At 66.1% G+C, this 228,590-nt stretch carries 203 protein-coding genes, 6 tRNA genes and 1 pseudogene (2 of these 210 cut by a window edge); 89 read left to right on the top strand and 121 right to left on the bottom strand.

The annotated features are described in order from the left end of the window. Nucleotides 1–1,025, bottom strand: partial view of an acyltransferase family protein gene (locus ACQR10_RS12090; RefSeq protein WP_316216014.1) — the 5' portion only. 874 nt of this gene lie to the left of the window's left edge; 1,025 of the gene's 1,899 nt are visible here — the first part of the coding sequence; the start codon lies at nt 1,023–1,025; the stop codon falls past the left edge of the window. 234 nt (nt 1,026–1,259) lie between these two features. On the opposite strand from ACQR10_RS12090, the gene ACQR10_RS12085 reads away from it, so the two are divergent. Then, nucleotides 1,260–1,745 (top strand): hypothetical protein, encoded by a 486-nt coding sequence (locus ACQR10_RS12085; protein ID WP_316216120.1) that lies wholly within the window; start codon nt 1,260–1,262, stop codon nt 1,743–1,745. Nucleotides 1,746–1,855: 110 nt separating this feature from the next. Here ACQR10_RS12085 and ACQR10_RS12080 read toward each other — a convergent pair whose 3' ends face one another. The 7 genes from ACQR10_RS12080 to ACQR10_RS12050 all read right to left on the bottom strand — a co-directional run bounded on the left by ACQR10_RS12080 (nt 1,856) and on the right by ACQR10_RS12050 (nt 25,000). Then, nucleotides 1,856–16,915 carry a VCBS domain-containing protein gene (locus tag ACQR10_RS12080; protein WP_316216013.1) on the bottom strand — a complete coding sequence of 5,020 codons (15,060 nt, stop codon included), beginning with the start codon at nt 16,913–16,915 and terminating at the stop codon, nt 1,856–1,858. Nucleotides 16,916–17,326: 411 nt separating this feature from the next. After that, complete coding sequence (locus ACQR10_RS12075; protein WP_315801018.1) at nt 17,327–17,677, bottom strand: hypothetical protein; 351 nt, start codon at nt 17,675–17,677, stop codon at nt 17,327–17,329. A gap of 80 nt (nt 17,678–17,757) precedes the next feature. After that, nucleotides 17,758–18,438, bottom strand: a complete 681-nt coding sequence (locus tag ACQR10_RS12070) for a transglutaminase-like cysteine peptidase (protein ID WP_316216012.1) — start codon at nt 18,436–18,438, stop codon at nt 17,758–17,760. A gap of 601 nt (nt 18,439–19,039) precedes the next feature. Next, nucleotides 19,040–20,374: an HlyD family type I secretion periplasmic adaptor subunit gene (locus ACQR10_RS12065; RefSeq protein ID WP_316177046.1), complete on the bottom strand. Its 1,335-nt coding sequence runs from the start codon at nt 20,372–20,374 to the stop codon at nt 19,040–19,042. Between the two features lies 1 nt (nt 20,375). Next, complete coding sequence (locus ACQR10_RS12060) at nt 20,376–22,559, bottom strand: type I secretion system permease/ATPase (protein ID WP_410051411.1); 2,184 nt, start codon at nt 22,557–22,559, stop codon at nt 20,376–20,378. Between the two features lie 252 nt (nt 22,560–22,811). Further along, complete coding sequence (locus ACQR10_RS12055; RefSeq protein ID WP_434911965.1) at nt 22,812–24,341, bottom strand: TolC family outer membrane protein; 1,530 nt, start codon at nt 24,339–24,341, stop codon at nt 22,812–22,814. Between the two features lie 573 nt (nt 24,342–24,914). Further along, nucleotides 24,915–25,000, bottom strand: a tRNA-Tyr gene (locus tag ACQR10_RS12050). 217 nt (nt 25,001–25,217) lie between these two features. Here ACQR10_RS12050 and rlmB point away from each other — a divergent pair. After that, the gene (rlmB, locus tag ACQR10_RS12045; RefSeq protein WP_316177041.1) at nt 25,218–26,048 is read left to right on the top strand and encodes a 23S rRNA (guanosine(2251)-2'-O)-methyltransferase RlmB; all 831 of its coding nucleotides are present in this window, start codon (nt 25,218–25,220) and stop codon (nt 26,046–26,048) included. Between the two features lie 53 nt (nt 26,049–26,101). On the opposite strand, the gene ACQR10_RS12040 is transcribed toward rlmB, so the two are convergent. After that, complete coding sequence (locus ACQR10_RS12040; RefSeq protein WP_316216011.1) at nt 26,102–26,560, bottom strand: hypothetical protein; 459 nt, start codon at nt 26,558–26,560, stop codon at nt 26,102–26,104. 67 nt (nt 26,561–26,627) lie between these two features. Further along, on the bottom strand, nt 26,628–27,089 hold the full coding sequence (locus ACQR10_RS12035; RefSeq protein ID WP_315801025.1) for a hypothetical protein: 462 nt from the start codon (nt 27,087–27,089) through the stop codon (nt 26,628–26,630). A gap of 371 nt (nt 27,090–27,460) precedes the next feature. Between ACQR10_RS12035 and ACQR10_RS12030 the strand changes: the two genes are divergently transcribed. Together ACQR10_RS12030 and ACQR10_RS12025 are read left to right on the top strand one after the other, a co-directional pair. Continuing rightward, nucleotides 27,461–27,922: a hypothetical protein gene (locus ACQR10_RS12030; protein ID WP_316216010.1), complete on the top strand. Its 462-nt coding sequence runs from the start codon at nt 27,461–27,463 to the stop codon at nt 27,920–27,922. Between the two features lie 194 nt (nt 27,923–28,116). Next, a tRNA-Thr gene (locus ACQR10_RS12025) sits at nt 28,117–28,191 on the top strand. Between the two features lie 53 nt (nt 28,192–28,244). Here the strand turns inward: ACQR10_RS12025 and ACQR10_RS12020 are convergent. The 3 genes from ACQR10_RS12020 to ACQR10_RS12010 all read right to left on the bottom strand — a co-directional run bounded on the left by ACQR10_RS12020 (nt 28,245) and on the right by ACQR10_RS12010 (nt 30,397). Next, the gene (locus ACQR10_RS12020) at nt 28,245–28,841 is read right to left on the bottom strand and encodes a DUF2147 domain-containing protein (RefSeq protein WP_434911964.1); all 597 of its coding nucleotides are present in this window, start codon (nt 28,839–28,841) and stop codon (nt 28,245–28,247) included. A gap of 94 nt (nt 28,842–28,935) precedes the next feature. Further along, complete coding sequence (locus ACQR10_RS12015) at nt 28,936–29,598, bottom strand: DUF3313 domain-containing protein (RefSeq protein ID WP_434911963.1); 663 nt, start codon at nt 29,596–29,598, stop codon at nt 28,936–28,938. A gap of 211 nt (nt 29,599–29,809) precedes the next feature. After that, nucleotides 29,810–30,397 carry a TetR/AcrR family transcriptional regulator gene (locus tag ACQR10_RS12010; protein WP_434911962.1) on the bottom strand — a complete coding sequence of 196 codons (588 nt, stop codon included), beginning with the start codon at nt 30,395–30,397 and terminating at the stop codon, nt 29,810–29,812. Nucleotides 30,398–30,716: 319 nt separating this feature from the next. Here ACQR10_RS12010 and ACQR10_RS12005 point away from each other — a divergent pair, with 319 nt between their 5' ends. Further along, nucleotides 30,717–31,229: a hypothetical protein gene (locus tag ACQR10_RS12005; protein ID WP_434884261.1), complete on the top strand. Its 513-nt coding sequence runs from the start codon at nt 30,717–30,719 to the stop codon at nt 31,227–31,229. A 67-nt stretch (nt 31,230–31,296) separates the two neighbouring features. Here ACQR10_RS12005 and ACQR10_RS12000 read toward each other — a convergent pair whose 3' ends face one another. After that, nucleotides 31,297–31,404: a hypothetical protein gene (locus tag ACQR10_RS12000; protein WP_041750859.1), complete on the bottom strand. Its 108-nt coding sequence runs from the start codon at nt 31,402–31,404 to the stop codon at nt 31,297–31,299. Between the two features lie 180 nt (nt 31,405–31,584). On the opposite strand from ACQR10_RS12000, the gene ACQR10_RS11995 reads away from it, so the two are divergent. After that, on the top strand, nt 31,585–31,830 hold the full coding sequence (locus ACQR10_RS11995; protein WP_315714645.1) for a hypothetical protein: 246 nt from the start codon (nt 31,585–31,587) through the stop codon (nt 31,828–31,830). Between the two features lie 226 nt (nt 31,831–32,056). On the opposite strand, the gene ACQR10_RS11990 is transcribed toward ACQR10_RS11995, so the two are convergent. From ACQR10_RS11990 to ACQR10_RS11975, 4 genes are all read right to left on the bottom strand, one after another. Continuing rightward, nucleotides 32,057–32,296 (bottom strand): DUF6719 family protein, encoded by a 240-nt coding sequence (locus ACQR10_RS11990; RefSeq protein WP_315737532.1) that lies wholly within the window; start codon nt 32,294–32,296, stop codon nt 32,057–32,059. Nucleotides 32,297–32,514: 218 nt separating this feature from the next. Beyond that, complete coding sequence (locus ACQR10_RS11985; protein WP_316216006.1) at nt 32,515–33,228, bottom strand: outer membrane protein; 714 nt, start codon at nt 33,226–33,228, stop codon at nt 32,515–32,517. Between the two features lie 283 nt (nt 33,229–33,511). Continuing rightward, on the bottom strand, nt 33,512–33,958 hold the full coding sequence (locus ACQR10_RS11980) for a hypothetical protein (protein ID WP_434911961.1): 447 nt from the start codon (nt 33,956–33,958) through the stop codon (nt 33,512–33,514). A gap of 161 nt (nt 33,959–34,119) precedes the next feature. Continuing rightward, complete coding sequence (locus tag ACQR10_RS11975; protein ID WP_315801034.1) at nt 34,120–34,461, bottom strand: hypothetical protein; 342 nt, start codon at nt 34,459–34,461, stop codon at nt 34,120–34,122. Between the two features lie 290 nt (nt 34,462–34,751). Between ACQR10_RS11975 and ACQR10_RS11970 the strand changes: the two genes are divergently transcribed. Then, complete coding sequence (locus tag ACQR10_RS11970) at nt 34,752–35,297, top strand: tetratricopeptide repeat protein (RefSeq protein ID WP_315801035.1); 546 nt, start codon at nt 34,752–34,754, stop codon at nt 35,295–35,297. Between the two features lie 146 nt (nt 35,298–35,443). Continuing rightward, entirely contained in the window at nt 35,444–36,832 is a 1,389-nt protein-coding gene (locus tag ACQR10_RS11965; protein WP_434838373.1) for a serine hydrolase domain-containing protein, read from the top strand. 107 nt (nt 36,833–36,939) lie between these two features. Here the strand turns inward: ACQR10_RS11965 and ACQR10_RS11960 are convergent, their stop codons facing one another. After that, complete coding sequence (locus ACQR10_RS11960; protein ID WP_434848736.1) at nt 36,940–38,511, bottom strand: S10 family peptidase; 1,572 nt, start codon at nt 38,509–38,511, stop codon at nt 36,940–36,942. Nucleotides 38,512–38,749: 238 nt separating this feature from the next. Between ACQR10_RS11960 and ACQR10_RS11955 the strand changes: the two genes are divergently transcribed. The 5 genes from ACQR10_RS11955 (at nt 38,750) to ACQR10_RS11935 (ending at nt 43,916) form a co-directional block, all read left to right on the top strand. Then, nucleotides 38,750–39,433: a hypothetical protein gene (locus ACQR10_RS11955; RefSeq protein WP_315801038.1), complete on the top strand. Its 684-nt coding sequence runs from the start codon at nt 38,750–38,752 to the stop codon at nt 39,431–39,433. 18 nt (nt 39,434–39,451) lie between these two features. After that, nucleotides 39,452–41,599 carry a CHASE2 domain-containing protein gene (locus tag ACQR10_RS11950; protein WP_434911960.1) on the top strand — a complete coding sequence of 716 codons (2,148 nt, stop codon included), beginning with the start codon at nt 39,452–39,454 and terminating at the stop codon, nt 41,597–41,599. A 159-nt stretch (nt 41,600–41,758) separates the two neighbouring features. After that, nucleotides 41,759–42,538, top strand: coding sequence for an NAD kinase (locus ACQR10_RS11945; RefSeq protein ID WP_434911959.1), 780 nt, complete (start codon nt 41,759–41,761; stop codon nt 42,536–42,538). 123 nt (nt 42,539–42,661) lie between these two features. Then, complete coding sequence (locus ACQR10_RS11940; RefSeq protein WP_172107934.1) at nt 42,662–43,207, top strand: response regulator; 546 nt, start codon at nt 42,662–42,664, stop codon at nt 43,205–43,207. Nucleotides 43,208–43,331: 124 nt separating this feature from the next. Next, a complete protein-coding gene (locus ACQR10_RS11935; protein ID WP_316216002.1) occupies nt 43,332–43,916 on the top strand; it encodes an Hpt domain-containing protein in 585 nt (194 codons plus the stop codon). Nucleotides 43,917–44,086: 170 nt separating this feature from the next. On the opposite strand, the gene ACQR10_RS11930 is transcribed toward ACQR10_RS11935, so the two are convergent. From ACQR10_RS11930 to folE, 4 genes are all read right to left on the bottom strand, one after another. Beyond that, on the bottom strand, nt 44,087–45,262 hold the full coding sequence (locus ACQR10_RS11930) for a DUF2336 domain-containing protein (RefSeq protein ID WP_315801041.1): 1,176 nt from the start codon (nt 45,260–45,262) through the stop codon (nt 44,087–44,089). A gap of 289 nt (nt 45,263–45,551) precedes the next feature. Then, nucleotides 45,552–46,577, bottom strand: a complete 1,026-nt coding sequence (locus tag ACQR10_RS11925) for a lytic transglycosylase domain-containing protein (RefSeq protein ID WP_315801042.1) — start codon at nt 46,575–46,577, stop codon at nt 45,552–45,554. Between the two features lie 149 nt (nt 46,578–46,726). Continuing rightward, nucleotides 46,727–47,152, bottom strand: coding sequence for a phosphoribosyl-AMP cyclohydrolase (hisI, locus tag ACQR10_RS11920; RefSeq protein WP_315801043.1), 426 nt, complete (start codon nt 47,150–47,152; stop codon nt 46,727–46,729). A gap of 27 nt (nt 47,153–47,179) precedes the next feature. Then, entirely contained in the window at nt 47,180–47,887 is a 708-nt protein-coding gene (gene folE, locus ACQR10_RS11915; RefSeq protein WP_315801044.1) for a GTP cyclohydrolase I FolE, read from the bottom strand. Between the two features lie 227 nt (nt 47,888–48,114). On the opposite strand from folE, the gene ACQR10_RS11910 reads away from it, so the two are divergent. Beyond that, entirely contained in the window at nt 48,115–48,576 is a 462-nt protein-coding gene (locus ACQR10_RS11910) for an iron-sulfur cluster assembly scaffold protein (protein ID WP_315801045.1), read from the top strand. 134 nt (nt 48,577–48,710) lie between these two features. On the opposite strand, the gene ACQR10_RS11905 is transcribed toward ACQR10_RS11910, so the two are convergent. Next, on the bottom strand, nt 48,711–49,604 hold the full coding sequence (locus ACQR10_RS11905; protein ID WP_315801046.1) for a hypothetical protein: 894 nt from the start codon (nt 49,602–49,604) through the stop codon (nt 48,711–48,713). A gap of 262 nt (nt 49,605–49,866) precedes the next feature. Here ACQR10_RS11905 and yidD point away from each other — a divergent pair, with 262 nt between their 5' ends. Both yidD and ACQR10_RS11895 read left to right on the top strand, forming a co-directional pair. After that, nucleotides 49,867–50,217 (top strand): membrane protein insertion efficiency factor YidD, encoded by a 351-nt coding sequence (gene yidD, locus ACQR10_RS11900; RefSeq protein ID WP_315801047.1) that lies wholly within the window; start codon nt 49,867–49,869, stop codon nt 50,215–50,217. 163 nt (nt 50,218–50,380) lie between these two features. Continuing rightward, nucleotides 50,381–50,593: a hypothetical protein gene (locus ACQR10_RS11895; RefSeq protein WP_315801048.1), complete on the top strand. Its 213-nt coding sequence runs from the start codon at nt 50,381–50,383 to the stop codon at nt 50,591–50,593. A 9-nt stretch (nt 50,594–50,602) separates the two neighbouring features. On the opposite strand, the gene ACQR10_RS11890 is transcribed toward ACQR10_RS11895, so the two are convergent. Together ACQR10_RS11890 and ACQR10_RS11885 are read right to left on the bottom strand one after the other, a co-directional pair. After that, on the bottom strand, nt 50,603–51,841 hold the full coding sequence (locus ACQR10_RS11890) for a hypothetical protein (protein ID WP_410051407.1): 1,239 nt from the start codon (nt 51,839–51,841) through the stop codon (nt 50,603–50,605). 1 nt (nt 51,842) lies between these two features. Beyond that, complete coding sequence (locus tag ACQR10_RS11885; RefSeq protein WP_316216001.1) at nt 51,843–53,216, bottom strand: APC family permease; 1,374 nt, start codon at nt 53,214–53,216, stop codon at nt 51,843–51,845. A gap of 340 nt (nt 53,217–53,556) precedes the next feature. Between ACQR10_RS11885 and ACQR10_RS11880 the strand changes: the two genes are divergently transcribed. Further along, complete coding sequence (locus ACQR10_RS11880) at nt 53,557–54,768, top strand: alpha/beta hydrolase (protein WP_315801051.1); 1,212 nt, start codon at nt 53,557–53,559, stop codon at nt 54,766–54,768. 21 nt (nt 54,769–54,789) lie between these two features. Here the strand turns inward: ACQR10_RS11880 and ACQR10_RS11875 are convergent, their stop codons facing one another. The 3 genes from ACQR10_RS11875 to ACQR10_RS11865 all read right to left on the bottom strand — a co-directional run bounded on the left by ACQR10_RS11875 (nt 54,790) and on the right by ACQR10_RS11865 (nt 57,992). Then, the gene (locus tag ACQR10_RS11875; RefSeq protein WP_315801052.1) at nt 54,790–55,149 is read right to left on the bottom strand and encodes a hypothetical protein; all 360 of its coding nucleotides are present in this window, start codon (nt 55,147–55,149) and stop codon (nt 54,790–54,792) included. Between the two features lie 138 nt (nt 55,150–55,287). Beyond that, nucleotides 55,288–56,475: an MFS transporter gene (locus ACQR10_RS11870; protein WP_315801053.1), complete on the bottom strand. Its 1,188-nt coding sequence runs from the start codon at nt 56,473–56,475 to the stop codon at nt 55,288–55,290. Between the two features lie 101 nt (nt 56,476–56,576). Beyond that, nucleotides 56,577–57,992: a hypothetical protein gene (locus tag ACQR10_RS11865; RefSeq protein ID WP_409997879.1), complete on the bottom strand. Its 1,416-nt coding sequence runs from the start codon at nt 57,990–57,992 to the stop codon at nt 56,577–56,579. Nucleotides 57,993–58,190: 198 nt separating this feature from the next. On the opposite strand from ACQR10_RS11865, the gene thrS reads away from it, so the two are divergent. Beyond that, nucleotides 58,191–60,263 carry a threonine--tRNA ligase gene (gene thrS, locus ACQR10_RS11860; protein WP_410051406.1) on the top strand — a complete coding sequence of 691 codons (2,073 nt, stop codon included), beginning with the start codon at nt 58,191–58,193 and terminating at the stop codon, nt 60,261–60,263. 214 nt (nt 60,264–60,477) lie between these two features. Here thrS and ACQR10_RS11855 read toward each other — a convergent pair whose 3' ends face one another. Continuing rightward, nucleotides 60,478–61,386 carry a hypothetical protein gene (locus tag ACQR10_RS11855; RefSeq protein ID WP_316216119.1) on the bottom strand — a complete coding sequence of 303 codons (909 nt, stop codon included), beginning with the start codon at nt 61,384–61,386 and terminating at the stop codon, nt 60,478–60,480. 312 nt (nt 61,387–61,698) lie between these two features. Between ACQR10_RS11855 and ACQR10_RS11850 the strand changes: the two genes are divergently transcribed. Beyond that, entirely contained in the window at nt 61,699–62,262 is a 564-nt protein-coding gene (locus ACQR10_RS11850) for a nitroreductase family protein (RefSeq protein WP_315801054.1), read from the top strand. A 196-nt stretch (nt 62,263–62,458) separates the two neighbouring features. Here ACQR10_RS11850 and ACQR10_RS11845 read toward each other — a convergent pair whose 3' ends face one another. Next, complete coding sequence (locus ACQR10_RS11845) at nt 62,459–64,930, bottom strand: putative bifunctional diguanylate cyclase/phosphodiesterase (protein WP_315801055.1); 2,472 nt, start codon at nt 64,928–64,930, stop codon at nt 62,459–62,461. A gap of 866 nt (nt 64,931–65,796) precedes the next feature. Then, on the bottom strand, nt 65,797–66,642 hold the full coding sequence (locus ACQR10_RS11840; RefSeq protein WP_316216000.1) for a class I SAM-dependent methyltransferase: 846 nt from the start codon (nt 66,640–66,642) through the stop codon (nt 65,797–65,799). 99 nt (nt 66,643–66,741) lie between these two features. Between ACQR10_RS11840 and ACQR10_RS11835 the strand changes: the two genes are divergently transcribed. Next, on the top strand, nt 66,742–67,359 hold the full coding sequence (locus tag ACQR10_RS11835; RefSeq protein WP_316215999.1) for a TetR/AcrR family transcriptional regulator: 618 nt from the start codon (nt 66,742–66,744) through the stop codon (nt 67,357–67,359). A 380-nt stretch (nt 67,360–67,739) separates the two neighbouring features. Here ACQR10_RS11835 and ACQR10_RS11830 read toward each other — a convergent pair whose 3' ends face one another. Further along, on the bottom strand, nt 67,740–67,910 hold the full coding sequence (locus tag ACQR10_RS11830; protein WP_316215998.1) for an RNA polymerase sigma factor region1.1 domain-containing protein: 171 nt from the start codon (nt 67,908–67,910) through the stop codon (nt 67,740–67,742). 71 nt (nt 67,911–67,981) lie between these two features. Continuing rightward, the gene (locus ACQR10_RS11825; RefSeq protein WP_316215997.1) at nt 67,982–69,058 is read right to left on the bottom strand and encodes a hypothetical protein; all 1,077 of its coding nucleotides are present in this window, start codon (nt 69,056–69,058) and stop codon (nt 67,982–67,984) included. 273 nt (nt 69,059–69,331) lie between these two features. Here ACQR10_RS11825 and ACQR10_RS11820 point away from each other — a divergent pair, with 273 nt between their 5' ends. Continuing rightward, entirely contained in the window at nt 69,332–70,351 is a 1,020-nt protein-coding gene (locus ACQR10_RS11820; RefSeq protein ID WP_316215996.1) for a patatin-like phospholipase family protein, read from the top strand. On the opposite strand, the gene ACQR10_RS11815 is transcribed toward ACQR10_RS11820, so the two are convergent. Both ACQR10_RS11815 and ACQR10_RS11810 read right to left on the bottom strand, forming a co-directional pair. Further along, nucleotides 70,338–70,766 carry a CBS domain-containing protein gene (locus ACQR10_RS11815; protein WP_315801059.1) on the bottom strand — a complete coding sequence of 143 codons (429 nt, stop codon included), beginning with the start codon at nt 70,764–70,766 and terminating at the stop codon, nt 70,338–70,340. The genes ACQR10_RS11820 and ACQR10_RS11815 overlap by 14 nt on opposite strands. A 304-nt stretch (nt 70,767–71,070) precedes the next feature. Beyond that, complete coding sequence (locus tag ACQR10_RS11810) at nt 71,071–71,868, bottom strand: rhomboid family intramembrane serine protease (RefSeq protein WP_434911958.1); 798 nt, start codon at nt 71,866–71,868, stop codon at nt 71,071–71,073. Between the two features lie 524 nt (nt 71,869–72,392). Here ACQR10_RS11810 and ACQR10_RS11805 point away from each other — a divergent pair. The 3 genes from ACQR10_RS11805 to ACQR10_RS11795 all read left to right on the top strand — a co-directional run bounded on the left by ACQR10_RS11805 (nt 72,393) and on the right by ACQR10_RS11795 (nt 74,709). Further along, nucleotides 72,393–72,950, top strand: coding sequence for a PAS domain-containing protein (locus ACQR10_RS11805; protein ID WP_316176996.1), 558 nt, complete (start codon nt 72,393–72,395; stop codon nt 72,948–72,950). A gap of 190 nt (nt 72,951–73,140) precedes the next feature. Then, nucleotides 73,141–73,755, top strand: coding sequence for a PilZ domain-containing protein (locus ACQR10_RS11800; RefSeq protein WP_315801062.1), 615 nt, complete (start codon nt 73,141–73,143; stop codon nt 73,753–73,755). Between the two features lie 333 nt (nt 73,756–74,088). Beyond that, nucleotides 74,089–74,709 carry a transglutaminase-like cysteine peptidase gene (locus ACQR10_RS11795; RefSeq protein ID WP_316215995.1) on the top strand — a complete coding sequence of 207 codons (621 nt, stop codon included), beginning with the start codon at nt 74,089–74,091 and terminating at the stop codon, nt 74,707–74,709. 370 nt (nt 74,710–75,079) lie between these two features. Here ACQR10_RS11795 and ACQR10_RS11790 read toward each other — a convergent pair whose 3' ends face one another. Continuing rightward, nucleotides 75,080–76,057, bottom strand: coding sequence for a hypothetical protein (locus ACQR10_RS11790; RefSeq protein WP_316215994.1), 978 nt, complete (start codon nt 76,055–76,057; stop codon nt 75,080–75,082). Nucleotides 76,058–76,359: 302 nt separating this feature from the next. Here ACQR10_RS11790 and ACQR10_RS11785 point away from each other — a divergent pair, with 302 nt between their 5' ends. From ACQR10_RS11785 to ACQR10_RS11775, 3 genes are all read left to right on the top strand, one after another. Further along, a complete protein-coding gene (locus ACQR10_RS11785) occupies nt 76,360–76,782 on the top strand; it encodes a hypothetical protein (RefSeq protein WP_315801065.1) in 423 nt (140 codons plus the stop codon). 242 nt (nt 76,783–77,024) lie between these two features. Beyond that, nucleotides 77,025–77,540, top strand: coding sequence for a hypothetical protein (locus ACQR10_RS11780; protein WP_316215993.1), 516 nt, complete (start codon nt 77,025–77,027; stop codon nt 77,538–77,540). Between the two features lie 396 nt (nt 77,541–77,936). Continuing rightward, nucleotides 77,937–78,749 (top strand): dienelactone hydrolase family protein, encoded by an 813-nt coding sequence (locus ACQR10_RS11775; protein ID WP_434911967.1) that lies wholly within the window; start codon nt 77,937–77,939, stop codon nt 78,747–78,749. Between the two features lie 103 nt (nt 78,750–78,852). Here the strand turns inward: ACQR10_RS11775 and ACQR10_RS11770 are convergent, their stop codons facing one another. From ACQR10_RS11770 to ACQR10_RS11760, 3 genes are all read right to left on the bottom strand, one after another. Next, nucleotides 78,853–79,005 carry a hypothetical protein gene (locus ACQR10_RS11770; protein ID WP_315801393.1) on the bottom strand — a complete coding sequence of 51 codons (153 nt, stop codon included), beginning with the start codon at nt 79,003–79,005 and terminating at the stop codon, nt 78,853–78,855. A 130-nt stretch (nt 79,006–79,135) separates the two neighbouring features. Beyond that, the gene (locus ACQR10_RS11765) at nt 79,136–79,435 is read right to left on the bottom strand and encodes a hypothetical protein (RefSeq protein WP_315801068.1); all 300 of its coding nucleotides are present in this window, start codon (nt 79,433–79,435) and stop codon (nt 79,136–79,138) included. 158 nt (nt 79,436–79,593) lie between these two features. Then, a complete protein-coding gene (locus ACQR10_RS11760) occupies nt 79,594–80,031 on the bottom strand; it encodes a hypothetical protein (protein ID WP_316215991.1) in 438 nt (145 codons plus the stop codon). Between the two features lie 75 nt (nt 80,032–80,106). Here ACQR10_RS11760 and ACQR10_RS11755 point away from each other — a divergent pair, with 75 nt between their 5' ends. Then, nucleotides 80,107–80,412 (top strand): hypothetical protein, encoded by a 306-nt coding sequence (locus ACQR10_RS11755; RefSeq protein ID WP_315801070.1) that lies wholly within the window; start codon nt 80,107–80,109, stop codon nt 80,410–80,412. Continuing rightward, nucleotides 80,409–80,576, top strand: coding sequence for a hypothetical protein (locus ACQR10_RS11750; protein ID WP_315801071.1), 168 nt, complete (start codon nt 80,409–80,411; stop codon nt 80,574–80,576). Before ACQR10_RS11755 ends, ACQR10_RS11750 begins: the two co-directional genes overlap by 4 nt. A gap of 31 nt (nt 80,577–80,607) precedes the next feature. Here the strand turns inward: ACQR10_RS11750 and ACQR10_RS11745 are convergent, their stop codons facing one another. Then, nucleotides 80,608–81,138: a gamma carbonic anhydrase family protein gene (locus tag ACQR10_RS11745; protein ID WP_315801072.1), complete on the bottom strand. Its 531-nt coding sequence runs from the start codon at nt 81,136–81,138 to the stop codon at nt 80,608–80,610. An 83-nt stretch (nt 81,139–81,221) separates the two neighbouring features. Next, entirely contained in the window at nt 81,222–81,551 is a 330-nt protein-coding gene (locus ACQR10_RS11740) for a DUF6949 family protein (RefSeq protein ID WP_009027540.1), read from the bottom strand. Nucleotides 81,552–81,747: 196 nt separating this feature from the next. Between ACQR10_RS11740 and ACQR10_RS11735 the strand changes: the two genes are divergently transcribed. Continuing rightward, nucleotides 81,748–82,446 (top strand): hypothetical protein, encoded by a 699-nt coding sequence (locus tag ACQR10_RS11735; RefSeq protein WP_316215990.1) that lies wholly within the window; start codon nt 81,748–81,750, stop codon nt 82,444–82,446. A 102-nt stretch (nt 82,447–82,548) separates the two neighbouring features. Here the strand turns inward: ACQR10_RS11735 and ACQR10_RS11730 are convergent, their stop codons facing one another. Together ACQR10_RS11730 and cysE are read right to left on the bottom strand one after the other, a co-directional pair. Beyond that, a complete protein-coding gene (locus ACQR10_RS11730) occupies nt 82,549–82,761 on the bottom strand; it encodes a DUF3126 family protein (RefSeq protein WP_006611186.1) in 213 nt (70 codons plus the stop codon). Between the two features lie 277 nt (nt 82,762–83,038). Continuing rightward, nucleotides 83,039–83,869 carry a serine O-acetyltransferase gene (cysE, locus tag ACQR10_RS11725; RefSeq protein WP_316176981.1) on the bottom strand — a complete coding sequence of 277 codons (831 nt, stop codon included), beginning with the start codon at nt 83,867–83,869 and terminating at the stop codon, nt 83,039–83,041. 493 nt (nt 83,870–84,362) lie between these two features. Here cysE and ACQR10_RS11720 point away from each other — a divergent pair, with 493 nt between their 5' ends. After that, nucleotides 84,363–85,691, top strand: coding sequence for a hypothetical protein (locus ACQR10_RS11720; protein WP_410051405.1), 1,329 nt, complete (start codon nt 84,363–84,365; stop codon nt 85,689–85,691). A gap of 111 nt (nt 85,692–85,802) precedes the next feature. On the opposite strand, the gene ACQR10_RS11715 is transcribed toward ACQR10_RS11720, so the two are convergent. Together ACQR10_RS11715 and ACQR10_RS11710 are read right to left on the bottom strand one after the other, a co-directional pair. Continuing rightward, nucleotides 85,803–86,552, bottom strand: coding sequence for an alpha/beta fold hydrolase (locus ACQR10_RS11715; RefSeq protein WP_316215989.1), 750 nt, complete (start codon nt 86,550–86,552; stop codon nt 85,803–85,805). A gap of 147 nt (nt 86,553–86,699) precedes the next feature. Further along, entirely contained in the window at nt 86,700–87,851 is a 1,152-nt protein-coding gene (locus ACQR10_RS11710) for a hypothetical protein (RefSeq protein ID WP_410051404.1), read from the bottom strand. 292 nt (nt 87,852–88,143) lie between these two features. Between ACQR10_RS11710 and ACQR10_RS11705 the strand changes: the two genes are divergently transcribed. Continuing rightward, entirely contained in the window at nt 88,144–88,386 is a 243-nt protein-coding gene (locus ACQR10_RS11705) for a zinc-finger domain-containing protein (RefSeq protein ID WP_315714692.1), read from the top strand. A 10-nt stretch (nt 88,387–88,396) separates the two neighbouring features. Continuing rightward, complete coding sequence (locus ACQR10_RS11700) at nt 88,397–89,596, top strand: FAD-dependent monooxygenase (RefSeq protein WP_316215988.1); 1,200 nt, start codon at nt 88,397–88,399, stop codon at nt 89,594–89,596. 15 nt (nt 89,597–89,611) lie between these two features. Here the strand turns inward: ACQR10_RS11700 and ACQR10_RS11695 are convergent, their stop codons facing one another. Beyond that, complete coding sequence (locus ACQR10_RS11695) at nt 89,612–90,067, bottom strand: hypothetical protein (protein WP_315801077.1); 456 nt, start codon at nt 90,065–90,067, stop codon at nt 89,612–89,614. 412 nt (nt 90,068–90,479) lie between these two features. On the opposite strand from ACQR10_RS11695, the gene ACQR10_RS11690 reads away from it, so the two are divergent. Further along, nucleotides 90,480–90,566 (top strand) — tRNA-Leu (locus ACQR10_RS11690). A gap of 36 nt (nt 90,567–90,602) precedes the next feature. Here the strand turns inward: ACQR10_RS11690 and ACQR10_RS11685 are convergent. The 4 genes and pseudogenes from ACQR10_RS11685 to ACQR10_RS11670 all read right to left on the bottom strand — a co-directional run bounded on the left by ACQR10_RS11685 (nt 90,603) and on the right by ACQR10_RS11670 (nt 93,058). Beyond that, complete coding sequence (locus ACQR10_RS11685) at nt 90,603–91,328, bottom strand: Crp/Fnr family transcriptional regulator (RefSeq protein WP_315801078.1); 726 nt, start codon at nt 91,326–91,328, stop codon at nt 90,603–90,605. Between the two features lie 231 nt (nt 91,329–91,559). Next, the gene (locus ACQR10_RS11680; RefSeq protein ID WP_315801079.1) at nt 91,560–92,219 is read right to left on the bottom strand and encodes a glutathione S-transferase family protein; all 660 of its coding nucleotides are present in this window, start codon (nt 92,217–92,219) and stop codon (nt 91,560–91,562) included. A gap of 30 nt (nt 92,220–92,249) precedes the next feature. Then, nucleotides 92,250–92,736: pseudogene (locus ACQR10_RS11675) on the bottom strand (SRPBCC family protein). Then, nucleotides 92,729–93,058 (bottom strand): ArsR/SmtB family transcription factor, encoded by a 330-nt coding sequence (locus tag ACQR10_RS11670; protein ID WP_315801081.1) that lies wholly within the window; start codon nt 93,056–93,058, stop codon nt 92,729–92,731. Before ACQR10_RS11670 ends, ACQR10_RS11675 begins: the two are co-directional and overlap by 8 nt. A gap of 222 nt (nt 93,059–93,280) precedes the next feature. Between ACQR10_RS11670 and ACQR10_RS11665 the strand changes: the two genes are divergently transcribed. Then, nucleotides 93,281–94,684 carry a methyl-accepting chemotaxis protein gene (locus ACQR10_RS11665; protein ID WP_315801082.1) on the top strand — a complete coding sequence of 468 codons (1,404 nt, stop codon included), beginning with the start codon at nt 93,281–93,283 and terminating at the stop codon, nt 94,682–94,684. A gap of 127 nt (nt 94,685–94,811) precedes the next feature. On the opposite strand, the gene ACQR10_RS11660 is transcribed toward ACQR10_RS11665, so the two are convergent. Next, a complete protein-coding gene (locus ACQR10_RS11660) occupies nt 94,812–96,422 on the bottom strand; it encodes an ABC transporter substrate-binding protein (RefSeq protein ID WP_316215987.1) in 1,611 nt (536 codons plus the stop codon). A 264-nt stretch (nt 96,423–96,686) separates the two neighbouring features. Between ACQR10_RS11660 and ACQR10_RS11655 the strand changes: the two genes are divergently transcribed. Next, entirely contained in the window at nt 96,687–96,827 is a 141-nt protein-coding gene (locus ACQR10_RS11655; protein WP_315801084.1) for a hypothetical protein, read from the top strand. A 98-nt stretch (nt 96,828–96,925) separates the two neighbouring features. On the opposite strand, the gene ACQR10_RS11650 is transcribed toward ACQR10_RS11655, so the two are convergent. Beyond that, a complete protein-coding gene (locus ACQR10_RS11650; RefSeq protein WP_315801085.1) occupies nt 96,926–98,539 on the bottom strand; it encodes an ABC transporter substrate-binding protein in 1,614 nt (537 codons plus the stop codon). A gap of 269 nt (nt 98,540–98,808) precedes the next feature. Between ACQR10_RS11650 and ACQR10_RS11645 the strand changes: the two genes are divergently transcribed. The 7 genes from ACQR10_RS11645 (at nt 98,809) to ACQR10_RS11615 (ending at nt 108,376) form a co-directional block, all read left to right on the top strand. Next, complete coding sequence (locus ACQR10_RS11645) at nt 98,809–99,939, top strand: M20/M25/M40 family metallo-hydrolase (protein WP_316215986.1); 1,131 nt, start codon at nt 98,809–98,811, stop codon at nt 99,937–99,939. A 391-nt stretch (nt 99,940–100,330) separates the two neighbouring features. Continuing rightward, nucleotides 100,331–101,272, top strand: coding sequence for an ABC transporter permease (locus tag ACQR10_RS11640; RefSeq protein ID WP_315801087.1), 942 nt, complete (start codon nt 100,331–100,333; stop codon nt 101,270–101,272). Between the two features lie 12 nt (nt 101,273–101,284). After that, on the top strand, nt 101,285–102,175 hold the full coding sequence (locus ACQR10_RS11635) for an ABC transporter permease (protein WP_316215985.1): 891 nt from the start codon (nt 101,285–101,287) through the stop codon (nt 102,173–102,175). Between the two features lie 133 nt (nt 102,176–102,308). Then, nucleotides 102,309–103,955 carry an ABC transporter ATP-binding protein gene (locus ACQR10_RS11630; RefSeq protein WP_316215984.1) on the top strand — a complete coding sequence of 549 codons (1,647 nt, stop codon included), beginning with the start codon at nt 102,309–102,311 and terminating at the stop codon, nt 103,953–103,955. A 248-nt stretch (nt 103,956–104,203) separates the two neighbouring features. Continuing rightward, entirely contained in the window at nt 104,204–105,703 is a 1,500-nt protein-coding gene (locus tag ACQR10_RS11625) for a M81 family metallopeptidase (RefSeq protein ID WP_316215983.1), read from the top strand. A 22-nt stretch (nt 105,704–105,725) separates the two neighbouring features. Next, on the top strand, nt 105,726–106,889 hold the full coding sequence (locus ACQR10_RS11620) for a M20 aminoacylase family protein (RefSeq protein ID WP_316215982.1): 1,164 nt from the start codon (nt 105,726–105,728) through the stop codon (nt 106,887–106,889). A 65-nt stretch (nt 106,890–106,954) separates the two neighbouring features. Continuing rightward, entirely contained in the window at nt 106,955–108,376 is a 1,422-nt protein-coding gene (locus ACQR10_RS11615; RefSeq protein ID WP_316215981.1) for an amidase, read from the top strand. A 72-nt stretch (nt 108,377–108,448) separates the two neighbouring features. Here ACQR10_RS11615 and ACQR10_RS11610 read toward each other — a convergent pair whose 3' ends face one another. Beyond that, the gene (locus ACQR10_RS11610; protein WP_316216558.1) at nt 108,449–109,606 is read right to left on the bottom strand and encodes an IS481 family transposase; all 1,158 of its coding nucleotides are present in this window, start codon (nt 109,604–109,606) and stop codon (nt 108,449–108,451) included. A gap of 496 nt (nt 109,607–110,102) precedes the next feature. On the opposite strand from ACQR10_RS11610, the gene ACQR10_RS11605 reads away from it, so the two are divergent. Further along, entirely contained in the window at nt 110,103–110,993 is an 891-nt protein-coding gene (locus ACQR10_RS11605; protein ID WP_315801093.1) for a crotonase/enoyl-CoA hydratase family protein, read from the top strand. 198 nt (nt 110,994–111,191) lie between these two features. Beyond that, nucleotides 111,192–112,349, top strand: coding sequence for an IS481 family transposase (locus tag ACQR10_RS11600; protein WP_316216558.1), 1,158 nt, complete (start codon nt 111,192–111,194; stop codon nt 112,347–112,349). A gap of 231 nt (nt 112,350–112,580) precedes the next feature. Here the strand turns inward: ACQR10_RS11600 and ACQR10_RS11595 are convergent, their stop codons facing one another. From ACQR10_RS11595 to ACQR10_RS11585, 3 genes are all read right to left on the bottom strand, one after another. Then, nucleotides 112,581–113,558, bottom strand: coding sequence for an NADPH:quinone oxidoreductase family protein (locus tag ACQR10_RS11595; protein ID WP_316215980.1), 978 nt, complete (start codon nt 113,556–113,558; stop codon nt 112,581–112,583). Then, the gene (locus ACQR10_RS11590) at nt 113,558–114,166 is read right to left on the bottom strand and encodes a 2-hydroxychromene-2-carboxylate isomerase (RefSeq protein ID WP_316215979.1); all 609 of its coding nucleotides are present in this window, start codon (nt 114,164–114,166) and stop codon (nt 113,558–113,560) included. The genes ACQR10_RS11595 and ACQR10_RS11590 overlap by 1 nt, the downstream gene beginning before the upstream one ends. Before the next feature lie 131 nt (nt 114,167–114,297). After that, nucleotides 114,298–115,005, bottom strand: coding sequence for a glutathione binding-like protein (locus ACQR10_RS11585; protein WP_316215978.1), 708 nt, complete (start codon nt 115,003–115,005; stop codon nt 114,298–114,300). 139 nt (nt 115,006–115,144) lie between these two features. Here ACQR10_RS11585 and ACQR10_RS11580 point away from each other — a divergent pair, with 139 nt between their 5' ends. Both ACQR10_RS11580 and ACQR10_RS11575 read left to right on the top strand, forming a co-directional pair. Next, a complete protein-coding gene (locus ACQR10_RS11580; protein WP_316215977.1) occupies nt 115,145–116,167 on the top strand; it encodes a methionine synthase in 1,023 nt (340 codons plus the stop codon). Between the two features lie 439 nt (nt 116,168–116,606). Continuing rightward, complete coding sequence (locus ACQR10_RS11575; protein WP_434908807.1) at nt 116,607–119,843, top strand: autotransporter domain-containing protein; 3,237 nt, start codon at nt 116,607–116,609, stop codon at nt 119,841–119,843. A 51-nt stretch (nt 119,844–119,894) separates the two neighbouring features. Here ACQR10_RS11575 and ACQR10_RS11570 read toward each other — a convergent pair whose 3' ends face one another. The 3 genes from ACQR10_RS11570 to ACQR10_RS11560 form a co-directional block, all read right to left on the bottom strand. Continuing rightward, complete coding sequence (locus ACQR10_RS11570) at nt 119,895–120,512, bottom strand: hypothetical protein (protein WP_316215975.1); 618 nt, start codon at nt 120,510–120,512, stop codon at nt 119,895–119,897. A 110-nt stretch (nt 120,513–120,622) separates the two neighbouring features. Then, entirely contained in the window at nt 120,623–121,144 is a 522-nt protein-coding gene (gpt, locus tag ACQR10_RS11565) for a xanthine phosphoribosyltransferase (RefSeq protein ID WP_316215974.1), read from the bottom strand. A 38-nt stretch (nt 121,145–121,182) separates the two neighbouring features. Next, entirely contained in the window at nt 121,183–121,920 is a 738-nt protein-coding gene (locus ACQR10_RS11560) for a competence/damage-inducible protein A (RefSeq protein WP_315759531.1), read from the bottom strand. A gap of 228 nt (nt 121,921–122,148) precedes the next feature. On the opposite strand from ACQR10_RS11560, the gene ACQR10_RS11555 reads away from it, so the two are divergent. From ACQR10_RS11555 to ACQR10_RS11535, 5 genes are all read left to right on the top strand, one after another. Further along, nucleotides 122,149–123,567: a circularly permuted type 2 ATP-grasp protein gene (locus ACQR10_RS11555; protein WP_316215973.1), complete on the top strand. Its 1,419-nt coding sequence runs from the start codon at nt 122,149–122,151 to the stop codon at nt 123,565–123,567. A 236-nt stretch (nt 123,568–123,803) separates the two neighbouring features. Further along, on the top strand, nt 123,804–124,748 hold the full coding sequence (locus ACQR10_RS11550) for an alpha-E domain-containing protein (RefSeq protein ID WP_315801100.1): 945 nt from the start codon (nt 123,804–123,806) through the stop codon (nt 124,746–124,748). 163 nt (nt 124,749–124,911) lie between these two features. Continuing rightward, entirely contained in the window at nt 124,912–125,760 is an 849-nt protein-coding gene (locus ACQR10_RS11545) for a transglutaminase family protein (RefSeq protein WP_315801101.1), read from the top strand. A 205-nt stretch (nt 125,761–125,965) separates the two neighbouring features. Next, nucleotides 125,966–126,724, top strand: a complete 759-nt coding sequence (locus tag ACQR10_RS11540) for a peptidase (RefSeq protein WP_315714729.1) — start codon at nt 125,966–125,968, stop codon at nt 126,722–126,724. A 34-nt stretch (nt 126,725–126,758) separates the two neighbouring features. Further along, entirely contained in the window at nt 126,759–127,514 is a 756-nt protein-coding gene (locus tag ACQR10_RS11535; protein ID WP_315801102.1) for an SDR family oxidoreductase, read from the top strand. A gap of 241 nt (nt 127,515–127,755) precedes the next feature. Here ACQR10_RS11535 and ACQR10_RS11530 read toward each other — a convergent pair whose 3' ends face one another. Beyond that, a complete protein-coding gene (locus ACQR10_RS11530; RefSeq protein WP_315801103.1) occupies nt 127,756–128,982 on the bottom strand; it encodes an MFS transporter in 1,227 nt (408 codons plus the stop codon). A 116-nt stretch (nt 128,983–129,098) separates the two neighbouring features. Here ACQR10_RS11530 and ACQR10_RS11525 point away from each other — a divergent pair, with 116 nt between their 5' ends. Continuing rightward, entirely contained in the window at nt 129,099–130,349 is a 1,251-nt protein-coding gene (locus tag ACQR10_RS11525; protein WP_316215971.1) for a NupC/NupG family nucleoside CNT transporter, read from the top strand. Here the strand turns inward: ACQR10_RS11525 and ACQR10_RS11520 are convergent. The 3 genes from ACQR10_RS11520 to ACQR10_RS11510 form a co-directional block, all read right to left on the bottom strand. Beyond that, nucleotides 130,287–132,308, bottom strand: coding sequence for an acyltransferase family protein (locus tag ACQR10_RS11520; RefSeq protein ID WP_316215970.1), 2,022 nt, complete (start codon nt 132,306–132,308; stop codon nt 130,287–130,289). The two genes, ACQR10_RS11525 and ACQR10_RS11520, sit on opposite strands and share 63 nt — an antisense overlap. Nucleotides 132,309–132,530: 222 nt before the next feature. Beyond that, a complete protein-coding gene (locus tag ACQR10_RS11515) occupies nt 132,531–133,109 on the bottom strand; it encodes a cupin domain-containing protein (RefSeq protein ID WP_316215969.1) in 579 nt (192 codons plus the stop codon). A 208-nt stretch (nt 133,110–133,317) separates the two neighbouring features. Continuing rightward, entirely contained in the window at nt 133,318–133,602 is a 285-nt protein-coding gene (locus ACQR10_RS11510; RefSeq protein WP_315801107.1) for an usg protein, read from the bottom strand. 380 nt (nt 133,603–133,982) lie between these two features. On the opposite strand from ACQR10_RS11510, the gene groES reads away from it, so the two are divergent. Then, a complete protein-coding gene (gene groES, locus ACQR10_RS11505) occupies nt 133,983–134,297 on the top strand; it encodes a co-chaperone GroES (RefSeq protein ID WP_315801108.1) in 315 nt (104 codons plus the stop codon). Nucleotides 134,298–134,444: 147 nt separating this feature from the next. Beyond that, nucleotides 134,445–136,085 carry a chaperonin GroEL gene (groL, locus tag ACQR10_RS11500; protein ID WP_315719441.1) on the top strand — a complete coding sequence of 547 codons (1,641 nt, stop codon included), beginning with the start codon at nt 134,445–134,447 and terminating at the stop codon, nt 136,083–136,085. Nucleotides 136,086–136,250: 165 nt separating this feature from the next. Here groL and lepB read toward each other — a convergent pair whose 3' ends face one another. The 10 genes from lepB to ACQR10_RS11450 all read right to left on the bottom strand — a co-directional run bounded on the left by lepB (nt 136,251) and on the right by ACQR10_RS11450 (nt 144,928). Further along, nucleotides 136,251–137,033 carry a signal peptidase I gene (gene lepB, locus ACQR10_RS11495; protein ID WP_316215968.1) on the bottom strand — a complete coding sequence of 261 codons (783 nt, stop codon included), beginning with the start codon at nt 137,031–137,033 and terminating at the stop codon, nt 136,251–136,253. Nucleotides 137,034–137,191: 158 nt separating this feature from the next. After that, complete coding sequence (locus ACQR10_RS11490; protein WP_316215967.1) at nt 137,192–138,535, bottom strand: RtcB family protein; 1,344 nt, start codon at nt 138,533–138,535, stop codon at nt 137,192–137,194. 159 nt (nt 138,536–138,694) lie between these two features. Continuing rightward, entirely contained in the window at nt 138,695–139,267 is a 573-nt protein-coding gene (locus ACQR10_RS11485; RefSeq protein WP_316215966.1) for a 2OG-Fe(II) oxygenase, read from the bottom strand. A gap of 54 nt (nt 139,268–139,321) precedes the next feature. Next, nucleotides 139,322–140,473: a slipin family protein gene (locus ACQR10_RS11480; RefSeq protein WP_316215965.1), complete on the bottom strand. Its 1,152-nt coding sequence runs from the start codon at nt 140,471–140,473 to the stop codon at nt 139,322–139,324. A 345-nt stretch (nt 140,474–140,818) separates the two neighbouring features. Further along, nucleotides 140,819–140,884 (bottom strand) — tRNA-His (locus ACQR10_RS11475). Nucleotides 140,885–140,886: 2 nt separating this feature from the next. Continuing rightward, nucleotides 140,887–140,959, bottom strand: a tRNA-Phe gene (locus tag ACQR10_RS11470). 438 nt (nt 140,960–141,397) lie between these two features. Next, on the bottom strand, nt 141,398–141,934 hold the full coding sequence (locus ACQR10_RS11465; protein WP_315801113.1) for an HNH endonuclease: 537 nt from the start codon (nt 141,932–141,934) through the stop codon (nt 141,398–141,400). A gap of 42 nt (nt 141,935–141,976) precedes the next feature. Further along, nucleotides 141,977–142,051: transfer RNA gene (locus ACQR10_RS11460), tRNA-Asp, on the bottom strand. Between the two features lie 42 nt (nt 142,052–142,093). Continuing rightward, nucleotides 142,094–142,282, bottom strand: coding sequence for a hypothetical protein (locus ACQR10_RS11455; RefSeq protein WP_315801114.1), 189 nt, complete (start codon nt 142,280–142,282; stop codon nt 142,094–142,096). 1,458 nt (nt 142,283–143,740) lie between these two features. Further along, on the bottom strand, nt 143,741–144,928 hold the full coding sequence (locus tag ACQR10_RS11450; protein WP_316176924.1) for a tlde1 domain-containing protein: 1,188 nt from the start codon (nt 144,926–144,928) through the stop codon (nt 143,741–143,743). 540 nt (nt 144,929–145,468) lie between these two features. Between ACQR10_RS11450 and ACQR10_RS11445 the strand changes: the two genes are divergently transcribed. Continuing rightward, nucleotides 145,469–146,266 (top strand): FkbM family methyltransferase, encoded by a 798-nt coding sequence (locus ACQR10_RS11445; RefSeq protein ID WP_316215964.1) that lies wholly within the window; start codon nt 145,469–145,471, stop codon nt 146,264–146,266. 8 nt (nt 146,267–146,274) lie between these two features. On the opposite strand, the gene ACQR10_RS11440 is transcribed toward ACQR10_RS11445, so the two are convergent. The 3 genes from ACQR10_RS11440 to ACQR10_RS11430 form a co-directional block, all read right to left on the bottom strand. Next, nucleotides 146,275–147,792, bottom strand: a complete 1,518-nt coding sequence (locus ACQR10_RS11440) for a glycosyltransferase family 39 protein (protein ID WP_316215963.1) — start codon at nt 147,790–147,792, stop codon at nt 146,275–146,277. Next, nucleotides 147,789–148,922, bottom strand: a complete 1,134-nt coding sequence (locus tag ACQR10_RS11435) for a glycosyltransferase family 2 protein (protein ID WP_315801118.1) — start codon at nt 148,920–148,922, stop codon at nt 147,789–147,791. Before ACQR10_RS11435 ends, ACQR10_RS11440 begins: the two co-directional genes overlap by 4 nt. 352 nt (nt 148,923–149,274) lie before the next feature. Next, nucleotides 149,275–149,475, bottom strand: coding sequence for a hypothetical protein (locus ACQR10_RS11430; RefSeq protein ID WP_315801119.1), 201 nt, complete (start codon nt 149,473–149,475; stop codon nt 149,275–149,277). A 157-nt stretch (nt 149,476–149,632) separates the two neighbouring features. Between ACQR10_RS11430 and ACQR10_RS11425 the strand changes: the two genes are divergently transcribed. Then, on the top strand, nt 149,633–150,457 hold the full coding sequence (locus ACQR10_RS11425; RefSeq protein WP_316176920.1) for a DUF72 domain-containing protein: 825 nt from the start codon (nt 149,633–149,635) through the stop codon (nt 150,455–150,457). A 16-nt stretch (nt 150,458–150,473) separates the two neighbouring features. Beyond that, complete coding sequence (locus ACQR10_RS11420; protein ID WP_316176918.1) at nt 150,474–150,935, top strand: DUF488 domain-containing protein; 462 nt, start codon at nt 150,474–150,476, stop codon at nt 150,933–150,935. A 4-nt stretch (nt 150,936–150,939) separates the two neighbouring features. Here the strand turns inward: ACQR10_RS11420 and ACQR10_RS11415 are convergent, their stop codons facing one another. From ACQR10_RS11415 to ACQR10_RS11330, 18 genes are all read right to left on the bottom strand, one after another. Next, nucleotides 150,940–152,625: a tannase/feruloyl esterase family alpha/beta hydrolase gene (locus tag ACQR10_RS11415; RefSeq protein ID WP_316215962.1), complete on the bottom strand. Its 1,686-nt coding sequence runs from the start codon at nt 152,623–152,625 to the stop codon at nt 150,940–150,942. 91 nt (nt 152,626–152,716) lie between these two features. Next, nucleotides 152,717–154,027, bottom strand: coding sequence for an adenylate/guanylate cyclase domain-containing protein (locus ACQR10_RS11410; RefSeq protein WP_316176915.1), 1,311 nt, complete (start codon nt 154,025–154,027; stop codon nt 152,717–152,719). Nucleotides 154,028–154,067: 40 nt separating this feature from the next. After that, on the bottom strand, nt 154,068–155,225 hold the full coding sequence (locus ACQR10_RS11405) for an ABC transporter permease (RefSeq protein ID WP_315801124.1): 1,158 nt from the start codon (nt 155,223–155,225) through the stop codon (nt 154,068–154,070). Next, on the bottom strand, nt 155,222–156,160 hold the full coding sequence (locus ACQR10_RS11400; protein WP_316176913.1) for an ABC transporter ATP-binding protein: 939 nt from the start codon (nt 156,158–156,160) through the stop codon (nt 155,222–155,224). The genes ACQR10_RS11405 and ACQR10_RS11400 overlap by 4 nt, the downstream gene beginning before the upstream one ends. Then, nucleotides 156,157–156,948, bottom strand: coding sequence for an HlyD family secretion protein (locus ACQR10_RS11395; RefSeq protein ID WP_315801126.1), 792 nt, complete (start codon nt 156,946–156,948; stop codon nt 156,157–156,159). Before ACQR10_RS11395 ends, ACQR10_RS11400 begins: the two co-directional genes overlap by 4 nt. Next, the gene (locus ACQR10_RS11390; protein WP_315801127.1) at nt 156,945–157,613 is read right to left on the bottom strand and encodes a TetR/AcrR family transcriptional regulator; all 669 of its coding nucleotides are present in this window, start codon (nt 157,611–157,613) and stop codon (nt 156,945–156,947) included. The genes ACQR10_RS11395 and ACQR10_RS11390 overlap by 4 nt, the downstream gene beginning before the upstream one ends. A gap of 121 nt (nt 157,614–157,734) precedes the next feature. Beyond that, a complete protein-coding gene (locus tag ACQR10_RS11385) occupies nt 157,735–159,015 on the bottom strand; it encodes an alpha-glucosidase/alpha-galactosidase (RefSeq protein ID WP_316215961.1) in 1,281 nt (426 codons plus the stop codon). Between the two features lie 96 nt (nt 159,016–159,111). Beyond that, nucleotides 159,112–160,137, bottom strand: a complete 1,026-nt coding sequence (gene adhP, locus ACQR10_RS11380) for an alcohol dehydrogenase AdhP (RefSeq protein ID WP_315801129.1) — start codon at nt 160,135–160,137, stop codon at nt 159,112–159,114. A gap of 122 nt (nt 160,138–160,259) precedes the next feature. After that, nucleotides 160,260–160,673: a DUF2000 family protein gene (locus tag ACQR10_RS11375; RefSeq protein WP_315759242.1), complete on the bottom strand. Its 414-nt coding sequence runs from the start codon at nt 160,671–160,673 to the stop codon at nt 160,260–160,262. Between the two features lie 124 nt (nt 160,674–160,797). Then, nucleotides 160,798–161,202 (bottom strand): DUF4189 domain-containing protein, encoded by a 405-nt coding sequence (locus ACQR10_RS11370; protein WP_315801130.1) that lies wholly within the window; start codon nt 161,200–161,202, stop codon nt 160,798–160,800. 90 nt (nt 161,203–161,292) lie between these two features. Next, complete coding sequence (locus tag ACQR10_RS11365) at nt 161,293–162,897, bottom strand: molybdopterin-binding/glycosyltransferase family 2 protein (protein WP_316215960.1); 1,605 nt, start codon at nt 162,895–162,897, stop codon at nt 161,293–161,295. After that, on the bottom strand, nt 162,894–163,595 hold the full coding sequence (locus tag ACQR10_RS11360) for an XdhC family protein (RefSeq protein WP_316176906.1): 702 nt from the start codon (nt 163,593–163,595) through the stop codon (nt 162,894–162,896). The genes ACQR10_RS11365 and ACQR10_RS11360 overlap by 4 nt, the downstream gene beginning before the upstream one ends. Before the next feature lie 3 nt (nt 163,596–163,598). Then, a complete protein-coding gene (locus ACQR10_RS11355; RefSeq protein ID WP_315750017.1) occupies nt 163,599–163,922 on the bottom strand; it encodes an XdhC family protein in 324 nt (107 codons plus the stop codon). Nucleotides 163,923–163,935: 13 nt separating this feature from the next. Further along, nucleotides 163,936–165,141 (bottom strand): vWA domain-containing protein, encoded by a 1,206-nt coding sequence (locus tag ACQR10_RS11350; protein WP_316215959.1) that lies wholly within the window; start codon nt 165,139–165,141, stop codon nt 163,936–163,938. 169 nt (nt 165,142–165,310) lie between these two features. Then, a complete protein-coding gene (locus ACQR10_RS11345; protein WP_315801134.1) occupies nt 165,311–166,219 on the bottom strand; it encodes an AAA family ATPase in 909 nt (302 codons plus the stop codon). Between the two features lie 31 nt (nt 166,220–166,250). Next, nucleotides 166,251–167,108 (bottom strand): FAD binding domain-containing protein, encoded by an 858-nt coding sequence (locus ACQR10_RS11340; protein ID WP_315801135.1) that lies wholly within the window; start codon nt 167,106–167,108, stop codon nt 166,251–166,253. A 48-nt stretch (nt 167,109–167,156) separates the two neighbouring features. After that, the gene (locus ACQR10_RS11335) at nt 167,157–167,642 is read right to left on the bottom strand and encodes a (2Fe-2S)-binding protein (protein ID WP_006612357.1); all 486 of its coding nucleotides are present in this window, start codon (nt 167,640–167,642) and stop codon (nt 167,157–167,159) included. Nucleotides 167,643–167,773: 131 nt separating this feature from the next. Continuing rightward, on the bottom strand, nt 167,774–168,220 hold the full coding sequence (locus tag ACQR10_RS11330) for an SRPBCC family protein (protein ID WP_315801136.1): 447 nt from the start codon (nt 168,218–168,220) through the stop codon (nt 167,774–167,776). A 232-nt stretch (nt 168,221–168,452) separates the two neighbouring features. Here ACQR10_RS11330 and pcaD point away from each other — a divergent pair, with 232 nt between their 5' ends. Next, nucleotides 168,453–169,235, top strand: a complete 783-nt coding sequence (gene pcaD / locus ACQR10_RS11325) for a 3-oxoadipate enol-lactonase (RefSeq protein ID WP_316215958.1) — start codon at nt 168,453–168,455, stop codon at nt 169,233–169,235. Nucleotides 169,236–169,257: 22 nt separating this feature from the next. On the opposite strand, the gene ACQR10_RS11320 is transcribed toward pcaD, so the two are convergent. Beyond that, on the bottom strand, nt 169,258–169,806 hold the full coding sequence (locus tag ACQR10_RS11320; RefSeq protein WP_316215957.1) for a hypothetical protein: 549 nt from the start codon (nt 169,804–169,806) through the stop codon (nt 169,258–169,260). 536 nt (nt 169,807–170,342) lie between these two features. Between ACQR10_RS11320 and ACQR10_RS11315 the strand changes: the two genes are divergently transcribed. The 8 genes from ACQR10_RS11315 (at nt 170,343) to ACQR10_RS11280 (ending at nt 180,031) form a co-directional block, all read left to right on the top strand. Next, nucleotides 170,343–171,548 carry an HlyD family secretion protein gene (locus ACQR10_RS11315; protein ID WP_316215956.1) on the top strand — a complete coding sequence of 402 codons (1,206 nt, stop codon included), beginning with the start codon at nt 170,343–170,345 and terminating at the stop codon, nt 171,546–171,548. Next, entirely contained in the window at nt 171,548–173,518 is a 1,971-nt protein-coding gene (locus tag ACQR10_RS11310; protein ID WP_316215955.1) for a glycosyltransferase family 2 protein, read from the top strand. Before ACQR10_RS11315 ends, ACQR10_RS11310 begins: the two co-directional genes overlap by 1 nt. A gap of 73 nt (nt 173,519–173,591) precedes the next feature. Next, on the top strand, nt 173,592–174,641 hold the full coding sequence (locus tag ACQR10_RS11305; RefSeq protein WP_434846356.1) for a hypothetical protein: 1,050 nt from the start codon (nt 173,592–173,594) through the stop codon (nt 174,639–174,641). Nucleotides 174,642–174,937: 296 nt separating this feature from the next. Further along, nucleotides 174,938–175,855 (top strand): ABC transporter permease subunit, encoded by a 918-nt coding sequence (locus ACQR10_RS11300; protein WP_315801143.1) that lies wholly within the window; start codon nt 174,938–174,940, stop codon nt 175,853–175,855. A 13-nt stretch (nt 175,856–175,868) separates the two neighbouring features. Continuing rightward, nucleotides 175,869–177,197: a high-affinity branched-chain amino acid ABC transporter permease LivM gene (gene livM / locus ACQR10_RS11295; RefSeq protein WP_315801144.1), complete on the top strand. Its 1,329-nt coding sequence runs from the start codon at nt 175,869–175,871 to the stop codon at nt 177,195–177,197. Continuing rightward, nucleotides 177,194–178,027 (top strand): ABC transporter ATP-binding protein, encoded by an 834-nt coding sequence (locus ACQR10_RS11290; protein ID WP_315801145.1) that lies wholly within the window; start codon nt 177,194–177,196, stop codon nt 178,025–178,027. Before livM ends, ACQR10_RS11290 begins: the two co-directional genes overlap by 4 nt. After that, complete coding sequence (locus tag ACQR10_RS11285) at nt 178,024–178,755, top strand: ABC transporter ATP-binding protein (protein ID WP_315801146.1); 732 nt, start codon at nt 178,024–178,026, stop codon at nt 178,753–178,755. The genes ACQR10_RS11290 and ACQR10_RS11285 overlap by 4 nt, the downstream gene beginning before the upstream one ends. A 157-nt stretch (nt 178,756–178,912) precedes the next feature. Then, nucleotides 178,913–180,031, top strand: a complete 1,119-nt coding sequence (locus ACQR10_RS11280) for a branched-chain amino acid ABC transporter substrate-binding protein (protein WP_315714776.1) — start codon at nt 178,913–178,915, stop codon at nt 180,029–180,031. Between the two features lie 124 nt (nt 180,032–180,155). Here the strand turns inward: ACQR10_RS11280 and ACQR10_RS11275 are convergent, their stop codons facing one another. Beyond that, the gene (locus ACQR10_RS11275) at nt 180,156–180,557 is read right to left on the bottom strand and encodes a response regulator (RefSeq protein WP_315801147.1); all 402 of its coding nucleotides are present in this window, start codon (nt 180,555–180,557) and stop codon (nt 180,156–180,158) included. A gap of 236 nt (nt 180,558–180,793) precedes the next feature. Here ACQR10_RS11275 and ACQR10_RS11270 point away from each other — a divergent pair, with 236 nt between their 5' ends. Both ACQR10_RS11270 and ACQR10_RS11265 read left to right on the top strand, forming a co-directional pair. Then, entirely contained in the window at nt 180,794–183,568 is a 2,775-nt protein-coding gene (locus ACQR10_RS11270; protein ID WP_316215953.1) for a PAS domain S-box protein, read from the top strand. 77 nt (nt 183,569–183,645) lie between these two features. Next, the gene (locus ACQR10_RS11265; protein ID WP_316176890.1) at nt 183,646–184,644 is read left to right on the top strand and encodes a P1 family peptidase; all 999 of its coding nucleotides are present in this window, start codon (nt 183,646–183,648) and stop codon (nt 184,642–184,644) included. A 2-nt stretch (nt 184,645–184,646) separates the two neighbouring features. Here ACQR10_RS11265 and ACQR10_RS11260 read toward each other — a convergent pair whose 3' ends face one another. Further along, nucleotides 184,647–185,420 carry an EF-hand domain-containing protein gene (locus ACQR10_RS11260; RefSeq protein WP_316215952.1) on the bottom strand — a complete coding sequence of 258 codons (774 nt, stop codon included), beginning with the start codon at nt 185,418–185,420 and terminating at the stop codon, nt 184,647–184,649. A 229-nt stretch (nt 185,421–185,649) separates the two neighbouring features. On the opposite strand from ACQR10_RS11260, the gene rpe reads away from it, so the two are divergent. The 3 genes from rpe to ACQR10_RS11245 are packed head-to-tail and all read left to right on the top strand — an operon-like array spanning nt 185,650 to nt 187,726. Beyond that, nucleotides 185,650–186,351, top strand: a complete 702-nt coding sequence (rpe, locus tag ACQR10_RS11255; protein ID WP_315801151.1) for a ribulose-phosphate 3-epimerase — start codon at nt 185,650–185,652, stop codon at nt 186,349–186,351. Nucleotides 186,352–186,366: 15 nt separating this feature from the next. Continuing rightward, a complete protein-coding gene (locus tag ACQR10_RS11250; protein WP_316215951.1) occupies nt 186,367–186,852 on the top strand; it encodes an ureidoglycolate lyase in 486 nt (161 codons plus the stop codon). A 43-nt stretch (nt 186,853–186,895) separates the two neighbouring features. Continuing rightward, complete coding sequence (locus ACQR10_RS11245; protein ID WP_315801153.1) at nt 186,896–187,726, top strand: bifunctional allantoicase/(S)-ureidoglycine aminohydrolase; 831 nt, start codon at nt 186,896–186,898, stop codon at nt 187,724–187,726. 69 nt (nt 187,727–187,795) lie between these two features. On the opposite strand, the gene ACQR10_RS11240 is transcribed toward ACQR10_RS11245, so the two are convergent. Both ACQR10_RS11240 and ACQR10_RS11235 read right to left on the bottom strand, forming a co-directional pair. After that, nucleotides 187,796–189,253: a bifunctional serine/threonine-protein kinase/universal stress protein gene (locus ACQR10_RS11240; protein WP_316215950.1), complete on the bottom strand. Its 1,458-nt coding sequence runs from the start codon at nt 189,251–189,253 to the stop codon at nt 187,796–187,798. A 3-nt stretch (nt 189,254–189,256) separates the two neighbouring features. Continuing rightward, nucleotides 189,257–189,997, bottom strand: coding sequence for a metallophosphoesterase family protein (locus ACQR10_RS11235; protein WP_316215949.1), 741 nt, complete (start codon nt 189,995–189,997; stop codon nt 189,257–189,259). Nucleotides 189,998–190,616: 619 nt separating this feature from the next. On the opposite strand from ACQR10_RS11235, the gene ACQR10_RS11230 reads away from it, so the two are divergent. Next, nucleotides 190,617–190,847, top strand: coding sequence for a hypothetical protein (locus ACQR10_RS11230; RefSeq protein ID WP_315801156.1), 231 nt, complete (start codon nt 190,617–190,619; stop codon nt 190,845–190,847). Nucleotides 190,848–190,958: 111 nt separating this feature from the next. Here the strand turns inward: ACQR10_RS11230 and ACQR10_RS11225 are convergent, their stop codons facing one another. After that, nucleotides 190,959–191,849 carry a LysR family transcriptional regulator gene (locus tag ACQR10_RS11225; RefSeq protein ID WP_316176878.1) on the bottom strand — a complete coding sequence of 297 codons (891 nt, stop codon included), beginning with the start codon at nt 191,847–191,849 and terminating at the stop codon, nt 190,959–190,961. A gap of 99 nt (nt 191,850–191,948) precedes the next feature. Between ACQR10_RS11225 and ACQR10_RS11220 the strand changes: the two genes are divergently transcribed. After that, a complete protein-coding gene (locus tag ACQR10_RS11220) occupies nt 191,949–192,668 on the top strand; it encodes an SDR family oxidoreductase (protein WP_410051403.1) in 720 nt (239 codons plus the stop codon). A gap of 13 nt (nt 192,669–192,681) precedes the next feature. On the opposite strand, the gene ACQR10_RS11215 is transcribed toward ACQR10_RS11220, so the two are convergent. The 4 genes from ACQR10_RS11215 to ACQR10_RS11200 all read right to left on the bottom strand — a co-directional run bounded on the left by ACQR10_RS11215 (nt 192,682) and on the right by ACQR10_RS11200 (nt 195,932). Beyond that, nucleotides 192,682–193,620, bottom strand: a complete 939-nt coding sequence (locus tag ACQR10_RS11215) for a S1/P1 nuclease (RefSeq protein WP_316215948.1) — start codon at nt 193,618–193,620, stop codon at nt 192,682–192,684. A gap of 259 nt (nt 193,621–193,879) precedes the next feature. After that, entirely contained in the window at nt 193,880–194,488 is a 609-nt protein-coding gene (locus ACQR10_RS11210) for a hypothetical protein (RefSeq protein ID WP_316183107.1), read from the bottom strand. Further along, nucleotides 194,485–195,156 (bottom strand): hypothetical protein, encoded by a 672-nt coding sequence (locus tag ACQR10_RS11205; protein WP_316215947.1) that lies wholly within the window; start codon nt 195,154–195,156, stop codon nt 194,485–194,487. The genes ACQR10_RS11210 and ACQR10_RS11205 overlap by 4 nt, the downstream gene beginning before the upstream one ends. Further along, nucleotides 195,153–195,932: a MotA/TolQ/ExbB proton channel family protein gene (locus ACQR10_RS11200; RefSeq protein ID WP_316183105.1), complete on the bottom strand. Its 780-nt coding sequence runs from the start codon at nt 195,930–195,932 to the stop codon at nt 195,153–195,155. Before ACQR10_RS11200 ends, ACQR10_RS11205 begins: the two co-directional genes overlap by 4 nt. Before the next feature lie 195 nt (nt 195,933–196,127). Between ACQR10_RS11200 and ACQR10_RS11195 the strand changes: the two genes are divergently transcribed. Next, on the top strand, nt 196,128–197,486 hold the full coding sequence (locus tag ACQR10_RS11195; protein ID WP_316215946.1) for a sensor histidine kinase: 1,359 nt from the start codon (nt 196,128–196,130) through the stop codon (nt 197,484–197,486). Nucleotides 197,487–197,496: 10 nt separating this feature from the next. Continuing rightward, on the top strand, nt 197,497–198,144 hold the full coding sequence (locus ACQR10_RS11190; RefSeq protein ID WP_316183103.1) for a response regulator transcription factor: 648 nt from the start codon (nt 197,497–197,499) through the stop codon (nt 198,142–198,144). Between the two features lie 182 nt (nt 198,145–198,326). Here ACQR10_RS11190 and ACQR10_RS11185 read toward each other — a convergent pair whose 3' ends face one another. Together ACQR10_RS11185 and ACQR10_RS11180 are read right to left on the bottom strand one after the other, a co-directional pair. Next, entirely contained in the window at nt 198,327–198,914 is a 588-nt protein-coding gene (locus ACQR10_RS11185) for a TetR family transcriptional regulator (RefSeq protein WP_316183102.1), read from the bottom strand. Then, nucleotides 198,911–199,084, bottom strand: a complete 174-nt coding sequence (locus tag ACQR10_RS11180; RefSeq protein WP_315801167.1) for a hypothetical protein — start codon at nt 199,082–199,084, stop codon at nt 198,911–198,913. The genes ACQR10_RS11185 and ACQR10_RS11180 overlap by 4 nt, the downstream gene beginning before the upstream one ends. A 281-nt stretch (nt 199,085–199,365) precedes the next feature. Between ACQR10_RS11180 and purB the strand changes: the two genes are divergently transcribed. Next, entirely contained in the window at nt 199,366–200,673 is a 1,308-nt protein-coding gene (purB, locus tag ACQR10_RS11175) for an adenylosuccinate lyase (protein WP_316215945.1), read from the top strand. A gap of 27 nt (nt 200,674–200,700) precedes the next feature. Here purB and ACQR10_RS11170 read toward each other — a convergent pair whose 3' ends face one another. Continuing rightward, complete coding sequence (locus ACQR10_RS11170) at nt 200,701–201,465, bottom strand: hypothetical protein (RefSeq protein ID WP_316215944.1); 765 nt, start codon at nt 201,463–201,465, stop codon at nt 200,701–200,703. Nucleotides 201,466–201,597: 132 nt separating this feature from the next. After that, the gene (locus tag ACQR10_RS11165; RefSeq protein WP_316215943.1) at nt 201,598–204,030 is read right to left on the bottom strand and encodes a DUF2235 domain-containing protein; all 2,433 of its coding nucleotides are present in this window, start codon (nt 204,028–204,030) and stop codon (nt 201,598–201,600) included. Nucleotides 204,031–204,305: 275 nt separating this feature from the next. On the opposite strand from ACQR10_RS11165, the gene ACQR10_RS11160 reads away from it, so the two are divergent. Continuing rightward, nucleotides 204,306–204,848 (top strand): cytochrome b, encoded by a 543-nt coding sequence (locus ACQR10_RS11160; RefSeq protein ID WP_316183097.1) that lies wholly within the window; start codon nt 204,306–204,308, stop codon nt 204,846–204,848. An 81-nt stretch (nt 204,849–204,929) separates the two neighbouring features. On the opposite strand, the gene ftsH is transcribed toward ACQR10_RS11160, so the two are convergent. Continuing rightward, on the bottom strand, nt 204,930–206,777 hold the full coding sequence (gene ftsH, locus ACQR10_RS11155) for an ATP-dependent zinc metalloprotease FtsH (protein WP_316215942.1): 1,848 nt from the start codon (nt 206,775–206,777) through the stop codon (nt 204,930–204,932). Nucleotides 206,778–206,843: 66 nt separating this feature from the next. Then, a complete protein-coding gene (locus ACQR10_RS11150) occupies nt 206,844–207,797 on the bottom strand; it encodes a lipid kinase (protein ID WP_315801173.1) in 954 nt (317 codons plus the stop codon). A 573-nt stretch (nt 207,798–208,370) separates the two neighbouring features. Here ACQR10_RS11150 and ACQR10_RS11145 point away from each other — a divergent pair. From ACQR10_RS11145 to ACQR10_RS11120, 6 genes are all read left to right on the top strand, one after another. Continuing rightward, the gene (locus tag ACQR10_RS11145; RefSeq protein ID WP_316215941.1) at nt 208,371–209,348 is read left to right on the top strand and encodes a TerC family protein; all 978 of its coding nucleotides are present in this window, start codon (nt 208,371–208,373) and stop codon (nt 209,346–209,348) included. Nucleotides 209,349–209,376: 28 nt separating this feature from the next. Then, nucleotides 209,377–210,330 (top strand): exopolysaccharide biosynthesis protein, encoded by a 954-nt coding sequence (locus ACQR10_RS11140; RefSeq protein ID WP_410051402.1) that lies wholly within the window; start codon nt 209,377–209,379, stop codon nt 210,328–210,330. A 240-nt stretch (nt 210,331–210,570) separates the two neighbouring features. After that, nucleotides 210,571–212,316: a CYTH and CHAD domain-containing protein gene (locus tag ACQR10_RS11135; protein WP_316215940.1), complete on the top strand. Its 1,746-nt coding sequence runs from the start codon at nt 210,571–210,573 to the stop codon at nt 212,314–212,316. A gap of 84 nt (nt 212,317–212,400) precedes the next feature. Continuing rightward, entirely contained in the window at nt 212,401–212,613 is a 213-nt protein-coding gene (locus ACQR10_RS11130) for a hypothetical protein (RefSeq protein ID WP_315801177.1), read from the top strand. A 193-nt stretch (nt 212,614–212,806) separates the two neighbouring features. Beyond that, nucleotides 212,807–213,979, top strand: coding sequence for a M20 aminoacylase family protein (locus ACQR10_RS11125; RefSeq protein ID WP_315801178.1), 1,173 nt, complete (start codon nt 212,807–212,809; stop codon nt 213,977–213,979). Nucleotides 213,980–214,347: 368 nt separating this feature from the next. After that, entirely contained in the window at nt 214,348–215,262 is a 915-nt protein-coding gene (locus tag ACQR10_RS11120; protein WP_316183093.1) for a DMT family transporter, read from the top strand. Between the two features lie 84 nt (nt 215,263–215,346). Here the strand turns inward: ACQR10_RS11120 and ACQR10_RS11115 are convergent, their stop codons facing one another. Both ACQR10_RS11115 and ACQR10_RS11110 read right to left on the bottom strand, forming a co-directional pair. Beyond that, nucleotides 215,347–216,360, bottom strand: a complete 1,014-nt coding sequence (locus ACQR10_RS11115; protein ID WP_315801180.1) for a zinc-dependent alcohol dehydrogenase family protein — start codon at nt 216,358–216,360, stop codon at nt 215,347–215,349. A gap of 327 nt (nt 216,361–216,687) precedes the next feature. Continuing rightward, nucleotides 216,688–217,635, bottom strand: a complete 948-nt coding sequence (locus ACQR10_RS11110) for a sensor histidine kinase (RefSeq protein WP_315801181.1) — start codon at nt 217,633–217,635, stop codon at nt 216,688–216,690. Between the two features lie 409 nt (nt 217,636–218,044). Between ACQR10_RS11110 and ACQR10_RS11105 the strand changes: the two genes are divergently transcribed. The 4 genes from ACQR10_RS11105 (at nt 218,045) to ACQR10_RS11090 (ending at nt 220,692) form a co-directional block, all read left to right on the top strand. After that, nucleotides 218,045–218,458, top strand: coding sequence for a hypothetical protein (locus ACQR10_RS11105; RefSeq protein WP_315801182.1), 414 nt, complete (start codon nt 218,045–218,047; stop codon nt 218,456–218,458). Between the two features lie 165 nt (nt 218,459–218,623). Further along, complete coding sequence (locus ACQR10_RS11100) at nt 218,624–218,806, top strand: hypothetical protein (protein WP_409997892.1); 183 nt, start codon at nt 218,624–218,626, stop codon at nt 218,804–218,806. Between the two features lie 152 nt (nt 218,807–218,958). After that, nucleotides 218,959–219,495, top strand: a complete 537-nt coding sequence (locus ACQR10_RS11095) for a thermonuclease family protein (RefSeq protein ID WP_316216114.1) — start codon at nt 218,959–218,961, stop codon at nt 219,493–219,495. A 99-nt stretch (nt 219,496–219,594) separates the two neighbouring features. Continuing rightward, nucleotides 219,595–220,692, top strand: coding sequence for a D-alanine--D-alanine ligase family protein (locus ACQR10_RS11090; protein WP_316215939.1), 1,098 nt, complete (start codon nt 219,595–219,597; stop codon nt 220,690–220,692). Nucleotides 220,693–220,717: 25 nt separating this feature from the next. On the opposite strand, the gene ACQR10_RS11085 is transcribed toward ACQR10_RS11090, so the two are convergent. The 8 genes from ACQR10_RS11085 to ACQR10_RS11050 all read right to left on the bottom strand — a co-directional run bounded on the left by ACQR10_RS11085 (nt 220,718) and on the right by ACQR10_RS11050 (nt 227,303). Beyond that, on the bottom strand, nt 220,718–221,917 hold the full coding sequence (locus ACQR10_RS11085) for an efflux RND transporter periplasmic adaptor subunit (RefSeq protein ID WP_316215938.1): 1,200 nt from the start codon (nt 221,915–221,917) through the stop codon (nt 220,718–220,720). A 2-nt stretch (nt 221,918–221,919) separates the two neighbouring features. Further along, nucleotides 221,920–224,286, bottom strand: a complete 2,367-nt coding sequence (locus ACQR10_RS11080; RefSeq protein WP_316215937.1) for an ABC transporter permease — start codon at nt 224,284–224,286, stop codon at nt 221,920–221,922. Further along, nucleotides 224,280–225,041, bottom strand: coding sequence for an ABC transporter ATP-binding protein (locus ACQR10_RS11075; protein ID WP_315801187.1), 762 nt, complete (start codon nt 225,039–225,041; stop codon nt 224,280–224,282). Before ACQR10_RS11075 ends, ACQR10_RS11080 begins: the two co-directional genes overlap by 7 nt. Before the next feature lie 164 nt (nt 225,042–225,205). Next, on the bottom strand, nt 225,206–225,484 hold the full coding sequence (locus ACQR10_RS11070; RefSeq protein ID WP_315801380.1) for a hypothetical protein: 279 nt from the start codon (nt 225,482–225,484) through the stop codon (nt 225,206–225,208). Nucleotides 225,485–225,504: 20 nt separating this feature from the next. Next, complete coding sequence (locus ACQR10_RS11065; RefSeq protein ID WP_316215936.1) at nt 225,505–225,909, bottom strand: thiol-disulfide oxidoreductase DCC family protein; 405 nt, start codon at nt 225,907–225,909, stop codon at nt 225,505–225,507. A gap of 164 nt (nt 225,910–226,073) precedes the next feature. Then, entirely contained in the window at nt 226,074–226,487 is a 414-nt protein-coding gene (locus ACQR10_RS11060) for a GFA family protein (protein ID WP_315801189.1), read from the bottom strand. 10 nt (nt 226,488–226,497) lie between these two features. Then, a complete protein-coding gene (locus tag ACQR10_RS11055; protein WP_315801190.1) occupies nt 226,498–226,977 on the bottom strand; it encodes an SRPBCC family protein in 480 nt (159 codons plus the stop codon). Next, nucleotides 226,974–227,303 carry an ArsR/SmtB family transcription factor gene (locus ACQR10_RS11050; RefSeq protein ID WP_315801191.1) on the bottom strand — a complete coding sequence of 110 codons (330 nt, stop codon included), beginning with the start codon at nt 227,301–227,303 and terminating at the stop codon, nt 226,974–226,976. Before ACQR10_RS11050 ends, ACQR10_RS11055 begins: the two co-directional genes overlap by 4 nt. Before the next feature lie 1,014 nt (nt 227,304–228,317). Between ACQR10_RS11050 and murI the strand changes: the two genes are divergently transcribed. Further along, nucleotides 228,318–228,590, top strand: partial view of a glutamate racemase gene (gene murI, locus ACQR10_RS11045; protein ID WP_316215935.1) — the beginning only. The gene runs 525 nt beyond the window's last position; the window shows 273 of its 798 coding nt (coding positions 1–273); the start codon lies at nt 228,318–228,320; the stop codon falls past the right edge of the window.

Below are 228,590 nucleotides of genomic sequence, written 5' to 3'. Positions count from 1 at the left end.
ACCTGCGCGACGCGCGGCCACGGCAACCGCCGCAGCGGCCGCTCGACGATGGCGAACATCAGCGTGGTCAGCACTGCCATCAGCGCGAGCTGCGCTGCCAGTCCCGCCGCGGTCTGCGCCGCATCGCCGAAGATGAAGCGGACGAAGAAGATCACCGGCCAGTGCACGAGATAGAGCGAATAGGACGCGGCGCCGATGGCGCGCACCGGGTGAGCCATCACCAGCGACGTCGGGGCATTGGCCGCAATGATGACGGCCGTGGCGATGCAGGGCAGCAGCGCGGCGACGCCTGCCTGGGACTGATAGTAGCCGATGAGGAGAAGGCTGCCGAACAACAGAACATCACCGCAGGCGGCGGCGAGAGAGCGGGCGCGCGGCGACGCTGCCAGGCGAGCCTCGAGCGGAATGGCGAGCGCGCCGATGGCGAATTCGAACACCCGGAATGGCGTCAGGAAGAACACGGCGTCCGGATCGCGCGATGACCAGAGTGCGGCCGCGGCAAGGGACAACAACCCGATCGCGGCAATGGCGCGGAACACATGTCGGCGCGTGCCGAGCCACATCAGCAGCAGCGGCGCCAGCGCGTAGAATTGGACCTCCGCCGACAGCGACCACAGGTGCAGCAGCGGCAACTCATCCGCGCTCGGCGCGAAATAGGCGCTGGCCTCGCGCCAATACTGGATGTTGGCGATGGAGAGCAGCCCATGCGTCGCCTCCTTGGCGAGCTGGCGCAGGGCTTCCGGCGACAGGAACAGCCAGCCGACCGCGAACGTGGCCGCAATGGTTACAACCAGCGCCGGCAGGATGCGCCGTGCCCGCCGCAGATAGAACTCCGACAGCGAGAAGCGCCGGGCGCCGACATCGCGCAGGATCTGCCCGGTGATGAGATAGCCGGAGATGACGAAGAAGATGTCGACGCCGGCATAGCCGGCCGAGAAGCCGGTGATCTTCAAATGGAAGAGAACGACGATGACGACAGCGATCGCCCGGAGGGCATTGATGTCAGCCCGATGACTGCGTTCCAATGTCGTCCACTCCGCGCATTCCTCGAGGCGGACGAGTTGCGCAGACACGGATGGCAACAGCGGGAAACAGTCATGACGTCATCGGACCCATCCGATGACACCGCGCCGGCGATGCCGTGGCGGACGTGAAGGAAGTTTGCTGGAGTCGGCCGCAAGTTCGGCAATCCGTTGAACGATCAGCTCGAATACGGCAATCTGGCGGCGCTGAGGGACAATGCGGGGCTGAGGGCGGTGATGAACCTGTTGCGAGGAGAATGGCGGTCAGCGTTCGCGGGACTGGCCGTCACGGCGCTGCTGGCGGCGGCCACCGCCTCCTCGGCGCAAGCCCAGACGCCGGCTCCCGGCGCTTCAGCTCCCGCGCCTGCTCCCGCTCAGACCACGGTCGAGCGCAACGCCAAGGGCGTCGCCGGCAAGCCGATCCAGGTCGGCATCTATCTCAACGTCCAGCCCGACTGCTCATCCGGGCCCCTTCCCGCCATCCGCCTGGTGACGCCGCCGGGCAACGGCACCGTCACGATCAAGCGCGGCAAGGTCAGTGCCACCAACTACAAGCAGTGCCTCGCCCTGGAAGTGCCGGGCTTCATCGCCTTCTACCAATCGAAGGCCGATTTCGCCGGCACCGACACGGTGACGCTCGAGGTCAAGTTCCCGCAGGGCCGCACCGAAGTGCAGCGGATCATGATCAACGTCGGCGTCGGGCCGGCGGGGCAGAAGATCTGAGCCGCAACGCATCGACGGCGCGATGACGCCTCCAGCGATGAAGCCGCCTCCAGCCATGAAAAAGGGCCGCCTCATCGGCGGCCCTTTTGCTCGTCCGACGCCGGCCGGGATCAGACGTGGACCTGCGTCTGGGCGTGGCTGTTGTCGAGGATCATCTTGATGACGTCGTCGCCGCCCGTGAGGTTGGTGCCGGTGTCCTTGATGGTCGCCACATTGGTCCAGCCGGAGCCGGTATTGACCTGCAGCGTCAGGTCGCCGTTGTTCAGCACGCCGCTGCCATTGGCCGAGGCGAGGCTGGAGTGCCCGCCGCCGTCGACGAAGCGCACCGCGTCGGCGTGGTTGCCGGACACGCTCGCCAGCAGGCCGGAGAGGTCGATGACGTCGCCGGAGGTGCCCGTCTGGAAGTCCAGGATGGTGTCGAGGCCGCCGCCGGCCAGGTCACCGGCGTTCCACTTGAACGTATCCGAACCGCCGTTGCCGGTGAGCTGGTCGGAGCCGGCGCCGCCGATGAGAACGTCAGCGCTGCCCGACCCATTAATCGTATCATTGTAGTTCGAACCGATCACGCCTTCCATATTCTTGTAGCTGTCCGTGCCGAGACCCGGAATGGACACATTCGTGGCGGTCGAGCTTTGAGTCAGCGTCAACGTAAAGCCGGCCGTCGCGTCGGAGAAATCGAGCAGGTCGATCCCTGCCCCGCCGTCGATGGTGTCGTTGCCGCCACCGCCGCGGATGATGTCGTCGCCGTCGCCGCCATTGATCGTGTTGGCAGCACTGCTGCCGATCAGGATGTCGTCGCCCGAGCCACCGGTCACGCGCTCGATGTTGGCGATCGAGCTGAAGCCGGTGGCGGTGCCGGCTCCGAGATTGACCGTCACGTCCTCGCTGGTGATATAGGTCAGCGTGTCACTGCTGCTGCCGCCGAGATCGGCGGTCACCGCCTCGATATTGCTGAGCTTGGTTCCGTTGACGTCGGTGATGACGCCGCCGGCCAACGTGACGTAGATCAGATCCTGCGACGACGTCCCCTCGATGACGAACGTATCAGTGCCAGTGCCGCCGTCGACGATGTCGACGCCGTCATTGACGCCCCAGTAGAAGGTGTCGTTGCCCGAGCCGCCGATCGTGACGTCGTTGCCGCTGCCGCCCCGGATCGAGTCGTTGCCGGCGCCGCCATTGATGTAGTCGTTCCCGGCGCCGCCGAGCAGCGTGTCGTTGCCGCCGAGGCCGTAGATGCCGTCATCGTCGGCGCCGCCATTGAAGTTGTTGCCGCCGCTCGACCCGATCATCACGTCGTAGCCACTGTTGGCGTTGGCCTCGAGCGGGTTGTCGACCGTGGCGGTGATAGCGTCGCCGTCATTGGCGCTGTAGCCGGACAGCCAAGGTGCCGAGCCGGTCACATAAGACTTGTCCGACAGCGAGTTGATGGTGAGATTGAAGGCGCCATTGTCGAGCGCGTTGAAGGCCAGATAGGTCGACACGGACGACACCGAATCGGTGGCCGTGACCTTGTAGACGTACAGGCCCGCGTCGTTGTTGTTCGGATCTCCGGTGAACTGATTGCCGGTCCGGTGGATCCAGCTGTCGTCGCCGGTCGAGCTGTAGACGAGGCTGTAGGTGTAGGTGACCGTCCCCGTTCCGCCTGAGAACAGCGTCGCCGCATCCAGGCTGATGACGTTCGGCGAGTCGGTGTTCTTCGACAGCGCATAGCGTCCATCGGCACTCGTGGTGTCCACAACCGACAGCGGCGCGGGCTCATTCGTGCCGTTGATGGTCACGTCGATGACCTGGCTGGCCGTGCCGTCGACCGACTTCACCGTCAGCGTGTCGTGCTTGACGTCGCCATTGTTGAGCGCCTGCACGTTGGCCGCCGAGTTGTTCAGCGTATAGCCCCAGGCCCCGGTCGCCGCATTGAAGGTGAAGGTGCCATACGTCCCTGCCAGCGACGCCGGCGTCTGGAACTGGGCTTCGCCGCTGTCGACGTCGGCAACCGTCAGGGTGCCGCCGGCCGTGAGCGTGCCGTCCTCCTTGACCGTCCCGCTTGCCGTGCCGGTGATCGACGCCGCATCGTTGACGCCGTTCACCGTGACGGTGACGGTCTGCGTGGTCGTCCCGCCATGGCCGTCGTCGATCTTCACCGTGTAGGTCTGATCGATATGGTCGCTGGCGCGCAGCGACTGGATGTCGGAATCGTTGACGGTGAACGTCCAGTTCACCTTGTGGCCGGCGTTGTCCACCGTGGCGTTGAACGAGCCGTAATAGTTGCTGCCCGCGGGGGTCGTGGTGGTCACCGTCTGGGCGTCGCCATCCACATCGGTGAAGGCGATCGCACCGGACGCCTTCTCCACGCCGGGCGTCAGGGCCGTGCTCGGTTGCACCGAGATGTCGTCGATGACGGCACCGCCCGCGCTCGCGAACTTGATGGTCGTCGTCGTCGACGTCGCCGTGAACTGGTAGGTCTGCTCCGTCCAGCCGAGGTTCCAGGCGCTCGTCGTCAGAACGGCCGTTCCGTCGACGCCCGACGTCAGGGCCGTACCGTAGGTCATCACGTAGAAGTCGACGGTATAGGTCATGCCGACGACGGTGCTGATGGTCTGGCTCATCGAGCTCGATGCGCCGTAGAAATCGGCCGAGCCGCCATCCGTGCGGCCGCCCACGACGGTGACGGCATGGGCGCCCCCGACCGTCCACGCATCCAGCGTGTAGAAGTTGCCGTTGTAGTAGCCGAACGAGCCGTTCTGGATCAGGTTGCCGGTGGGCGCCGCATACGAGGCGTCCTCGGTGACGCTCGCCGTGGTCGTGCCCGCTCCGAAAGTCGGCGCGTGGTTCGGCGCGGTGACCGAGCCGGTCTGGCCGCTGGTCACGTTCTCGGCAAAGCCCTGGCCGTCGGTGTAGGTGACGTTGGCCGAGATCTTGTGGCCGACGTCGTTGGACCCCAGCGTGTAGGTCGAGCCCGTCGCGCCGTTGATGACGGCGCCGTCCCGCAGCCAGTGATAGACGACGTTCGACGCGGCGCCATCCGGATCGCTGCCGAGATTGGCGGTCAGCGTCTGGCCCTGCGTTGCCGTGCCCGACACCGTCACCGTCGCAGCACCGTCGTTGACCGGCGTGACCGTCAGCGTGAAGGCGTCCGAAACGGCGTATTCGCCGTCCGAAGCGTAGACGGTAACATTGACCGCGCCCGCGAAATTCGCCGGCGGGGTGCCGCTGAAGGTGCCCGTCGTCGCGTCGAAATGCAGCCAGGACGGCAGCGCGTTGCCGTCGCTCAGGACCGCCTCCAGCGTCAGCGGACCGTTGCTGCCGTCGAAGCGGCCGTCGACGTCGGCGAAGGTGTTGGACGGGATGACGAAGCTGAACGGCTGGTCCTCCGCCGAGCTGCGGTCGGCCAGCGCATTCTGCAGGGTCGGCGCGTCATTGTTGCCGAGGATCTGGATCGTCACCGTCTTGGCGGTGCCGTCCTCGGTGTAGACCGTGAAGCTGTCGGTCAGCGTGGTCTCGCCTTCCTTCAGCGCCTGGACGGTCGGATTGTTGTTGTAGAGCCCGTAGGTCCACTTGCCGTCGCTGCCGATGTCGAACCAGCCGTAGCCATTGGCCGTGTTCGAAGAGGCCGCCTGCCACACGTCGTTGTGACCGTCGACATCGGTCGAGTTGAGGTCGCCGCGGGCGATGCCGTAGAGCGGGCTGCTCTGGCTGTTGGCGATGCCGCCCTCCTCGGCGATCGTGCCGGTGGCATCGCCGCTGATCACGGCCGCGTCGTTGACGCCGGTGACCGTGATCTTCAGCGTCGCGGTGTTCGACACGGCGCCCGACGGGTCCTTGTCGGTGTAGGTGAAGGTGTCAATCGCGTTGACGCCTGCGGCCAGCGCATCGGACTTGTCGGCGACATAGGTATAGGAGCCGTCCGAATTCAGCGTCAGATGGCCGTAGGTGCCCTCGATCGAGGTGCCGACGCCCGCCCCTTGCGTCACGCTGCCGGTGCCGGCGACGACGCCCGAGACGACGAGCGAGCTGACGGGGGTGTCGACGTCGCTATCGGCGACCGAGCCGCCGGTCGAGCCGCGGATGACGCCATTCGCCGCTGAGATGTTGAGGCTGCCATCCTCGAGCACCGCGTTGGTGTCGGAGTTCGCCACCGGCGGGTGGTTGGCGGGGATGACCTCGACGCTGACCGTCTGCGTGGCACTCAGATTGCCGCCGCCGACATTGCCGTTGTCGTTGATGGTGATCGTGACCGACCCCGGATGGTCGCTGTTCGGCGTGAAGACGGCGGAGGCCAGATAGGTGTTCAGATCGCTGATCTTGAACCCGCTCATCGTGAGCGTCTGGCTGGCGTCGAAGACGCCGAGCGACGGGATCGAGAACGTCCCGCCGGAGATATCGAACCTCACGGACTCGACGACATCGCCGTCCGCGTCGGAGAAGGTGATCGCGTTGGAGCCGGTGAAAGCGAACCCGGCGCCTTCATTGGCGGTCACGTGCGTCGGGGCGTGGACCTCGGGTGCATCGTTCACCGGCGCCACGTTGATGGTCAGCGTGCCGGTGTCCGTCTGTCCGGCCGCATCACGCACCGTGTAGTCCACGGTATCCGCGCCGTAGAAATCGGCCTTGGGCTTGTAGACATAGGTGCCGTCGGCATTGAAGTGGATGGTGCCGCCCTTGGCCGTCGTGAAGTCGCCCGCCACCACGCTCAGCGTGTCGCCGGTGTCCGGGTCGCGATCGTTGTGCAGAACGCCCTGCACCGGATTGGACACCGTCAGCGTCGTGTCCTCGTTCACGCTGGCTGTGTCATCCACGGCCGTGGGAGCATCTTCGATCGGATTGATGTTGATCGTGATCGTCTGCGTCGCGCTGAGATTGCCGCCGCTGCCGGTATTGCCGTTGTCGTTGATGGTGATCGTGACCGATCCCGTCGTGTCGTTGTCGGCGGTCGGCGTGAACACGGCGGAGGCCAGATAGGTGTTCAGATCGCTGATCTTGAACCCGCTCATCGTGAGCGTCTGGCTGGCGTCGATGACGCCGAGTGACGGAACGGACAGCGTACCGCCGGAGATGTCGAACCGCACGAACTCGACGACGTCGCCGTCCGCATCGGAGAAGGTGAACGCGTTCGCGCCGGTGAAGGCGAATGGCGTATCCTCGTTCGTCGTCACCTGCGCCGGCGCATGGATCTGCGGCGCGTCGTTGACCGGGGTGACCGTGACGTCGATCGTCTGCAGCGCGGTGTTGGCGACATCGGTATGGACGTTGCCGTCCGACAACGTGGCGTGGTCGGTGACCTCGGCGACGACCGACAATGAGAACGTGCCGTTGTAGTTTGCGGGCGGCGTGACCTGCAGCGGATGGCTGTCGAACGCGGCAATCGCTGCAGCGTCGTCGATCACCCATTTGCCGGCGTCGGCGCCGGTTCCCGCATGGCCGACCGAGAAGGTCGCCCCGGCCGGATAGCCCGAAATCAGCAGCCGCACGCTTTCGGAGCCGTCGGTATCGGTGACGGCGGCGCTGATGAGCTTCAGGCTGATCGTCTGATCCTCGGCGCCCGAGGCCGGGCCGAGGTCCATGAAGCTCAGCGTCAGCGAGTCGGCCTTCGGCGCGACGTCGACCGTGACATGCGCGGTCGCGGTGCCGCCATCGCCGTCGCTGACCGTGTAGTCGAAGCCGGCAACGCCGGAGAAGTTCTTGTCCGCCGTGAACACCGGGTTGCCGTTGCTCAGCGACACCGAGCCATGCGTCGCGTTCGACACGCCGGTGACGGTCAAGGTGTTGTTGTCGACGTCGGTGTCGTTGTTGAGAAGGCTGAGCAGCGCGTTGACCGTGAGCGGGCTGTCTTCGCTCGCTTGCACCACATCGTCGTGCGCCACCGGCGGCGTGTTGAAGACGCCGGTCAGCGTGCGCGTACCGTCGGTGAAGGCAAAGCTCTCGTAGTTGGTAAACGTGTCGGTCAGGCCATTGTGGGTGACCTGCACGCCGATCAGCGTCACGCCGTCCGCCGCGAACACCTTGGTGTAGGTCGCGTCGGCAAACTTGAAACCGAACTTGACGGTGTCGCTGTCGGCGCCGCCGTCGGACACGACGCTGGTGTTGCCGGCAAACCGGGCGAGATCCAGCGTGTCGTTGCCGGAGCCGCCGTTGAACACGATGGTCGACGGCGCGATCGCGGTGCCGCTGATATCGGTGATCGTCACCGTGTCGCTGGCGGTGCCGCCGGTGATGGTGATGCGCTCGATCTCGTCGGCGCGGATGGTCGCGCCATTCGGCCCGTCGTAGCGCACCAGAATGTCGGTGGCGTTGCTGGCCGAGGGGTCGTTCAGTGTCGGATTGATCTCGGTGCCGGTCGAGGTCTTGCCGATGGTGAAATTGCGGGCATTGGCATCGCCGGTGATCGCGAGCACGTCGTAGTTCGGATAGGCCGCGCCGGACTCCGAGCCGCCGTCGACGACGTCGCTGCCGTCGCCAACGGTGTACAGGAAGGTGTCGTTGCCGGCGCCGCCGAACAGCCGGTCGTCGCCTGCCCCGCCCTTGATGACATCGTTGCCAGCACCGCCATACAGCGCATCGGCGCCGCTGCCGCCGACCAGGATGTCGTCGCCGCCGGAACCGTGGGCCTCGGTCACGCCGCCCAGCTTGTCGGTGCCGACGACCTTGTCGGTCACCGCGGCACGGTCGGTCACGCTGTGGGCGCCGACCGTCTCGCCGAGGACGGTCGCCGAGCTGTCGCCGAGATTGATGAACACCGGCGAGTTCGGCGCGTCATAGCGCGTCGTCGTCACGGTGCCCGCGGCATCGACCCGGACGGTGAAATTGTTGGTGAAGACGTCGTGGTCGCGATCCTCGACCGCGAACGCGAAGTTGAGGTCGAGATACTGATCGGCCGCGCTCGGGGTCCCGATCGGCGCGGGGTGATCGAGCGGCTGCAGCAGAATGAAGTTGTAGGAGCCGGTGCCGGCCTCCGACAGCGTCACCGTGAACACCGCCGCATCGGCGGCATTGCCCGTCACCTGGCCGTTCTGCCCGATATAGCTGCCACCGCTCATGCGATAGGCGGTCAGCGTCGTATGATCCGCCGACATCACATAGGTCAGGCCGAAGCCGAGCGAGGTCAGCCCGGAGAGCTGGTGATTGGCCGCATCGTAGACGCGGACCGGCGACGAGCCGAAGAAGGTCACCGACGGACCGGAGCTGTCGCCGTCGGCTCCGTAGGTGATGCGCAGATCGACCGCGCCGGTCGAGACATTGCCGGCCGCCTCCGAGACCGCGACAATGTCGACATCCTGCGACTGCGGGGCATCGTCGTTGACGGTGATGATGATCTGGTCGTGCAGCGCGACGGAGTCGCCATCCGAATCGGTGGCGGTCACCGCGGTCGACAGATCGAGCGTGAGCGCGTTGTCATGGCCGGTGCCGACGTGGTCCAGCGCGCCCTTCAGACGGAACGAATACTGGCCGGTGTTGGCGTCGACCTGGAACTCGAAGATCGTGACCCCGCCTGCCTTGGCGATCAGCGTGTTGTCGGCCCCGATGCTGTAGGTCAGCGCCACACCGCCCGACGTCAGCGACAGCAGCTCGGGCGCGAGGTTGGTCTTCTCGACCGTATAGGTGCCGGGCTTGTCGGCGCCGAACGACACCAGCGAGCTCAGATTGCCTGTGAAGTAGGAGTCGTTGCCGTTGCCGTCCCCGTTGAGGTCGCCGCCATGGTTGCCGGTGGCGGCCACCACCGTGCCGTTCGGCAGCTCGCTCTCGTAGACAGCGGCTCTCAGCACCGCCGCGGTCGCGACCGGGCTGTCATCGTTGATCGTGACCGCGAAGGACGAGCTGGCGCTGTCGCCATCGGCATCGGTGGCGGTGAAGCCGAAGCTCAGCTTGACGTCGTTCTCGTTCTGCCCCGCCGGATGATCGACGTGCTTCAGCAGCGTGAAGCTGTAGCTGCCCGCGCCGGAATCATCGAGCGAGACCTTGAACACCTGGTTGGCCGCCGATGGCGGATTGCCGTTGGTCGGATTGCTGCCGGTGTAGCCATAGACCGTATTGCCGACGACCCAGAGCTTGACCTGGACGCCTTCGACCGTCAGCAAGCCCGCGTCCGATGTCGCGTTCTGGCCGTTGGTGATGCCGCTGAAGGCGACCGCGCGGTTCACGCTGCCGCTGTTATTGTCGTCAGCGCCCCAGGAGATCGCCAGCGAGCCGTTGGCCGTGACATTGGCGCCGGCGACGTCGCCGGTCGCCGCTCCGGTGTTGCCGCCGGAAAGACCATCCTCGTCGACGGTCCCGGCGTCAGCCGTGCCGATCGCAGGCCGGCCGTTGTCGTCATTGATGGTGACAGTGAAGTTGCCGCCCGAGGCGGTGTCGCCGTCGGCGTCGGTCGCGGTGAAGCCGAGCTTCAGCGACAGCGCGTTGGTCTGGCCCGAGCCGACGTGATCGACATTGTCCAGGAGCTCGAAGGTATAGCTGCCCGAGCCATCGTCGGACAGCGTGATGTGGAACACCTTGCGGTCGTTCGTGGTGAGCTGGCCGCCATTGTCGTTGGCGACGCCCCAGATCTCGGTGTCCGACACGCGGATGAACTGCACCGCCGTGCCGTTCGAGGTCAGGGTCGGGCTGCCCGCGCCGGTGGTCTTGACCACATCGCCGGTATGGATCGCGCTGTCGAACGCCACGCTGCGATTGGCCGCGCCCGAATTGTTGTCGTCGGCGCCCCAATTGATGTTGAGCGCGACATTGGCCGCGGTCTGGGTCTGGAACACCTCGGCGCCGGCGGATCCCGTGGTGTTCTCGGTCAGCGTCGCGGCGGCCGCCGAACCGAGCACCGGCACGTCGTCCTTGACCGAGACGGTGAAGCTGTTGCTGGAGGTGTCGCCGTCGCCGTCGGTCGCCGTGAAGCTGAAGGACAGCTTGACTAAGTTCTCGCCGCTGCCGGCGGGGTGATCCAGGGTGCCGAGCAGCTTGAAGCTGTAGGAGCCGTCGTTCTGGTCGCTCAACGACACTTCGAACACGCGGGTGCCGTGGGCGAGATCGCTGCCGGTGTAGCCGACCAGCACGCCGTTCTCGAAGCTGTACTTCACCGTCTGGCCGTCCGACGTCAGCGTCAGATTGTGGCCCGCGCTGTCCTCGGCGTCGACATTCGCGCCCGCGCTCGCGTAGCGGAAGGTGACCGATCGGTCGCCGAGCCCGGCGCCCGCGGTCTTGTTGCTGTCGTCGGAGCCCCAGCTGATGTTGAGGTCGCCGCTGACGGAGGTCGACTCCTTGGAGGAATCGGTGCCGCTCGGCAGATCGTCCTCGTCGACGGTCCTGGCATCGCCGGCCGCCGCCACCGGCGCGGTGTCGAGCACGTTGACCTTGAAGCTGCTGCTGACGCTGTCGCCGTCGGAATCCGTGGCCTTGAAGCCGAAGGTCAGCGGCAGGCTGGTGCCGTTCTGGCCGGACGCCGGGTGGTCGATGTTGTCGTACAGCGTGAACTTGTAGCTGCCGTCGCCAGTGTCGGACAGCTGGATGGTGAAGACGGTGCGGTGATCCGCGGTGACCGCCGTCAGCAAGGTGCCGTCGCCGGAGATCGTGTAGCTGATCGCCGAGCCGTCGGAGGTCAGGCCCGTGGCGCCGGCGACGGTGGTAAAGGCCACCGCGCGGTTGTGCCCGACACCCGTATTGTTGTCGTCGGCGCCCCAGGAAATGGCGAGGCTGCCGGTCTGGACCGTCGAGTTCGACGCATCCGGGTGGCTCGTGTCGTAACCGTCGGTCGGCAGATTGGCCTCGCTGACGGTCTCGTCCTCGGCGCAGCCGACGGTCGGCACGTCGTCGGTCACCGCAACCGTGAAGCTGCTGGTGGCGCTGTCGCCGTCGGAATCGGTGGCCTTGAAGCCGAAGCTCAGCGCCAGACTGTCGGCACCCGACTTGCCATGGTCGAGGTTGTCGAGCAGCGTGAACTTGTAGCTGCCGTCGCCGTCGTCGCTCAGCGTGACGGTGAAGACGGTGCGGTGGTCGGTGGTCACCGCGCTCAACGTGGTGCCGTCGGACGAGACCACATAGCTGATCGCATAGCCGTTCGACGTCAGCCCGTCCGGCGCGGTCGTGTTGAAGAACGCCACCGAGCGGTTGTTGGTCGCGCCGGAATCATTGTCGTCGGCGCCCCAGGAAATCGCGAGATGCCCGGTTTGCACCGTCGAGTACGGCGAATCCGGGAACAAGACGTCGTAGAGATCGGTCGGCAGGTTGGATTCGCTGACCGTCTCGCTCTCGGCGTGCCCGATCGTCGGGACGTCGTCGACGACGGTGACCGTAAAGGTGCTGCTGCTCGCATCGCCGTCGGAATCGGTCGCCGTGTAGTCGAAGGTCAGCTTGACGACGTTGCTGCCCTGCCCCGCCGGATGATCGAGATTGCCGAGCAGCTTGAATGTGTAGGTGCCGGTGCCGTCGTCATCGAGCGAGACCTCGAACACGCGCTGACCGGAATTGAGGCTGTTGCCGGTGTAACCGACCAGCACGCCATGATCGAAGGCGTATTTCACCTGCTGACCGTCCGACGTCAGGCCGCTGAGACCGACATCGCTGCCGTTGGTCACATGGACGTCGGCGGCGGCGTTGGACGTGTTGGTGAAGCGGACCGAGCGATCGGCTGCGCCGTTGTCGTTGTTGTCGGCACCCCATTTGATGTTGAGCGCGCCGGTCACCTGGGGATCATGGCTGCCGCCATCATGACCGCCGAAATCGGGGCCGCAATCGCCGCCGCCGGCGTTGAGATCGGCTTCGTTGATGCTCTTGGCCGTCCCGGTATGCGCCTCCGGGCTGTCGTCGTTGACGCTGACCTTGAACGTGCCGCCGATCTGATCGCCGTCGGAATCGGTGGCGACGTATTTCAGAGTCAGCGCAATGCTGTCCTCGGTGTTGGGCACCGGGTGGTCGAGATTGTCGAGCAGCGTGAAGGTGTAGGAGCCCGAATCGAGATCGGACAGCTTCACCGTGAACACGGCGGCATTGGCCTTGTTGCTGGTCCAGTTGCCGTTGCCGTCGATGTAATGCTGTCCGTCGAAGCGGTAGGCCGTGATCAGCGTGCCGCCTTCGCTGACGGCGTAGGACAACGCGACGCCGTTCGACGTCAGGTGCTGCGCGGCGAGCGAGGAGGTGGCGTCGGAGGCGAAGGTGACGGCGCGGTCGCCGTTCACCGGTGACGCACCGGTGATCCCGACATTGCCGAGATTGTTGGCGCTGTCGGCGCCCCAGGAGATGCCGAGAGCACCCGTTGCGACGGTGTTCTGGCCGGGAACGTCGCCAGGCCCGCCCGCGAGCCCGGTGGCAAGCCCGTCCTCATCGACCACGCCAGTCGCAATCTCCCGGTTCAGCACCGGCGCGTCGTCGTTGATCTTGATCTTGAAGGTGTCGGAGACCGCATCGCCATCCGAATCCGTGGCGACGAAGCCGAGGGTGAGCGTGACGTCGTCCTCGGTATTGTGGCCCGGATGATCGATGTTGTCGATCAGCGTGAAGCTGTAGGACCCCTGCCCCTGGTCGGACAGCGACACCGTGAACACCGCGGCCTTGGCCGGATCGCCGGTCGCATGGCCCTGGCCGTCGACATAGGTGTGATGGGCTTCATCGTAGCGGTAGGCCGTCAGCAGCGTGCCATCGGCTGACACGGTGTAGCTCAGCGCCACGCCGTTCGACGTCAGATGCTGTGCGGTGAGCGTCGAGATCACGTCGGAGGCGAAGGTCACGGCGCGGTCGCCGTTCACCGGCACCCCGTTGATGCCGCCGTCGACATGGCTGTTGGCGCTGTCGGCGCCCCAGCGGATGCCGAGGAAATCGGTCACCGTCAGATTGGCGCCCGCAGCGTCCTTGCCGTCCGCATAGGAGTTGCCGGGATTGCCAAGACCGTCCTCGTCGACCACCGAGTAGCTGACGCGCTCGCCGAACACCGGGGCGTCGTCATTGACCTCGACATTGAAGCTGCCGTGGATCGCATCGCCGTCGGAATCGGTGGCGACGAAGCTGAAATTCAGCCCCTGATTATCCTCGCTGCCGTGGACCGCGTGATCGAGATTGCCGGTGAGGTTGAAGGTGTAGGAGCCGTTGTCCTGATCCGACAGCGAGACGGTGAACACCGTGGCGCTGGCGAGGTCCTCCGTCGGCTTGCCGTTCGCGTCGACATAGGTCTCGTGGGCGGCGTCGTAGCGATAGGCGGTCAGCAGCGTGCCGTTCTCGGAAACCTGATAGCTCAGCGCCGTTCCGTTCGACGTCAGCCCCAGCTCCTCGAGCGAGGACACGGCGTCGGCAGCGAAAGTCACGGCGCGATCACCCTTGACCGGGGCGCCATCGATGCCGCCGTCGACATGGCTGTTGGCGCTATCGGCGCCCCACAGGATCGCGAGCGACCTGGTCACCGTCAGATCGGCGCCCACGACGTCGCTGCCGTGCGCATAGCTGTCGCCGGCATTGCCGAGGCCGTCCTCGTCGACGACGCCGGCACTCGGCGCATCGCCGAACACCGGCGCGTCGTCGTTGACCTTCAGGGTGAAGCTGTCGGTGACCGCGTCACCGTCCGAGTCGGTGGCGACGAAGCCGATATTGAGTGTGATGTCGTCGTCCTCGGTGCCGTGCACCGGGTGATCGAGATTGCCTTTCAGCTCGAAGGTGTAGGAGCCGTGGTCCTGATCGGACAGCGACACGGTGAACACCGTTGCATGGGCCGAATCCGTCGGCTTGCCATCCGCGCCGACATAGGTCTCGTGCTCGGCGTCGTAGCGATAGGCCGTCAGCAGCGTGCCGTTCTCGGACACGACATAGGTGAGACCGAAGCCGTTCGATGTGAGATTCTGGGCGTCGAGCGTCGCGACCACGTCGGCCGCGAAGGTCACGGCGCGGTCGCCGTTGACCGGCGTGCCATCGATGCCGCCATCGACATGGCTGTTGGCGCTGTCGGCGCCCCAACGGATGCCGAGCGTATCGGTGACCTTCAGGTCTTCGCCATAGGCGTCGCCGTCGTCTTTGTAGCTGTTGCCGGCGTTGCCGAGGCCGTCCTCGTCGACCACCGAATAGCTCGGCTTCTCGCCGAAGGTCGGCGCGTCGTCATTGACCTTCACCGTGAAGGTGTCGGTGATCGCATCGCCATCGGAATCGGTCGCGACGAATCCGATGTTGAGGGTGATGTCGTCCTCGGTGCCGTGCACCGGGTGATCCAGGTTGCCCGACAGCGCGAAGGTGTAGGAGCCGTGGCCCTGGTCTGACAGCGACACCGTGAACACCACGGCGCCCGACAGACCCTCGCCTTCCAGCGGCTTGCCGTTGGCGTCGACATAGGTCTCGTGCGCGGCATCGTAGCGATAGGCGGTCAGCACGGTGCCGTTCGCCGACACGTCATAGCGCAGGGCAAAGCCGTCGGAGGTGAGATCCTGCGCCTCGAGCGAGGCCACCACGTTCGCGGCGAAGGTGACGGCGCGGTCGCCGTTGACCGGCGTTCCGCTGATGCCGCCGTCGACATTGTTGTTGGCGTCGTCGGAGCCCCAGCGGATTCCGAGCGTATCGGTGACCGTCAGGTCCTCGCCATAGGCATCGTGGCTGTCGGCGTAGCTGTTGCCGGCATTGCCGAGGCCGTCTTCGTCGACCACCGAATAGCTCGGCTTCTCGCCGAAGCTCGGGCCGTCATCGGCGACGTTGACGGTGAAGGCGCTGTTGACGGGGTCGCCGTCGGCGTCGGTCGCGACCACCTTGAAGGTCAGCGGCAGCGACGCGTCGTTGGCGCCGTTGTGGTCGATGTTGTCGGACAGCGTGAAGGTGGCGCTGCCGGAGCCGGTGTCGGACAGCGACACGCTGAAGATGGTGCGCGCGCCCTCGCCCTCACCTGCCGTCGCGATGATCTCGGTGCCGTTGGCCGACAGCGTGTAGGAGATGGCCTCGCCGTTCGAGGTCAGGCCCAGTGCCTGCAGGGTCGCGATCTCGGACGCGTCAAACACCAGCGAGCGGTCGCCGTCGACCACGGTGCCGTTGGAGCCGCCATCGACCTTGCTGTTGCCGTTGTCGGCGCCCCAGCCGATGTGGAGGTCCACGCTCGCGGTGGTCGGCTCGAAGCCGTCGCCGCCCGAGGGCTTGGCGTCGCCCACGATTTTGGCGCCGAGCTCGCTCTCCCCGCCGCCCTCACTGCCGCCGCCGGTGTGCTCGGCGACATTGATCGCCTCGACGGTGCCGGCGACCGGCGAATCGTCGTTGATGCCGATCACGATCGTCACCGGCGCGTTGTCGCCGCTGCCGTCGATGGCGATGACATTGAAGGTGAGGTTCAGCGTGTCTTCGGTGCCGAAGACCGGATGATCGAGCGGCAGCAGCAGCGTGACCGTATAGGTGCCAGCAATCGTCGAGTTGGCGTCGAGCGTGACGGTGAAGACGTGGTTGGCGGTAATCGATGGATCGCTGCCGATATAGCCGATCAGCTCAGGCTGGCCGTTGACGGTGGTGATCGCAAAATGCACCTCCTGGCCGCCGGAGGTCAGTCCGGCGAGACCGGGCTGCGACGCCGCGAACGCAAAGGCGCGGCCGATCACGTCGGTGCCGAAGTCGACGTTGAGCGAACCGGTGAAGCTCGTCGCCACGCCGCCGATGTCGCCGCTGCCGCCGGGCCGGCCCTCGGACAGTCCGTCCTCATTGAGCACGACGCTGTCGGCAACGCCGGCGATCGGCGTCGGATTCGGCGTTACCGGCCTGTCGCCGAATTGAGCGCCGATGTCTTCGGCTCCCAGCAGCCCCAGCGGCGTGCCGACAGTCAGCGGGTCGACCTTGAACGTTCCGAAGTTCGCGCCGGCAGGCACGCCCGGCGCTCCGGGCGTCCCCGCGGCCGGCAGCACCGACTGGTCGGTGGTGATCGGAAACAGTTCGGCAAACTGATCGCCATTGATGATTCGATCGGGGCCGACTTCGAAGCTGACGTCCTTCAGCGGGGCGCCGTTGGTGTCGAAAACCGGGTCGATCGAGACCGTCGACTGATTATCGAACAGGATGATCAGGCGGTTGCCGATCTTGACGAAGGTCAGCCGCTCGCTGGCAATGTCGCTGAAATCGATCTGGTTCGGGCCGTCGAGATGGACCGTGACGGCTTGGTTGCCCTGTGGCTTCCCGATCTTGAGGTGCTTGGCCGAGGCGCTGGATGGCTGCGTGGACGTGCCGGTCAACTGGGCCAGCAGGACAGGAGCATTCATGCGCCAAAACCTCCAAATATGGGGCGCTTTGGTGGCGCCCCATTTCTATCGTTAAACTATTATTAAACGAGAATACGGGTCAATATTACCGGTTCTTGTTAATCAGACTTTAGGGACTTTGGGTAAATGCAGTCAAGTGCAGCGGCATTTGCGAAGGTAAACAAGGCTGTGCCTATGCTTCCGCCTAAGGGGCGGAGCTGCCTGAACGACAAGAATAAATGGAGGCGAGGCCTGCAGAATTACTGCCAATTCGCAGTTATTCAATCGCGCAATACTCGGGGAACAACACGCACGCTGTTGGGAATAAGAGCTTGCCGCCATCAAACGGCCGAAATGGAACCGGCCTCTCGCGAATTATTTGCGAAAGGCAGGAATTATTCTTGAAGAGGATTGAAGTCGCGGCAGATTGCCTCAGATGCGACTGACGACGCAGGCCACCGGTTCGTATTTGCGGAAATACAACAAAGCCTGGTCACCGATGCCATCGAGCCACACCCCGCGGCCCGCATAGCGATAGCCGTCGCCCATCGGGACGAGACGAACTGGAATCGCGCGATGGGGATGGAGGTAGAGCTGTGCGGTGACGATCTCGCCCGGCGCAAGCACGGGGCGTGAGCGCAGCATGTAGCTGCCGCCATTCTCGCAGGCGATCGAAAACGCCGCGCCCGGCAGCATCACCGCGTGAGCCTGCGCGCGGCCGATGAATCCACCGATCGCCGCCAGAGCCAATGCCCCGCAAATCATCACTTGTTTGATATTCACCCCGGCCCCCTGCTCGCCAGCTTCCCTGCGCGCATTAAGACCGTAAATGATCTCGGCTACAAGTCGTCCGCCTGCGACATTCAGAGCAGCAGCGGCCGACCCGGATCCCGGCCGCCGCCGATATCGGCTTCCGCCGCCGGCGTGACGTCGCTCTCGCTCTCGTGGTGCGGACGCTCGGCATAGGGCGCCGCGAACAGGCTGACGCCGCGGTGATCGATGGCAAACAGCGGCATGAAGGACTGCAGATCGCGGCCTTCCATCAGAGCGGCCCGCCGGTTGTCGAGCATGGACCATTTGCCGTCGAGCCGCACGGCGACGACGGCGTGATCCTGCCGCACGGCGAGGTCGCGGACCAGCAGCAGCTTGATATCCGATTCGGGCGTTCCCGCCGCCAGCAGCAGCGCGTATTTGGCGATCGCGTAATCCTCGCAGTCGCCGAGGCCGCTGCGCAAGGTCTGCAATGGCGAACTCCAGACGTCCGGCACGCCGTGTTGCTGGTCGTCGCTGACGTAGCGCACCGCCTGGTTGACGCCGCGATTGATCATTTCCGCGCGCGCGCGGCCGTCGCCAGCCGCAGCCGCCGACCGCGTCAGCGCGACGAAGATCCGCTCCGACGCCGAGCAGCGTGCGTCGTCGCCGTTGCAGCGTTCGATCGAGATCCGCTCGCTTGCCATCGCGCCCTGGATGCCGCGCCATTTCACCCACAGCACGCCCTCGGGGGCACGGAACGTCATCAGGCCGAACGGCTCGTCGCTTGGCATCGCGACCGCTGGTGCCTGCGGGGCGTCGCTGACGACTCCGGCGCGCCCGGATGCATCGGTCGATGCGACTTCCACGGGTCCAGAGGCGGAGCGACGCAGGCCGTCATGCTTGGCGAGCACGGCATTGATTGTGAAGAAACGGACGGGCGGCGGCACCGGCAGCGCGCTATCCGCAGTGCCCTGCGCAGACCTGCGGTTTGAAGTCTCGGCAAATGCGGCGCCGGCGCAACCGGCCCCCACCGACAAGGCAAGCACAAGCCCCAGCGCACGCGGGAGAACCCGCGGCCGATCGATCCGCAACATCAGTGACGCCCCGTATGCTCCGGGGCATCGGCCGACGTCATCGCGTCGATCCCTGTCCCGGTCGTTATCGGATCAGGGATAGGGCCGGCGCTGCTTCGGGCCGGTTAAACCGCAATGATGTTCGCCGCCAAGCTGCGAACGCGACTAATCACGGCCAACCGAACCGTGTCGCATTTGAACGATTCAGATTCTGGTAACGCTGCCGGCCGCGCAGGGCGGGCCCTGATGAGCGCAGCGGCGCCGGTGGCACGCACGCCTGCGCGGAGCCCGTACCCCGCGCGGGCACACTGCTCCTTGCTCAGCGCTCGCGCAGCGCCTCGTCACGCAGCATGCGCGCGGGCTTGACCAGATAGTCCAGCACCGATTTCTTGCCCGTCAGGATCTCGACGGTTGCGACCATGCCCGGGAGGATCGGAAGCGGCTGCTGGGCGGTGCCGAGATGGTTCTTCTCGGTGCGCACCATCACGCGATAGAAGGTCTCGCCGCGCTCGTTCTTGTCGCCCTTCTCATCGGTGATCGTGTCGGCGCTGATGCGCTCGACGCGCCCGTGCAACGAGCCGTACACAGACGAATCATAGGCGCTGAGCTTGACCACCGCCTCGTGGTTGGGGCGGATGAAGGCGATGTCCTGCGGACGGATGCGGCCCTCGACCAGCAGCGTGTCGTCGAGCGGCGTGATCTCCATCAGGCTGGCGCCCGGCGCGACCACGGCGCCGATGGTGGTGACGTTGAGCTTGTTGACGATGCCGCGCACCGGCGAGCGCAATTCGGTGCGCCGTACCCGGTCCTGCGCCGACTTGATGTTCTCGTCGAGCACGGCGAGATCGCCGCGGGATTTCGCGAGATCGTCTTCGGCCTGGGCGCGAAAGGCGGTGACGATGTTGAGCCGGCGCGAGCGCGCCTCCTGCACCGCGGCCTCGGTCTTCACGATGCTCGCCTGCACCACCGCGAGTTGCCCGCGCATGTCGGTGGCCTGGCGGTCGGCACGCAGCATCTCGATCTCGGGCACCACCTTCTGGTCATAGAGCTTGCGGGTCAGACCCAGCTCGCGATTGAGCAGCGCCAGCGTCTCCGAGAAGCGCTTCTCGGTCGCCCTGAGCTCGTCGATCTCCTTGCTCTTCTGCTGCTCCTGCTGCTGCACCACGTCGACGTCCTGCGCGAGCTTGCGCGCATGCGCATCGAACACGGCACGCTCGCTCTGGACCGCGCGCGGGGCGTCGGCGACGAGGTCATCGGGAAACTCGACCGGGCTGCGGCCCTCGGTCTCCGCCGCGAGCCGGATCACCCGGGCGGCCATCGCGCCGCGGCGCTCGCGGATCTCGCCGAACTGCGAAGCAAAATTGGTGTCCTCGATCCGCGCCAGCGGCTGATCCTTGTCGACGATCGCGCCTTCCTGCACCAGGAGATCGGCAATGATGCCGCCTTCCAGCGATTGCACCACCTGGGTCTGGCGCGATGGCACGACCTTGCCGTTGCCACGCTTGACTTCGTCGAGCACGGCGAAATGCGCCCAGATCAGGAAGGTGAAGAACAGGCCGAGCGAAGCGAGCAGCAGCATCCGCGCTGTCTTCGGCGTGCGCAGCTCGACGGCAGCGCGGATGTCGTTGGAGAACGCGAAATCGCTGTGCGCCATGTCACCTCGTCCCCTGGACCGGCTTCGCGGTGTGGCTCGCGGCCGGCGCCGCCGCGGGCGGCTGCGGACGCAGCATGGTGAGGATCTGCGCGGTCGGCCCGTCGGCGACGATCTTGCCGGAGTCGAACACCAGGATGCGGTCGACGAGGGACAACAACGACGGCCGGTGGGTCGAGACGATGATGGACATCTCGCCCTTGGCCAGCAACTTCAGGCGCTCGAGGAATTCGCCCTCGCTGCGAACGTCGAAATGCGCGGTCGGCTCGTCGAGGAACAGCACGCGCGGCTTACGGATCAGCACGCGCGCCAGCCCGATCGCCTGCTTCTGCCCGCCCGACAGGCTGCGGCCGCCTTCGGCGATCATCATCTCATAGCCCTGCGGATGGCCCGCGATGAAGGTCTCGACGCCGGCGAGCCGCGCCGCCTCCAGCACCTCCTCATCGGTCGCTGCGGGGCGGCCGAGCGTGATGTTGTCGCGCAGCTTGCCGTAGAACAGGTCGGTGTCCTGCAGCACGAAGCCGATGCCGGCGCGCAGATCGGCCGGATCGTATTGCTGGATGTCGATGCCGTCGATCAGGATGCTGCCTTCGGTCGGCGGATAGAACGCGGTCGCGAGACGGCCGACCGTGGTCTTGCCGGAGCCGACGCGGCCGATGATGCCGATCTTCTCGCCCGGCTTGATGTCGAAGGAGACGTTGTCGAGCGCCTTGGTCTGGCTTCCCGGATAGGAGAAGCTGACATTCTTGAACTGGATGCGGCCCTGGTTGATCTCGCGCGCGACGTAGATCTTTTCCGGCGGACGCTCACGGTCCAGCGACATCAGCCGGTCGATCGAACGCAGCGCCGACGTCGTCTGGGTGAAGCGCGTCATCAGGCCGGCGATGCCTGCGATCGGACCGAGCACGCGCCCCGACAGCATGTTGGCCGCCACCAGCGCGCCGACCGAGAGCTTGCCGTCGAGGATCAGGAACACGCCGACGACGACCAGCAGCAGGCTGCAGAACTGGCTCGCGACGCTCGCCGCGGTCATCGCCATCGACGCCCAGAACTGGACGTCCTCGCTGGAGCGCGCCTGCGCCGCCACCGAGCGCTCCCACACCGTCTGCACGCGGCTCTCGCCGGCGACCGCGCGGACTGTCTCCATCCCGTTCAGCGATTCCACCAGGATGCCGTGACGCGCGGCGGATTGCGCCTGCATCTGCCGCATCGCGCGTTCGAGCGGCCGTTGGATCAGCAGCCCGACGGCAATCATCACCGGCAGCATCAGCAGCGGAATCCAGGCGATGGGACCCGCGATGATGAACAACACGATGATGAAAACGACCGCGAACAGCATGTCGGTCGCCGAGACCACGGTACCGGACGTGAAGAACTCGCGCACCGAATCGAAGTCGCGGAGCTGGTTGGCGAGGATGCCGACCGATGGCGGCCGCTTGTCCATCTTCAGCGACATCACGTGCTCGAAGATGTTGGCGGCGAGCACCACGTCGATCTTCTTTCCGGTCATGTCGATGATGCGGCTGCGCACCACCTTGAGCAGGAAGTCGAATCCGATGGCCAGCATGAGGCCGACGCCGAGCGCGACCAGCGAGGGGATCGCGCCATTCGGAATCACCCGGTCGTACACGCTCATCGTAAACAGCGGCGCCGCCAGCGCCAGGATGTTGACGATGAATGCGGCGATCGCGACATGGCCGTAGTTGGCGCCGAAGCGGCTGACCACCGACCAGAACCAGTGCGTCTTCGACACCTCGCCGGCCGCCGCCACGCGCGGATCGACGACTGCGGCGGGCCGCACCAGATAGGCGAAGCCGACATATCGCGCCGCGACCGCCTCGAAGCGCTCGATCGCCGGCTGTTCGCGGCGCGAGGGATCGACGATGGTGAGACGGCCGGCGGCCTCGTCGATCGTCAGCAGGATGCGCGTGGTGCCGTCGTGAAACATCAGCACGCAGGGCAGCACCAGCGCGGGTATCTCGCTCAGCGGCCGTTCGACCAGTTGCGCCTCGAGCCCGGCCCGCTGCGCGGCGCGCTCGTACAGCGCGATGCTGAGCACGCCGCTTTCGAGCGGCAGTCCGGACAGCAGCGCGCTGCGGCTCAAGGCGCGGCCGTGATGAGCTGCGAGGTAAAGCAGACTGTCGCTGAGAGGATCAGCTGCCGGTACGGCTGTGCTCATCTGCGGCATCACATGCGCCGTCTCTTCGAGCTCGAACCTTGTCGGACGAATATTCAACAACGCCTCGGAAATCCATCTGGCCCAACGACCCACGCGGGCCTGCACCCATCGCTTCTTGCTAATAATTTGCTCTAGCCCAGTTCTTTGGCCTGCACCCGACTTTTTCGAGACTTTTACGGGTGTTTCTCGACAATCTCAGCGCAAAGTAAATGCATATGGTGAAAAGCCGGCGCGAGATGCACCGGCTTTTGTTAGTTGCAGCTATTTCGACGCGGGCCCGTTGAGGCTCTGAGCAAATCCGCCGTACTTTCCGGAGGTAACAAACAACGTCGTATCCTCGGGATCGCTCGAGGCCCACCGATCCCCAAAGGTAATCGGTGCAGGATGCTTCGGCGTACCATCATGCAGGCCGAACAGCGGCACCGGGCCTGCAGAGCTCAGCGGCTGCGGTCCGGGCGCCGGCGCACTCAGCCGAATGGGAGCCAGACTGTAGCCGATGAAGCCGCTCGGCGTATCCACCGGCTCGGTCTCCGGAGGATGCCCGGTCTTCAGGTAGTTCAGCATCTGGCCCATCGCGGCGAGCAGCTGATAGTCCGCGAACACCACCACACCGCGCGCAGACACCAGCGACACGTTGGCGTTGAAGTATTGGTTCTGCGAGTTGAGGAGATCGATCAGCGTGCGCTGGCCGAGCTCATACTCCTTGTTGTAGGCGACGAAGGTGCGGCGGGCCGCTTCGACATCGCGGACGAGAGCCGAGACGCGATCAGCCGTGATGATCCGAGCCGCCCAGGCCTTGTCGATCGACTCCAGCGCATCGCGCTGCAGGCGAGCATGCTTCTGCTGCTCCTGGATCATCCGCTGCGCGGCTTCCTCGCGGCGCCAGCTGTTCTGGCCGCCGTTGAAGATATCCCAGGACGCAACGACCTTGCCGCTGACTTCGTCGTAACGATTGTTGTAGGTGATCGATTCCTTGCCGGTCGTCGCGCGGCCTTCCAGCGAAAGCGTCGGCAGGAAGGTGCCGGTGGTGGCATCGAAGCCGCGCTTGGCGGCCGTCACGTCCGCCGCGGCAGCGCGCAGGGTCGGATTGAACTTGTAGGCGATGTCGAGCGATTCCGCCTTGTCGCGCGGCATGTCGGACAGCCGGCCGGGGAAACGCAGATTATAGGGCTCGACGCCGACGACCTTGCGGTACTTCGCCCGCGCCACTTCGAGGCTGAGACGGAATTCTTCGAGCACGGCCTGTGCTGCCGCGACCCGCTCCTCGGCCTGCTGCGTGTCGCCCTCGCCGGCCCGGCCGCCCTGGAAACGGGCCAGCACGTTCTTGCGCAGTTCGAGATGAACCTTGAGGTTCTTGTCGGCCAGCGCGACCAGCCTGGAGTAGCGCACCACGTCGACATAGGCTTCGGCGGCATCGAGACCGATCAGCTCGGTTCGCTCCAGCACGCGGTACGCGGCGGCATCGACCCGCGCGGCCTGTCGCCACACTTCATTGATCGAGGAAAAACCATCGAACAGCAACTGGCGGACCACCACGCCGGCCTCGCGGCCGCGCAGGTAGCGGCCGTTATTGCTCGGCGACGGCGAGACATACTGCTTGAGCATCTCCGGCCCGGCGCTCGCATCGAGCCGGACCTGCGGCAGCAGCGTGCCCTGGGACTGGCGAAGCTCGGCTTCGGTGGCCCGCCGGTTGGCTGCGGCCTCCCCGACGCCGGGATTGGTCTTCACCGCCTGGTTGATGGCATCCTGGATGGTGAACGGCTCAGCGCCCAATGCCGGGCTGAAGCTCATTCCCACAACGCATATCAAAATGGGTGTATATATGCTCTTGAACATACGGAACCGATAACAAACCCGAGATCGGCTCGCAACGCGACTCGCCACAGTTGCGGCGAAAAATCGACCGGTTGTGGCAGAATAGCTACGCTCCGCCATATTCTCCGGAGCGGGGATTTCAGAATCTGAAGCAAAATCAAAGCAGTGGGAATGAAGTAAAGCCGAGGCGGTGATTTAAAGTCAGCTATTTATTTCACAAAGAAAAATCTCGCCTCGGAGAATGTCGAGTTTTTCGTGTTTGTCTTCAATATGGACCGCTTCCGCGCCATTAAGTGAGATGGGCCCTCAAGCGACACAGCGGAACGGCAACAGGCGATCAGTCGCACGCCATTGCCACGCCGGCCCGCCACGACGGCCGTGAGCAATCGCCGCCCCGGCATCAAGGAACAACGAAGGATCCAATGAATATCGCGACCGACCGCCGGGCCCGAGATGCGAGGCATATATTTCGACGCACGGTCTGCAGCGAAACAATGGCTAAGGGGGTCCATTGCCCTCGAAAATCTCGTCGAGCTGAAAGGCAGTAGATGGTGGGGGAGGCAGGACTCGAACCTGCGAAGCCATGAGGCGGCTGATTTACAGTCAGCTCCCTTTGCCACTCGGGACACTCCCCCGTATCGATGGCAATTCGGGCCGGCCGCGGAACAGCGGCGTCGGGGACCATCAGCGCCATGGAGACGGTAAGACCGCGGGGCCCGGATGAGCGGGCGCGCGCGGCCGGGGCCCTTATGATCGAACCCGCCCCTCGAAGTCAACCAAGGGACGACGAATTTTCCCGCCTGAGCGGTGCCAAATTGCCAGAATCCGCAGGCCGTGACAGAAGCTCGTGCCATGAGCGAACGCGACCGAAAGCCCCCTTTTCGCCGTCCGGGCGGCAAATTCTCCGGCAAACCGCGCGGATTCGAGCGGCCGCAGCCGTGGCGTGAACGCGACCACGGCTCGGATGGCCCCGTCATTCTCTATGGCTGGCACACCGTGACCCTGGCGCTGGCCAATCCGAAGCGGAGGATTCGCAAACTTTACCTGACCGAGAACGCTGCGCGGCGGCTCGCCGACGAGCGGATCGAAACAAGGGTGACGCCGGAGATCGTGCGCCCCAGCCAGATCGACCAGCGGCTCGGTCCGGACGCCGTGCACCAGGGCTTGCTGGCGGAGGCAGATCCCCTGCCCTCGCCGGACATCGACACGCTCGCGGCCGAGGGGCTGATCCTGGTGCTCGACCAGATCACCGACCCGCACAATGTCGGCGCCATCCTGCGCTCGGCGGCAGCATTCGACGTGAAGGCGATCGTGACCACCGCCCGCCACAGCCCGGAGGCCACCGGCGTGCTGGCCAAATCAGCCTCCGGTGCGCTCGAACTGGTGCCGATCATCACGGTGCAGAACCTCGCTCGCGCCCTGACGCGCCTGAACGAGCGCGGCTTCCAGACGGTGGGGCTGGACAGCGCGGGCGAGCAGGACATCGCGGCGGTCGCCTTGCGCGAGCCGCTCGCGCTGGTGCTGGGCGCGGAGGGCAAAGGCCTGCGGCAATTGACGCGCGAGACCTGCAGCGTCGTGGCACGGCTCGACATGCCCGGCGCCATCAAGAGCCTCAACGTCTCCAATGCCGCCGTGCTCGCGCTCTATATCGGCGCGACCCGGATCGGATTGATGCCGAAATGATCAAACGCCCGCGCGCCGAGGCGCACGGGCGTTGGCCTGAACGAATGTCCGGATCAGTAGTAGCGGCGCAGCACGCGCTGGCCGTGATAGTAAGGGGAGGCGCCCCAGCGATAGGCGTGGCGGCGATGGTGATAGCTGTAGACCGGCAGCGCCTGCTCCTCATAGGCCGGATACGGCGCGAAGGCGCCTGGACCGCTGTAGGTCGGCCCCTGGTTGACGTAATAATACTGCCGGGTCGGCTCGGACAGCCGCTCATAGCTCGCGCCGCAGGCGCCGCAGCCGTGGCCATAGGTGTAGCCGGGCTGATAGAAATATTGCGGCCGATACGTCACCGTCGGCTGGTACGTCACGGTCGGCTGATAGGTGACCGTCGGCTGATAGGTGACCTGCGGCGCGCAGGGGGTGGCGTAGCCGCACGGGCCGCAGGCGGTGGCGCCGCAGGCCGCGGCCGGTGCGCTGCCGGCGACGGCGAGACCGGCAATCGCGACAAGTCCTGAAATTACTCCACGCATAATTCTCTCCTGTTGATCTGTTCTTGCTTGTCTTGCTTGTGTTTGGCTGTCGATGGTGAGTTGCTCGCTAGCGGCGGTAGGCCGGCGGCCGATTGGGATAGCCGCGCGGATCACCATCGGGCGGAGCCAGGATGACGGCAGGCGGATACATCGGCACCGCCGGCTCCGGCGGCTGCATCTGGGATTGAGCGCCCCACGAGCGGGAATAGCTCTCGGCGGGTTTCGGCAGCTTGCGATCGGCCGGCGGCTCGATCTCCATCCGGCCATAGCCGGGCCTCGCTCCGAGGGTCGGATAGTAATGGCCGACATATGGCTCGGGCGGGACCGTGCGGCCGCCATAGATCGTGGGCTGCATGTATTGACCCTTGCCGAGACTGGACTGGCCTTCGACGACAGCATAGGAGGCATCGATGCCGTCGATGACGACGGGCACGCCGGGTCGCTGGGGAATGACGATCTCGAAGCCTTCGCTCGCGAGCGCGGCGGAAGAGGTCCCGATCACAATCACAAAAGCCGTTGCAATACGCATGAATTCACGCCCCGGTTGCCGTCCTACAAATACCGCAACGCGCGCCCTGATGGGTTAAACGCGCACATCAATCTGCCGGTAAGACTAACGCGCGAGCCATCATTCCGGGTTAAAGCTCCGGTCGGGTTCACGCGTGAGGGTTAATGGCTGATCATCAGCCCGCGCGGTCGCGACCATCGTGCGCAGCCCGATCGCGGATGTCACCAGCCCGACGGCTCCCTCAACCGCCCGGTTGGCCCGCTAGCCCCGCACGCGACGATCGCGATCAGTGTCGACAACGCGCGCCGCCGGCCGTCGTGAAAAACGGCGTGACCGCGGAACGGCGGCGGCCGGAGGAACTTAGGAGTTGGGGCGCAACGACGGAGTCATCCATGATCAGATCTGCAATTCTCGGGGCTGCTGTTCTCGCGACCGCGCTGGCCGGCCCGGCCATGGCGCGCGACATGCACCACCGCCACCACATGGCCCGCCACGACGGCGCGATGATGCAGCAGCGCGCCGACGCCGGCTGGACCAACAATGGCTGGAACAACGACTGGAATCGCCGCGGCACCGGCTTCTGGCCGGCTGACGTCGCCGCCGGTGCCGTCGGCGCCGCCGCGGGTGTTGCTGGCGCAGCCATCGGAACCGCCGGCGCCATCGCCACCGCGCCGTTCCGCACCGCCGACGCCTATGCCTACGGTCCCGGCCCCTCTTACGGCCAACCGAGCTATGATCGCGGCCCGAACGGCTACTATGGCGACTGGAACAGTTACGCGACCCGCAACGGCCTGGTCTGCCGCCCCGGCACCATGTTCAAGGGCAGCGACGGGCTGATGCACATCTGCCAGTAAAGATCGAGCCGGAGCGGCTTCGACGATCGGCTCCGACAGGGGCGGCCCAACGGCCGCCCCTTTTTGCTGGGCTGATGGGAGAAGCGGCGTTCACGCGGGGAGTAGCCGGACTGCATCAACTCTGGTAGGAACACCGCGCTTCGCGAGACCTCGTCGCAAACTGACGACGAGATCTGCGCCACCAATGTGCCTTCGCCGGCTTAGCTCAGCGGTAGAGCAGCGGTTTTGTAAACCGAAGGTCGGGGGTTCAATCCCCTCAGCCGGCACCAGCTTCCGTGCAGCTGGGATTTGCTGCGGCAATGGCTGTCACCGGCTTTAGGCGTCAATTCGCCCTCGTCCTGACGGCTGGCTTGGCGATGCCGCTCGCCGACGGCGGCCTGGGCGCAGTCCACTCTGGATCCGGCAACGGCCCGCCGCCCGCGCCGGTCGCTCCGATGAGTTGGCCGGGCACCTGATCAGTGACCAACGCCCAACCTTGCGTCGCGCAGAACAGCCCGAGCAGACAGCCCTTGACCGCCAGAATCTTCGGGCCATCGCGCCAGATCGAGACGGCATAGGTCTTGCCGTCCTCGGCGTTGTAGACCTCGCCGCTGTGGCGGCCGTCGGCGTTCAGCTTCAGGCCGAGCAGCATCTGGTGGCCGAGCAGCAGACGGCCGCGCCTGGCCGGATCGGGATTCAGCCGGTCGCGGAACGGCTGCCCCTTGGCATCCGCCACCTCCTTCATCCAGACGATGTAGCCGCAGACGCGGTCGGCCATCGCGCCACAGCGCTCGATGCGGACGCGGGCGCGGCCGTCCTCGGTCAACCATGTGCCGACCGGATCGCCGACGGGAGCGGCGTGACCACGGCCCTCCGCCATCGACAGCAGCAGACTGACGACGATGCGCAACCCGACGCGCAGAACGAATCTCAATGTCATGTCCAGGGACCTCATTGTCTCCATGGCCTCGAGCCACGCGCTCGTCCGATGCGGTGCCATCTGCCCGCGCGGCGCGATCGTTCGCACGGCCCGCTCACTGGAGCTGTGCGACCAGGGCCTCGGCGCCCTTATCGATTCCGGCCTCGGCGGCCGCGAGCGCACCAACGCTGGCTTTGATGTCGTAGGGCGAGGGATATTGCTTGCTGACGAAGGCGCTGAGCAGTCGTCCGCTCGCGGCATCGAAAATCTCCGCCGCATAGAACACCGAGCCGGTCAGTAGTCCTTCTCCGTCGCGTGCACTCTGCACGCCGTTGTAGACGGCTCCGGCGAGATCGAAGCGGGAGGCGATGCCGAGCACCGGCGTATTGGCGACGGCGCCGGTCAGGGTCAGCCGCACGCGCAGGGTATTCGGCCCACGCTGATGGACGATCTGGAAGCGTGTCGAGAGACTTTCCAGGAAGCGCTGCTGCATGTAGGCGGCAAGCGCAGCCTTGTCCCGATCGGACATGTCGCCGAACTGGTGATCCGCGCCGCGATAGATCACGACCGGATCGACCGTCACCTTGTCATAGCTGCGCCAGTCGGCGGCAGCCGCGTAGCGGTAAGGCACCCGGCCCGAGGGATCGGATGTGTTGGGCGCCAGATAGCGCGCCGACGCCACTCCGGTATAGGCCACCGGCGTCACCGTGTTGCACCCCGCGCAGAGGCCTGCGGCGGCGATCGCAGCGAAGCCGGACATCCGAAATCGACTCGTCATCCCCTTCTCCACGACTGCGGCGCCGCTGCCAGCGCCTCACATGATCATCTTTATAAACCGACTAGACGGTTTGTAAATGGCAAATCGAATGAGAAGGAATGCGCGGTCGACAGGGACTTCCGGCGGCATCGAGCGCCATCGGACGCAAGCCAGCCCGACTTCGCTCAGATTGAACCGTCCAAGGCTGGAGATGGCGCCGAGCTCGAGGGTGTCACCGCTCCCCGGTCGTCCCGGCCTGCCGGAATGCAGTCCATTGCTGGTCGTCGAGCAGGCGGGCAAACAGACGGTCCAGGTCCGGCTGCTCCAGCGGCGAGACGCGCAGCATCGTCATCAAGGCAAGCCCACGTGCCGCCGCCCATCGCAGAACCGCGAGATCGGCGTCATCGGCCTCGCCGCGGATCTCGGCTACTCTCTCGGCATCCTTGGCACGGGCATCGGCCAGCAATCCCGGCTCCTGGGCGAGCGCCCCGAGCATGGCCTGCGCCACCGAATATTGCTGTGCGATCAGCTCCCGCGAGATCGCGATCTGCGTCGCGAGCTCGGGCTGATCAGCCGCTTTGCCGGCTTCAGCCCTGTACCTGCTGGCGAATTCGTCGAAATGCAGGATTTGCTGTTCCAGCAGAGCCTTGAGCACCGCTTCCTTGTTGGGAAACTGGTGCATCAGGCCGCCCTTGCTCAGCCCGCTCTCGCGGGCGATGGCGTCGAGCGTCAGCCGCCCCGGACCATCGCGGGCGATGATGGTGAGGGCGGCGGTGAGCGCGGCCTTGCGCGACCGCTCGGAGCGTGAAGGGTTGTCCATCGAAGACTGCGAAGTGCCCGGACGGTGCACGAAGGTTGCGAGCAGATGATCCCCGAAGTCCGGGGCGGCTCGGTCATAGGGGCGAGCCGCCCTCCTCTGTCAAGAAGAGCTCCGGAAAAACCCGCCGCTTAGGAACCATTTGTACGCGACTGGATTTCCGGTATCGCCTTTGGCGGGTGGGGACGAAACGGGTTCAGACTGTGGCAATATTGTTGTCACATCTCACCTAGAACTCCTGCTTATCCCCAGAAGTCACTGGTCTTCAACTTGATTTCGTCAGCCGCTTTTGTTGCAATTGAGGCATCGGGGGACAAGCGTCATGACGTGGAAAGAAGAGCGTGATGCGCTGATCGCGCAGACCATGGCCTTCGTGCAGTCGGTCACCGGCAAGCCCGCCGACTTCGCCCAGTTCGAGCTGCCGACCGTTCCGGTCGGCACCCCCATCACACCGCAGCAGGCCGTGGCCGGTCGCCCGACGCATGCCGCTGTCGAGCACGTGATGGCGAACACCGTCGAAACCGAGGCACGTCGCGGCGGCAACGTGCAAGTTGAGATCTCCGATGCTGTGGGGGAGCCTGCAAGGCCGAGAGCGCCCGACGCCATCGCGTCCGAGGCTTCGTTCGCCACCGCGAGCCCGGTCCCTGGGGAGCGTTTCACAAGCATCGCCTCGCAGCTCGATCTCCAGCGCGACATGCAGGCGGAGATTCGCGCCCGCGTCGCGCGCTTCCGGGCCCATCAGGAGCGCTTCAATCGGGAGCGTCAGGAATATTTCAGCGCGACACTCGCGCGCCTGAAAGCATCGGCCGGACGGAGCGCCCTCCCTGAGGACTAAAGGCGACCGCGCCAAGGATCTCCGATGGCCGAGGGTACACAAACGTATCCGCAATCGACACGCCGGCTCACAGCCAGGCGCACAGCAGCGCCACATTGGCGACGAAGGCGAGCAGCAGCCCAAAGGCGAGCGTCAGCTGGATCCGCCCGCAGAAGATGTGGAGATCGGTTCCCATGGGTTTAACCATCTGGCGATTCTAGCCCCGGAGTCCCACGGATTCTTTTTTCAAAAATTTAGGACTCGTTTACGACTCGGGCGCCCGAAAAGGCCCCTTTCCTGCCTCAGGCGCGCCAGTGTCTCGCTGCACGTGCCGTTCATTCTCGGTTCATCCTTCGCTTCTCCGGAGCTGTTTGGAATGCCCTACGCGCTGTTTTGCAACGACGCCAAGTTGAGCAAGGCCTATCCGACCGAGGGAGACGTCTGGAGGCTGGCGCGGCAGAGTGGGCTGGTGGTGGACGTGATGATCAATGCGCGATCGACCGCGCATCTGCAGCTCGACAATGATTACGAGATCCGGCCCTGCGCCGCCGAGCCCGAGGAAGATCCCTGGCAGAACCGTGCCGAAGCCGAGCAGGAGTTCAACATCCCGTTCGCATCCTGAGCGGCTGCGGCGGAAGCGCGCCTTGGATGATACCATAGGCTCTATGCACGGCTGATCCCGGAGCCTCGGCGTGCCCAGACCGAAGCCGCCGGCAGAAGACATTCACGCATTCATGCCCGTCCGCTCCCGCGGACGACTTGCCTTGATCAAGGATTTTTCGACAGACAGACCCGCGATCAGCGGGCAGCCGGAGCTGCCCGCTGGAAGGTCGCCATGAAGCCCGTTCTCAGGGCGTCGCCGTCGCCAGCGATACCGTTTCGGCCGGAAGGGCGACACAGGCGCGCTTGCGGCTGACGCCGCGGATCGCACCGGTCACCTTCAGCACCTTGCCCGACGGGCAGGACGCGGTTTGCACCAGCGCCACCTCGTAGGGGGCCAGCATCAACGGTTCGGACTTCAGGACGGTCTGGGCGGAGCACGGCAAAACAGCCGCCGACAACAACAGCACGGACACCAAGATACGCATGTGGGATGATCCATCAAACCGGCGGACTGATAATATCAACTGATGGCGAAAGTTTCACGAAGGTTTGAAAATTTTTTCGCACCGCGTGAGCGTCCTCGAAACCATCGCCGGCCACCCGCCGGACAACAACACGCCCGCACCAGACGGCGCGGGCGTGTTGGAATTGAGGCGCGATACGCTCGACCCGGAAGCCGTCGGCCAGGGGCTCGCGACCTCGCTTAGTACTTGCTGGCGGCCGGCCCGCCCCAGCCGAAGCGATAGTTCACGCCGACCTTGACCGTATGCTCGTCGCCGTTGAAGCGGCTGCCCACGACCGGAGCCGGTCCGCCCGTGAAGGTCGTATTGCCGAAATTGTAGTACTGGTATTCGGCCTTGGCCGACCAGTTCGGCGCGAACATGTATTCGAGGCCGGCGCCGACGGTGTAGCCGTCCTTGGTATTGCCGGACGTGGTGAAGCCCGTCGGCACGCCGGCGACGCTCACCCCGAGATTGTTGCCGTCCCGCCAGGCGTAACCGCCCTTGGCGTAGAGCAACGCCGGTCCCCAGGTGTAGCCGAGACGGCCGGTGACCGAGCCGAGCTGGTTGGCGCCGGTCGAGGTCACGACCGTCGCCCCCGGGAAGCCGAAATTGGTCGTGTTGCGGTCCATCCAGCTGTACTGGGCCTCGATGCCGAGCACCCAGTTCGGGGCAAACTGGTAGTCGAAGCCACCCTGCACGCCGCCGAGAAAGCGCCCGTTGTTGCCTTCCAGGCTGTTGTTGCCGGCGAAGGCGCCGCCGAGGTGACCACCGAGATAGAAGCCGGTCCAGTTGTAGATCGCCTGAGGGGGCGTGTAGACCGGCGCCTTGGTGTAGGTGCGCGGAGGCATGTCGGCGGCGAAAGCCGGGGCAGCCAAGGTGGTCAAGGCCACTGCACTGATCAAAAACCGCTTCATGGGACGTCCCCGTTATTCGTTTGCGACATCTATCGAACATCATGGCCGCATTTGGGTTGCCCGGCGGCGGTGACGCAGCTGTGATTGCTGCTGCGGTGTCACCAGAGGGCAACAAAGGCCTTTTGTTCCATAGGCTTCCCGAATATTTCGTGAAGCTGACGCCTCGCCCGACATTTGGTCGCCGCAAGGCGACAAAGCGTTCGGCCCGTCCCTGATTTGTGATCGGACGAACCGCTTGGCAAGGCGCTGCGACGACGTGGCAGGCCGTCGAAAACGCCGCGGCCTAACGCGTGAGGCCGGCCAGCTCCGGGAATGGCGTGTAGGTCGACCCGGCGCAGAGCTCGCCGGCATCCTCGACCAGGCGGTCGAACCGGCCGTCGACGAACACCGCCGCCCGCTCCTGCGCCGGACGGTAGCTGCCGTCGGACTCGCGCGCCGCATAGCGGAGACAGCTCACATAACGCAGCCGGCCACCGACCGTCCGTTGCACCGGCTCCGCCATGACGCCGTCGCGCACCCCGACCGGATTGTTCAGGTAGGTCCTCAGATAGGACAGGATCTCGCTGCGGTGGTTGGTCGGAAACGGCTGGCTGCCGACGCCACGATCACCGGTATAGGCGATGCCGCGATTGTCCTCGCTCATGAACGCGGCCGGACCGCCGCTCGCGCAGCCGGTCAACAGCAGCGCCAGCACGGTCGCCGGCCACCAGCTCGATCTCCCCATCCCCACGGCGCCCAACTCTTGCAAGCCAATCCCGCGGTCGTTCTAGCTCAAAGCCGACACCCGGGAAATCCGTCCCGGCTCACGCCTTCGTCAAGCCGCGACCGCCGGAGCACTCTGGCGCTCCGGCGGTCGACGATCAGATCTGGCTTGGCCAGGCCGTGGCCGGATCAGCCGCGGCGGGTCGCCGGCGTCACGCGCTTGAGGCTCACCTTGTTGTGATGGCTGAGATGCGCGACGTGGCGATGCTTGTGGCGGACAAGCGAGGCATGCGGCTTGGTCTTCGTCTTGCCGACGGTGGGCTTCATCTCGTTGGCCTTGTCGCCGGCCTGCATCGCGCCCGGCTTGGTGGCGTCGGTCTTGGCCGCATCGGTCTTGCTCACATCGGTCTTCGCGGTGCCAGTGGTCTGGCTGGACTTCGCGGACGTATCGGTTTTTGCAGGACCAGCGGCGAACGCGGGCGCAGCCAGGATCGACGCGGCGAGCAGCGCAACAGACATTGACTTCAGCATGGTCATCTCCGTGATGTGAAGATCTGGAGGCACCATCCAGTCCGGATAGGCTCGTGATCATGGAGACGACGATAGGGAACCGGCACTGAACCCACCCTGAAGTAAAGCGGTGTTTTCAGTTCATGGACATGAAGGGATAGTCATCGAGGTGACTGGTCTGTCATCATGTCGTCCGTATAATGCACCGATCGCGGCGCAAAATCCGCGCAAATGGCCGGGAATATTTCGCAGCTGCGGGAGTTCTTCTCCGTACGCAGTCACCTGTTGGATCGACAACTCGGGAGATACGAATGAAAAAGTCTGCGATCAGGATTGCCACGCTGGCTCTGTTCTCGATGGCCGTGGCCTCCGGGCCGCTGCTTCTGTCGAAGGCCTATGCCGCGGGCAGCGATACCCCGTCTGCGCCGCCGGCGTCGGATTCGGGCAAGAAGAAGAAGGACAAGAGCTCGAGCATCGAAGATCCGAAGTTCCTGGCGGCCTATCGCACGGCCTACACCTCGATCTATGATCGCGGCGACTACACCACCGCGATCCAGCAGCTCAAGGCGCTGAACCGCGAGGACGTCGCCGACGTCGCCAACCTGATCGGCTACTCCTACCGCAAGCTCGGCAACTACCAGGCCTCCAAGCAGTACTACGAGCAGGCCCTGGCGGATGATCCGAACCACGTGCGCACCTGGCAGTATTACGGCCTGTGGCAGCTCGAACAGGGCAACCGCGAGCAGGCCAAGTACCACCTCGACAAGGTCGCACAGCTCGCCGGCACCAACAGCCCCGAATATCGTTCGCTGGCCGACGCGCTGGAGAAACAGCCGGGCACCGGCCTCGTCTACTGACGGCGCGATCGGAGCAGCTCTGATCTCGACAGTGGCGCAACCCGAAAGGGTTGCGCCATTTTCGTTTGTCCCATGTCCCTCGTCCGCTATGGATAGGATGTCTCGCAGTTCATTTTCATCACGTCTTTTGGACAGGAGATTGCCTCGTGGAGCCCTGGCTTGGCGCAGCACTCGATTACATCAAGGATTGGCTGGCCTTTCAGGTCGCGGTCTCCGAGCAGCCCGGCTGCATCCTTGCGATCGCCCATCGCGGTGAGATCGTCCTGGAGGCGGCCTACGGCCACGCCAATCTCGACAGCGGCGAGAAGCTGACGCCGCGGCACCGCTTCCGCATCGCCTCGCACACCAAGGCGTTCACCGCCGCAGCCCTCATGCGCCTGCGCGAGCAGAAGCGGTTGAAGCTCGACGACACCGTCGGACAATACGTCAAGGATCTGCATCCGGACGTCGCCGCGGCCACGCTGAACCAGCTGCTGTCGCACACGGCGGGCCTGATCCGCGACGGCAAGGATTCCGGCCAGTTCACCGACGGCCGCTCCTATCTCGACAAGGATGAGCTGCTGGCCGAGCTGAAGCTGCCGCCGGCGATCGATCCCAACAGCCGCTTCAAATATTCCAACCACGGCTACGGCCTGCTCGGCCTGGTCATCGAGGCGATCACCGGCGAGCCCTACCCGACCTGGCTGCAGCGCGAGATCATGACGCCGCTGGCCTTGCGTGAAAGCGCGCCGGACATGACGCTGCTTGGCAAGGGCATCCCGTTCGCGCGCGGCCATTCGCGCACCGTCCCCGTGGGCCGCCGTGTCGTGATTCCCGGCGACAATCCGACCAACGCGATCATGGCCGCCGCCGGTGTGGTCGCGACGGCAGCCGACACCGCCCGCTTCTTCGCCCAGCTCGCCCCGAACGCGAAGAAGAGCCTGCTGTCGGTCGCGAGCCGGCGCGAGATGATCCGGCGGCAATGGCGCGTGCCCCAGGACGTCGAAGAGGCCTATTACGGCCTGGCGCTCATGAGCGGGACGACCGCCGGCTTCGACTGGTTCGGCCATGGCGGCGGCTTTCAGGGCTACATCTCACGCACCTCGGTCATTCCCGCGCGCGACATCACGATCACCGTGCTGACCAATGCCGTCGACGGCTGGGCGCCCGGCTGGGCCAATGGCGTCAAGTTCATCCTGCAGGCCTTCGCCACCCATGGCGCACCGTCGCGCAGGACGCGCGATTGGACCGGCCGCTGGTGGACGCTGTGGGGCGCCGTCGATCTCGTCCCGTTCGGCGAGAGGGTCATGGTCGCCAATCCGGTGTTCATCAACCCGTTCCTCGATGCCGCCCGCATCGAGGTGACCGGACGCGATACCGGGCGCATCGTGCACGCGGCCGGCTATGCCAGCCATGGCGAGGCGGTCAGGCGAGTCCGCACCAAGTCCGGCGTCAGCGAGATCTGGCTCGCGGGCGCACGGGTGCGGCCCGAACGCGTGGTGAAGGCCGAGATGGAGCGGAAATATCCGAAAGGGCGCCGGAAGAAGGACGCGTAGGCGCAAACATGGTGCGTAGCCCGGGTGAGCGCAGCGATACGCGGGTTCTCGCACCCAGCTCGTGTGAACCCGGATATTGCTGCGCTCATCCGGGCTACTTGCTTGGCCTACTTCATCAGCGCCTCGGCCTCGCCGCGGAACGCTTTGCGCGCGTCGTCGCGGGAATAGAACATGTGCCCGCCGGGATAGACCACGAGCTTGACCCGCGGCGGCCGCGCGAAGGCGGGCAGCTGGTCGAGCAGGATCTTCGAGCCGTAATACGGCGTGGCGAGATCGAACAGGCCGTGGCCGACCAGCAGCTTGAGCTTGGGATCGAGCGCGAGGATCTGCCGGAGCTCGGCGGTGGACTCCGGCGGGCTGGTGCCGCGGCCGAAATCCCATGACCGGTTCACGGCTCCGCTCAGCAGCTCATAGGAGCCCTCGGGGCGCCAGTTCAGCTTGCGCGTCGTCAGCTCGACCGCCGCACTGGTCAGCGGCGCAGTGAGTACGTCACCCGATGGATCGGAGCTGCGCGACCGACTCGAATCCGGATAGGGATCGATGCCGAGCACCGAGCCGTCATAGCGGCCGGTGATGCGGCCGTTCTTGCGGTCGAACTCGCGGCGAAACTCCGAGACGTCGAAGCGCCCGGCCAGCCTGCGGCTGACCGCCTGGTCGATGCCGGTCAGGCTCGCGACCTTGTCGGCGAGCCGATTGGTTGCTTCCACATCGGCCTCGCCCTTGACGAGGTCGAGCAGGAACTCGCCGCTGGCGTAACGCTCGACGTCGGCAAGATCGGCGCGGGTCACCGGCCCCTTCAACTGCTTGGCGACGGCGGCATAGCTCGGCAGGCTCGCGACATATTGCATCAGGCTCGAGCCGGAATAGTCGCGAAAATCCATCAGCGGCGACAGCAGGATCAGGCCGCTGATGCCGATGCCCTGGTCATGCTGCAGGTTGTTGACGATCTTCGGACCGCGAATGCCGCCATAGCTCTCAGCCGTGATGAACTTGGGCGATGCGAGACGGTCGTGCTTCTCCAGCCAGCGACGCACCACGAGCGACAGCGAACGCACGTCGCCATCGACCGAGAAGAACCGTTTGCGCACCTCGTCGCCGGTCGCGACGAAACGGCTGTAGCCGGTCCCGACGGGATCGATGAACACGAGATCGGTAAAGTCGAGCCAGGTGTCTGCATTCGGCATCAGCTCCGGCTTCGACGAGGGCGTCACGCTGGCCGCATCGATACCGATCCGCCATGGACCGGCATTGCCGAGTTGCAGATAGGCGGATGAGGCGCCAGGGCCGCCGTTGAAGAAGAAGGTCACCGGGCGGCTGGCGCGATCGGCGCCATCGAGCTGATAGGAGGTGTAGGCGATGTCGGCCTGCGGCTCGCTCTTGTCGTCGAACAGGCGGATCGAACCGGCAGTCGCCGTGAACGACAGCGTGCGGCCGGGCAGTTCGAGCTTCTGCGTCGTGGTGGAGTCCGGCGGCAGCTTGTGCTGCTCGGCGGTCGATGCTGAGCCGGGCGGGCTCGCGGCGCGATTTCCAGCCGAGCCGGTGCGATGTGACCCCGGCGCTGCGGCGTCCTGCGCCGCCGGTGGCGCGTCCTCGGCGTGCAGGGCCGGCCCGGCGAGCACTGTCGTCAAGGCCAAGACCATCAGACCGGGCCACGCGACGGACGATCTCAAACCTGCCATCAGCTCACTCCCTCGACCAGGCGGTTGGCGTAACTCGCCATTTCTGCAAGCGCATGAACCGCGGCTTGGGAGCAAGCTCAAGCAACTCTTCCGTGATCCAGGTCACATCAGCACCCGTGCCTGGTCCCCTCAGGTGTGTTATGGGCTCGAACCTCTCCAGCGCTTCCGACGTCCCATCACCGGGACACCCAGGTTTGGGACAAGAGGCGCGCCGCCGATCGCGATCACGGAGTTCATCATGAAGTTGCCGACGCTCATCATCGCAGCCCTCACCGGGCTCGCCGGACCGGTCGTGATTGGACCGCCGGCGGCCTGGGCCGGCCCGCCGGCGGCGCTGGTCGAGGACGTCCAGGGGGATGTGGCCGGCGCCGAGCTGATGGACTATGTCGCGCCCGGCCAGGTGATCAAGCTTGGCCCGGATGGCGCCGTGGTGATGAGCTACCTCAAATCGTGCCGGCGCGAGACGGTCAACGGCGCCGGCAGCGTCACCGTCGGCCCCGGCGAAAGCACGGTCGACGGCGCGACGCTCAAGAGCGACATCGTCAATTGCGACGCCAGCCACGCACAGGCCACCTCGCGCGAGACCAGCGAGGTCGCGGCCACGATCGTGCGCAGCGTCGGACCGGACAGCGCACCGGTGGCGCAGGCGATCATCTACAGCGCGTCGCCCATCTTCGAGGCCAAGGGCCGCGGCACGCTGGTCGTCGAGCGCCTCGACCAGCCCGGCGAGCGCCAGCAGGTCGAGCTCTCGGGCCGGCAATACAAGGGACGATTCTACGATTTCGCCGGCACCAGCCACCCGCTCACGCCCGGCGGCACCTATGTTGCGAGCTTCAGCAACGCGCGGATCGTGTTCAAGGTCGACGCACAGGCCAAGGCGGGGCCTGGACCCGCGGTCGGGCGATTGATCCGGTTCAACTGAGACCGAAGGCTTTTATCGGTGGCGATCGGACGCCGGACGCGCGACGCCATTGCCGTCATCGCCATCGCGCTGGCGTGCGCGGGCCTGTTCGTGTCGCCAGTCTTCGAGCGCGGCCGTGGCCTGTCGCTGGATGCGCTGACATGGCTGCGCTTCGAGACCTTCGGCAACCGTCACGATGCGGCGGCGAGTCCGGCGGTGGTGATCGCGGTCGACGAGGAGAGTTACCAGGCGCCCCCCTTCAAGGGTGCGCCGCTGTTGACATGGACCGGCGAGATCGGCCGCGTGATGACGGCCGTGCTCGATGGCGGCGCCAAGGTGGTCGGCTTCGACATCGTGTTCCAGACATCGATCGAGCAGTCGGAGATTCCGCTCGGCGACAGCACCCTCGGCGAGAAGACGCGCGGCTTCGATCGCGACTTCCTGCGCGCGCTCGCTGCCGCGGCCGCCGGCGGCAAGGTGGTGCTGGGCGAGATCTTTGCCGAGCCGCCGATCCTGCCCGCGCCCGGCCAGCGCATCGCGGTGCGCCAGCAGCAGAATCTTCGTCCGCTCAACACCTATACTGACAGCGACGATGTCGTCCGCCGCCATCCGCTGACGCTGTCGGTCGACGGCAAGGCAGTCCCGAGCATGGCGCTGGAACTGGCGGGGCGCGCAACCGGCACCGCGCCGCTCATTGCCGCTGACGGCGTCACACTCGGTGCGTACAAGGTGCCCGGCAGCGTGCCGAGCACCATGACCCTGAATTTTGCCGGCGGCGCCCAGGACATTCCGACCTACTCGTTCGCCGACTTGCGCGCCTGCGCGCTGAAAGGCGACAAGGACTATTTCCGCCGCGAGTTCGCCGGCAAGGTCGTCCTGCTCGGCACCGTCGGGATCGAGGATCGGCGGCTCACCTCGAAGCGCTTCGCAACCCGTGCCGAGGGCGCGCGGCGGCCGCGCTGCGTGCTGGACGAGCGCAGGATCGCCGAGACGTTCGCCCGCAGCACCATTGCCGGCGTCTACATCCACGCCACGGCGGTGAACAATCTGGTGCGGCAGGACGCGGCAACCGAACTCGGACGCCCTGCGATCTACGCCATCGCCGCAACCATCGCGCTGCTTGCCGCGCTGCTCGCCCGACTGCTGCGGCCCGCCTCCGCAGCGGCCATCCTGGCCGTGGCCGCCCTGCTCTACACCGTGCTCGCAACCGCTCTCTTCGACCATGCCTACGCGCTGCCCCTGGCGGAGCCGCTCGCAGCGGGCGTGCTCGCGCTGGCAGCGACCACCGGCTATCGCTTCATGGTCACCGACAAGGACCGCAGGCTGCTGCAGAAGAGCTTTGCCTATTACCTCGCACCGCACGAGATCGACCGCATGCTCGCTTCGCGCCGGCTGCCGCAACTCGGCGGCGAGACCCGCGAGGTCACCGTGTTCTTCTCCGACATCGAGGGCTTCTCGCGCCTCGCCGAGCAGATGACGCCGGAGCAGCTCATGGCCCTCACCAACGAATATCTCTCGGCCATGACCGACGTCATCGAAAGCCACGACGGCTATGTCGACAAATACATCGGCGACTCCGTGGTCGCCGTGTTCGGCGCTCCGCTCGACGATCCCGATCATGCGCGCAGCGCGGCGCGTGCGGCGCTCGACTGCAAGGCGAAGCTCGCCGAGCTCAACAATACGTCGACGGCGTTCCAGGGCATCAAGGTGGCGCAGCGCATCGGCATCAACAGCGGCGCCGCGCTGGTCGGTAATTTCGGCTCGCAACGCCGCTTCAACTACTCCGTCATGAGCGACTCAGTGAACGTGGCCTCGCGACTCGAGGGCGCCAACAAGTTCTACGGCACCACGATCATCGCCTCCGAGAGCACGGTCGCGCTTGCCGGCGCCGACTTCGCCTGGCGCGAGCTGGACACCATCCGCGTCAAGGGTCGCGAGCAGTCGCTGAAGATCTACGAGCTGCATGGCCGCGCCACCGAGCTCGCGCCGGAGGAACAGGTCCTGCTCACCGGCTATGCCACCGGCCTCGCGCATTGGCGCGCCGGCGAGCTGCCGCAAGCAGCCGACTGTTTCGGGCGAGGCGCACCGAGCGATCCTCCGAGCCGCCTCTTCGCCGAGCGGGTGAAGGCAACCTTGGGGACCGGCTCCCCCTCCTGGGATCCCGTGCGCAGCCTGCAGGAAAAATGACGCCCCGATGACGTCCGCGCGTGCGCGCAGTCCGGGCACATCAGCCTCATCCCGGCCCCATTGCCCCAGGATACCGGCCGCGATGGACAAGCACGGGCAAGGTCGGCTAGACGACACGGCGCCTGTTACCGGCCAACCGACCAGCGAGCCCTGCGACGCATGACCACGTCCAAGCGATATGAGCGGATCGCCTTCGTTGCGAGTCCGAGCGCCGAGGCCCACGCCGCGCTGACGCAGCTCTCCGCGCTCTATGGCAACTCCGATCCGGACCTGGCGGACGTCGTGGTCGCGCTCGGCGGCGACGGCCTGATGCTGCAGACGCTGCACGACCACATGCGCTCGGGCAAGCCGATCTACGGCATGCATCGCGGCACGGTCGGCTTCCTGATGAACGAATTCAGCACGATCGATCTGCATGGACGGCTCGAAGCGGCGCAGGAATCGGTGATTCATCCGCTGCTGATGCGGGCGACGGATGCCGCGGGCGTCGTTCACATCCACCACGCCATCAACGAGGTCTACCTGTTCCGCCAGACGGCACAGACCGCGCGGCTGCGCATCCTGATCGATGAGCGCGAGCGCATGCCGGAGCTGATCGCCGACGGCGTGCTCGTCGCGACGCCCGCGGGCTCCACCGCCTATAATCTCTCCGTGCAGGGCCCGATCCTGCCGATCAACGCCGCGCTGCTGGCGCTGACGCCGATCAGCGCGTTCCGGCCGCGGCGCTGGCGCGGCGCCCTGCTGCCGAACACCGCCTATGTGATCATCGAGGTGCTCGAAGGCGACAAGCGGCCGGTCGCGGCGGTGGCCGACCATGACGAGGTCCGCAACGTCCAGCGGGTCGAGGTGCTTTCCGACAAGACGATCTCGATGCGGATGCTGTTCGACGCCGGCCACAGCCTGGAAGAGCGGATCCTGAGCGAGCAGTTCGGCTACTGACATCTCGGTTGTCCGCGCCTTTTTGCGCCTCGGCCGCCCCGCGCAACGCTTTGTTAACCCGCGGCTCCGTATGGTTAATGCGCGTTGACCACCTTCACCGGTGATCCCTCCGGGCCGGCCCAAATGTATCGCATCGACTTCAACAAGCTGCGCTTTCTCGTCTGCGACGACAACCCGCACATGCGCCGCATCCTGCGCACATTGCTGCATTCGTTCGGCGCCCGCGAGGTCAACGAGGCCGAGGACGGCGCGACCGCTCTCGAGATGTATACCCATTTCTCGCCTGATATCGTCATCACCGACTGGGCAATGCCGATCTTCGACGGCCTCGAGCTCGCGCAGATGATCCGGCAGCCGGAGGCCAAGGGCAATCCCTACGCGCCGATCATCATGCTGACCGGGCATTCGGAGAAGCGCCGCGTCACCGTCGCGCGCGACGCCGGCGTGACGGAATTCCTCGCCAAGCCGATCTCGGCCAAGGGCCTGTATCAGCGCATCCTCAACGTGGTCGCCAATCCGCGGCCCTTCATCAAAACCAAGACCTATTTCGGCCCGGACCGGCGCCGCAACACCAACACGGCCTATATCGGGCCCGAGCGCCGGATCGGCGGCGAGGCGGAGATCTTCCAGCAGCCGTCACTTCTGGATAAAGCGCGCTCCGCAGTTTAGGGGCGCGGCAGTGAGCCGGCGTTAACGCAATCCGGGGATCGGCGCCCAGCGCTCCAAGCTCCTCGGCTATGAATCGGGGCGATGCGTCGAACTGCGTCGGTCGGCATCATCAGGGGATATCGAGATGGCAAAAGACAAGGCCCCGGCGATCCAGGTCAAGACCTACGCCTCGCATCACGTCATCACCCAGCCCAATCCGCTGAAGAAGGTGCTGCGTCGCGCCGAAGAGAAGGATCTCGACGATCCGATCGCGCGCGCCGAAGCCGCGCTCGAAGGGCTGTCCGGCGAGTTCAAGTCGTGGATGGACACCGAGGCCGATCGCCTGACGAAAGCCTATGCAGCAGTCCTCAAGACCGGCTTCGACGACGATGCCTGCGAGGAGATGTTCCGCGCGGCACACGACATCAAGGGCGACGCCGCGACCTTCGGCTATCCCGCCGCCGCCGAGGTTGCCGACAGCCTTTGCCGGATCATCGAGCACGCGCCGGATCTCGAAAAGGTCCCGGCCGAGCTGTTCGAGCATCACGTCAACGCGATCCAGGCGATCGTGCATGATCATACGAAGTATGACAGCGCGACGGTCGCAGGCGAACTGAGCCGCCGGCTGCGCCGCGTGGCGGACGACTATCTGATCCAGGTCAACCGCAACCGGCCGGAGCATCTCGAAGCGATCCTGGCGCCGAGCCTCGTGCCGAGCGATCAGCCGTAATCGGATGGCGATCACGTAGGATGGGCAAAGCGCCGCCGCAAAGCGGCGGTCGCGTGCCCATCATGGATCGGCGGTCTTTGCAGCAAGTCGGTGGGCACGACGCCCCCGCGCGCTCGAACGTGGCAATATCTGCGACGCGCCTTTGCCTACGCTACGGCAGCGCACACGGTTCACGCCGCGATCAGTCCGAACTCCAGCCCGGCGACGAAATCCTCGGCCATCACCTCGTCGCAGAACTCACGGGCCTCGTCGCGCGCGGATTCGGTGGCGAAGCGGCGCAGCAGGATCAAGAGCGGCGCCGCCGCGTCGCGGTCGGTGGCGCAATGGGTGAGCACGCGCTCCACCATCTTGCGGCGCAGGATCGCTGCCCCGCTCAAGGTGTCGGCAAAGCCGTTCTCGCGGCAGACCTCGAGCGCGATGCTGAAGGCGTCGAAGGTGGTGTCGGGAATGCCCGCCTTGCGCAGCAGCCCCTGCAGGCTGGCGCGGCCGCGATCGTTGAGCAGCGCCGCCACCCGCGCCCGTGGCATGTCGGCGAGCTCCGACAGCGCGATCTCGAACAATTCGACATTGCCGGAGAGCAGCGCGCGCAGGATCAGACCCGCGGTGAGTTGCGAGGTTGCGCGCAGATGCTGGACCAGCCCGCGCAGCTCCTCGCCGCGCGAGCGCGCCGCGATGGTGATGGTCGAGCGGTCGCGCGCCTCATTGGTGATGCGCCCTGCCCTGTCGGCGCTGAGCCAGTTCCTGGCGACCACGAACTGCGCCAGTGTCTCTGAGAGCTTGTCGACCAGCGCCGCGCGCGTCGCGGCCGGCAGATCGTCCAGCACCAGCATCGCTTCGCGGATGGCGGCGAGATGGCCGTGACGCTCGACGATGCGGTCCCAGGAAAACGGCGCCAGCTCGGCATAAGCATTCTCGATCAGCTCGAGCGCTGCAGCGGCGCTGCCGACCTCGGCGATCGCTGCGCACACCGGCGCCGGCAGGCCGACGCGGCGCGCGATCGCGCATTGGGTTTCGGAGTTACCAGTCGCGACGATGTCGACGAGGTCGGCATCGATCAGCAGCGGCGAATATTCGAGGATGATGGCGGCGACAGAAGCCTGGTCGGTGGCGAGCGCCTGGACGATGGCGGCCGGCGCCTCCTCCGAGCGGGCGAACACCTCCGCCATCGCCTGCCGCACCAGCGGCGACGGATCGTCCAACAGCATAAGGAGCGCGCCCTCCGCGGCGCCGCGATCCTCGTCGCAGAGATCCGACAACAACCACGCCCGCGCGAGCGCCCTGGTGGCCTCTGCCCGCTCACCGGCGGGTGCGGTTCTGACCCAACTGAGAAACTGCCGAACGATCATGGTCTTTCCGGCTTACGCAACTTGCAGACAAAGGCCACGAGGGCCTCAACAGCACCGAAAATAAACCACGACGCTTAACAAAGCGTTCACCATAAGTAGCTGGTTTTGTTGATGTTTTGTTAAGGCGACAGGTTGTTTCTATACTATGATACCACTCAACGCCTCATTTGGCCGTAATCCGACGGGGGAAATGCGGCCGCCGCCGACGGTGCGAGCCGCGGCGGGACGCCAAAAATAGTTCTTTTTCATCAATGGTTCAGCGACGCGTGCGACCGCCTGCGCCGGCGCATTAGCCCGAGAAGGTGCCGTGCGGATCGCTGAACAGGTCGAGCCTGCGCTGACCATTGCCGCTGGCATCGTTGCTGCCGCCCTCCGGCGGGGTCGCACTGGCAACCGATGAATGGCCCCACAACTCGCGCACGGTTGGCGAGACCGCCTGGCTCGACTGGCCGTCGACCTGGAATAGCGAACGAAACATCGGATCCGCCGGACGGTTGACGGCCGATGCGTCGGCCGTCGTCGAGGCGCCGGCCCGGGATGAGCCGCGCGCATCCGGAAACATCGACAGGAAGGTTGCGGTGTCGGTCGTCGGTAGCGCGCCGCCGCCGGCCGCATTGGCCGCGACATTCGTCCCACCGTAGAGCGCAAGCGCGCCCCGGGTGGCCGAGGAATTGGCGGCGCCGGCATAGCGCGTGTTCAGGACTGCATAGACCTGGGACACGCTGCGGGCTTGTCCGTCGCGATCGTAGAAGATCGGCCGGTTGGCCGCGGCGGCACCGGGAAACATCTGCGTAGCCGATGCGTTCGGCGTCTCCCGGGCGCTGGTGATCAGCTTCGCGGCGCCGCCGACGCCCATGAAATGCGCCATGTAGAGCTCGGCATCGGTCGGCCGGCGGCCGATCTTGCCGGTGAGCTGGAAGCTGTTCGATTGCGTGAGCGCAGCGGCCATGGCGGACGACGCCTGCGGGTCGTCGCGCAGCTTCATGATCGCCTGCCGCATGGCGGGATCGCTGACCGTATAGTCGCCCGACGATGTCCGGGTGATCGCGTCGGCATATTGGCCGTAGCCGAGATCGGCGCCGGCTTCCTTCACCGTGCCCAGCCAGGTCTGGTCGATGAACTGGTAGAGCCCGCGCGCTGACGACGTCGAGGCGCCGGCGGTCGGATTGAAGTCGGACTCCATCTTGGCGGTCGACAGCAGATATTCGAAGCTGGTGCCGACGCTGTCGGCGGCCTGCTTGATCGCGCCGGCGACCTTCGCCCGGACGCCATCGAGGAAACCGGTGGACGAGGAGTTGGATGCGTCGACCGACATGGGAAGACCCGCTGTTTGCAGATTCGCTGGCAGACGAACGCGCCGGAAACGTCCGGCAAAATGCGGCGGGTATGGTTAATGGCGGGTTAATTCGCTGGGCCCGGCCGGGCCAATGAACGACAGGACAGACCCGGAGGAAGGTCGCTGGCCTACTTGCGATAGACCTCGGCCGGATCGAACAGCCGGTCGGCCTCGACAAACACCAGCCGCGCGCCCTCGCCCTCAGCCCGCTCCACCTTGCGATAGAAGCAGGAGTGGCGGCCGGTGTGACAGGCCGCGCCGGTCTGCTCGACGCGCAGCCAGACCGCGTCCTGGTCGCAATCGGTGCGCATCTCGACCACGCGCTGGGTCTGGCCCGAGCTCTCACCCTTGCGCCACAACGCATTGCGCGAGCGGCTGAAATACCAGGCTTCGCCGGTTGCCACCGTCTTGCGCAGCGCCTCCTCGTTCATGTGGGCGACCATCAGCACGTCGCCGCTCACGGCGTCCGTCGTCACGCACGTGACGAGGCCGGCCGCGTCGAACTTGGGCAGGAAGGCCAAGCCCTCCTCGCGCTCGACTGAGGATGAGGACACGAAACTCTCGCTAAGATGTTGCTGGTCTTACCGTTGCGGCGAGCGCACCATCGACAGGAAGCGCCCCTGCTCGGCCGGATTGTCCCTGAACATGCCGGTGAAGCGGCTGGTGAAGGTGATGGCGCCGTGCTTGGCGACGCCGCGCACCGACATGCAGGTGTGCTCGGCCTCGATCATGACAGCGACGCCGCGCGGCTTCAGCACCTCGTCGATCGCAGCCGCGATCTGGGCGGTCAGATGCTCCTGGGTCTGCAGGCGGCGGGCGAAGATGTCGGTCAGGCGCGCCAGCTTGGACAGGCCGACGACACGCTCGACCGGCGTATAGGCGATATGCGCGCGGCCGTAGAAGGGCATCATGTGATGCTCGCATTGCGACGTGAACTCGATGTCGCGAATCAGGACGAAGTCGTCGTAGCCGGCGGTCTCGCCAAAGGTACGGTCGAGCACCTCGGCCGGGCACTGGTGATAGCCCTGGTACAGCTCGTCATAGGCCTCGACGACCCGGCGCGGCGTATCGACCAGCCCTTCGCGGGTCGGATCCTCGCCGATATAGTTCAGGAGCGTGTAAACCGCGGCCTCGGCTTCGGCGCGCGACGGCCGTGGCCGGTCCGGCCGCACGGCAGCAGCAAGAAAATCGGCAGGATCGAGCTCTGCAGCGCGGGGGTCGGTCAGCTTGGCGTCTAACGGCTTGCCCTCGGGCTTGGTGGTGCGCAGCGTCTTGATCAAAGTGTCCATCTCAACTCCGTTCGACCGGTCGGCGGTCCGACCGGAGTGTCACCGGCACAGCATCACCTTGAGGGCGTCACCTGCAGAGGCGCCACACGCAGGCTTGGCGCCTCTGGCGCCGGACGCCTGTGGATGTGGCTGGAATTCCTGCCAATCGTTTCCATATACTCGCAATATAGGGCGATGAAACCCGGCCGCCAAGGCCGCCACGCCGGTAATTCCGGGACGTCAGGCACATGCTGAACGACATCTACAACAAGCGCATCATCGAGCTGGCCGGCAACATTCCGCGGCTCGGACGGCTGGACCACCCGGACGCCACCGCCACCGCCCATTCCAAGCTCTGCGGCTCGACCGTCAAGGTCGACCTCAAGATGGATGGGCCCGTGGTGACCGACTTCGCCCACGACGTGAAAGCCTGCGCCCTCGGCCAGGCCTCCTCCTCGATCATGGCCCGCCACGTTATCGGTTCCAGCGCCGCGGAGCTGCGCGAGCTGCGGGAGACGGTCCGGAGGATGCTGAAGGAAAACGGCGCGCCGCCGGAGGGCAAATGGGCCGACATCGCCCTGCTCGAGCCCGTCCGGGATTACAAGGCCCGCCACGCCTCGACGATGCTGACCTTCGATGCCGTGGTCGATGCCATCGGCCAGATCGAGGCGAAGGCCAACGGCGCGGAGCCGGCCGCCGCCCAGGGCTGAGGCAACGCCGCTTCCCGCCCGCGCGAGCAGAATGACCGATCCGTAGCCCGCATGAGCGCGGCGACATGCGGGAGCAGTATTTCGACACGCCGATTCTTGGCGCGAGGCCCGGCTCACCCAGGCGACGTCGATGCCTATTGCTGTGGCGTCGCGGCGACGGTCGCGGGCGGCAACGCCTCGGCGGTACGCGACAGTTGCGCCTTGTCCAGCGCAACGGGGAAGCGGTCCTGCTGCTTGTCCTTGGCCTGCGGCTTCGGCGCGAGCTCGGCGACCGGTGTCGTGCCCTTCGGCGGCAGCACCTCGGCGATCAGATCCGTGGTCACGACATTGGTGAGCCGCAGTTCGGCGCGCGACAGCTCATGCAGGTCTTCCCACGGCGGCACGTTCAGCGCCAGCGACAGCAGATCGCCCGCTCCACCCATGTCGAAGGTGTATTTGGCGAGACGCCCGATGTCGCGCTCGACGATCATCAGGTCCTGCGCCGTGTAGCTCGCCGCCTTGGCGTCGTCGGCGCGGTCTCCCATCCAGATCTGGTGGACGCGGACATGGGCCGCATCCGGAACATAACGCGTGGTTCCGGCCAGCAGCAGGAACACGCACATCGACTCGCAATAGGCCTCGGGCATGACCCGCGGCCGATCACCCCCGCGGCTCGGGCGTTGGGTCATGCCGACGGTGGTGCGCATCTTCAAGCCGCGGAACCGGCGGCCCAAGGTGATCGCGTCATTGACGGAGCCGCCGCTGGAATCGAGCACCAGCGTGGTGCCAGTCAGGTCGCGATCCCTCGCGAAATCCTCGAAATCCTTCGGCGTATCGCCGGTGACGATCCCGACCGCGCTGACCCAGCCGCAATTCGGCTCGCAGGCGACCCAACCAAACCGCATCGGGAGTTTGCGCTCTTCGAGCGCGCCGCCGGCGCGCGCCGTGTTTGACATGATGGTGATCGCGCCACCGACCACCATCCCAAGCGCTGCAACACCGAGTAGCATCCAGCGCAATTCACGCGACCGCAGCAATCTCACGCGCAATCCGTCCCCCTCGTCAAGCTCGGTACGCAGTTCCTCGGTTTTCTTGCGGAAAGACCTGACAACTTGGCCTCAAATCCGTTATTAGTCTGTCACATCCTTGCCGAGAAACGTATCCGGGCAATCACCTACCGTCCAGCTGCGGCGTGCTGCGACGCCGCTGAAAACCGGCCATTGTTGCATCACATCACCACAAATGACCGAGAGCCGGGTTCCCTGCCGAGGAACCGGTCAGAAGCTCGCCCATCCATCTTGCATCGCGCTCATGAAGCACTCATGCTCTGACATCGGCTGCCATTCTGCGCACATCGGGTCGCTGCTGGCCCGACTCCCGCGGCGCGCTGCTCATGCGCTGATCTGGCTGTATCGCCACACATTGTCGCCACTGGTCGGCTACAATTGCCGGCATCTGCCGACCTGCTCGGTCTATGCCGATGAAGCCATCGAACGCTTCGGGCTCTGGGCGGGTGGGTGGATGACACTCGCTCGGCTGCTGCGCTGCCAGCCCTTTGGCACCTCGGGCATCGACAACGTCCCAACGACGGCTCCCGTGCGCGCCCGCTGGTACCTGCCGTGGCGCTACGCGCGATGGCGCGGCGTCAACGGCCCGGACTGATGTGCAGCGCAACAGACGCCTCGCCCGTCGATTGATCTGCAGCAAAAGGGCCTGGCGAAATCTGTAGTCAGGCTTATTCTTACGCCAAGAGCCGGCGCTCCCAGCAGGAACCGCGCTGCCTCGGCCTGCATTGATGTGACGCTTCCTTCGGGAGGAGACAACGATGCGCTGGACAATCAGTCCCAGAAGCAACCGATCGCGCAAGAGCATCGGTCCCGACCATGCCGACCACCACGATGCCCGTCAGGTGGACCTGCTCTGCATCATCGCTTTGTTGATCGTCATTGTCGGTGCCTGGCGCTATCTCGCCGACAGCACCGCCCTGCCCCCGCCGACGACGTCCTACATCGTGCCCAGCCAGAGCGTGCACTGGTGAGATTCACCCCTACCATCTCGGCCAAAAGATGAAATCGTCGCGCCGCGGCGGCGGATAGAGAGGAACGGGCTCCGGCGTCCGCGGCACGCGCCGGGCGCGCGGCGGCGGCTGATAATCCGTCTCTGGAGGGGCGCTCGCTTCGGCCGACACCGTCGCGTCGGCAGGAGGCGATCTCACCGCGAGCAGGACATTCGATTCCCGCGTTCGCCAGCGATAGCCGATCCCGAACTCCAGCGGCTGCGCACGCTCGAACAGCTTCGCATAGCTCCTCTGGTACATGTCCGGAAACTTGTCGATCGGCCCGGCGTAGCGTCCGAACGGCAGGAAACGCCAGGCCCGCGCCTCATAGCTCGCGAGCGGGATGCCGGAATCATCCTGGACGACGGTCGCACTGTTCTTGAGCAGCCAGCTGCGGACCCGTCCGAAGCCGTTCTCATGCAACAGATAGGACGCGCTCTTCAGCAGGCTGTCGCCTGGCCCCAGCGGCTCGCAGAACTTGAGCAGCCCACTCGCCTTCACGCCGGAATCGGAGAGATCGGTGGAGAAGTAATAGAGCGTCTTCACGACCCCGTCGGCGCCGGCGAACAGAATACGCGCGCCCTTTGTCGCATTGCGCGCCGGCGGCTCGGAGTTGCCGTGCAATCCGCCGTTCTCGTCCAACCAGATCAGGCTCGCCTCGCGGATCGTCTTGCCGGTGCGTGCCAGGAACACGTAGAGGATCGGCAAGGTCCCTTCGAGCTCGCCTTCGCGCAGGTCGACCTTCATGTCCTTGGTGATGAAGAAGGAGAAGCTCAGGATCGACTGCAACGAGCGTTCGACATAGGACAGTGCCGGGCCAATGCCGCCGCGCGGCAATCTGGACAGGTCCGGGATCGGGCCGGTTGGCTCGAGCGCCGCCAGGACATAGGTCGTTGCCTTCGGGTGAAAGGCGTCGGCATAGAGAAAATCCGGCCCCGAGAAGAAATAGAACATCGCCGGCTGCGGGGCCGTCAGATTGGCATCCGTCCAGGCCCTGATCTTCGACAACTGCCGCTGCTCGAGCTGATTGAAGGCGTTGTCGAAGAAAGCCGCGTGCCGCCGCCACGCCGGATCCTGTACGAAGGGCGCAAGTGGCGAGCCCGCCGCCGGCGCCATCCCCGCCAGCACCCGCGCCGTATCGTCCGGCGTGACGGACTGAGCCCGAGCCTCGAAGCTCGGGGCAAGCATCAGACATGCGACGGCGAACCAGACTCTCGAGACCCACAGCATTTCAATCCGAACCCGATGCGAGCGTTGCGGCGACACGGCGCGACCGCGCGTGAGCGAACCAATAGATCACCAGTCCCGACGCCATTGCGCCTGCGCCGAGCCCTGCCTGCAACGGCCGCGTCATGACGAGATAGTACATCATGAAGAAGGTCACGCTGAGGAAGATCAACGGCGTGACCGGATAGCCCCAGGCGCGATAGGGTCGCGGGAGGTCCGGCTGCGCGATGCGCAGCTTGAACAGTCCAAGCACAGCGAGAAACGAGCAGGACAAGAGCGAGAACTGGACCAGGTCCAGCACCGCCTCAAAGCTCTCCGTGAACAGCATCAGGGTGGCCACCGTGAGCTGGAACAGGACGGCATAGGCCGGCGCGCCGTTGCGCGAGCGCCGTGCGAACACCGACAGCGCCGGAATGTCCTCGCCCATCGTCATCAGCACGCGCGGGCCGATCCACATCATCGCGGCGATGGAAGGAACCAGTCCGATGCAGATCATCGCGGACACGAAGCGGCCGCCGGCTTCGCCGAAGATATGACTGCCCGCGATGCTTGCGACCTGGAGCTGGCCCGCGAGCGCGTCCATCGGTGCAGCCCGCAGGAAAACCGCGTTGAGCGCAATGTAGAGCTCCAGAACGATCACGGTGCCCAGCAGCAGCGCGCGCGGCAAGGTTCGCTCAGGCGCATGCAACTCGCCGATGATGTAGGTCGCCGCGTTCCAGCCGGAGAACGCGTACATGACGAAAACCAGTCCAGTCGCGAACGCAGCGCTCGTCACGTGGCCGAGATCGGTCGCGGCCGGCAGGAACGTCACCGGTTGCGGGGCGGCAATGGTATAGCCGGCGATCAGGAAGGCGGTGATGAGCCCGAGCTTCAGCACGGTCGACAACAGCTGGAAGCGGCTCGACTGCCTGATGCCGCCGAGTTGCACTGCCGTCACGAGCCAGACTGCGCCCGTGGCGAGCAGCATCGGCGGAGCGCCCGGGATGACGGCACGGCCATATTCTCCGAACGCCATGGCCGCGAGTGCCACGGGCGCTGCGAAGCCCACGGTCGCCGAGACCCACCCGGCCATGAAGCCGATCGCCGGGTGGAACGCCCGCGTAAGCAAATTGTACTCGCCGCTGGAGCGAGGAAACATCGTGCCGAGTTCGGCGTAGGCCAGCGCCCCGCAGATCGACACCAGTCCGCCCACCGCCCACAGCGCCAGGATGGAGAAGCCGGATGGGATGTCGCGGACCTGGAAGCCGAGGCTGGTGAAGACGCCGACCCCGATCATGTCGGCGATGACGATGGCGGTCGCGACCGGCAAGGACACGGATGGAACCCGGTCGCCGTCCGCCCGGCCCAGGCTGGGATCGTCCGCCTCGGATGCAGCCATTTCGTCGAGGGACGCCGTGCGCCCCTTCCTCTGCCTCAGCCCAGGTTCCCGCCGAAGCATTCAAACATCGTTAACGGGCGTTAAATATGACCTTCCTCAAGGGTATTTTTGAACCGATTTCGGCCGGGCCAGGCTGCGGCATTGCATCGGGCGGCCAAACGACCCACAATCGCGACACGTTCGCGTGGTGTGTCCCGGTGCGCCCGGGGTTGACCGGACACGATCCTTAACGCGACCTCAATTTCGGCGGCGCAGGTTGAACGAAATCCGCTGGTTGAAGAGCCGCGTTGGGGCTCGAACGCGTCTTTGGGGACGGATGATCGGGGAACACCAGAACGTCATGAGGTCTGTGCGCCAGGGCTTGCGCCTGTGGTGGCGCGCGGCATCGGCGCTGGCAATCTGTCTTTCCGTCACGCATTGCGGCAAGGCGCCGAATCCCGAGGCGTTGGCCGCCAACGCATCGACGGCCCAGGGGCTGACCTTCGACGACCGTTTTCCGGTACCTGAATTCAGCGACCGCTTCCCGTCCGCGCAGGAGAGCTTCCGGCTTCACACGCCCTCCGACTTCGCTTCGAAGCCCGCGCCCTCTCAGATCGCATCGCTGGAGCCGCAACGGCCGGAACGGCGGCAGCGTGAGGATCTGACGACCCTCGTCAGCATGAAGTCGTCGGCCTTTCCCTATTTCGGCAACAACCCAGCCTCCGACGCGCCGTTCCTGAACGTCAGCAACGGTGAGCGACGCGGCCACCGCAGCTTCTCCGGCCGCGTCTACTGGCAGGACCAGACCTACAACGACAGCCGCGTGCTGGTGCACGTCCCCGAACAGTTCGATGTGCGCAAGCCGGGCGTGATCGTCGTGTTCTTCCACGGCAACGGCGCCACGCTGGAGCGCGACGTGCGCGACCGCCAGTTGGTGCCGCAGCAGATCACGGCGGCCGGCGTCAACGCGGTGCTGCTCGCGCCGCAGATGGCCGTCGACGCCGCCGATTCGAGCGCCGGCAAGTTTTGGCAGCCCGGCGGCTTCAAGCGCTTCATGGACGAGGCTGCGGCCAGCCTCGCCCGCCTGACCGGCGATCCGGCGAGCGCGAAGACCTTCGCCGGCATGCCCATCGTGATCGTCGGCTACAGCGGCGGCTTTCTCCCTACGGCCTGGAGCCTCGAGGTCGGCGGCATCAGCGACCGCGTGCGCGGCGTGGTGCTGCTCGATGCGGTCTATGGCCAGCTCGACAAATTCGCCAACTGGATCGAGCGCAACCGCTCCGGCTTCTTCATCAGCTCCTACACCCGCTATACCGCGCGGCATGATCAGGAGCTGATGACCATGCTGCGCAATCGCGGCATCGAGGTCTCCGAGGGCATGGACCGGCCGCTGCGGCCGGGCAGCGTCGTCTTCGTCGAGACCGACGAGGGCATCACCCATCGCGACTACGTCACGCAGGCCTGGACCCGCCAACCGATCAAGGACGTGCTGATGAAGATGGCGGCCGCCCAGCCGCCGATCCGGATTGCGGCCGGAGCCCAGGATAGTTCGAACCGTGTGTCGAGCCGCTGAGCGGGCGGCCGACGCCGCGCTTCAGGACTTCGGCAGCTTCGGCATGTTCTCGACGAAGCCGTTGAAGCAGGCGAGCCGCTCGTCCTCTTCCTTGGTGAACTTGCAGTCGGCGACGGTCTTGGCCTTCATCGCTTTCGGCTTGGCTGCCGGAGGAATAACGGCGTCATAGCAGTTCAGCCGCTCCTTGGTTCCGTCGTCGATGTCCAGGCAGGCCTGGAGCTTGACGGCTGCCGATTGCGGCTTGGCCGGCGCGGCGGCGGCGGTCTTCGTTCCCTTCGGCTTGACCTGCACCAGCGGGCGGTCACCGACCATCGGCGCGCTCTGGGCCAGCGCAGGGGTGCACAGCAGCACTGCGGCCAGGCTCAACATCATCTTCTTCATGCCATATCTCTCTTGTCCGACCCGTGGGCACGCGAGGACGTCCGCCGATGCTACTCGCCGGCCGAGGCAGAATCCACGCCCCCGGCAGCCCCCCAACGACATCGGCCTTTAATCCGGTCGGACCGGTCTTGCCAAGCGTCAACCCGCTGCTCGGGCCGGAACCGCGATCTGCGCGCGCTGGCGGCTGGCCAGGATCGCCAGCAATGCCAGGGTCAGGAACATCAGGGCGACGTAGCCGGTGGCGCCGAGCAGGTCGCGTGCAAACAGGCTGCCGCCGATCGCGGAGCCGATGGCCTGGCCGATATAGAGCACGGACGTGTTGAGCGACACCGAGGCCGAGGCGAGCGGCGGCGCGGCTGCCACCAGCCGAACCTGCTGCATCGAATTGGTGGACGCAAATCCCAACCCCCAGATCGCGACCGCCATCGCCATCAGGACGTAGGTGCCGGCCGCCAGCGTCCAGGCCGATACGCCGGCGAACATCAGGCAGGTGAACAACAGCGACGTCCGATAGGCCCCCCAGCCATCGACGATCCGGGTTGCGATGACGACGCCGAGAAAGCCGCAGGCGCCGTAGATCGCGAACACCAGCCCGATCTGGTTGGAGTCGGCGCCGGTCAGGCGCTTCAGCAGCGGTCCCATGAAGGTGAAGATCACGAACTGTCCCGACATCTGCAGGGTCGTGACCAGGAGCAGCAGCACCACCAGGCGGTTGCGGCCGAGCTCGGTCCAGGTCTTCAACGCGACCGGCGCGCCCTTCAGGCCGGATGGCAGGCGCCATGTCAGCAGCACGAAGCTGACCGCGCCGGCCGCAGCGACCGCGAGATAGGCGGCCCGCCAACCGGAATGACTGCCGATGAAGGTGATCATGGGCAGCCCCACGGCGGCCGCCAGCGACCAGCCGAGGAAGACATAGGCGATGGTGCTGCCGCGCTTCTCGACCGGGCTGATCAGCGCCGCGGTCCCGGCGGCCTGCGGTGTATAGAGAGCGCCGACCGCGAGCATCACCAGGCGCAGCGCCAGCAGGCTCGCATAGTCCGGTGCAAACGCCGAGGCGAGATTGCCTAGCGTGAGCACCAGGAGTGTCGCCGCCAGCAGACGGCGGCGGTCGAAGCGGCTCGTCAGCCAGGCGGTCAAGGGCGAGCAGATGCAGAGCACCACCGCGCCGAAGGTGATCAGCAGCCCCGCCGTCTGAATTCCGACGGCGAGATCCGAGGCGAGCTCCGGCAGCAGGCCAGCGGGCGCCAGCACCGAGCAGCCAGTGACGAGATTGCCGAGCATGAGCGAGGTCGGCGCAAGGCGCCCGGAAGCGGAAGCGGATGTCATCGCGCCTCAATAGCAGAGAATTTCATGCATTTGCATGAAAATGTCTCATGCCGTCCATGACTTTCTCTCGTCCTCCTCCCTTGTCCTGGCCGCTATTCTCGTCAGCGCGCGGGGGCAGGCTGCGCCGCCGAGGCCTGCGGCGAGGGAATCTGCCTCCAGGGAACCGGCGTGCCCGTCGGACGGACGATAGCCTTGGACGGCGGGCAGCTCTCGGTCAGCATCTTCAGAGCAGATTGCAGGCCTTCGCTGCTCACCGGAAATGTCGAGACATTGCGACGCGCAACATTCAACAGGGAATCGCTCAGCTCGGCAGACGGCATCAAGGACAGCGTTTTCACCTGGCTTGCATTCAGGAACACGCCCCAAGTCTCGCGATCGCCGGACCGCCGCGGCGGCGAGAGGAAATTGAGCCGCAGATCTCCGCTCGTCATCGCCAGCGGAGCCGGCGGCGGGCCGGCCGGCGCGATGCGCTCGACGTCGAGCTCGAAGCGGTCCTGATCGAAGCAGACCATCTGCAAGCGCGTGGTCTGGAACGTGCTCTCACCCTCCTTGCGTGCGAGAATGGTCTTGTAGGCAATCCCACGGCTCGCGGTCTCGAACATCCAGGGGCTTTCGACCCGCTGCCGCCGGTCGAGCGCGAAGCGCGCAATCTCCTCCCGCGTCAGGATGCGCATGCTCTCGAACGGGACGGACCGCGCCACCGTGAGCAGAGCGGGATCCGCGCCGAGCCTGGTGATGTAGTCGAGCACCATCTTGTCGGCCCGCGCCATCGCCTGCTGCATCGCCTGCGCCCGCATCTCGCGGGTCGGGACGCCGCCAGTGAAGTTCAGGATGACGCGCGGCGAATGCACCGCGAGCGTCGCATCCGCTGCGATCTCGCGCGTGGGCGCGCCGAGCAGCAGGTAGGGACAGGCCGAATTGCAGATCGCCCCCCGGGTCCAGACCTCGCCGTGCAGTTCGCGCCCGGACAGCTTCAGCTTGGTGCAAGCGTCGCCCTCCTGAGGCTCGAAGCCGCACTCGCGCAAGGTGGTGCGTCCCACCCGCACGGCGGCCTTGCGCTCGCGCAGCATGTCGCCGATGGCGAGCGCCTGCTGCAGATTGCCGCCTGGCGAATTGAAGTAGATCGGCAATCGGCGCTCCCCGATCTGCTTCATGAACTTGCGAAACCGCGCGGCGGCGCTGCCGTCGATCTTGCCTTCGGCGGCGATCCAGCTGTCACAGCCATGTCCGCAGACATCCGAGGAGCCCTTGACGAGCGCGAATGCGATCGGCGTGGAGCCGTCTGCGATCCGCGGCGGCGACGCCCGGCGCACAGCCGGCTTGGACTCCGTGGCGGGCCTGACCGGGGTGGCCGGCCTCGCCTGTGCCGCGGGCTTTGGCTGGGCCGCCGGCCTCGTCATCGTCGGAGCGGCCGCGAGCGGCGACAGGCTCGACAGCACGCACATGATCAGCGCGGCCCCGACATGCGCGCCACCCCGCCGAAAAAGAGAGAGCGGCGCCTCCCCTGCAGACTCCATCGCCAAACGCGTCCCCACGCCCCGAACACTTGAAGTTGTATCATACCGGCCCGCGGCGGCAATCACCGCATCGCCCCGTCGGCCGCAATTGGCCGGTTTTCCCCTCCCTCCCCGGGTTGCAGCCTCCGAATCCCCTGCTATACCCCTTGCTCCCGCTTACCTGCGCTCGTTCGCAGGAGTGAGCTCAAGGAGAGACCCATGCCTGATTCCAAATCGCCCGACGCGAAATCCGCCGCCGACCAGTCCAAGCCCGGCTTCCAATACAGCCTCAGCAACCTGAAGCCCGCCGCCCCGGTCGAGAAGATCACCATCAGCTTCCCCGACGGCGCCCGCCGCGAATATCCCAGAGGCACCACCGGCTTCGACATCGCCAAGGGCATCTCGCCCTCGCTCGCCAAGCGCACCGTCGCGATGGCGCTGAATGGCGACCTCGTCGACCTCATCGATCCCATCACCGAGGACGCCAAGCTCGAGCTCGTCGACCGCGACGACCCGCGCGCGCTGGAGCTGATCCGGCACGACTGCGCGCACGTGCTTGCGGAAGCCGTGCAGGCGCTGTGGCCCGGCACCCAGGTCACGATCGGCCCCGTGATCGAGAACGGCTTCTATTACGATTTCTTCCGCAACGAGCCGTTCACCCCCGAGGACTTCGCCGCGATCGAGAAGAAGATGCGCGAGATCATCGGCCGCGACAAACCCTTCACCAAGGAGGTGTGGGACCGCGAAAAGACCAAGCAGGTGTTCCGCGACAAGGGCGAGGCGTTCAAGGTCGAGCTGGTCGATGCCATTCCCGGCAACGAGCCGATCAAGATCTACTACCAGGGCGACTGGTTCGACCTGTGCCGCGGCCCGCACATGACCTCGACCGGGAAGATCGGCAACGCCTTCAAGCTGATGAAGGTGGCGGGCGCCTATTGGCGCGGCGATTCCAACAATCCCATGCTGACCCGCATCTACGGCACCGCCTTCGCCAAGCAGGAGCAGCTCGACGCCTATCTGAAGCAGATCGAGGAGGCCGAGAAGCGCGACCACCGCAAGCTCGGCCGCGAGCTCGACCTGTTCCACTTCCAGGAGGAAGGCCCGGGCGTCGTGTTCTGGCATCCGAAAGGCTGGAGCATCTTCCAGGCGCTGATCGCCTACATGCGCCGGCGCCTCGCCGGCGAGTATGACGAGGTGAACGCGCCGCAGATCCTCGACAAGTCGCTGTGGGAGACCTCGGGCCACTGGAACTGGTATCGCGAGAACATGTTCGCGGCGCAGTCCGCCGGCGACGAGGCTGAGGACAAGCGCTGGTTCGCGCTGAAGCCGATGAACTGCCCGGGTCACGTGCAGATCTTCAAGCATGGCCTGAAGAGCTACCGCGACCTGCCGTTGCGGCTCGCGGAGTTCGGCGTCGTGCATCGCTACGAGGCTTCCGGCGCCATGCACGGCCTGATGCGCGTGCGCGGCTTCACCCAGGACGACGCGCACATCTTCTGCACGGAAGATCAGCTCGCCGAGGAGTGCCTGAAGATCAACGACCTCATCCTGTCGACCTACTCGGATTTCGGCTTCGAGGGCGAGCTGACGGTGAAGCTGTCGACCCGGCCGGACAAGCGCGTCGGGACCGACGAGATGTGGGATCACGCCGAGCGCGTGATGGCGACCGTGCTGAATGAGATCAAGGCGCAGAGCAACCACATCAAGACCGAGATCAATCCGGGCGAAGGCGCGTTCTACGGGCCGAAGTTCGAATACGTGCTGCGCGACGCCATCGGCCGCGACTGGCAGTGCGGCACCACGCAGGTCGACTTCAACCTGCCGGAGCGGTTCGGCGCGTTCTACATCGACGCCGACGGCGCCAAGAAGGCGCCGGTGATGGTACACCGCGCGATCTGCGGCTCGATGGAGCGCTACATCGGCATCCTGATCGAGCACTACGCCGGCAGCTTCCCGCTGTGGCTGGCGCCGACCCAGGTCGTCGTCACCACCATCACCTCGGAAGGCGACGAATACGCCAAGCAGGTGCTGGCGGCGCTGCGCCGGGCAGGTCTTCGGGCCGAGATCGATCTTCGCAACGAGAAGATCAACTACAAGGTCCGCGAGCATTCGCTGCAGAAGATCCCGGCTTTGCTCGTCGTCGGCAAGAAGGAGGCCGAGACGCATTCGGTCTCGGTCCGCCGGCTCGGCCGCGACGGCCAGACCGTGATGCCGACGGCGGACGCCATCGCGGCGCTGGTCGACGAGGCGACGCCGCCCGACGTGCGGCGCCGCCAGCGCGAGGCGGCCTGAGGTCAGCCTATCCCCGCATAAGCGGGCCGACACGCGGGAACGGTATTCCCGCATGTCGCTTGCGTTGACCCGATCAACACGTTCCCTCGCCGTCATTGCGAGCGCAGCGAAGCAATCCAATGTCTTTCCACAGGGACAGTCTGGATTGCTTCGCTGCGCTCGCAATGACGCGGGGATAGATATTGCGCCCGCATGGGCCGGCTGTCGCGAGCGGCTACGCTGACAGAGTGACAACGACATCAGCGGAATCTCTATCTTTGCCCGCCGCCTGCAGCGCTACCTCGGCGCATTCGGCCATGTAGAGAAACATCGTCGCGAGCATCCGCTCGATCGCCTCGCGGCCGCGCGGCAGGATGGTGATGGCGTCGGTGCCGCGGGCGAGCAGGCCCTTCTCTTCCGCATCGCGCAGCAGTGTCAGCACATGCTTGCGCGACACCGAGAAGCGCGTCGCCAGGGCGTTGATGGAGAGCGGCACGGGTTCATCCGGCGGGAACGGCTGCTCGGGCCCTGCGCCCTGGGCCAGGCTGAACAGGATCACCATGCCGGCTGTGCGCTCGGCAAACGGCTCCAGCTCGGGCGCGCCGTCGAGCACGCGCAGGCCGGCGATGAAGCGGCGGCCGAGCTCGAGCACGAAGGTCTTCACGAAGGCCGGATCGTTCAGCGCCGTCCGATAGACCACGGCGGCCGGAAGTACCGCGCTCATCGCGTCGAACTGCACGCCCCAGCGCTCCTGATGCAGCGCGATCAGCTTGTCGGTCGGCACCAGCGGACGCCGGCGACGGTCGAGATTGGCGGCGGACGCGACCAGCCCGGCCGCGCGCATCAGCGCCAGCATCGCCTCGCAGCGGCCGCCACTGCACAGATCGAGTCTGGCGCACATCTCCTTCATGGCGCCGACGGTCAGGCCGAGCTCGCCGTCGCGCTGCTCGGCGAAATGCAGGTACAGCGCGACATGCGGAAACAGCGCCCTCGCCCGATCGCTCAGCAACGCATTGAGGATGCGGTCGCCACGGTAGAGCCGGACCGCGGCTGCGGTCGAGGCTCGCATCGCCGCGGCGAAGCCGGGCGCGCCGCGCAGCCGCAGTACGGCATCAGGTGAAGGTGTCAGCGCTGTCATTCCCACTGCAAGGCTGGTGCCCGGCCGGCCGCGAGCTGCGGTCGCCAGCGTCATCTTTTTACCGATCCACCCCAACTTCCACAATTGCCGGCGCCAGGCCGGGCTGCGGACCGATGGCCGCAGCCCGTACGACCGGCGCCGCCGCACCAGGCGAAAGATGGCCGGCTTCACGTCACGGCTGCACGCCGGCTCGAGCAAAGGGTCCGCCTGCGGCCGCGGCAGCACGCGGTAGAACCGATCAAAACGCCGTGCCGTGATCTCGTTGCGGGCGGGGGCGCATGCTATCTGTCGCGGATGCAACCAACGAGACCTGACGACGTGACCGACGCGATTGAACTCCTGAAGACCCGCCGCTCCGTGAAGCCGCGCGAGATGAGCGGTCCCGGCCCCTCGCCCGCCGAGCTCGACACCATCCTGACCATCGGCGCCCGCGTGCCGGACCATGGCAAGCTCGCGCCGTGGCGCTTCATCGTGTTCGAGGGCGACGGCCGGCGCCGCGCCGGCGAAGTCATTGCATCCGCCTTCGCCAGGAAGAACCCGCAGGCGACCGCTGCCGAGCTGGAGGTGGAGAAGAACCGCTTCATGGAAGCGCCGCTGGTGATCGGTCTCGTCAGCTTCACCCGGCCGCATCCCAAGGTGCCGGCCTATGAGCAGGAGCTGTCGGCCGGCGCCAGCGCGATGAACATCCTGACCGCGGCCACCGCGCTCGGCTATGGCGGCTGCTGGCTGTCCGGCTGGTTCATGTTCGACCGCGACGTGATGGACGGGCTCGGCCTGAAGCCGGAGGAGAAGCTCGCAGGTCTCATTCATATCGGCAAGCCGACCAAGCCGAGCGAGGACCGCCCGCGCCCGGCGCTGGCGGACATCGTGACGCGGTTCTGAGCGCGACAATCTCCGCTGTCGTCCCTGCGAACGCATGCGAACGCAGGGACCCATAACCACCGGCGGCAGTCGCGACACAAGCTCGTTCGACACCATCCGTCACCACATCTTCCTGGGGTTATGGATCCCGGATCGGCGCGCGCCTACGGCGCGCTTGTCCGGGACGACGGTTGAGGGTGTGGCGGCCGTCATCCCATCACGCCGCCTTGGACGATCGTCCACCGAACTGCGCCAATAGCCCCGCGATCTCCGAGGCCGGCTTGGCGGCGCTGAACAGATAGCCCTGGACCTGGTTGCAGCCTTCGGCGCGCAGCCAGTCGAGCTGATCCGATGTCTCGACGCCCTCGGCGGTGGTGATGATGTTGAGACTCCTGCCGAGGCCGGAGATGGCGCGGACGATGGCGAGGCAGTCGGAGCGCTGCGCGAGGTCCTTCACGAAGGAGCGGTCGATCTTGATCTTATCGAACGGGAAGCTGCGGAGATAGCTGAGGCTGGAATAGCCGGTGCCGAAATCGTCCATCGAGATGCGGATGCCGAGCTGGCGCAGCTGATGCAGCGTCGCCAGATTGGCCTCGGTCTCCGCCAGCAGGATCGACTCGGTGATCTCGAGCTCGAGCCGCTCCGGCGCCAGCGCCGACTGCGCCAGCGCCTGGACCACGACCTGCACGAGGTTGCGGCTGCGGAACTGCACCGCCGAAAGGTTCACCGCCACCTTGATGCCATCGGGCCATCGCGCCGCCTCGTGACAGGCCTCGCGCAGCACCCATTCGCCGAGCGGCACGATCAGGCCGATGTCTTCGGCCACGGGGATGAAGTCGGCCGGTGAGATCATGCCCTTGTCGGGATGGCGCCAGCGCAGCAGGCATTCGAAGCCGGAGATCGCGCCGGTCGCGACGTCGACCAGCGGCTGGTAGTGCAGCTCGAATTCGCCCTGCGCGAAGGCGCGGCGCAAATCGTGCTCCATGTCGCGGCGCTTCTGCGCCTGGCGGTCCATCTCCTTTTCGAAGAACCGATGCACGCGGCCGCCGTCCTGCTTGGCGCGGTACAGCGCCATGTCGGCGTTCTTCATCAGTTCCTCGCAGCTCGCGCCGTCGCCCGGCGACAGCGCGATGCCGATGGAGGCACCGATCACGAGCTCATTGCCGTCGATGTCATAGGGAGCGCTGAGCGCCGCGATCAGACGCGCGGCGCTCTCGCTGGCGTCATCGGCGCCGCCCTGACGGATGATCACCGCGAACTCGTCACCGCCGAGCCGCGCCGCCAGCTTGCCGCCATGCATCTGCTGCGTCAGGCGGCCCGCGACCGCCTGCAGCAGCCGGTCGCCCATCGGATGGCCGAAGGAATCGTTGACGGTCTTGAACAGGTCGAGGTCGATGCACATCACCGCGATACGCCTGTCCGCCGACAAGGCGCCGTCGAGCTCCTGCGTGAGGCGCTGCTGGAAGAATTCGCGGTTCGGCAGGCCGGTCAGCCCGTCATGGTGCGCCATGTAGGCGATGCGCGCCTCGGCGCGGCGGCGCTCGGTGATGTCGACGATCGCGACCAGCACGCCGTCGCGGCCATCGAAGCTGATCTCGCGGCCATAGGTCAGCACCTCGATCTCGCTGCCATCAGCCTTGCGATGGCGCCAGTCGCGGTGAAACAGATCGCCGTCGGCGAGCCGCAACAGCGCGTCATCGAGGCTTTCCCATTCGCCCGGCGGCCAGAGATCCCAGACGTTCATGCACAGGAGATCGGCCCGGCCATAGCCATAGTGCCCGACCATCGCGTCGTTGACGTTGAGGATCTGCGCGGTCTTGGCGTCGAGGATGCACATCGGCACCGGATTGGCGTCGAACAGCAGCCGGAACGAGGCCTCGCGCCGCTTCAGCGCGGTCACATCGGCAATGGTCAATGAGATGATGTCGCCGAAGGCGTGGGCGCCGAGCCTGAGACTGCGCGCTTCGCTGTCGAGCTCGAACTGGTCGCTTCGCCCGTGCGTGACCACGTCGAACAGCCGCGCCATCACCTCGGGCGTGCACAACATGTTGCCGCCCTGCTTCAGCCGATGCCATTGCAGCGTCGCCGACGGCAGCCTGAGCAGGTCAGCGGCCGCGCGATTGTGATGGACCACCTGGAAATCGCAGGGCATGCCGACGCTGTCGCGGATGGTCGCGAGCGAGACGACGCCGTCATCGGTCGTCGAGAAGATCGCGTCGAGCAGATTGTACTGCGTGGCACGCTCGTTGACATAGGTCCCGACCAGCGTGCTGCCCCACCGCGAATTGGTCGGCAACGCCAGGACATCATAGCTGCGGACCATGCCGTCGCGCACGCAATGCGCATGGGCGAGATAGGGCTGGCCGCTGACGAGCGCGCAATTGGCGGCCTCCACCAGCACGGTGGCACAATCCGGCGACACGGCCTCCACCGCGACGTCCCAGCGTTCGTCCTGCAGCCATTGCTGGACGTAGCGACCGCTGCGCGAAATCTGCAGGCCGCCGTCGTCGTTGTTGAGCACCGCGATGTGATCGGCGAGCCGGCCGAGGCTGCCCAGCATCACGTCCTCGTAGCGCGGCAGGCGCTGCCCTGGCCTCAATGCGGCCTGCCATTTGCGCCTGAGCACCGGGATGTCGTCAAAGAGATCGCTGCTGATCGTTGTCAACGCCTTGGTCGTCGCGGCACTCATCATTCCCACTCGATCGCCCACCCTGTCGGTCCCGGCGGTATCTGAAGCAGACGCGGCTTTAACGAGCTGTAAATGCATTGGCTTCGCGCATGGCGCGCAGCGATTGTGACAGTTTTAAGTGGTTCCATGGTTATCGCGCATTAGCGACTGTGACAGCGTCGCTTCACGTTCATCGCCGCTGTCCCAACGAGAGGGAGATACGGCACGGATGCGGATGTGACTGCGCGATCTCGCGACACGATCTGCCCGAGTTTTGCTGATCGAACCGCCCTCTTCAAACAGAGGGCGCAGGGAGAGCCGGACCTCGACTGAGGCCCGTGGCCCGCCTGCGAAAAAAATGCAGGCGGCAGGTACCACAGGTCAGCCGGAAACCCGGCCCTCCCTGCGCGATGGCTTTAACGGCTGCTTCGCGTTCTCCCTGGTGCGCCGGGCTTTCTGGCCACCATCCCCACGCAAGGCGAAGCCTCAACGTGAGTTGATATCAGCATCGGGATATCAGGACCGCGCGACTTGACCGTGCGCAGCAGATCGTTCGTCGGCACGAGAGACCCCGCGCTGCAATCCACCACGCCCACCGCTCCCCGCCTCGCGTCTCGTGACGACCGCGATACGCCCCTCAGCTCGAGACGGGATACGCCGAAATGTGGAGGTGATTTGCCCGACGGCGCAAGGACTAATAACTGCGACAAAGTAACCCGACGGGCAATTGATGAGTCCGTATGAGCTGTCGGGTGGGCAAAGGCGCTGCCGTGCCCCATCCACGCGCGAGATCGATATGGCGCCGTGCCCATCATCTTCGTGACGAGAGCGCGGATGCATGGTGGGCACGCTGCCATCTTCGGCGGCCGCTTTGCCCATCCTACTCCCTACGCAAACCGCCGGGCGTGCACGACGTGCGGTCCTGCCTCGCTCGCGCCGTCGCCGTCGGGTGCGCCGAGATAGCGGCCGATGATTCCGGTCACGCCGACGTCCTCGATTTCATCGAAGCCGCATGAGCGCAGCTCGCGGCGGAGATCCGAAGGATCGAAACGGCTCAGCCAGGGTTCGCCGATGGCGGCGGTGCGTGCGGCGAGAGCTTCGACATTTGCGCGGCGCGCCGGGCTGTAGTTGTCGAGCGGCTCGGTGTAGTCGAACACGACCTGCGCACCGGGCAGACTGGCCATGAATGTCAGCACCGCCACGACCGCCTCGCGCCTGAGATAGGGCACGACCCCGAGCCAGGTAAAGAAAGCGGGCTCGTCCGGCCGGAAGCCAGCCGCAGCGAGGGCATCGCCGAGACGCTGCCGCTCGAAATCGACCGGCACGAAGGTGAGCGACGCGGGCAAAGTGAGGCCGGCTGCGGCGATGCGCTCCCTTTTCCAGGCCTGCGTGGCCGGATGGTCGGCCTCGAACACGCGCAACCCATGGGCTTCGTGCGGATTGCGCAGGCTGAATGTATCGAGGCCGGCGCCGATGACCGCGGCCTGACGGACGCCGCTGGCGACCGCCGTAGCCAGCGCATCCTCGGCGAACCGGCTGCGCGCAGCGATGAATCGCCTGAGCTGCTGCTTGGTCTCGTCCGCTGCCGCGGCCGCGATGAGGGTGTCGGCGTCGTCGCCGAGAAGCACGCGGGCCAGCGGATCAGCGAAGATGCTGGCGCCGTCCACGACCTGATGCGCCGCGCGGAGGATCGCGGCTCCGAGTGCGGTCCGGCTGGGCTGTCCCATCTGCATGACGATCGTCCCTCTCCCGCACCAGGGCAGCAGGTTGCGCACTGCCGCGGGATAGCGCATAATTCTAACGCTGTAAAGATTGAACCGGGATTTGGCCCTATGGCGGCGAAGCCAGCCAAGAAGCCGCGCAAGACCTATCATCATGGCGACCTGCGTAACGCGCTGCTGACGGCGGCGCGCGAGGTGCTGGAGGAGCGCGGCCCGTCATTCCTCGGGCTGCGCGAGATCTCACGCCGGGTCGGCGTCTCAGCGCCGTCGGCCTATCATCATTTTCCCAGCCGCGACGCCATCGCGCTCGGCCTTGCCGAGCAGGGCGCAACAGAGCTCGCCGCATGCCTCGCCGCTGCGCCGGCAAACCCGGGCGGCTCACTGCTGACCTATGGCGAGGCCTACATTGCGTTCGTGCGCGCCAATCCTGCGCTCTACCGCCTGATGTTCGGCGAGGGTTTCCCCGCCGTATCCGAGCACAGCGCAGCGATCCGCGGCTTGCGGACGCGCAGCTACGAGATCATGAAGGCGAGCCTCGAATCCCGGCTTACGGCCGCGGAGCTGCCGATTGCAGGGTTGTTTCTGTGGGCGCTCGTGCATGGCCTCGGGCTGCTGCTGATCGACCGCCAGATCGTCCGCGATGACGACCTGGATCAGATCATCCGCCGGGTCCTGACGCTGGCCGGGACCGGCCTCATGCATGGTCCGGCACGGGACGACGGAAAGTGAGGCCCGCCATCGTTGCGACGGAGACCCCCGTTCCGCCTGGACCGTTCGAGACAGGGCCCCTTCTCGCACGAGGCATCCGCTCGCGGTCCCAGATCGATGGTCAGCACGCTGCCGCCTGATGGCAGCTGCTTTGCCTGCCCTACGGCCCTGCAACAAAATCATCCGACGGGGCAGATGCGACACGAGTCGGCCGCGATGCGGCGCGATCGCGTCGACGGTCACTGCTGCCGTTCCGGCCTTGGGCCCCATAACCACCGGACGCGATGATGCGGACGTCTGGCGGCGATGTCTCCCGATCGCATCCGCGGTATGGGTCCCCGCGTTCGCGGGGACGAGACCGTTGATCAGGCGGGTTCCCGCCAGAAAACGTCCGTCTCGTATCACTCCTCTTCCAGACGAATGCCGCCGTTGCTGAGCGCCTCCATGATCCGCTCGATATCCTCGGGCCCAACCTCGGCGCCCGGGCAGATCTCGTTCAGCTCATCGAACGTGATCCAGCCCTTGCGCTCGCCGATCGCGATGGCAGTACGGATGATGTCGGACATCTGCATGCGGCTCTCCCCGGAGATTGGCTCTCATGAATGGTGGGGAGAGTCGGTTTGCCCTGCCGAGTTGGCGCAACTTACCGCGCCAGCACCTCGACCTCACCATCCACGCCGTTGACGACGCTGAAGGAGCGCTCGAACACCTTGCCTTCGTTCTTGGCGATGGCGCGGTAGTCGCCTTCGGACAGCACGACCTTGGGAAAGGCGCCGATCGATTCCTTGATCACGTCGCCGCCGGGGTTGATGACCGACCAGGCGGTGTTGGCGAGCGCCTCGCCGCCCTTGTCGGAGACGAGCTTCAAGGTGATGACCGCGGCACGGTGCGTCACCGTGACGTCGGTGAGCTTGCCGGCCTGGACGCGGATGTCGGAGCGTACCACCGAGTTGGCGTCGCCATAGTTGGAGACGATGTAATAGGTGCCCTCCGGCAGCATCAGCATGTCGCCGGCGGCGACGTTCGGCACCAGCGGCGCCCGCTCGCGGCCATCGAACTGGCTGCCCTTGTAGATGGCGAACGAGATCTGGTTCTGCGGGATCTTGCTGGTGCCGACCCTGCCCTCGAGGCGCAGGCCGCCGGCCGGCAGCACGAAGGATTCGCGATCGGTCTCCGTCTTCAGGTTCACCGACCTGACCGCGCTGACGAGGCCGAGCGCGACATGCACGACATAGGTGCCGGGCGGCAGCACGATGTTCGGCGTCGGGCCGCGATCCTCGCGCAGCATCTTGAAGGCGCCAGATTCGTCCGGCCGGTCGGCGAACACGCGCCAGACCAGACCGCCATTGATGTTCGGCAGGTCCTTGCCGAACCGCGCCGACAGCGACAGCACGCCCTGATTGGGAGTCGCGGCCGGCGGAGCGGCCACCGGCGGGATCGCGGCCGGCGCGCCGGGGGGGATCGCGGCGACCGGGGGTCCCGGCAGCGCCTGCGGGGCCGGCGGCGGAATGGGCCCGGCGGCGGGGCCGGAGGGTGGCGCCAGGCTGACCGCCGCCCCGGGATCAGGCACTGAGGCCGGCGGAACCGGCGGCGGCCGGTCGCCGAACAGTTGCGCCGCGGCCGGCGACATCACGAAACCGGTCAGCGGGCACGACAAGGCGAGCACAAGCCATAGCCGCCCGCTGCGCCGGAATCTGGTGAACCCGCGACCTGTCGTCATCGTCCTGCTTTTGACCGAAAACGCGGCAAATTCAAGCCTCTACTCAACCTTCCCTGAGGAACCGCGCGAACGGCGCGCGACCTGGTCGCGTTCTCCGGCGCCTGAGCGCCCGCGGCGCGCAGTCTGCCCGGCGGAGCGTTCAAATCAGCGGCATCCGGCACTCCCGTCGACCCGGCATAAAGGATGCTTCTGGTAGGCTGGTGCTAGGCTGTCATGCGTCATGAGTCCGTTGCCGACTCGTTGCACACAGTATGCGTAGGCGTGGAGATCTCGGTGCTGGATATTCTGAAAGGACGCCGTACGAGCGGAACCGAAGGTTCCGATGTCGGTCTCGGGACGATCCGCAAGCCGGTGATCGGGCTGGCGCTCGGTGGCGGCGCGGCGCGCGGCTTTGCCCATATCGGCGTCATCCGGACCCTGATGGCCCACGGCATCGTGCCCGACGTCGTGGTCGGCACCTCGATCGGGGCCGTCGTCGGCGGCGCCTATGCGGCCGGCCAGCTCGATACCCTGGAGGAATGGGCGCGCAGCCTGCAGATGCGCAACATCCTCGGCTATCTCGACATCCGCCTCAATGGCTCCGGCCTGATCGGCGGCGAGAAGCTCGCCGCCCAGCTCGAAGCATCGCTCGGCCGCGTCACCATCGAGGAGCTGCCGATGAAGGTCGCGACGGTGGCAACCGAGATTCGCACAGGGCACGAGATCTGGCTGACCCATGGCAGCCTGGTCGATGCGATGCGCGCCTCCTATGCCCTGCCCGGCATCTTCGCGCCGGTCCTGATCGGCGACCGCTGGCTGGTCGACGGCGCGATGGTCAATCCGGTGCCGGTGTCGGCGGCGCGGGCGCTCGGCGCCGAGATCGTGATCGCCGCCAACCTGTCCAGCGACGTGTTCACGCATTCGACAACGATCTACGCGCATGGCCAGCCGGTCCAGGTGCCGGAGACGGTGATGGAAAGCACGCCGCCGAAGCGGCGCTTCCGCAGGCTGTTCTCGCCGGAGCGCGCGGTGAAACGGCAGTTCTTCGGCGAAGGCGGCCGGCCGGGCATCTCGTCGGTGATGGTCGACGCCTTCAACATCATGCAGGACCGCATCACCCGTGCGCGCCTCGCCGGCGACCCGCCGGACCTGCTGATCTCGCCGCGCGTCGGCCAGATCGGCTGGTTCGACTTCCACCGCGCGGCCGACCTCATCGCGTTCGGCACAAGGGCGGCCGAACGTGCGCTGGATTCAATCCAGGAGGCGATCGGCGCAGTCACGCCGACCGGCGGCGGAGCGACTACGCCGTCTTGATATACTGGCGGAGCGCTTCCTGCTCGGTCTCGTATTCCTGGACGCGCCACTTCACGACGTCGCCGATCGAGATCAGGCCGACCACGCCGCCCCCCTCGATCACCGGCAGATGGCGGAACTTGCCGTTGGTCATCATCTCCATGATCGAGGCGACCGTATCCGCCGGCTTGCAGCTCACCACCCGCCGCGTCATCACGTTCGACACCGGCTCGGTCAGCGCCGCGGCGCCGCGCTCGCCGAGCGCGCGGACGATGTCGCGTTCCGAGAGGATGCCCTCCATCCGGCTGCCCGACATCACCAGCACCGCGCCGATCTTGCGCTCGGCGAGCCGCTTGGCAGCCTCGGCGAGTGTGGTCTGGGACTCGACGCTCTCGACCTGGTGGCCCTTGATGTCGAGGATCGCACGTACTGTCATTGCTCGTCTCCTTGAAAGGCCGGTGCGCCTTCTTGAACGAGGCGTCGTTGCGGCCGATGCTTCCAGCGATCGTCAGTCAAGCGAGTCTTCAATCAACAGTCTGGCAGCGCAACCGATCCAACGCATCCGGCCCGACCGCGTCTGATCCAACGCAGCGGATCGCGTTGTGGTTGCAACGCCCTTCGCAGGCCTGCCGCATGGCACAAAAGGGCCTGCTTTCGTTCGCCCGGAATCGTGTCCCGGTTGTGGTGGACGCAAATGATGAATGAAATCACCCGCGCTCGCAAGCGCAGGATCGCGGCAACTAATGGTCGGCCGCGTCGGACGGCAACGCAGGTGCAGCATCGCCACGCGCATGCGGGATGGGATCGAACAGCGCAAACAGGATCAGTCCGGCGATGAAGCCGCCGATATGCGCCTGCCAGGCGACGTCGGCGCCCTCGGCGCCGGGCGTGATGCCGCCGATGCCGAACACGATGTTGACGCCGAACCACACCGCCAGGAAGCCGAGGACCCGCGGATTGCGCAGCGCACGCGACAGCGACAGCGCCGGCACCCTGGCCGCTGCATCGGCATCGCCGCGGGTGAACGACAGGAAGCTGCCGCTCACGAAGGCAAAGCGCATCGCCGCCGCCATGGTGCCGGACACGGAGGCCGAGGCGCCGATCATCGGCGCCAGCGCGTGCTCATGGGTGAGCAGATGAGCCAGCGCACCGGCCGCCGCCGTCACCGTCAGGAACAGATAGAACCTGAGCGCTCCGAAGCGGCGCGCGAGCGCGCTGCCGAACGGCAGCAGCCACAGCACGTTGAAGCCGATATGCGCCAGATTGGCGTGCAGCAGCGAGTAGCTGAAAAAGGTCCAGATCTTGGCCGGCGTGCCGCCGGGAAACGCCCCGTCCATCAGGGTCTGGTCGTATCGTTTCGGGACAAAGGCGAACAGGTCGATGATCCCTGCGTTCCACTCGTCCGGCAGCAGCACGCGCAGATGGATCACCGCGATCAGCAGGATGTAGGCGGTCAGTGCGCCCGGCAGATTGAGGATCGGCTCCCGCGCCTGCTGGAGCGGCGGATCCTGCGTGAGGTCTGACGAGGAGGAATCCAACGGAACGCACGCCTTCGACGAGAGGAACAGATCCGTCAGATAGGCGGCTTTGGCCGGCCTGCGCAAGCGCACGGCGGCAGAGTTGATGTGTGGGGCGGAGGCAGCGGAGGCGAAAGGGCGACGGATCCGCCAAAAGAACGAGGGAGGGTCCTGAGAAGACCCTCCCTCCGAGACTTGCCGGCCTTTGCCGCGTCCGGAGCGCCCGGGGTTGTTGTCCCCACCCCGCCCCGTCGCGACGACCAGACTTGTTTGACGCCGCCTGCGTGTACCTCACCGTATCGCGGCGGACCTTGCACCGTCCGGCCGCGATCTGATGAACGCATTGTTAACGATCGCCGGGACGCCGCCAAGCTCATCGTTAATTTAACCTTAACGCGCGGAAGGCCGGGGTAAAGCCGGCACGATCGCACCATCGGCATGGACGCTGCACCACCCCTCCTGCGAAAATCAACCAGGGAGGCGCCTGGACGAAAGCGGGACAGCAATGTCCCCCGTGACGTCGAGGGGCGCGAGGGGTTACCGAGATGAAACATCCGTCCAATCGCGAGCTCTTCGCCTATTGGAACGACAGGCGCGGCCATGCCAAGGCGCCGGAGCGCTGCGACTTCGAGCCGTCGGCCGTGCGCGAGCTGCTGGGCGACATCTTCGTCCTGTCCTGCGATGCCGACAGCGGCTTTCCGTTCCGCATGGCCGGCACGCGGCTGTGCGCGCTGCTCGGCGGCGACGTCAAGGACAGGAGCTTTCCGGCGCAGTTCGCGCCGGCCAGCCGCCGCGAGATCGAGGAGATCACGGCGGTGGTCTGCGAAGAGACGCTGCCGGCGATCGCCGGCGTGACGGCGCAGGCGCCGGATCGCACGACCGCGCACTTCGAGCTGCTGCTGCTGCCGTTCGCGACCCGCGCGCATGAACCGATCAGCCTGACCGGCCTGCTCGCCCCGTTCGAGACGCCAAGGGGCGCGCTCGGCCCGCTGGAGATGGTGTCATGGCGCTACATCCATCCGCCGGTCGAGCCGATCGTGCCGCGCGCGCTGCGCAAGCTCGCGCTCGCCCGCGGCCTGATGGTGTATGAGGGCCTGCGCTGACGTCCTGCAGACGCGTGTGCCGTAAGCCTCATCGGGCCGCAGCTCTCTCCCCGTCATCAGCGGCAACGCTCGCCTTGCGCGAACAAGATGAACGCCTGCGGTGCTGCGATAACGCTGAATTAACCGTGCAGGACTTAGTTTCAACACTGGATCATCCGGCACGCTAAGAGCCGGCTTTGAGTGGCGAAACATGGCGTTGCCGAACAAAAAACTCTCTCTTCCGGCCGCCGAGGAGCGCCGCCGTTTCCAGCGGGTCAAGGTCCACCTGCTCGGCCGCTACATGCTGCCCGACCGGCGCGAGTTTCCCTGCCAGGTGATCAACATGTCGCCGGGCGGGCTGGCGCTGCTCGCACCAGGCATCGGCAATGTCGGCGACCGCGTGATCGCCTATCTCGACCATATCGGCCGCGTCGAGGGCAAGATCACCCGCATCATCGACAACGGCTTCGCGATGACGATCGGCGCCACCGCGCGCAAGCGCGACAAGCTCGCCGCGCAGCTGACCTGGCTCGCCAACCGCGACATCCTCAACCTGCCGGAGGATCGCCGCCACGACCGTATCATTCCGCGCAACCCGATCGCGGTGCTGACGCTCGAGGACGGCACCAAGATGACTTGCCGCATCATCGACATGTCGCTGTCGGGCGCGGCGATCGCGGCGGAGACCAGGCCGCCGCTGAAATCGCAGGTCATGCTCGGCCGCGTCCAGGCGCGCGTGGTGCGAAATCTCGAAGGCGGCTTCGCGATCGAGTTCATGCACGCCCAGCTCGCCGAAACGCTCGAAGACAGCGTTACCGCGCGGTAAAGCCGCAAGCCTCTGAAATCCCGCAACTTCACGGAGCACACGGCGTCCGCCACCACGGGCGCCGTGTGGCGTTCGGCCATCGCACAGGCAGTCCAGCGCAGTTAATGGTTGGCGGGAAAAGCGCACGGGACCCTGCAACGGCAGCGGTTCCCAGCTTAATGCAGCGCATTCGATTCAACCGCGAATGATTCAAATTTTAGCTAGATTCGATTCAAGTGAAAGTCGAATAAGCCCTTTGTTTTACTTGGATTTGCGTCAAATCCATCGTGGCGATTTAGCGGCAGCGAAAAATCTTTGTGAGACACATGGTCCCAACGAAAACGGGGGGCCAAAATGGTCAAGCGGACGGGACAGGCAACAGGGTGGGCGGTCGCAGCCTTCCTGATGGCGATGGGCGGAATGGCGCATGCCGGTGATGACCGGGTGCTCTATGCGAGCCTGGGCGATACCGCACGGGCGCCGATCGGCTGGGTCGAGTTCTGCACCGAGACCCCCGAGGAATGCCGCGGCGGCGCGTCGCAGCCCCGCGACATCGTGCTGTCCCAGACCGCCTGGCGCGATCTGCTAAAGGTCAATCGCTGGGTCAACGAGAACGTCAAGCCCATCACCGACATGGACCATTGGGGCGTGGTCGAGAAATGGTCGCTGCCGACGGATGGCTACGGCGACTGCGAGGATTACGTGCTGCTGAAGCGCAAGCTGCTGATCGATGCCGGCTGGCCCCGCGAGGCGCTGCTGATCACGGTGGTGCGCGACAAGAAGGGTGAAGGACATGCCGTCCTCACCGTGAAGACCGACAAGGGCGAGTACGTGCTCGACAATCAAAACGAGAACGTCGTCGCCTGGACCGAAACCGGCTACCGCTTCGTCAAGCGGCAGTCGCAGAGCGACCCGAACGTGTGGGTCTCGCTCGGCGACGGTCGCCCGGCCGTAGCCACCGCCAGCGCAAGATAGCGCTGATCAGAGAGGCGAGACAGGAATTCGAGTTACGCGACCCGGTCACATCCCCACCCCTCCCCGTCCCAGACCGGTTCGCGCGCGGCCAGGCCTCCCCCAAGGCCTGGCCGCAACTTTTTGAGCCAGACGGAATTCACGAAGATCGCTTGAACTCTACCGCTTTGGCAGCACCATCCCGGTCTCGTTCGACGATCCATCCGTCCCTTCGGCTGCTCGAAGCCAGGCCCGATTGACCTGACCGCGCAATTGCTCGAGCCCGCGCCCAAGGCGCAAGCCCATCGGTGTGCTTGCATTTGCGCGGAGTTGGCGGCTCCGCTGGAGGCGCCCCCTTTAGAGGTCCGCGGCGATCCCGACCGTCCCAGCTCCATCACTTGCCAGGAAGCGCGGAGGCCTGGGCCGGCAATGGATCGTTGTTCAAGCAGGTCTGCGGCAGCCGGTCGAACGCACGAACAAATTCCGACGAGAACCGCTTCGCGCTGTCAAATGACAGATGCACCTCGTCGACGAAGGTGAGATCGTCGCCGGTGTCCGCGTCGATATACATGGCCCCGATCGTCTCGGCGAGTTGCCTGGTCGGATCCGGCTTTGGCCAGATTTCAGTCGTCGGCATCGGGACCAGCACGACACAGTCGGCAGGCATGCCAATTCGCTTCAAGAAGGTGTTTGCCTCGATCGCCGCGAGCGGCACATTGACCTGAAAGTCCCGCAACTGATGCCGACGAACCCGCGGGCGCTGGCGATCCGCCATAAGCGAATCCCGCCAGAGAAAATAGCCATCCACTGACGATCTGAAGGCCGTCGGCGCAATTTCGCAGTCGATAAACCGAAATTTGCATAGGGCTGGCTGGGCCCACATCTCCCCCTTCTTGACCAGAGCCCGCCCGAGCTCCCATCGATCATGCATCGCGGCCAGAGCGGGCTCGCTCACACGGTCGTTGAAATAGGGGTCGACGCCAATCACCAGCACACGTGGACGCAGATGGTGCTTCACTGCAAGCGCAGAGAAGAACGCCTGCTGGTCCTCATAGCTGAATCCGAGATTGAACTGCCGTAAACCGCGTGCGGCAAAATACGACCGCACTTCGGCCGTGCTGAAAGCAAACATCGTGCGGCTCGATCCAGTAAAGACCACATCGGCTGCCTTCAGGTTGGCAAGCGCCCTGCCCTCGATCCCGAACCAAAACGCAGCATGCTCGAAGTCTCCAAACCGGCGCGCACTGCACGAGCTGATGAACTGATCACGCTCCGGCGCCGGCTTGCATCCGGCGATCGAGATACCCCTGCCGCTATATGCGATCGGAGCTGCCAGGCAGCCCGATAAGATGACCATGGCAATATAGATCAACAACCAAAGCTTGTGCCTCATCACGCACGCACGCGCCCCCCGGGCCGACCAGAACAACGGTTATAAAATACCACATGCGTTCGCCATCGCGCGCAATAAAATCGACCTCAGATCGAATTCTGAGTTTGAAGTTAGACGTCTTGCCGCCGGTCGCGGACGGTGAGAGGCACGGCATCGCTTCGCGTGAGGCCGTCTCGATGCGCAACTTTTTTTGGCCTTGCTTTGACGATATGTCGCCGGCGGGGCGCGGCACCGGCCGGCCAACCTTGTTTTCCCTCGACCGTCGGGTTTAGGTTGTCGGCATGATGATGATCCTGCGAAGCGCGACCTTGCTGGCCGCGGCCCTGACCCTGGCGAACTGCTGCATGTCCGGCACCGGCTGCTCGGGACCGCTGGCCTCGGCCGGCACACCTGCAGCCGCGCCGGCGATGGCCGCTACGCCCGCCGTGATTACCGCGCAGCCGACGAGCGCTGCGGCCGACTGGGACGGCCGTGTCGCCACCTCCGACGCCGACACCGAGATGGTGACGGAGCCGGACATCGGCACGCCGCGCAAAGGCGCCAAGCGCCGCGGCGACTCGCGGGTCGACGTGATGTCCGCGCAATCGAGCTCCGGTTATCGCGGCCGGATGAGCTGGGAGGAGGAACAGGCGGCCGACCTCGCCGACGAGGCCCGCCTCAAGCAGAAGCTCACGATCTGCCGGAACTGCAGCGCAACGCAGTAAGCATTTGTCCGTCCGCAGTTTTCGGCTGGTCGCGACCGCGATCTGGAACCGCTGCGACCGCGCGATTTCGGGCTTGCAGGCCTCGCTTTTGTCGGATTTCCTAATCAAACGTTGACGACTTGGTTCGTTCGCCAGATGCACGATTTGCGGGCTCGGCGGACAGCGTTCTCTGCTCGAGTTTTTCGCCTCTCCCAGTTTTCGGGAGGAGCATCCGAAGCTTTTTCAATTTGGGTGGTTTCGTGATGAATCCGGTGACGCGCGACACCAGACGCTACCCCGAGAAGCTCAGCCCGAGCCCCGTCAAGGGCGCCCAGCCGATCGCGCTCGCCGCCGCGACGCTCGTGGTGCTGGTCGCGGGCATCGGCGGCATCATGTTGTGGCGTGCCTATGGCGGCGCGCCGGAAACCGAGCGCGGCGCGGTGACGCGGCAGTTGCAGGCGCGCACGGTGCAGGCATCCGAGCAATTGGTGGAGAAGACCAAGGGCCTGGAGGCCACCCAGCAGGAATCGATCGATCAGTTGCAGATGATGCAGGAGCAACTGCAGAGCATGCGCCGCCTGCTCGCGGCCCAGCAGGCCGACACCAAGCGGCTGTCGGACCAGGTCTCGACCCTGAAGGACTCCATCGATGGCCTGCGCCAGTCCTTCGCCAGCACGCAGAGCTCGGAGCAGGCCGCGCCTGCTCCACGCAACCGCAGCATCCGCGCCCGCGCCCATGCCAGCCGCAGCAGCCATCGGCATCGTCGCAACCGATCCTGAGACGCCCGGTTCTGACGCCTGCTCGTAGAATTCCCGCCGAATTTTCCCGGGACCCTGTGAAGTGCTTCACAGATTGAAACCGGGAGTCACGCCATCCTGCCTGCACCGGATGGCGAGCCAATTTCAGGATGGCACAGGGCCAATTTCAATATCCGGGGCTGGCAAGGTCGTTGGCGCCATACTGCGCCGACGGCCTTGTTCTTTGTGGCGGCGCGTTCGACCGCCCGGAACGGATCCGACGACCGCGGCTCTCCGGCTGGTGACTTGCTTTTCCCAGCCAATTCTCGGCTCAATGCGCCCTGAAGACGCAGAGGAGCCCCCATGTCCGCCGATCCAGCACTGACGTCCGATGTCATCGGGCTGACCACAGTCGCCCCCTTCTCACGCCGCGGCTTCATGACAGCGTCCGCTGCCGTGACGGCCGGCTACACGCTGGCTGCCGGCCCGGTGCGGGCCGAGGTCGTTACCACCGACACCAATGGCCTGAATGCCGGAGATGCGAAGATCAAGGTCGGCGACCGCGACATGCCGGCCTATTTCGCGCGCCCCGCCAGCGCCGGCAATCCGCCCGTCGTGCTGGTCGCGATGGAGATCTTCGGCCTGCATCAGTACATCAAGGACGTGACGCGTCGTCTCGCCAAGCTCGGCGCGCTCGCCGTGGCGCCGGACTACTACTTCCGCAGCGGGACCGACCTCACCAAGATCACCGAGATCAAGGACCTGCTGCCGATCGTGAATGCCAAGCCCGACGCGGAACTGCTGTCGGACCTCGACGCCACCGTGGCCTGGGCCAAGTCGCAGGGCGGCGACACCTCGCGTCTCGGCATCGTCGGCTTCTGCCGCGGCGGCCGCAACGTGTGGGAGTATGCGGCGCATAGTTCGGCGCTGAAGGCGGGCGTTGCGTTCTACGGCCCGCTGATCGACCCGCCCAATCCCGCCTGGCCGAAGAGCCCGACGCAGCTTGCGCCGGAGATGAAGGCGCCCGTGCTCGGCCTCTACGGCGAAGCCGACACCGGCATTCCCGTCGCCAGCGTCGAGGCCATGAAGGCCGCGCTCGCCGCCAACAAGAAGACCGCCGAGTTCAAGATCTATCCGGGCGCGCCGCATGGCTTCCACGCCGACTACCGCCCCAGCTATCGCAAGGACGCCGCGGAGGACGGCTGGGCGCAGATGCAGGCGTGGTTCAAGAAATATGGCGTGCTGAGCTGACAGCCGCGGCCCGGGGCGAGCGAACACGGAAGACTGCCCCGCGAGACTTCCCGCAAGTCGCTTGCCGGCTGTCGCTTGCGCTCGGGCGCCGGACCGGCGGCTGTTAGCGCGGCCGACGATCGTCGCGACGAATCTTCGCCAGCTGCCTGCCGCCCTGCTCGAGCTCCCAGGCCATCCAGACCAGCGCGGCGCCCAGGCTGACGACGACGCCCATGAAGACAAACGTGAGTTCAGGGGATGTGAGTGTGTTCATCATGCCTGGATCCCATGCAAGCGTTGCGCCAGCTACTTCTCCGTTGCCGCTCCGCCGATCGGAGCGGCAACAAATGGTCACGAGATGTCGTTAAGGCGAAGTGACCGGATCGGCCGGCCGCCTCGCCCAAACTTCATTCACACACCTCGACGTTGCGATAGCGCCAGCCGTGCGCTGTCCGCACACGCTTGCGCGCGACGTAGCAGCCGCCGAGATCCTCGTAGGTGTACGGGTAGTAGTAGGGATAGCCTCCGTATCCGTAGTAGCCGGGATAGCCAAAACCGAAGCCGAACCCGAGTCCGAAACCCGGGCCAAAGCCATGATGGCCGAAGCCATGATGGAAACCGCCCGGCCCGTGCGCCGACGCCATGCCCGGCATCATTGCCGCCGCAATCACGGCACCCGCCAACAATCCCATCAATCTCTTGCGCATCGATCCGTCTCCAAATTCAAGCGGCATGAGAGCGTCAGTGTACTCGGTGCTCCCAGCCGGAAGTCTCTAAGCCGGATTTGGAACAGCGCGCGGGCAAACCCGCTCACATCTGCGCGATCTCGATGTCGTTGCGTGACGTCTGGAGCGGCGGGCAACATTCAGCAACCGCGACAGATGCTCTTCACCTTCCGGTCGACCGCGTTGTTCTCCTGCTGAATCTGCACATCGGTCGCATCACCGGTACGGTTCGGGCCTGTTGCAGCGGTCCCTCCGTCTCCTCCATGACCCAAGCCGATCGTGACAGCGGAATTGCTCGCCCCCGCCCCGCTCGCGCCGGAGCCGGACGATTGCGCCGTGCCCAGGCTGTTAGTCCCGTTGGCACCTGCCGCGCCCGGTTGCGATGACTGTGAGGGATTGCTGCCGCTTCCGGCGGTCCCGGTCGTGCCGGCGCCGGCGGCCCCCGCGCTCGGCGCGCCGCCGCCGCTCGCTCCACCGCCAGCGCCGCCCGCACCGCCGCCACCGCCTTGCGCGAACACCGCAGTGGCCGTGCCGAGGCCTGCAATCACGATCAAAGTGCTCAATGAAAACCTGGCCATGGGACCGTCTCCCTTTACACTTCAACCCGACCGGACGGACCGCGTTCCGGAACGAATGTTGATCGGAGAGGATTGATGGGGCGAGGAGAGCAAGGAGCCGTGCGCAAGCTGATCGCCTTTGACGAGGACACGTTCGACAAGCTCAAGCAGCTGGGCCGCGATCAGATGCTGAGTCTGCAGGACCTCGCCGACGAGGCGTTCATGGACCTGTTGGAAAAGCACGGCGTACCGGCGGATCTGAAGGACGCGCTGCGCAAGAGCGCTGCGGAGGATGGCGATGGCGCAGGCAAGCCTGCGCGCAAACGGAAGAACGAGCCGGACGACAAGTCCAGAAACCAGTCGAAGCCCAAACCGAAACAGAGGAGCAGGACATCAGCATGAGCACCGACCCCGATCCGTTTGAACAGGGCGAGCGCGCCGCGCGCGAGAACATTCCGGCCGAGGCCAATCCCTATCAGGACGGCAGCGAACAGCATGCGCTGTGGGCGAGCGGCCACGAACGTGTCGCCAGCGCAGCGGAGGCAGGCGAATCCGAAGGGACGTGAGGAATCTCCGACAGCTCCATCGGCCGTGATGTCAGCCGATCTTCTTCAGACCCTTGGTGTAGCGCGGTCCCTTGGCGACATAGGCCTTGGCCGCGATGCCCATGCGCTCGACCTGCGCCGGCTCCAGCGTGCGAACGACACGCGCGGGCGCACCGATGATCAGCGCGTATTCCGGAAAATCCTTGCCCTCGGTGATGATGGCGCCGGCGCCGACGACGCTGCCGCGGCGGATGTGCGCGCCGTTCATGATGATCGAGCCCATGCCGATCAGGGCGTCATCCTCGACCGTGCAGCCGTGCAGAATGACGTTGTGGCCGACGGTGACGTTGCGGCCGACGCGCAGCGGAAAGCCGGGATCGACGTGACAGGTGGCATTGTCCTGGATGTTGGAGCTCTCGCCGATCTCGATCCAGTCATTGTCGCCGCGGATCACCGCGCCGAACCAGACCGTGACCTCCTTGGCGAGCTTCACCCGACCGATCACGGTGGCATTGTCGGCAATGTAGTAGTTGCCGTCCGCCGGCAGCTCGGGCGCCTGCCCGTCGAGTTCGTAGATGGCCATCGAGGTCTCCCGTTCGCAGGCGACCTTGGCACAGGCTCCGGAGCGATTTCAAGCAAACGCCGCGGCGGCGCCCGGCACGGGAACTAGGCCAGCACGCCCGCGGCGCGCAGCGTCATCACCACGAAGGTGCCGCACATCATGCTCCAGAAGCCGGCGATCACGGTCGCCAGCATCACGAACTCGAAGCGACGGCGCTCGATGCGGGCACCGCGCAGCGTGTTGCGCATGATGATGAAGGGCGCGGCGAACACCAGGAATGGCACCGCGGCGAACCGCCGGGGCGTGACGCCCTCCTGCAGCAGCTCGAAGCCCGGCGGACGTTCGGCATAGGCCTGGTAGCCGCTCGCCAAGGCGCCGGCCAAGGCGAAACCGATGAGGAGCGAGAACAGGGAATTGAACGCCTCTGCCGACATCGTACGCACTCACACACTTGCAAAACTGCCCGATGCTGGTTTGGCAAAAAGCGACCGCACCCGCCACATTATCCTTAAGGAAGGGTTAATGGCGGCCGCGGCCGGTGCGCGGCTCCCTGCAGGTAAGTTTCTGCAGAATGCCGCATCGCCGTGGCATAGTCGGCGCTGATTCGGTCCTTGAGATCCCCTGCCCGCCATGACGATGTTTTCGGTCCGCAGTGCCCGCCCTTCGAACGGACATGGCCACGCCGTGCCGATCATCCTGGGCTGCGTGCTGACGGCGGTCGCAGTCGCCCTCGTCGCCTACCTGCTTTGGCCCACCTGGCGCGCCAGCACCTTCAAGGGGCCCGAACGCCTGCCGGTCAGCATCGGCGGCACGGTGTTCAACGTGCCGGCGGCCGCCATCCGGGTGAAGATCCAGCGCCATACAGGGCCGCAGGAGCGCGTCGATCTCGGCTTCGAATATCCCTCGCTCACCCCGCCTGAGGCGCTGCATCACGTCAGCGCCGACCAGATCGATCAGGCGCCGCACCCGATCGATCGCATCTTCGTCTCGATATCGGCACATCACGACGCGATGTCGCCGGAGACGCGACTGAAGACGATCTATCCGCGCTATCTCAATCCGGCCGCCGTGTCGGTGCAGGACGGATTGAGCATGCGAAGCTTCCGCGCGGGCACAGCGTACGACATGGAGGATCTGTTCACGGCCGAGCAGCCTGTGCTGGTCGCCCGCTGCACGCGTGATGCCGCCACGCCGGGCATGTGCCTCAGCGAACGCCGTGTCGAAGGCGCAGATCTGACCTTCAGGTTTCCGCGCGGCTGGCTGTCACAATGGCAGGACGTCGCCGCGGCCATGGAGCGGCTGACGGCGCAGATGCATGCCACGAAGTAGTCAGTCGTAGCCCGGATGGGCGCGGCGATATCCGGATTCTCTCGCCCGGGGCGTGTGAGCCCGCATATCGCCTACGCTTATGCGGGCTACACGCTCCAGCACTCACTCCACCAGATCGTCTTCCAGGATCGCCATCTGGAACTGGAACGAGCGGTCGTCGTCCTCGTCGTCGACGAACAGAACGCCGATGAACTCTTCGCCGATATAGACCTCGGCGGAGTCTTCCTTCTTCGGCCGCGGCACCACACGGATCTTCGGATTGCCGAACACGCGCTTCAGATACGCGTCGAGCTTCCTGACTTCCTGAACGTCCACGGTGATCTCCAATCGACAGCAAGGTTTGCAGATGATGCGGACGTTGCAGCGCGAACGTCCGTGTCCTTATGAGTTCGACATTCCAGCCCACCGATCGAGGCAAGACGAGCCGGCGATGTCGAACGACCTGAAAGGGACGCCGTGGATCTCACATTCATTCCGCCAAGACAAACTCAAGACAAACGGCGGATCGTCAAATCCACAGACGCCGATGTGTTGGCACGAATTTCCCTGGATGAGAAGGTCTTGACTTCGCTGTCGCCGACGCGGTCGCGGCTCAGATCCCGATCGCGTTGATCATCTGATCCATGGTGCGCGACGGCTCCGCACAACCGGCCTCGCCGACGATCTTCGCCGGCACGCCTGCGACGGTGACGTTGTTCGGCACCGGCTTCACGACGACCGAGCCGGCAGCAATGCGCGCGCAATGACCGACCTCGATGTTGCCGAGCACCTTGGCGCCGGCGCCGATCAGCACGCCATGACGAATCTTGGGGTGCCGATCCTCGTTCTCCTTGCCGGTGCCACCGAGCGTCACGCCATGCAGAATCGAGACGTTGTCCTCGATGATGGCCGTCTCGCCGCAGACGAAGCCGGTGGCGTGATCGAGGAAGATGCCGCGGCCGATGCGCGCCGCCGGATTGATGTCGGTCTGGAACACGGCCGAGGAGCGGCTCTGCAGATAGAACGCGAAATCCTTGCGGCTGTTGCGATACAGCCAATGCGCCAGCCGGTGCGTCTGCAGGGCGTGGAAGCCCTTGAAGTAGAGCAGCGGATCGATGAAGCGCGAGGTGGCGGGATCGCGATCGTAGACGGCGACGAGATCGGCGCGGAACGCATGGCCGAGGTCCGGCTCGTCGCGCAGCGCGTCATTGAAGGTCTGGCGGATCAGGTCGCCCGACAGCGCGGAATGATCGAGACGGTCGGCGACGCGGTGCACGACCGAATCCTCGAGCCGGCCGTGGTGCAGGACGGTTGAATAGATGAAGGTCGCGAGCTCGGGCTCGCGGCGCACGATCTCTTCTGCCTCGTGGCGGATCCGATCCCAGATCGGATCAAGCGTCGCCAGCTTGCTGCCCTGCTGCGGATTGGTCTGATGCATAGCCATGGCTGCTTCTCGCAGTTTCAGTGGGCGGGACTTATAGCACGGCGCATGGAACGATGTCCTCTGCAGGAGGCGCGAGGCCGGCGATCCATTCCAGCCAGCCTGCCTCCCAGAAAACACGGGATTGAGACATTTTACGTCCCGCCGATGACGTCCCGGTTGCGCCGCCATGCCATTCGGCACCGCGTCGGTTCAAAGTGGGCAGCAGGAACCCGAAATCAAGGTGGGCCTCGGGGGTAGCAATCGGTTCCGGCACCTGGGGCACTCTGCGGGAGGGCGGAAGGGACGGATACCGGCGGCTGCGGCAAAAAGGAACCACCCGGGGACAGAAGGCCGGCCATTCCCCCGTTCGATCACGGGAGCGGCTTTACCATCCATCGCTCTGCGTCTACTAGTGAATATCGCCCTGACCATATTTCGGCCACGGTGCTCCTGATCGGGGGACACGGGTATCAGTAACACTCAGATCCTGGACGAACGCGCGACCGAGGCCGGATTGGCCTGGCTCCCCGTCATTGTCATCCCGCTCTTCCTGGTCGCGCCGGCGCTGTGGAACGGCTATCCGCTGCTGCAGTGGGACACCGGGGGCTATCTTGCGCGCTGGTACGAAGGCTATCTGGTGCCGAGCCGCTCGACCGTCTTCGGGCTCTATCTGCATTTCGGCGAGGGCTCGAGCTTCTGGCTCAATCTCGGCCTGCAGGCGCTGGCGACGCTCTGGATCCTGCAGCTCACCTTGCGCGTGCTGGGGCTGGCCCAGCCGCTGCGCCTGCTCTGGATCGGCCTGCTGCTGATCCTGACCACCGCCCTGCCCTGGCTCGCCAGCATGCTGCTGACCGACATCTTCGCCGGCCTGTCGGTGCTGGCGCTCTACATCATGGTCGCGCACGCCCGCCGGATCTCCATGCTGGAAACATGCGCGCTGTTTGGCTTCGTGGCCTTCGCCTCCGCCACCCACAGCGCCACGCTCGGCGTGCTGTTCGGCCTGTGCTGCGCCGGCTGGATCGCCTATCCCTGGCTGCGCCGGCAGATCGCGCTCTCCGGCCTGGTCCGGGCCAGCATGACGATCGTCGCGGGTGCGGCGATGCTGCTCGCAGCCAACTTTGCCCTGTCCGGCCAGTTCGCCTGGACGCCGGGCGGCACCGGGGTCGCCTTCGGCCGCATGCTCCAGGACGGCATCGTGGCGCAATATCTGAAGGACCATTGCGCCCGCGAGAAGCTGAAGCTCTGCCCCTATCGCAACGAGCTGCCGCCCACCGCCGACGACTTCCTGTGGGGCCACAGCATGTTCGACAAGCTCGGCCGTTTCGAGGGCATGAACGACGAGATGGGCTTCATCGTGAAGCGGTCGCTCGCGGCCTATCCGCTGTGGCAGGCCAAGGCCGCCGCGGTCGCTACCGCCGAGCAGTTGGCGCATGTGGCGACCGGTGAGGGCACCAACGGCTGGCTGCCGCACACCTATGGCATCATCGAGCGCTACATCCCCTCGCAGGTCAAGAAGATGCGCGCGGCGCATCAGCAGCACTGGGAGATCAGTTTCGCCGTGGTCAACTGGCTGCACGTGCCAGTCGCGCTGGCCTCGATGCTGGCGGCGGCGGCGATCGCAGCGCACGCGATCTGGCGCCGGCGGGGCGACGATGTGGCTTTGCTCGCCAGCACCGTGACCCTGGCGCTGCTGGGCAACGCCCTGATCTGCGGCGTCATCTCCGGCCCACATGACCGTTACGGCGCTCGGATGGTGTGGATCGCCACCTTCACGGCGCTGATTGCGGCGGCGAGGTGGTTCAGCGGCGAGCGCGTGGACGGCTCGGCGGAACGCCTCCCGTAACCTGCTTGAACGGCAGCCGAAGCCCAGAGGGCGAAGGCAGGAGCGACACGCGGGTTCACACGCGCCGCTCGGACAACCCCGGGGGTCGCTGCGCTCGCCCGGGCTACGGCTTCAGCGCCGCGCCAGAAAGTCGATCACCCCGGCCTTGTAGACCTTGTCGCCGACCGCGCGCATGTGATCGCGATTGGGGATGTCGAGCACTTCGGCACCGGGGATGAGCGCGCCGAGCGCCGGACCCGAGCCCGACACCTCGTCGGTGGTGCCGACCGCCACCAGCACCGGCACCGCGATGCGGCCGGCGTCCTCGCGCGAGATCAGGCCGCGCGAGCCGCGCATGCAGGCGGCCAGCGCCAGGCGGTCGGAGCGGGTCTGGTCGGCGAAGGCGCGGAAGGTGCGGCCCACGGGATCGGTCACGTCGTCGATCGACGGCGCCTCGAGCGCGACGGCGACGTTCTCGCCGGGTCCGCCGCCTTCGATCATCGCCATGCCGATGCCGCCGAAGATCGCCGAGCGCAGCCGCTCGGGCGCGGTCAGCGCGATATGCGCGGCGATACGGCCGCCGAGCGAGTAGCCCATCACGTCGGCGCTGGCGAGGCCGAGATGATCCATCAGCGCGGTGACGTCGCTCGCCATCGCCGCGATCGCGTACAGCGCGGGGTCGTACAGCTTGGCCGAATCGCCATGGCCGCGATTGTCGAGCGCGATCACCCGGCGGCCATCCTTGCGCAATTCGGAGATCCAGGCCGGATAGACCCAGTTGACGTTCTTGCTCGAGGCAAAGCCATGGACGAGCACGATCGGATCGCCCTCCCCCTCATCGATGAAGGCAATTTCAACGGCGCCGTTGTGAAAGCTCGGCATCGGTCGCGAATCCCGGAACGCTGGAGTGAAGCTGGTCGGACGAAGTCTAGATCATGATGCGCTTCCACGGAATCGCATCATGATCTTATCCCTTTGTTTGAGCATGATCTTTTCGGAAAACCGGCTTCCACTTTTCCGGATCATGCTCTAGCCGCAGGACGCGGTTGCGGCCAGTTCGGGAGCGGAGGACGCGGCCTGCATCCGGCGCAGGCGGCGCCGCCGGCTCCGGTCGAGCCAGGCCTGGGTGGCCCGCTCGGTCATCGCCTTCAGCGATGCGACGAAGCTGAGCAGCGTCATCAGCGCGCCGAACAGCCAGAGCGCGAGATTGAATGCCCCCGCGGACAGCAGCAGCGCGCCGCGGCCGAGCAGCTTCAGGATCGCGCGCGTCTGGCCGCCCTTGGCCTCGGCGAGCCGCGCCGCGCGGGCGATGTCCTTCGGCCCTTCGGCGAGCTTGAGCGAATCCAGTGCGCCGCGCGTGCCGGCCTTCTCAGTGATGCGGCCGACATCCTTGGCGAGCCGCACCAGCGCGCCGGCCTTCTCGGCGCGGAACGCCGCGCGGATCGCGGTCGCGGTCTGGCCAGGACGAAGCACCGAGCCCGAGGCCACCGCCTGCTGCAACAGCGGCGCATCGACCACATCCCGCGCCGAGCGTCCGGCCCAGGCGGCGAGCCCCTCGCCGAGCCGGCCGACCTTTCGCGCATCCTTCACCAGCGTCAGCCCGGCCCGCACCGGCGCGGCAGTGCCTGCCGAGGCATAGGTCGCGGCAGTGACGGCAAGGCCGGCCGTGGCCAGGCCCAGCACCAGGCGGTCGGTCTCCTCGCCCATCACCAGATGCTTGCCTTCGCGCACCGCGTCGCGGATGTCGCCGAACACGAAGAGGTCGCCAGCCACGGTGCCGGACAGGCTCGCGACGTCGTCGGCCTGGCCGGTGACGAGCCCGGTCGCGAACCGCTTGGCAACGCTGGCCGGCGCCTTCTCGGCGGCCGCCGCATCGCTCACGCGCTGCACCAGCGCGTCGTCGAGTGCCACCTGATGATCCCGCGCGAGCGCAACGAAGCTCTCGGCGAGATCGGGATCGCCGGCTTCGAGCGCATCCTTGATGCCGCTGGTGATGCGCGCCGGATCGGTCTGCAGCACCGAGGCGACCTGAAGCTCCGACAGCCGCGCCGGATCATCCTGCGCCGCCATGATGGCTCCGGCCCCATAGGCGTGCGGCCACACCGCAGCGCCGACCGCGGCGCTGACGGCAAGCCCGGCCAGCGCCAGACTGAGTCCCAGCTTGATTCGCTTCGAGATCACGCCGCCTTCACGTTTTCGCGGGAACGATGCGAAGAGACATAGTAATTTCCGTGCCTGACACAACGGCCTCGACGAAAGAAGGGCTTCTCGGCGGCCCTGAGTTTGTGTCGAATCCACAGGCCACAACATAACGGCGTGCGTTGCATCAAACGCGGGTTCCCAGCACTAGGAATTGGCATCAAGGCTCAGTATGGTCGCGCCGTTTTCGACGCGTGCGGCCGTGCGACCTCAGTCCCGTCCTGTTCCGTCGTGCTGACCGCATACGCTCCCGTTGCCACGCGAGGTAATACCGATGGCCGATAACATCGTCCCGCATTTCAACAACGATGCCGGTGTCCCCGTCATCGAGATCGGCTCGCATGAGTTCATGTGCGTGGGCGCCAATCCGCCGTTCGATCATCCGCACGTGTTCCTCGATCTCGGCAACGACAAAGAGATCATCTGCCCGTATTGCTCGACGCTCTACCGCTATGCGCCGGACCTCGCCGCCGGCGAGGCGCGGCCGCCGGAATGCGTGCTGAAGGACGTCGCCTGATCGGCGTGTCGTGGCATCGCGTACCGTCTATGTGGCGGGAGCCGGGATCGGCGGCCTGACGGCCGCGCTCGCGCTCGCCACCAAGGGCTTCCGAGTCGTCGTGCTGGAGAAGGCCGAACGGCTCGAGGAAGTCGGCGCCGGCCTGCAGCTCTCACCCAATGCCAGCCGGATCCTGCTCGACCTCGGCCTCGGGCCGCGGCTGACCGCGCGCGCGGTGGTGCCGGACGCCGTCAGCATCATGAGCGCGCGGGCCGGCGGCGAGATCGCCCGCCTGCCGCTCGGCGAGGCCGCGAGCCGGGCAGCGGGCGCACCCTATTGGGTGATCCACCGCGCCGACCTGCAGGCGGCGCTGGCCGCGGAGGTGATGGCGCATCCGGACGTCGAGCTGCGGCTCGGCTGCCAGTTCGAGGACGTCGTCGCCCACGCCAAGGGCCTCACCGTGGTGCATCGCCGCGGCAATGAGCGCCGCCAGGACGTGGCGCTGGCGCTGATCGGCGCCGACGGCGTGTGGTCGACGGTCCGGCACCATCTGTTTCCGCAGGTCCGCGCCGAGTTCTCCGGCCTGATCGCCTGGCGCGGCACGCTCGACGCCCGGCAATTGCCGCGCGAACTGACCGCCGCGCGGGTGCAGCTCTGGATGGGTCCCGCGGCCCATCTCGTCGCCTATCCGATCTCGGCTGGCCGGCAGGTCAATGTGGTTGCGGTGGTACCGGGCACCTGGAACCGGCCGGGCTGGAGCACGGAGGGCGATCCGGGCGAGCTGAAGGCGGCGTTCGCGCCGCCGCGCTGGCCGGCGACGGCGCGGCTGCTGCTCAATGCGGTCGACGGCTGGCGCAAATGGGCGCTGTTCGGCGTCCCCGAAGGCATCGAATGGACCGAGGGCAGCGTCGCGCTGCTCGGCGACGCCGCGCACGCCATGCTGCCGTTTGCGGCGCAAGGCGCGGGAATGGCGATCGAGGATGCGGTGGTGCTGGCCAAGAGCCTGAGCGAGGCGCGCCCGGACGGTCCCGGCGCGATCCCGGCTGCGCTGAAACGCTACGCCAAGCTGCGCCGCCCGCGCGTCGGCCAGGTGCAGCGCACCGCGCGCAACCAGGGCCGGCTCTATCACATGACCGGACCGCTGGCGCTGGCCCGCGATCTCAGCATCAAGGCGCTCGGCCCGCAGCGCCTGTCGGCGCGGCAGAGCTGGATCTACGACTGGCGGCCGTAGGCGGAGAGCGCCGTCTCAGTAGACCGAGCCATCCCGCGGCAGGGTCGACGGCGTGCCCGCACCGGAGGCCATCGGCCGCGCGGGGCGCGCCGCCGGCTTGACCGGCCTCCCAGGCTTGGCGGCCGCCGGCTGCGGCGCCGGAGTTTCCTGGCACTTGTTGCGGCGCCAGGCCTCTTCGGCGAACTGGGTCTGGCCTCGGATCGCGATATAGTCGTTGCGATAGGCGACCTCGGCCACCACCGCGCCGCCGGCTCCGGTCTCCGCCTTGGCCATCAGGCCCTGCAGCTCGGCCGCGCGCCCGGCGAGCGCCTTGCGCTCGGCCTCGAGCTGCTTGCAGTCATAGAGCTCGTACTTGGCCGGATCCGCGAAGGCGGTCGACACACTGTCGCTCATGCCGGCGCAGCCCGACAGCAGCGATCCCACCCCCAGCAGTCCCGCGGCCAGCGCGACGCGAAGCCGATCGCTGGTCATGCAGCCCCGATCGTGCAGCGGCCGCGAGCCATGGGGTCGATCTTGGGCTCGATCTTGGGCCGATCGGTCGCGGACATCGGCCCGAACGGCGGCAGCATTCGCCTCTGCGATGGTCTTCGGATTCGTCACGCTCACCTCGCTCAACGACTGGTCCGCAAGGCACGCGGATCCGAATCGTTTTCTCGTGATGGGTCCGTGCCTTACAACGGCCGCTTCGTCCATGTCTTGCACCAGATGATCCCAGACCTGACAAAGCGCTTCAGCGCGAAGGCAATCTCAAAGCAGCTGGTGACGGCCGGATTGAGGCTTTACCAAGGCGCTCGCGCTGGCTTAAGCAGAGGATGAGCTTTGGAGTCAAAGTGCAACTCGTCCGGCGTCGCCGGATGATGCGTCAGGTCTCCAAGATCAAAGCGCGGACGTGGCGGAATCGGTAGACGCAAGGGACTTAAAATCCCTCGATGGCAACGTCGTGTGGGTTCGAGTCCCACCGTCCGCACCAGCCCTGTGCACGCCTCGCTCGACTGCCCTGCCCGGCTCAGTTCAGCGCCGCCAGCCGCTCCAGCTCGGCGAGATCGGTGACCTCCAGCCTGCCCTCCGCGATCGTCAGGATCTTGCGATCGCGAAACAGCGCGAGCACGCGGCTGACATGGACCGAGGTCACGCCGACGGCGTCGGCGATGTGCTGCTGCTTCAAGGGAAACGGATAGCGGTGGTGCTGGACCACGCCGTCCACCGCGACCCGCCGCATCAGGCTGAGCAGCAGATGCGCGATCCGGCGCTCGGCCGGACGCTGGCCGAGCACGGTGATGAGCTCGTAGGAGGCTCGACCGTTGTCGCCGAGCGAGCGGAACACCTCCATCATGACCAGCTCGTCGGCACGGCACTGCTTGCGGACCTCCTCGCCATCGAGCCGGCTGACCTGGACCTGGGTCAAGGCCTTGGCCGAAAAGCTCATGCCTTTGGCGAAGATCGCCGCCGGCGAGAAGATGTCGCCCGGCAGCAGGAAGCGCAGGATCTGGCGGCCGCCATCCGACAACTGGATGTAACGGAATGCCCAGCCGCTGCAGAGCACGAGCACGTCGTCGCGCGCCTCGCTCTGGCATTTGATCTGCTGGCCGGCCCGGACGCTGAAGAACTGCTGATTGAGCCGCGGCAGCGCCGACTGCGCCCGGCAGGCCCTGAACAGCGCGGCACAGAATCCGGAATCGACGTGGGTGCAGGAGACGCAGCAGCCGGCGAGATCGGGTTCTGATCGCAGCATCAAGGGGTGCGCGCGCTTCCGTCCCGCCGACCCGGATTCGTCATCCGGTCATCGGGACGCTGTGGCGGTCGATCGGGGGCGGCGGATGCCGAAGCCTTCGACCTGCGTCGCAGCTAAAATGGAACCGGTCCGCAGCGATATAACCTGGATTAATCATGCGGCTGAAAGTCGCCCATCCGTCCCGACGGCCGTCGCAGCGCGACACCCGAAGCAGGATCGACGCCGCTTGGCCTACGCCGCCTGCGCTCGCGCCGTCAGCTCCGCCATGGTGGTGGACTTGAAGCTCGGCCGCGCCTCCAGCCGCTCGATCCACGCGACGAGATTGGGATGGCCGGCGGTCAGCTCCGCCCATTCCGGCGTCAGCGACAGGAAGCTCGCCTGCGGCGCGGCCTGCAGATCGGCCAGCGACAGATGATCGCCGACCATGAATGGCTGCTCGCCGAGCAGCCGCGACAACTCCGCGATGACGGCTCTCGCCTGCGGCATCGCGCGCGCGATCGCAGCCTCGTCGGTGGTCGTGCCGAAGAATTGCGGGCCGATGATGCGCTGGAAGAGGATGACGTTGCACACGCCCTGGAACAGGTACCAGTCGCTGATGTTCATCACCTGGTCCATGCGCGCGGCCTGCCGGACATCCGCGGGCGTCAGGGCCGGCTCGGGCAGCACGCGGTCGAGATAGCGCAGGATCGCCTGGGTCTCGTACAACGCGAAGCCGTCATGCGCGAGCGCCGGCACGCGCCCGAAGGGATGACGCGCCAGATGCGCCGCCCCCTTGGAGTCACCCGGCGCCATCGCCGCGAGCCGATACGGAACGCCTTTCTCCTCCAGCGCAATCAACACGCTGCGCCCGAACGGGCTTCCCGGCACGGAATGGACGACGAACTCGGACATCACGATCTCCCCACGCTTATGATGAACTTCTCATGATGACGCCGGCGGCCGCTCGGCCTCGGCCAGGAAACGCTGCAGCAGCCCCGGCCAGCCGCCGTCGACATCCCGCCGCATCGACGCGCCGGCCTCGCTGCCCATGGTTTCGAACTTGTGGTGCAGCAGTTCGACCCGGGTCGCGTCCGGGCCCCTCGGCCACGAACTGCACGTCGACCTCCGAGCGCATCGCGGCATCCGGCTTCCAATGCGCATCGACCTGCCACAGCATGATGAAGCGATGCGGCGGCTCCCACAGCGTGATCGTCGCGACCGTGGTCGCAGTGCCGTCCTCGGAGATCTCGAGCCAGCGGCCGCCGAGCTTCGGCTCCAGCAGCACCTTCTCGATCGGCTTGCGGCCGACCCCATGCGTATGCGGCCACCAGCGCGTCAGGCCGCGCGTGAACACATCGAACGCATGATCGATCGGCGCCCGGACATGGACAAGCTTCCGGACCGGCGCGATCACGGCACCCTCACTCATCGATCCTCCCTTTCGTCTGCCGATGCGTGCGCTCCGCCTCGATCTTGAAGGCGAGCAGCGCGTCGTCCCAGAAGCTGTCGAGCCAGTCGCGCAGCTCGGCCAACCCCTCACGGCGCAAAGCGTAGATGCGCCGCACCCCCTCGCTGCGTTCCTCGACCAGGCCGGCATCCTTCAGCACCTTCAGATGCTGCGAGACGGCCGGCCGCGACACCGGCATTCCCGCCGCAATCGCGTGGACCGGGCGCGGCCCGCCGCGCAGCCGCTCGAACACCTCCCGCCGCGTCGGGTCCGCCAAAACGTTCAGCGCCACTTCGTAAGTCATAGCTTACTGTAAGCCAATACTTACCAAACTGTCAAGGATGCCGGCTCGACGCGGAACACGAGAGTCTGATCCAGCAGATCTCGCCACCGCCGGTTGCAGGGAGAAACCCGCCGTTAACCACAACCGAACCACGGTGGAACCAACGGCTGCCGGCGTTCCGAGTCGATCACCTGCGTGCGACGTTCCGAGGCCAGCCGGGGCTCGCCATCAATGAGAGGCACGATGCTGGGATTCCGCAGCCGAAAGAACGAACCGTCGGATGCCCCGCCCGCCCCCGACACGGACGCACACGACGCCTTCCAGGACACGCTGGCGCGGTGCCTGGGCGACTGGGCGGACGGCAGGCTCAACCGCGATGTCGCTGATGTCGACGCTGCCGCGCTACGTGCCAGGCTCAAGCCGCAACTGATCGAGGCCATCCATCGCCTGGGCATCGCGCTGGCTACCCGCGCCTCCCAGGACCTGGATTCCATCGTCGACCTCTGCATCAACAGCAACGAAGCCTCGATCAGCGCGGCGCGCCTGATCGGCGCCTCCAACAATCAATCCGAGCGCTGCCAGAGCCTCGCTTCGGCCTCGGTGGAGATGCAGGCCTCCGTGCACACCATCCGGGCGACGTCGACCCAGGCTGCAGCCGAGGCCGCCGCGACCCGCCAGGCCGTCGAGGACAGCGTGACCGCGGTGCGGCGGACGTTGCAGACGATGAACGGCATCGCCAGCTCCGTGCGCGACACCTCGGCAAAGATCGCCGATCTCAGCGCCGCCTCCGCCGAGATCGGATCCATCGTCGGCACCATCGACGCGATCGCCAACCAGACCAACCTGCTGGCGCTCAATGCCACCATCGAGGCGGCGCGCGCCGGCGAGTTCGGACGCGGCTTCGCCGTCGTTGCGGCCGAGGTCAAGAACCTGTCGCAGCAGACGACCAAGGCGACGGAGGACATCAAGGGCCGCATCGAGCGGCTGCAGGGCGAGATGAGCGGCATCGTCGAGGCCATGGCCGGCGGCGCCAAGGCGGTCGAGGTCGGCATGTCCGAGATGGACGATCTGGCGCAGGCGATCGATCAGGCCGGCACCCGGACCGCGGTGGTCAGCACCAAGATGGACGAAATCTCCGGCATTCTCGCCGAGCAGTCCGCCGCGACCGACGAGGTCGCACAGGGCATCACCATCATCGCCGATCTCGCGACCGCCAATGCCAACGAGGTGATGTCGCTCGCGGACACCATGGGCAAGACGGACGCGAAGGTCGGCAAGATGCTGGGCGAGATCGCCAAGCTTTCGCTGGACCACCAGGTGGTGAGACTGGCCAAGGCCGACCACGTGATCTGGAAAAAGCGGCTGGTCGACATGTCGGTCGGCCGGCTGCAACTGCGCGCCGACGAGCTCTCCGATCATCACACGTGCCGGCTCGGCAAATGGTACTATGGCGAAGGCGGTCGGCGTTTGGCCGGGGATCCGGCATTCCGCAACCTCGAGCGCCCGCACGAGGCGGTGCACCGCCACGGCAAGGAAGCGGCGCGGCTGTTCAGCTCAGGGCACATCGAGGAAGCGCTCAATGAGATCGGCCGGGTCGAGGTCGCATCCAGCGAGGTGCTGGCGGCGCTGGACCAGATCAAGGCGTGATTGAAGATCGTCGTTCCGCGTGAGATACGTAGCCCGGATGAGCGCAGCGACATCCGGGCTACGCATCTCACGCACGGCGGTGGCGAACCCGCATGTCGCTGCGCTCATGCGGGCTACACGACCTCCGCTACTCGCTCTTCTCGACGTTCCAGAACACCGGCACGGCCTGCCCTTCCAGCACGCCGGTGATCGACTTGCGCCAGGCGCTCGGCATGAACCATTGGCCGAGCGGCACGTAGATCACCTGATCGTAGACCTCCTGCTGAATCTGGGCGGCGATCCGCTTCTGGTCCTCCGGCTTGGTGGCCTTGGCGAAGGCGTCGCGCAGCTCCTCCATCTTGGGATCGTCGGGCCAGCCGAACGGGCTCTTCTGGCCGCGCGCGCCGACGAAGGTGCTGCCGATCGGATTGCCGGAGTCGGCGATCACCGAGTTGGTGAAGAACATGTTCCAGCCGCCCTCCTTCGGCGACTTCTGGCTGGCACGCCGCGTCACCACGGTCTGCCAGTCCGTCGTCTGCAGATCGACCTTGAAGCCGGCGGCGCGCAGCAGCTGCGCAGCGACCACCGGCTGCGCCTTCAGGGTGATCGCATCGCCCGGCGCGAGGATCACGACGGGCGTGCCGTCATAGCCGGCCTCGGCCAGCAGCTTCTTGGCCTGCTCCATGCCGTTGCCCTTCACCAGCGTCTCGGAGCCGACGTCGGATTCGAGCGGCGTGCCGCAGCCGAACACGGCGCCGCAGATCGTGTAGTACTTGGCGTTGCCGACCAGCGCGTCGAGCACGTCCTTCTGGTTCAGCGCCAGGAACGCCGCACGGCGGATTTTCACGTTGTCGAACGGCGGAAACAGGAAGTTCATGCGTCCCAGGGTCTGATAGCCGAACTTGTTCAGCACGTTCATCGACAGATCGGGATTGGCTGATAGCACCGGCTCGAGGTCGAGCGGCGGAAATTCCATGAAGTCGATATCGCCGGCCTGCAGCGCGTTGACGGCCGTCTGCGCATCGGGCATCGAGACCCACTCGACGCGATCGACCTTCACCACCTTGCCGCCGGCCGTCCAGCTCGGCGGCTCCTTGCGCGGCACGTAGTCGGTGTTCTTCTCATAGACCGCCTTCACGCCCGGCTGGAATTCCGCCTTGACGAACTTGAACGGTCCGGAGCCGATCTGCTCCGAGATCTGCTGGTTCGCGGGCGTCTCGGCGAGACGCTTCGGCATCATGAACGGTACGTAGGACGACGGCTTGCCGATGGACTCCAGCACCAGGCCGTACGGCTGCTTCAGCTTCAAGGTGATGGTCTTGGCGTCGGTGGCCTCGAGCGAGGCGGTCGCCTCCATCAGCTTCTGGCCCATGCTGTCGTTGCGGCTCCAGCGCCTCAGCGAGGCGACGCAGTCCTCGGCGGTGACATCAGTGCCGTCGTGCCACTTCAGGCCGTCGCGCAGGGTGAAGGTGTAGGTCAGCTTGTCGTCGGAGACCTTCCAGTCCGCCATCTGCGGCTGGACCTGAAACTTGGCGTCCGTCCCGAGCAGGGTGTCGTACACCATGTAGCCGTGGTCGCGTGTGATGTAGGCCGGCGTGAACACGGGATCGATCACGCGCAGGTCCGAATGCATCACCGCCGTGATCGTCTTCTTGCCGGCGAAGGCCTCGGTCGTGACGCCCGCCATCGACACGGCCATGACCGAAGCGACGAACCATGAAACGAGCGCGGATGCGGTCCGGCGCGGAGTATGTGACATGCGATCTCTCTTGGCGTGAGCTTCCATCCGGGGGCCCTGACACCGATCAAGGCCTGACGAGGCGTCCTGCGTCGCGTCTGCAAACGCTTCAGCAAACAGTCTCGGCGAGGAGACTTGCAGCAGTTCCCTCGCAGGTCAATCGCCATGGGCGCATGGGTCGCCGCATCACGCGGATGCACATATCGCAATTGCGTCGATCACGTCCCGCCATCTGGAACTCGGCGGCTCCCGGTCTGTTATGCGCAGCAAGCAAGGAGCCTGATGATGCCGAATGAAGTCACCAAACCGCGGGACAGCCGACGTCCGGCCATGCCGATCCGCACCGAGAAGAACCCGTCCCAGGATCAGATCAGCCCGCCCTTGATGGTCGAGGGTCTCGAAGCGGTGCGCGATCCGCACTGCTGAAGGGCGCTCACGCACGGGCGAATGCGGGAACAAAAAAGAGACGCGGCGAAGTTTCCACTTCGCCGCGTCTTTGTTTGCATCACGAGTGCGTTCGCCGCCTACTCGCTCTTGTCGACGTTCCAGAACAGCGGCGTCGCCGGGCCGTCGAGCACGCCGCTCAGCGACTTGCGCCAGCCGCTCGGTACCAGATACTGGCCGAGCGGGATGTAGATCACCTTCTCGTAGTTCAGCTTCTGGATCTCGGTGGCAATCTTCTTCTGCTCGTCGAGCGAGGACGATCGCGCATAGGCGTCGCGCAGCTTCTCGATCTCGGCATCCTCGGCCCAGCCGAACCAGCCGCCCTTTGTGCCACGGCCGCCGACCGAGACGTTCACCACGGGATTGGCGACGTCGGCGCCGACCCAGTTGGTGAAGAACATGTTCCAGCCGCCCTCCTTCACAGGTTTCTGGCTGGCGCGCCGCGTCACCACGGTCTGCCAGTCGGTGGCCTGCAGGTCGACCTTGAAACCGGCCTCGCGCAACAGCTGCGCCGCCACCACGGGCTGCGCCTTCAGGGTGGTGACGTCGCCCGGCGCCATGATCGCGATCGGCGTGCCGTCATAGCCGGACTCGGCAAGCGCCTTCTTGGCTTCCGCCATGCCGTTGCCCTTGATCAGCGTCTCGGCGCCGACGTCGGTCTCGAGCGGCGTGCCGCACACGAACACGGCGCCGCAGATCTTCTGATACTTCTCATTGCCGACCAGCGCGTCGAGCACGTCCTTCTGGTTCAGCGCGAGGAAGGCCGCGCGGCGCACCTTCACGTTGTCGAACGGCGGGTTGAGGAAGTTCATGCGGCCGAGCGTCTGGAAGCCGAACTTGTTCAGCACGTCGATCTTGAGCTCGGAGTTCGCCTCCAGCACCGGCAGCATGTCGTAGGGAAGGTTCTCCATGAAGTCGATGTCGCCTGACTGCAGCGCGTTCACCGCGGTCTGCGCATCCGGCATCGTGATCCACTCGACGCGGTCGACCTTCACCACCTTGCCGCCGGACGTCCAGCTCGCCGGCTCCTTGCGCGGCACGTAGTCGGTGTTCTTCTCGTACACCGCCTTCACGCCCGGCTGGAATTCCGCCTTGACGAATTTGAACGGGCCCGAGCCGATCTGCTCGGGAATCTGCTGGCCCGCCGGCGTCTCGGCGAGACGCTTCGGCATCATGAACGGCACCAGCGAGGACGGCTTGGCGATCGACTCCAGGACGAGTCCATAGGGCTCCTTCAACTTGAGCACGATGGTCTTGGCATCCGCAGCCTCGAGGCTCGCCGTGAAGTCCATCAGCTTCTGGCCCATGCCGTCGTTGCGGCCCCAGCGCTTCAGCGAGGCGACGCAGTCCTCGGCGGTCACCGGCGTGCCGTCATGCCATTTCAGGCCGTCGCGCAGGGTGAAGGTGTAGGTCAGCTTGTCGTCGGAGATCTTCCAATCCGCCATCTGCGGCTGGACCTTGAAATTCGAATCGGTCGCCAGCAGCGTGTCGTAGACCATGTAGCCATGGTCACGGGTGATGTAGGCCGTCGTGAATCCGGGATCGATGACGCGCAGATCCGAATGCATCACCGCCGTGATCGTCTTCTTGCCGGCTGCGATGGCCTGGGTGCTCAGCGCCGTCGAGAGCGAAAGCATGGAAACGGCGAGGCTCGTCGCGAGCGTCAGACGTTTCCAGCGCGGGCTGTGGAACATTACGAGGTCTCCTGAGTGGATGGTTTGACCTGAAACTGATCAGATCCAGACCATTCGTTGGGCGTGCAGATCAATCCTTGTGCGAACTAACATGCTGTAAGTCGCGAGCTTTCGACAGTTGCAGAGGTCGCCTTTCGCGTCAATCCGCATTCAGCGCATGCAGCCCTGGGCTGAGAATGCCGTTAACGTCCGCATAGCTTTCGCTTTACAAGGCGTGCGCAACTCCGTCTCGTGTCATGAGATCGCGACAAAGCCTTGAGAGAGCACAAATGAATCCAGCCCATCTTCCCTTCGATACCGACATCATGCTGCAGGGCTTGCGCGGCTGGGTCGAATGCGAAAGCCCGACCTGGGACGCCGCCGCGGTGGAGCGCATGCTGGATCTTGCCGCGCGCGACATGGCGATCATGGGTGCGACGATCGAGCGCATCGCCGGACGCCAGGGTTTCGCCGGCTGCGTGCGCGCGCGATTCCCGCACCCGCGGCAGGGCGAGCCGGGCATCCTGATCGCCGGCCACATGGATACCGTTCACCCCGTCGGCACGCTGGCCAAGCTGCCGTGGCGCCGCGAGGGCAACAGATGCTACGGGCCCGGCATCTGCGACATGAAAGGCGGCAACTATCTCTCGCTGGAAGCGATCCGCCAGTTGAGCAAGGCGTCCATCGCGACGCCGCTGCCGATCACCGTCCTGTTCACGCCTGACGAGGAGGTCGGCACGCCCTCGACCCGCGACATCATCGAAGCCGAGGCGCAGCGCAACAAATACGTGCTGGTGCCCGAGCCGGGCCGTCAGGACAATGGCGTGGTGACCGGCCGCTATGCCATCGCCCGCTTCAATCTCGAGGCGATCGGACGTCCGAGCCATGCCGGCGCACGGCTCGGCGCGGGCCGTTCCGCGATCCGGGAAATGGCGCGACAGATCCTCGCCATCGACGGCATGACGACCGAGGACTGCACCTTCTCGGTCGGCATCGTGCATGGCGGCCAGTGGGTCAATTGCGTCGCCACCACCGCCACCGGCGAAGCGCTCAGCATGGCGAAACGGCAGGCCGACCTCGATCGCGGCGTGGAGCGCATGCTCGCCCTGTCCGGCACCACCGACGACGTGACCTTCAAAGTGACGCGCGGCGTGACGCGGCCGGTGTGGGAGCCGGATTCCGGAACCATGGCGCTGTACGACAAGGCGCGCGGAATCGCCGAGCAGCTCGGCCTGTCGCTGCCGCACGGCTCGGCAGGCGGCGGCTCGGATGGCAATTTCACCGGCGCGCTCGGCATTCCAACCCTCGACGGCCTAGGGGTGCGCGGCACCGACATGCACACTCTGAACGAGCACATCGAGATCGACAGCCTCGCCGAGCGCGGCCGCCTGATGGCGGGACTGCTCGCGACGCTCGACTAGATCGCGGCACGCGACGGCGCGCAGCCCGCATGAGCGTCAGCGACATGCGGGTCCCGCTCGTCGGCGCGGTCGCTGCGCTCGCCCGGGCTACGCTGCGCAGCAGCACGGTTTCATTTTCCGGGACCTGCACGGGGCGAGTGGACAATCACTCCGCAGCGCGCGCATGATGGCATGCGGCTTGCAAAGTTTCCGAGAAGGTTCGCCGCAAAAGTGCTGCGACATTGTTCGCAAATGCGATGGTTCGCGCGGATCACGAACACCGTGTCATCCTGCGCGCAGGAGCGGGCGAGCGCACATCGGAGACCTTGAAAGCGATGGACATCGGTGACATGCACACTCTCTCACGACGTTGCGCGCGTCGCCCCAGCACCATGAAGGCGGTTCTCTCAAGATGATCGGTTATCTGCTTCGCCGCATCCTCGCGTCCATCCCCGTGATGGGCGTGGTGGCGCTGTTCGTCTTTCTCCTGCTGCGGCTGACGCCGGGCGATCCCGCCGCGATTCTCGCCGGCGACAACGCGACTCCGGAGCAGCTCGAGCGCATCCGCATCACGCTCGGCTTGCACGAGCCGCTCTACATCCAGTTCTTCACCTGGATCAATCAGCTGCTGCATGGCGATCTCGGCGTCTCGCTGATCTCGAAGGTGCCGGTGCTGCAGATGATCGGCCAGCGCATCGAGCCGTCGATCTCGGTCGCGATCTCGACCATCATCCTGTCGATCCTCGTCGCCGTCCCGCTCGGCGTCATCGCGGCCTGGAAGCACGGCACCTGGATCGATCGTTTCGTGATGGCGCTCTCGGTGATCGGCTTCTCGGTGCCGGTGTTCGTCATCGGCTACATCCTGATTCAGGTGTTCGCGATCAACCTGCGCTGGGTCCCCGTTCAGGGCTTCAAGAGTCTCAGCGCCGGCTTCGGCCCGTTCTTCGAGCGCATCATCCTGCCGACCTGCGCCTTGTCCTTCATCTACGTCGCACTGATCGCGCGCATGACGCGCGCCGCGATGCTCGATGTGCTCGGCGAGGACTTCGTGCGCACCGCCCGCGCCAAGGGCGTCAGCGAGATCGCGGTGCTGCTGCGGCACGCGCTGCGCAATGCGGCGGTGCCCGTCATCACCGTGATCGGCTCCGGCTTCGCGCTGCTGATCTCCGGCGTCGTGGTCACCGAGAGCGTGTTCAACCTGCCGGGCATCGGCCGCCTCACCGTCGACGCCGTGCTGGCGCGCGACTATCCGGTCATCCAGGGCATGATCCTTCTGACCTCCTTCATCTATCTCGCGGTCAATCTGCTGATCGACCTCGCCTACACCCTGCTCGATCCCCGCATCCGCTACTGAGGCCCTGTTCCGATGGCAATCGTCACCACTCCTGAGCCGTCGATCCCGGTCACCACGCGACTCGGGCCCCGGTTCGGCTTTCTGACCTCGACCCCGATCATCGCCGTGGCCACGGTGTGCCTGTCGCTGATCGTGATCATCTCGATCCTGGCCCCGCTGCTGGCGCCGCATGATCCCATCCTGCTGGCGCCGGCGCAGCGGCTCAAGCCGGCGAGCGCGCAATATCTGCTCGGCACCGACGCCTATGGCCGCGACCTGCTGTCGCGCACGATCTATGGCGGCCGCATCTCTCTTCTGGTCGGCGTCGGCGCGGCGATCATCTCGATCGCGATCGGCCTGGTGATCGGCCTCGTCTCCGGCTTCTTCCGCTGGGTTGACGCCATCATGATGCGGGTGATGGACGGCCTGATGGCGATCCCGAGCATCCTGCTCGCCATCGCCGTCGTGTCGCTGTCCGGCGCCAGCGTCGGCACCGTGATGATCGCGATCACCATCGTTGAGATCCCGCGCGTCGCCCGCCTGGTCCGCTCCGTCGTGCTGACCGCGCGCGAGGAGCCCTATGTCGAGGCCGCGATCTCATTGGGCACGTCGATGCCCAAGATCATGTGGCGGCACCTGATGCCGAACACGATCGCGCCGCTGATCGTCCAGGGCACCTATATCTGCGCCGCCGCGATCCTCACCGAGGCGATCCTGTCGTTCCTCGGCGCCGGCATCAGCCCGGAGACGCCGACCTGGGGCAACATCATGGCCGAGGGCCGCTCCTACTTCCAGATCAAGCCGTCGCTGATCTTCTGGCCGGGCCTGCTGCTGTCGATCGCCATCCTCTCGATCAACCTGATCGGCGACGCCGCCCGCGACGCGCTCGACCCGCGCATGAAGCAGCGCGAGGCCGGCAAGTGACGGCACCGCTTAGCCCAGATGATCATCTCACTTTTCGTCATTGCGAGCGAAGCGAAGCAATCCAGGGCCACGCCCGCGACTCTGGATTGCTTCGTCGCTTCGCTCCTCGCAATGACGGCGGAGACCTGACCTAATGACCGACACCATCCTCGACATCGACAATCTCGTCGTCACCGTCGGCAAGACGAAGAACCCGAACGGCCCGCGCATCATCGACGGCGTCTCGATCAAGGTCGAGAAAGGCGAGACGCTCTGCGTCGTCGGCGAGAGCGGCTCCGGCAAATCGGTGACGTCGCTGACCACGATGGGCCTGCTGCCGAAGAACGCGCTGCATGCGGTGGGCGGCAGCGTCAAGCTGGTCGGCGAAGAGCTGCTCACCGCGACCGATCGCCGGCTGCGTGAGCTGCGTGCCACCCGGATGGCGATGATCTTCCAGGAGCCGATGACCGCGCTCAATCCGGTCGTGCCGGTCGGCCGCCAGATCGACGAGGTGCTGCGCGCGCATACGTCGCTCGATGCACGGGCGCGGCGCAAGCGCATCCTCGACATGATGGCGCAGGTCCACCTGCCCGACGTCGAGCGAATCTTCGGCTCCTATCCCCATCGCCTGTCCGGCGGCCAGCGCCAGCGCATCATGATCGCGATGGCGCTGGTGCTCGAGCCGAAGCTGCTGATCGCCGACGAGCCGACCACCGCGCTCGACGTCACCACGCAGAAGCAGATCCTGTCGCTGATCCGCGAGCTGCAGCGCGATCACGGCACGGCGGTGCTGTTCATCACCCACGACATGGGCGTGGTCGCCGAGATCGCCGACCGCGTCGCGGTGATGCGCCAGGGGCGCCTGGTCGAGACCGGCGCGCTCGACAAGATCCTGCGCGCGCCCGAGATGGACTACACGCGCAACCTGCTGGCCTCCGTGCCCAGCCTGATCCCGCGCCCGCCCCGCCCTGAGAGCACCGAGCCGGTGGTGCTGGAGACCAACGAGCTCGGCAAGGTTTATCGCGAGCGCTCGTTCCTCGGCAAAGCGCGCGAGGTCGTCGCCGCGCAGAACGTCACCCTCACCCTGCGCAAGGGCCGCACGCTCGGCATCGTCGGCGAGAGCGGCTCCGGCAAGTCGACGGTGGCCCGCTGCATCGTCCGGCTGATCGATCCGACCTCCGGCGGCGTCCGCCTTGCCGGCCACGAGATCTCGATCCTGACCCGGCGGCTGCTGCAGCCGCACCGCAAGCGCATCCAGATCGTGTTCCAGGATCCCTACCGCTCACTCAACCCGCGCCTCACCGTCGGCGAGAGCATCGCCGAGGGGCCCGTCAACTACGGCACGTCGCACGACAAGGCGATGGCGCGGGCGCGCGAGCTGCTCGAGCTGGTCGGCCTGCCCGCGGACGCGATCTCGCGCTATCCGCACCAGTTCTCCGGCGGCCAGCGCCAGCGCATCGCGATCGCCCGCGCACTCGCGCTCGATCCGGACGTGCTGGTGGCGGACGAAGCCGTCTCTGCACTGGACGTGTCGGTGCAGGCGCAGGTGCTGGAGCTGCTCGACGAGATCCAGCGCCGGCTCGGGATCGCGATCCTGTTCATCACGCATGATCTGCGCGTTGCCGCGCAGATCTGCGACGACGTCGTCGTGATGCAGAAGGGCCGCATCGTCGAACAGGGCCCGGCCGGCGAGATCCTGACGCATCCGAAGGAGGCCTATACCAGATCCCTGCTCGAAGCGGCCCCCGGACGGAACTGGGACTTTGCCAACTTCCGGCCGGTGGCGGAAGCGGTTGCGTAGCAGCGCTGCCGTAGCCCGCATGAGCGAAAGCCGGCGTGCGGAACGCGCGGCGGCGCCAGCGACATGCGGGATCTCACGAACTGCGGCGATGAACCCGGATGTCGCTCCCGCCTTCGCCCTTCGGGCGCAGGCGTCCGCTCATCCGGGCTACGCGTTAGCGGCATGCAAAACGGCATCGCTCCATCGCTTGCGTGGGCCGCGAACCCGGGTCTAACGTCATCATACGTTCAACGGCCTGAGGCGAAGTAATGACGCGCGTCGCGATCGGCGGCTTCCTGCACGAGACCAATACATTCGCTCCGACGAAAGCGGACTACGACGCGTTCATGCATGGCGGCGGCCGCGGCTCGATCGTTGATGCGACCTCCGTGCTCACGACGATGCGCGGCATCAATGCCGGCCAGGCCGGCTTCATCGCGGTCGCGGAAGCGAACGGCTGGGAGATCGTTCCCACCATCGCCTGTGCGGCGAGCCCCTCCGCACATGTCACCCGGGATGCGTTCGAGCGCATCACGACCACGATGGTCGATCGCATCAGGGCTGCCGGGCCGCTCGACGGCGTCTATCTCGATCTGCACGGCGCGATGGTGACCGAGCATCTCGACGACGGCGAAGGCGAGATCCTCGCCCGCGTCCGCAAGGTGATCGGCCCGCACGTTCCGCTGGTCGCGAGCCTCGACCTGCACGCCAACGTCACGCCCGAGATGATGGCGCATGCGGATGCGCTGATCGCCTATCGCAAATATCCGCACACCGACATGGCCGATACCGGACGCGCGTCGGCGGAGCATCTCGCGCTGCTGCTGCGGACGAAAGAGCCGCTTGCCAAGGCGTTCCGGCAGTTGCCGTTCCTGATCCCGATCAGCTGGCAGTGCACCAACGACCAGCCGACCAAGGGCATCTACGAGAAGCTCGCGGCGCTGCAGAGCGAGGCGGTGCCGACGCTGTCCTTCGCGCCCGGCTTTCCCGCCGCCGATTTCGCCCATTGCGGCCCGAGCGTGTTCGCCTATGGCCGTACGCAGGCCGACGCGGATGCCGCGGCGGATGCGATCGCGGCGATCGTCGCGGGCCACGAGAATGATTTCGACGGCCGCATCTATGCGCCCGACGACGGCGTGCGCCATGCCATGACGCTGGCGAAGACGGCGACACGCCCGATCGTGATCGCCGACACCCAGGACAATCCCGGCGCCGGCGGCGACTCCGACACCACCGGCATGCTGCGCGCGCTGGTGCGCAACCGCGCCAGCCGTGCCGCGATCGGCATGATCTACGATCCGCAGGCGGCGCTGGCCGCCCATGCCGCCGGCGAGGGCGCCACCGTGACGCTGTCGCTCGGCGGCAAGAGCGGCATTCCCGGCGATGCGCCGTTCGAGGAGAGCTTCATCGTCGAGAAGATCTCCGACGGCCGCTTCGTCGCGCCCGGCCCGTTCTATGGCGGCCGCAAGATGGAGATGGGACCGTCCGCGGCACTGCGCATCGGCGACGTCAGGGTCGTGGTGGCCTCGCACAAGTCCCAGCTCGCCGACCAGGAAATGTATCGCTTCGTCGGCATCGAGCCGACCGAACAGGCCATTCTCGTCAACAAGAGCTCGGTGCATTTCCGCGCCGATTTCGAACCGATAGCCGAACATCTCCTGATCTGCGCCGCGCCCGGCGCGATGCCCGCCGATCCCTCCACCCTGCCCTGGACCAGTTTGCGTCCGGGCATCCGCCTCAAGCCGAACGGCCCGGCGTTCAAAGCATAAACCTCTCAACGGAAACGCACCCATGCCGACCATCGATCGCATCCAAGGTTACGCCGACGAGCTCACCGCCATCCGCCGCGACCTGCACGCCCATCCCGAGATCGGCTTCGAGGAGACGCGCACCTCCGGGATCGTCGCCGAGAAGCTCGCGCAATGGGGCATCGAGGTGCATCGCGGCCTCGGCGGCACCGGGGTGATCGGCGTCCTCAAGGGCAAGAACGACAGCGGCAGGAAGATCGGCCTGCGCGCCGACATGGACGCGCTGCCGATGGAGGAGAACACCAACCTGCCGTGGCGCTCGACCATCCCCGGCCGCTTCCACGGCTGCGGCCATGACGGCCACACCACGATGCTGCTCGGCACGGCGCGCTATCTCGCCGAGACCCGCAACTTCGACGGCACCGTGCACTTCATCTTCCAGCCGGCGGAGGAAGGACTCGGCGGCGCACGCGCGATGATCAAGGACGGCCTGTTCCAGAAGTTTCCCTGCGACGAACTCTACGGCCTGCACAATGCGCCGGACCTGGAGCACGGCGAGATCGCGATCCTGCCCGGTCCGGCCATGGCCGGCGCCGACTTCTTCGACATCCGGATTTCCGGCTACGGCGCTCACGGCGCCATGCCCGAGCGTTCCAAGGACGCGGTGGTGATCGCCACCAGCGTGGCCCAGGCGATCCAGACCATCGTCAGCCGCAACGTCGAGCCGCTGCAGGCCGCGGTGGTCTCGATCACGCAGATCCACGCCGGCTCGGCCTACAACGTCATTCCCGGCGATGCCTGGCTGTGCGGCACCGTGCGTGCGTTCTCCGACCCCGTGCGCGCGCTGGTGCGCGAGCGCATGCGCGCGATCTGCGCCGGCATGGCGGCGGCGTTCAACTGCGAGATCGATGTCGACATCCGCGACACGTTCAGCGTCTTGGTGAACCAGGAGGAGCAGTCCAAGGTGGTCGAGCAGGTCGCGCGCACCGTGGTCGAGCCGTCCAAGGTGCTGACCCGCTCGACGCCGAAGATGGGCAGCGAGGATTTCGCCGACATGCTGCAGACCATCCCTGGCGCCTATTTCTGGGTCGGCCATGACGGCTCGGTGCCGGTGCACAATCCCGGCTACGTGCTCGACGACAAGATCCTGCCGATCGGCGCCAGCATGTTCGCGCGCATCATCGAAACGCGCCTGCCGGCAGCCTAGCGCGCCTGACATACGTCAATGAGCGAGCGGCAGATCGAGATGAACTTCGGCGTGGGAGCACCAGCATGCACAAGCCCGTCTCGGACGACGTCACCTCGCTTCACGATCTCTCCGCAGTCGACCTGATCGCCGGCTATCGCGCACGCCAGTTCTCGCCGTCCGAGGTGATGGACGAGGTCCTGGCGCAGGTCGCGGCGTGGGAGCCTGATATCAAGGCGTTGTACCTGCTCGACACCGACGCCGCGCGAGCGGCGGCGAAAGTCTCGACCGAGCGCTGGGCCAAGGACGAGCCGGCCGGCGTGCTCGACGGCGTGCCGGCGACGGTGAAGGACAATCTCGCGACCAAGGGCCAGCCGATGCCGCTCGGCGCCGCCAGCGTCACGCGCACGCCGCTCGCCGCCGATGCGCCGCCGGTGGCCCGCATGCGCGAGGCCGGCGCGATCATCTTCGCCAAGACCACGATGCCCGACTACGGCATGCTGTCGTCGGGCCTGTCGAGCTTCCATCCGCTGACGCGCAATCCGTGGGACCTGCGCATGAACCCCGGCGGCTCCAGCGCCGGCGCCGGTGCTGCCGCTGCGGCGGGCTACGGTCCGCTGCATGTCGGCACCGACATCGGCGGCTCGATCCGGCTGCCGGCATCGTGGTGCGGCCTCGTCGGCCTCAAGCCGAGCTTCGGCCGCGTGCCGATCGATCCGCCCTATGTCGGCCGCGTTGCCGGCCCGATGACACGCATCGTCGACGATGCCGCGCTGATGATGAGCGTGCTGTCCAAGCCGGACAGGCGCGACGGCACCAGCCTGCCGCCCTCGGACCTGCACTGGAAGATCGCGGAGAAGCCGGTGCGCAAGCTGCGCATCGGCCTGATGCACGATCTCGGCGGCGTCGGCCAGCCGCTCGAGGAGCCGGTGCGCGCGACGACCCTGGCGGCCGCCAGAGCGTTCGAGGACGCCGGCGCCGTAATCAGCGAGGTCAAGGGCTTCCTGACGCGCGAGATGCTCGACGGTCTTGACAATTTCTGGCGCGCGCGGCTGTGGGACGATCTGTCACGGCTGGCGCCCGAGGTGCGCGCCAAGACCCTGCCCTACATCCTGCAATGGGCCGAGCGCGGCGCCGCGCTCTCCGGCGTCGAAGTCGTCAGAGGCTTCAACGTCACGATGGCGCTACGCGCCGCCGCAGCAAGACTGTTCTGCGACTACGACTACATCATCTCGCCGGTCTCGCCCGGCGTGAAATTCCCCGCCGAGTTCGCCTCGCCGGTCAACGACCCGCTGGCGCCGTTCGAGCACATCACCTACACCGTACCGTGGAACATGTCGGAGAACCCGGCGATCTCCGTCAATGCCGGCTACGACTCCGACGGCTTCCCGATCGGCCTGCAGATCGTCGGCCGCCGCTTCGACGATGTCGGCGTGCTCGGGATGGCCAAGACGTTCGAGGGATTACGCGGCGAGCAGCGGCCATGGCCAAAGGCTCCGGCTTCATAACCATCCGCCCATTAGACGACGAGCTATCCCCACGCGTCATTGCGAGCGCAGTGTTTAGCCCGGAGACATAGCTTACACCTGTTCGGGGACATGGTTGACACTTTTGGGGTCACGCAAATCGATCGCTGCGATCTGATGAGCGGCAAAGAAAACTCCGAATTTTCCGTCTTGTCTGAGTGGACGAATAGCGAGTCGCTCACCGCGAAAGGCTTGAGGGACTTTCCAGAGCCGTCCCTCGAAACTGACATAGGCCTTCGTGCTCGACACGGAACGGACGATCTCCCCCTCGTCGTAGTCCACCGTCGGAAGGCGATCCGGCATGGTGCGTTGGCTGGGCCGATAGCGGCTTGCCGGCACATTGAAGTCGAGAGCCTCATGGGGGCGGTCGAGATTGTAGACGGCTCGCCATTCGTCGAGTGCCCGCTGGACATCGGGAAGGTCCCTGTAACGCTTGAAGGCAAAGACCTCGGCCTTCAGGCTGCGGTGGAAGCGTTCGTTCTTGCCGCGGCTCTGGGGATGATAGGGCCGGCTATGGATCGTTCGAACGCCGAGCTTCAGCAGCCAGACCGTCAACGCGGTCCAGGGGTCTTCGAGAGTAAAGCCCCAGGGGCCACCGTTGTCGACGAACATCGCATCCGGCAGTCCATAGCGGCGGAACGTCGTCTCCAAATGTCCTTTGACCGTAGAGCCGCGCTCATTGTCGCAGGCCGCCAGGCACAAGGAAAAGCGCGAGTGATCGTCCAGCGCGGTGAGCGGATGACAAGACACACCGTTCTCCAGCGCACTGTGTCCCTTGAAGTCCATCTGCCACAGCTGATTGGGCGCATCCTTCTCGAACCGCGTGTAGGGCTGCCCGGGCGTGCCGCCAGGCTCCGTCACCCGATCGTAGCGGCGCAGGATGTTATGCACGGTGGAGATCGCCGGGACAGCTTGCCCATCGCGATCGAGACGATGCGCGAGCTTGCGCGCGCCCCAGGCCGGGTGAGCATCGCGCAACGCGACAATCTGCTGCTCAGTCGCAGCTGCGGTGCGCTCCGGACTTCGATGCGGCCGCCGCGACCGGTCCGCCAGCGTCGTATCGCCGGCGTCAGACCGCTCGATCCATTTGTAGCCGGTCTGGGGGCTGATGCCGAACCGCCGACACAGCTGCCGCCGGTTGGCTCCCTCCTGCTTGGCAAGCATCACAAACTCTCGTCGCTGGTCCATGACAGACACCTCTCGCCACGGCATCGCTCGCCCCTTTGCTTGACGAATCGAGCCAATTTTGAGGTGTCAACCATGTCTCCGAACACCTGTCAGCCATGTCCCCGGGCTGAACAGCAGCGAAGCAATCCAGGAACTTTCCGCAGCGGGACTCTGGATTGCTTCGCTGCGCTCGCAATGACGGGGAGAGAGCGCGGATTATCACTGCGACGTCGCCCATTGAAACAAGATGACGCTGCGTTATCAGCGAGTCTTGGGTGCAGGGATGGGCAAGTTGCCTTACGCCTTTCCATGCTGCGGAATGATTTATCGGGTCTTTGCCGCCGCGCAACGCTGAACTATTGTGGTCACGTCGCGGGTCATAGTTTGTGTCGTCATTCCGGGGCGTGCGAAGCACGCACTCGGAATCCATACTCACGATCGTGGTTATGGATTCCGGGCTGACGCCCTTCGGGCGTGCCCCGGAATGACGGCGGGATTTTTGGCTCGCCTAACTAATAACAACAGCGGACCAGGAAACCCCATGGCCTACCAGACCATTCTCTATGACGTCGTCGACAAGATCCTCACCATCACGCTCAACCGCCCGGAAAAGCTCAACGCCTTCACCGGCACCATGATGGAGGAGCTGATCGACGCCTTCGATCGCGCCGACAAGGACGACGGCGTCCGGGCGATCATCGTCACCGGGTCGGGCCGCGCGTTCTGCGCCGGTGCAGACCTTTCGTCTGGTGCCGACACCTTCGACCGCGATGCCAAGCGCGGTCCGGTGAAGCGCCATGCCGACGGTCGCGTCGACTATTCCGATCCGCAGGTGCGCGACGGCGGCGGCCAGGTGACGTTGCGGATCTTCAAGTCGCTGAAGCCGGTGATTGCCGCGGTGAACGGTCCCGCCGTCGGCATCGGCGTCACCATGCAGCTTGCGATGGACATCCGCATTGCCTCGGACGCGGCGCGGTTCGGCTTCGTGTTCTCCCAGCGCGGCATCGTGCCGGAGGCGGCGTCGAGCTGGTTCCTGCCACGCATCGTCGGCATCTCGCAGGCGCTGGAATGGTGCTACACCGGCCGCGTGTTTCCGGCGCAGGAGGCGCTCGCCGGCCGCCTCGTCAGCAAGGTCGTGCCGCCGGATGATCTGCTGCCGACCGCCCGAGCGCTTGCGCGCGAGATCGCGGAGAAGACCGCGCCGGTGTCGATCGCGCTGATCCGCCAGATGATGTGGCGCATGATGGGCGCCGACGATCCGATGGAGGCGCACAAGGTCGACAGCCGCGGCATCTACGCGCGCGGCCGCTCCGACGACGTCAAGGAAGGCGTGGTGTCGTTCCTGGAGAAGCGCCCGGCGCAGTTCAAGAACACGGTGACGGCTGATATGCCGGATTATTTTCCGTGGTGGGACGAGCGGGAGTACAAGTAGTCGTCCGTCATTGCGAGGAGCAAACGGGTCCGCGCAAAGCGCGGCCCGATGACAGGCTCCACGACGAAACAATCCAGAGTCCCGTCTTAGCCCTGGATTGCTTCGCTTCTGTTCAGCCCGGGGACATGGCTGACAGGTGTTCGGAGACATGGTTGACACCTCAAAATTGGCTCGATTCGTCAAGCAAAGGGGCGAGCGATGCCGTGGCGAGAGGTGTCTGTCATGGACCAGCGACGAGAGTTTGTGATGCTTGCCAAGCAGGAGGGAGCCAACCGGCGGCAGCTGTGTCGGCGGTTCGGCATCAGCCCCCAGACCGGCTACAAATGGATCGAGCGGTCTGACGCCGGCGATACGACGCTGGCGGACCGGTCGCGGCGGCCGCATCGAAGTCCGGAGCGCACCGCAGCTGCGACTGAGCAGCAGATTGTCGCGTTGCGCGATGCTCACCCGGCCTGGGGCGCGCGCAAGCTCGCGCATCGTCTCGATCGCGATGGGCAAGCTGTCCCGGCGATCTCCACCGTGCATAACATCCTGCGCCGCTACGATCGGGTGACGGAGCCTGGCGGCACGCCCGGGCAGCCCTACACGCGGTTCGAGAAGGATGCGCCCAATCAGCTGTGGCAGATGGACTTCAAGGGACACAGTGCGCTGGAGAACGGTGTGTCTTGTCATCCGCTCACCGCGCTGGACGATCACTCGCGCTTTTCCTTGTGCCTGGCGGCCTGCGACAATGAGCGCGGCTCTACGGTCAAAGGACATTTGGAGACGACGTTCCGCCGCTATGGACTGCCGGATGCGATGTTCGTCGACAACGGTGGCCCCTGGGGCTTTACTCTCGAAGACCCCTGGACCGCGTTGACGGTCTGGCTGCTGAAGCTCGGCGTTCGAACGATCCATAGCCGGCCCTATCATCCCCAGAGCCGCGGCAAGAACGAACGCTTCCACCGCAGCCTGAAGGCCGAGGTCTTTGCCTTCAAGCGTTACAGGGACCTTCCCGATGTCCAGCGGGCACTCGACGAATGGCGAGCCGTCTACAATCTCGACCGCCCCCATGAGGCTCTCGACTTCAATGTGCCGGCAAGCCGCTATCGGCCCAGCCAACGCACCATGCCGGATCGCCTTCCGACGGTGGACTACGACGAGGGGGAGATCGTCCGTTCCGTGTCGAGCACGAAGGCCTATGTCAGTTTCGAGGGACGGCTCTGGAAAGTCCCTCAAGCCTTTCGCGGTGAGCGACTCGCTATTCGTCCACTCAGACAAGACGGAAAATTCGGAGTTTTCTTTGCCGCTCATCAGATCGCAGCGATCGATTTGCGTGACCCCAAAAGTGTCAACCATGTCCCCGAACAGGTGTAAGCTATGTCTCCGGGCTAAACACTTCGCTCGCAATGACGGCGAGCGGTGCCAACCCCACCCTCGGTGTCGTCCCGGACAAGCGCGCGGCACGGCGCGCGCCGATCCGGGACCCATAACCACAGGGCGCTGTTTGGCGAAGAACGACGTTCAGGGTGCCACAAGAGAGATCACGCTGTATGGGTCCCGGCTCAAGGCCGGGACGACACCGGTGGTTTGGCGCCGCTGTGTGCCTCAGTCCATCACCAGCGCGACCCGACCGATCGCCTTGCGATCGATCAACAGCCGCATCGCCGCGGCGTAGTCCGCGAACGGCACGCGATGGGAGACGTTCGGCCGCAGCTTGCCCTGCTCAGCGAACTCCAGCAGCGCCGCCATGCGGCGCTGGCCCAGCTCGGGATCCTTCCGCACCGCCTCGCCGGCACGGACGCCGAGCACGCTGGCGCCCTTCATCAGGATCAGATTGGTGCGTGCGAGCCCGATGCCGCCGGTGAAGCCGATCACCAGCAGCCGCGCGCCCCAGGCGATGCAGCGCACGCTGTTCTCGAACACCTCGCCGCCGACGGGATCGAACACGACGTCGACGCCGCGGCCATCGGTGATGCGCTTGACGGCATCACGGAACGGCTCGCGCGCATAGAGCACCAGATGATCGGCGCCACGCGCGCGTGCCACCGCGAGTTTCTCCTCCGACGACGCCGCCGCGATCACGGTCGCGCCCAGGAGCTTGCCGATCTCGACGGCGGCAAGGCCGACGCCACCGCCGGCGCCATGCACCAGCAGCGTCTCGCGGGGCCTGAGCTGGCCGCGATCGACCAGCGCGTGATGAGCGGTGCCGTGGCCGGCCAGATAGGTCGCGCCTTCAGCATAGTCGAAGGTCGACGGCAGCGGCGTGAGCTGGCTCCCGGCCACCACCGCCTCCTCGGCGTAAGCGCCGAAGCGCATCCGGACGATGACCTTGTCGCCGACGGCATGGCCGGTCGCGGCCGCGCCGACCGCGATGACGTCGCCGGCCGCCTCCACGCCGGGCGTGAACGGCAGCTCCGGCTTGAGCTGATACTCGCCCGCCGCCATCAGGATGTCCGGGAAATTGATGCCGGCCGCGCGGATCTTAACCCGCACCTCGCCCTCGGCCAGCGGGCGTGGCGGAAGGTCTTCGAGCTTCAGCTTCTCCGGCGGCCCGAGCTCGCGGCAGACGATCGCCCGCGCCATCAGCTGGCGCGCCCCTTCGCCCTCGCCAGCGCCTCGCGGATCAGCGGCATCCGGTCGTTGCCGAAATACATGTCGGTGGCATTGACGAAGATGGTCGGCGAGCCGAAGCCGCCGCGCTTGACGACCTCCTCGGTGTTGATGCGCAGCTGGTCCTTGATGCCCTGCTGCGCGATCCCATCGAAGAACGCCTTCGGATCGATGCCGACGCGCCGGCACACCTCGGTCAGCACCGCATCCCGCGAAATGTCCTGGTCCTCGCCCCAATAGATCTCGAACACGGCGCGCGCGAACGGCACCATGTCCTGGCCGAGCCAGATGCAGCCGCGCATCGCCTTGACGCTGTTCACAGGGAACACCGATGGCGGCATCTTGATCTTGAGCCCGGCCGAGCGGGACCAATCGCCGAGGTCCTTCAGCATGTAGGCCGCCTTGGCCGGCACCGGCTTCTCGCGCTGCGCATAGACGCTGGGATTGACGGTGTTGAAGATGCCGCCGACCAGGATCGGCCGCCAGACGATGTCGACGTCGAATTCCTGCGCGAGCGGCTGGATGTTGTGGAAGGCGAGATAGGTCCAGGGGCTGGAGCAGTCGAAGAAGAATTCGATCATGGATGATTTCCGTTCTGGCTGTTTTTCCTCATCCTGAGGAGCGCGCACTGCGCGCATCTCGAAGGATGAGGCCCGCGTCGTGGCCTCATGGTTCGAGACGCGCCTGCGGCGCTCCTCACCATGAGGGTTTCTTATGAACCTCGTTCGATCATCTCTTTCGCCCGCGCGCCGAACATCACATGACGCGACTGCTCGTCGAACGGCTCCTTGACGAACTTGCCGATCGCCAGCCCCGCCTGCAGCTTCGGCCGCGCGCGCAACACCGCGTACCAGCGCTTGATGCCGGGATAGTCGTCGAGCGTAAACCCCTGGGCCTTGTGCGTCATCATCCACGGAAAGCAGGCGATGTCGGCGATCGAATAGTCATCGCCGGCGACGTAGGCGCCGGTCTTGCCGAGCTGCACGTCGAGCACATGGAACAGCCGCGCGACCTCATCACGATAGCGCTGGATCGCATAAGGGATCTTCTCGGCCGCATACAGCGCGAAATGGCCGTGCTGCCCCATCATCGGCCCCAGCCCGGCCATCTGCCACATCACCCATTGGATGACACGCGAGCGCGCACGCATCTCCTGCGGCAGGAAACGGCCGGTCTTGTCGGCAAGATAGATCAGGATCGCGCCGGTCTCGAACACCGGGAACGGCGCGCCGCCATCGGCCGGCGCGTGATCGACGATCGCGGGAATCCGGTTGTTCGGGCTGATCGCCAGGAAGTCCGGCTTGAACTGGTCGCCGGCGCGGATGTCGACGGGAATGACGGTATAGGGCAGCCCGAGTTCCTCGAGCATGATCGAGATCTTCCAGCCGTTCGGCGTCGGCGCGTAATGGAGATCGATCATCCTTCCCCGATTCCTTCCCCGGACCATTATGCCGCGCTGCGGAACACGCGAGGCGGCTTCGTTCTTCTGTACCTGAAGGGTAAGCCATGGCAGACAGGCGCTCAAGCCTGACCGCCCCCCTATGCCGGAGAGTTCGACCATGCTGTTTCCATCGACCATCGCAGGCTCGCTGCCGAAGCCGGAATGGCTGGCCGAGCCCAACCTGCTGTGGGCGCCGTGGAAGTCGAAGGGCGACGAGCTGGCGCGCGCCAAACGCGACGCGACCATCCTGGCGCTGAAGCTGCAGGAGGATTCCGGCATCGACATTCTCACCGAAGGCGAGCAGTCGCGCCAGCATTTCGTGCACGGCTTCCTCGAGCGTGTCGAAGGCATCGACTTCGCCCACAAGGTCGAGATGGGCATCCGCAAGGACCGCTACAAGGCGATGGTACCGCAGGTCGTAGCACCCTTGTCGCTGAAGGGCCGCGTCCATGGCGACGAGGCGCGGATCGCGCGCACGCACACGACGCGCGCCGTGAAGTTCACCTTGCCCGGACCGATGACGATCATCGACACCATCGCCGACAACTACTATGGCGACCGCGTCAAGATGGCGTTCGCCTTCGCCGAGTTGCTGAACCAGGAGGCCAAGGCGCTGCACGACGACGGCATCGACATGATCCAGTTCGACGAGCCCGCCTTCAACGTCTACATGGACGAGGTGCGCGACTGGGGCATCAAGGCGCTGGAGCGCGCCGCCGAAGGCCTGACCTGCCCGACCGCCGTGCACATCTGCTACGGCTACGGCATCAAGGCCAACACCGACTGGAAGGAGACGCTGGGCGGCGAGTGGCGGCAGTATGAGGAGACCTTCCCGGTGATCGACGCCAGCACGATCCAGCAGGTCGCGGTCGAGTGCCGCAATTCGAAGGTGCCGATCGAGCTGCTCGGCCTGCTCAAGAACAAGATCGTGCAGGCCGGCGTCATCGACGTCGCCAGCGACGCGATCGAGACCGCCGAGGACGTCTGCAAGACGCTCGAGGACGTCATGAAGGTGGTGCCGAAGGAGAACATCATCGCCACCACCAATTGCGGCATGGCGCCGATGCGGCGCGAGATCGCCGAGGCCAAGCTGATGGCGCTCGGCACCGGCGCAAAGCTGGCTCGGCAGCGGTTCGCTTGAGCGGCCACGATTGACGGCGCACGCCGACCGATGCTGGCGCCCATCACCACTCCCGCGGTGCCCGCGGAGCATCACAGGTCACCGCCTGCTCCCGGACGGCTCCTCTCGCACGCTGACGAGCGCTGGCGCGAGCGCACCGGCCAGTAAGACTCCGGATGAATCAGCAGCAGCGTTGGGCCCGCTGTGCGCAGCGCTCATGTGCACCTTACTGTTAGTTTGGAGCTACTCACGGCCGACGGGACGACATCTCGTCGTGATCAACTTCGGCAATCGTGGTATCAAAACACCCAGCAACATCGTTGGCAGAGCACTGTGTCTTTCGCGTTCTTGACAATGTATGTACGAGCATTTCATCTCGTTACTACCTGTTAACGCGGTAAGCTTCCGCCGCCTGCATCAGTTTCAAATCTGACGTTTGCCTTCATTGCTGGGGATGGGGATGACTTGCATTGCGAGAACGATTACTGCTGCGCCGAAATCAAAGTCTCGGCGATGGCTGGCCCTATCGATCCTGTGCACAAGCACTTTCCTGAGCACCCAGGCCCTGGCGATCGACGTCGCCAACCAGACCGACTGGAATACGGCCGTGGCAGCGGTCGCGGCCGCCGGCGCCAACTCGACCGTCACCATCAACATCACCAGCGGCTTCACGCTGTCGAGCTCGCTTGCGCAACTGCAGGCCGCGAACAGCAACGTCACGGTGAACATCACCGGCAACGGCCAGACGATCAACGGCGCCTCCTCGTTTCAGGGCATCGTCGTCAACGGTGCCAACGCGCCGACCGTGAACATCTCCAGCCTGGCGATCACCAACACGGCCGCGATCGGCGGCAACGGCCAGAACGGCCAGAACGGCTATTATAGCGGCGGCCTGGCCTATGGCTCCGGCGGCGGCGGCGGCGGCGGTCTCGGTGCCGGCGGCGGCCTGCTGGTCGGCAGCGGCGCCAACGTCACGATCGCCGCGGTGACCTTCACCAGCAACAGCGCCACCGGCGGCAGTGGCGGCAACGGCGGCAGCGCACAGAATGCGGCGGCCGACCCGGTGAATGGCGGCAATGGCGGCGCGGGCGGCGCCGCGAACAACGGCGGCGCCAGCGGCGGCGGCGGCGCGGGCGGCACGGGCGGACATACCGGCACGCAAGGCACGGCCGGCACCGCGGGCGCCGCGCTCGGTGACGGCGGTGGTGGCGGCGGCGGCTCCGGCACCACCAACAGCAACACCTACACCAACAACAATCCCGGCGGCAGCGGCAACGCCAATGGCGGCAACGGCGGCACCGGCGGCGACGGTGCGACCAATGCCAGCGGCTCGGGCGGCCCCGGGCCCGGCTCCGACGGCGGCGCCGGCGGCAATGGCGGCGCCGCCAATGGCGGCGCCATCTATGTCGCCACCGGCGGCACGCTGACGATTCTCGACTCGCCGATTTCGGGCAACACCGTCACCGGTGGCGCCGCCGGTACCCCCGGCATCGGCATCGGGCCAAGCGCCATCAACGGGTTTTCGGCAGCGGCCGGCGCAGCGCAGGGCGCCGGCATCTTCCTGAGCGGCGTGACGGCCAATATCAGCGTGTCCGGTGGCACCGTGACCTACGGCGACTCCATCGGCGGTACCGGACTGACGACCGGCGGCGTCAACACGGCGATCAACAAGACCGGCATCGGCACGTTGGTGCTGTCGGCGACCAATACGTTCACCGGCAACGTCAACATCAGCGCCGGCACGCTCTCGGTCGGCGCCACCGCCAATCTCGGCAACGTCGCCAACGACGTGATCATTTCCAACGGCGGCACATTGGCGGTCACCGGCACGACGACGTTCGCCAACGGCCGCGACTTCAAGATTGCCGGGCTGTCGACGATCGACATAGCCAGCGCGACCACGACCACGTTGCAAGGCATCGTCGGCGACGGCGCCTCCGCCGGCACCCTGGCGAAGGCGGGCGGCGGCATCCTGCTGCTCTCGGGCACCAACACCTACACCGGCGCGACCAACGTCGACGCAGGTACGCTGCGCGCGGGTTCGGCCGGCGCGTTCGGTGCCAGCACGGTCTTCAGCGTGCTGTCCGGCGCCACGCTGGATCTCAACGGCTTCAACAAGACGTTCGGCACGCTGAGCGGAGATGGCACCGTCACCGGCGCCAACGCGACGATCTCAGGTTCGTTCGCGCCGGGCAACGGCACGCCGGCGTCCTCCATGGCTATCGTAGGCAACCTCGCGTTCCAGTCGGGCGCGCAATACCTGGTGCAGGTGAATCCGACTACGGCGTCGTTCGCCACCGTCACCGGCACTGCGACGCTCGGGGGCGCCGCCGTTACCGCGACCTTCGCAAACGGCAGCTACGTCTCCAAGCAATACACCATTCTCACCGCCACCGGCGGCGTCAGCGGCACGTTCAGCGGCATCACCAACGCCAACCTCCCAGCCGGGTTCACCTCGACGTTGAGTTATGGCAGCAACGATGTCTTCCTCAACCTCTCGATGGGCACGTCGTCGGCGAGCACCAACCAGCAGAACGTCAGCAACGCGCTCAGCAACTACTTCAACACGAACGGCAGCATTCCCGTCGTCTTCACCGGTTTGACGCCAACGGGGCTGACGCAGATTTCGGGCGAGACCGCGACCGGCTCGCAGCAGACGACGTTCAATGCGATGACGCAGTTCATGGGCGTCATGACCGATCCGTTCGTCGGCGGCCGCGGCGACCAGGGCTCTGCGCCCAGCGGCGCGATCGGCTACGCGGAAGAGACGCTCGCTTTTGCGTCCAAGCGCAATCCGAACGACGCGTTGGCCGCGATCTACACCAAGGCGCCGACCGCGCCCGTGGCCAGGCCGGGCTGGAGCGTGTGGGCAGCCGGGTTCGGCGGCTCGCAGACCACCGACGGCAACACCGCGCTCGGCTCGAACAACACAACCAGCAACCTCTACGGCACGGCCGTCGGCGCCGACTATCGCTTCTCGCCGTTCACCATCGCCGGGTTCTCGATGGCCGGCGGCGGCACCACGTTCAGCGTCGCCAATGGCGGCAGCGGCCGGTCCGACCTGTTCCAGGCCGGCGCCTTCGTCAGGCACAATATCGGCGCAGGCTATATCTCGGGAGCACTGGCGTATGGCTGGCAGAACATCACCACCAACCGCACCGTGACGGTGGCCGGCGTCGACCAGCTCCGGGCGAATTTCGACGCCAACACCTTTGCCGGCCGGGTCGAGGGCGGCTATCGCTTCGTGGCGCCCTGGATGGGGTTCGGGATCACGCCTTACGCCGCGGCGCAATTCACGACGTTCAGCCTGCCGGGCTATGCGGAGAATGCTGTCTCCGGCGCCAACACGTTCGCGCTGCGCTTTGGATCGCAGAACGTCACCGATACGCGGTCGGAGCTGGGCCTGCGCACCGACAAGGCCTATGCGTTGGCCGATGGCGTGTTCACGCTGCGAAGCCGCTTCGCCTGGGCCTATGACTTCAACCCCAGCCGGTCGGCCGGGGCCACGTTCCAGACCCTTCCGGGCGCATCCTTCGTCGTCAACGGCGCGCGGCAGGCGCAGAATTCAGCGCTGACCACGGTCTCCGCTGAAATGAAGTGGCGGAATGGCTGGTCGGCCGCCGCGAGCTTCGAGGGCGAGTTCTCGGATGTGACCCGCAGCTACGGCGGCAAGGGCATCGTGCGCTACACGTGGTGACGCGCGGAGCTGCGCGCGGCACATCCGTACGGCGCCTCGATCACCCGACGGTCAGGTCATCGCGCTCGGATGCAGCACCGGCGCGTAGCCCGCCTTGATCGCGCGCAGCGTCGAGGGCGGGGTCAGCAGCAACGCATCGGTGATCCCTGCGCGTGGCGCGTCATAGCCCGCCGCCGACCAGGGCAGCGCCCTGCCTTTTCGGATCAGAAAGCTCTCCTCGCCTGCCTGCACCATGGCCCCGTCAGGCAAGGCGGCGAGCGGCGTCGGCAGCGGATGCAGGTGCTTGCGACCGCGATCGAGGCGCTCGCGATGGAGCACGCGATCAATCTCGGAGATGCGCAGAGCCCCGACGCCGTTGCCCTCCTCCCACGCCGCACGAAACCTCTTGGCGTCGTCGCGGCGGCAGTAGAAGCAGGGGCGATGGCCGGCGGCGAGCGCGGTGGCCTCGTCGAGGAAGAACAGCTCGGTCCAGCTCTGCCGTGCCATCACCTCGCGGCGCTTGCCGCGGAAGTCGCACAGGCAGACCAGCCAGGCAGGACTCGACCAGCGCTTGTTCAGCAGCGTCTTCGTCGCGGGATCATGGATGATGCCGCGATTGCCGGTGAACAGGCCGCGATGCGGCGTGGCGACGATGTCGCCGGTCGGGGTGACACGGTTCTGCAGCGGCATGGCGGCGCTCCCCACCAGCCGTCATTGCGAGGAGCGAAGCGACGAGGCAATCCAGAGTCCCGTCCACAGCTCTGTATTGCTTCGCGTCGCTCGCAATGACGAGGTTGAGCTCACGCGGCCCCGTCGCGCAGCGGCGGCGCGAACGACAGCGCGGTGTCCCAGGGGAAGAAAATCCAGGTGTCCTGCGACACCTCGGTGATGAAGGTGTCGACCAGCGGCCGCCCCTTCGGCTTGGCATAGACGGTGGCGAAATGGGCGTCGGGGAGAAGCTCCCGGACCATGCGTCCGGTCTTGCCGGTGTCGACGAGGTCATCGACGATGAGGAGCCCCTTGCCCGTGCCGTAGCCGAGCTGGGCGGTGTCGGACGAGATGCCCTTCAGGACCTGAAGCTCGCCCTGCTTGGTGTGGTCATAGCTCGCGATGCAGATCGTATCGATGACGCGCACGCCAAGCTCGCGGGCCACGATCGCTGCCGGCACCAGTCCGCCGCGGGTGATGGCCACCACGGCGTGAAACGGCCCGATCTCGTTCAGCCGCCAGGTCAGCGCCCGGCAATCGCGATGAAACTGGTCCCAGGACACCGGGAAGGCCCGGCCCGCGCGCTCCTCTGCACTCAAAGTCTTGTCTGGCATCTCGTCTCGTCCGTGAGTTCTCGAAAGCTGCACCTGCTTTAGCGCGTCACGTTGAGCCCGGCGAGCATCTCCTTCACCGCCGCCATCGCCGCCGACAGTTTGTCCTGGTCGCGCGAGCGCACGACGAGATGCGTGTTCGGCTTCTGGTCCTCGTCGATGAAGGGATAGCTGCCGATGATGGTGTCCGGATGCGCCTTGGCGATCTCGCGCAGGGGACCGCCGATGTCGCCCTCGCGGGCATTGGCGCGCACGGTCTCCGACAGCATGCGCACGCCCGATTTCAGCTTCGGCGCGACGATGTCCATCATCGCCTGCATGATCGATGGCACGCCGGCCATGACGATGACGTTGCCGAGCTTGAACCCGGGCGCCAGGATGGTCGCGCTCTGGATCAGCTCGGCGCCGTCGGGGATGCGCGCCATGCGCAGCCGGGCCTCGTTGAGCTCCTGCTCGCTCCAGCGCTCGCGGAAGCGTGCGACGACCTCGGGGTGATGGTCGATGCCGACGCCGAACGCCTTCGCGATCGCATCCGCGGTGATGTCGTCATGGGTCGGTCCGATGCCCCCGGTGGTGAACACATAGGTGTAGCGATGCCGCAGCGCATCGAGCGCGGCGATGATGTCGGGCTCGTCGTCGGAGACCACCCGAACCTCCTTGAGGTCGATGCCCAGATTGGTGAGGTATTCGGCGATGAAGCCGATGTTCTTGTCCTTGGTCCGGCCGGACAGGATCTCGTCGCCGATGACCAGCAACCCCGCGGTGACGATCTCGCTCATGGTTTCTCCTCGCATCTCGCGTCTCTTTTGGCCCGCCACGGCGCCAATGTCATCCGGAACGTCGCAGTCTATGCCGCGGATTTGAGCACCACGCAGCCGGTTTTTCGGGCACGGCTTTCGCAACCCCCACGAAATGCCGCAGGAGAATGCATATCGCGCTGGCCCGCCCCTTGCTACCATCCCAAGGAGTCATGCAGTGTATGGCGAGGCTGGGACACACGGGCATCTATGGCAGTTGCGTTCGACGAAATGAACGAGCCGGGCGGCGACGTCCGTCAGGCTTATCAGGAGCTGTCGCGGTGGCTGAAGGAAACGCCGCCGGAGGCGCTGGAGTATCGCCGCCACGAGGCGGAGCTGCTGTTCCGGCGAATCGGCATCACCTTCGCGGTCTATGGCGAGGCGGAGGCGCAGGAGCGGCTGATCCCGTTCGACGTGATCCCGCGCATCCTCTCCGGCAAGGAATGGATCCTGCTGGAGAAGGGGCTGAAGCAGCGCGTCAAGGCGCTGAACATGTTCCTGCGCGACATCTATCACGGCCGCGACATTCTCCGCGCCAACGTGGTGCCGGATGACCTGATCTTCCAGAACCCGGTCTTCCGCCCGGAGATGAACGGCCAGGACGTGCCGCACGACGTCTACATCCACATCGCCGGCATCGACATCGTCCGCGTCGACGCCAACGACTTCATCGTGCTCGAGGACAATGCGCGCACGCCGTCGGGCGTGTCCTACATGCTGGAAAACCGCGAGATCATGATGCGGCTGTTTCCGGACCTGTTCGCGCGCCACCGCGTCGCACCGGTCGAGCGCTACCCGGACGAATTGCTGTCGTGCTTGCGCTCGGTGGCGCCGCTCAGCGCTTCGGCCGAGCCGACCGTCGCACTGATGACGCCCGGCATCTACAATTCCGCCTATTACGAGCACTCGTTCCTGGCCGACAAGCTCGGGATCGAGCTGGTCGAGGGCCGCGACCTCATCGTCAAGAACGACGAGGTGTTCATGCGCACCACCGAGGGGCTGAAGCGGGTCGATGTGATCTACCGCCGCGTCGACGACGACTTCCTCGATCCCCTCACCTTCCGACCGGATTCGGCGCTCGGCGTGCCCGGCCTGATGTCGGCCTATGTTGCCGGCAATGTCACGCTCGCCAACGCGGTCGGCACCGGCATCGCCGACGACAAGGCGATCTACTCCTACATGCCCGACGTCGTGAAGTTCTATCTCGGCGAGGAGCCGATCCTGAAGAACGTGCAGACCTGGCGCTGCCGCGAGCCGGCCGATCTGTCCTACGTGCTCGACCATCTCGGCGAGCTCGTCGTCAAGGAGGTGCACGGCTCCGGCGGCTACGGCATGCTGATCGGCCCGGCCGCCACCAAGGCGACCATCGAGGCGTTCCGCGACAAGCTGAAGCGCGAGCCGGAGGGTTTTATCGCCCAGCCGACACTCGCGCTGTCGACCTGCCCGACCTGCGTCGCGTCCGGCCTGGCGCCACGCCATGTCGATCTCAGGCCGTTCGTGCTGACGGGACGCGACCGCACCACCATCGTGCCCGGCGGCCTCACCCGCGTGGCGCTGAAGGAGGGATCGCTGGTGGTGAATTCCAGCCAGGGCGGCGGCACCAAGGACACATGGGTGCTGGATGAGTAAGAGTTGGTTTGCACAGGGTTCTGAGCTTGCTCGCTGCAACCTCTCCCCGCCTGCGGGGGCACGACGAGCTTCGCTCGCGCTGAGAGGTCGGATTGCATCGAAAGATGCAATCCGGGTGAGGGGGTACAGGTCCATCAACTCGCACCACCCGTGCGGCTGCCCCTCACCCCAGCCCTCTCCCCGTGAAGAACGGGGAGAGGGAGCGCACCGTCTCCTCCGCACCTCATAGATTGCCCATGCTGTCGCGCACCGCCGAAAACCTGTACTGGCTGGCCCGCTACGTCGAGCGCGCCGAGTACCTTGCTCGCACCATCGACGCCACCCTGCGCGTCACGGCGCTTCCCGCGGCCTATATCGGCAAGACCAATGAATGGGAATCGGCGCTGATGACCGCCGGCGTCAATGTCAGCTTCTACGAGCACTACTCCGAGGCCAACGAGCAGAACGTCGTCGAATATCTCTCGTTCAACCAGTCGAACCCGTCCTCGATCAAGAACTGCATCGAGGCCGCCCGTCTCAACGCCCGCTCGGTGCGAACCGCGTTGACGTCGGAGATGTGGGACACCCTCAACGGATCCTGGATCGAGCTGCAGGAAGTCTGGAGCAAGGGCGCCAAGACGCGCGAGGAGCTGGCGCGCTTCCTGCGCTTCGTGCAGGAGACCTCGCTGCGCTTCGACGGCTCGGCCTACCGGACCATGCTGCGCAACGACGCCTACTGGTTCTCGCGGCTCGGCCTGCATCTCGAGCGCGCCGACAACACCGCCCGCATCCTCGACGTCAAATATCACGTGCTGCTGCCCGAGGAGGAGCATGTCGGCGGCCCGCTGGACTACTATCAGTGGACCTCGATCCTGCGCTCGGTGTCGGCGCTCACGGCCTATCACTGGGTCTATCGCGAGACGCTGAAGCCCTGGCTGATCGCGGACCTCCTGATCCTCAACGACACGCTGCCGCGCTCGCTGGCGAGCTGCTACGGCAACCTCGTCCGCAATCTCGACCAGATCGGCGTCGCCTATGGCCGCCAGGGGGCGGCGCAGCGCCATGCCCGCGGCGTCCGCAACCGGCTCGACCACTCCAACATGGACGACATCTTCCAGCATGGCGTGCACGAGTTCATCCAGGAGTTCATCGCCGACAATTCGCGGCTCGGAGAGATCATCACCAAGCAGTACCTGATCTGAGCGCAGTGGAGACAGCGATCGCGGCCCGCTGGACTGTGTCTGCGAGACCACGTCCGGCACCCGGCGCCCTGCCCTCCGCCCGAGGGATCCTCCTCCCCCCTTTCAGGGAGAGGTGAAACGAGCTACCGCGGACAGCACATCTGACGAAGACTGGTCGACCGCCATGCGCCTGCGTATCTCCCATTCCACCACCTACCGCTACGAGCCGGCGGCGACCGGCGTCATCCAGATCATCCGCATGACGCCCGGCAGCAATGACGGCCAATATGTGGCGGAGTGGCAGATCGACGTGTCGACCGATTCCCGCCTCGACATGCATGAGGACGCATTCGGCAACGTCACCCATGTGATCACGCACGGCGCGCTCGAGGATCTCACAATCACGGCCGAGGGTCTGGTCGAGACCCACGACACCGGCGGCGTGCTGAAGGGAGCGGACGAGCGCTTCCCGCCCAGCTTCTTCCTCCGGCAGACGCCGCTTACGGCCGCCAATGCCGCCATGGCCGCAGTCGTGCGCGATCTGCGCGCGGAGTCCGAGAGCGACGTGCTCGGTCTTCTGCACACGCTGATGACGCAGGTCTACGAGCACATGACCTTCGACGAGGATCCGACCCACAGCGGCACCTCGGCGGCGGAAGCCTTCGGACTGAAGCGCGGTGTCTGCCAGGACTATGCGCACATCTTCATTGCCTGCGCGCGCGCCGCCGGCATCCCCGCGCGTTTCGTGTCCGGCCACTTCCTGCGCTCCGATGGTGCGGTGCACCAGGAGGCCGGCCATGCCTGGGCGGAAGCCTATGTGCCGGATCTGGGCTGGGTCGGCTTCGACGCCGCCAACTGCATCTGCACCACCGACGCCCATGTCCGGGTCGCGATCGGGCTCGATTATCTCGGCGCGGCGCCGGTGCGCGGCACCCGCTATGGCGGCGGCACCGAGACGCTCACCGTCAAGGTGAAGGTCGAGCAGGTCGGCCGCGGCGGCCAGTCGCAATCGCAGTCGCAGCGCCAGTCCTGAATTCCGGAACGCGCGCCCGTAGCCCCGTAGCCCGCATGAGCGAAGCGACATGCGGGTTCTCCGAGAAAGCGCGTGAGATCCCGGATATCGCTCCCACCAGCGCCCTACGGGCGCCGGCTGCCGCTCATCCGGGCTACAGCACTGCGGGGTTGGAGGGACCGTCGATTTTCGCTAGTAATTCGCGCAATGGCTCGAGGGGACTGAGATGACCTATTGCTGCGGAATTCTGGTGCGTGACGGCCTCGTCATGATCGCGGACACCCGAACCAATGCCGGTCTCGACAACGTCTCGACCTTCCGCAAGCTGCACATCTTCTCCAATCCGGGCGAGCGCATCGTGGCGGTCGCCAGCGCCGGCAATCTCGCCATCAGCCAGTCCGTGCTGTCGACCTTGACCGAAGGAATGGAAGACCCCGACACCGGCGAGGTGGAGACGCTGATGAACGCGCCGACCATGTTCCAGGCGGCGCAGCGGATCGGCAAGGCGATCCGCATGGTGCACGCCACCGAAGGGCCGGCGCTGAAGGCCGAGGACATCTCGTTCGACGTCTCGTTCCTGTTCGGCGGCCAGATCAAGGGCTCGCGGATGCGGCTGTTCATGGTCTACACCGCCGGCAACTTCATCGAATGCACCACCGACACGCCCTATCTGCAGATCGGCGAGCACAAATACGGCAAGCCGGTGCTCGACCGCGCCATGCACTACGACGTCGAGCTCTACGAGGCGCTGAAGACGGGCCTGATCTCGATGGACTCGACGATGCGCTCGAATCTCGGCGTCGGCCTGCCGATCGACGTCCTGGTGGTGCGCGCGGAGGCCTGCGAGGCCGACCTCAATCATCGCATCGAGGCCGGCGAGCCCTATTTCCACGATCTCCGCTCGCGCTGGTCGGCGGCCCTGCGCGCGGCGCATAACAACATCCCGCGGCCGCCCTATAAGACTCAGAGCGAGTCAAAACACTGAAACTGCAAAACGCTTGAATTGAAGGTGAGGAAACATGGCTGAAGCGGCAAAGAAGATCGCGCTGGTGACGGGCGCAGGCACAGGGGTCGGCCGCGCCGCATCGCTGGCGTTGATGAACTCCGGCTTCACCGTGGTGCTGGCAGGGCGCCGCAAGGAGATGCTGGAGGAAACCGCCAAGCTCGGTCCGTCCGGCATGAGCCTCGCCGTGCCGGCTGACATGACGGACCCCGCCTCGATCGCGGCGCTGTTCGATACCGTGAAGTCGACCTACGGCCGGCTCGACGTGCTGTTCAACAATGCCGGCATGGGCGCGCCGCCGGTGCCGCTCGAAGACCTGACGCTGCAGCAATGGCAGCAGGTGGTCGCCACCAATCTCACCGCGCCGTTCCTGTGCACGCAGCACGCGTTCCGCATCATGAAGGGCCAGTCGCCGCGCGGCGGCCGCATCATCAACAACGGCTCGATCTCGGCGCATGCGCCACGTCCGTTCTCGTCGCCCTACACCTCGACCAAGCATGCGATCACGGGCCTGACCAAGGCCTCGAATCTCGACGGCCGCGCCTATGACATCGCGGTCGGCCAGGTCGACATCGGCAATGCCGAGACGCCGATGACCGAGCGCATGGTCGGCGGCGTGCTGCAGCCCGACGGCCGCATGATGCCGGAGCCGCGGATGGACGTGAAGGCCGTCGGCGACGCCGTCGCCTACATGGCCGGCCTGCCGCTCGACGCCAACGTCCTGTTCATCACCGTGATGGCGACGAAGATGCCGTTCGTCGGACGCGGCTGATCGCCGTTTCCGATCACGGCCCCCGCTCTCTCCTCACGTCATTCCGGGGCGCGCGAAGCGCGAGCCCGGAATCCATAGCCGCGAGCGGTTATTTGGTGCGAGATGGATGTGGCGCTCTTCTCCGCCACACGACGTGTCGCGATTATGGATTCCGGGCTCATCGCTGCGCGATGCCCCGGAATGACGGAGAAACCGTCGTCACAACCCGTTCTCTCCCCCGACGCGAGCCGATGCTGGCCCGCTACTCCAACCGCTCGACCTTCCTCAGCTCGGGAAACAGCTTCATCCACGCCAGCGCGATCGCGATCGTGCCAAGGCCGCCAAGGATGGCGGCCGGCATGGCGCCGAACAGCGCGGCGGTGACGCCGCTCTCGAACTGGCCGAGCTGGTTGGAGGCGTTGATGAACAGGAAGTTCACCGCGCCGACGCGGCCGCGCATCTCGTTGGGCGTGGCGAGCTGGACGAGGGAGAAACGGATCACCACGCTGATCGTGTCGGCGGCGCCGAGAATGGCGAGCGCTGCGACCGAAATCCACATCACCTGCGAAACGGCGAACACGACCGTCGCCGCACCAAACACGATGACCGCCTGGAACATGCGCAGGCCGACGCGCCGCCGAATGGTGTAGCGCGCCAGCACCGCCGTCATCGCCAGCGCGCCGACCGCGGGCGCGGCGCGCAGCACGCCGAGCCCGAACGGCCCGGTGTCGAGGATATCGCGCGCATAGATCGGCAGCAGCGCAGTGACGCCGCCGAGCAGCACGGCGAACAGATCGAGCGAGATGGTGCCGAGGATCGCCGGATTGGCGCGGATGAAGCGGACGCCGGCGAACAGATCGTCCTTGCTGCCCTCGAGCCGCTCGGCCGGCACGTCATCAGGCACCTGCATCAGGCCGGTCAGGGCCATGCCTCCGATCCAGAACAGCATCATGATGCCGTAGGGCACACCGGGCGCGACCGCATAGGCGAAGCCGCCGATCGCAGGCCCCGCGATGGTCGCGAGCTGCGCGGCACCGCTCGACAGCGCGCTCGCCCGCTGTAACGTGCCGGCCGGCGCGATCAGCGGCAGCAGCGCCGCGGTCGCGGGGCTCTCGAACGCGCCGGCAATGCCGAGCACGAAGACCGCCGCGAACAGCTGGAATTCGCCGAGCTGGCCGGTAGTGGCGCCCCAGCACAGATAGAGCGCGGTCAGCGCCTCGACGAGCTGACAGAGCTGCACGACGCGCTTGCGCTGGAATCGGTCAGCGGCGCTGCCGGCGACGAACACCAGCAGGGCCGTTGGCAGGAACTGGATCAGCCCGACCATGCCGAGATCGAAGGCGCGCCCGGTCAGATCGTAGATCTGCCAGCCGATCGCCACCGCCGCGATCTGGCTCGCAAAGCGCGACAGGCTGCGGGACGACAGGAAGAACAGGAACGCGCTCTGCTTCAGGAGATCGCGCGCGCCGATCGGGACGGTGGACGACATGATGCGCCTGCGTGACGCAGCCCTCATGGCTTGTCAATCGCGGGCCCCGCATGGCCGCGCGGCATTGCACGCGGCAGTTCCCTGCGCTCATAATGAAACGGGGTTCGGGGGATCTGATGCTTCAGCTGCAATCGGGGTTCGGGATCGTCGCGCTGCTCGCGATCGCATGGGCGCTCGGCGAAAACCGGCGCGCGGTGTCGTTGAAACAGGCCGGGCTCGGGCTGGTGGTGACGCTCGTGACGGCCATCGTCCTGCTCAAGGTCCCCGCCGTCGCCCGCGCGTTCGGCGCCATCAACGATGTCGTGGGCGCCATCTCGTCGGCCTCCCGGGCCGGCACCTCGTTCGTCTTCGGCTATGTCGGCGGCGGCGCCCTGCCCTTCGAGCTGAAGGCGCCCGGTGCCGATTTCGTGCTCGCCTTCCAGGCGCTGCCGATCGTGCTGGTCATGAGCGTGCTCACGACGCTCTTGTTCTACTGGCGAGTTCTGCCGCCCTTGGTGCGCGGCATGGCCTGGCTGCTGGAGCGCACCCTCGGCGTCGGCGGCGCGGTCGGCCTGTCGACGGCCGCGAATGTCTTCCTGGGCATGGTGGAAGCGCCGCTGTTCATCCGGCCATATCTGGCGCAGATGACGCGCAGCGAATTGTTTCTCGTCATGACCGGCGGCATGGCCGGCATCGCCGGCACCGTGCTGGTGCTCTACGCCACGCTGCTGGCGCCGCTGATCCCCGACGCTGCCGCGCATTTCGTCATCGCCTCGGTGCTCGGCGCGCCGGCGTCGATCCTGATCAGCCTGATCATGGTGCCAGAGACCTCGAAGCAGCTCACCGGCGGCGCGCTCGCAGATCCCGGGACCGAGGCCACCTCGACCATGGACGCGATCGTCAAGGGCACCAGCGCCGGGCTCGAGCTCTTGATGAACATCGTGGCGCTGCTGCTGGTGCTCGTCGCGCTGGTGCATCTCGCCAACGCGATCCTGTCGCTGCTGCCCGCCATCGGCGGCGCCGACATCTCGCTGCAGCGGCTGCTCGGCCTCGTCATGGCGCCGGTATGCTGGCTGATGGGCCTGCCATGGCCGCAGGCCGTCACCGCCGGCAGCCTGATGGGCACCAAGACGGTGCTGAACGAGCTGATCGCCTATGTCGAGCTGGCGAAGCTCGATGCAGGCGCGCTCGATCCGCGCGCGCGGCTGATCATGCTCTATGCGATGTGCGGCTTCGCCAACTTCGCCAGCCTCGGCATCATGATCGGCGGCCTCGGCACCATGGCGCCGACGCGGCGCGACGAGATCAACGCGCTCGGCATCAAGTCAATCGTCTCGGGCACCCTCACCACCTGTCTGATGGGTGCGATCGTCGGCCTGCTGACGTAAGCTGAGCTCCGTCGTCTGCGGAAGCAGCAGCGGCGCGATCCGGGCCATCACATGGCGCGAGCCCGCCGCGGTGAGATGCGCGTGATCGAAGGACAGCGGGACGTCGCCGACCGTGAGTGGACACCGGCCGTCCTCGCAGACCGCCGACAGGATCGAGACGTAGGAAAAGCCCTCGCCACTCGGCAGCGCAGCCTGCATCGCGGCATCCAGCGCAAAGATGTCCGAGCGGACGAATGCCGCGGGATCGGGCGTCACGCCGCGCAGGGTGGCGCGTGCCAGCATCGACGGCAGCCGCGCGCGGAACTGCACGGAGGGACCGAGCAGGACCACCGGAATGCCGGCCTCCTGCAGCCGTTGCAGCGTCTGCTTGAGGTCGCGCACCATGCCGGCGAACCGCGGCGGGCGCGCGTTCTCCAGCCAGTCCGCCGACATCACCACGAGGTCGGGCCGCGCTTGCGCGAAATAGTCGCGCATCTGGCTCGCCAGGGCGCGGCAGGCCGCGACGCCCTGCGTCTCCGCGCTGAAGGTCGGCATGCAGGTGGGCTGGCTCGCCTGCATGATGTTGACGGTGTCCGGACCGAGCTGGGCCTTGAGGCCGTGATAGTAGTGGGCCGCAAAACTGTCGCCCCACAGCAGCACATTGGTCTTGCCGGCCGCCGCCTGCAGACAATCCTCGGCAACCCGGCCGTCCGGTGTCGTGAAGCAGGTGCCGTAGCGATAGACCGGCTTCATGTCGTAGGCATTGTAGGCGTCCAGCCGCTGCGCCGCGCGGTCGTTGTCAGACACCGCGCCGGCGCGCAGCAGGCCGACGCCGCTGCCGGCCAGCAGCAGCAGGCTCGCCAGCGCCGCAAGACCGAACGCGGCGCGCGGAGTCGCCGCGAGCCGGCGGTTGCGGAACGGCTGCTCGATGAAGCGCCAGGACAGCGTGGCGACCGCGACCGTGAGGACGAACAGGGCCGCCCGCTCCCAGCCGTCGAGCGCGAGACCGGGCTTGGCGAAGCGCGCGAAGGCGAACAGCGGCCAGTGCCAGAGATACAGCGAATAGGAGATGCGGCCGAAGAACGCCGCCACACCGAGCGGCGACAGCGGGCTGCGCGGCACATTGGCCACGCCGGCGCCGCTCCACAGGAACAGCGCCGCGCCGAGGCATGGCGCCAGCGCGTCGACGCCGGGGAAGCCCGGTCCGGGGCGCAGCGCCAGGATCGGCACCGCCATCAGCAGCAGCGACAGCGCGCGGGCGCCGCGCTGAACGAGACCCGGCCGCGGCGCGGGAAGGCCGGATATCGCGACCAGGCTGCCGAGCAGGAATTCCCAGGCGCGCGGCGGGCTGAGGAAGAACGCGCTCGCGGACGCGCCGCCGCGCATCAGCATCAGGCCGAGCGCGAACGAGCCTGTGGCAAGCAGCGCGAGAGTGACCGGCAGCGCGAGCCTGTGGCCGCGCGCCAGCCGCAGCACGGCCCAGACCACCACGGGCAGCACCAGATAGAACTGCTCTTCGACCGCCAGCGACCAGGTATGCAGCAGCGGCTTCTCGACCGCCGCGTGGTCAAAATAGCCGGACTGCAGCCAGAAGAAGATGTTCGAGGTGAAGGTGACGACGGCGGCCGCGGAACGGAGGAACTCGGCGCGCTCGGAGCCCAGCATGTCCTGCGACGCCGGGAGCGCCGCGAACGCCACCATGGCGTAGAGCGCCGGCAGCAGCCGCCGCACCCTCCGCTCGTAGAATTGCGCGAACGAGAAGCGGCCCTGCGCCATCTCTGCCGCGATGATGCCGGTGATCAGGTATCCTGAGATGACGAAGAAGATGTCGACGCCGACGAAGCCGCCGAAGATCGCCGGCGCCTCGAAATGGAATGCGACGACGGAGAGCACCGCGATGGCGCGCAGCCAGTCGATGTCCTCGCGATGGCCTGCACCTGAAGCCGAGCCGGCGCCCGCGTTGGCGATGCGAGGCTGCATCGATGCACGCGTGCGAGGCGCGCACGCAATGGTCGGAGCGAACTGGACGACGAAGCGCGGCAACGGGACGGGTACGCCTTTACGCAAGCCCGCGACGAACACGTCTGACGGATTCGTTGCCGGCCCATCCGTCCCAATGACGCGAGACCGGATGTCAACACACACGCGCGATGGGACCGCCGTCCACCGCGTCGCGGATGTTTCCATCCATTTCTGTCGGCTTTACGTCGACAGTTCGACGGTTTTGAAGTCGGCCGGCAGGATCACCTCGAGCAGCTCGACGTCGTCGGAATAGTCGAGGATCATGTGGCGGATCTTCGGCGGCTGGGTCCAGCAGCTGCCCTCCTTCATCAGCGTCTCGCCGACGCCTTCGAGGTAGCTCTTCACCCAGCCTTTCAGCACATAGACCATCTGGAAGTCGACCGCGTGGGTGTGCAGCTTGGAGACCTCCTGCGGATTGCACGGTGGCAGCATGCGGATAACATGCGCGCGCGCCAGACCGTGGGTCGCGTCGGCGATGCCGAGGTCGCGATAATGCGCATAGGCGCGCAGGCCGTCGGCCTTGAAGTCCTCCTCGCGGTGATGGCTGATCGCGACCTTCTGCTTGCGCCGGCGCGGCGCCGGTGCTGGCCGCCCCTTGCTCACGAGCGCCTTGCGCGCGGACGGTGTGGCCGCCCTGCCCGGCTTGGCGGCTGTCTTGGCGACACTCTTCGCCGTCGGCTTTGTCTTTGCGACCTTACGCGGCGCAGCCTTCGCGGCGGCGCGTGACGATGATGTGGTGCTGCGGCTCTTCTTGGCCATGGCGCTCTCCCTGCGTGTCCTCGTCGCGAGGGTAGCACATATTGGAGAGTCCCAGCAGCCGCTCCAACAAAGGTCGTCATTCCGGGGCGTGCGCAGCACGAGCCCGGAATCTATTCCCCCGCGCGTTCTGCCGCCCGATGGATTCCGGGCTCGCGCTGCGCACGCCCCGGAAGACACCGGCTACGAGGCGGCAGCGGTGGTTGTCAGCTCAATGCAGCACGAACACGCCGTCGACGGCGCGCAGTTCGGCGGGCTTGATCAGCTTGGAATGCGCCACGGTGACCGAGTACAGCGGGCCCTCGATCTTCTCCTCCCAGAACGCCAGGAAGTCCTGCAGCGCAGGGAATTTCGGAAACAGGTCGTAGTTCTGCCAGACATAGGTCTGCAGCAGCGAGCGATGGTCCGGCATCCGATACAGGATCTGCGCGGTCGTCAGCCCGTAACCCAGCACCTGTTTCCGAAAGTCCTCGGAAACCTCAACCCTCGACACCATGCCAACCTCCGTTTCTGGAGCGCATGTCCGTGTGGCCAACCGGGGATGGAGCCACCCGGCAACGATGCGCTCACTGCCTAGAAATGTGACGCATGTCCTCAACCCATCTCAAGCTTAAATGTTTAACGACATGTTGAAAAATGCTGCATTAGCAGCCACTTAGCCCAGGTGCTAATACGGGGTTTCGCGGTTCGTTCCGCCTCCGTTAACGCTGTCGGAACGCTTTGGCAGAGCCCGCGATCGACTGCTAATTTTTCTGCTACAAGGCCTTGCCCGGCATAAAACTCTCCCCTAAATCCAGCCCGCGTGCTGGCACTCGCCGGCGCCGACTGCCAAATCTCCAGAAACTGACAATCGCTTCAATACCTTAGGAGGACTGTATGGCTTTCCGTCCGCTTCACGACCGCGTCGTGGTCAAGCGCATCGACGCCGAAGAGAAGACCGCTGGCGGCATCATCATCCCCGACTCGGCCAAGGAAAAGCCCTCGCAGGGCGAAGTGATCGCGGTGGGCCCCGGCGCCCGCGACGAGAGCGGCAAGCTGGTCCCGCTCGACGTTCAGGTCGGTGACCGCGTGCTGTTCGGCAAGTGGTCGGGCACCGAGGTCAAGATCGACGGCCAGGAGCTGCTCATCATGAAGGAGAGCGACATCATGGGCGTTCTCACCGACACCGCGGCCAAGAAGAAGGCCGCCTAAGCGCCGTTGCCCCTCATCCTGAGGAGCCGGCTTGAGCCGGCGTCTCGAAGGATGAGGCCCCAACCACCTCCTCATCTCGTCCTTCGAGACGCCCGCTGCGCGGGCTCCTCAGGACGAGGATCTCGATCAAAACCAGGGAAACCCAATATGTCAGCGAAAGACGTAAAGTTCGGCGTCGAAGCCCGCGACCGCATGCTGCGCGGCGTGGACATTCTCGCCAATGCCGTGAAAGTCACGCTCGGTCCGAAGGGCCGCAACGTCGTCCTCGACAAGTCGTTCGGCGCGCCGCGCATCACCAAGGACGGCGTCACCGTCGCCAAGGAGATCGAGCTCGACGACAAGTTCGAGAACATGGGCGCGCAGATGGTGCGCGAAGTCGCCTCGAAGTCCGCTGACGCGGCCGGCGACGGCACCACCACCGCGACCGTGCTGGCCCAGGCCATCGTCCGCGAAGGCGCCAAGGCGGTTGCCGCCGGCATGAACCCGATGGATCTGAAGCGCGGCATCGACCTCGCGGTCGAGGCGGTCGTCGCCGATCTCGTCAAGAACTCCAAGAAGGTCACGTCGAACGACGAGATCGCCCAGGTCGGCACCATCTCCGCCAACGGCGACTCCGAGATCGGCAAGTTCCTCGCCGACGCCATGAAGAAGGTCGGCAACGAGGGCGTGATCACCGTCGAGGAAGCCAAGTCGCTCGAGACCGAGCTCGACGTCGTCGAGGGCATGCAGTTCGACCGCGGCTACATCTCGCCCTACTTCGTCACCAATGCCGACAAGATGCGCGTCGAGATGGACGACGCCTACATCCTCATCAACGAGAAGAAGCTGTCGTCGCTGAACGAGCTGCTGCCGCTGCTCGAGGCCGTGGTGCAGACCGGCAAGCCGCTGGTCATCGTCGCCGAGGACGTCGAGGGCGAGGCGCTGGCCACCTTGGTCGTGAACCGTCTGCGTGGCGGCCTGAAGGTCGCGGCCGTCAAGGCGCCGGGCTTCGGCGACCGCCGCAAGGCCATGCTGCAGGACATCGCGATCCTGACCGGCGGCCAGGCGATCTCGGAAGACCTCGGCATCAAGCTCGAGAACGTCAACCTCTCCATGCTCGGCCGCGCCAAGAAGGTGATGATCGACAAGGAGAACACCACGATCGTCAACGGCGCCGGCAAGAAGGCCGACATCGAGGCGCGCGTTCAGCAGATCAAGGCGCAGATCGAGGAGACCACCTCGGACTACGACCGTGAGAAGCTGCAGGAGCGTCTGGCCAAGCTCGCCGGCGGCGTCGCGGTGATCCGCGTCGGCGGCGCGACCGAGGTCGAGGTCAAGGAGCGCAAGGATCGCGTGGATGACGCGATGCATGCGACCCGCGCGGCTGTCGAGGAAGGCATCCTGCCGGGCGGCGGCGTCGCCCTGCTCCGTGCCTCCGAGCAGCTCAAGGGCGTCCGCGCCAAGAACGAGGACCAGAAGACCGGCATCGAGATCGTCCGCAAGGCGCTCTCCGCCCCGGCCCGCCAGATCGCGATCAACGCAGGCGAGGACGGCTCGGTCATCGTCGGCAAGATCCTCGAGAAGGAGCAGTATGCGTACGGCTTCGACTCGCAGTCGGGCGACTACGTGAACATGGTGTCCAAGGGCATCATCGATCCGACCAAGGTCGTGCGCGCCGCGATCCAGAACGCAGCGTCCGTGGCCGGCCTGCTGATCACCACCGAGGCGATGGTCGCCGAGCTGCCGAAGAAGAACGCCGGCGGCCCCGCGATGCCTCCGGGCGGCGGCATGGGCGGCATGGACTTCTAAGTCCGGCCTCCTCGCGAAGATACCAAGGGCGCGGCGAAAGCCGCGCCCTTTTCTTTGCTCAGAGCGTAGCCCGCATGAGCGAAGCGATATCCGGGGTCTCGAGAAGCAGAGTCGGCGGTCCCGCATGTCGCTTCACTCATGCGGGCTACGACATCCGCGACCGGCCTACCTCACCATCGTCCCGATCCGCTCGAAGCGGATGCGGCCGGGCCTGCCTTTGCCGGCACCGGCGGCCGAAAAGAAGATCATGGCGGCGCGGCCGATGACGTTCTCGATCGGCACATAGCCGATCTGGGACAGCACGCGGCTGTCGGTCGAGTTGTCACGGTTGTCGCCGAGCATGAACAGCCGGCCGGGCGGCACGACGAAGACATTGGTGTTGTCGAAGAAGCCGTTGCTGACGCAATCCAGCGTCTCGTAGCTCACGCCATTCGGCAAGGTCTCGCGCCAGCGCTTGACGCGCTCGGTCGCATCGCCCCCGCAGGCCGCCTCTCCGGTCAGATCCTCGACCCGCTCGCGCGCGACGGCTGTATCGTCGATGTAGAGCACTCCGTCCTTCATCTGGACGCGATCGCCGGGCAGTCCGACGACGCGCTTGATATAGACGGTCGCATTGTCTTTCGGCAGGAAGAACGCGACGACATCGCCGCGCGCAGGCGTCGCACCCCAGATCCGCGCCGACGGCGGCAGCGACGAAGGCCATGACAACGGCCAAGTGAAGCGGCTGTAGCCATAGGGATATTTCGACACGAAGAAGATATCGCCGACGAGAAGCGTTGGAATGTTCGAGGATGAAGGAATGTTGAACGGCTGAAACAGAAAGGTGCGGATCAGCACCGGCGAGGCCAGCAGCAGGCAAAGAGCCACGAAGCCCGCGATGAAGATCGCTACGATCGCCCACCACGGCTCGCGCCTCGGCCCGGTCGCGCCCACCTCCAGGCTCGTCATCGCGTCTTCCCCCTCTTCACACCCTGAGGATGAGGGAAGGCCCGAGCCTGCGCAATCACCAAATGAACCGGAAGCCACGCGGCTGCCAATGATCTCCAGCCCCTGCCCATTCGTCAACGAGAGGCCGCCCGTGGGCGACCTCTCCCGGATCGTAGCTCTCACCGTCCCTTTCGCCACGGCGCGTCGGCTTCCCAGTCGCCGGCCATGATCGAGCCGTAAGGGATCACCTCGTCGATGACCTCGCCGAGCCCGTAGCGTGCGATCTGCGCCCGCACCGACGCGGCGTTCTTGTAGGCCTGCGGCAGCTCCGACAGATCGGGCTTGCCGCAATAGAAGCGCGCGTCGATGCCATCAGGCATCTCGGGACGATTCTCGCGCAGAAAAGCCTTCCGCCCGAGATTGCGCCCGGCGCCGTGTGGCGCGAAGCCGAGCGCGTCCTTGTTGTCCCGGTGCTTCAGAATCAGCACCGGCTCGGCCATGTTGAGCGGCACGATGGTGCGTCCGTCATCATCGGCCGAGAAGCCGGACCAGTTCGGCGTCGCCCCCTTGCCGTGATAGAACAGGCCGTCGCTCTTCTGGAAAACGAAGTTGTGCTCGTTCCAGAACCGGTCCGTGACGGCGTTGCCGAGCTTCGCCGCCGCGAGGTCATGGATCGCGTGGTGGTTGGCCCTGGTCCACAGCCGCGCCACCTGCAACGCCTCCCAATACGCCCGGCCGTCGTCGCTCGACGCCTTGATCCAGGCGCTGTGCTCCGGGACCTTCGGCGCGTGGATCGCGGTGTGCCGCTTCGCCACCGCCATGCCGCGCTTGTAGAGCTGCGCACCGAAGCCGCGCGAGCCGTGATGCGTCACCAGCGCCGCCTGACCGGTCGATTTGAGATGACCGACATAAGCGAAGTGGTTGCCGTCGCCCTGCGTGGCGAAGTGACCGATCGCGAAGCGCTCCAACCCCTTCAAGAAGGGGTTGGCCTCGAACCCCGCCATCACCTCGTCGCGCGGCTGATGCAGCCGGTCGCGGCCGCCGGGACCGAAATGGGTCACCGCATTGACGGCATCGAGGATGCGCTTGGGATCGTCCTTGCGCGCGAACACGGTCACCGCCACCGAGCAGCAGATGTCGGAGGAGTGAAAGCCCGGATGGATCGCGTCCTCGCAGGCCACCACGCCGCCGACCGGAATGGTGCCGAGCGCCGTCCCCGACGGGCAGGCGTCCGGCATCACGGCGCCGGCCACGATGGTCGGCACCCGCATCAGGGCATCCATGTGCTGTGCGACCGCCGCGACGTTGGCGCGCTCGAGCTCGTTGTCGGCATCGATCAGCATCGCGAACGGCACGCCGTTGGTGCGCATCAAGGTCTCCACCGGCTGCAGCGCCTGCAGTGCCGCGAAGATCGCATCGTCGTTGGCGCCATCAGCGCGCATCGCATTCGCCGTCTCCAAGCCCTGCTTGAACCAGCGGCCGGGCTTGAAGCCCCAGGCGATCAGGGTGTTTCCGTCGATCATGGCACGTCTCGCATTTCATACAGGTCAGTTTGTAGCATCGGGCGGCGGCTGCGTTCATTGCCGGAACGATGCGCAGCCTGTAGCCCGGATGAGCGTAGCAACATCCGGGGTCTCAAGATCAGCAGTGATCGACCCGCACGTCGCTTGCGCTCATGCGGGCTACGCTGTCCGCCGATACATCACGTCGGTTCGCAACACGTATTTGCGGCGCTGCGTGACAGGATCGCCGCGATGCATGATGGGATGATGGAACAGCAGCGCCATCCCTTTTTCCGGTGCGATGCGCAACGGACCATCCGGCATCAGACCGGTGTCGTCGCAGAACGACGTCGTGCCGCCTCCAAAATCATCGTTCAAATAGACCATAAAGGTGAATTGGCTGCGCTCACCATCGTCACGCTCGAAATGCCCGTCACGATGCCATTCAAACTTCTGTCCGACGTCGTAGCGATAGATCCGCAGCCGCTCGTTCAGCCCGACCGGCTGCCAGCGATGCTGGAACGACGGTGCCAGATGGCCGGCGAGGCGCTCGTAGAGATCCCGCGCGCGCCCGGCGTCATCGATGATGACACGATCGTTGTTGCGATGATCCTTCACGCCGCGAGGCGCAAACAACGTCGCCTCCTCGAACCCCATCAATTCACCCAAGCGGATATACTCCTCGCACTCAGCGGTGGAGAAGAAATTCGCGATCGTCTCGATGTTGTCAGCTCTCCAGGTCATCTCGGTCATGATCTCTCCTCCGTTGGCAGCGAGAAGCCGCCCTTGGGCGGCCTCTCTTGTCCATCACGCCGCATCGGGCGCCTTCAGCCGCACCAGCCGCGTCAGCAGCGCGTCGAGGCCGGCCCCCTCACCGGCGTGCAGGTCGATGCGGCCGACCTTCTCGACCAGGCGCTCCAGCGACTCCAGCTCCTTGAGCCGCAGCAGCAGCGGGTTCTCCTCCATCAGCCTGGCGGTGTTGAGGAGCGAGCGCGTTGCCGCGGTCTCCTCCTGGCGACGGATCAGGTTGGCCTTGGCCAGCCGCTCCGCCTCGACCACCTTGTTGACGAGGTCGCGGATCTCGCCGGGCAGGATCACGTCCTTCACGCCGAGCTCCGTGATCTCCACGCCCGAGCCGTCGAGCCGCGCGCGCACGTAGTCGCGCAGCTCCGCGTCGAGCGAGGCCTTCGCCGCCAGCACCTCGTCGAGCGTGCGCGACGCCACCGCCTCCCGGATCGCGAACTGCACCAGCCGGTACAGCCACGCGTCCACGTCGGGCGACGTCGCCACCGCCGCCTCCGGATCAACGATCCGGCGAAACGCCGTCAGCGTCACCCGCAGCGCGATGCGATCCTTGGTCAGCATCTCCTGCGCGGTGATTTCGAGCACCGTGGGCCTGAGATCGAGGCGCTTGACCTCGATCTTGCGGCCGACCGCCCAGAAGGCATGCCGGCCCGGCGCCAGCCGCTCGGTCAGCCTGCCGTCGACATGGAGCAGACCAGCCTCGTGGTTCTCGACCACGGCCTCGGTCACGATGCCCGGCCGGTTGCGCTCGATCATCGCCAGGTGCCGCGCGCTCACGCGCACGTCGCTGGTGATGTCGATGCGTTCGACCTCGACATCAGTCGCGACCGTCCAGTAGACGCGGGTCTGCCAGGGCGTGAGCAGATGCGTCGGCCGGCCGTCGAGGCTGACGATCGCGATCTCGTTCGCGCCGGTCTCCACCGCCTCGAACAGCTCCGCGGCGAGATCGGGCCGTGCGGCCTTCAGCACCGCGTAGCGCTCGGTGGTGTATTCGGTGCGGACGACGTCGAACACCTGCACCTTCAGCCGGTGCAGCGGATCGAGCAGCACATGGCGGCCCGGCGCGAGCACCCGCATGAGCTGGCCGTCGCGCCAGACCAGCGCCCGCTCGCCATCCTCCACCGTCACGGTCTTCGTCACCAGATGCCAAGTCACAACACACTCCCACGGTTTGCTTTCCGGCCCATCGGCCAGAATGCTGATGTCATCGATCAAAGGACGTGAGGACCGGACGACGCTTCCTGCGTGAACTGAGCGGGCCGAGGCTTGAGCGTCTGACGATGCCGGGCGCACGCGCGCAGTCGCGCGAACCATAAGTCCGAGCGTCCTTGCGCAGCCTTCCCGACATCTTCGGACGCGGTATCCACCGCGGCGCAGAGCCGGCTCTGCAGTGTCTTTGATCTGGTCGAAATGCCCTGGGGCAAAACGGCCGGACCGCGACTGAAGCGCGCGTCCGGTCCTCGTCAGAGGCGATTAGCTTTTCAGGCTAAACCGAAGCGCTGGAGCGGGAGTCGAACCCGCGACCCGATGAATCATAATCATCTGCTCTATCCAACTGAGCTATCCTTTGGTGGTGTCGACCGGAATCGAACCGATGCCTTCGGGCCTTCAACCCGACGCTCTCCATGAGCTACAGACTCCTTGCTCTTTGCGACGACGGAACACGGGACCGGACACCGGCCGCGCCAGTCGGGATCTCAGCGAGCCCGAACCAAAGTCATCACGAAGGATCGTTCTGCTACATGCAATTCCCATTTTACGCAAGACAAACATCTCGCTCATTTTCACTGCCGATCTCGTCGTTACTAATTAGATACACTTCGATCTCTCGATCATTAAAGAATGTCGCCCGCATGAGCGAAGCGGCATGCGGGTTCATACACGCAGCTCGTGATACCCCGGATATCGCTGCGCTCATCCGGGCTACAAACGCGCCACTACAAGCACGTGACCACCACGTAGCCCGGATGAGCGCAGCGACATCCGGGTTCACACGCGCAGCTCGTTGAACACCGCATGTCGCTCACGCCGCCGCCCGACGGGCAACGACGTGAGCTCATCTGGGCACCACGGCCATCGTCAGCGCTCCAGCTCCACGTCCCAGTAGAGATAGTCCTGCCACGTCTCGTGCAGGAATCTCGGCGGGAACAGGCGCTGTGCGGCCATCAGCTCGTGCCGCGTCGGCTCGAACGGCGGCCGCCGCGGCTTGAGGTGACGCCGGTCCTTGCGCGCGTTGCAGGGACTGCAGGCGGCGACGATGTTGCTCCACGACGTCTCGCCGCCATCGGCGCGCGGCACCACGTGGTCGAACGTCAGCTCGCCGTGGAGATAACGGCCGCCGCAGTACTGACACGTGAAGCGATCGCGCAGGAAGACGTTGAAGCGCGTGAACGGCACCCGCGTCGCCGGTCTGACGTAGTCGCGCAGCGCGATCACCGACGGCAACCGCATCGTGACGCTCGGACTGCGGACGACGCGATCGTACTCGGCAACGACGACGTGCGATCCGCCGACCACGGCCCTGACCGCATCCTCCCAGCTGAACACGGACAACGGAAAGTAGCTCAGCGGCTGGAAGTCGGCGTTGAGAACCAGCGCCGGATTTGTTGCTGACATCGTCGACCTCCTCTCTCGGCTCGTGATCTCATCGGGTCATGTTGGCGCCCATGACGGGAATCGAACCCGCCTTACCGGATCGACAGTCCGGTCCCTTCGCCAGATGGGAACATGGGCCTGTTCGTCGCGCCCGGCCTGCGCCGGCACGATCATGGTCAATCAGTCGAACCCAGCCGGAGCATGCTCCGGCCGAACGCCATTGATGTAGTCGAGATAGATCTGGCGAGCGCGCGCCTCGGTGACGCCGCGGCAGGCCATGACGATGCGCACGAAGGCAAGCGCCACCGGCGAGCACAGTGCTCGCGTGTGGTCGGTTGTCTCGGAATCTGGGCTCATCATGCGGGTCATCAGACCCTCCGCTCTTGGTGCGGAGGGTCGAGATCCCGCCGCGAGTTATACTTGTGCTGGAATTCGCAGTCCCGATTTGTCCGGGGACAGCACGAGATTGGCAGGACCCTGACAGGCGACGCCCATGCCGGACCCATCGCGCGACCAGGTAAACGGTCGTTCGTTGGCGGGGGCGTTCGCGAGATGTGAGCGTAGGCTCAACACGGTCGTGGTCCTCAAGAGCGCGCCGGCAAACGGCGCATCGATTTCGATGGGGCAGAGCTATGCGCAGAATTTCCCGAAGCCGTCAAGGCCGCAGCGCGAAGCGATGGCGTTGCAGTCCCCTGCACCGCGACAGATTTGCAACAACCAGACTGCTCGTCGGGCAAATCAGTTGCGCATTCTCGCGAGCTACAAGGTCGCAAATGGTCATTCGAGCGATCGAAAATGCGTGCGCGCGGAAGCTCATTTGTCGAGCACAGCCAATGGGATCACCACGCTCACCGCCGAGCCCGAACATTTTCCTATTTCCAAAAATCAGAAATCATGCATTCTATGCCGGTCCCGCCCTCATGAGAGGGGCGCTTCGCGATCGTCATGAACGTGGAGGGCGGGATGCGGTGGGCGCATCGCCTCGCAGCGTGACTTCGGTCATGCCGACGAACGCGGAGATGCGCACGGCGAAGTCGTGATGTCCTGACACCCCGACGCTGGTGTCAAGGTCGAGAGAGACGAATGCTCCGACCGATGGTGGCCAGACAGCCGGCGCACCAGGGAGACCACGTATAAGCCGTCAATCCATCGCGCGGGGAATGCCGGATGATGCGGCTGAACCTGTGGTGACTGCCGCCTGCTTTCTTTGTTGCAGGCGGGCCATGGGTGAGGCCCTCACCCGGCATTCCCCGCGCCCTCTCACGATTTTCGAGGGCGATGTCGCTGGCATCACTCGGGCGTCATTCGCCGCGAGAATGCGACGTCGTGGCCGAGGTGTTCGAGCTGTGTATCCGTCTGCCCTTCTTCCCCTGCGATCGCATGAAGCGGTCGCCCGGAGCGACGCCGATCCCGAAGCCGCATCACTGCGCTCGTTGCCGCACGGCATCCAATGGATTCTCGAGCTTGTGGCTCTAAGAGTGCATGCTCTTGGAGATTGGGAGATCGGACGAGCGCTGCGAGTGAATGCGCCCTCTCCCCTTGTGGGAGAGGGCATGTAGGAGAGCACGGCGTGCTCGGTTGGGTGAGGGGTCTGCCTCCGCGAGTTCGCTTGCGGAGAGATGCCCCTCACCCAACCGAATACTCGGAAGGGCCGTACATGCCCTCTCCCACAAGGGGAGAGGACGCTGTATCGCGCAGCGTAGTAGTTGGCGATATAGCACTCGTGCGGCGGGGGTCACGGCGCACCTTTGCACGCCCTCCAGTTCGGAACTACTGCTGAGTGCGAGGGCGGCCATGCAGATCACACCTCAACGCCCCCTGCCCGCCTCACTCGATGCGGGCGAGGACGGCGAGCTTGCGGATGCCCTTGTTCTTGTAGGCATCGAGGAACGCGTAGTAGTCGCGGAACGACACGCAGCCGTTGGAGTCGCCGTTCGGGCCGAGCATGAAGGTGTGCGCCAGCAGGCCGTTGCGGCCGTGGATGGCGTCCTCGCCGCCGATCGGGTTCAGCCGCAGCGCCGGCACGCCATGGAACAGCGCCTCGCGCGGCTTCAGCTCATAGATATGCGGCGGCGTCACGCCGCGCATCTTGATCTTCTCCGAGCTTGGCTTGTCGAGGTTCTCGCCGAGGCCGGAATGCGCCTCGAGCTTGGTGCCGTCGGGCAGATACACCGCCTTGGCCGAGATGTCGTAGACCGCGGTGCTCAAATCATACGGCGGCCGGCCGCCGCGGGTCGGATCCTTGGCGATGCTGGCGGTGATGTTGGAATCAGCCGAGGCGTAGGCCAGGAGCCCGCCATCCTGGTTCTCCGGCTTGCCCCAGAGCTTTTCCTGGATCGAGTGGCGATCACCCGCGATCGACAGCACCGCCGCCTTGGCGCGCTCGGTCATCGCGCGCAGCGAGAAGCCGCTGCTCTTCGGCGCATTGGCCTCGGCAGCCTGCGCCGGCGTCACGGGCTGCTGCGGCTGCGCGGCCGGCTTGGTATTGGCGAGCGCCAGCTGCATCGGCGGCCGGGCATCCTTCTTCGGCGCCTCGGCAACCTTCGCAGGCTCAGCCGACTTGGCTTCGGACGGCTTCGTCTCGATCTGCCTGGCCTCGACGGGCCTGGGCGGCGCGGCTTCGGCGAGCTTGGACAGCGGCGGCGCGCCGTTCGCGGCGTTGGAGGCCACGCCCTGCGGCACGGCCGCGCCGAAGCGGTCGTTGAACATCTGCGGCGTGATGGCGGCGACCGTGGTGACGGGGGGAGATTCCGGGAATGCCGAGAAGGCGTCGCCCACCGCTTCGGCGGCGCTGCGCGTCGCGAGCCGCGGCGCAGGGCGCACGACGGGCTCGTCCTGCTCGATGCTGCCCAGGGTCGGATAGGCGTCGGCCGCGATGATCTTGGTATAGACCGTCACGGCGCAGCCCCCGATCAGGCATGCGATTGCCGCGCCACCGATCAATTTGTGAGAGAACGCGATCAGGGAGGACTTCCTGCGATTTCGTGCGGCCAACGCAGCTCGACTGTTACTCATTCACTCACGCCCGAACGAATACTCGACAACTCTCGCTCGATGCGCCACGGACACCCGTTTTGCATCTCGCAGAAGCACAGAGCTTCATTAAGGCGACTTTTAGTTAAATGCTGATTAAGTTTTGGCGGATTAGGGGCGGGTTAACCTTCAGGGCCTGTTTTGCCGTCAAAGAGGGCGGAAACAGGGCAAAACTGCAGCCACATGCAATATTACCGTACCGGGAAAATCCGGAGAGGCAGCATCCGTCGGCTGCGCCGATCCGTAAAACAGCGCACGCCGCGTTAACGATTGGGCCGGGGCGGCGGCGCGCGATCGATGATCTCTCGTTTGCGCGCGCTGACGAGGTAAAGGCCGCAGATCTCGCCGGTCGAAAGCCCCCGCTCCGGCAGGCCGGGCGCGACAAGCGCATCCGTAGCAACCCGGAGCTACAGGCGCTGTGGCCGCTGGCGGCAGTATGGTACGGGACGATTCTCTGCGACACTCCGTCGGCGAATCGTACCGCGTCCGCTCCCTGCCGAGACGACACGAGAGGACCTCTCCATGCAGATCCCCGACCGGAAGCTGGCCTTCGTACTGGCCTCGACCAATCAAGGTACGATGATCGTCAACCGGCTCGACTATCGCATGATCGACGCCAACCGCGGCTACGGTGTCGGCTTCCAGATCCTCAACACCGGCGCCTTCGATCCGGCAGAGGTGCAGCTCGCCGTCCGCCTGCTCGGCGTGCGCCGCAGGCACTATGGCGACGGCGCGGTCGCAATCGACTGTGGTGCCAATATCGGCGTCCACACGGTCGAATGGGCGAAGGCGATGACCGGCTGGGGATCCGTGCTCTCGATCGAGGCGCAGGAGCGGATCTACTACGCGCTCGCCGGCAATATCGCGATCAACAACTGCTTCAACGCGATCGCGATCCATGCCGCGGTGTCCTCGGAGCGCGGCGTGCTCAACATCCCGAGCCCGAACTATCTGACCCCGTCGAGCTTCGGCAGCCTCGAGCTGCGCCAGCGTCCCAACACCGAGTTCATCGGCCAGGCCATCGACTACGCGAACGACACGGTCGAGGTGCGCAAGCTTCCGCTGGACGACTTCAACCTGCCGCGCTGCGACCTGATCAAGCTCGATGTCGAGGGCATGGAGCTCGAGGCGCTCGAAGGGGCGGCGGCGACGATCGAGCGCTGCACGCCGATCATGCTGGTCGAGAAGATCAAGACCGATGCCGACCAGTTGCGGCAATGGTTCGATCGCCGCGGCTACAAGACCGTCGACGCCGATATCAACATGGTTGCGATCCACGGCCGGGACAAGGCGCTGGCCGATATCATCCCGCAGGCCTGAGGCGCGCGTCAGCGCTGCAGCTCCGGCGGCGGCGTGCGGTCGAGGAGCTCGGCCTTCGGCTCGCCGAGCGAGTAGAACGCGTAGGTCTCGATGGTCAAGGGCCCGCGCTTGCGCGCGGCCTCGCCGACCTTCTCGATGCGGCCGAACGTTTTGCTCACGTAGACCCGCGTCGCGATCTGTGCCTCGTCGACGAACAGTTGCGTCCCCGCGAGCTTGGCCGGATCAGGCTCGGGAAAATTGACCCAGCGGATGCGCTGGATCGGCTGCAGCACGCAGGTCCCCGGCGGGAGATAGAACGACAGCCAGGCGGTGGTGCCATAATCCATCGCCAGCACGCAGGAGGCGCCGACGCGCACGCGTGCCGCCTCGATCTCGTCGGCCAGTGGGCGCCAGCCGACGCCGACACTGCGCACCGTGGCGTCGCGCCGGTAGCCGGACAGCAGGCCCGTGTTCGCCTGCACGATCAGCGCAACGAACATCACGACGCCGGCGGGCAGCGCCCAGCGCAGGCAGAATGCCGCGGTGCGCTGCTCGCGCGCCGACCAGGCGACGAGATGAGCCGCCGCCGCAGCAGCCACTACGAAGGCCGGATAGATTGGCGCGAACCAGTTGGCCTCGACGCGGGCGTGCAGCGAATGCCAGACGAAATAGGCGACGATGACCCAGACCATCGCCTCGATCAGGACGCGTGCCGCCGCGTCCCCTGCCCGGCGGCGGGCCAGGCCATAGAGGCCCATCACGCCGAGGATGAAGACCAGCGGCGTGGCGAAGGCGAACTGCGTCGGGATGATCTCGGCGATGTAGACGGGCCTGACCGCCTCGACCCTGGCGCGGCCGAGCTGCTTGATGAACGACACCCATTGGTGATCGGCATTCCACAGGATCACCGGCGAAAACAGCGCGAATGCGACGAGGCCGCCGAGATAGGGCCAGGGCGAGGCCAGCCAATGCCGCAGCCTCGGCACGGCGACGAGCCAGATCAGGATCGCCGCGCCGAAGAACAGCGATGTGTATTTCGACAGCAGCGCCGCACCGACCGCCGCGCCGACGGCGAGCCACCACGCGCCCCGGCCCGTCTCCAGCACCTTGGCGCAGAAGAACAGCACGAAGCTGGAGGCGACCAGCAGCGGCGCGTCGGGGGTCACGATCAAGGTGCCGACCGCCGCCATCAGCGTGACGTTGAGCAGCAGCGCCGCGGTCGCCGCCACGCGCACGCCGCCGAACAGGATCTCGGCGGTGCGATACACCGCATAGCTCATGGGCAGGCCGAGCAGGATCGAGACCAGGCGCACGCCGAGCTCGCTGTCCCCCGCGATCAGGGTGCCCAGCCGGATCACGACCGCCACCATCGGCGGATGGTCGTAATAGCCGCCGGCGAGATGCTTCGACCACATCCAGTAATAGGCTTCGTCGAAAGTGATCGGCGTGACCGCGGCCGCGATCAGCCTGACAATGACGAGGCCTGCGATGGTCAGCCAGACATTGCGGACCAGCCGGGCGTCGTCGGCGCCTGCCGCAGAGGTCATCGCTTGCGCCAGACGAACAATCCGGAGATCGCGTAATTCCACACCACGCCCATCAGCGCGCCGGCCGCGCCCGCCAGCCACCAGATCGGCTCCTGGTCGTAGACCGAGAAGGCGACGCCGACATTGGCCAGCAGCCCGACCGAGCAGACCAGATAGAACACGAGCAGGCCGCGCAGGATGGCAAAGCCCTTCAGCCGCTGGTCGCGATAGGTGAGGAAGTTGTTGAGGATGAAGTTCGAGGTCATCGCCACGAAGGCGCCGAGCGCCTGTGCCTCGGCGAACGGCATGTCGAACAAATTGAGACCGAGAAACAGCGTGGCGAGATGGACCACCAGGCCGGTGCCGCCGACCATGGCGAACAGCAGGAAGCGAAGCGACACCACGTCGTTGGTCATCTTGGCCAGCACGAGGCCGAGGAAGTCGAGCGCGACCATCGAGTCGAGCTTGCTCTCGCCATGCAGGCGCGAGCCGAACGTATAGGGCACCTCGACCGTCTTCAGACCGCCCTCGGCGCTGGCGATGATGTCGAGCAGGATCTTGAAGCCCTGCGTCGACAGTTTTGGCGCGATCTCCTCGAACCGGTCGCGGCGGATCATGAAGAAGCCGCTCATGGGGTCGTTGACCTCGACCTTGAGCGCGCGGCGCGCGATCTCGGTGGCGAAGGCGCTGGCCCCGGCCCGCTTGCTGTCGAAGCTCGCCGCGCTGCCGCCCTCGATGTAGCGGCTGCCCACCACGAGCTCGGCCGCGCCGCTCTGCAGCAGCGACAGCATCTTCGGCAACTGGGTCTCGTCGTGCTGCAGATCGGCGTCGATCACAGCCGCATAGGGCGCGCTGGCAGCCAGGATACCCTCGATGCAGGCGCCGGACAGGCCGCGCCGGCCGATGCGGCGGATGCAGCGGACGCGCTGGTCGTTGCGCGACAGTTCGCGCACCACCTGCCAGGTGCCGTCCGGCGAGTTGTCGTCAACGAACACGACCTCCCACGGCACGTCCTTGAACGCCGCCTCCAGCCGCCGATACAGCGTGGTGACATTGTCGCGCTCGTTGAAGGTCGGAACGACCACCGAAACGATCGGAATTTCAACGGTTTGCTGGGCCACTTGCGGGGCCGGTCGGAGGGCGTCGGTCATGGTGCGGATGCGTATATCCGCCGCGTTCCGCACTGCCAAGCGCGACGGCCGCCGGAAACTGCAAAAAGGGCGAACTGTGGTGCCGCCGTGCACCGCCGCAAATCCGGCCCAAAAACGCCAACGACCACAAACAAAGGGCGCGCGTACATCCGGCGCAGCCGCTCTGCCGTGGTCGTCTCGGTGCCGGAGCCGTTAAGCTCGACGTCACCGTCGTTCCCCAAAATGGGGTGCGCCGGCCGAAATGCAAGGGCCGTCCGCCGTAGCCCGGCTGAGCGCAGCGACATCCGGGTTCACGCGAACTCTTCGGGAGACCCCGGATATCGCTCCGCCCAGCCGGGCTACGAAAGCCAGCCTAGTTCGGAACCTCGCGGACGACCGGTCCCCGCACCGCCGGGGCCACTGGGACGGTCTGCACCGGCGTGGGCGGCAGCTCGACCTTGGCCGGCTGCATCTGACGGGCCATCGGCCCGACGGGAACATAATAGAAGGCTGCCGCCAGCACGGCGGCCCCGACGATCGCGCCCAGCAGGCCACCGACCGATTCCGCTCTCATTGCCATATCTCCCCTTCCCGGCCCACGTCCTGGATACACGAGCCTCCGGAGCACGGGAAGAGCGACGCCCCAACAGCGCCGAACTGGCCAGAACCGGTCCGGTTGACTATCGTCTCCGTACCGCAACACCCTCGGCAATCAGCATCGGAATCGGTCCGTGAGCAAAGCCCCCGCACGCGCCTCGCAATCCAAGAGCCACATCTACATCGGCATTGGCGGCTGGACCTTCGCGCCGTGGCGCGGCGTGTTCTATCCGGACAAGCTGCCGCAATCGAAAGAGCTCGAATACGCCGCCTCGAAGCTGACCTCGATCGAGATCAACGGTACCTATTATGGGTCGCAGAAGCCGGAGAGCTTCCGCAAATGGGCGCGCGAGGTGCCGGACGGCTTCATCTTCTCGCTGAAGGGGCCGCGCTTCGCGACCAACCGCCGCGTGCTCGCCGAGGCCGGTGATTCCGTGAAGCGCTTCTACGACACCGGCGTGCTCGAGCTCGGCGACCGGCTCGGACCGGTGCTGTGGCAGTTCGCGCCGACCAAGAAGTTCGACGAGGCTGATTTCGGCAAGTTCCTCGAGCTGTTGCCGCGTGAGCTCGACGGCCGCAAGCTGCGTCACGTCGTCGAGGTCCGCCATGACAGTTTCTGCGTCCCCGGCTTCGTCGCGCTGCTGCGCGAGTTCGCGACGCCGGTGGTCTTCGCCGAGCACGGCAAATATCCGGCGATCGCCGATGTCGTGGGTGATTTCGTCTATGCCCGGCTGCAGAAGGGCAATGACGAGCTTACGACCTGCTATCCGCCGAAGCAGCTCGATGCCTGGGCGAAGCGATTGCAGCTCTGGGCCAGCGGCAGCGAACCGGACGACCTGCCCCGGGTTGACGACAAGCCGGCGAAGAAGATGCCGCGCGACGTGTTTGCCTATGTCATTCACGAGGGCAAGGTGCGCGCGCCAGCCGGGGCGATGGAGCTCATCGAGCGCGTGAGCTGACGCGAGGGGACGCACGATGGCCAAGAGCAAGACCCTGTTCACCATCGGCTACGAGCACACGCCGGCCAAAGCCGTGCTCGACGAGCTGCAATCGGCCGGCGTCAAGCTGCTGGTTGACGTGCGCGCGGTGGCGGCCTCGCGCCGGCCGGGCTTCTCCAAGAGCCAGCTCGCCGCCGGGCTCGACGAGCGCGGCATCGGCTACGTCCATCTGCGCGGGCTCGGAACGCCGAAGGAGGGCCGCGAAGCCGCGCGCAGCGGCCATTACGACACGCTGCACAAGATCTACAGCGCGCACCTGAAGACGCCGCAGGCGAAGGAGCAGATGGACGAGCTGGCCGCGCTGGTGAAGAGCGCCGGTCCCGTCTGCCTGCTCTGCTACGAGCGCGACCACGCTCATTGCCACCGGCAATGGATCGCCGAGATCATCGAGGACCGCGACCAGGTCAAGGTGAAGAACCTGGTCGCGCCGCAGGTCTGACGCCTCACTCCGCCGCACAGGTGAAGGATGACGCCTGCTCGACGTCGCCGCTGACATATTTGGCGAATGTCGGCCACGGGCACAGCGGCCGCGTTCGCTGCGGGCTCCATGTCGATGGCAGCTCCTTGTTGGCCGCATTGACCGAGGCCGTGATCGCCTCCGGCGCCTTGCCCTTCTCGACCCAGTCCATCAGCGCGCCCAGCGCATCGAATTTCTCCAGCGTGACGCCGCCGCCGCAATGGGTCTCGCCGGGCAATGCAAACAGGCGCGCAAACGTTTCGGCCTTGCCCTGCACGTTGGCATCGAGCTTCTCGTACCAGCGGATCGTGTCGTTGATCGAGAACACCGGATCGGCCTGACCGTGGTAGATCAGCATCTTGCGGGCCCCATTTTGGAACGCCGGCAAGGTCGGGTTATCGACCGCGGGCGGCGCCATGAAGTCCATCGCCGACTCCGTGAACGGGCCTTCCTTGGCGTAGATCTTCGGCGCGTCCTTGTCGAAGTCGAAGGTCTGCAGCTTCTCGACGAGCTTGTCGGGCGAGCCCTCGATCTCGACCGGCGGCGTGGAGAAGATGTAGTTGAGCGAGGCGCCGCCCATGGTGGCGATGATCGGAAGGTTGTTCCAGGGCGCCACCGGGCTCTCGACCTTCCAGGCGCGCCAATTGCCGGTGCCGACGCCACCATCCACCGGCCAGTCGGAATACAGCGGCTCGCCCTTGGAATTGTGTGGGCCAGCGAACACTTTCTTCAAAGCATCGACCTTGGCGGCCGGCAGGCAGGCGTCGGTCGCGCCGGCGGCGCAGCGGAGGCTGTCGAAATTGAACGCCTTCTGGCAGGCTTTCAGGTTGGCCGTGAGGCCGTCCTTGGCGCCGTCGAGCCCGTCGCAGACCTCCGTGATCCTGGAGGCAATCAGCTTGGCATCGTCCCGCGTGATCGACTTGCGAATATCGGCATCGGCCTTGGTCAGCGCCTGCACGTCCCAGGCGTGCTGCACGGCCGCGCGCGGCAGGTTGAAGCCGGGGTTGCCGACCAGGAAGCCGTCATACTGCTCGGGCATGCGCTCGGCGGCGACCATGGTGTGGCGACCGCCATTGGAGCAGCCGGCGATGTAGGAATAATCCGGCTTCCTGCCGTAATGCGCCGAGATGATCGCCTTCGCGATCGGCGCCAGCGTGATGTCGGCCGAATAGCCGTAGTCGCGGCGTGCTTGCGGATCGAGGCCGAAGGCGGAGCCGGACGCAAGCCCGCGCGGCTTGTTGGCGGGATCGTTGCCGGAGTGGCCGCTGTCGGACGACAGCACCGCGAAGCCGCGGGCCAGCGGCGTGATGCCACCGCTGACGAGACCATCGGCCTTGTCGCCGAGCGCCGGCACCACGACGCCGTCATTGCCGCCATTGACCTGATGCAGGAAGCGGCCGTTCCAATTCTCCGGCAGCCGGATCTCGAACTGGATCGCATAGGCATGGCCGTCGACGCCGGTGCGCTCATTGACCTTGCCGGAGAGGATGCAATGCCGCGGCAACCCGTCGGCGGCCTCCTGCAGCTTCGATCCCGTCAGGGTCAGCCCTGGGACCTTCAGCGCCTCTGCCGTCACCTTGCTGCAGGCAGCATCCTCGGCTCCCGCTGGCCCCCCGCCGGCTGCGCACGCGAGGCTTACCCCAGCCAAAAACAGCGCCCCGGTTCGGATCATGCATTCCCCCCTGATGATGCTTCTCATTGGGGTCAGTTAAACGCGGAGACCGTGCAATGTAAATCTCCGACAGCGAGCGACGGGTTGCCAGTCAGTGCAATTGCCAGACCTCGAACGGCCGATCGTAGCCGCGCACCGACACCGCGCCGTGGAAGACGGCGTCGCGCGCCCCGTCGCCGGCGGCCTGCCGCACCGCGCTCGAGATCAGGAGGCGCGAATCGAGCTCCTTGTTCAGCGCCTCGAGGCGGGAGGCGAAGTTCACGGTATCGCCGATGACGGTGTATTCCTTCCGCCGCGGCGACCCGATGCTGCCGGCAACGACCTCGCCGAGATGAACACCGATCCCGATCCGCAGCGGCCAGGACGACATCGCATTGACGCGGTCCATGGCGGCGACCATCTCGCGGGCCGCCGCGACTGCCTGCGGGGCCGCATCGCGCGACTCGAACGGCGCGCCGAACAGCGCCAGGAAGCCATCGCCGAGGAACTTGTTCACGATGCCGCCATGGCGCTCGAGAATCTCGACGAGAACAGCAAATGCGCCGTCGAGCCGGTCAACGACCTCCTGCGGCGTCTTCGACCGCGCCGCCGCGGTGAAGCCGCGGAAGTCGACGAACATCACCGCGACCTCGTGGATGTCGCGTGCCTCCGCCGTCCCCTCCTTCATCAGGCGCTCGACGACCTGGGGCGAGACGTGCTGGCCAAACAGATCCGTGACGCGGTCGCGCGCCGACGCGGCCTCGATGCTCGCCGCGAACTGGCGTCGCAGCTGCACGCTGACAGCACCAGCGAGCATCCCGCACAGCAGGATGATGAAGCTGCGCTCACCGTGATAGTAGATCTCCGGATTCTGGCTGAGATCGATCGAAGGCCGGTCGAACAGCGCCACCACCAGCAGCTCTACCGCGGCAACCAGACCGGTGAAGCTCGACAGCCAGAAATCGAGACGAAGCGTCGAGAGAACGATGAAGATGAAATAGACAAGTGGCGCGCCGAAGCCCAGTGCCTTGTCGTGACCGATGCCCTCGATCTGCAGAACGAGGACGAACGTTGGCAGCGAGGTCTCGACCAGCGCGCTGACATAGCGCCAGATCACCGGCACGTCACGGCCGTGGCGGATGTCCGACTTGATCCTGAACAGGATGAGAGTCTCGAAGCCGATGAAGACCACGATGATCGCGTAGACGTAGAGGACCCCGATCCGGCTCGGCCAGATCCACTCCGAGATCTTGGGTTCGAAGGTTTCGACCAGCACCGATATCACGAGAAACAGCGCCGCAGTGCTGATCAGCACCCTCACGCGCAACAGCTCGGTGTTCAACGTCTGGCGCATCAGCGCCTGGTTGAACGTAGCCGACGCCGCCGGCTCCGCGCCGGCCTGCCCTTCCCACGAGATCGTCATCCTGCCCCAGCCGTCTTCTGAGCCCGGCCGCCATTGTGCCTCAATCGAGGGTGCGGCGGAAGCGCAAGACGGCGACCGTCATGGCGAACAGCATGAGGCCGAACAGGGCGATCGTGTCATGCTGCAGGTTCTGGAGCGTCGAGCCCTTGAGCATGATGGCGCGCACGATGCGCAGATAGTGCGTCAGCGGCAGGCATTCACCGAGCACCTGCGCCCATTGCGGCATGCCGAGAAACGGGAACATGAATCCCGACAACAGGATGCTAGGCAGGAAGAACATCATCGACAGCTGCATCGCCTGCAATTGGTTCTGCGCCAGCGTCGAGAAGGTGTAGCCGATCGAGAGGTTGGTCGCGATGAACAGCGTCGACAGCAGCGCCAGCAGCAATAAGCTGCCCATGATGGGAACGCCGAACAGCAGCACGCCGATGCCGATGATGATCGTCGCCTGCAGGAAGCCGACCATCACATAGGGGATGATCTTGCCGAGCATGACCTCGACCGGCTTGATCGGCATCGACAGCAGGCTTTCCATCGTGCCGCGCTCGATCTCGCGCGTCACCGAGAGCGCGGTGAAGATCAGCATGGTCATGGTCAGGATGGTGCCGACCAGGCCCGGCACGATGTTGAGCCGCGACGAGGCCGCCGGATTGTAACGGGCATGGGCCCTGATTTCGAACGGCGTGGTGACGGGATTGCCGGTGTAGAGATCATGCGCCAGCGCGGTCTGCACGATCATGCCGAGCGAGGACAGTGCCGAGGACGCCGCGACCGGATCGGTCGCGTCGGCCGCGACGAGCAAGGCCGGCCGGTCGCCGCGGCGGACCGCGCGCTCGAAGCCGCGGGGGATCTCGACGCCGAACAGGACCTTGCCGGACAGCAGGAGATCGTCGAACTCAGCGACGCTGCTGACTTCCCGGGTGAAACGGAAATAGGCGGTGTTCTCCATCGCCTTCAGGATCGAGCGGCCGAGGTCGCTGTCCTCCTGCAGCAGCACCGCCGCCGGCAGATGATGCGGCGTGGTGTTGATGGCGTAGCCGAACAGCATCAACTGCATCACCGGGATCATCACGATCATCGCAAACGAGACCCGATCGCGCTTGAGCTGGATGAACTCCTTGACGAGCATCGCATAGGTGCGCCGCCAGAAGCCGAAGCGCGGCTCGGAAGACGTGGGATGGACGGCCGCATCGCTCATTGGAAGTTGTCCCGCGAACGGTTCATCAGGTCGATGAAGACGTCCTCGAGCGAGGGCGCGGCGGGCTGCCAGTGCAGGTCAGCCTTGTCGCGCCAGGACGCGATCGCCGCGTCCAGCGCGTTGCGGTCGCGGCCGGACACGTGCAGGCTGGTGCCGAACGGCGCCACCATGTCGACACCCGGCTTGCCGGTGAGGTCAGCCGTGAGCTCGCGCAGATCGTCGCCGCTTACCGTGTAGGTCGTGAGCGCCGATTGCGCGATCACCTCGGCGACGGTGCCGTGCGCCAGCAGATGACCATAGGCGATGTAGGCAATCTCGTGACAGCGCTCGGCCTCATCCATGTAGTGGGTCGAGACGAGCACGGTCAGCCCTTCGCTGGCGAGCGCATGAATCTCGTTCCAGAAATCGCGCCGCGCCTTGGGATCGACGCCGGCAGTGGGCTCGTCGAGCAGCAGCAGTTGCGGGCTCGGCAGGGTGCAAGCCCCGAGCGCCAGCCGCTGCTTCCAGCCGCCCGACAACTCGCCGGCGAGCTGCCGCTCGCGGCCGGCAAGCCCGAGCCGCTGCACCATGTCGCGCGCGGCCCGGCGCGGATCGGACATGCCATAGAGGCGCGCCACGAATTCGAGGTTCTCCCGCACCGAGAGGTCCTGATAGAGGCTGAAGCGCTGCGTCATGTAGCCCACCCGGCGCTTGATCTTGTCAGCGTCGCGCCGGATGTCGAAGCCGAGGCAGGTGCCCTCGCCGCCGTCGGGTGTCAGCAGGCCGCACAGCATCCGGATGGTCGTGGTCTTGCCCGAGCCGTTCGGGCCGAGAAAGCCGTAGATCGAGCCGCGCTTCACCTGCATCGACAGATCATGCACGACCTCGCGGCCGTCGAAGGACTTGGTCAGTCCCTGGACGTCGATCGCGATCTCGGCCGGTCCCGCCCCGTTCATTGCTTGTCCGCCACCGGAGTCTTCCGATCGGGAGTCTTGAGGTTTGGATAGATGCTGACCGGCTGGCCGACGCGCAGCGCGTCCGGCCGCGAGGGCCGCGCCTGGATCAGATAGACGAGCTTGTTGCGCTCATCGAGGCTGTAGATCACCGGCGGCGTGTATTCCGCCGAGGTCGCGAGGAAATAGATTCTGGCGGTCAGATCATCAGCGCAATTGTCACAGGTGACGCGGACCTCGTCGCCGATGGCGAGTTTCGGCAGATCAGGCTCGGGCACGTAGAAACGCAGCTTCATGTTGCCCGGCGGCATGATCGACAGCACCGGCCGCTGCGCCGCGACCATCTCGCCCTCGCGGAAGTAGATCTGCTGGACGGTCCCCGCGACGGGCGCCACACCTTTGCGCCTTGCCAGCCGCGTCTGTGAGGTCACGAGATGGGCCTCGGCGACGCGCAGCGCCGAAACGGCGGAGTCGAGCGTCGCCTGCGTCCCAGCGCCCGTCTTGCTCAAGGCGGCGGCGCGGTCATAGGTCTGCTGCGCATTGGCCAGCGTCGCCTTGGTCTGGTTGAGATCGGCCTGCTGCAGATCGTCGTCGACCGAATAGAGCGGATCGCCGATCTTGACCACGTCCCCCTCATGCACGTTGAGCTTCGTGATCCGGCCCGCTTCGTCCGGGCTGACGAAGATCATGTCGGCCTCGACCCAGCCCTGATAGCCGGGATCGCGCGTCTCCTTGCAACCGTTGAACGTGAAGGCCGTGACCAGCACGGCGAGGCAGTGCAGCAGACTCATGTCGGCCTCCTCGCGCCAAAGATCAGATCGAGATGCGTCTGCAGCATCGCTTCCGCATCGAGCGGCGCATGACGCTCGAACAGGCTCTTCCAGATCACCGCGACCATCATCGGCGCGATCATCAGTTGCGGATGTTGCGCCAGCTTGGGCTCGCGGATCTCGCCGCGCGTGATCGCCAACTGGATCAGCGCACGCATGGCCGCGAGACCGCGGGAGACGACCTCGCGATAGTAGAAATCGGCAATGGACGGAAAGCGCGGCCCTTCCGCGATGATGAGCCGGACGAGATCGGCCCGCCGGGTGCCGGCGATTTCCTGCAGGAACATGCGCGCCAACGCCTCGACCATGTCGCGCACCGAGCCGCCGGCCGGCGGCGGCGCCGCAAGACGGCCGACGAAGGGCACGATCGCGGTCCGGATCAATTCCTCGAACATCGATTCCTTGTCCTTGAAGTGCAGATAGATCGTCCCCTTGGCGACCCCTGCCCGCTTGGCGACGTCGTCCAGCCGCGTCGCCGCGAAGCCTCGGGCGATGAACTCGTCCATCGCCGCCTGCACGATCGCCGCGCGGCGCTCGGCGGAGCGATCCGCCCGGCGCGAGGCGCCGGCTGCCGCCGGCTTGACGGGCTCAACTCTGCGCTCGGACAATTTCGACGGCTTCGACATTGAACAATTATGACTGACTAGTCAGTCATTGTAAAGAGGCCCTGAGAAGGCTGAGCCGTCGGCGCGGGTCAGGAGCCCGACCCGACCGCGCGCGGCCCCTCATCAGACGAAGTCAGCGCGATCACGCGCAGGACCTGATGTAAGGCCGATTGATCTCCCAAAGCTCGTCCACGATCTGGCGCGCGGCGGCGGCCGAGTTGACGACGGGATCGATGAGGAGCGCCTGCAAGGCGAGATCCTTGGACGCCGTCATGGCCGCCTGCACCGCCAGTTGCTGAACCTGAACCTGGACCGACATCAGCTTGGCGACGGCATCTGGAAGCGGGCCCAGCGAAACCGGATGGATGCCGACGCGATCCGCGACAACGGGCACTTCGACAGCGGCCTCGGCAGCCAGGTTGGGAATGACGTGACGGTTCAGAACGACGCCGGACTCGATGACCTGCTTGCGATCGTGCAGCACCGAACCGATCACGGTGACCGCGCGCTCTCCGGATGGCATTCGCCACCAGTCCGGCATGCCGGCTTTGCCCGCCAGGACCTCGTCGATCTGCCGAATCAGCTTGGCCCGCTCCGCCTCGTCCCACGCAAAGTCGTACCCGCTCTCGCCCGCTTCCCAGCCATAGGCGAGATACTCGCCGACATGGCTGTCGCCGCACCCCAGCCAGAAGCCGAAGTCGCGCAACAGCGCCCGCGTCAGTGGCGCGACCTTGGGGTCGTGGCTCGCAGCCTTTTCGCGAAGCAGTGGATAGAGATCGGCCCCGGTGTCGCGATCCCGGATCTGCACGAGGCATTGGAAATGATTGAGCCCGGCGCCCCACACGTCCACGCGCTGCTCCGGCAGTCCCAGAATGGAGGCCACCTGGCTGCGCGCGATGAAGATGCCGTGGCACAGGCCGATATGCGCGACGCGGCTGTGAAGCCCGAGCGCGAGGACGATGCGGCTCTCGGGATTGGAGAAGTTGATGAACAGCGCGTCCGGACAGCGCCGCTCCATCTCGCGCACGAAGTCGAAGACGACCGGCAGGGTACGGAGCGTGAAGAACAATCCACCAGGCCCGCCATTCTCACCCAGCGTGTGTCGGATGCCGTATTTGCGCGGCACCTCGAAATCGAGCTTCCACAGGCGGTTGCGGTCGATCGCGGTGGCATGGATCACGAAGCCGGCGCCGTCGAGCGCCGCGCGCCAATCCGTGGTCGCCTCGATCTTGAGGCCGGCGCCGGAGAGGTCGTTGAGCAGCCGGGCGAGTGCTTCCGACCGGGCAAGCCGGACCGGATCGCGGCCGATCAGCACGAGCGTCGAACCGGCGAGATCATGCGTCGAGAACAGGTCTCGGAAAACGCTGAGTCCGAAGGACGCGCTGCTCGCGCCGAGGAAGACGATCTTGGTGACGGCTGCCATGAACAATTTGTGCCAGCGCCGCGCGTCCCCCTTCCTGATCCAGATCAAACCGCCGCGAAGTGTTCGGCGCGGCGGCGCACCAATCGGTCATGCTGATCAGCCGAAGTCGAGCACCACGCGACCGTCGATCTTGCCGGCCTTCATGCGGTCGAAGACGGTGTTGATCTCCGACAACGGCGCCGTGGTCACCTCGGCCGTCACCTTGCCGTCCGCGGCAAACGCAATGGCTTCGTCGAGGTCACGCCTGGTGCCGACGATCGAGCCGCGCACGGTGATGCGCTTCAGCACGACATCGAAGATCGGCGTCGGGAATTCGCCCGGCGGCAAGCCGACAAGGCTGACCGTCCCCTTGCGGCGGACCATGTGCAGCGCCTGGGCAAAAGCCGGCGTCGACACCGCGGTGACCAGCACGCCATGAGCGCCGCCGCCGGTGATCCGGATCACCTGCTCCACGGCATCCTTGTCGAGCGCGTTGACGGCATGTTCGGCGCCCGCCTCCAGCGCGAGTTTCAGCTTGTCATCGGCGATATCGAGACCGATCGCCTTCAGCCCCATCGCCTTCGCGTACTGGATGGCGACATGACCGAGGCCACCGACGCCGGAGACCACCACCCACTCGCCGGGCCGCGTGTCGGTCTCCTTCAAGCCCTTGTAGGTGGTGACGCCGGCGCAGAGGATCGGGGCGATCCTGGCGAAGTCCACATTGGCCGGCAGACGCGCGGCGAACGCCGCGGACGCGATCACGTATTCGGCAAAGCCGCCATTCACGCTGTAGCCGGTGTTGTGCTGGTGCTCGCACAGTGTCTCCCAGCCGGTCTCGCAATACTCGCAGCGCAGGCAGGCATCGTGCAGCCAAGCCACGCCCACGGCGTCGCCGACCTTGAAGTCGGTGACCCCTGGGCCGAGCGCCGCGACGATGCCGGCCGCCTCGTGACCCGGGATGAACGGCGGCACCGGCTTCACCGGCCAATCGCCGGAGGCGGCGTGAAGATCGGTGTGGCAGACGCCGCAGGCCTTCACCCTGACCAGAATCTCGCCGGGTCCCGGCGCAGGAATTGGAACGTCCTCGATGACCAGCGGCTTGCCAAAGGCTTTGACGACGGCGGCTTTCATGGTCTGCATCTGTCTGCTCCTCATGTCGCGGCGCAAACTAACGACGTCGGAGTCGTCCGGTCTTGATCGGCGTCAAGCCGCGCCGCCGCATGAAGTAACAGTTTGATGACAGCGCAATGCGCCCGTTTCTGTCAGGCGTGAAATTTGAGTCCGTCGACGACCTTGTCGACCACCTTGCGCTCGGCACGAAACGCCAGTCCCACCAGATTGAGATCGGTGCGCGCCACCGCCTTCACGGCATCGCGGTTGGCCTCGTCATGCGTGGTCTTGAACATGTCCTCGGTGTAGAGCGCAGGCTTCACGCTGCGCGACAGCGCCCGATCCAGAGCACGCGCCAGCGCGGCACGATCCGGCGCGCCGTAGATCAGGATCGGCTGCCCGATCAACGCGTGATACAGGGTTGCCGAGCCGTCCTCATAAGGTGCGCCAATGCATTCGGGAAATGCGGCGGCGATGCCGCTGGAAAGAAACGCCGCGACGTTGAGCTTCTGCCAGGCTTCGAGATCGTTGCGGATGATCAGCGCGATCTTGGTGTCGAATTGCATGTCACTTCCGGGGTTCGATGTCATCGAACGCCGAGAATAGCCGAGCCGTTCTCGGGGTGAAGCATCGAAATGAAAGCGGACGTGGAACCCCGGCAGCCGAGCCGTTGAGATCATCAGACTTGAATCAACCCTTGGCGTCGCAGACCCAGGCGCGGATGACGCATTCCTTGCCGCCATATTTGTAGCATTCCCGGGTCGCCTCGTTGAGTGAGGTCGAGATCGTCGGCCGAACAGCATAGCCGTGGGCGCCGCAGGGATTGGTGAGATCGACCGCGAACGCGGCGCAGGCCTTCTTCATCGTCACCGCGGTGCAGTCGCCCTTGCACTGCTTCAGCGCGGCGGCCTTGGCGAGATGCTCGGCGGGATAGTCGAACGCCTGGCCGTAGGCGGCGCACTGGCCCATGGCGAACGCGCCGGCGGCGTGGGCCGGGCTGATGGCGCTGGTGCTCGCGATGCGCGCGGCAGCAACGATCACGGTCAGTCCAAATGCAAACAGCGCGAAACGTCGCGCAGCGGTCGAAATGATCACTCTCTCCTCCCCCGAGGCCCAATGTCGGCAAATCTAGCCGGGGGTCGTTGAGACTTGGTGAATGGGAGGTTGAGGGCGGGCTACGTGGGCTCAGCCACGCCGCGCGGCTTCCAGCGCCTGCGGCGTGTCGATGTCGAGAAACGCGCTGTCACCGTCGACCGGCACCTCGGCGACGGCCTCGGTGTGCTTGGCGATCAGGTGCCGCGCGCCGACGTCGCCGTCCAGCGTCATCAGCTCGGCGAAGAAGCGGCGCGACCACAGCACGGGGTTGCCGCGGCGTCCTTCGGACACGGGCACCACGATCAAATTGCCGCGATCGGGCGCGAACGCGGCGATCAGACGGTCGAGCAGATCCGAGGAAACCATCGGCATGTCGCCGAGGCACACGACCGCGCCATCGACGCCCTCAGGCACCGCGGCAATGCCTGATTTCACCGAGCTGGCGAGGCCGCCGGCGAAATCGGGATTGCGGACGAAGCGGACCTTCAGGTCGGACAGCGCCTGTTCGACCAGCTCGGCCTGATGACCGGTGACGACGATGACTTCGCAGGCCCTGGAGGCCAACGCCTGCTCGGTCACGATCCGCACCAGCTTCTTGCCGTCCAGCTCGGCCAGCAGCTTGTTCGGCCCCCCCATCCGGGTCGAGCGTCCGGCGGCAAGCACGACCGCGGCGACCTTGCGTTCGCCCTCGGCCTCCGGCTTGGCACGCGGCTGCGGCCGCGTCACGATTTCCATCAGCAGGCCGCCGACGCCCATCGCGGTCAGCTCGGCGCGGGTGACCTTGATGCCGGCGAGCAGCCGCATCAGCACCCAGTCGAAACCGTTTTCGGCCGGCGAGCGGGCGCAACCGGGCGCGCCGAGCACCGGCACACCGCCGGCATTGCCGATCAAGAGCAGATTGCCGGGATCGACCGGCATGCCGAAATGCTCGATGGCCCCGCCGATGCCGGTGATCGCGGCGGGAATGACGTCGCGGCGGTCGGCGATCGCGGACGCGCCGAACACGATGACGAGCTCGGCGCCCAGCGCCAGCAGCTCCCTGATCGCAGCCGCCAGCGCGGCCTGCTCATGCGGCACGCGGCGCTCGGCGATGATGGTGGCGCCGGCCGGTGCGAGCCGCTCTGCGGTGACGCGCAGCGTCTTGTCGATGACCTTGGGCGCGAGCCCAGGAAGAAGCGTCGAGACCACGCCGACGCGCTTGATCACATAGGAGGCGATGCTGAGCGCGCCCCTGCCCGCCGCAGCGACGGCGGCATCGCGCAGGCGGCCTTCGACGCCGAACGGGATCAGCTTGACGGTGCCGACCATCTCGCCTTCGACCACCGGCTTGAACGCCGGCAGGGTCGCAAAGGTGATGGCCTCGTCGACGCCGTTGATGCGCTCGACCGCGGCGCGGTCGATCATCAGCACGCCGGGCTGCGCCGCGAACAGATTGGCGCGCCCGGTGAAGGCGCGATCGACGTGAATGCCCGCGCCGGCGACGACCTTGGCGACATCGGCGGCCGCCTCGTCCTCAGAGACGTCGCCGGCCTCGAGCCGGACGACGACGATCTCCTTGACCTCTTCCCGGGCCAGCGCCTCGACCTCCGCGGGACCGATCAGCGTGCCCTTCTTCAGCACCAATGATCCCTTGCGCAGGGTGTGCACCGTCACCCCGCCGATCGCATCGGCCGGACTGGCAGGACCGAACTTCATGCCGCCTGCTCTTTCTCCTTGGCCGGCAACCGCAACGTGGCGGTGATCTGGGCCATGATCGAGACCGCGATCTCCGACGGCGACACCGCGCCGATGGCGAGCCCGATCGGCGCATGGATGCGGGCGATGTCGGCGTCGCTGGCGCCCTGCGCCCGTAGCCGATCATGACGCTTGGCATGCGTCTTCCGCGAGCCGAGCGCGCCGATGTAGAAGCAGTCGCGCGAGAACGCGTGCAGCAGCGCCGGATCGTCGATCTTGGGATCATGCGTCAGCGCGACGAAGGCCGTGTAGTGATCGACGTTGAGCGGCGGCAGCGCCACGTCGGGCCATTCCGCGATCAGCGGCACGTCGGGGAAGCGTTCGGGGCTGGCGAAGGCCGTGCGCGGATCGACGACGGTGACGTCATAGCCCAGCGACTTGGCGATCGGCGCCAACGCCTGGCTGATATGGACGGCGCCGATGATCACGAGCCTGGCCGTCGGGGCGTAGACGTTGAGGAACAGCCGCTTCCCGTCCACCTCGACCATGCCGCTCTTGCCCATGCGCAGATGCGTCGACAGCTCGTTGCGCAGCGGGTCAGTCGCGATGGCGGCGGCCTTGACCAGGCGCTGCGCGCCGGACGCGACGTCGGTGACGAGAATGGCCGGGCGACGCGCGGCACGCTCGGCGTTCAGTTCTGCCAGCGTTGCAAGTTGCATCGGTCAGCCCACTTTCTCGACGAACACGCGGATGGTGCCGCCGCAGGACAGCCCGACGTTCCAGGCGGTCTCGTCGGCGACGCCGAACTCAAGCATCTTCGGCTGGCCGCTGGAGATCACGTCCAGCGCCTCGGTGACGACCGCGCCCTCGACGCAGCCGCCGGACACCGAGCCCAGGAAGGTGCCCTCGTCGTTGATCACGAGGTTGGAGCCGACCGGGCGCGGGGCCGAGCCCCAGGTTTCGACCACGGTGGCGAGCGCCACGCCGTGACCGGATTTGTGCCAGTCCTCGGCGGCCCTGAGGATGTCTTCGTCGCGATTGAGCATGGTCATCTCCCTCTCAGGCGGCGGGCCGGATCGCGCTGCGCTGATGCGGCGGCAGCGGCGACGACAGCGCCGAGATCAGCGTCTCGATCGAGGTCAAGTTATGCACCGGGCGGAATTCGTCAACGTGGGGCAGCATGGTTTTGATGCCCTGCGCCTTCGCCTCGAAGCCGGAATAGCGCAGCAGCGGGTTGAGCCAGATCAGCCGCCGGCAGGAGCGGTGCAGCCGGTCCATCTCGAAGGCGAGCTTGCTGTCGGCCTCGCGCTCCAGCCCGTCGGAGATCAAGAGCACGATGGCGCCCTGCCCGAGCACGCGCCGCGCCCACTGCTTGTTGAAGGTCTGCAGCGAGGTGGCGATCCTGGTGCCGCCGGCCCAGTCCTCGACATTCGCCGAGCAGCTCGCCAGCGCCTCGTCGGGATCGCGCTGGCGCAGCGCCCGCGTCACGTTGGTCAGCCTCGTGCCGAACAGGAACACCGAGACCCGTTTGCGCGCATCGGTGATGGCGTGGAGGAAATGCAGGAACAGGCGGGTGTACTCGCTCATCGACCCGGAGATGTCGAGCAGCGCCACGATCGGCGCCGGCTTCTCGATCCGCCCCAGGCGATGGAAATTGATGATCTCGCCCTCGGTGCGCAGCGCCTGGCGCAGGGTCTTGCGCATGTCGATGCGGTGGCCGCGCGGATCGGTGGTGTGGCGGCGCGTCTTCAGCTCGGCCTGCGGCAGCCGCATCTTGGCGATCGCCCTGGTGACGTCGGCGATCTCCGCCGCGCTCATCTGCGCAAAGTCCTTCTTCTGCAGCACCTCGCGGTCGGACACCGAGAGCCGCAGGTCCTGCTCCTGCGCCTGCGGCTCCTCATGCATCTGCGGCTGCGACATCGCCTCCTGGACGCGGCGCGAGGCCGGCGGCGGCTTCTTCTTGGCGTGGTCCGGCAGCGGCACCGAATCGAGCATCGACTTCCATTCCTCGGCGGGACGGAAGAACAGGTCGAAGGCCTGGGCGAAGATCAGCGCGTGCTCGTGGCGCTTGACGAAGATCGATTCGAGCGTGGCGAAGACATCCGGCCGCTTGCCGATGTCGATGACCTCGAGCGCGGTCATGGCATCGATGACGGCGCCGGGCCCGACGGGCAGGCCCGCGGCGCGCAGCGCCCGCGCAAAGCCGGCGATGTTGTCGGCGATGCCGCCGGTCGGCGGCGCGAGGTGATTGATGCTGGTGGGCATGGCTCTATCCCCTCGTCATTCCAGACACACCTCAACTTGAGACCGTCATTCCGGGGCGCCCGAAGGGCGAGCCCGGAATCCATACTCACGATCGTGGTTATGGATTCCGGGCCTGCGTGCTGCGCACGCATCCCGGAATGACGACCTTTGTTAGAGGCACCAGCGTGAACTACGTCTCGCTGGTCGCGTCTTTGATCACCTTGTTCAACGCATCACCCTGCATGCGGGCGATGTCGTCCTGATATTTCAACAGCGCGCCCAGCGTGTCGCCGACGACCTCGGCGTTCAGCGAGCGCGCATCGAGCTCGGTCAGCGCGGTCGCCCAGTCGAGCGTCTCGGCGACCCCCGGCGACTTGTAGAAATCCTGGTCGCGCAGCGCTTGGACGAAGCGCACGATCTGCTGCGACAGCCGCTGCGAGATGCCGGGCAGCCGGGTCTTGACGATGGCGAGCTCGCGCTCGGCGGAGGGATAATCGACCCAGTGATACAGGCAGCGCCGCTTCAGCGCGTCATGGATCTCGCGGGTCCGGTTCGAGGTGATGATGACGATCGGCGGATGCGGCGCCTTGACGGTGCCGAACTCGGGGATCGTGACCTGGAAGTCGGAGAGGATCTCGAGGAGATAGGCCTCGAACGCCTCGTCCGCGCGGTCGAGCTCGTCAATGAGCAGAACCGGCGCGCCGGCGACATCCGGCTCCAGCGCCTGCAGCAGCGGGCGCTTGATCAGGTAGCGGTCGGCGAAGATGTCCGACGTCAATTGATCGCGGTCGACCTCGCCGCCCGCTTCCGCCAGCCGGATCGCGATCATCTGCGCCGCCGAGTTCCATTCGTAGACGGCGGAGGCGACGTCGAGACCCTCGTAGCACTGCAGCCGGATCAGCTTGCGGCCGAGCGCCGCCGACAGGACCTTGGCGATTTCGGTCTTGCCGACGCCGGCCTCGCCTTCGAGGAACAGCGGCCGGCCCATGCGCAGCGACAGATAGGTCACCGTCGCCAGCGATCGCTCGGCCAGATAGCCGCGCGAGGACAACAATTCGAGCATCGCGTCGACCGATGCTGGCAGGGCCGGAGCACTCATGGGCGAGACCGCTTCCTTCTTGACGCGTCCGTCACGAAGCCGGAGCCTCGGGTTCGGCGGCTCCCTCCGACGCGGTTGAGGCCTTGGCGCCGGTATTGGCCGCATCGACCGCACGGCGCGCCAGCACGCCGATCAGATGGGCACGATATTCGGCGCTGCCGTGAATGTCGCTGTTGAGGCCTTCGGCCGAGACCGGAATGCCTTCCAGCACCTTCGGCGAAAACCGCTTCTGCAGCGCCTCCTCGAAGGCGGTGACGCGGAACACGCCGTTGCCGCCGGCCCCGGTCACGGCGACCCGCACGTCCGACGGACGGCGCGCGACGAACACGCCGACCAGCGCGTAGCGCGAGGCCTGGTTGCGGAACTTCACATAGGCCGCCTTCTTCGCCAGCGGAAAGCTCACCTTGGTGATGATTTCGTCGGGCTCCAGCGCGGTCGTGAACAGCCCGAGGAAGAACTCCTCGGCCTTCAGCTTGCGCTTGTTGGTGACGATGGTGGCGCCGAGCGCGAGGCATGCCGCCGGATAGTCCGCGGTCGGATCGTTGTTGGCGATCGAGCCGCCGATGGTGCCGCGATGGCGCACCGCGGGATCGCCGATCAGGCTCGCCAGATGTGCGAGCGCAGGAATCGCCTCGCCGACAGTGGCGGAGTTGGCGACGTCGGCGTGACGCGCCATCGCGCCGATCACGAGGTTGCGGCCCTTCACCTCGATCGTATCGAGCCCCTCGACATGGGAGAGATCGACCAGATGCGGGGGGCTTGCGAGCCGCTGCTTCATGACCGGCACCAGCGTGTGGCCGCCGGCGACCAGCTTGGCGTCTTCGTTCTTGGTGAGGAGATTGGCGGCCTGGCGCACGGTCGCCGGCCGATGATATTTGAATTCGTACATGGGGAAATGTCCTGTGCGCAGCGGGCGGACTAAGGCGAGGTCAGACGTTTAGGCGAGGTCCGATTTGGCCATCGCCTTGGCGCCGGCGGCGATCGATTGCACGATGTTCTGATAGCCGGTGCAGCGGCAGAGATTGCCCTCCAGCTCCTCGCGGATGGTCTCTTCGCTGAGCTCATGTCCCTTGCGATGGACGAGATCGACCGCGGTCATGATCATGCCGGGCGTGCAGAAGCCGCATTGCAGGCCATGGTGCTCGCGAAACGCTTCCTGCATCGGATGCAGCGGCGCGCCGTCGGCGGCGAGCCCCTCGATCGTCCTGACCTCATGACCATCGGCCATGACGGCCAAGGTCGTGCAGGACTTGACCGCCTTGCCATCCAGATGGACGACGCAGGCGCCGCATTGCGACGTGTCGCAGCCGACATGGGTGCCGGTGAGGCGCAGATTCTCGCGCAGGAACTGCACCAGCAGCGTCCGCGGATCGACGTTCGCCGTGACGGGATTACCGTTCACAATCATGGAAATCTTGGCCATTCAGGACTCTCTATTATCCGCGCCACAGCGTTGCACTGCAGCGCAGCCCAGCAAAATCAGTCGAAAACCATCATATGGGCGCTCCCGGCGGCGGGCAACCTCGCCCCCGGCCGCGCATGGGTCGGTTGCGATCAGCCTTGAACCGCCTTGGCGAAGTTGGCGAAGAACTCGTCGGCGAGTTTCTTGGCGGTGCCGTTGATCAGCCGCTGGCCGAGCTGCGCCAGCTTGCCACCGATCTGCGCTTCGACATTGTAGGTCAGCAGCGTGCCGCCGTCCTTGTCCGCCAGCGCGACGACCGCACCACCCTTGGCGAATCCGGCGACACCGCCCTCGCCTTCGCCGGAGATCTTGTAGCCGTTCGGCGGATCGAGATCGCTCAAGGTCACCTTGCCCTTGAAGCGCGCGGAGACCGGTCCGACCTTCATCTTGGCGACGGCGCGGAGGCCGCCATCCTCGGTCCTCTCCAGCTCCTCGCAGCCGGGAATGCAGGTCTTGAGCACCTCCGGATCATTCAGCTTGTCCCAGACCTGCTCTCGCGAAGCGGCCAGCTGGACCTCGCCCGTCATCGTCATTGCCATGTGCATCTCCCCCCGATTGGCGCGGTTAGAGGCATTCAAGTAAAGCACCGAACGCCCAAAAGGAAGGGCGGGCAGCGCCCGGAAGCGTTGCAGAAAAGCCGGAGCACCGCAGCATTCCGGACCTCGCCGCCGTCGGGTTTTGATTGGCAGACGGCGGCGGCGGTGCTTAGTTCGCCATCAAATCTGCACGATTCCTCCGGCGGCGCGACCGCCTGCGACAAGGATTCCGCCCATGCCGATGATCGATGCCGATGGCTGTCTGTTGAATGTCACCGTCGAGGGCCGCGACGGCGGGCCGACCCTGATGCTGTCGAACTCGCTCGGCTCGACCCTGCAGATGTGGGAGCCGCAGATGCGCGCCTTCACGCAGGTGTTCCGCGTGATCCGCTATGACCGGCGCGGTCATGGCAAATCGCAAGTGCCGCCCGGGCCCTACTCGATCGAGCGATTCGGCCGCGATGCGCTGGCGATTCTCGATGACCTCAACATCGAGAAGGTGCACTGGTGCGGCGTGTCGATGGGCGGCATGGTCGGGCAGTGGCTCGCCGCCCATGCCCCTGAACGCGTCGGCAAGCTCGTGCTCGCCAACACCACCTGCTACTACCCCGATCCGGCAATCTGGGACGCCCGCATCAAGGCGGTCGAGGACAGCGGACTCGCTGGAATTGCCGACACGGTCATCGCCGGCTGGTTGACGCAGGAGTTTCGTGATCACAATCCTGATGTCGCCGATCGGATGAAGGCAATGCTCACGGCCACCCCGGTCGAGGGCTATCTCGCTTGCTGCAAAGCACTGCGGGCGCTGGACCTGCGCGAGGATCTGCCAGCCATCAAGAGCCCTACCCTCGTCGTGGCCGGCCGCTACGACAAGTCGACGCCGATCGCGATGGCGGAAGCGATCCGCAGCCGGATCGCCGGCGCCAGCATGACCATCGTCGATGCCGCGCACATCTCGAATGTCGAGGCGGCAGGCCAGTTCAACGATGCCGTGCTGGGCTTTCTGACCCAGCGCTGACGCACCGCGACGGATCGGGGCGTCATGCCTGCTGCGGCGACGGTGTCGCCGTGGGCTCCATCATCTTCGGCGGAGCGGATGCGGAAGACGGCGAGGCCTGCGTCGACGGCTTCTCCACGAGCATGACGATGGCCGTGCCGAGCAGCATCAGGAGTTCCGTGGCATGCAGACGCAAGGCCTGGGGCTCCCCGACTTTGGCGGCCATGATCATGCTGAAGAAGGCGAGCATGCTGCCGAAGCCGAGCCCGATCGACAGCGCCTCGACATAGCCGGCCACCTTTCGCACCCGCGGAACCAGGATCAGCACCAGGAACATCGCGAAGAAGCCTGCGACCGTCAGTCGCGCCAGCGCAAGCAGCCAGGCGGCACGGACCGTCTCGATGCCCGACAGCTGCAGATGGTCGCTGATGAACAGCGCCACCGCGATATTCGGCCGCGCGAACAACCCCTGGATCGGCGAAACCATGATCTGAAACGCGATGATGGTCCAGGCGGGCACGAAATAGAGCGCCAGCAGCACACCGTTGACGCAGCTGAGCCGCCAATTCCTGATCACGCAATCCTTGATCATGTCACGCCCACCTTTGCATCCCACAAACCGCCCGTCCGGCCGATTTCCAGACGAGCTAACGCCCGGCAAACCCGCACGGCAATTTAAACCATTCGTTTACCTTAACAGGGGGGCGACGGGCGCGAGAGTCCACCGTCCAATCGCCGTGGAGACGGTGCTGATGACCTCGCCGGTCAGGCCTCGAATATCCGCGTGACAGCGGCCTTTCCGACCATTGACGCGTCCTCGAACATCTGCATCGCATCGAACATTGCGCCCGCTCGGTCTTCCTCCCCCCCCCCCCGCGATGCGGCTCCTCCGGCGAAAGACCGCCGTCGCCGACGCCTGCATCGGGGCACGATCGATGCGCCGGCAGCCCGATCGCGGCGGCAGCCGCTGATATCGTCCAGGCGCCTCGCAATTCTGTGCCGCCCCATCGGTGTTCTTGACTAGCGTCAAAGTAGCCGGACAATTAAATACTATCTTAACACGAGCACCACTGCGTTTCGCACAGCGGGATGATGATGCGGCAGGCAGCTGCCGAGCGGGAGTACCGCATGAGAGTAGCTCGGATCTTCGTCGGCATCCTCCTGCTCGCCGGCGGCCTTTACATCCTGATCGGCGAGCATTTCGCGGGAACTTCAGGCGACGCGACCGTCAATGCCCGGCTGTACGTCGTGCGCGCGCCGATCGAAGGCCGCGTGACGCTGGGGGTGAGCAATATCGGCGCGAGGGTCAATGCCGGGGAACTCATGGCCGAGATCGTCGATGACCGATTCGACACCACGCGCCTGCTCAATCTCGAGCGCGAACGTGACGAGCAGAAGATCGCGCTCAAGCGGGTTCCAGCGCAGCGTTCGGCGCTCGAGCAGGCCCGGGCCGCCTTCGCGACCCAGTCGGCCAACTACAAGACCGGCCGCGTCCGGCAGATCGCGGCACGCATCGCCGAGGCAAAGGCGGCGGAAGATGCCGCGGCCGCCCGGCTGAAGCTCGCGGATCTCACCTTCACGCGGGCCAACGAGCTGAAGGAACGCGGCGTCCAGACGATTGCCAGCCTCGACCAGGCCAGCGTGTCGCTCGATATCGCCAAGCAGGATGTCGAAAGCGCGAAGCAGCGCACCAACTATTTCGAGACCGAGCTGGGCTCCGCGCAATCGGGGGTCTTCATCGGCGACTCCTACAATGACGTGCCGTTCTCGATGCAGCGCATCCACGAGCTCGACCTGCGTCTCGCCGAACTTGCCGTGGACGAGCAGCAGATCCAATCCCGCCAGGTCCAGTACGAGCAGCAGATCAACGCCGAGCGCCTCCGGATCAACCGACTGACCTCGGCGACGCTGAGGGCCCGCGTGCCGGGCATGGCCTGGGACTTCCTCGTCGACGATGGCGAGTATGCCCGTCGCGGTCAGGATCTCGTCAAGCTGGTGGACTGCAACAGTCTCGTGGTGACCGCGAGCGTTCCCGAAAGGCTCTACGACAGCCTGTCGATCGGTGTCCCGGTGCAGTTCCGTCTGTTCGGCGACGACCGGATATTCGATGGAACGGTGACACGTCTCGGCGGCTCGGGCGCCTCGCAGCTCTACGCCAATCTCGCCGTCGGCCCGACGCCGCAGCACTTGCAGCGCTTCGACGTCACCGTGGCGGTGCCAGATCTCGCCAAGCAGCCGGACCTGTCCTGCGCGATCGGGCGCACCGGCCGGGTGATCTTCACCAGCGGGCCAATCGCGGCATTCCGCCGCTTCGTCACGCGGTACGGCTACTGATGCCGACGCTGTCACCGTTCCTGTCCGCGATCGCAGGCGTTGCGGTCGTCATCGGACTGCGCCTTCTCGTGCTGCCGCTGCTCAGCCCGAAGAAATGGTACTGGCGGGCTCTCCTGCTGGCCGGCTCCATCCTCCTGGGCTGGCGCTATATGGCTTGGCGTTTCACCGCGACGTTGGCCCCACTGGGATGGACGATCGATGCGGCGTTCAGCTGGGGCTTCGCCATTCTGGAAGCGCTGACGCTTCTGTCCTCGACCGTGGCCTTCACGATCATGGTTCGAACCAAGGAGCGGAGCACGGAGGCCGATCGCCATGCCGGCTGGTGGCTTCCGGGGCCGCCGCCTCGAGTCGATATCTTCATCCCGACCTACGACGAACAAATCGAGGTCCTGGAGCGAACTGTCGTCGGCGCCAAGGCAATTGAGTATCCGGCCTTTCGCGTGTTCATCCTCGACGACGGCGGCCGGGCCTGGCTGCGGGATTTCTGCGCCGAGCACGGCGTCGGCTATATCACCCGCACCGATAAGTCGCACGCCAAGGCCGGCAATATCAACAACGCCCTGCGGCTGCGGGCGCGTGATGCGGACCGGCCGGACTTCGTCGCCATATTCGACGCCGATTTCGTACCCCATCTCAACTTCATTGAGCGGACGCTGGCGTTGTTTCACGAGCCGACCGTGGGTCTCGTGCAGACGCCTCAGCACTTCTTCAATTCGGACCCGATTCAGCACAATCTCGGCATCGGCGCGGCATATCCCGACGATCAACGCCACTTCTTCGACAATGTCCAACCTTCGCGCGACGCCTGGGGCATCGCGGCCTGCAGCGGCACCTCGTCGATGCTACGGGCTCACGCCGTCGAGGAGATCGGTGGCGTGCCGACCGAGAGCGTCACCGAAGATTTCCTGCTCACGCTGCGGCTGTCCGAACACGGCTGGCGAACCGTCTACCTCAACGAGGCCCTGTCGGAAGGTCTCGCGGCCGAAGGCCTGCCGGAATACATGACGCAGCGCGGACGTTGGTGCCTCGGCATGATGCAGATCGTCCGCAACGTCTACAACCCGTTCGGACACAACAACCTCAAGCTGATCGACCGCGTGAGCGTCCTGGACTCGTTTCTCTACTGGACCACGGCCTTTTCATTCCGCCTCGCAGGCGTGGTCTGTCCGCTGCTATACTGGTGGACCGGCATCATGGTGGTCAACGCCACCGCCATCAACGTCATCAGCTACTACGCCCCATATTATCTCGCGCTGATGGCGACCTTGAACTGGATCTCCAAGCGGCTGTTCACGCCGATCCTCAACGATGTCACGCAGTTGATCGTGGCATGGCCGATCGCCCGCGCCGGCGCACTCGGTCTGCTGACCAAAGGACCGCACAAATTCGCGGTAACGGCCAAAGGTGGGGACCGGGCGAAGATCATCATCCAGTGGCGGTTGATGGCGCCATTCATCATCCTGCTCGCACTCTCGGTGGGCGGCCTGATCGTGCCGCTGACGACCGACTTCGTCTTCAATACTGCGGGGACCGCCGGAGACGGCGTCGTCGTCGTGATGTTCTGGACGATCTACAACATTCTGGTGCTGTCGGTGGCGATCGCCGTTTGCATCGATCGCCCACGGTACAACCGGCCGCAACGCCAGATCGTCGAGCCGATCACCCTGACAGTCGACGGCCGGGCGCAACGCGGCTGGATCGTCAATCTCGGTCCCGGCGGCGCACGCGTCAGCGGGCCGGTCGGCCTTGCAACCGGCGCCACCGGCACGCTCACCCTTCCGCTGGTCGGGGACGTCGAGACCACGGTCGCGGCACCGACCAACGACGGTTACCGACTCATATTTGCTGTTACCCCGCTACAGCGCGCGCAGATCATCGAGCGGCTGCACACGGCGAGCGGAGCGCCCGGCGCCGACAGCGGCGATCTCGGCCGCATGCTGCATGAGCTGGCGCGAGCCATGGCCGATTGAGGAGAAGCCGATGACAGGGCGACGGTGGAGCTTAAAGACTACGGTGTTCATCGGCGGCGCGACGCTGATCGTCGTGACGGCGCTGGCCGTTGCCATCCTCTATTCGGCGTCTCTGCAGCGGCGCGGCGAGGAACTCGCGATCGAGCAGTTGAGGACCCGCGGTGAGCTCAGCACAAACCTGCTGGCGCGACAGATGTACGGCACGTGGAGCGACGTGTCGCGGCTCGCCGCGATCATCGACCCAGCCGACGTCGCCGAGGCGCGCCGACAGATCCAGTTCGTGAGCGAGCTCGAGCCGCGCTATGCCTGGCTAGGCATCGCCGACCCCGGCGGCAAGGTGATCGCGAGCAAGGACCGGATGCTGGAAGGACGAAGCGTGGCCGACATGCGCTGGTTCCGGCAGGGTCTCGGGACGCCGACGGCTGTTGATGCCCACGAGTCGGAGGCGCTAGACCGGTTGTCGCAGACCGCTTCGGGATCGTACCGCTTCATTGCCATGTCGGCTCCGCTGATGCGCGACGGCACTCCCGGCGGCGTCATCGGGGCTCAAGTCGATTGGAAATGGGTGATCGAATCCGTCGCGGCGCTGGCGTCGCGCAACATAGACCTGGTGTTGCTGTCGCGCGAAAGTATCGTGCTGTTCGGGCCGCCGGATCTCGTCGGCAAGCAACTGACGATCGGCTCGGCGCAGGCCGCAAGCCGCGGGGCCTCGGTCGCGCTCATCGAGCGATGGCCCGACGACAAGGACTATTTCACCGTCACCATCCCCACCGTGGGCTACGCCGATCTGCCGAGCTTCGGCTGGTCCGTCCTGGTCCGGCAGGACGCCGTTGCCGCGATGGCCCCGACCCGCCAGTTGGTGCGCTCGTTCTGGTTCAATGTTGCCGGCGGCGTGTTCTCGATTCTGGTCCTGCTCAATTTCGCCGCGCAATGGGTGGCGACGCCGATGCGCCGTCTCGCCCAGGGCGCCGAGACCATGGTGAAAGATCCGTTCTCCGGCCTGCTGGCTCGGGAAACCCGGTACGACGAGGCGACGCGGCTGCGCGACGCCCTGGTCCGGCTTCAGTCGAAGCTGATGGGGAAAGTGCCTGGGCCGCCGGAAGACAGCGGTAGCGGCATATAGCGGCGCCGCAACCAGTGCGAGAACCCCCCTTTTCGGCGCTCGGTGCTGGGTTCCCTGGCGTTCGTTTGATGGCGACGGCCGGCCCCGAGGAAGGCAGGGGAACCGCGCCATCAAAGGAGGCGGGATAAGCCCGCAATTGTGGCACTGCACGCTGTTGCGGCACCCGGTTCCTAGCTGTTAGTACTGCCGCACGCGTCGCCTTGGGCGCGGGTGCATCTCCAGGCATACCAGCACCCGCTCTGCAAGGCCCCCGCCGCGTTGCGAACCGGTATCGGCAGTCTCACCCACGGCAGTTCATGGATTATTTCGCGCAACAGCTCATCAACGGCCTCGTCCTCGGCTCGATCTACGGCCTGATCGCCATCGGCTACACCATGGTTTACGGCATCGTCGGCATGATCAATTTCGCCCATGGCGACATCTTCATGATCGGCGGCTTCATCGCGCTGATCTCCTTCCTGGTGCTGGTATCGCTGGGCCTGACTGCGGTTCCGGTGATCCTGCTGATCGTGCTGCTGGTGTCGATGGCCATCACGGCGCTCTATGGCTGGACCATCGAACGCGTCGCCTACCGCCCGCTGCGGCACTCGTTCCGCCTGGCGCCCATGCTGTCCGCCATCGGCATGTCGTTCGTGCTCACCAACTATTCGCAGGTGTCGCAGGGCGCGCGCGTCAAGCCGGTGCCGCCGATCATCACCGGCGGCTACACGCTGCACGAGGGCGCGAGCGGCTTCGTCGTCCAGCTCTCCAACATCCAGATCGTGGTGGTCATCACCACCATCGTCCTGCTTGCGCTATTCACCTGGCTGGTATCCCGCACACGGCTCGGCCGCGACATGCGCGCCTGCGAGCAGGATCAGACCATGGCGGCACTGCTCGGCGTCGACGTCGACCGCACGATCTCGATGACCTTCGTGATCGGCGCGGCGCTCGCCGCCGTCGCCGGCATGATGTACCTGCTGTATTACGGCCTGGTCGATTTCTTCATGGGCTTCGTCGCCGGCATCAAGGCGTTCACGGCGGCGGTGCTCGGCGGCATCGGCTCGCTGCCGGGCGCGATGCTCGGAGGCCTCGCGATCGGACTGATCGAGACGTTCTGGTCGGCCTATTTTTCCGTGGAGTACAAGGACGTCGCGGCGTTCTCGATCCTGATCGTGGTGCTGATCTTCCTGCCGACCGGCCTGCTCGGCCGGCCCGAAGTCGAAAAAGTCTGAAGATGGAGTCCGCGTGAGCGCGTCCCTTCCCGCCTCGTCGAAAGGCTCCGAACCGGTTGGAGCCGCCTTCATCCTCAGGAAGGCCTTTCTCAGCGCACTGGTCGCTCTCGGCCTGTTCTCCCTGATGGTCGGCGTCCGCACCGAAGCGGGCCAGAGCGGCCAGCTCGTATACTGGACCCGCTTCGGCGACCTCGCCAGCCTGGTTGCGGCGGTGTTCGTCGGCTCGATCGTGGTCGAGCTGCTGCGGCTATGGCTCGGACCGCGCGGCGGCCTCGGCAGCTTCGTTCCGCCGTCCGTGCAGAGCGGCATGTCGGTCGCCGGCCGCTATCTCGCGCCGGCGCTGCTGATCTTCACCCTCCTGGTGCCGGTGATCTTCTACAATCAGCGTTACATCCTCGACCTCGGCATTTTGGTCCTCACCTACGTCATGCTGGGTTGGGGCCTCAACGTCGTGGTCGGTCTCGCCGGCCTGCTCGACCTCGGCTACGTCGCGTTCTACGCCGTCGGCGCCTATTCCTACGGCCTGCTCTCGACCACCTTCGGCCTGTCGTTCTGGATCTGCCTGCCGCTCGCCGGCATCCTCGCCGCATTCTGGGGCGTGCTGCTCGGCTTTCCGGTGCTGCGGCTGCGCGGTGACTACCTCGCCATCGTCACCCTGGCCTTTGGCGAGATCATCCGCCTCGTCCTCATCAACTGGCAGGACGTGACCGGCGGTCCCAACGGCGTCTCCGGGATTCCGCGACCGACGTTGTTCGGCATTCCGCTCACACCGGGCGAAGGCGGCCTTGCGTCGATGCTCGGCATCCCGTTCTCGCCGACGCATCGCATCGTCTTCCTGTTCTATCTGATCCTGGCGCTGGCGCTCTTGACCAACTGGGTCACCATCCGGCTGCGCCGGCTGCCGATCGGCCGCGCCTGGGAAGCGCTGCGCGAGGACGAGGTCGCCTGCCGCGCGCTCGGCATCAACATCACCACCACCAAGCTGACCGCATTTGCGACCGGGGCGATGTTCGGCGGCTTCGCCGGCGCCTTCTTCGCGACGCGCCAGGGCTTCATCAGCCCGGAATCCTTCACCTTCCAGGAATCGGCGCTGGTGCTCGCCATCGTCGTGCTCGGCGGCATGGGATCGCAGCTCGGCGTGGCACTGGCGGCGCTCGCCATGATCGGCGGCTTCGAGCTGTTCAGAAGCCTCGAGGACTACCGCATGCTGGTGTTCGGTCTCGCCATGGTGCTGGTGATGATCTGGCGTCCCCGCGGCATTGTCGGCCATCGCGCGCCGACCGTATTCCTGGAAAAATCCAAGAGCATCTCTTCGGACCTCGTCAAGGAAGGCCACGGATGAGCTCCGCTCCCATTCTCGCACTCGAAAACCTCACCATGCGCTTCGGCGGCATCGTCGCCGTCAATGCGCTGTCGTTCACCGCACAACGCACGCAGATCACGGCCCTGATCGGCCCCAACGGCGCCGGCAAGACCACCGTGTTCAACTGCATCACCGGCTTCTACAAGCCGACCTCCGGCGTCATCCGCCTGACCCATGATGACGGCGCGCAGTTCGAGATGCAGAAGCTGAAGGACTTCAACATCTCCAAGCAGGCCAAGGTGGCACGGACGTTCCAGAACATCCGGCTGTTTCCGGGCATGACGGCGCTCGAGAACCTGATGGTCGCACAGCACAACGCGCTGATGCGCGCGTCCGGCATGACGCTGCTCGGCCTGCTCGGCGTGCCCTCGTGGCGCGCGGCCGAGCAGAGCGCGATCGACAATGCGGTGTTCTGGCTGAAGCGCGTCGGTCTGATCGACCGCGCCGACGACGCGGCCGGCAATCTGGCCTATGGCGACCAGCGCCGGCTGGAGATCGCGCGTGCGATGTGCACCTCGCCGGCCCTGCTCTGCCTCGACGAACCGGCCGCCGGCCTCAACGCGCGGGAGAGTGCGGCGCTGAGCGAGTTGCTGCTGTCGATCCGGGCCGATCACGCCACGTCGATCCTGCTGATCGAGCACGACATGAGCGTCGTCATGGAAATCTCCGACCGCGTCGTCGTGATGGACTACGGCGTCAAGATCGCCGAGGGCACGCCGCGCGAGATCCGCGACGACCCGAAGGTCATCGCCGCCTATCTCGGCACCGATGAGGAAGAGGCCGCAGCCGTGATGGAGGCCGAGGCGTGAGTGCGTCCCTGCTCGCGATCCGCAATCTTCGCGCGTCCTACGGCAAGATCGAAGCGCTGAAGGGCGTCGATCTCGACATCAAGCCCGGCGAGATCGTCGCGCTGATCGGCGCCAACGGCGCCGGCAAGTCGACGCTGATGATGTCGATCTTCGGCCGCCCGCGCGCGAGCTCCGGGCACATCGTCTATGACGGCAACGACATCACGCAGGTGCCGACGCATCAGATCGCGCGGCTGCGCATCGCACAGTCGCCCGAGGGACGCCGCATCTTTCCGCGCATGAGCGTGGCGGAAAACCTGCAGATGGGCGCCGATGCCGGCGAGACGACCGACGCCGAGCGGGCCGCCACGCTGGAGCGCGTCTTCGCGCTGTTTCCCCGGCTGAAGGAGCGCATGGACCAGCGCGGCGGCACGCTGTCCGGCGGCGAGCAGCAGATGCTTGCGATCGGGCGCGCGCTGATGAGCCGGCCCCGCCTGCTGCTTCTGGATGAGCCCTCGCTCGGCCTGGCGCCGCTGATCGCCCGCCAGATTTTCGACGCCATTCGGACACTCAACCGCCAGGACGGGCTCACCGTGCTGATCGTCGAGCAGAACGCCAATCATGCGCTGAAGCTCGCCCATCGCGGCTACGTACTGGTCAACGGCATGATTACGCTGTCGGGCACCGGCACCGAGCTGCTGCAGCGGCCAGAGATCCGCGCCGCCTATCTTGAGGGCGGCCGCCACTGAGGCGGGCCCTCAAAACCCGGCCAGAATGGCCTTAGTCCTTCGTAGGTGTGGTCAAAAATTGCCGGTGACTTCGCCGGAAAATCAGCCACAATGCGCGCGGTCTGCGGCCCGCCGTTCGGGCCGTTCCGTGTCGACCTACCCCCCGCGAGGATTTCTCATGAAACCACTCAAACTCATCGGCTTGGCTCTGGGCGCATCGCTGGCGCTCTCGACCGCAGCTTTCGCCGAAGACATCAACATCGCCGTGGCCGGCCCCATGACCGGCAGTGAATCGGCCTTCGGCCGCCAGATGCAGAACGGCGCCGAGATGGCGGTGGCCGACCTCAACGCCGCCGGCGGCGTGCTCGGCAAGAAGCTCGCACTGCAGGTGGGTGACGATGCCTGCGATCCGAAGCAGGCGCGCTCGGTTGCCGAAAAGCTCGCCGGCTCCGGCATTCCGTTCGTCGCCGGCCATTTCTGCTCGTCGTCGTCGATCCCGGCCTCCGAGGCCTATGCCGACAGCAACGTCCTGCAGATCACGCCCGCCTCGACCAACCCGCTGTTCACCGAGCGCAAGCTGTGGAACGTGGCGCGCGTCTGCGGCCGCGACGACCAGCAGGGTCTCGTCGCCGCCAACTACATCGCGAAGAACTTCAAGGGCAAGAACATCGCGATCCTCAACGACAAGACCACCTACGGCAAGGGTCTCGCCGACGAGACCAAGAAGGCGCTGAACAAGGCCGGCGTCACCGAGAAAATGTTCGAGTCCTACAACAAGGGCGACAAGGACTTCAACGCGATCGTCTCCCGCTTGAAGCGTGACAACATCGATCTCGTGTATGTCGGCGGCTATCATCAGGAAGCCGGCCTCATCCTGCGCCAGATGCGCGACCAGGGTCTGAAGACCATCCTGATGGCGGGCGATGCGATGAACGACAAGGAGTTCGCCTCGATCACCGGTCCTGCCGCGGAAGGCACGCTGTTCACCTTCGGCCCCGAGCCGCGCAACAAGCCGAGCGCGAAGGCGATCGTCGACAAGTTCAAGGCCAAGAACATCGATCCCGAGGGCTACACGCTCTACACCTACGCCGCGATCCAGGTCTGGTCGCAGGCGGTGAAGAAGGCCAATACCACCGACGCCAAGAAGGTGATGGACACCATCAAGGCCGGCGAGTGGGACACGGTGCTGGGCAAGCTCGGCTTCGACGCCAAGGGCGACATCAAGCAGATCGACTACGTCGTCTACAAATGGGACGCCAAGGGCGGCTACGCCGAGCTCGGCGGCAAGGGATCCTGATAGGAACTCCCGCTTCGATCATCAGCTGGATGCAAACGCCCCGGTCATCGACCGGGGCGTTTTGTCGAAGCGCCTGAAGGAAATTGCGAAACTCCGTCATACGGAGAGAAAGTAGCAGGCCGGCTCAGCCGGCACAGGCCGAAAGCGATGCGGCCCCCTTCGCCGCGACTGCCGACCGGGCCGTTTCGACGGCGCGCATCAGCTCCGCCGGGCGGAACGGTTTCTGCAAGTACACGACACGGGTCAGCTCGTCCGACATCGACGCGCCATCGAAGGCGTTCATGCCGGAGACGGCGACCACCGGCACGTCGGGAACCAGCGCACGCATGCTACCGATGAGATCGAGCCCATTGGAATCATCGAGATAGATGTCGACGATGGCCGCATCGAATGCCTGGTCGCGGAACAGCTGCAGTCCGGACGCGGCGGTTCCCGCTTCGACCACGTCGAACTGATTGACGCGCAGCACCATGGAGATCATGGCGCGCACATCCTTCTGATCGTCGACCACCAGAATCCGTGGCATCAACTTCTCCAGAATTTTTCCGTTGGACAGCCTACAACATCGAAGGAAATCGAGCACAACTACCGGTATATTTATCTCATTAGCGGTAAAGGTGCAGTTACTTCTACTATCGACTCATTCTACAGAACGTCTCGATCTGGTACCATACAACCTTCATTAGAACATTGATTTTTATCGCGCACAAGTGGTGGCCGCCGCGTTTTGCACGTTGGCTCTGTTGCGCAGGATTCCTGGAGATGCAGAGCATCGAGGATCATCGCGAAGTCCTTCTGTCGACGTCCACCGCGACGCGCCGAGACCAGATCGCAGCATTGGCTGCGATTGCGATCTCGACCCTGCTGTTTGCCGCTGCCGCTCCCTTTGCAAAGGTGCAGTTGCCGGCAGTGCCTGCGTTCGTCGCGAGCTACCAATCGGCGTTGGCGCTGAACGATCTCATCACTGCGTTCCTGCTGTTCTCCCAGTTCGTGCTGCTGCGCTCCCGACCGCTGCTGTGGCTGGCCTCCGGTTACCTGTTCACCGCGCCGGCGTCGCTGCTGCATACGCTGGTGTTTCCGGGGCTGTATTCTCACAGCGGCCTGCTCGACGCAGGGCCGCAGACCGCGGTGTGGATCTACATGATCTGGCACGGCGCGTTCCCGCTGTTCGTTCTCGCCTATGCGCTGCACGACCGTGTCCATCCGACACCCGTCAGATCCGTCGCGCTGTCGCTGTCGGTCGCCATTCTCGGCGTGGCGATCGCGCTTGCGGCACTGACCTGGGCGGTGATCGCCCATGATGCAGCGCTGCCCGCGCTCGTCCGCGCCGACGCTGCCACGCCGGCATTGAAGATCGTGGTCGGCGCCATCTGGTGCGTGACGTCGGCTGCCCTGCTCGTGCTGGCGCTGCGCCGGCCGCACAGCATTCTCGACCTCTGGGTCATGGTGGTGCTGTGCGCCTGGCTGTTCGATCTCTCGCTCTCCTCGCTGCTCAACGCCGCCCGATTCGACCTCGGCTACTACGCAGGGCGCATCTACGGCCTGCTGGCAGCGAGCTTCGTGCTCGGCGTCCTGCTCGCGGACAATGTCAGTCTGCAGGCAAGACTCACGCGGCTGTTGCAACGGCAGCGCCGCGAGAGCGAGAGCGAGCGGGCACGCTTCATCGCGCGCGAGCGGCTGTTCAGCGCCGTGGTGGAATCCTCCAGCGACGCCATCATCACGCTGACGCTGCAGGGCAAGATCACATCATGGAACCGCGCTGCCGAACACCTGTTCGGATATCGCGCAGACGAGGCGCTCGGCCACGACATCGGCCTGATCGTGCCCGCGGAACGACGCAGTGAGGTCGATCGCATCCTGAGCCGGATCGGGGACGGCGAGAACATCGAGCATCACGAGACGATCCGCCGCCACAAGGACGGCCACGAGATCGAAGTGTCGCTCGGCGTGTCCCCGATTCTCGACGCGCGTGGCGCGGTCGTCGGCGCCTCCAAGGTCGCGCGCGACATCACCGAGAGCAAGCGCACCCGAACCGCCCTGACCCGTGAGACCGAGGAGCGCCGCCGCATCTTCGAGACCTCGCAGGACCTGATCCTGGTGGCCAACTCCTACGGACAATTGATGCAGGTCAGCCCGAGCGCGGTGGACGTGCTCGGCTACCGGCCGGAGGAGATGGTCGGCCGCAATGCCAGCGACTTCGTCTTTCCGCCCGAGCTCGAGGCGGTCCGTAGCCAGATGCGCGCCTGCCGCCGCGGCCGCGACGTCCACAATTTCGAGGCGCAGCTCCTGCACAAGGAAGGCCGCGGCGTCGTCCTGAACTGGATGGCGAGCTGGTCGGACCCGGTGCAGCGCCACTTCTTCGTCGGCCGCGACCTCACCGAGAAGCGCGCCGCCGAGGCGCAATTCCGCCAGGCGCAGAAGATGGAGGCGGTCGGGCAGCTCACCGGCGGCGTCGCCCACGACTTCAACAACATCCTCACCGTCATCACCGGCAGCATCGGCATTCTTGCCGACGCCGTGTCCGACCGGCCGGAGCTCGCCTCCGTCGCCAAGCTGATCGACGACTCCGCCGACCGCGGCGCGCAGCTCACGCGGCAGTTGCTGGCCTTCGCCCGCAAGCAGCCGCTGCAGCCGACGGATATCGACGTCAACGCGCTGTTGAACGAGACCGCAGCCTTGCTGCAGCCGACGCTCGGCGCGCAGATCGAAATCGAGCGCACGCTCAGCTCCGATCCATGTACCGCACTGGCCGATCCGAACCAGCTCGCCACCGCGATCGTCAACCTCGCGCTCAATGCACGCGATGCGATGCCGCAGGGCGGAAAGCTGACGCTGGAAACGGCCAACGTCACGCTCGACCAGGACTATGCCGACGCCCATAGCGAGGTTGCCGTCGGCGATTACGTGATGATCGCCGTCAGCGATACCGGCTGCGGCATCCCGCCCGCCTATCTCGATAAGGTGTTCGATCCGTTCTTCTCGACCAAGGGCACCGGCAAGGGCACGGGCCTCGGCCTCAGCATGGTGTTCGGCTTCGTCAAGCAGTCGGGCGGCCATATCAAGATCTATAGCGAGGTCGGCCACGGCACCTCGATCAAGCTGTATCTGCCGCACTCGGCGTCCGCTCCAGCCGCCAGCGCGGGCCTGCAGGCGCGGGACGCGCGCGGCGGCAACGAGACGATCCTGATCGTGGAGGACGATCCGCTGGTACGCCAGCACGTGATCGCCCAGGTCGGCAGCCTCGGCTACACCACCCTGGCCGCAGCCAATGCCGCCGAGGCGCTCGACGTGCTGGAGCGCCATCCGGAGATCGACCTGCTGTTCACCGACGTCATCATGCCCGGCGCCATGAACGGCCGACAGCTCGCCGATGCCGCCCGCGCGCGGCGGCCGTCGCTGCGGACGCTGTTCACCTCGGGCTATACCGAGAATGCGATCGTGCATCACGGCCGCCTCGACGCCGGCGTGCTGCTGCTGCCCAAGCCCTACCGCAAGCCCGAGCTCGCACGCATGATCCGCATCGCGCTGGAGCGATGAAGCAGCGCGCTGTTGCATTGAGCCGCCGCGTCGGCCGCGCTATCCATCCGGCATCATCACCTGCAGCGAGGGCGACCGTGCAGAACCTCCTCACCGACATCCCTGGCGTGCGCGTGGGACACGCCGATGACGCGGCGCTCGCATCCGGCGTCACCGCGATCCTGTTCGATCAGCCGGCGGTCGCCGCGATCGACATCCGCGGCGGCGGGCCTGGGGTGCGCGAGGACGCTCTGCTCGATCCTGCGAATACCGTGGAACGGGTCGACGCCATTGCCCTGTCGGGCGGCTCGGCGTTCGGGCTGGAGGCCGCGAGCGGCATCCAGGCCTGGCTGGCGGAACAGGGGCGCGGCTTTGCCGTGCGCGACGCGCTGATCCCGATCGTCCCCGGTGCGATCATGTTCGACCTCTTGAACGGCGGCAACAAGGCCTGGGGTCGCTACGCGCCCTATCGCGAGCTCGGCTACGCAGCCGCAGCGGCGGCCAACACGACCTTCGCGCTCGGCAGCGTCGGTGCCGGGCTCGGCGCCACCACCGCCAACCTGCAGGGCGGACTTGGCTCGGCGTCAGCGACGACGACAGGCGGCATCAAGGTCGCGGCCGTCGCGGTCGTGAATGCGGTCGGCAGCGTCACGGTCGGCGACGGTCCGTGGTTCTGGGCAGCGCCGTACGAGGTCGACGGCGAGTTCGGCGGCCGCGGCCTGCCGGCCGCCTTCACGCCGGACATGCTGGCGATGCGCATCAAGGGCGGCCCGGCGGCGTCGGCCTCCGAGAACACCACGATCAGCCTCGTCGTGACCGACGCCGTCCTGACCAAGGCGCAGGCCAAGCGGCTCGCGATGATGGCGCAGACCGGCATGGCGCGTGCGATCTATCCGGTGCATCTGCCGCTCGACGGCGACATCGTGTTCGCCGCGGCGACCTGCGCCAGGCCGATCGAGCCGCTGGTCGAGCTGAGCGAGCTCGGCATGGTCGCGGCCAATGTGCTGGCGCGCGCGATCGCCCGCGGCGTCTATCACGCGAGGCCGCTGCCCTTCGCCGGCGCGCTGCCGTCCTGGCAAGGGCGCTTCGGCAGCTGAGCTTACGCGCTGACCGCGGTCGTTGAAGACGTGGAGGCCGACAGCATGTTGGACTGTCGCTGGATCAGCTTCTCGATCATGTTGTAGGACGAGGTCGCAGCGCTGGAGGCGGTGGTGGCCGCCGGTGTCGTCAGCGTCACCTTCGAGCCATCCGCGTAGGTGATCGTGGTGGTGGTCGACCCGTCGCTGTTGGTGGACGAGGAGCTCGAGGCGCCCGACAGCGCCTGCATCAGCGCATCCGCTCCTGCTCCCGACGAATTGCCGCTGCTGCCCGACCCGCCAGAGCCGGCCTGATGACGATGATGGCCACGACCGCTGCCCGCGCCCTTCAGCGCCGATGTCAGCTCGTCCATGCTGACACTGCCGTCGCCGTTGCTGTCGAGCTTGCCGAACACCTTGTCGGCATTCGCAAGGTTGGTGCCGCCGGCCCCGAGCGCAGTCTCGAATTCCGACTTCGTGATCTGCCCGTCGCCGTCGCCGTCGATCTGCGAGAACAGGTCCTGCAGCGGGTTGGTCGAAGAACTCGCCGATGTCGACGATCCCGACTGGCTCTGCGCCGCCAGCAGCGCGTTCATCGTCTCCGGCGCGATCTGCCCCGAGCTGCTGCTGCCGGAGCTCGACCACGGGGCGAAATTGCCGGAACTGCCCGCGTTGCCGCCGCTGAGGCTGAACAGCCCGCCGCCAGCATTGCCCGATTTGCCGGAACCAGACTTGGTGGATCCCAGCGACTGCAGTCCATCCAGGACCGACGCCGCGGCCCCCAGTGCAAACCACATGGTGAAACTCCGAGAAGGCCGCAGCGAACGGCGGCGACATGCGAACGTCCGCTCTCCTCGCAATCGCCATGCCATCGCCAAACCGCTGATATGTCCGGACATTTCGCGATGTTGCGGATGCCCCAACCCGGCACTTCATGCCGCGCCCGGCAGATTTTTCCTGCTCGCGTTGCCGGACTGGCCCCTGCATGATACGGCGACAATCCCGATCGCACTGGAACAGCCGTCCATGACCCAGCCCTTCACGCCGCGTCCGCTCGTCATCGCGCCTTCGATCCTGGCGTCGGATTTCTCCAAGCTCGGCGAGGAGGTTCGCGCCGTCGATGCCGCCGGGGCCGACTGGATCCATCTCGACGTCATGGACGGCCATTTCGTGCCGAACATTTCCTACGGCCCTGACGTCATCAAGGCGCTGCGCCCGCACACCACCAAGATCTTCGACGCGCATCTGATGATCACGCCCTGCGATCCCTATCTCGAAGCCTTTGCCAAGGCCGGCTGCGACCACATCACGGTCCATGCCGAGGCCGGCCCGCATCTGCATCGCTCGCTGCAGGCGATCCGCGCGCTCGGCAAGAAGGCCGGCGTCTCGCTCAACCCGTCGACGCCGCTCAACGTCATCGAATACGTGCTCGACCTCGTCGACCTCGTGCTGATCATGTCGGTCAATCCCGGCTTCGGCGGCCAGGCCTTCATTCCCTCGGCGATCGGCAAGATCCAGGATCTGCGGGCGATGACCGCCGGCCGGCCGATCGATATCGAGGTCGATGGCGGCGTCGGCCGCGACAATGCCGGCGCGCTCGCCGCGGCCGGCGCCAACGCCTTTGTCGCAGGCTCCGCCGTGTTCAAGGGCGGCACGGAGGAGGCCTATCGCAGCAACATCGCCGCGATCCGCAGCGCCGCCACGTTGGCGCGCGGCGAAGCGATCTGAGGCACGCGAGGCGGGATGCACACGCTCACGCCGCAGCCGCTGGCGAAAGCCGCGTTCGCCGCCTTCGGCGACGTCGTCGAGACCGATGGCGCCCAGCCCATCGACATCAACCAGGGCTTTGCCCGCCGCTGCAACGGCCTCGCCGCCATCGACGTCACCTCGGGCGGCGTCGACGTCAATATCAGCCTGTTCGAGGCCAAGCCGCGGCCGCTCCCGATCGAGATCAGGCTGATGGAGCGGCATCCGCTCGGCACCCAGTTGTTCATGCCACTGCAGGACCGGCCCTGGCTGGTGCTGGTCTGCGCCGATCCGTGGGATCCCGCGAGCTACCGCGCCTTCGCCGCCAGCGGACGCCAGGGCGTGAACTACGCGCGCAACGTCTGGCATCATCCGCTGCTGGTGTTCGACGAGGCCTCGCGCTTCATGGTGGTCGACCGCATGAGTCCCGACAACCTCGAGGAGCTGTGGCTCGACCAGCCGCTGTTCCTGAGCATCCCCTGAATGATCGCGCGCGGGCGTGCCGATCCGCGCAGGAGAGACGACGATGGACAAGCCCAACTACTTCGTGCCGCAGGGCGGTCACCCGCCGCAGACCGATCTTCTCACCGGACGCGCCGTGTTCACCGAGGCCTACGCCGTGATCCCGAAGGGCGTGATGCGCGACATCGTCACCTCGGCGCTGCCGTTCTGGGACAAGACCCGGACCTGGGTGATCGCGCGTCCCCTCTCCGGCTTCTCGGAGACGTTCTCGCAATACATCGTCGAGGTGTCGCCCGGCGGCGGCAGCACCCAGCCGGAGCCTGATCCCGAGGCCGAAGGCGTGCTGTTCGTCGTCGGGGGCGAAATCGCGCTGACCATCGCCGGCACCGAGCATCGCTTGGGCAAGGGCGGCTACGCCTTCCTGCCACCCTCCTGCAAGTGGACGCTGAAGAACGCCAGCGCGGCGCCCGCGACCTTCCACTGGATCCGCAAGGCCTATGAGGCCGTCCCCGGCATCCTCGCGCCCGAGGCCTTCGTCACCAACGAGGCGACGATCGCGCCCGTCGGGATGCCCGGCACGGACGGCCGCTGGGCCACCACCCGCTTCGTCGATCCGCTCGACGTCCGCCACGACATGCACGTCAACATCGTCACCTTCGAGCCGGGCGCCGTGATCCCGTTCCTGGAGACGCATGTGATGGAGCACGGGCTCTATGTGCTCGAGGGCAAGGCGGTCTACAAGCTCAACCGCGACTGGGTGGAGGTCGAGGCCGGCGATTTCATGTGGCTGCGCGCCTTCTGCCCGCAGGCCTGCTACGCCGGCGGACCGGGCCGCTTCCGCTATCTGCTCTACAAGGACGCCAACCGCCACATGAAGCTGCGGCCCTTCCGGTGAGGGGCGCGGACCCGCGAATGCTCTGGCAACGCCGGACCTCGTAGGACGCGCGATCTCAACTCTAACGTCTCACGTCCCCGATAGGGCCTTGCCCGGCGCGTCGTCATCCTCATCATCCGCCTCTCGCGCGGCGTGGCGTGTGCGGACGACGGTGACAGTGCAGCCCGCCTCCGCCGCGACCTTCGCCGAGACGCTGCCGAGCAGCGAACGCAGCACCGAATCGCGACGGGCGCCGATGATGATGTGGTCGACCTGGTTGGCCTCGGCGAACTCGATGATGGTGGCGGCCGGATCGACGGCCTCCAGCACATGCACCGTCAGCCGGCTGGCGTCGAGCTTGAGCGGCGTCGCCCAGTGCTTCAGCGCGACCATGCGATCGATGTGCTTGTTGTTGCCCTCCTCGTCCAGGGTGCGGTCGATGGTGAGGCGCCCGAGCTTCAGCACGTTGACGCAGGCGAGCCGCGCCGCAGGCAAGGTCGCGAGGATGCGCTGCGCGGTGAGCCGCAGCGCGCCGTTGAGCTCCTCGCCGCCTTCCGCGGTGTCGATCGCGACCGCCACGATCGGACTGGAGGCGATCTGCACCGCGACATCGGATGCTTTCTGTTCCGGCTGCACCAGGCCGCGGTTGAAGCGGCGCCGCCACACGGTCGTGATCGGATCGCGCTTGACCTTCTCCGCGCGCGCCGTGAGCTTGACCTGGTCGGGATGGCCGAGATCGAAGGCAAGCTGCGCCGCGGTCGGGTAGCGCCAGACCGGCTCGATCTCCAGGCAGCGCAGCACGATCTCCTGCAGCCACGGTGGATAGTCCGGCTTCAATTGCCGCGGCGGATAGGGATCGCGCCAGAGACGCCGGCGCATGCCCCGCAGCGTCTCGGTCTCGCCGAACGGCCGCACGCCGGTGGTGAAGAAGTAGAGCAGCACGCCGAGCGAAAAGATGTCGCTGCGCGGATCGCTGCGCGTGCCCATCATGCGCTCGGGCGCCATGTAGGGCGCCGTGCCGTAAGGCAGGCGGAACTCCTCCTGCAAGAGATCCGGCAAGTGCTTGTGGCAGGACAGGCCGTAGTCGATCAGCACCGCCTCCCCCGACGGCCGGAACATGATGCTGGAGGGCTTGATGTCGTGATGGATGACGTGCTGCCGGTGAATATCGGCGAGCGCGGTCGCGATCTTCGCGACCAGCACCCGCGCCTCCTCGTAAGCCAGCGGCAGCTCGGGCAGCCGCTTGTACAGCGTCTCGCCCGGAATCTGCTCGATCACGACATAGGCCTGGGTGGCGAAATCGCCGGTGCCGAAACAGGCCGGCACATGCGGCCCGGACAGTTTCGGCAGGATCATCTGCTCCATCTCGAAGCTGACGATCGCCGCGGGATCCTCGCCCTCGGAGACGCGCGGCACCTTCATCAGGATGGGCCGGTCGATGTCCGGATGAGTGACGCTCCACAACGTCGCCATGCCGCCGGAATGCACGCACTCGCCGACCGTGAAGCCGTCGATCACGACGCCCGGCTTGAGCTTTGATTTCGTCATGCTCTAGCGCCCCATCGAGAGCCGCTGCGCCAGCCAAAGCGGCAGGCCGTTGTCGCGAATGCGCTGCGCCGCCGCCTCGACGTCATAGGGCACGCGGCAATAGGTCAGCTCGCGGGTCTTGGTGTCGAAGGTCACGAACGACGCGGCCGGATCACCGTCGCGCGGCTGGCCGACCGAGCCGACCACGGCCAGCCATTGCCGGCCGCGCAACAGCTGAATGGGCATGTTGGCGGTCGGGGTGAAGCTCGTCATCTTGGCTGTGGCGGACATCGAGTACAGCGCCGGACGGTGGATGTGGCCGCAGAACGTGACCTGGGCCTCGGTGGCGATCATGCTGCGCGCGGCGTCGGCCGACGACTGCACATAGCGCCAGCGCAGTGGGCTGGACGCCTCCGCATGCACGAACAACCGGTCGTCGTCACCGATGCTCATCGGCAGCTCGGCGAGAAAGCGGCGCTGCTCGGCGCTGAGCCGGCCGCGCGTCCATTCCATGGCTGCCTGCGCCTCGGCATTCATGGTCTCGCTCGCGACCGAGACGGCATTGTCGTGGTTGCCGCGCACCGCCAGCCCGCCCTCGGCGACGATCTCCATGACCGTGTCGACCGACCATTCCGGATCGGCGCCATAGCCGACGATGTCGCCGAGGCAGATGAGACGATCCGCGCCACGCGCACGCGCCGCCTCCATGCACGCCGCAAAGGCCTGCCGATTGGCATGGATATCGGTGAAAATCGCCAGCAGCACCCGTGTCCTCCCGGTTCCACCGTACAAGTGGGCTTCGCACGGAATTTGAGCAACATCAAACCAGGCGGATCGGAGCTAGGAGTTTTTCGGCGCGGCCGATCCATCGGCGTCACGACGTCGCGTTCTCGCGGCGGACCTCGCCCGAGCTGTGCGATCGCTGTGCCCCATCGAACGAGCGAGAGGGCGCGGGGAATGCCGGGTGAAGGCCTCACCCATGGCCCGCCTGCAGAAAAAAAGCAGGCGGCAGTCACCACAGGTTCAGCCGAACATCCGGCATTCCCCGCGCGACGGTTTTAACGCTTATATCGTGATCTCCCCGGGGACCGGCTTGTTGACCCCGTCATTGACGCAGCGCGCGAGCGCTGGCGTCAGCTTGACCTCGGCACCGGGAGGCCAGGACGACACGACTTCACGTCCGCAGGCCAAGCGCTCGTCTCACGCTAGCCCAGCGTCCATCGCTTCCCCGCCCCACGTGTCGTGACGATCGCGCGCTACGCCCCTCTGCTCGGGACGGGATGATAGCGTATAGCATGATTTCTGAAAAAATGAAATAGATTTCTTGGATGGCGCTTGCTACACGGCGAAATCCGTTCCCGCGTCTCACGCTCCGGAATAACCGATGATTATCGCTGTTTGGAACGAAGTACTTGGTGGTGTCGATCTGATGGTCGATACCGACGGCGTCGATGTGTTGATAGATCAATTGACTAGACTTAAGACGCAAAACAGAAATCACCTGCATATTTATGATGTCGGGCTGACATCTCCTTGGGGACACAAGCAGGTTGCCAAGCAGATCGTCATCAATTGGATTGGCGAACCTGACCTCTTTGAGGAGGAGGAGTCGTAGTCCGTGTGCCCACGCCGGAAGCGGCAGTCGAGTGTCTCACGCGCTCTGTCGGTGAACCCGGATATCGCTTTCGCTCTTCCGGGCTACACGATGATGAAGACCTCGCTGCTGTCATAGTCCCCGCCTCGCATGGTCGATGAGCGCGCGGAGCTTGGGCGCCAAGTTCCGGCGCCTTGGAAAGTACAGGTAGAATCCGGCAAACGGCGCGGAAAAGCTTTCGAGCAGCGGCACCAGTTCGCCACGCGCGACGTAGGGCTGGAACGTCTCCTCCATGCCGAAGGTGATGCCGCCGCCCGCGCATGCGGTGCGGATCATCAACGACATGTCGTTGGTCGTCAGGCTGGGCTTCACCTCGACATTGAAGTCCCTGCCCGCTTCGGTGAACTCCCAGCGATAGGGCGCGACCAGCGGCGCGGGCCGCCAGCCGATGCAGGCATGATGAATCAGGTCGCGCGGGTGCGCCGGCGCGCTGTGTTCTTCCAGATAGCTCGGTGCGGCGAAGGCCAGCTGCCTCTGATCTCCGGACACCGGGACAGCGATCATGTCCTGCGCGATGACTTCTCCGAGGCGCACCCCCGCGTCGTAGTGCTCGGCGACGATGTCGAAGGTGTCGTCGGTGATGGTGATGTCCAGTTCGATCGCGGGATAGGTTTGCATGAACGAGGCCAGCAAGGGCCCGGAGAGGAAGCGTTCGGCGATGGAGGACACGGCCAGCCTCAGCAGGCCGGACGGCGGCCCGGCCTTGTCGCCGATCTGCTCGGCGGCGGCATTCAGCGCGCCGATCGCCGGCGCGACGTCCGCATAGAAACGGCGTCCCGCCTCGGTCAGGCTGAAGCTGCGGGTCGTCCGGCTGACCAGGGAAATCCCGAGATGGTCTTCCAGCCTGCCCATGGCCTGGCTGACGGCAGACCGCGTCACGCCCAGACGGTCCGCGGCAAGGCGGAAGCTGCCGGCATCGGCGACCGCCACGAACAGCTCGATCATGTTCTTGTCGATCCGCATTGGTTAGACACGCTTACCACCGAGACAATTATTGGGCAAATTGTCGTGACAATGCCGGCAAACTAGCTTCCGTCCGTCACCAACCGACGGGAGTTGAACATGGACAAGGTCATCCTGATTACCGGGGCTTCGAGCGGCATTGGCGCTGGGATCGCACGCGAGCTGGCCGCCACGGGCGCGCGGCTGCTGCTGGGCGCGCGCCGCCTGGATCGCCTGGAGGCGCTGGCCGCCGAGCTGCGCGCGGCCGGCCAAACCGCCGAGGTTCGGGCGCTGGATGTGACCAAGCGCGCCGATGTCGCGGCCTTTACCGAGGCTGCGCGCGCATTGTGGGGGCACGTGGACGTCATGATCAACAATGCCGGCATCATGCCGCTCTCGCCGATGGCCTCACTGAAGGTCGGCGAGTGGGATCGCATGGTCGACGTCAACATCAAGGGCGTGCTGAACGGCATCGCGGCGGTGTTGCCCGGCATGCTGGCCCGCGGCTCCGGACACATCATCAACATCGCCTCGATCGGCGCTCTGCAGGTGGTGCCGACCGCCGCCGTCTACTGCGCGACCAAGCACGCCGTGCGGGCGATCTCGGACGGGCTCCGGCAGGAAAATGACAAGCTGCGCGTCACCTGCATCCATCCGGGCGTGGTCGAGAGCGAACTCGCCAGCACCATCACGGACGAGACCGCAGCCGAGATGATGCGCAGCTACCGCGCGATTGCCCTGCAGCCGGACGCGATCGGCCGCGCCGTGCGCTATGCCATCCAGCAACCCGACGATGTCGACGTCAACGAGATCGTCGTTCGTCCGACGCGGGCGCCGTGAGGCGCAGGCGGCTCTACCGCAACACCACCTCGAGAAGGTTGGCGAGCCGCGCAGCGGCGAGCGCGGCCTGCTTGCGGGCAAGGTCGCGGGCGTTGGTCTCGTACTCGCGGGTCAATTCGACCGGCTGCTTGTCCGTGCGAACGGGAGCGGCATAGGCCACCGTCTTGGCGAGATCGAAGCTCTCTTGCGCCCACACCGCGGGGTCGATGATCTGCGCCTTGCCGGCGTCGGGCGTGACGGTCGACAGGCCTCCGCGCTGGTCGGCGTCGACGATCGCGCCGAACACGGTCGAATAGCCGCCGAAGATGCCGTCCCAATAGGCGTGCAGATTCTGCGTCTCGCCGTTGGCGGCGATCACCTGCTCCTCATTGCCGCCGCGGTCGCCGCCTTTGTCGGGAAGCGCGGACGAATAGCGGGCGATGGCGTGCAGCGGCTGGTGCAGATCGCCGACGAGGTGGATGCTCCAGCTGAGGCTGTACGAACGCAGCGGCTCCGAGGCGTCGGTGTTCGCCGGCAACTTGGCGATCATCAGCTTGAGCTGCGACACCGCATCCACAGCATCAGGGCGCGGCAGCGGCGTGTCGTCGGCCGAGAACAGCGCGTCCTTGTAGTGCCAGTACTGATGCTTGAGGTGGCCGTACGGCACCAGCTGCTTCGCCGTCGAATCCGTGACCTGATCGTCGTAATAGTCCGGCTTCATCTTGATGTCGTCCGGCCAGGTCGCCGCATGCACGAAAGCGTATAGCTTCTCCTGTCCAACAGGCGCGCCGGCAACCCAGCTGGCGTAGTCGGGATTGAGCTTGAGCAGCGCATCGGCCCGGTCCCGCGTCGCCGGGGACAGCTTCTTGTAGGCCAGATAGGCGATCTGCATGTGGCCCTCGTCCCACCAGGCCAGAGCCGGTCCGGCCGGCCACAACATCAGGGCCAAAAACGCAATCATCAGCTTACGCATCGCGAAGCCCCCTCGAGATTCAATCAACAAATGAAACGCGCATTCGGCTGGATTACTAGACGATCCTGAGCCTAGCTTGAATGGAGAAAGTTGGCAATTTCACCGCTTGCGCCGCGGTCATTTTCCGCCGTCATTGCGAGCGCAGCGAAGCGATCCAGGGCTGCGAACTGGACCCTGGATTGCTTCGTCGCTTCGCTCCTCGCGATGACGGTGGCGAGTTATCGACTCTCCGCTGGGAGGTTCTTCCGCGTCGCCCCGTTCACTGCTCGTCCTTCGGCGGCATGCGCGGCGGCAGCAGTGGCGTGAACGAGACGCCGTCGCCAGCGTTCTTGGCGGCCTTGAACTCGCCGGTGGAGGGATCGCCGCCGGCGGTCTCGATGATGGTCTTCGGCAGGATGTATTCGCGCGCGGCGTCGATGACGCCGCCGTCGCCGGTGCCGAAATCAGCGGCGCGGCCGCCCTGCGGATGGCCCGCCGCGATCTGGTCGGCGGCGTGCTGGGCCTTGTCGGCAAGTGTGTCGCTGTAGGGAATGCGATAGGCGCGCGGCACGCCGCTCGGACGGTTGTCGTCGTCCAGCGCCTCGACCCACAGATAGACCGCGCCGGGATCGCCCTCGACGGAGTGCGGATCGACGATCCGCACCTGCAGCACCTTGAAGCTCCGCGGCAGCCGGTCGACGCTGGCCCAGCCGAGCAGGCCGCGGGCGCCGACGAAGCTGCCGACATAGAACGCGCTGGTGACGATCACTGCGACCGCCTTCACCTGCCACGGCAGCCTTGCATAGACCAGCACCAGCAAGAGCAGCGCGCCGATCAGCGCATAGCACACGGACAGCGTGACGATGACGGTCTGCAGATTGCTCATCATCGCCTGATCATCCTGACGCCGGTCTTGGGATCGAGGTCGGCGCCGTTGGCGCGGACATTCCGGAACGTCTCCAGCAACGATTTCGGCCGCCGCTTGACGTCGATCACCTTGCCTTCCGCATTGAGCTTGAAGCGCAGCGCGGTCTTCTCGTCGCCGGAATGGTCGAGCACGACCTTGTCGTCGAAGATCACCTGCGCGGTCGGATTGAGCTTCTGCACCTTCACCGTGGCCTCGACCGGCGCGCCGCTGACGTTCTGGAAATGCGAGATGTTGACGGTGTATTCGCCGGCGACGATGCCTCTGATCGTGACGATCTCCTCGCGGATCGGCGACGGGATCTTCAGGCCGTTGACCAGGATGAAATCGTTGGCGCCGCCGCGGTCGTCGCGATCGAGCGTGAGGAAGCCGGCCTCGCGATGCCGGTACCAGGCGATGTTGCCGACCGGGTCCTGCACGAACAGGTCGAGATCGTCGGGATGGTTGTCCGGCCAATCCATCGTGATCAGGAACTCGGCCTTGCTGTCCACCTTGCCGTCCTTGGCGTCCGGCGAGATCGCGAGCACCGCGATGAAGAAGAAGAATGCGACGATCTGCAACGCCTTGAACAGCATCACGCTGAACGGGTCGAACTGCTCCTCGCGCGGATAGAGTCCGAAATCGTCCATCATGCGTCCTGCTCCGGCGCGCGATCCATGGCGCGCTCGAGCCGCGGTGTCACCCGCGTCTCGGTGAGCATGACCGCGTCCGAGAACACGCGCCCGGTCGCCGCATCCAGCATGTAGTACTGGATGCGCACCAGGATCGAGCCGACGAGGCCGGCGAGCGTCGTGTACATCGCCACCGCCATGCCGTCGCTCATCAATCCCATCGAGGACTTCATCGCCAGCTTGTCGTTGATGTCGAGACCGGCAATCGGCGCCAGCATGATGATGAAGCCGATGATGGTGCCGAGCAGGCCGAGCTTCATCAGCGTGTCCGAGGCGAAGCCGCCGAAGCCGTTGGAGCCGCGCAGGCGGTCGGCGAGCGTCCGCAGCAGCAAGGTCTGGTCGAGACGCCCTGCCCCTTGCGTTTGCGCCTTGGTGACGAGGCTGCGGATGTGGTTGGTGACGAGCCCTTTGGGAAGCAACTGCGCATCAGGTTCGAGCGCGCGCGCCGCATCGGGCCCGATCAGCACGGCGCGGCAGCGCCGCGCTGCATCCGCCTCGCGCGCGATCGCTCTGGTGCGCCAGAAGCAATGGCAGCAGGTCACGACGTAGAGCACGGCGATGACGCTGGAGATGTAGGTGCGGTCTGAGGCGACCATCAGGTGGAAATAGCCGTAGCGGGCGAGCACCACGGCGGCGAATATCGTGAGGCCGGTGAAGATCATCCAGAGCAGCAGCGGCCCGCGCTCGGCGCTATCGCGCGCAGGTTCCACCCGATCGGCACTGCTGATCACGCTCATGCAAGACCTCCCGATGCGCGCCTTTTCGTTCGGCGCTTCGCAGAGGGAGTTAAGCAGAGCGGCGGAACAGCGTCCAAAGACATCTGCCTCGAGGCGCTCGGGAAAATTTCCCAACCTGCGGCTTGCTGCAGTGCATTTACTTGGCGGAGCACCAGCCCATTGTTACGCTGCGGCAAAAGCCGTGGAGAGGATCGCATGCGTCTCGTGCTCCAGCTCATTGCGCGCCTCGCGCTGATCGTGCTGCTGTGTCTGGCCGCCGCGGCCGTATGGGTCACCGTCGACGCCTATCGCAGCGTCGACCGCGCCACCGCGGCATCGGCCGACCGGGTCTCGCAGGCGCTGGAGGCGCTGTATTGGCGCGAGCTGCTGCTGCGCGGCAACCGGTCGCGCGAGCGGCTGCTGCCGCTGCCCGACTGGCGCACGACCGAGACCATGAAGCTGATCGCGCCCGGCATCTGCGTGCAGCTCAAGCCCGAGGCCGCCTTCGAAAGGCCGCTGTGCGGCCAGAGCAAGGGCCTCGGCGCCGCGCCGCCGCGCTGGTTCTCAGGCGCCGTGGAAGCCATCCTCGGCGATCACGCGGCGGTCGCGCAGCCGATCAGCGCGCGCTCCACCACGGCGGGAACCGTTTCGGCGATCGCCGATCCCGATGCGGCGATCCAGCTCGCCTGGCTGCGCATCCAGGACAGTTTTGGCGTGGCACTGGCGATGGCGATCGCGATCGGCGTGCTGGCCTCGCTGGCGATCGCGCATGCGCTGGCGCCGGCGCGCAGCATCGTCCAGGCCCTGCAGCGGATGGCCGAGGGCGACCACCGCCCCGCACTGCCGCGCTTCCGTTCGATGGAGCTCGCCATGATCGGCCGCGCCGTCGGCGAGCTCGGCGACCGGCTGGCGCAGGCCAACGAGCAGCGCGCCGCGCTCACCGAGCGCCTGCTCGACATCCGCGACGAGGAGCGGCGGGCGCTGGCGCGCGAGCTGCACGACGAATTCGGGCAGAACCTCACGGCCATCCTCGCCTTTGCCTCGACGATCGAGAGCACCGGCAGCAGCCGCAACGATCAGGTCGCGCAGGATGCGCGCATGATCACGCAGTCCGTCAGCCATCTGATGGCCTGCCTGCGCGGCACCTTGAGCCGGCTGCGCCGTCCGCTCACCGAAGAGCTCGGCCTCGCCGCAGGCCTGATCGCGCTGACCGAGAACTATCAGCATGCCGCGCGACCCGCGATCCGGCTCGACCTGCACGGCGATCTCGCCGACATCCAGGGCCCGGTCGCGGTCACCGCCTATCGCATGGCGCAGGAATGCCTGACCAATGCGCTCCGCCACACCAGCGCGAGCGAGGTGTCGTTGCGGGTCGAGCGCCGTCAGGGTCCGGAGAGCGCGCTCGTGATCTCGGTCGAGGACGACGGCGGCGGCGATGCGACATTGCTGGCGCAATCGCGCGGCTTCGGCCTGACCGGAATCCGCGAGCGCATCGCCGCCGTCGGCGGCTCGCTGTCGATCGGCCCGGCCGCGCGCGGGCTCAGCGTCTCCGCGACAATTCCACTGGCCGCCTGAGATAACGGGGATGCCCGAGCGCACAGGCATTTCGATCCTGCTGGTCGACGACCACCCGGTGGTCCGGCAAGGCTATCGCCGCGTGCTGGAGAGCCAGGAGGGATTTCGCGTCATCGCCGAGGCCGACAGCGCCGCGGCGGCCTATGCCGCGTTCAAGGCGCATGCGCCCGACGTGGTCGTGCTCGACATCTCGATGAAGGGCGCCAGCGGGCTGGAGGCGATCCGCAACATCCGTGCCCGCGACAATCGCGCCTGCATCCTGGTGTTCTCGATGCATGGCGAGGCGCCGCTGGTGAAGGCAGCGTTCGCCGCCGGGGCCGGCGGCTTCGTTACCAAGAGCAGCGAGCCGTCGGCGCTGGTCCGCGCCATCCGCATGGTGATCAGCGGCGGGCGCGCGCTCAGCGACGACGTCGCCCATGTGCTGGCCGCCGACAGCCTCGATCCGCAGCAGACCGTGCTGGACCGGTTGGGCGAACGCGAGATCGAGATCCTGCGCCAGTTCGCCTCGGGTCTGACCACCGAGCAGATCGCCGCCAACCTGCACCTCAGCGTCAAGACGGTGCAGAACTATCATTATCTGGTGAAGGCCAAGACCGGATTGCAGACGGATGCACAGCTCGTGCGGCTGGCGGTCACAAGCGGGCTGACGGATTTGTAGCCCTGATGCCGTAGGGTGGGCAAAGGCGTTGCCGTGCCGTCACCACACGCGAGATCGCAGCGGCGCCGTGCCCACCATCTCACCGCGGTGTGTGTCGATCAATGGTGGGCACGGCGCGCGCTATCTCGGCCCAACCCGATGTCGTGCCATGCGCCTTTGCCACCCTACGAGTTCCGCGACAACTAACGCGCCGCAAGCCCGCGCAACAACAACGTCAGCACCGCATCGGCTCGGGCCGAGCAGGTGCACTCGCTCCACTCGTCGGCATGGGCCGGATGATGAAAACTTCTCGTCGCATCGAAGATCGCGGCGGCCGCAACTTTTGGATCGGCGACGTCGAACGCGCCCTGCGCGACGCCCTCCGCGATCATGCCCTCGACCTGGGCGATCAGGTTCTGCTTGTGCGCCTTGACCACCGAGCACGCCTCGCGCGCCAGGGTGAGATAGGTCGCGAACATCTCCGGATCTTCGCAGACCCTCTTCTGCTTGGCGCCGAACAGCTCGCGCAGCCAGCGCTCCAGCTTCGCCGGCGCGGGGCCCGGCTCCGCCGCGATCTGCGCCAGCGGCGCGCTGACCCGCTCGAGCCAGCGCTTGGCAACCGCCTCGCGCAGCGACGCCTTGCTGGGAAAGTGACGATAGACGGAGCCGTGGCTGACATCGAGCGCTCTCGCGACGTCGACGACCGTCGCTTTGGCGAGCCCGTAACGGCGCAACACATCCTCGGTGACTTCGAGGATGCGCTCGGATGTCAGAACCACGGCCTCATTCATGCGTGCACCATATCGGCGTCCGACGTATGCGCCTTGATCTGGATCGTCTCAGCCCGATCAGCGGACGACGGCGCGCGGAACTTGGCGGCCTGGGCCTCCAGGTGACGCGCGACCTGGAGATTCAGCCAGTCCTGAAATTGTGAGTGCAACAATCGCTTTTCAATCTTCATCGAAGCGGTCCTTCGCAGTTGAAACCGCTGAACCCAAGGTCAGACAGTGGAAGTTGGTCTTAAGCACGGTGGCACAATCGATATACATCATCGCGCTGACAGATTTCAATATCTGTCAGCACGATTTTTGAGAAATGGTATTATAGTCTTGAATTGAGCCGCCAGCTCGCCGGAAAGACCGCCGTTTGTGTCGATCCGGCCGCTCTGGTAAAGCGCGGCGTAAAATGCCGGCGCGGACGCTTGGTCCCGCCCACCTTCCCTCCCGCCTCGGAGCGCCGTCGATGATCCCCCGCTATTCCCGTCCCGAAATGGCCTCGATCTGGGAGCCGCAGACCCGGTTCAAGATCTGGTTCGAGATCGAGGCGCATGCGGCGGACGCCCTGGCCGAGCTCGGCACGATCCCGAAGGACGCCGCCAAGACGATCTGGGCCAAAGCCAAGGACGCCACCTTCAACGTCGCCCGCATCGATGAGATCGAGCGCGAGACCAAGCACGACGTCATCGCCTTCCTGACCCATCTCGCCGAGATCGTCGGCCCCGAGGCGCGTTTCGTGCACCAGGGCATGACCTCCTCCGACGTGCTCGACACCTGCCTCAACGTCCAGCTCACCCGCGCCGCCGACCTGCTGCTCGCCGATCTCGACCGCGTGCTGGCGGCGCTGAAGACGCGCGCCTTCGAGCACAAGATGACGCCGACCATCGGCCGCTCGCACGGCATCCACGCCGAGCCGGTGACCTTCGGCCTCAAGCTCGCTTATGCCTATGCCGAATTCTCCCGCGCGCGCGAGCGCCTGGTCGCCGCCCGCAAGGAGGTCGCGACCTGCGCGATTTCCGGCGCCGTCGGCACCTTCGCCCAGATCGATCCGCGGGTGGAAGAGCACGTCGCCAAGGCGATGGGCCTGTCGCCAGAGCCGATCTCCACCCAGGTGATTCCGCGCGACCGCCACGCGATGTTCTTTGCGACCCTCGGCGTCATCGCTTCGTCCGTGGAGCGCCTGGCGACCGAAGTGCGCCATCTGCAGCGCACCGAGGTGCTCGAAGCCGAGGAGTTCTTCTCGGAGGGCCAGAAGGGCTCGTCGGCGATGCCGCACAAGCGCAACCCGGTGCTGTCGGAGAACCTCACCGGCCTCGCCCGCATGGTGCGCGCCTATGTGACGCCCGCGATGGAGAACGTCGTGCTCTGGCACGAGCGCGACATCTCGCACTCCTCGGTCGAGCGCATGATCGGCCCCGACGCCACCGTCACGCTCGACTTCGCGCTGATGCGCCTCGCCGGCCTGATCGAGAAGCTGCTGGTCTACCCGGCCAACATGGAGAAGAACCTCGACAAGCTCGGCGGCCTCGTGCACTCGCAGCGCGTGCTGATCGCGCTGACCCAGAAGGGCGCCAGCCGCGAGGACTCCTACAGACTGGTCCAGCGCAACGCGATGCCGGTGTGGCGCGGCGAAGGCGACTTCCGCACGTTGTTGAAGGCCGATGCCGACGTGAAGAAGTACCTGACCGACGCCGAGATCGACGAGCAGTTCGACCTCGGCTACCACCTCAAGCACGTCGACACGATCTTCAAGCGCGTGTTCGGGGAGACGTGATCCCGTGTCGGGCAGGCGGACGTCGCGTCAGTCCGCCTCCTCGCACTTGTCCTGCTTGACCTTGAACATCTTCCGAAACTGAGTCTCGAGCGCGCTCCGCATCGCCTCCATCTTCTTGGCGCCGGTGTTGCGGAGGTTGTAGTTGACAGCGCAATTGGTCCAGCCGAAATTGACGAGGTAGATCCGCATGCGCTCCTGCCCGTCCGCCTTCTGGGCTTCGGCAGAATAGCGGGCGTTGCAGGCCTGCGGGCTGGCGTTGTTGGCGCAGCCCTGCGCCACGGTCTGGCGAAACATCTGCTGCAGGTCGGTCTTGCCCTCGATCGCGTCGACGAAGCGTGCGCAGGCGGCGGCAGGCTGATAGTCGCGCAATGCCGAGGGCATCTTGAAGCCGCGGGTCTGTGCCAGCTCGAAATCGCAGCTGTCCTTCAGCTCCGCCACCCTGGCGCGGCGATAGTCGTCGACGCCGGGCAGCGCGATGAACTCCAGCCGGGCGGCGGCGTCGAGCGCAGCCTTGCAGGTGCGATCGATCTTATCGGGGTCGAGCGCGGCGACCGCCTTCGGCTCGAACGCCGGCAGCGTGCCCGGGGACTCGAAATCGGACGGGCCGAACAGCAGACGCGTGGTGTTGCGCAGCCGCGTCTCGTCGTACTTGGCGGGATCGTACCGAACCGTGAAACGGCAGCCGCTGTCCCAGGACATCGTCCGCTCGGCTGCATTGGCGCTGGCGGCGGCGAGCGTGACGGCGGCGAGCGCCAGGCTTGCGATCCATCCGGTCCAGCTTCGTCGGGTCATGGCACTCCTCGCAGGCGACCTTTGCCTGCATCCTACCCTGTCCCCGCGCCGACGCCAGTCCGTGCCGCACACATCCGCAGCGCGACGTCGTCACGCTCGACGTGGCGATGCCAGACCTGGCGGCGCGCGCAGCTACAGTTTCTTCAACGAGACGACCGCACTACCCTTGTTGTTGAAGTAGAATCGATACAACAGCCAAGGAAACAGGATGGACGTGTCGTTGACGTAGACGAACACCTCCCCATCGCTGCGGGCCGTGAACCTGGCTGTCCAGCGGCGGCTGCCGGGCGTTTCCTGCTGGAAAGCCGGGAGATGCTCCTCAAGCCCGGTGCTGCCCACCCGCACGATCGGCGCGAACCAGTTCGACCAGATCAGACGCTTGAATGGTATCCCGGGTAGCTGGGTCCAGGTGCCGTAACCGAAGCCGGCCGGAGTCGCAGGGATGCCGCCGTCGCTCCATGCCTCCCCGACGTCGAGCACGATCTGATAGGTCTCGCCCTGCGCCACGGTCAGCGCCGTCGGATAGCAATGGTGCCGCGTCTCGAACACTGGCCGGATGCTTCCACCAGGGTATGCGCCGATCTCTGTCTGCTCGACCTCGGTCGGCCTCAACGTCTCCTTGCAGAACAGCCCGGCCGTATTGGCCGCGCCGAACCCCAGCCACCAGAACAGCCAGAACATGATGGCGAACGGGAAGATCCACGTTTTGAGGAGATAGAAACCGGCAACATACCAGCCCTGGCGGCGCAGCGAATAGACCGTCGCGCGCCAGCCGGTCACCGGCGTGTGCCGTGACAGATCGTTCCAGGCGATGCGTGCGGTATCGCGGATCTTCTGCTGAAGCGAGGTGCCCCACGACGTCAAGCCGAGCGCCACAGCTACCCCGATCAAAAGGAAACCGGGCGAATCCCGAAACGCGACGAACCAGGGGTCGAGAAATTTTGGCAGGAACGCAGCGGCCGCGTTGACCGCCGGATCGCCCACCACATGCAGCGGAACATAGAGGAAGCGCGGCCAATAGATGACGGCGTATGGGATCGCCGCGACGAACAGCAGCGCGAACATGGTGACGAAATAGACCACGCGGCGCAGCCACACCCAGTTCCAGACGTCATCCTGGACGCGTATCCGCGCGCGTCCCTGATCGCACGGATGCAGACCATCGGCTGATGTGCCCGAGTCGTCGGTCACGCGGTAGCTGGCCGGCACGACGACCGGTGCATAATGATCGGTGCCCGACCGGATGCGTTCGAACACGGTGTGGTGGATGACAGGCTTCACCGGCGGCAACGGCGGCTGTGGCAGGCTCGGATGCAGATCGCCGGCCAGAAGCTCCGTCTGCGGCTTGAACGGCGAATGCAGCAGCCATTTCATGCGCCTGATATCGTAACGCAGCGAGAGCTTGTACGGCGGCGCGTCGTAGATCTCTCGCAGATTGCGCGGCTTGTAGCGGTAGTAGGCCGCAAGCCCCTTGCGGGAGTCGTTGAGCTTATCGAGCGGATCGATCTCGGGGTCGTAGAGCAGGCTGCGCCGCTCGTCGAGATAGACGAGACCATAGGCCTGAGCCCGGTCCAGCATCCAGTCGAGCGTCACATAGGACAGACCATCCTGCGGATAGCCGCCGCCGATGTCGGAGTGCACGCCGGTGAACCACACCTGGCTGATGCGCTCGCGGTCACTGGCCGGCAGATCGGTGCGCAGATGCGGCGGCGGGTCGGCGCGTTTCGCGGCCTCGCTGCGTGGATCGTGATCGATGCCGAACAGCCAGTCCTTCTTGTCACTCCGGCCGGGCACCGCCTCGTCACGCCCCCACACGTAGCGCTCGTCCCAGATCACCGGGCGGAACGCATCGCGCTCCTCCTCGATCGCGAGCGCATGGCAGGCGCGATGGACCTTCGAGCTCATGAATTGGTCTGGCATCGACAGCGGCCAGATCCAATAATCGATGGCACGGGTCATCTCCTCGATCGGACCGCCATAGGCGTCGACCGTGTCCCAGATGCCGACGAAATGGATGCTCTCCACCTGAATGGGCGGCGGCTCGGGGGGCAGGTTACGCCAGCTGCGCAGCTTGCGGATTCCCCAATCGCGGATCCCGCGGAGATCGAGGCCGATCCTGCCGAGATAGCGGAGGATGCCGCTGTTGTAGCGCCGGCGGTAGCGGCGATAGGCATCGGCGGCGAACCGTGCCAGATCAGCGTCATTGTTGTTGTAGGGAACGAGCCCCTGCCCCGCGATCATCGCCGCCACGATGCGGATCGTGAAAGCGCCGCGGCTGAAGCCGAAGCAGTAGATGCGATCGCCAGGCCGGTAGTTGCGGCAGCAGAAGCTATAGAGCGCAATGACGTTGCGCTTCAGGCCGAAGCCAAAGATGCCGCCGAGCGCCGCGAACAGCTTGAACGACGAGGTGCCGACGCCGTCGTCGTAGAACGCGATCTGCCGGCTGGGATCGCGCAGATCGAGCAGTTGGAACAGCCGCCAGACATTCGTCTTGAACAAGGCCTTGGCACTGTTGCCGGTCCCATCCGACAGCAGCACGATGTTTCTCGCAGCAGAGTTGGACATGAGGCCCCCCGACCAGAATGCCGGAGCGGAGCTTGGGACCCAATTGTAATAAAAGCAAGGCGCAATCCCCGCGCGAGCGACTTGGGCTGCTCGGCCTGTCAGATTGCTCTCGGGATCGCAGCAGCGACCGTCTCCGCGCAGCTCGCATCACCCAGAAATGATCGAGAGAGACCCTCATCCAGTTGTCGTGCGAGAGGACGTCGACCTCTGATCCTTCGACATCGCGCCAGCGTGGTCTTATGCAGGCCGCTCCTTTGCGCGTGCGAGACCCGGATATGATCGAGACGACGACCGCCTATGATCCCCTGCTGCGATGGATTCACTGGGCCACCGCCCTGCTCTTCATCGCGGCCATGCTGATCGGCCTGTATTGCGGGCTGCAGCCGGCGGGGACGTCGCCACGGCGCGAGCTCCTGGAAATCCACAAGTCGCTCGGCATCACGCTGTTTCTGCTGGCGATCGCCCGGCTGATCGTGCGGGCCCGCACCAGCGCCCCGCCCGCACCCGCGGCGTTCGGTCCGGTTGTCCGCGCGCTGTCGCAGCTCAATCACTGGGCGCTCTATGCCGTGCTGCTGGTGATGCCGGTGACCGGCTACATGTTCTCGTCGGCCGGCGGCTATTCGCTGCGTTATTTCGGAACCTTCAGCTGGCCGCGGCTGTTCGCCGGCGACAAGGCGATCGCCCATGCCGGCGAGGTCACGCACGATACGCTGGCCTATCTGGTCTATCTCGTGGTCGGCCTGCACATCGCGGCCACGCTCTGGCACGCGTTCGTCAAGAAGGACGAGACCTTGGCCCGGATGTGGCCGCGGCGGTGAGCGTAGGCGCGTCGCATCTCGTCGTAGAATGATCACTCTCGCCCGTCATGCTCATCGATCGACCGACAAGCATGAGACCCATTAGATCGGCTTCGCTGCCACGACGAGATCGCCGGCGCGCTGGTCCTGCTTCAGCAGCGCGGCCAATTCGCTCTCATCGAGCGTCTCCTTGACCAGCAGCCGGCGCGCGGCGCGCTCCAGGACGTCGCGCTTGTCCTGCAGCAGCTTGCGGGTGCGCTCGAGCGCTGCGGTCACGATGGTACGCACCTCGGCGTCGATCGCGTCGCCGGCCGCCTCGCCATAGTCGGCGCTGCGCGAGGCGCCCGGCGCCAGGAACGACTGGTTGTCGCGCTCATAGGCGACCGAGCCCAACTGCTCCGACATGCCGTAGCGCGTCACCATCGAGCGGGCGATGTCGGTGACGCGGCGGAGGTCGTCCGCGGCGCCCGTCGACAGATGGCCGTAGACCACGAGCTCCGCGGCGCGGCCGCCGAGCAGCACCGCCATCTTGTTCTCGAGCTCCTCGCGCGTCATCAGGAAGCGGTCCTCGGTCGGACGCTGGATGGTGTAGCCGAGCGCGCCGACGCCGCGCGGAATGATCGAGACCTTGTGCACGGGATCGGTGCCGGGCAGGCTCATCGCCACGATCGCATGCCCCATCTCGTGATAGGCGACGATCTCGCGCTCCTTCGGATTGAGCAGCCGGTTGCGCTTCTCGAGCCCTGCGACGATGCGCTCGATCGCGTTGTTGAAATCATCGAGCGTCACCTCGTTGGCGCCGCGCCGCGTCGCCAGCAGGGTGGCCTCGTTGACGAGGTTGGCGAGATCGGCGCCGGTGAAGCCCGGCGTCAGCGCCGCGACCTTCTCGGGATCGACGTCGGCGGCGAGCTTCGCCTTCTTCAGATGCACGTTGAGGATCTGGATGCGGCCAGGCTTGTCGGGACGGTCGACCAGCACTTGGCGGTCGAAGCGGCCGGCGCGCAGCAGCGCCGGATCGAGAATCTCCGGCCGGTTGGTCGCCGCGAGCAGCACGAGGCCGGTGGAGGAATCGAAGCCGTCGAGCTCGACCAGGAGCTGGTTGAGGGTCTGCTCCTTCTCGTCATGGCCGCCCGCGAACGGGCCCATGCCACGGGCGCGTCCGAGCGCATCGAGCTCGTCGATGAAGATGATCGCCGGCGCCTTGGCGCGCGCCTGCTCGAACAGGTCGCGCACGCGCGCCGCGCCGACGCCGACGAACATCTCGACGAACTCGGAGCCGGAGATCGAGAAGAACGGCACGCCGGCCTCGCCCGCGACGGCCTTGGCGAGCAAGGTCTTGCCGGTGCCGGGCGGGCCGACCAGCAGCACGCCCTTGGGCATGCGGCCGCCGAGCCGGCCATAGGATTTCGGATCTTTCAGGAAAGAAACGATCTCGCGCAATTCGTCCTTGGCCTCGTCGACGCCGGCGACATCCTCGAAGCGGACGCCGGTGTTGGATTCGACGTAGATCTTGGCCTTGCTCTTGCCGATCTGCATCAGGCCGCCGCCGAGCCCGCCGGCGCCGCCCATCATCCGCCGCGACAGCCAGTACCAGACGCCGAAGAACAGCGCGATCGGCATCACCAGCGAAAGAATGTCGCCGAGGATGTTGCTCTCGACCCGTCCGGTGAAGGTGACGTTGGCCTTGGCGAGCTCCTTGGCGAACTCCTGATCGACGCGGGTCGTCGCGAAGCGCGTCTGGCCGCCCGGAAGCGGCTCCTTCAGCGTGCCTTCCAGGTAGTTCTCGGAGACGCCGACCTCCTTCACCTTGCCGGCGTTGAGCAGATCCTGGAATTGGCTGTAGGGAATGACGGCGACCTGGCGATAGCTCGTCCACGCATTGTGGATCATCATCGCGACGAAGATCGCGACAACAGCGTACCAGAGATTGAAGCGGGTCTGCTTGGTCATGGGTCTCTCGATCGGTGATCAGTCGAAAACGGGCGGCCGCAACCTGCGGATCATCCGGCGCCGCCCTCAGGTGCGGTCCTGCGCTGCGGCCTTGGGCACGAACACCGCCACCGCGCGCGGCAGCACGGAGAAGCGCGCCGGCGTGAAGGTGACGAGCTCGCCGTCGGCATTGATCGGGCGCGGCCGCCGGGTGCGGATCTCGAATGATGTGTCGCGCGATGCGCGCACCTCCTGCCACAGGCCGTGGCGGCCCCTGCGGAAGTCATAGGCCATCGCCAAGAGCTTCCAGACGCGGCCGATCTCCAGCGAATAGAGATCGAGGTGGGAATCGTCGATCTCGGCACGGTGGTCGACCGCCATGCCGCCGCCGTAGTAGCGGCCATTGCCGACCGCGATCTGCAGCGTCTTGACGCGCACCGCGCCGTCGGACGACACGATCATCGCGCGGAACGGCCGGGCATTGGTCAGCACCTTCAGCGCCGTGACCGCATAGCCGAGCCGACCGAACCTGCGCTTGGTCTCCTTGGTCAGTTGACGCGCGAGCTCGGCGCTCAGGCCGAGGCTGGCGACGTTGAAGAACGGATGGCCGTTGACCTCGCCGAGATCGATCCGGCGGCGATGGCCGGCGGCGATCACGTCGACCGCGGCCTCCATGTCCTGGGGCAGGCCGAGCGTACGGGCAAGGTCGTTGGCGGTGCCGGCCGGAATGATGCCGAGCGGCAGGCCGGTCCTGACCAGCGCCGGCGCAGCCGCGTTCAGGCTGCCGTCTCCCCCAGCGACGACGACCGCCTCCGCGTCGTCGGCATGGGCCTCGATCCACGGCGCCACCTCGCGCGGACTATGCGGTGCCGAGATCACGAGATCATAGCCGGCCGCACTCAGCCGCGACACGGCAATGCCGGCCGCCTCGCCGCCGGAGCGGCTGCCGCGGTTGATGATCATCAGGAGGCGGCGCGTTGCCACGGCGGGGCGCGACGGCGGCGCCTTCGCGATCGATACCTGGTCACCCCCCGTGGTCACGATTGTCTCCCGTACACAAGATGCCAGCGCGCCTCGGCGCGCGGGTTCCATACAAAGTGGCGAGCAGGCACTCCGGTTCCATCACGATCCCGGCCCCAACCGGAGGATTCCGGAAGGCACGCGGATGACGATTGTCGGGATGGTGAGGTGAGGGGCGAGAGCCGCGAGGGCCGATAGCTACAAGCGACGCGTGTGGCCGCATCTCGTCAAACTCCTCCGCGCTCCAAAGCGCGCAATACCGTCAGCGGTATCGGTCATAAAAGAGAGTCCGACATCATAGTCCCGGGGACTATCAGAGGGGCCCGGATCTCCGGTCCTCTGGAATTAGTTGACCGACGCCCGCCTGCAAGACGCCTGCCGGGGTGGCAGACACTCTGTCGCACCTCGCCGTTCATCTTGCTGAACGTTGACGCAAACCGCGGGCTCTTGAAAACCGCGGGCTCTTGAAAACCAATCGGCACACACCTACGTCCGTCGCCTACCCCTGGTCCGGGCCCCTCTGGTGAAGCTGCCGGTGCGCTCACGATGTCGGACCTGACATCAATCTCACCGGCCTGATTAAGAGGACCCGTCGTGGAATTCCTGTTCATCGCGTTTGCCGGCAAGCCCGTCTGGATGTGGCTCGCCTTCCTCGCAATCGTGCTCGCCCTCCTCGTCTTCGACCTCGGCATCCTCCATCGCAAGACGCGCGAGATCTCGGTCCGCGAGAGCCTCGTCATGAGCGCCGTCTACATCATGCTCGCCCTGGCCTTCGGCGCCTGGGTGTGGTGGCAGCTCGGCGCCGAGGCCGGCACCGCCTATCTCACCGCCTTCACGATCGAGAAGGCGCTGGCGATGGACAACGTCTTCGTCATCGCCATGATCTTCAGCTATTTCGCGATCCCGCGCGCCTATCAGCACCGCGTGCTGTTCTGGGGCATCGTCGGCGTGATCGTGCTGCGCGCGATCATGATCGGCCTCGGCGCCGCGATCGTCGCCCAGGCGAGCTGGGTGCTGTATCTGTTCGCGCTGTTCCTGGTCGCGACCGGCGTCAAGATGCTGGTGTTCAAGGACAAGCCGCACGACGTCGGCGCCAATCCGGCGCTGGCCTGGATGCGCCGCCGCTTCGACGTCACCGACCGCCTGCACGAGGAGCGCTTCTTCGTGCGCCAGCACGACGCGCGCGGCAAGCCGACCTGGTTCATGACGCCGCTGTTCCTGGCGCTGATCCTGATCGAGTTCGCCGACGTCGTCTTCGCCGTCGACTCGGTGCCGGCGATCTTCGCGATCTCGACCGACCCGTTCGTGGTCTACACCTCGAACATCTTCGCGATCCTCGGCCTGCGCGCGCTTTATTTCGCGCTGGCCGCGATGGTCGATCGCTTCCAATATCTCAAGCTGGCGCTGGCGGCGGTGCTGATCTTCATCGGCTCGAAGATCTTCCTGGCCGACCTGCTCGGGCTGGAGAAGTTTCCGCCCGCCATTTCGCTCGGCATCACCTTCAGTCTGCTCGGCGCAGGTATCGCGTACTCGCTATGGAAGACGCGGCCTGCGGTCGAGCAGATGAAGTGAGGCCGATCAGAGGACATGAGGTTGCTGCGTGGCAATGAATGATGTCGTATCAGACGATGAGGACTCCGTGGCGCGGCGCCGTCACAACGGGCCGATCAGCCGCCGGCTGCTCGCGATCGCCCGCACGGTGCGGTCCGAGGAGCCGTCGATCGGCGAGTTGTTCGACCGGCTGGAGTCGGAAGGTCTCGGCCTGACCCTGCTGCTGCTGACCCTGCCGGCGCTGATCCCGTTGCCTGGCCCATTCGGCATGGTGTTCGGCACGTTTGTCGCGCTGGTCGCGTTGCAGATCCTGTTCGGCGCCGAGCGGCTATGGCTGCCCGAGCAGTTGCGCCGCCGGCCGGTGCCGCAGCGGCTGCTGCGCAAGATCATCCGCGCCGGGCTGGACTGGGCGGGCTATGCCGAACGCGGCCTGCGCGAGGACCGGCTGGTCTGGCTGACCGGCCGGCCGGCGCGGATGCTGCTCGCGCTGCCGCTGCTGCTGATGGCCGTCACCATCATCCTGCCGATCCCGATGGGCAACGTGATGCCGGCGCTGGCGCTGATCGCCGCCTCGATCGGCTTCATGGCCGGCGACGGCCTCGCGGTGCTGGTGTCGATCCTGATTGCAATGGCCGCTGTGGTGTGGACGGCCGTTCTGCTCTACACCGGCGCGGCGGCGGCCGATTATGCCGCAACTCTCCTGGCACGGCTTGCGGTGCAACTGCGGGCCATGCTGGAAAGCATCGGTGTCGATCTCGGCTTTGCCGCCGGCGTGACAACCGTGTTTGCAGTGGCAACCGGCATCGCCGCGCTGGCCCTCTGGGTGCAGGCGGTGCGCCACCGCCGCAGCCGGCGCGCATCCTACGATCCGGCGCAGGATCCCCGCGAGCGCTCCCGCGCGCTGGCGCGTCGCGGCCGCGGCCTCGTGGCCGCCGCGAGCATTGCGACCACCGCAGCCGCCGTCTTCGTCGCCACGCGCTTCATGCTCACCGGCTCGATCTGAAGTTCCCGCTGTGGCAGCGCGGCCGCGCGACGGTGCATTGCGGCTGCGACGGACATATCTCCGTGAGCGCCTGTCCGCGCAAGCGCGAGCACTTGTCATTGAAGCGGCAACAAAAAATGCGACCGGTAAGCGCCGGCGCGTCGCGTATCATCGACGCCCTGCGAGAAATGCCACTGTCCCTTTGGGCCGGCTGCAGCTATACGAGAGATGACTGTCACTAAACGGTTACAGAATCGACACATGCCCGATTCGAACGCACCGGCGTCGATCCACGGCGATGGCCATGCGGTCGGCGTGCGGGAGGGTGGCGAGTCGGCGAGCAGCGATCCCGGCGGCGCCGCCGACAGCTTGACTGCGCAGCACCTTGCCGATCATGCGGTCACGCAGGGTGATGCCACGGCGCCCAGCGTGGACGCCGCGGTGCCGTCCTTGCCGGATCCGGCGGCCGGCAGCGGCCACGAGATCGAGCTGAAGCTTCTCGTCCCACCCGATCAGCTCGCCGGCTTCAACAACGCGCCGGTCGTCATCGCGCATGCGCGCAACAAGGGCTCGCGCAAGCATCTGACCTCGGTCTACTACGACACGCCGAAGCGCACGCTGTGGAAGAACGGCTTCACCTTGCGGGTGCGCCAGAGCGGCTCGCGCTTCGTGCAGACCGTGAAGGCGCAGCACTGCGACGATCCGCTCAAGCGCGGCGAATGGGAGGCGAATGTGTCTTCGCTGGCGCCCGATCCGGCGCTGGCGGCCGCGCTGCTGCCGGAGGAGCTGCGCGCGACGCTGGCCGATGCAACGCTCGAAGCGGTGTTCACGGCCGACGTGCATCGCCATGCGCGCATGCTCGACGTGCCCGGCGCGACCATCGAGATCGCGTTCGACAGCGGCGTCATCAAGGCCGCCGAGCACAGCGAGATCGTGAGCGAGATCGAGCTGGAGCTCAAGAGCGGCAACCCCGCCGCCATCTACGAGATCGCACAGCGCATCGGCGATCACGGAGCGATCCGGCCTTCGATCCGCAGCAAGTCGGCGCGCGGTTTCGATCTCGCCACGGGCAAGGCTCCCGGCGCCGAGAAGCCGCGCAAGCCGTGCCTCGATCCAGCGGTGTCGCTGGACGAGAGCTTTGCGATCGTCCTGCGCGGCAGCCTGCATCATCTGTTGCAGGCGATGCCTGCGGCGGAGGACGGCCGTGATCCGGAAGGCGTGCATCAGTTGCGGGTGGCGCTGCGCCGCCTGCGCGCCGCGCTGCATCTGATGCGGCCGCTCGGGACCTCGGCGAGGCTCGACGGCCTCGAGGCGGATGCGCGCTGGCTGGCGCAGAGCCTCTCGGCAGCGCGCGACCTCGACGTTTTCCTGACCGATACGCTGCCCGAGATCGCCGAGGCCTGCCCGACGGTCGCAGGCTTCGACTCGCTCCGGGCGCTCGCCGAGCGGCGGCGCGAGCTCGCCTATCGCACGCTGCGCATCGCGATTGCCGAGCGCCGCTGCGCCGCTTTCGTGCTCGGCCTCGGCGAATGGATCGAGACCCGCGGCTGGCGCAACGACGTCTCCCCCGACGATCTCCGACGCCTCGCCGCGCCCGCGATCGATTTCGCCGGGCCCGTCCTGTCGGAGCGCCATCAGAAGGTGCTCAAGCGCGGTCGCCGCTTCAAGAAGCTGCCGGCCGAGCGCCGCCACCGGCTGCGTCTTGCGCTGAAGAAGCTGCGCTACAGCATCGACTTCCTGCTGCCGCTCTACGGCGCCAGCAAATCGGCGAAGAAATACGCGAGAACGCTCGCCGGCTTCCAGGAGCAGCTCGGCCACTACAACGACATGGCGGTCACCGCCGGCGTGATCGAGACCCTCGGCACCACCTCCACCGACGCGGCGATCGCGGCCGCCGCGATCACCGGCTGGCAGTCGCATGCCATGGCGGGCGTGGAGGAGCCGCTGCGCGAGGCGTGGCGCGCCTTCACCAAGGCGCCGACGCCGTGGGAGGCCGAGGAGGCGTGACGACCGGAGGCCGATGACGTCGGTTCATGGACCGCATTGATCTGGTTCAAGACATCCGGGCGAGAGATGTAGGAGCGTGATCCCATGAAGATATCCAGCGTGACGTGTCCTCATTGCCGTGCCGCCTACGAGATCGCGGAATCGACATCCGCGGTCGGCTCGGCCGGCCGGTTCGACTGCGGCGTCTGCGGGACGCCATTGGCGGCGTGGGACGAGCCGAAGCTGCGGGCCTTCCGGCTGGAGGTGCCGCCCGAGCACAAATACCCGCGCGTGCCGGCCCCCGCTCCGCTCGCCTGACTCCCGTTCCGAAATCCGGAACGACCGGCATGGTCGGTCGAGATGACCGCGCATCTGCGCATGGCACCATGGCCGGGCGCAACTTGCCTGGCTTTTTTGACCGGGTCATAGTCGGTGACAGCGCGGTGCTGCCGGCCGGTCTGGCCGCATCACTGCAGCGTCCCATTCCACTTCAGCGAGTCATCCGGTCCTCATGCCCATCCTCAACAGCATTGCCGCTCTCTCCGACGAAATGGCCGCCTGGCGCCACGATTTCCACGAACATCCCGAGCTGTTGTACGAGGTGCATCGCACCGCCGGCATCGTCGCCGACAAACTGCGCGAATTCGGCTGCGACGAGGTCGTGACCGGCATCGGCCGCACCGGCGTGGTCGGCGTGATCCGCGGCCGCAAGTCGGCCTCCGGCAAGACCATCGGCCTGCGCGCCGACATGGACGCGCTGCCGATCGAGGAGACCTCGGGCGTGCCCTACGCCTCGAAGACGCCGGGCCTGATGCATGCCTGCGGCCATGACGGCCACACCGCGATGCTGCTGGGTGCCGCCAAATATCTCGCCGAGACCCGCAATTTCGACGGCACGGCGATCGTCATCTTCCAGCCGGCCGAGGAAGGCGGCGCCGGCGGCAAGGCGATGGTCGACGACGGCCTGATGACGCGCTGGGGCATCCAGGAGGTCTACGGCATGCACAACATGCCGGGCGTCCCCGAAGGCCATTTCGAGATCTCGCCCGGACCGATGCTCGCCTCGGCCGACGCGATCCACATCAAGGTCACCGGCAAGGGTGGCCATGGCGGCGCCGGCCCGCACCGGGCGATCGACAGCATCCTGATCGCCTCGCAGATCGTCAACGCGCTGCAATCGATCGTCGCCCGCAACGTCGACCCATTGAAATCCGCCGTCATCTCGGTCTGCTCGATTCACGGCGGCACCACCTTCAACGTGATCCCCGAGACGGTCGAGATGCTCGGCACCGTGCGCACGCTCGATCCGGAGATCCGCGATCTCGTCGAGAAGCGGATCGTCGAGGTCACCGAAGCCACCGCGCGCGCCTATGGCGGCTCGGCGGAAGCGATCTACGAGCGCAAATATCCGGTGACGATGAACCACCCTGCGCAGGCGGCTTTCGCCGCCGACGTCGCCCGCGAGATCGCTGGCCAGGAGCGCGTCAACGACCGCGCCATTCCGCTGATGGGCGGCGAGGACTTCGCCTTCATGCTGGAGGCCCGCCCCGGTGCGTTCGTGTTCCTCGGAATGGGTCCCGGCAACGAGTGCCACCATCCGGCCTACCGCTTCAACGACAACATCCTCAGCGCCGGTGCGTCGTACTGGGTGAAGCTGGTCGAGAAGAGCATGCCGGCGAACTGATCGGCTGACGAAAACGTAAGGTGGGCAAAGCAGCCGCCGAAGGCGGCAGCGTGCCCACCGTCGCGCGGCATTCTCCGCGGCGAGATGGTGGGCACGGCGCCACCACGATCTCACGCGACGAAACAGCACGGCCGCGCCTTTGCCCACCCTACAGACTGGATTCCTTCGCTCGCAATGACGCCGGTGGTGGGCACCGGAAGCCCTCCAAGCTCCGACATCGCGAGCGCCAGCGAAGCGATCCAGGGGCGCAGTGCGCGAACCAGACTGGCGTGCGCTTCGAACTCCAAAGGAACAGTTCGCTCCCTATCGAAACGTCGCGCGCGGCCAGCGGCTAGGAGAAGGGCTCCCTCTCCGTCCGCGAGGCCCATATGCAGCGCAGCTCCGACCTCCTCCGAGACCTCGCCCTCCTGCTTCTGCTCTCCGCCCTGTGGGGCGCCTCCTACACCCTGATCAGGATCGGCGTCGAGACGATCCCGCCACTGACCCTGATCGCCGCGCGCACGCTGATTGCGGGGCTGCTGCTGGCCGCGATCATCCGCAGCCGCGGCCTCGCCTGGCCGCGCGAGCGCAGGATCTGGCAACGCTTTCTGATCCAGGCCGGCCTCAACAGCGTCGTTCCATTCACGCTCATCGCGTGGGCCGAGCGCACCATCGAGGCAGGCCTCGCCACGATCCTGAACGCGACCTCGCCGATCTTCACCTTCCTTCTGACCGCGCTGGTCACGCGCCACGAGCCCGTCACGCTGCGCAAGCTGATCGGCGTCGCGGCCGGCCTCGCCGGCACCAGCCTTATCGTCGGCGTCGAGGCGCTGCACGGGCTTGGCCAGCAATTATGGGCCCAGCTCGCGATCGTCGCCGCCACCATCTGCTATGCCGGCGCTGCGATCCTGGGCAAGAGCTTCAAGGGGCTCGATCCGATGCTGCCGGCCGCGGGATCGCTGCTGTCGGGCGCCGCGGTGCTGATACCAGTCGCGCTCGTCGTCGACCATCCATGGGCGCTGGCACCGTCGCTGCGCTCGGTGCTGGCGCTGACCGCGCTCGCGACCGTCTCGACCGCCGCCGCGATGGTGATCTATTTCCGCCTGGTGCAGACGCTCGGCTCGATCGGCGCGACCGCGCAATCCTATCTGCGGGTGCCGATCGGCGTTGCGATCGCCGTCGCCGGCCTCGGCGAGCACCTCGCGCCGACGGCGTGGATCGGGCTCGGCTGCATCATCATCGGCGTGCTCGCAATGACGATGCCGGTGCGCAAGGCGGTCACGAAAGATCGGGAAGCGTCGTAGCCCGCATGAGCGCAGCGACATGCGGGGACGGTTGCCCGGGGTCGCTTCGCTCGCCCGGGCTACGCGGAGCGAGCAAACCACGCCTCACCCGATCGCGATCGCGACCTTCCCGAGATGCGCGCCGCTCGCCATGTAGTGGAACGCCTCGCGTGCCTCGCTGAACGGAAACACGCGATCGACCACCGGCTTCACCTGATGCAGCGCCAGCGCGTTCGCCAGCGCCTGGAGATCATCGACCGCGCCGACCGTGACGCCCTGCAGCCGCTGCTGCTGCATCACCATCAGCGGCAGCCGCAGCTCCGAGGCCGGGGCGCCGGCAAGCACGCCGATGAAGGCGATGGTGCCGCCGATCCGGGTGGCGCGGATCGATTCGTTCAGCGTGCCGACGCCGCCGACCTCGACCACGAGATCGACGCCCTGCCCGGTGATCTCGCGCGCCTTCTTGCCCCAGTCCGGCACCTGCTTGTAGTTCAGCGTCACGTCGGCGCCGAGCGCCGCCAGCCGCGCGATCTTGGCCTCGCTCGACGACGTCGCGATCACCCGCGCGCCGGCCATCTTCGCAATCTGCAGCGCGAAGATCGAGACGCCGCCGCTGCCTTGCGTCAGCACGGTCTGGCCGGGCCCGATGCCGCCGAGCTTGATCACCGCACTCCAGGCGGTGACGCCGGCGCAGGGCAAGGTCGCAGCCTCGATGTCGGTGAGATGCGCCGGCGTCCGCACCAGCGCCTGCATCGGAAACACCCGATACTGCGTCAACGTGCCGTCGACGGCGCCGCCCAGCGCCGCGCGCATCTTCGCCTCGCTCGGCTCGCCGCCGGTCCAGCTCTCGAAGAAGCTGCCGATGACACGGTCGCCGGCCGCGAACGCCGCGACACCCTCACCGACCGCCTCGACCACGCCCGCGCCGTCGGACAGCGGCACCAGCGGAAATTTCTGCCGCGAGCCGTAGCCGCCCCTCACCGTGAGCAGGTCGCGATAGTTGATGCTCGCCGCCGTCAGCCGCACCAGCACCTCGCCTCTCCCCGGCTGCGGCACCGGCTTGTCGACCAGCGCCAGCGCATCGATTCCGCCGGGCCCCTGCAGCTCGTAACATTGCATCGGATGTCTCCCGCCCCTGCGGCGCCGCCTTGTTGTTCTGACGGGAATGGTGAAGCGTTTCGTGCCGGCGATCAAGCCGAGTGCGTTCCGCGCGACGGACAAACGACGCGGCCCTCAGTCATCGATCAGCGGGATCACGACATGGTTCAGCACATACTCCGTGATGGTGATCGAGAGCAGCAGCAATCCAGCCAGCAGCAGCATGTCGCGTCGTTCCATCGAACACATACGCGGCAGCGCTGCTGCGCGTTTCGCATCGCAGCCATGCCGCCCGCCGCGAGACATGCGACGCCTGCGAGGAACCGCACACCGACCGACGACACGCCGTCACATCGCCGCTTCGAACCTGATCCGGCAGACCAGACCTTCGTCGCGATAATCCTGCTCGATGCTGCCGCCGATCGCCGCAAGGCTCGCCCGGATCATGCGCGTGCCGAACCCCTCTTTCCCGGGCGGCTCGATCGGGTGCGGACCGAGTTCGCGCCAGGCCACGGTGCCCCGGCCGCCTTCCTGCGCGATCTGCAGCTCGAGCCGTCCGCCCGGGCCGCGCAGCGCGCCGTATTTGACGGCGTTGGTCGCGAGCTCGTGAAACACCAGCGCGAGGTTGCGCACCGCCTCCGGCCCCAGCGGCATGTCCGGCCCCTCGACCGTCACCGCGCCGGAGGCGCGATACGGCTGCAGCTCGACGTCGAGCAGCATGCGCAAGGTCATCAGGCGGTGATCCGACCAGGCCAGACTGTTGGCGCGCGCGACGGCATCGAGCCGCAGCGCGATCGCTTCTCCCTTGGCGCGATCCTCGCCCGACAGGCTCGATCTGACGATCGCCTGAAACAGCGCGAGCTGATTGTTCACGCGATGCCTCAGCTCGCCGAGCAGCAATTCGCGCGCATGCTCGCTGCGCTTCAGCTCGATCAGCGCGCCGCGACAGAGATGCGCAAGCCAGATGATCAGCGCCGCAGTGCTCAGGAACCCGACGAGGTTGACCGCCTCGGTATGATCAGGACGGTCGGTGAAGCCCACCAGCACCACCGTGGCCGAGAGCCAGGCGGCAAAAATGGCCGCGGGAATGCCGCCGAGAAGCGCGGCGAACACGACCGCGGGATAGAAGGTCGCGTAGGGCAGCGTCGCGCCGGCGAAATCCAACCCGATCCGGCCTGCGGTCGAAATCGCGACAGCAAACGTGGTGAGCAGAAACGTGGTCGCCGACCACTGTCTGCCCCGACCGATCCAATCTGAGAAACGCTGACCCACTCGCACGACTGACCCCGAGCGCAACGTCTATCGCCCGACGCCGCCGGGAACAAGCTGAAGGAACTGCCACTCAGGTGCAAAAATTTTAGGAACTTTTGCAGCGTCGTTGCGTTCAGCCGTCCCTTTTACCATCGCCGGACCGCATCATGCCGCGCCGTGGGAGAAGCCACCATTCAATCGTGACAGACATGCGTCACTGCATAGCGTGAAGCGCGCTGCATCGGGGCTGCTCGAGGGCATCGGTGCTACTCCGCGTCGCGTCCGAGTAGCACGAATGCCGGACGTTGCACGATCAGTTCGTCGCAGGCCGCGCCGACGAACTGATTGGCGATGGTATCGGAGCGCTGCACGTAAGAGAGCTTGTATCCAGCGCCTCTTGTTGCGCTAATCCTAGCGGCTTGCCGCTGAGCGCCGCAGCGTCGATCATGCGACCATGACGACGAAATCGCGCGAGAGACTCTACGGTGCCGGCATCCGCATCGCGCAGGAGCAGGCCGCGCGCGCACGCAAGGAAGCGGATCGTCTGGCCTGCGACGCCTGGAACAAGCGCATGCTCGGCTACAAGGGACCGGCGCAGCCGTCGCCGCTGCTCGGCGATGCGCTGAACGCGGGCTACTACTATCTCGAAGTGCGCTGCCTCGGCTGCGACACCAATCAGACGGTCGCGCTCGACGTCATCAGGCGCGCCAAGACGACGCCGATCCATGAGCTCGAGCGCTACATGCGCTGCCAGGACTGTTCGCGGCTTCGCGGTCATCCCTACAAGCGCAGCGCGCTGGTGGCATTGCGCGAGACCAAGATCTCGGCCGCACATCCGGCCTCGACATGGTGGCCCGGTGAACGATAGACAGTCGAACCGCGCGCGTCGTGTGTCGCCTCTGATCCGCGGAGGTACTCCAATCAGGACCGAGCGCTGCACTCGCAAAAATACATCGACACCCGGAACAAACATGAAGATCCACCGTTCTGAACTGTTGCCGGCGCGGCAGGGAAGCGGAACATGTCAGAGTTTATGACCCAGCCGGACAAGCTGCGGGCCGACGCGGCAGAATGCGCCCTCATTCGTGATCTCGCCACCGACCGCGACAAGCGCGAGCTGTTCGCGCGCCTGGCCGAGCATCTGAGCATGCTCGCCGCCGAGGTCGAACGCGCGGCGCGCGCACCCGACAGCCACGCGGACGCCGGCCTTCGCTGAACCGCTCCCGCGACGACCTGCTCCGATTGCGCTCCGCTGCTGTCGCGGTGCTCGCCACACAATCGCGCAACTCCACTTCGCTATAGATCGGGATGATCCGCGATCGATTCGCGCAGCGAGCGATCACGCCCCTCTCAGCGCCACAGGTGCCGATCTTGCGACGTCTCCTCCCCCGCCTCGCCTGCCTCGTTCTGCCGCTTCTCCTCAGCTTCCCCGCCGCAGCCGCCGAGCTCGTCGGCCGCGTCAGCATCGTCGATGGCGACACGCTGGACATTCATGGCGAGCGCATTCGCCTGTGGGGCATCGACGCGCCCGAAAGCGCGCAGCTCTGCCGCGGCCGCGACCGCAGGCCATATCGTTGCGGCGCGCTGGCCGCCAACACGCTGGACGCGTTCACGCGCGGCAAGGTTCTGCGCTGCCTGCCGGTCGATGGCGATCGCTACGGCCGCATCGTCGCGCGCTGCGCAGCCGGCGCGACGGATCTCGGCCAGTTCATGGTGGCGCGCGGGCTCGCGGTCGAGGAGCCGCAATATTCGCGCGGCGTTTACACCGCCGATCAGCGCGCCGCCCGCCGCGCCGGCCGCGGCATCTGGTCGGGCCGCTTCACCGAGCCGCCGCTCTATCGCAGCTGCATGCATTCAGGTGGAACGACGGCGGTGTGCTCGGACGGCGGGATCGGCTGGCGTTGAGTGGCGCCGCCTTGTCCACCGGCACAACAGCTCAATTGCCACGCCTCGGCGTCTCGCTGTACGGTCGCGCACCGCAAGGACCAGGGCTGGACGAGGACGATGACAGAGACAAAGACGCGCGTGGCGATCCTGTTCGGTGGGCGCTCGGCGGAGCACGACGTCTCGCGCGCCTCGGCGGCCAACATTGTCCGCTCGCTCGATGCCGGCCGCTACGCCGTCACGCTGATCGGCATCACCACCGAGGGACGCTGGGTGCTGGCCGACGCCGCGAATGACGGCACAGCCGGGGCGCTGACCGTGCCCGCGGACGGCCCGCAGATCGTGCTGCTGCCGGCAGGCCAGGGCCGCGCGCTGGTCATCGGCGACGGGCCCCTGCGCGAGCTCGCCTTCGACGTCGTCTTCCCGGTGCTGCACGGTCCGAACGGCGAGGACGGCACCGTGCAGGGCGCGCTGGAGCTCGCCGATGTCGCCTATGTCGGCGGCCGCGTGATGGGATCGGCGGCGGCGATGGACAAGGACGTCGCCAAGCGCCTGCTGCGCGACGCCGGCCTGCCGATCGTGCCGTTCGTCACGATGACCGCCGCATCGGCGGTGAGCTATGAAGCGGCGGTCGCCGCGATGGGCTCGCCCGAGCTGTTCGTCAAGCCGGCCAATCTCGGCTCCTCGGTCGGCATCTCCAAGGCGCGCAACGAAGCGGAGTTCGACGCTGCCTGCCGCCTCGCGCTGCGCTTCGACGGCAAGATCCTGATCGAGCGCTGCATCAGCCCGGTGCGCGAGATCGAATGCGCCGTGCTCGAGCATCCCGACGGCAAGGTCGCCGCTTCCGAGCTCGGCGAGATCGTGCCCGCCGACAGCCACGGCTTCTATTCCTATGAAGCCAAGTACACCGACACATCCGGCGCCTCGCTGCACGTCCCGGCGCAGGTCGAACCTGCGCTCGCCGCGCGCATCCGCAAGATGGCCACCGAGGTGTTCGGCGTGCTCTGCTGCGAGAGTCTCGCGCGCGTCGACTTCTTCGTCCGCGGCGAGGAGGTCTATGTCAACGAGGTGAACACCCTGCCGGGCTTCACCAACATCAGCATGTACCCGAAGATGTGGGAGGCCACCGGCCTGCCCCAGCCGGCGCTGATGGATCGTCTGATCGCGCATGCGCTGGCGCGTCATGCGCGGCTGAGAGAATTGGCGTCGCAGCGCTGAGGAACGCTTCTGCGGCCGCCGCAGGTCAGCGCGGCGCCACCTTGACGCCGGCGGCGACCCGGTCGCTGGGATAGATGATCACGACATCGCCGCTGGCGACGCCGTCGGCCACGGCGGCGAACCGGCCCGAGCGCCGGATGAGCCGGACGGTGCGCAACTCGGCGCGCCCATCCTTCAGCGCAAACACCGACCAGTCGTCACCGCGCTTGAACAGCGCGCCGGTCGGAACGATGGTCGCATCCTCCTGCGTGAAGACGACGATCTGCGCATCGAGCTGATAGGCATCGCCGAGCCGCTGCCATTGCTCGGCCGGCGAGACGATGTCGATCAGCACGTTGACGCGCTGCTCCTCGACGCCGAGCGTGGAGATCTTCGTGAAGGCCGCCGGCTCGACCCGGCGAACCCGTCCCGACAGGCGGCCCGCCCCGCCCCAGCGATCGATCGTGACCTCGGCGCCGGGACGGATCTCGACCGCGTCGGTGCTCAGCACGTCGATGACCACTTCGAGATCACGGGGATCGCCGAGCTCGAGCAGCGCCGCGCCTGGCTGCACCGTCGTTTCGCTTTCCTGGGTCACCTTCAGCACCAGCCCGCCGACCGGTGCGGTCACGTTCCAGCTATCCGCGGGCGCGTCGGTATCCGTGTTGCTCCCGTAGCGCGCCAGCATCGCCCTGAGCTGGCTGAGCTCGTGCTCGGCGGCATGGTCGGCATATTCGGCGGCGCGCAGGTCACGTTCGGCAATCCGCATCGCGAGCTCGGCGCGCTCCCGCGCCTGCGCCGTCGCAGCGCCGCTGGCGGCCAGCGCCATGGTGCGCGCAAGATCAGCGCTCGCCTGCGCGCTCTGCGCCTGCGCCCGCGCCACCACCTCCTTGGCCCGCTCGACATTGGCTTCGGCCGCGCCGAGCTGCTCCTCGACCTCGCGGCGGGAGCGCGGATCGAGCAGCGGTGCCGGCGCCGGCGTGATGGTGGCGACGACGTCGTCGGCCTTGACCTGGTCGCCGGCCTTGAAGCGGATGCGCCCGAGACGGCCGGCGAGCGGCGCCGCCACGACGTAGCGCTGGCGCACCCGCGTCTTGCCGTCGTCATCGACGGTGGCAACGAACCGCCCTTTCGTCACCGCGGCCGTCTCCACCGGGACCGGACCCGGCATCACCATCCAGGCGATGATGCCGGCCGCGGCCAGAACGCTCGATACGATGACGACGCGGCGCAAAACGGGGGGCATGCTCATTCCCTGGTCTTGAGGGCCGCGACCAGATCGAGCCGATCCACCCTCCTGCGAACGATGATGGCGCTGATCGCGGCGCTGGCCAAGACCACCGCGGTCGCGATCAGGTAGGTCCGCGGCGCGATCACGCCCGGGATCTGAAAGCTCTCGCTGGAATGCAGCCGCGCGATCAGCCCGATGATGGCGTGCGACAGCACCAGGCCGAGCGGAATCCCGACCGCGATGTCCAGCGCGAACTCGCCGAACAGGATGCCCGCGACCTCGCCGCGGGTGAAGCCGAGCACGCGCAGGCTGGCGAGCTCCCAGGCGCGCTCCTGCAGGCTGATGCGGGCGCTGTTGTAGACCACGCCCACGGTGATGATCGCGGCGAAGCCGGTGAGGATGCCGGCGGTGACGAACACGAGGCCCGCGATCTTCTCGATGAAGGATGCGAGGGTGTAGGCCTTCATGGTGACGGATTCGATTTTCGGCATGCTCTTGAACCTCGCGCCGAGCGCGGCCAGCGCCGCCGGCTCGACATGGAGGCTCGCCGCCGAGATCACCGCGCCTTCGCCGGTGAAGCGGTTGAGCGTATCGATGTCCATGTAGGACGCCATCCCGATCGCCTCGTCGACGATGGCGCTCACCGGCAGGTCGCGCCGCCGGCGGTGGCCCTCCATCGCCTCCACCGTCACGATCTGCCCCGCGCTCAGCGCCAGGCGCTCGGCGAGGCGTCGGGTCAGCGTGATGCCGTCGGGCGCCGCGACGATCGGACGACGTGCGGAATCGTGCGGTCGGCGCAGCTCGTCGGTGGCCGCCAGTCCGATCACCGAGGTGAGGTAGCTCTGGTGCCCGGCCCGCAGCCGCACCGGAACGATGCGCTGGCCTTCGATCGCGAGCACGCCGGGCTGGCGCGCCAGGTCACGCAGGATCGCGCGGTCCATCGGATGGATGAACGTGATCGTGGCGTTGCCGCGCTCGACCAGGTTGAACTGCAGCTCGATCATCTCGCCGATGGCGTCGCGCCAGAAGATCCCGAGCACCATCATCGGCACCGCGAAGGCGATGCCGATGATGGTGAACAGCGAACGGAACGGCCGCCCCGCGACGTTGCGCAGCATCATCATCCGCCGCGCGCCGAACGCCGTGCCGGGCACGATGCGCTCGATCCAGGAGCGGCGGAACCCCAGCGGCATCGCGGGCCGCATCGCCTCTGCCGGCGCAAGGCCGACGACCTCCTGAAGCGCCGTGACCACGCCGAGCGCGCCCGCCGCGACGCTGATCGCGACGCCGGCCACCGCCGCCCAGGGCGCCAGCCGGAATGGCAGCTCGGGCAGACGGAAGAATCCCTGATAGCTCGATATCATGGCATGGCCGAAGCCGACGCCGCCGGCGATGCCGAGCGCCGATCCGATCAGCACGATCACCAGCATCAGCTTGAGATAATGGAAGGTGAGCCGCAGCGTCGGAAAGCCGAGCGCCTTCAGCGCCGCGATCTGCTCGCGCTGCGCGGCGACCAGCCGCCCGAGCGCGCCGTTGAGCAGGAATGTGGCGACACCGAAGAAGATGATGGGGATGGTGATCGACATCACCTTCTGCTGGTTCAACTCGTCCTCGAGAAAGCGGTTCGACGGCTGGTCGCGCCGCGCGATCGCGCCGATCGAGCCATAGGGCTCGAGCAGCCGGTCGAGCTCCTCGATCACGGGCTTGGGATCGACGCCCGGGGCGAGCGCGATCACGGCGTCGTTGAACGCCCCTTTCATATCGAAGGCGGCCTCGGCCGCGCTCCGGTCGACCCACAGGATGGCGTAGAGACGATCGTCGGGGATCGGCAATCCCGGCTTCACCGCGTAGACATATTCCGGCGACAAGGCGATGCCGGAGACCCGGAAGCCCTGCACGCGGCCATTGAGCAGCACGCGGATGTCGTCGCCCGGATTGACGCCATTGGCCTCGGCAAACGCCTCATTGACCGCGGCGCTGCGCGCGGTCCCCGGCTCGGGCGCCGTGCCGCGCCGCAGATGCAAACGCGCCAGCGCTTCGTCGCCCGCGCGGCTCAGCGACACCAGGCGCGCCGAGACCGGCTGCGACGCCGCCGGCCAGTCGACGATCACCTCGCGCACGATGCGCGGCTCGACCGCGACCACGCCGGCGATGGAGCTCAGTCGCGGCACCAGCGCCAGCGGCGCCCGCTTCAGCGTGACGAAGATCTGCGGAAACCGGCCATCGGCATAGAACTGCTCGCAGCCGTCGCGCAGGGACAGATAGGTCGAGACCGAGCCTGCGAACACCGCGACGCCGGCCGCCACCAGCAGCGCGATCGTGATCACCTGCCCGCGCATCGCACCGATGTCGCGCCACAGCTTGCGGTCCAGCAGGCTCACCAATGCACCTCCTCGGCCGACAGCCGCCGTGCATTGCGCTCCTCGCCGACGATGCGCCCGCCGCCGAGCCGCAGCACGCGATCGGCCATGCCGGCGATCGCCGCATTGTGCGTGATGATGATCGTGGTCGTCCCGAGCTGCGCGTTGGCGCGCGCGATCGCGGCGAGCACCACCTTCCCGGTCTCGTAGTCCAGGGCGCCGGTCGGCTCGTCGCACAACAGCACGTCGGGCGCCTTGACCATGGCGCGGGCCACCGCGACGCGCTGCTGCTCGCCTCCGGAGAGCTGCGAGGGAAAGTGGTCGATCCGCCGCTCGAGCCCGACGAGCTTGAGCACCTCGCGCGGATCGAGCGGCCTGTCGGCAATCTCGGTGACCAGCGCGACGTTCTCGAGCACCGTCAGACTCGGGATCAGGTTGTAGAACTGGAACACGAAGCCGACATGTTCGCGCCGGTAGCGCGTCAGCTCGGCATCGCCGGCGCCGACCAGTTGATGATCGCGCCACTGCGCCTCGCCCGAGGTCGGGCTGTCCAGCCCGCCGAGAATGTTGAGCAAGGTCGACTTGCCGGATCCCGAGGGGCCGAGCAGCACCACGAACTCGCCCTCGTAGATGTCGAGATCGACGTCGCGCAACGCATGCACCTCGACCTCGCCCATGCGGTAGGTCTTGGAGAGCTTGCGGGCGCGAAACACGGGTGCGGCACCCGGATGCTCCGGACGCGCGGCAGCGCTCGCGTCGTTGATCGTGGTCGGACTCATGAGGCCGCAGTTCCTGTCCGGCGAAGGCCTACGCAGAACGCCCGAGACACCTCCATGCCATCGAGGCCGGACGACTTCATAGCCCACAATCGGTCAGCAGCCGTCTTTGCCGGTTGATGCATATCAAGCGACCGACATCATCGGGGCGCGTCACACACATCTGCTCACGTCCATCCCAACGTCGAGACCTCGTAGATCAGCACGGCGGCCCCGAGACAGCGGCGCCAGGGATTGACGCCGCGCACGAGCTCATCGACGGCCCAGACGACGAGACCGGCCTTCACCAGACAATCCAGATTCGCGCCCGTCCGACCCGGCGGGTGCAAGGCCCAGCCCACGAGGCTTCCCACCAGCACGATCCACAGCGCCGGGTTCGGCATCTGGGCGATCGTGATCTCGCCGGTCGCGCGATTGCGGAAGAACCAGTTGAGAAAGCGCGACATCGTGCCGCCAGCCTGCCCGGTCACGCTCCGCGTCCCTCCTGCTTCCCACGCTGCAGGATGCGGCCCAGGCCGCGCGAGATCAATGGCCGCACGGGAAGAAACAGCCTGTAGCCGAACTCCAGGACCGCCAGCGCGCCCGGCAGCGAGGCCACACGCGCCGCCCAGCGCCAACGCGGCAGACGGCGCCAGATCTCGACGAACGCCGCAGCGCCCGAGAGCAGGCGCCCGTCACTGGCACGCACATGAAACCGCGCCATCGCCTGTTGCTGGGTCACGCCATCCGGCGTTTCCGCGCCTGGTTCGGAGACGTCGACGAAACACAGCGCACCCGCCTGATCGGTCCGGCCGTAATAGCCGATCTCCGCTCGACACAGCGGACAGGATCCATCGAAGTACACGGTCGACTGCGCACGCTCTGGCGCCATGCGGATCTCCTCCAAAACACCCGCTCCAACCTCAGATCCCTGAACGTCCGTGCCGGGGTTTTGGGTCTGTGGCTGGTTGGATTTCGGTCGGAGGATTTCGGTGACGGTCTTGGGCCGTCACCGAAACGACCACGCTCCCAAGTCTCGCATCCCGCGTGGTAAACTCACCGCGGCGGCATCTTCTCGAATTTCGGCAGCGCCGGATCGAGGTGATCCCAGGGATGTCCGGCGGCGGTCCACGACACCAGTTGCGGCCGGTAGCGGCTGGGATCGTCGAGGCTTGCGGGCGTGACGATGAACACATCGGGCATCGCCGGAAACGTCAGGTGCATCGACGAGCCGCAGGTCTGGCAGAACGCCCGCCGCTTCACCGTACCGCCATCGCCGATGGTCTGGAAATGCGACACCTCGCCGTCGACCTTCACCTCCGCCGCGACGAAGGTCAGGTGCGACTGATGGCCGGTGCCGCTGTCGCGCTGGCATTGCCGGCATTGGCAATCCAGCATGACCGCCGGCTCGCCCTTGATCTCGTAACGCACCGCCCCGCAGGCGCAGCCCCCGACATAGGAATTGGTCATGTTGCTCTCCTCAGTGCGACCGCTGCGGTGACGCCTGCTCGGCGGCGACCTGATCGAGCTTCTTGACGACGGTCTTCCAGCCCTCGCCCATCTTGCGATACGCCGTCTCGTTGGCCGGCAGCACGAAGCCGGAATGCACGAGGCGAAGGCGCGTGCCCGTGTCCGCTCTGGACAGGCTGAAGGTGACCACCGTCTCCAGCTTCGCGCCGTAGCCGACATTGCTGTCATGGCCGCCCCTCCACGCGTAGGACAGCCGCTCGTTCGGCACGACCTCCAGCACCTCGCAGTGGATGGTGCCGTCCCATTGGCCCGCCGGCGTGGTCTGAAAGGTGAAGCGATTGCCGATGACGGGCTCAAAACCCTTGGGCGCCATCAGCCAGCGGCCGATCAGCTCGCCATTGGTCAGGGCTTTCCAGATGACCTCCGGCGCATGCGGGAAGATGTCCTCGACGACAATGGCCTGCGTGTCCGCGTTCACGGCCTGGTTCATGGATCGATGTCCTTCAGCAGTTTTTTCAGATTGGCGAAGCGGTCGCGCCAGAACACGCCGTAATGGCTCATCCAGTCGGCCAGCGGCTCCAGGCCGCGTGGCTCGGCGCGGTAATAGACCTTGCGGCCCTCGGGGCGCTCGCAGACCAGGCCGGCCTGCTTCAGGGATTTCAGATGCTGCGAGATGGCGCCCTGCGTGACAGTGCTGCCGCGCGTGAGCTCGACGACGGTGATCTCGTCGGCCGCGACGATGCGCTCGAACACCGCGCGCCGGGTGGGATCGGCCAGCGCGCGCATGACGGCCGTGATGGGTTCAGACTGGATCATGCGAAAGCAATAGCAGCAACTAATCAATTAGTCAACACTAATGTTATACGTGACGCCAATCGCGGCTCGTATGCTCCCGCTGGACGGCGCCGCCAGAAAATCCGAATTTTTATCTTCCGTTTTTCGGAATTCAATGCTATGGTATCGCGTCCCGCTCCGATTGAGGGGCGCATCGCGATCGTCACGAGCGTTGGGTGCGGGATGCGGTGGGCGTATCGGGTTGCAGCGTGAGCGATCATGCCGACGAACGATCCGATGCGTACGGCGAAGTCGTGTGGTCCTGGCATCCCGGTGCTGATGCCAAGCTGGCGCTGCAAGTTCGACGAGCGCGCTGGCGACGGGGGCAAGAAAGCCGATCCCCGGGGAGATCACGTATAAGCCGTTCAAACCATTGCGCGGGGAAGGCCGGGATGATCCGGCCCGTACCTGTGGTTCCTGCCGCCTGCATTTTTTTCGCAGGCGGGCCATGGGTGCGACCGGCACCCGGCCTTTCCCGCGCCCTCATTGTTAGGAGGGCGACCAGATGAGCAACACTCGGACGCGAAAGCGGGTGCGAGAATGAGAATGCATGTTTTGCCCATGTCTCACCGCCGTCCTTGCGAGGAGCGCAGCGATTGATCTGCGCGACCCCACAACTGTCAACTATGTCCCCGAACACCCGTCAGCGACGTCTCCGGGCTGAACACTGCGCTCGCAATGTCGCTTTCATTTCCGCTGTCGTCCGGCAAGCTGCGGCAACGCGCAAGCGTTGGCGCGGCGCCGACCCGGGACCCCTACGCCGCGGCGGTTGTTTGAGGCACGCTGGAGCGGACGGCCTTGGCGCCAATTTCCGCCGGTGGTCATGGATCCCGGCGTTCGCCGGGAGGACATCGGTTTCTGGATGGCCAGCTTGGCCCACATGCGCGTTTTTGAACCTTCCCTTCTGCCGCTGGAACACACCCAAGCGCCTCACTGCCGCCAAACCCCGCAGAAAAACCGACTGAATCGCCCCTCCCATTCCGGTACACTCGCCGCGTGACCCATCGCCCTACGATTCTCGTGTTCGACTCCGGCCTCGGCGGCCTGTCCGTGCTGCGCGAGGTGGTGCGGGCGCGGCCTGACGCCCACTACGTCTATGTCGCCGACGACGCCTTCTTTCCCTACGGCCATCACAGCGAGCGGGCGCTGGTCGCCCGCGTGGTGCCGCTGATGGGCGAGCTGATCGCCGCGCACCGGCCCGACCTCGTCGTGATCGCCTGCAACACTGCCTCCGTGCAGACGCTGGCGCCGCTGCGGGCCGCCTACCCC

Origin of the sequence: Bradyrhizobium sp. HKCCYLRH2060 (assembly GCF_051168135.1) — a bacterium.
Classification (GTDB): domain Bacteria; phylum Pseudomonadota; class Alphaproteobacteria; order Rhizobiales; family Xanthobacteraceae; genus Bradyrhizobium.
Note: the sequence above shows the minus strand (reverse complement) of the source record. Positions and strands in the feature narration are given on the sequence as shown.

Excerpts from the sequence above, each read along its gene's own strand:
- ACQR10_RS12085 (WP_316216120.1), top strand. The coding sequence starts at position 1,260 with ATGAACCTGTTGCGAGGAGAATGGCGGTCAGCGTTCGCGGGACTGGCC.
- ACQR10_RS12080 (WP_316216013.1), bottom strand. The coding sequence starts at position 16,915 with ATGAATGCTCCTGTCCTGCTGGCCCAGTTGACCGGCACGTCCACGCAG.
- ACQR10_RS12070 (WP_316216012.1), bottom strand. The coding sequence starts at position 18,438 with ATGCCAAGCGACGAGCCGTTCGGCCTGATGACGTTCCGTGCCCCCGAG.
- ACQR10_RS12065 (WP_316177046.1), bottom strand. The coding sequence starts at position 20,374 with ATGGCGCACAGCGATTTCGCGTTCTCCAACGACATCCGCGCTGCCGTC.
- ACQR10_RS12060 (WP_410051411.1), bottom strand. The coding sequence starts at position 22,559 with ATGCCGCAGATGAGCACAGCCGTACCGGCAGCTGATCCTCTCAGCGAC.
- ACQR10_RS12055 (WP_434911965.1), bottom strand. The coding sequence starts at position 24,341 with ATGAGCTTCAGCCCGGCATTGGGCGCTGAGCCGTTCACCATCCAGGAT.
- rlmB (WP_316177041.1), top strand. The coding sequence starts at position 25,218 with ATGAGCGAACGCGACCGAAAGCCCCCTTTTCGCCGTCCGGGCGGCAAA.
- ACQR10_RS12040 (WP_316216011.1), bottom strand. The coding sequence starts at position 26,560 with ATGCGTGGAGTAATTTCAGGACTTGTCGCGATTGCCGGTCTCGCCGTC.
- ACQR10_RS12035 (WP_315801025.1), bottom strand. The coding sequence starts at position 27,089 with ATGCGTATTGCAACGGCTTTTGTGATTGTGATCGGGACCTCTTCCGCC.
- ACQR10_RS12030 (WP_316216010.1), top strand. The coding sequence starts at position 27,461 with ATGATCAGATCTGCAATTCTCGGGGCTGCTGTTCTCGCGACCGCGCTG.
- ACQR10_RS12020 (WP_434911964.1), bottom strand. The coding sequence starts at position 28,841 with ATGACATTGAGATTCGTTCTGCGCGTCGGGTTGCGCATCGTCGTCAGT.
- ACQR10_RS12015 (WP_434911963.1), bottom strand. The coding sequence starts at position 29,598 with ATGACGAGTCGATTTCGGATGTCCGGCTTCGCTGCGATCGCCGCCGCA.
- ACQR10_RS12010 (WP_434911962.1), bottom strand. The coding sequence starts at position 30,397 with ATGGACAACCCTTCACGCTCCGAGCGGTCGCGCAAGGCCGCGCTCACC.
- ACQR10_RS12005 (WP_434884261.1), top strand. The coding sequence starts at position 30,717 with ATGACGTGGAAAGAAGAGCGTGATGCGCTGATCGCGCAGACCATGGCC.
- ACQR10_RS12000 (WP_041750859.1), bottom strand. The coding sequence starts at position 31,404 with ATGGGAACCGATCTCCACATCTTCTGCGGGCGGATCCAGCTGACGCTC.
- ACQR10_RS11995 (WP_315714645.1), top strand. The coding sequence starts at position 31,585 with ATGCCCTACGCGCTGTTTTGCAACGACGCCAAGTTGAGCAAGGCCTAT.
- ACQR10_RS11990 (WP_315737532.1), bottom strand. The coding sequence starts at position 32,296 with ATGCGTATCTTGGTGTCCGTGCTGTTGTTGTCGGCGGCTGTTTTGCCG.
- ACQR10_RS11985 (WP_316216006.1), bottom strand. The coding sequence starts at position 33,228 with ATGAAGCGGTTTTTGATCAGTGCAGTGGCCTTGACCACCTTGGCTGCC.
- ACQR10_RS11975 (WP_315801034.1), bottom strand. The coding sequence starts at position 34,461 with ATGCTGAAGTCAATGTCTGTTGCGCTGCTCGCCGCGTCGATCCTGGCT.
- ACQR10_RS11970 (WP_315801035.1), top strand. The coding sequence starts at position 34,752 with ATGAAAAAGTCTGCGATCAGGATTGCCACGCTGGCTCTGTTCTCGATG.
- ACQR10_RS11960 (WP_434848736.1), bottom strand. The coding sequence starts at position 38,511 with ATGGCAGGTTTGAGATCGTCCGTCGCGTGGCCCGGTCTGATGGTCTTG.
- ACQR10_RS11955 (WP_315801038.1), top strand. The coding sequence starts at position 38,750 with ATGAAGTTGCCGACGCTCATCATCGCAGCCCTCACCGGGCTCGCCGGA.
- ACQR10_RS11945 (WP_434911959.1), top strand. The coding sequence starts at position 41,759 with ATGACCACGTCCAAGCGATATGAGCGGATCGCCTTCGTTGCGAGTCCG.
- ACQR10_RS11940 (WP_172107934.1), top strand. The coding sequence starts at position 42,662 with ATGTATCGCATCGACTTCAACAAGCTGCGCTTTCTCGTCTGCGACGAC.
- ACQR10_RS11935 (WP_316216002.1), top strand. The coding sequence starts at position 43,332 with ATGGCAAAAGACAAGGCCCCGGCGATCCAGGTCAAGACCTACGCCTCG.
- ACQR10_RS11930 (WP_315801041.1), bottom strand. The coding sequence starts at position 45,262 with ATGATCGTTCGGCAGTTTCTCAGTTGGGTCAGAACCGCACCCGCCGGT.
- ACQR10_RS11925 (WP_315801042.1), bottom strand. The coding sequence starts at position 46,577 with ATGTCGGTCGACGCATCCAACTCCTCGTCCACCGGTTTCCTCGATGGC.
- folE (WP_315801044.1), bottom strand. The coding sequence starts at position 47,887 with ATGGACACTTTGATCAAGACGCTGCGCACCACCAAGCCCGAGGGCAAG.
- ACQR10_RS11910 (WP_315801045.1), top strand. The coding sequence starts at position 48,115 with ATGCTGAACGACATCTACAACAAGCGCATCATCGAGCTGGCCGGCAAC.
- yidD (WP_315801047.1), top strand. The coding sequence starts at position 49,867 with ATGAAGCACTCATGCTCTGACATCGGCTGCCATTCTGCGCACATCGGG.
- ACQR10_RS11895 (WP_315801048.1), top strand. The coding sequence starts at position 50,381 with ATGCGCTGGACAATCAGTCCCAGAAGCAACCGATCGCGCAAGAGCATC.
- ACQR10_RS11890 (WP_410051407.1), bottom strand. The coding sequence starts at position 51,841 with ATGCTGTGGGTCTCGAGAGTCTGGTTCGCCGTCGCATGTCTGATGCTT.
- ACQR10_RS11885 (WP_316216001.1), bottom strand. The coding sequence starts at position 53,216 with ATGGCTGCATCCGAGGCGGACGATCCCAGCCTGGGCCGGGCGGACGGC.
- ACQR10_RS11880 (WP_315801051.1), top strand. The coding sequence starts at position 53,557 with ATGAGGTCTGTGCGCCAGGGCTTGCGCCTGTGGTGGCGCGCGGCATCG.
- ACQR10_RS11875 (WP_315801052.1), bottom strand. The coding sequence starts at position 55,149 with ATGAAGAAGATGATGTTGAGCCTGGCCGCAGTGCTGCTGTGCACCCCT.
- ACQR10_RS11870 (WP_315801053.1), bottom strand. The coding sequence starts at position 56,475 with ATGACATCCGCTTCCGCTTCCGGGCGCCTTGCGCCGACCTCGCTCATG.
- ACQR10_RS11865 (WP_409997879.1), bottom strand. The coding sequence starts at position 57,992 with ATGGAGTCTGCAGGGGAGGCGCCGCTCTCTCTTTTTCGGCGGGGTGGC.
- thrS (WP_410051406.1), top strand. The coding sequence starts at position 58,191 with ATGCCTGATTCCAAATCGCCCGACGCGAAATCCGCCGCCGACCAGTCC.
- ACQR10_RS11845 (WP_315801055.1), bottom strand. The coding sequence starts at position 64,930 with ATGAGTGCCGCGACGACCAAGGCGTTGACAACGATCAGCAGCGATCTC.
- ACQR10_RS11840 (WP_316216000.1), bottom strand. The coding sequence starts at position 66,642 with ATGCAGATGGGACAGCCCAGCCGGACCGCACTCGGAGCCGCGATCCTC.
- ACQR10_RS11835 (WP_316215999.1), top strand. The coding sequence starts at position 66,742 with ATGGCGGCGAAGCCAGCCAAGAAGCCGCGCAAGACCTATCATCATGGC.
- ACQR10_RS11830 (WP_316215998.1), bottom strand. The coding sequence starts at position 67,910 with ATGCAGATGTCCGACATCATCCGTACTGCCATCGCGATCGGCGAGCGC.
- ACQR10_RS11825 (WP_316215997.1), bottom strand. The coding sequence starts at position 69,058 with ATGACGACAGGTCGCGGGTTCACCAGATTCCGGCGCAGCGGGCGGCTA.
- ACQR10_RS11815 (WP_315801059.1), bottom strand. The coding sequence starts at position 70,766 with ATGACAGTACGTGCGATCCTCGACATCAAGGGCCACCAGGTCGAGAGC.
- ACQR10_RS11805 (WP_316176996.1), top strand. The coding sequence starts at position 72,393 with ATGAAACATCCGTCCAATCGCGAGCTCTTCGCCTATTGGAACGACAGG.
- ACQR10_RS11800 (WP_315801062.1), top strand. The coding sequence starts at position 73,141 with ATGGCGTTGCCGAACAAAAAACTCTCTCTTCCGGCCGCCGAGGAGCGC.
- ACQR10_RS11795 (WP_316215995.1), top strand. The coding sequence starts at position 74,089 with ATGGTCAAGCGGACGGGACAGGCAACAGGGTGGGCGGTCGCAGCCTTC.
- ACQR10_RS11785 (WP_315801065.1), top strand. The coding sequence starts at position 76,360 with ATGATGATGATCCTGCGAAGCGCGACCTTGCTGGCCGCGGCCCTGACC.
- ACQR10_RS11780 (WP_316215993.1), top strand. The coding sequence starts at position 77,025 with ATGAATCCGGTGACGCGCGACACCAGACGCTACCCCGAGAAGCTCAGC.
- ACQR10_RS11775 (WP_434911967.1), top strand. The coding sequence starts at position 77,937 with ATGACAGCGTCCGCTGCCGTGACGGCCGGCTACACGCTGGCTGCCGGC.
- ACQR10_RS11770 (WP_315801393.1), bottom strand. The coding sequence starts at position 79,005 with ATGATGAACACACTCACATCCCCTGAACTCACGTTTGTCTTCATGGGC.
- ACQR10_RS11765 (WP_315801068.1), bottom strand. The coding sequence starts at position 79,435 with ATGCGCAAGAGATTGATGGGATTGTTGGCGGGTGCCGTGATTGCGGCG.
- ACQR10_RS11760 (WP_316215991.1), bottom strand. The coding sequence starts at position 80,031 with ATGGCCAGGTTTTCATTGAGCACTTTGATCGTGATTGCAGGCCTCGGC.
- ACQR10_RS11755 (WP_315801070.1), top strand. The coding sequence starts at position 80,107 with ATGGGGCGAGGAGAGCAAGGAGCCGTGCGCAAGCTGATCGCCTTTGAC.
- ACQR10_RS11750 (WP_315801071.1), top strand. The coding sequence starts at position 80,409 with ATGAGCACCGACCCCGATCCGTTTGAACAGGGCGAGCGCGCCGCGCGC.
- ACQR10_RS11745 (WP_315801072.1), bottom strand. The coding sequence starts at position 81,138 with ATGGCCATCTACGAACTCGACGGGCAGGCGCCCGAGCTGCCGGCGGAC.
- ACQR10_RS11740 (WP_009027540.1), bottom strand. The coding sequence starts at position 81,551 with ATGTCGGCAGAGGCGTTCAATTCCCTGTTCTCGCTCCTCATCGGTTTC.
- ACQR10_RS11735 (WP_316215990.1), top strand. The coding sequence starts at position 81,748 with ATGACGATGTTTTCGGTCCGCAGTGCCCGCCCTTCGAACGGACATGGC.
- cysE (WP_316176981.1), bottom strand. The coding sequence starts at position 83,869 with ATGGCTATGCATCAGACCAATCCGCAGCAGGGCAGCAAGCTGGCGACG.
- ACQR10_RS11715 (WP_316215989.1), bottom strand. The coding sequence starts at position 86,552 with ATGCCGAGCTTTCACAACGGCGCCGTTGAAATTGCCTTCATCGATGAG.
- ACQR10_RS11705 (WP_315714692.1), top strand. The coding sequence starts at position 88,144 with ATGGCCGATAACATCGTCCCGCATTTCAACAACGATGCCGGTGTCCCC.
- ACQR10_RS11695 (WP_315801077.1), bottom strand. The coding sequence starts at position 90,067 with ATGACCAGCGATCGGCTTCGCGTCGCGCTGGCCGCGGGACTGCTGGGG.
- ACQR10_RS11685 (WP_315801078.1), bottom strand. The coding sequence starts at position 91,328 with ATGCTGCGATCAGAACCCGATCTCGCCGGCTGCTGCGTCTCCTGCACC.
- ACQR10_RS11680 (WP_315801079.1), bottom strand. The coding sequence starts at position 92,219 with ATGTCCGAGTTCGTCGTCCATTCCGTGCCGGGAAGCCCGTTCGGGCGC.
- ACQR10_RS11670 (WP_315801081.1), bottom strand. The coding sequence starts at position 93,058 with ATGACTTACGAAGTGGCGCTGAACGTTTTGGCGGACCCGACGCGGCGG.
- ACQR10_RS11665 (WP_315801082.1), top strand. The coding sequence starts at position 93,281 with ATGCTGGGATTCCGCAGCCGAAAGAACGAACCGTCGGATGCCCCGCCC.
- ACQR10_RS11660 (WP_316215987.1), bottom strand. The coding sequence starts at position 96,422 with ATGTCACATACTCCGCGCCGGACCGCATCCGCGCTCGTTTCATGGTTC.
- ACQR10_RS11655 (WP_315801084.1), top strand. The coding sequence starts at position 96,687 with ATGCCGAATGAAGTCACCAAACCGCGGGACAGCCGACGTCCGGCCATG.
- ACQR10_RS11650 (WP_315801085.1), bottom strand. The coding sequence starts at position 98,539 with ATGTTCCACAGCCCGCGCTGGAAACGTCTGACGCTCGCGACGAGCCTC.
- ACQR10_RS11645 (WP_316215986.1), top strand. The coding sequence starts at position 98,809 with ATGAATCCAGCCCATCTTCCCTTCGATACCGACATCATGCTGCAGGGC.
- ACQR10_RS11640 (WP_315801087.1), top strand. The coding sequence starts at position 100,331 with ATGATCGGTTATCTGCTTCGCCGCATCCTCGCGTCCATCCCCGTGATG.
- ACQR10_RS11635 (WP_316215985.1), top strand. The coding sequence starts at position 101,285 with ATGGCAATCGTCACCACTCCTGAGCCGTCGATCCCGGTCACCACGCGA.
- ACQR10_RS11630 (WP_316215984.1), top strand. The coding sequence starts at position 102,309 with ATGACCGACACCATCCTCGACATCGACAATCTCGTCGTCACCGTCGGC.
- ACQR10_RS11625 (WP_316215983.1), top strand. The coding sequence starts at position 104,204 with ATGACGCGCGTCGCGATCGGCGGCTTCCTGCACGAGACCAATACATTC.
- ACQR10_RS11620 (WP_316215982.1), top strand. The coding sequence starts at position 105,726 with ATGCCGACCATCGATCGCATCCAAGGTTACGCCGACGAGCTCACCGCC.
- ACQR10_RS11615 (WP_316215981.1), top strand. The coding sequence starts at position 106,955 with ATGCACAAGCCCGTCTCGGACGACGTCACCTCGCTTCACGATCTCTCC.
- ACQR10_RS11610 (WP_316216558.1), bottom strand. The coding sequence starts at position 109,606 with ATGCCGTGGCGAGAGGTGTCTGTCATGGACCAGCGACGAGAGTTTGTG.
- ACQR10_RS11605 (WP_315801093.1), top strand. The coding sequence starts at position 110,103 with ATGGCCTACCAGACCATTCTCTATGACGTCGTCGACAAGATCCTCACC.
- ACQR10_RS11600 (WP_316216558.1), top strand. The coding sequence starts at position 111,192 with ATGCCGTGGCGAGAGGTGTCTGTCATGGACCAGCGACGAGAGTTTGTG.
- ACQR10_RS11595 (WP_316215980.1), bottom strand. The coding sequence starts at position 113,558 with ATGGCGCGGGCGATCGTCTGCCGCGAGCTCGGGCCGCCGGAGAAGCTG.
- ACQR10_RS11590 (WP_316215979.1), bottom strand. The coding sequence starts at position 114,166 with ATGATCGAATTCTTCTTCGACTGCTCCAGCCCCTGGACCTATCTCGCC.
- ACQR10_RS11585 (WP_316215978.1), bottom strand. The coding sequence starts at position 115,005 with ATGATCGATCTCCATTACGCGCCGACGCCGAACGGCTGGAAGATCTCG.
- ACQR10_RS11580 (WP_316215977.1), top strand. The coding sequence starts at position 115,145 with ATGCTGTTTCCATCGACCATCGCAGGCTCGCTGCCGAAGCCGGAATGG.
- ACQR10_RS11575 (WP_434908807.1), top strand. The coding sequence starts at position 116,607 with ATGACTTGCATTGCGAGAACGATTACTGCTGCGCCGAAATCAAAGTCT.
- ACQR10_RS11570 (WP_316215975.1), bottom strand. The coding sequence starts at position 120,512 with ATGCCGCTGCAGAACCGTGTCACCCCGACCGGCGACATCGTCGCCACG.
- gpt (WP_316215974.1), bottom strand. The coding sequence starts at position 121,144 with ATGCCAGACAAGACTTTGAGTGCAGAGGAGCGCGCGGGCCGGGCCTTC.
- ACQR10_RS11560 (WP_315759531.1), bottom strand. The coding sequence starts at position 121,920 with ATGAGCGAGATCGTCACCGCGGGGTTGCTGGTCATCGGCGACGAGATC.
- ACQR10_RS11555 (WP_316215973.1), top strand. The coding sequence starts at position 122,149 with ATGGCAGTTGCGTTCGACGAAATGAACGAGCCGGGCGGCGACGTCCGT.
- ACQR10_RS11550 (WP_315801100.1), top strand. The coding sequence starts at position 123,804 with ATGCTGTCGCGCACCGCCGAAAACCTGTACTGGCTGGCCCGCTACGTC.
- ACQR10_RS11545 (WP_315801101.1), top strand. The coding sequence starts at position 124,912 with ATGCGCCTGCGTATCTCCCATTCCACCACCTACCGCTACGAGCCGGCG.
- ACQR10_RS11540 (WP_315714729.1), top strand. The coding sequence starts at position 125,966 with ATGACCTATTGCTGCGGAATTCTGGTGCGTGACGGCCTCGTCATGATC.
- ACQR10_RS11535 (WP_315801102.1), top strand. The coding sequence starts at position 126,759 with ATGGCTGAAGCGGCAAAGAAGATCGCGCTGGTGACGGGCGCAGGCACA.
- ACQR10_RS11530 (WP_315801103.1), bottom strand. The coding sequence starts at position 128,982 with ATGTCGTCCACCGTCCCGATCGGCGCGCGCGATCTCCTGAAGCAGAGC.
- ACQR10_RS11525 (WP_316215971.1), top strand. The coding sequence starts at position 129,099 with ATGCTTCAGCTGCAATCGGGGTTCGGGATCGTCGCGCTGCTCGCGATC.
- ACQR10_RS11520 (WP_316215970.1), bottom strand. The coding sequence starts at position 132,308 with ATGCAGCCTCGCATCGCCAACGCGGGCGCCGGCTCGGCTTCAGGTGCA.
- ACQR10_RS11515 (WP_316215969.1), bottom strand. The coding sequence starts at position 133,109 with ATGGCCAAGAAGAGCCGCAGCACCACATCATCGTCACGCGCCGCCGCG.
- ACQR10_RS11510 (WP_315801107.1), bottom strand. The coding sequence starts at position 133,602 with ATGGTGTCGAGGGTTGAGGTTTCCGAGGACTTTCGGAAACAGGTGCTG.
- groES (WP_315801108.1), top strand. The coding sequence starts at position 133,983 with ATGGCTTTCCGTCCGCTTCACGACCGCGTCGTGGTCAAGCGCATCGAC.
- groL (WP_315719441.1), top strand. The coding sequence starts at position 134,445 with ATGTCAGCGAAAGACGTAAAGTTCGGCGTCGAAGCCCGCGACCGCATG.
- lepB (WP_316215968.1), bottom strand. The coding sequence starts at position 137,033 with ATGACGAGCCTGGAGGTGGGCGCGACCGGGCCGAGGCGCGAGCCGTGG.
- ACQR10_RS11490 (WP_316215967.1), bottom strand. The coding sequence starts at position 138,535 with ATGATCGACGGAAACACCCTGATCGCCTGGGGCTTCAAGCCCGGCCGC.
- ACQR10_RS11485 (WP_316215966.1), bottom strand. The coding sequence starts at position 139,267 with ATGACCGAGATGACCTGGAGAGCTGACAACATCGAGACGATCGCGAAT.
- ACQR10_RS11465 (WP_315801113.1), bottom strand. The coding sequence starts at position 141,934 with ATGTCAGCAACAAATCCGGCGCTGGTTCTCAACGCCGACTTCCAGCCG.
- ACQR10_RS11455 (WP_315801114.1), bottom strand. The coding sequence starts at position 142,282 with ATGACCCGCATGATGAGCCCAGATTCCGAGACAACCGACCACACGCGA.
- ACQR10_RS11450 (WP_316176924.1), bottom strand. The coding sequence starts at position 144,928 with ATGAGTAACAGTCGAGCTGCGTTGGCCGCACGAAATCGCAGGAAGTCC.
- ACQR10_RS11445 (WP_316215964.1), top strand. The coding sequence starts at position 145,469 with ATGCAGATCCCCGACCGGAAGCTGGCCTTCGTACTGGCCTCGACCAAT.
- ACQR10_RS11440 (WP_316215963.1), bottom strand. The coding sequence starts at position 147,792 with ATGACCTCTGCGGCAGGCGCCGACGACGCCCGGCTGGTCCGCAATGTC.
- ACQR10_RS11435 (WP_315801118.1), bottom strand. The coding sequence starts at position 148,922 with ATGACCGACGCCCTCCGACCGGCCCCGCAAGTGGCCCAGCAAACCGTT.
- ACQR10_RS11430 (WP_315801119.1), bottom strand. The coding sequence starts at position 149,475 with ATGAGAGCGGAATCGGTCGGTGGCCTGCTGGGCGCGATCGTCGGGGCC.
- ACQR10_RS11420 (WP_316176918.1), top strand. The coding sequence starts at position 150,474 with ATGGCCAAGAGCAAGACCCTGTTCACCATCGGCTACGAGCACACGCCG.
- ACQR10_RS11415 (WP_316215962.1), bottom strand. The coding sequence starts at position 152,625 with ATGATCCGAACCGGGGCGCTGTTTTTGGCTGGGGTAAGCCTCGCGTGC.
- ACQR10_RS11410 (WP_316176915.1), bottom strand. The coding sequence starts at position 154,027 with ATGACGATCTCGTGGGAAGGGCAGGCCGGCGCGGAGCCGGCGGCGTCG.
- ACQR10_RS11405 (WP_315801124.1), bottom strand. The coding sequence starts at position 155,225 with ATGAGCGATGCGGCCGTCCATCCCACGTCTTCCGAGCCGCGCTTCGGC.
- ACQR10_RS11400 (WP_316176913.1), bottom strand. The coding sequence starts at position 156,160 with ATGAACGGGGCGGGACCGGCCGAGATCGCGATCGACGTCCAGGGACTG.
- ACQR10_RS11395 (WP_315801126.1), bottom strand. The coding sequence starts at position 156,948 with ATGAGTCTGCTGCACTGCCTCGCCGTGCTGGTCACGGCCTTCACGTTC.
- ACQR10_RS11390 (WP_315801127.1), bottom strand. The coding sequence starts at position 157,613 with ATGTCGAAGCCGTCGAAATTGTCCGAGCGCAGAGTTGAGCCCGTCAAG.
- ACQR10_RS11385 (WP_316215961.1), bottom strand. The coding sequence starts at position 159,015 with ATGGCAGCCGTCACCAAGATCGTCTTCCTCGGCGCGAGCAGCGCGTCC.
- adhP (WP_315801129.1), bottom strand. The coding sequence starts at position 160,137 with ATGCAGACCATGAAAGCCGCCGTCGTCAAAGCCTTTGGCAAGCCGCTG.
- ACQR10_RS11375 (WP_315759242.1), bottom strand. The coding sequence starts at position 160,673 with ATGCAATTCGACACCAAGATCGCGCTGATCATCCGCAACGATCTCGAA.
- ACQR10_RS11365 (WP_316215960.1), bottom strand. The coding sequence starts at position 162,897 with ATGAAGTTCGGTCCTGCCAGTCCGGCCGATGCGATCGGCGGGGTGACG.
- ACQR10_RS11360 (WP_316176906.1), bottom strand. The coding sequence starts at position 163,595 with ATGCAACTTGCAACGCTGGCAGAACTGAACGCCGAGCGTGCCGCGCGT.
- ACQR10_RS11355 (WP_315750017.1), bottom strand. The coding sequence starts at position 163,922 with ATGCTCAATCGCGACGAAGACATCCTCAGGGCCGCCGAGGACTGGCAC.
- ACQR10_RS11350 (WP_316215959.1), bottom strand. The coding sequence starts at position 165,141 with ATGCCCACCAGCATCAATCACCTCGCGCCGCCGACCGGCGGCATCGCC.
- ACQR10_RS11345 (WP_315801134.1), bottom strand. The coding sequence starts at position 166,219 with ATGAGTGCTCCGGCCCTGCCAGCATCGGTCGACGCGATGCTCGAATTG.
- ACQR10_RS11340 (WP_315801135.1), bottom strand. The coding sequence starts at position 167,108 with ATGTACGAATTCAAATATCATCGGCCGGCGACCGTGCGCCAGGCCGCC.
- ACQR10_RS11335 (WP_006612357.1), bottom strand. The coding sequence starts at position 167,642 with ATGGCCAAGATTTCCATGATTGTGAACGGTAATCCCGTCACGGCGAAC.
- ACQR10_RS11330 (WP_315801136.1), bottom strand. The coding sequence starts at position 168,220 with ATGGCAATGACGATGACGGGCGAGGTCCAGCTGGCCGCTTCGCGAGAG.
- pcaD (WP_316215958.1), top strand. The coding sequence starts at position 168,453 with ATGCCGATGATCGATGCCGATGGCTGTCTGTTGAATGTCACCGTCGAG.
- ACQR10_RS11320 (WP_316215957.1), bottom strand. The coding sequence starts at position 169,806 with ATGATCAAGGATTGCGTGATCAGGAATTGGCGGCTCAGCTGCGTCAAC.
- ACQR10_RS11315 (WP_316215956.1), top strand. The coding sequence starts at position 170,343 with ATGAGAGTAGCTCGGATCTTCGTCGGCATCCTCCTGCTCGCCGGCGGC.
- ACQR10_RS11310 (WP_316215955.1), top strand. The coding sequence starts at position 171,548 with ATGCCGACGCTGTCACCGTTCCTGTCCGCGATCGCAGGCGTTGCGGTC.
- ACQR10_RS11300 (WP_315801143.1), top strand. The coding sequence starts at position 174,938 with ATGGATTATTTCGCGCAACAGCTCATCAACGGCCTCGTCCTCGGCTCG.
- ACQR10_RS11290 (WP_315801145.1), top strand. The coding sequence starts at position 177,194 with ATGAGCTCCGCTCCCATTCTCGCACTCGAAAACCTCACCATGCGCTTC.
- ACQR10_RS11280 (WP_315714776.1), top strand. The coding sequence starts at position 178,913 with ATGAAACCACTCAAACTCATCGGCTTGGCTCTGGGCGCATCGCTGGCG.
- ACQR10_RS11275 (WP_315801147.1), bottom strand. The coding sequence starts at position 180,557 with ATGCCACGGATTCTGGTGGTCGACGATCAGAAGGATGTGCGCGCCATG.
- ACQR10_RS11270 (WP_316215953.1), top strand. The coding sequence starts at position 180,794 with ATGCAGAGCATCGAGGATCATCGCGAAGTCCTTCTGTCGACGTCCACC.
- ACQR10_RS11260 (WP_316215952.1), bottom strand. The coding sequence starts at position 185,420 with ATGTGGTTTGCACTGGGGGCCGCGGCGTCGGTCCTGGATGGACTGCAG.
- rpe (WP_315801151.1), top strand. The coding sequence starts at position 185,650 with ATGACCCAGCCCTTCACGCCGCGTCCGCTCGTCATCGCGCCTTCGATC.
- ACQR10_RS11250 (WP_316215951.1), top strand. The coding sequence starts at position 186,367 with ATGCACACGCTCACGCCGCAGCCGCTGGCGAAAGCCGCGTTCGCCGCC.
- ACQR10_RS11245 (WP_315801153.1), top strand. The coding sequence starts at position 186,896 with ATGGACAAGCCCAACTACTTCGTGCCGCAGGGCGGTCACCCGCCGCAG.
- ACQR10_RS11240 (WP_316215950.1), bottom strand. The coding sequence starts at position 189,253 with ATGACGAAATCAAAGCTCAAGCCGGGCGTCGTGATCGACGGCTTCACG.
- ACQR10_RS11230 (WP_315801156.1), top strand. The coding sequence starts at position 190,617 with ATGATTATCGCTGTTTGGAACGAAGTACTTGGTGGTGTCGATCTGATG.
- ACQR10_RS11225 (WP_316176878.1), bottom strand. The coding sequence starts at position 191,849 with ATGCGGATCGACAAGAACATGATCGAGCTGTTCGTGGCGGTCGCCGAT.
- ACQR10_RS11220 (WP_410051403.1), top strand. The coding sequence starts at position 191,949 with ATGGACAAGGTCATCCTGATTACCGGGGCTTCGAGCGGCATTGGCGCT.
- ACQR10_RS11215 (WP_316215948.1), bottom strand. The coding sequence starts at position 193,620 with ATGCGTAAGCTGATGATTGCGTTTTTGGCCCTGATGTTGTGGCCGGCC.
- ACQR10_RS11210 (WP_316183107.1), bottom strand. The coding sequence starts at position 194,488 with ATGATGAGCAATCTGCAGACCGTCATCGTCACGCTGTCCGTGTGCTAT.
- ACQR10_RS11205 (WP_316215947.1), bottom strand. The coding sequence starts at position 195,156 with ATGATGGACGATTTCGGACTCTATCCGCGCGAGGAGCAGTTCGACCCG.
- ACQR10_RS11200 (WP_316183105.1), bottom strand. The coding sequence starts at position 195,932 with ATGAGCGTGATCAGCAGTGCCGATCGGGTGGAACCTGCGCGCGATAGC.
- ACQR10_RS11195 (WP_316215946.1), top strand. The coding sequence starts at position 196,128 with ATGCGTCTCGTGCTCCAGCTCATTGCGCGCCTCGCGCTGATCGTGCTG.
- ACQR10_RS11190 (WP_316183103.1), top strand. The coding sequence starts at position 197,497 with ATGCCCGAGCGCACAGGCATTTCGATCCTGCTGGTCGACGACCACCCG.
- ACQR10_RS11185 (WP_316183102.1), bottom strand. The coding sequence starts at position 198,914 with ATGAATGAGGCCGTGGTTCTGACATCCGAGCGCATCCTCGAAGTCACC.
- ACQR10_RS11180 (WP_315801167.1), bottom strand. The coding sequence starts at position 199,084 with ATGAAGATTGAAAAGCGATTGTTGCACTCACAATTTCAGGACTGGCTG.
- purB (WP_316215945.1), top strand. The coding sequence starts at position 199,366 with ATGATCCCCCGCTATTCCCGTCCCGAAATGGCCTCGATCTGGGAGCCG.
- ACQR10_RS11170 (WP_316215944.1), bottom strand. The coding sequence starts at position 201,465 with ATGACCCGACGAAGCTGGACCGGATGGATCGCAAGCCTGGCGCTCGCC.
- ACQR10_RS11165 (WP_316215943.1), bottom strand. The coding sequence starts at position 204,030 with ATGTCCAACTCTGCTGCGAGAAACATCGTGCTGCTGTCGGATGGGACC.
- ACQR10_RS11160 (WP_316183097.1), top strand. The coding sequence starts at position 204,306 with ATGATCGAGACGACGACCGCCTATGATCCCCTGCTGCGATGGATTCAC.
- ftsH (WP_316215942.1), bottom strand. The coding sequence starts at position 206,777 with ATGACCAAGCAGACCCGCTTCAATCTCTGGTACGCTGTTGTCGCGATC.
- ACQR10_RS11135 (WP_316215940.1), top strand. The coding sequence starts at position 210,571 with ATGCCCGATTCGAACGCACCGGCGTCGATCCACGGCGATGGCCATGCG.
- ACQR10_RS11130 (WP_315801177.1), top strand. The coding sequence starts at position 212,401 with ATGAAGATATCCAGCGTGACGTGTCCTCATTGCCGTGCCGCCTACGAG.
- ACQR10_RS11125 (WP_315801178.1), top strand. The coding sequence starts at position 212,807 with ATGCCCATCCTCAACAGCATTGCCGCTCTCTCCGACGAAATGGCCGCC.
- ACQR10_RS11120 (WP_316183093.1), top strand. The coding sequence starts at position 214,348 with ATGCAGCGCAGCTCCGACCTCCTCCGAGACCTCGCCCTCCTGCTTCTG.
- ACQR10_RS11115 (WP_315801180.1), bottom strand. The coding sequence starts at position 216,360 with ATGCAATGTTACGAGCTGCAGGGGCCCGGCGGAATCGATGCGCTGGCG.
- ACQR10_RS11105 (WP_315801182.1), top strand. The coding sequence starts at position 218,045 with ATGACGACGAAATCGCGCGAGAGACTCTACGGTGCCGGCATCCGCATC.
- ACQR10_RS11100 (WP_409997892.1), top strand. The coding sequence starts at position 218,624 with ATGACCCAGCCGGACAAGCTGCGGGCCGACGCGGCAGAATGCGCCCTC.
- ACQR10_RS11090 (WP_316215939.1), top strand. The coding sequence starts at position 219,595 with ATGACAGAGACAAAGACGCGCGTGGCGATCCTGTTCGGTGGGCGCTCG.
- ACQR10_RS11085 (WP_316215938.1), bottom strand. The coding sequence starts at position 221,917 with ATGCCCCCCGTTTTGCGCCGCGTCGTCATCGTATCGAGCGTTCTGGCC.
- ACQR10_RS11075 (WP_315801187.1), bottom strand. The coding sequence starts at position 225,041 with ATGAGTCCGACCACGATCAACGACGCGAGCGCTGCCGCGCGTCCGGAG.
- ACQR10_RS11070 (WP_315801380.1), bottom strand. The coding sequence starts at position 225,484 with ATGTCGCGCTTTCTCAACTGGTTCTTCCGCAATCGCGCGACCGGCGAG.
- ACQR10_RS11065 (WP_316215936.1), bottom strand. The coding sequence starts at position 225,909 with ATGGCGCCAGAGCGTGCGCAGTCGACCGTGTACTTCGATGGATCCTGT.
- ACQR10_RS11060 (WP_315801189.1), bottom strand. The coding sequence starts at position 226,487 with ATGACCAATTCCTATGTCGGGGGCTGCGCCTGCGGGGCGGTGCGTTAC.
- ACQR10_RS11055 (WP_315801190.1), bottom strand. The coding sequence starts at position 226,977 with ATGAACCAGGCCGTGAACGCGGACACGCAGGCCATTGTCGTCGAGGAC.
- ACQR10_RS11050 (WP_315801191.1), bottom strand. The coding sequence starts at position 227,303 with ATGATCCAGTCTGAACCCATCACGGCCGTCATGCGCGCGCTGGCCGAT.